This window comes from Mesorhizobium sp. 113-3-9, from assembly GCF_016756515.1.
GTDB lineage: Bacteria > Pseudomonadota > Alphaproteobacteria > Rhizobiales > Rhizobiaceae > Mesorhizobium.
Map to the genome: position 1 here is coordinate 6,174,193 of NZ_AP023246.1, position 230,686 is coordinate 6,404,878.

176 protein-coding genes (2 of these 176 running past the window's edge) are annotated in these 230,686 nt (G+C 62.9%); 101 read left to right on the top strand and 75 right to left on the bottom strand.

What is annotated here, in order from left to right; all coding sequences use genetic code 11:
* Positions 1 to 960, top strand: the 3' portion of a protein-coding gene (locus MesoLj_RS30115; RefSeq protein ID WP_202323586.1) for an ABC transporter ATP-binding protein. Its footprint begins 936 nt before the window's first position; only the last 960 of its 1,896 coding nucleotides appear in the window; its start codon lies off the left edge, out of view; its stop codon occupies positions 958 to 960.
* Positions 961 to 998: 38 nt separating this feature from the next.
* On the opposite strand, the gene MesoLj_RS30120 is transcribed toward MesoLj_RS30115, so the two are convergent.
* Entirely contained in the window at positions 999 to 2,444 is a 1,446-nt protein-coding gene (locus MesoLj_RS30120) for a DHA2 family efflux MFS transporter permease subunit (RefSeq protein ID WP_202323587.1), read from the bottom strand.
* A 321-nt stretch (positions 2,445 to 2,765) separates the two neighbouring features.
* Between MesoLj_RS30120 and MesoLj_RS30125 the strand changes: the two genes are divergently transcribed.
* Both MesoLj_RS30125 and MesoLj_RS30130 read left to right on the top strand, forming a co-directional pair.
* Positions 2,766 to 3,086 carry a hypothetical protein gene (locus MesoLj_RS30125; protein WP_140769485.1) on the top strand — a complete coding sequence of 107 codons (321 nt, stop codon included), beginning with the start codon at positions 2,766 to 2,768 and terminating at the stop codon, positions 3,084 to 3,086.
* A gap of 175 nt (positions 3,087 to 3,261) precedes the next feature.
* A complete protein-coding gene (locus MesoLj_RS30130) occupies positions 3,262 to 3,600 on the top strand; it encodes a hypothetical protein (RefSeq protein WP_202323588.1) in 339 nt (112 codons plus the stop codon).
* A gap of 71 nt (positions 3,601 to 3,671) precedes the next feature.
* Here MesoLj_RS30130 and MesoLj_RS30135 read toward each other — a convergent pair whose 3' ends face one another.
* The 8 genes from MesoLj_RS30135 to MesoLj_RS30170 all read right to left on the bottom strand — a co-directional run bounded on the left by MesoLj_RS30135 (position 3,672) and on the right by MesoLj_RS30170 (position 11,967).
* Entirely contained in the window at positions 3,672 to 4,454 is a 783-nt protein-coding gene (locus MesoLj_RS30135; RefSeq protein WP_202323589.1) for an ABC transporter ATP-binding protein, read from the bottom strand.
* Between the two features lie 10 nt (positions 4,455 to 4,464).
* Entirely contained in the window at positions 4,465 to 5,328 is an 864-nt protein-coding gene (locus MesoLj_RS30140; RefSeq protein ID WP_244735201.1) for an ABC transporter permease, read from the bottom strand.
* A 28-nt stretch (positions 5,329 to 5,356) separates the two neighbouring features.
* Positions 5,357 to 6,364: an ABC transporter substrate-binding protein gene (locus MesoLj_RS30145; protein ID WP_202327526.1), complete on the bottom strand. Its 1,008-nt coding sequence runs from the start codon at positions 6,362 to 6,364 to the stop codon at positions 5,357 to 5,359.
* 214 nt (positions 6,365 to 6,578) lie between these two features.
* A complete protein-coding gene (locus MesoLj_RS30150; protein ID WP_202323590.1) occupies positions 6,579 to 7,877 on the bottom strand; it encodes a hypothetical protein in 1,299 nt (432 codons plus the stop codon).
* 107 nt (positions 7,878 to 7,984) lie between these two features.
* Entirely contained in the window at positions 7,985 to 8,716 is a 732-nt protein-coding gene (hutC, locus tag MesoLj_RS30155) for a histidine utilization repressor (protein ID WP_202323591.1), read from the bottom strand.
* A gap of 31 nt (positions 8,717 to 8,747) precedes the next feature.
* A complete protein-coding gene (locus tag MesoLj_RS30160) occupies positions 8,748 to 9,773 on the bottom strand; it encodes a zinc-dependent alcohol dehydrogenase (RefSeq protein WP_202323592.1) in 1,026 nt (341 codons plus the stop codon).
* Positions 9,774 to 9,788: 15 nt separating this feature from the next.
* The gene (hisD, locus tag MesoLj_RS30165; RefSeq protein ID WP_202323593.1) at positions 9,789 to 11,111 is read right to left on the bottom strand and encodes a histidinol dehydrogenase; all 1,323 of its coding nucleotides are present in this window, start codon (positions 11,109 to 11,111) and stop codon (positions 9,789 to 9,791) included.
* Positions 11,112 to 11,193: 82 nt separating this feature from the next.
* Positions 11,194 to 11,967 (bottom strand): SDR family NAD(P)-dependent oxidoreductase, encoded by a 774-nt coding sequence (locus MesoLj_RS30170; protein WP_202323594.1) that lies wholly within the window; start codon positions 11,965 to 11,967, stop codon positions 11,194 to 11,196.
* A gap of 229 nt (positions 11,968 to 12,196) precedes the next feature.
* Between MesoLj_RS30170 and MesoLj_RS30175 the strand changes: the two genes are divergently transcribed.
* A complete protein-coding gene (locus MesoLj_RS30175) occupies positions 12,197 to 13,300 on the top strand; it encodes a histidinol-phosphate transaminase (protein ID WP_274609140.1) in 1,104 nt (367 codons plus the stop codon).
* A 165-nt stretch (positions 13,301 to 13,465) separates the two neighbouring features.
* Positions 13,466 to 14,749: an NAD(P)/FAD-dependent oxidoreductase gene (locus MesoLj_RS30180; protein WP_202323595.1), complete on the top strand. Its 1,284-nt coding sequence runs from the start codon at positions 13,466 to 13,468 to the stop codon at positions 14,747 to 14,749.
* Positions 14,750 to 14,796: 47 nt separating this feature from the next.
* Here the strand turns inward: MesoLj_RS30180 and fghA are convergent, their stop codons facing one another.
* From fghA to MesoLj_RS30195, 3 genes are all read right to left on the bottom strand, one after another.
* Positions 14,797 to 15,654, bottom strand: a complete 858-nt coding sequence (gene fghA / locus MesoLj_RS30185; protein WP_140769505.1) for an S-formylglutathione hydrolase — start codon at positions 15,652 to 15,654, stop codon at positions 14,797 to 14,799.
* A 317-nt stretch (positions 15,655 to 15,971) separates the two neighbouring features.
* Positions 15,972 to 17,189, bottom strand: a complete 1,218-nt coding sequence (locus MesoLj_RS30190) for an NAD(P)/FAD-dependent oxidoreductase (protein ID WP_202323596.1) — start codon at positions 17,187 to 17,189, stop codon at positions 15,972 to 15,974.
* 14 nt (positions 17,190 to 17,203) lie between these two features.
* Positions 17,204 to 17,968, bottom strand: coding sequence for an HpcH/HpaI aldolase family protein (locus tag MesoLj_RS30195; protein WP_202323597.1), 765 nt, complete (start codon positions 17,966 to 17,968; stop codon positions 17,204 to 17,206).
* A 119-nt stretch (positions 17,969 to 18,087) separates the two neighbouring features.
* Here MesoLj_RS30195 and MesoLj_RS30200 point away from each other — a divergent pair, with 119 nt between their 5' ends.
* The 18 genes from MesoLj_RS30200 to MesoLj_RS30285 all read left to right on the top strand — a co-directional run bounded on the left by MesoLj_RS30200 (position 18,088) and on the right by MesoLj_RS30285 (position 37,859).
* On the top strand, positions 18,088 to 18,978 hold the full coding sequence (locus tag MesoLj_RS30200) for a 2-hydroxy-3-oxopropionate reductase (protein WP_202323598.1): 891 nt from the start codon (positions 18,088 to 18,090) through the stop codon (positions 18,976 to 18,978).
* Between the two features lie 4 nt (positions 18,979 to 18,982).
* Complete coding sequence (locus tag MesoLj_RS30205; protein WP_202323599.1) at positions 18,983 to 19,795, top strand: shikimate dehydrogenase family protein; 813 nt, start codon at positions 18,983 to 18,985, stop codon at positions 19,793 to 19,795.
* Positions 19,788 to 20,594 carry an SDR family NAD(P)-dependent oxidoreductase gene (locus tag MesoLj_RS30210; protein WP_202323600.1) on the top strand — a complete coding sequence of 269 codons (807 nt, stop codon included), beginning with the start codon at positions 19,788 to 19,790 and terminating at the stop codon, positions 20,592 to 20,594. The genes MesoLj_RS30205 and MesoLj_RS30210 overlap by 8 nt, the downstream gene beginning before the upstream one ends.
* Before the next feature lie 12 nt (positions 20,595 to 20,606).
* A complete protein-coding gene (locus MesoLj_RS30215) occupies positions 20,607 to 20,981 on the top strand; it encodes a RidA family protein (RefSeq protein ID WP_202323601.1) in 375 nt (124 codons plus the stop codon).
* Positions 20,982 to 21,087: 106 nt separating this feature from the next.
* Entirely contained in the window at positions 21,088 to 21,876 is a 789-nt protein-coding gene (locus MesoLj_RS30220) for a FadR/GntR family transcriptional regulator (RefSeq protein WP_140769517.1), read from the top strand.
* A gap of 291 nt (positions 21,877 to 22,167) precedes the next feature.
* Positions 22,168 to 22,878: an SDR family oxidoreductase gene (locus MesoLj_RS30225; protein ID WP_202323602.1), complete on the top strand. Its 711-nt coding sequence runs from the start codon at positions 22,168 to 22,170 to the stop codon at positions 22,876 to 22,878.
* An 11-nt stretch (positions 22,879 to 22,889) separates the two neighbouring features.
* Complete coding sequence (locus tag MesoLj_RS30230; protein WP_202323603.1) at positions 22,890 to 23,639, top strand: SDR family NAD(P)-dependent oxidoreductase; 750 nt, start codon at positions 22,890 to 22,892, stop codon at positions 23,637 to 23,639.
* Positions 23,640 to 23,718: 79 nt separating this feature from the next.
* Positions 23,719 to 24,666, top strand: a complete 948-nt coding sequence (locus MesoLj_RS30235) for a LysR substrate-binding domain-containing protein (protein WP_172351683.1) — start codon at positions 23,719 to 23,721, stop codon at positions 24,664 to 24,666.
* Positions 24,667 to 24,754: 88 nt separating this feature from the next.
* Positions 24,755 to 25,789: an amino acid ABC transporter substrate-binding protein gene (locus MesoLj_RS30240; protein ID WP_202323604.1), complete on the top strand. Its 1,035-nt coding sequence runs from the start codon at positions 24,755 to 24,757 to the stop codon at positions 25,787 to 25,789.
* An 82-nt stretch (positions 25,790 to 25,871) separates the two neighbouring features.
* On the top strand, positions 25,872 to 27,035 hold the full coding sequence (locus MesoLj_RS30245) for an ABC transporter permease subunit (protein ID WP_202323605.1): 1,164 nt from the start codon (positions 25,872 to 25,874) through the stop codon (positions 27,033 to 27,035).
* A 3-nt stretch (positions 27,036 to 27,038) separates the two neighbouring features.
* The gene (locus MesoLj_RS30250; RefSeq protein ID WP_202323606.1) at positions 27,039 to 28,112 is read left to right on the top strand and encodes an amino acid ABC transporter permease; all 1,074 of its coding nucleotides are present in this window, start codon (positions 27,039 to 27,041) and stop codon (positions 28,110 to 28,112) included.
* 10 nt (positions 28,113 to 28,122) lie between these two features.
* Complete coding sequence (locus MesoLj_RS30255; protein WP_274609141.1) at positions 28,123 to 28,887, top strand: amino acid ABC transporter ATP-binding protein; 765 nt, start codon at positions 28,123 to 28,125, stop codon at positions 28,885 to 28,887.
* A 54-nt stretch (positions 28,888 to 28,941) separates the two neighbouring features.
* The gene (locus MesoLj_RS30260; RefSeq protein WP_202323607.1) at positions 28,942 to 30,348 is read left to right on the top strand and encodes an FAD-binding oxidoreductase; all 1,407 of its coding nucleotides are present in this window, start codon (positions 28,942 to 28,944) and stop codon (positions 30,346 to 30,348) included.
* Positions 30,349 to 30,464: 116 nt separating this feature from the next.
* Complete coding sequence (locus MesoLj_RS30265) at positions 30,465 to 32,135, top strand: thiamine pyrophosphate-dependent enzyme (protein ID WP_202323608.1); 1,671 nt, start codon at positions 30,465 to 30,467, stop codon at positions 32,133 to 32,135.
* Positions 32,132 to 34,228, top strand: a complete 2,097-nt coding sequence (locus tag MesoLj_RS30270; protein WP_202323609.1) for a hydantoinase/oxoprolinase family protein — start codon at positions 32,132 to 32,134, stop codon at positions 34,226 to 34,228. Before MesoLj_RS30265 ends, MesoLj_RS30270 begins: the two co-directional genes overlap by 4 nt.
* Entirely contained in the window at positions 34,225 to 35,844 is a 1,620-nt protein-coding gene (locus tag MesoLj_RS30275; RefSeq protein ID WP_202323610.1) for a hydantoinase B/oxoprolinase family protein, read from the top strand. Before MesoLj_RS30270 ends, MesoLj_RS30275 begins: the two co-directional genes overlap by 4 nt.
* The gene (locus tag MesoLj_RS30280; protein ID WP_202323611.1) at positions 35,841 to 37,043 is read left to right on the top strand and encodes a pyridoxal phosphate-dependent aminotransferase; all 1,203 of its coding nucleotides are present in this window, start codon (positions 35,841 to 35,843) and stop codon (positions 37,041 to 37,043) included. Before MesoLj_RS30275 ends, MesoLj_RS30280 begins: the two co-directional genes overlap by 4 nt.
* A 3-nt stretch (positions 37,044 to 37,046) precedes the next feature.
* Positions 37,047 to 37,859: an NAD-dependent epimerase/dehydratase family protein gene (locus MesoLj_RS30285; protein WP_202323612.1), complete on the top strand. Its 813-nt coding sequence runs from the start codon at positions 37,047 to 37,049 to the stop codon at positions 37,857 to 37,859.
* Between the two features lie 43 nt (positions 37,860 to 37,902).
* Here the strand turns inward: MesoLj_RS30285 and MesoLj_RS30290 are convergent, their stop codons facing one another.
* From MesoLj_RS30290 to MesoLj_RS30315, 6 genes are all read right to left on the bottom strand, one after another.
* Positions 37,903 to 38,631, bottom strand: coding sequence for an ABC transporter ATP-binding protein (locus tag MesoLj_RS30290; RefSeq protein ID WP_140769545.1), 729 nt, complete (start codon positions 38,629 to 38,631; stop codon positions 37,903 to 37,905).
* Complete coding sequence (locus MesoLj_RS30295; protein WP_202323613.1) at positions 38,631 to 39,395, bottom strand: ABC transporter ATP-binding protein; 765 nt, start codon at positions 39,393 to 39,395, stop codon at positions 38,631 to 38,633. Before MesoLj_RS30295 ends, MesoLj_RS30290 begins: the two co-directional genes overlap by 1 nt.
* Positions 39,396 to 39,397: 2 nt before the next feature.
* Positions 39,398 to 40,357 carry a branched-chain amino acid ABC transporter permease gene (locus MesoLj_RS30300; RefSeq protein ID WP_244735203.1) on the bottom strand — a complete coding sequence of 320 codons (960 nt, stop codon included), beginning with the start codon at positions 40,355 to 40,357 and terminating at the stop codon, positions 39,398 to 39,400.
* Positions 40,357 to 41,268 carry a branched-chain amino acid ABC transporter permease gene (locus MesoLj_RS30305; protein WP_202323614.1) on the bottom strand — a complete coding sequence of 304 codons (912 nt, stop codon included), beginning with the start codon at positions 41,266 to 41,268 and terminating at the stop codon, positions 40,357 to 40,359. Before MesoLj_RS30305 ends, MesoLj_RS30300 begins: the two co-directional genes overlap by 1 nt.
* 121 nt (positions 41,269 to 41,389) lie before the next feature.
* The gene (locus MesoLj_RS30310; RefSeq protein WP_244735204.1) at positions 41,390 to 42,499 is read right to left on the bottom strand and encodes a branched-chain amino acid ABC transporter substrate-binding protein; all 1,110 of its coding nucleotides are present in this window, start codon (positions 42,497 to 42,499) and stop codon (positions 41,390 to 41,392) included.
* A gap of 157 nt (positions 42,500 to 42,656) precedes the next feature.
* On the bottom strand, positions 42,657 to 43,289 hold the full coding sequence (locus tag MesoLj_RS30315; RefSeq protein WP_140769555.1) for an RraA family protein: 633 nt from the start codon (positions 43,287 to 43,289) through the stop codon (positions 42,657 to 42,659).
* Between the two features lie 231 nt (positions 43,290 to 43,520).
* Here MesoLj_RS30315 and MesoLj_RS30320 point away from each other — a divergent pair, with 231 nt between their 5' ends.
* The 6 genes from MesoLj_RS30320 to MesoLj_RS30345 all read left to right on the top strand — a co-directional run bounded on the left by MesoLj_RS30320 (position 43,521) and on the right by MesoLj_RS30345 (position 49,368).
* A complete protein-coding gene (locus MesoLj_RS30320; protein ID WP_202323615.1) occupies positions 43,521 to 44,297 on the top strand; it encodes an SDR family NAD(P)-dependent oxidoreductase in 777 nt (258 codons plus the stop codon).
* Between the two features lie 6 nt (positions 44,298 to 44,303).
* A complete protein-coding gene (gene pxpB, locus MesoLj_RS30325; protein ID WP_202323616.1) occupies positions 44,304 to 44,960 on the top strand; it encodes a 5-oxoprolinase subunit PxpB in 657 nt (218 codons plus the stop codon).
* On the top strand, positions 44,957 to 45,937 hold the full coding sequence (locus MesoLj_RS30330; RefSeq protein WP_202323617.1) for a 5-oxoprolinase subunit C family protein: 981 nt from the start codon (positions 44,957 to 44,959) through the stop codon (positions 45,935 to 45,937). Before pxpB ends, MesoLj_RS30330 begins: the two co-directional genes overlap by 4 nt.
* A gap of 122 nt (positions 45,938 to 46,059) precedes the next feature.
* Positions 46,060 to 47,226 (top strand): epoxide hydrolase family protein, encoded by a 1,167-nt coding sequence (locus MesoLj_RS30335; protein WP_202323618.1) that lies wholly within the window; start codon positions 46,060 to 46,062, stop codon positions 47,224 to 47,226.
* A gap of 40 nt (positions 47,227 to 47,266) precedes the next feature.
* Positions 47,267 to 48,298, top strand: coding sequence for an Ldh family oxidoreductase (locus tag MesoLj_RS30340; RefSeq protein ID WP_202323619.1), 1,032 nt, complete (start codon positions 47,267 to 47,269; stop codon positions 48,296 to 48,298).
* Positions 48,299 to 48,342: 44 nt separating this feature from the next.
* The gene (locus MesoLj_RS30345; RefSeq protein ID WP_202323620.1) at positions 48,343 to 49,368 is read left to right on the top strand and encodes a proline racemase family protein; all 1,026 of its coding nucleotides are present in this window, start codon (positions 48,343 to 48,345) and stop codon (positions 49,366 to 49,368) included.
* Between the two features lie 50 nt (positions 49,369 to 49,418).
* Here the strand turns inward: MesoLj_RS30345 and MesoLj_RS30350 are convergent, their stop codons facing one another.
* Genes MesoLj_RS30350 through MesoLj_RS30370 form a run of 5 tightly spaced genes read right to left on the bottom strand, consistent with a single transcriptional unit; the run spans position 49,419 to position 53,659 of the window.
* Entirely contained in the window at positions 49,419 to 50,192 is a 774-nt protein-coding gene (locus tag MesoLj_RS30350) for a LamB/YcsF family protein (protein ID WP_202323621.1), read from the bottom strand.
* 10 nt (positions 50,193 to 50,202) lie between these two features.
* On the bottom strand, positions 50,203 to 50,625 hold the full coding sequence (locus MesoLj_RS30355) for an acetyl-CoA carboxylase biotin carboxyl carrier protein (RefSeq protein ID WP_202323622.1): 423 nt from the start codon (positions 50,623 to 50,625) through the stop codon (positions 50,203 to 50,205).
* Entirely contained in the window at positions 50,615 to 51,988 is a 1,374-nt protein-coding gene (accC, locus tag MesoLj_RS30360) for an acetyl-CoA carboxylase biotin carboxylase subunit (protein ID WP_202323623.1), read from the bottom strand. The genes MesoLj_RS30355 and accC overlap by 11 nt, the downstream gene beginning before the upstream one ends.
* Positions 51,989 to 51,992: 4 nt before the next feature.
* Positions 51,993 to 52,457 carry an acetyl-CoA carboxylase biotin carboxyl carrier protein gene (locus MesoLj_RS30365; RefSeq protein WP_244735205.1) on the bottom strand — a complete coding sequence of 155 codons (465 nt, stop codon included), beginning with the start codon at positions 52,455 to 52,457 and terminating at the stop codon, positions 51,993 to 51,995.
* On the bottom strand, positions 52,457 to 53,659 hold the full coding sequence (locus tag MesoLj_RS30370; protein WP_202323624.1) for a pyridoxal phosphate-dependent aminotransferase: 1,203 nt from the start codon (positions 53,657 to 53,659) through the stop codon (positions 52,457 to 52,459). The genes MesoLj_RS30365 and MesoLj_RS30370 overlap by 1 nt, the downstream gene beginning before the upstream one ends.
* A 211-nt stretch (positions 53,660 to 53,870) precedes the next feature.
* Between MesoLj_RS30370 and MesoLj_RS30375 the strand changes: the two genes are divergently transcribed.
* Together MesoLj_RS30375 and MesoLj_RS30380 are read left to right on the top strand one after the other, a co-directional pair.
* Positions 53,871 to 55,043: an NAD(P)/FAD-dependent oxidoreductase gene (locus MesoLj_RS30375; RefSeq protein WP_244735206.1), complete on the top strand. Its 1,173-nt coding sequence runs from the start codon at positions 53,871 to 53,873 to the stop codon at positions 55,041 to 55,043.
* Between the two features lie 121 nt (positions 55,044 to 55,164).
* Positions 55,165 to 55,818 carry a GntR family transcriptional regulator gene (locus tag MesoLj_RS30380; protein WP_140769577.1) on the top strand — a complete coding sequence of 218 codons (654 nt, stop codon included), beginning with the start codon at positions 55,165 to 55,167 and terminating at the stop codon, positions 55,816 to 55,818.
* 40 nt (positions 55,819 to 55,858) lie between these two features.
* On the opposite strand, the gene MesoLj_RS30385 is transcribed toward MesoLj_RS30380, so the two are convergent.
* From MesoLj_RS30385 to MesoLj_RS30405, 5 genes are all read right to left on the bottom strand, one after another.
* On the bottom strand, positions 55,859 to 56,323 hold the full coding sequence (locus MesoLj_RS30385) for a VOC family protein (protein WP_244735207.1): 465 nt from the start codon (positions 56,321 to 56,323) through the stop codon (positions 55,859 to 55,861).
* Positions 56,313 to 57,107, bottom strand: a complete 795-nt coding sequence (locus tag MesoLj_RS30390) for an SDR family NAD(P)-dependent oxidoreductase (protein WP_140769579.1) — start codon at positions 57,105 to 57,107, stop codon at positions 56,313 to 56,315. The genes MesoLj_RS30385 and MesoLj_RS30390 overlap by 11 nt, the downstream gene beginning before the upstream one ends.
* Before the next feature lie 198 nt (positions 57,108 to 57,305).
* Entirely contained in the window at positions 57,306 to 58,784 is a 1,479-nt protein-coding gene (locus tag MesoLj_RS30395; protein ID WP_202323626.1) for an aldehyde dehydrogenase, read from the bottom strand.
* Positions 58,785 to 58,792: 8 nt separating this feature from the next.
* Entirely contained in the window at positions 58,793 to 59,380 is a 588-nt protein-coding gene (locus MesoLj_RS30400) for a thiamine pyrophosphate-dependent enzyme (RefSeq protein WP_140769781.1), read from the bottom strand.
* A 5-nt stretch (positions 59,381 to 59,385) separates the two neighbouring features.
* Complete coding sequence (locus tag MesoLj_RS30405) at positions 59,386 to 59,898, bottom strand: thiamine pyrophosphate-binding protein (protein ID WP_202327534.1); 513 nt, start codon at positions 59,896 to 59,898, stop codon at positions 59,386 to 59,388.
* A 148-nt stretch (positions 59,899 to 60,046) separates the two neighbouring features.
* Here MesoLj_RS30405 and MesoLj_RS30410 point away from each other — a divergent pair, with 148 nt between their 5' ends.
* The 5 genes from MesoLj_RS30410 to MesoLj_RS30430 all read left to right on the top strand — a co-directional run bounded on the left by MesoLj_RS30410 (position 60,047) and on the right by MesoLj_RS30430 (position 64,294).
* Positions 60,047 to 60,979 (top strand): LysR substrate-binding domain-containing protein, encoded by a 933-nt coding sequence (locus MesoLj_RS30410; protein WP_202323627.1) that lies wholly within the window; start codon positions 60,047 to 60,049, stop codon positions 60,977 to 60,979.
* A 103-nt stretch (positions 60,980 to 61,082) separates the two neighbouring features.
* Positions 61,083 to 61,286 (top strand): hypothetical protein, encoded by a 204-nt coding sequence (locus MesoLj_RS30415; RefSeq protein ID WP_244735594.1) that lies wholly within the window; start codon positions 61,083 to 61,085, stop codon positions 61,284 to 61,286.
* Complete coding sequence (locus MesoLj_RS30420) at positions 61,283 to 62,023, top strand: NAD(P)H-dependent oxidoreductase (RefSeq protein ID WP_202323628.1); 741 nt, start codon at positions 61,283 to 61,285, stop codon at positions 62,021 to 62,023. Before MesoLj_RS30415 ends, MesoLj_RS30420 begins: the two co-directional genes overlap by 4 nt.
* 247 nt (positions 62,024 to 62,270) lie before the next feature.
* The gene (locus MesoLj_RS30425; protein ID WP_244735208.1) at positions 62,271 to 63,338 is read left to right on the top strand and encodes a pyridoxal phosphate-dependent aminotransferase; all 1,068 of its coding nucleotides are present in this window, start codon (positions 62,271 to 62,273) and stop codon (positions 63,336 to 63,338) included.
* Positions 63,339 to 63,388: 50 nt separating this feature from the next.
* Positions 63,389 to 64,294: an allantoinase PuuE gene (locus tag MesoLj_RS30430; RefSeq protein ID WP_202323629.1), complete on the top strand. Its 906-nt coding sequence runs from the start codon at positions 63,389 to 63,391 to the stop codon at positions 64,292 to 64,294.
* A 90-nt stretch (positions 64,295 to 64,384) separates the two neighbouring features.
* Here MesoLj_RS30430 and MesoLj_RS30435 read toward each other — a convergent pair whose 3' ends face one another.
* The 4 genes from MesoLj_RS30435 to MesoLj_RS30450 all read right to left on the bottom strand — a co-directional run bounded on the left by MesoLj_RS30435 (position 64,385) and on the right by MesoLj_RS30450 (position 70,682).
* Positions 64,385 to 65,287, bottom strand: coding sequence for an SMP-30/gluconolactonase/LRE family protein (locus MesoLj_RS30435; RefSeq protein WP_202323630.1), 903 nt, complete (start codon positions 65,285 to 65,287; stop codon positions 64,385 to 64,387).
* A gap of 111 nt (positions 65,288 to 65,398) precedes the next feature.
* Positions 65,399 to 67,819 carry a GcvT family protein gene (locus tag MesoLj_RS30440; protein ID WP_202323631.1) on the bottom strand — a complete coding sequence of 807 codons (2,421 nt, stop codon included), beginning with the start codon at positions 67,817 to 67,819 and terminating at the stop codon, positions 65,399 to 65,401.
* Positions 67,820 to 67,944: 125 nt separating this feature from the next.
* Positions 67,945 to 69,600: an ABC transporter substrate-binding protein gene (locus MesoLj_RS30445; protein ID WP_202323632.1), complete on the bottom strand. Its 1,656-nt coding sequence runs from the start codon at positions 69,598 to 69,600 to the stop codon at positions 67,945 to 67,947.
* 194 nt (positions 69,601 to 69,794) lie between these two features.
* Positions 69,795 to 70,682, bottom strand: a complete 888-nt coding sequence (locus MesoLj_RS30450) for a LysR substrate-binding domain-containing protein (protein ID WP_140769596.1) — start codon at positions 70,680 to 70,682, stop codon at positions 69,795 to 69,797.
* Positions 70,683 to 70,849: 167 nt separating this feature from the next.
* Here MesoLj_RS30450 and MesoLj_RS30455 point away from each other — a divergent pair, with 167 nt between their 5' ends.
* The 5 genes from MesoLj_RS30455 (at position 70,850) to MesoLj_RS30475 (ending at position 77,336) form a co-directional block, all read left to right on the top strand.
* A complete protein-coding gene (locus tag MesoLj_RS30455) occupies positions 70,850 to 72,268 on the top strand; it encodes an MmgE/PrpD family protein (RefSeq protein WP_244735209.1) in 1,419 nt (472 codons plus the stop codon).
* A 64-nt stretch (positions 72,269 to 72,332) separates the two neighbouring features.
* On the top strand, positions 72,333 to 73,241 hold the full coding sequence (locus MesoLj_RS30460) for a dihydrodipicolinate synthase family protein (protein WP_202323633.1): 909 nt from the start codon (positions 72,333 to 72,335) through the stop codon (positions 73,239 to 73,241).
* Positions 73,242 to 73,249: 8 nt separating this feature from the next.
* Entirely contained in the window at positions 73,250 to 74,218 is a 969-nt protein-coding gene (locus MesoLj_RS30465; RefSeq protein ID WP_202323634.1) for a D-2-hydroxyacid dehydrogenase, read from the top strand.
* 76 nt (positions 74,219 to 74,294) lie between these two features.
* On the top strand, positions 74,295 to 75,836 hold the full coding sequence (locus tag MesoLj_RS30470; protein WP_202323635.1) for a trimethylamine methyltransferase family protein: 1,542 nt from the start codon (positions 74,295 to 74,297) through the stop codon (positions 75,834 to 75,836).
* 12 nt (positions 75,837 to 75,848) lie between these two features.
* Positions 75,849 to 77,336: an N-acyl-D-amino-acid deacylase family protein gene (locus tag MesoLj_RS30475; RefSeq protein ID WP_202323636.1), complete on the top strand. Its 1,488-nt coding sequence runs from the start codon at positions 75,849 to 75,851 to the stop codon at positions 77,334 to 77,336.
* On the opposite strand, the gene MesoLj_RS30480 is transcribed toward MesoLj_RS30475, so the two are convergent.
* From MesoLj_RS30480 to MesoLj_RS30510, 7 genes are read right to left on the bottom strand one after another with little or no spacing between them, the layout of a single operon-like run.
* Complete coding sequence (locus MesoLj_RS30480) at positions 77,321 to 77,986, bottom strand: cysteine hydrolase family protein (protein WP_202323637.1); 666 nt, start codon at positions 77,984 to 77,986, stop codon at positions 77,321 to 77,323. The genes MesoLj_RS30475 and MesoLj_RS30480 overlap by 16 nt on opposite strands.
* Positions 77,983 to 79,266, bottom strand: coding sequence for a Zn-dependent hydrolase (locus MesoLj_RS30485; protein ID WP_202323638.1), 1,284 nt, complete (start codon positions 79,264 to 79,266; stop codon positions 77,983 to 77,985). Before MesoLj_RS30485 ends, MesoLj_RS30480 begins: the two co-directional genes overlap by 4 nt.
* Positions 79,263 to 80,429, bottom strand: coding sequence for an NAD(P)/FAD-dependent oxidoreductase (locus MesoLj_RS30490; RefSeq protein ID WP_202323639.1), 1,167 nt, complete (start codon positions 80,427 to 80,429; stop codon positions 79,263 to 79,265). Before MesoLj_RS30490 ends, MesoLj_RS30485 begins: the two co-directional genes overlap by 4 nt.
* A gap of 13 nt (positions 80,430 to 80,442) precedes the next feature.
* On the bottom strand, positions 80,443 to 81,759 hold the full coding sequence (locus MesoLj_RS30495) for a Coenzyme F420 hydrogenase/dehydrogenase, beta subunit C-terminal domain (RefSeq protein ID WP_202323640.1): 1,317 nt from the start codon (positions 81,757 to 81,759) through the stop codon (positions 80,443 to 80,445).
* Positions 81,760 to 81,771: 12 nt separating this feature from the next.
* Positions 81,772 to 82,686: a nitrilase-related carbon-nitrogen hydrolase gene (locus MesoLj_RS30500; RefSeq protein WP_202323641.1), complete on the bottom strand. Its 915-nt coding sequence runs from the start codon at positions 82,684 to 82,686 to the stop codon at positions 81,772 to 81,774.
* On the bottom strand, positions 82,671 to 84,101 hold the full coding sequence (gene hydA, locus MesoLj_RS30505; RefSeq protein ID WP_202323642.1) for a dihydropyrimidinase: 1,431 nt from the start codon (positions 84,099 to 84,101) through the stop codon (positions 82,671 to 82,673). The genes MesoLj_RS30500 and hydA overlap by 16 nt, the downstream gene beginning before the upstream one ends.
* 24 nt (positions 84,102 to 84,125) lie before the next feature.
* Positions 84,126 to 84,476 (bottom strand): RidA family protein, encoded by a 351-nt coding sequence (locus MesoLj_RS30510; protein WP_056564911.1) that lies wholly within the window; start codon positions 84,474 to 84,476, stop codon positions 84,126 to 84,128.
* A gap of 250 nt (positions 84,477 to 84,726) precedes the next feature.
* On the opposite strand from MesoLj_RS30510, the gene MesoLj_RS30515 reads away from it, so the two are divergent.
* From MesoLj_RS30515 to MesoLj_RS30540, 6 genes are read left to right on the top strand one after another with little or no spacing between them, the layout of a single operon-like run.
* Complete coding sequence (locus MesoLj_RS30515) at positions 84,727 to 86,034, top strand: MFS transporter (protein WP_342215811.1); 1,308 nt, start codon at positions 84,727 to 84,729, stop codon at positions 86,032 to 86,034.
* 10 nt (positions 86,035 to 86,044) lie between these two features.
* Complete coding sequence (locus MesoLj_RS30520; protein WP_202323643.1) at positions 86,045 to 86,794, top strand: SDR family NAD(P)-dependent oxidoreductase; 750 nt, start codon at positions 86,045 to 86,047, stop codon at positions 86,792 to 86,794.
* A gap of 30 nt (positions 86,795 to 86,824) precedes the next feature.
* Entirely contained in the window at positions 86,825 to 87,850 is a 1,026-nt protein-coding gene (locus tag MesoLj_RS30525; protein ID WP_202323644.1) for an NAD-dependent epimerase/dehydratase family protein, read from the top strand.
* A gap of 12 nt (positions 87,851 to 87,862) precedes the next feature.
* On the top strand, positions 87,863 to 88,798 hold the full coding sequence (locus MesoLj_RS30530) for a polysaccharide deacetylase family protein (RefSeq protein ID WP_202323645.1): 936 nt from the start codon (positions 87,863 to 87,865) through the stop codon (positions 88,796 to 88,798).
* A gap of 22 nt (positions 88,799 to 88,820) precedes the next feature.
* A complete protein-coding gene (locus MesoLj_RS30535) occupies positions 88,821 to 90,155 on the top strand; it encodes a dihydroorotase (RefSeq protein WP_202323646.1) in 1,335 nt (444 codons plus the stop codon).
* Positions 90,156 to 90,160: 5 nt separating this feature from the next.
* The gene (locus MesoLj_RS30540; protein WP_202323647.1) at positions 90,161 to 90,934 is read left to right on the top strand and encodes an SDR family NAD(P)-dependent oxidoreductase; all 774 of its coding nucleotides are present in this window, start codon (positions 90,161 to 90,163) and stop codon (positions 90,932 to 90,934) included.
* A 39-nt stretch (positions 90,935 to 90,973) separates the two neighbouring features.
* On the opposite strand, the gene MesoLj_RS36450 is transcribed toward MesoLj_RS30540, so the two are convergent.
* Positions 90,974 to 91,483, bottom strand: coding sequence for a hypothetical protein (locus MesoLj_RS36450; RefSeq protein WP_244735210.1), 510 nt, complete (start codon positions 91,481 to 91,483; stop codon positions 90,974 to 90,976).
* Between the two features lie 343 nt (positions 91,484 to 91,826).
* Here MesoLj_RS36450 and MesoLj_RS30550 point away from each other — a divergent pair, with 343 nt between their 5' ends.
* Both MesoLj_RS30550 and MesoLj_RS30555 read left to right on the top strand, forming a co-directional pair.
* Positions 91,827 to 92,375 carry a glutathione peroxidase gene (locus MesoLj_RS30550; protein ID WP_202323648.1) on the top strand — a complete coding sequence of 183 codons (549 nt, stop codon included), beginning with the start codon at positions 91,827 to 91,829 and terminating at the stop codon, positions 92,373 to 92,375.
* Positions 92,376 to 92,464: 89 nt separating this feature from the next.
* Positions 92,465 to 93,265: an SDR family NAD(P)-dependent oxidoreductase gene (locus tag MesoLj_RS30555; protein WP_202323649.1), complete on the top strand. Its 801-nt coding sequence runs from the start codon at positions 92,465 to 92,467 to the stop codon at positions 93,263 to 93,265.
* A 37-nt stretch (positions 93,266 to 93,302) separates the two neighbouring features.
* Here MesoLj_RS30555 and MesoLj_RS30560 read toward each other — a convergent pair whose 3' ends face one another.
* Positions 93,303 to 94,289, bottom strand: coding sequence for a DNA/RNA non-specific endonuclease (locus tag MesoLj_RS30560; RefSeq protein WP_202323650.1), 987 nt, complete (start codon positions 94,287 to 94,289; stop codon positions 93,303 to 93,305).
* Between MesoLj_RS30560 and MesoLj_RS30565 the strand changes: the two genes are divergently transcribed.
* Positions 94,288 to 94,545: a hypothetical protein gene (locus MesoLj_RS30565; RefSeq protein WP_202323651.1), complete on the top strand. Its 258-nt coding sequence runs from the start codon at positions 94,288 to 94,290 to the stop codon at positions 94,543 to 94,545. The two genes, MesoLj_RS30560 and MesoLj_RS30565, sit on opposite strands and share 2 nt — an antisense overlap.
* A gap of 26 nt (positions 94,546 to 94,571) precedes the next feature.
* On the opposite strand, the gene MesoLj_RS30570 is transcribed toward MesoLj_RS30565, so the two are convergent.
* Positions 94,572 to 95,969: a YcaO-like family protein gene (locus MesoLj_RS30570; RefSeq protein ID WP_202323652.1), complete on the bottom strand. Its 1,398-nt coding sequence runs from the start codon at positions 95,967 to 95,969 to the stop codon at positions 94,572 to 94,574.
* Between the two features lie 67 nt (positions 95,970 to 96,036).
* Between MesoLj_RS30570 and MesoLj_RS30575 the strand changes: the two genes are divergently transcribed.
* Positions 96,037 to 98,070: a hypothetical protein gene (locus MesoLj_RS30575; RefSeq protein ID WP_202323653.1), complete on the top strand. Its 2,034-nt coding sequence runs from the start codon at positions 96,037 to 96,039 to the stop codon at positions 98,068 to 98,070.
* A gap of 22 nt (positions 98,071 to 98,092) precedes the next feature.
* On the opposite strand, the gene MesoLj_RS30580 is transcribed toward MesoLj_RS30575, so the two are convergent.
* The 4 genes from MesoLj_RS30580 to tssH form a co-directional block, all read right to left on the bottom strand.
* The gene (locus MesoLj_RS30580; RefSeq protein ID WP_140775198.1) at positions 98,093 to 98,497 is read right to left on the bottom strand and encodes a hypothetical protein; all 405 of its coding nucleotides are present in this window, start codon (positions 98,495 to 98,497) and stop codon (positions 98,093 to 98,095) included.
* A 17-nt stretch (positions 98,498 to 98,514) separates the two neighbouring features.
* Entirely contained in the window at positions 98,515 to 100,245 is a 1,731-nt protein-coding gene (locus tag MesoLj_RS30585; protein WP_202323654.1) for a peroxidase family protein, read from the bottom strand.
* A 183-nt stretch (positions 100,246 to 100,428) separates the two neighbouring features.
* Positions 100,429 to 101,103, bottom strand: coding sequence for an N-acetylmuramoyl-L-alanine amidase (locus MesoLj_RS30590; protein WP_202323655.1), 675 nt, complete (start codon positions 101,101 to 101,103; stop codon positions 100,429 to 100,431).
* 249 nt (positions 101,104 to 101,352) lie between these two features.
* The gene (gene tssH / locus MesoLj_RS30595; protein ID WP_202323656.1) at positions 101,353 to 104,163 is read right to left on the bottom strand and encodes a type VI secretion system ATPase TssH; all 2,811 of its coding nucleotides are present in this window, start codon (positions 104,161 to 104,163) and stop codon (positions 101,353 to 101,355) included.
* Positions 104,164 to 104,500: 337 nt separating this feature from the next.
* Between tssH and tssA the strand changes: the two genes are divergently transcribed.
* The 17 genes from tssA (at position 104,501) to MesoLj_RS30680 (ending at position 124,763) form a co-directional block, all read left to right on the top strand.
* Positions 104,501 to 105,667: a type VI secretion system protein TssA gene (tssA, locus tag MesoLj_RS30600; RefSeq protein WP_202323657.1), complete on the top strand. Its 1,167-nt coding sequence runs from the start codon at positions 104,501 to 104,503 to the stop codon at positions 105,665 to 105,667.
* Positions 105,668 to 105,673: 6 nt separating this feature from the next.
* Complete coding sequence (gene tssB / locus MesoLj_RS30605; RefSeq protein ID WP_140775193.1) at positions 105,674 to 106,213, top strand: type VI secretion system contractile sheath small subunit; 540 nt, start codon at positions 105,674 to 105,676, stop codon at positions 106,211 to 106,213.
* 3 nt (positions 106,214 to 106,216) lie between these two features.
* Positions 106,217 to 107,719, top strand: coding sequence for a type VI secretion system contractile sheath large subunit (gene tssC / locus MesoLj_RS30610; RefSeq protein WP_140775192.1), 1,503 nt, complete (start codon positions 106,217 to 106,219; stop codon positions 107,717 to 107,719).
* Positions 107,720 to 107,767: 48 nt separating this feature from the next.
* On the top strand, positions 107,768 to 108,223 hold the full coding sequence (locus MesoLj_RS30615; RefSeq protein ID WP_027042794.1) for an Hcp family type VI secretion system effector: 456 nt from the start codon (positions 107,768 to 107,770) through the stop codon (positions 108,221 to 108,223).
* Entirely contained in the window at positions 108,210 to 108,965 is a 756-nt protein-coding gene (gene tssE, locus MesoLj_RS30620) for a type VI secretion system baseplate subunit TssE (protein WP_140775250.1), read from the top strand. Before MesoLj_RS30615 ends, tssE begins: the two co-directional genes overlap by 14 nt.
* Position 108,966: 1 nt before the next feature.
* Positions 108,967 to 110,841, top strand: coding sequence for a type VI secretion system baseplate subunit TssF (tssF, locus tag MesoLj_RS30625; protein WP_202323658.1), 1,875 nt, complete (start codon positions 108,967 to 108,969; stop codon positions 110,839 to 110,841).
* Entirely contained in the window at positions 110,805 to 111,926 is a 1,122-nt protein-coding gene (tssG, locus tag MesoLj_RS30630) for a type VI secretion system baseplate subunit TssG (RefSeq protein ID WP_202323659.1), read from the top strand. The genes tssF and tssG overlap by 37 nt, the downstream gene beginning before the upstream one ends.
* Positions 111,923 to 113,389, top strand: a complete 1,467-nt coding sequence (gene tagH / locus MesoLj_RS30635) for a type VI secretion system-associated FHA domain protein TagH (RefSeq protein WP_202323660.1) — start codon at positions 111,923 to 111,925, stop codon at positions 113,387 to 113,389. Before tssG ends, tagH (MesoLj_RS30635) begins: the two co-directional genes overlap by 4 nt.
* 3 nt (positions 113,390 to 113,392) lie before the next feature.
* Positions 113,393 to 113,845 (top strand): type VI secretion system lipoprotein TssJ, encoded by a 453-nt coding sequence (gene tssJ, locus MesoLj_RS30640; RefSeq protein ID WP_140775188.1) that lies wholly within the window; start codon positions 113,393 to 113,395, stop codon positions 113,843 to 113,845.
* Positions 113,846 to 113,884: 39 nt separating this feature from the next.
* Positions 113,885 to 115,219 carry a type VI secretion system baseplate subunit TssK gene (gene tssK / locus MesoLj_RS30645; RefSeq protein ID WP_140775187.1) on the top strand — a complete coding sequence of 445 codons (1,335 nt, stop codon included), beginning with the start codon at positions 113,885 to 113,887 and terminating at the stop codon, positions 115,217 to 115,219.
* A gap of 4 nt (positions 115,220 to 115,223) precedes the next feature.
* Entirely contained in the window at positions 115,224 to 116,546 is a 1,323-nt protein-coding gene (gene icmH / locus MesoLj_RS30650) for a type IVB secretion system protein IcmH/DotU (RefSeq protein WP_140775186.1), read from the top strand.
* A 1-nt stretch (position 116,547) separates the two neighbouring features.
* The gene (gene tssM / locus MesoLj_RS30655) at positions 116,548 to 120,084 is read left to right on the top strand and encodes a type VI secretion system membrane subunit TssM (RefSeq protein ID WP_202323661.1); all 3,537 of its coding nucleotides are present in this window, start codon (positions 116,548 to 116,550) and stop codon (positions 120,082 to 120,084) included.
* The gene (gene tagF / locus MesoLj_RS30660) at positions 120,066 to 120,608 is read left to right on the top strand and encodes a type VI secretion system-associated protein TagF (RefSeq protein WP_244735211.1); all 543 of its coding nucleotides are present in this window, start codon (positions 120,066 to 120,068) and stop codon (positions 120,606 to 120,608) included. The genes tssM (MesoLj_RS30655) and tagF overlap by 19 nt, the downstream gene beginning before the upstream one ends.
* Positions 120,608 to 121,711, top strand: a complete 1,104-nt coding sequence (locus tag MesoLj_RS30665; protein WP_140775184.1) for a DUF2169 family type VI secretion system accessory protein — start codon at positions 120,608 to 120,610, stop codon at positions 121,709 to 121,711. Before tagF ends, MesoLj_RS30665 begins: the two co-directional genes overlap by 1 nt.
* The gene (locus tag MesoLj_RS30670; protein WP_140775183.1) at positions 121,708 to 122,721 is read left to right on the top strand and encodes a beta-ketoacyl synthase N-terminal-like domain-containing protein; all 1,014 of its coding nucleotides are present in this window, start codon (positions 121,708 to 121,710) and stop codon (positions 122,719 to 122,721) included. Before MesoLj_RS30665 ends, MesoLj_RS30670 begins: the two co-directional genes overlap by 4 nt.
* A complete protein-coding gene (locus MesoLj_RS30675; RefSeq protein ID WP_140775182.1) occupies positions 122,718 to 123,719 on the top strand; it encodes a DUF4150 domain-containing protein in 1,002 nt (333 codons plus the stop codon). The genes MesoLj_RS30670 and MesoLj_RS30675 overlap by 4 nt, the downstream gene beginning before the upstream one ends.
* Before the next feature lie 63 nt (positions 123,720 to 123,782).
* On the top strand, positions 123,783 to 124,763 hold the full coding sequence (locus MesoLj_RS30680; RefSeq protein WP_202323662.1) for a hypothetical protein: 981 nt from the start codon (positions 123,783 to 123,785) through the stop codon (positions 124,761 to 124,763).
* A gap of 30 nt (positions 124,764 to 124,793) precedes the next feature.
* Here the strand turns inward: MesoLj_RS30680 and MesoLj_RS30685 are convergent, their stop codons facing one another.
* From MesoLj_RS30685 to tssI, 3 genes are read right to left on the bottom strand one after another with little or no spacing between them, the layout of a single operon-like run.
* Positions 124,794 to 125,144 carry a hypothetical protein gene (locus MesoLj_RS30685; protein WP_140775180.1) on the bottom strand — a complete coding sequence of 117 codons (351 nt, stop codon included), beginning with the start codon at positions 125,142 to 125,144 and terminating at the stop codon, positions 124,794 to 124,796.
* Positions 125,144 to 125,581: a DUF6484 domain-containing protein gene (locus MesoLj_RS30690; RefSeq protein ID WP_140775179.1), complete on the bottom strand. Its 438-nt coding sequence runs from the start codon at positions 125,579 to 125,581 to the stop codon at positions 125,144 to 125,146. The genes MesoLj_RS30685 and MesoLj_RS30690 overlap by 1 nt, the downstream gene beginning before the upstream one ends.
* A gap of 10 nt (positions 125,582 to 125,591) precedes the next feature.
* Positions 125,592 to 127,916 carry a type VI secretion system Vgr family protein gene (gene tssI / locus MesoLj_RS30695; protein WP_202323663.1) on the bottom strand — a complete coding sequence of 775 codons (2,325 nt, stop codon included), beginning with the start codon at positions 127,914 to 127,916 and terminating at the stop codon, positions 125,592 to 125,594.
* A gap of 246 nt (positions 127,917 to 128,162) precedes the next feature.
* On the opposite strand from tssI, the gene tagH (MesoLj_RS30700) reads away from it, so the two are divergent.
* The 7 genes from tagH (MesoLj_RS30700) (at position 128,163) to MesoLj_RS30730 (ending at position 140,980) form a co-directional block, all read left to right on the top strand.
* Positions 128,163 to 129,218 carry a type VI secretion system-associated FHA domain protein TagH gene (gene tagH / locus MesoLj_RS30700; RefSeq protein WP_202323664.1) on the top strand — a complete coding sequence of 352 codons (1,056 nt, stop codon included), beginning with the start codon at positions 128,163 to 128,165 and terminating at the stop codon, positions 129,216 to 129,218.
* Between the two features lie 300 nt (positions 129,219 to 129,518).
* The gene (gene tssL / locus MesoLj_RS30705) at positions 129,519 to 131,000 is read left to right on the top strand and encodes a type VI secretion system protein TssL, long form (protein ID WP_202323665.1); all 1,482 of its coding nucleotides are present in this window, start codon (positions 129,519 to 129,521) and stop codon (positions 130,998 to 131,000) included.
* Between the two features lie 22 nt (positions 131,001 to 131,022).
* Entirely contained in the window at positions 131,023 to 134,580 is a 3,558-nt protein-coding gene (gene tssM, locus MesoLj_RS30710) for a type VI secretion system membrane subunit TssM (RefSeq protein WP_202323666.1), read from the top strand.
* A gap of 159 nt (positions 134,581 to 134,739) precedes the next feature.
* Positions 134,740 to 135,513, top strand: a complete 774-nt coding sequence (locus MesoLj_RS30715) for a PP2C family protein-serine/threonine phosphatase (RefSeq protein ID WP_140775174.1) — start codon at positions 134,740 to 134,742, stop codon at positions 135,511 to 135,513.
* Between the two features lie 5 nt (positions 135,514 to 135,518).
* Positions 135,519 to 138,062 (top strand): serine/threonine-protein kinase, encoded by a 2,544-nt coding sequence (locus MesoLj_RS30720; RefSeq protein ID WP_202323667.1) that lies wholly within the window; start codon positions 135,519 to 135,521, stop codon positions 138,060 to 138,062.
* Positions 138,063 to 138,074: 12 nt separating this feature from the next.
* Positions 138,075 to 138,575 (top strand): DUF1036 domain-containing protein, encoded by a 501-nt coding sequence (locus MesoLj_RS30725; protein ID WP_244735212.1) that lies wholly within the window; start codon positions 138,075 to 138,077, stop codon positions 138,573 to 138,575.
* Entirely contained in the window at positions 138,572 to 140,980 is a 2,409-nt protein-coding gene (locus MesoLj_RS30730; protein WP_202323668.1) for a M23 family metallopeptidase, read from the top strand. Before MesoLj_RS30725 ends, MesoLj_RS30730 begins: the two co-directional genes overlap by 4 nt.
* 189 nt (positions 140,981 to 141,169) lie before the next feature.
* Here MesoLj_RS30730 and MesoLj_RS30735 read toward each other — a convergent pair whose 3' ends face one another.
* Positions 141,170 to 141,706, bottom strand: coding sequence for an OmpA family protein (locus MesoLj_RS30735; protein WP_140775171.1), 537 nt, complete (start codon positions 141,704 to 141,706; stop codon positions 141,170 to 141,172).
* 186 nt (positions 141,707 to 141,892) lie between these two features.
* On the opposite strand from MesoLj_RS30735, the gene MesoLj_RS30740 reads away from it, so the two are divergent.
* On the top strand, positions 141,893 to 142,471 hold the full coding sequence (locus MesoLj_RS30740) for a DUF6931 family protein (RefSeq protein WP_181180083.1): 579 nt from the start codon (positions 141,893 to 141,895) through the stop codon (positions 142,469 to 142,471).
* 44 nt (positions 142,472 to 142,515) lie between these two features.
* Here the strand turns inward: MesoLj_RS30740 and MesoLj_RS30745 are convergent, their stop codons facing one another.
* The 4 genes from MesoLj_RS30745 to MesoLj_RS30760 form a co-directional block, all read right to left on the bottom strand.
* On the bottom strand, positions 142,516 to 143,754 hold the full coding sequence (locus MesoLj_RS30745) for a caspase family protein (RefSeq protein WP_244735213.1): 1,239 nt from the start codon (positions 143,752 to 143,754) through the stop codon (positions 142,516 to 142,518).
* Between the two features lie 7 nt (positions 143,755 to 143,761).
* Positions 143,762 to 144,859 carry an OmpA family protein gene (locus MesoLj_RS30750; protein WP_202323669.1) on the bottom strand — a complete coding sequence of 366 codons (1,098 nt, stop codon included), beginning with the start codon at positions 144,857 to 144,859 and terminating at the stop codon, positions 143,762 to 143,764.
* 140 nt (positions 144,860 to 144,999) lie between these two features.
* Positions 145,000 to 145,296 (bottom strand): hypothetical protein, encoded by a 297-nt coding sequence (locus tag MesoLj_RS30755; protein ID WP_244735214.1) that lies wholly within the window; start codon positions 145,294 to 145,296, stop codon positions 145,000 to 145,002.
* A 17-nt stretch (positions 145,297 to 145,313) separates the two neighbouring features.
* Entirely contained in the window at positions 145,314 to 147,863 is a 2,550-nt protein-coding gene (locus MesoLj_RS30760; RefSeq protein ID WP_202323670.1) for a caspase family protein, read from the bottom strand.
* 405 nt (positions 147,864 to 148,268) lie between these two features.
* On the opposite strand from MesoLj_RS30760, the gene MesoLj_RS30765 reads away from it, so the two are divergent.
* Both MesoLj_RS30765 and MesoLj_RS30770 read left to right on the top strand, forming a co-directional pair.
* Positions 148,269 to 148,742, top strand: coding sequence for a hypothetical protein (locus MesoLj_RS30765; RefSeq protein WP_202323671.1), 474 nt, complete (start codon positions 148,269 to 148,271; stop codon positions 148,740 to 148,742).
* Positions 148,743 to 148,828: 86 nt separating this feature from the next.
* Positions 148,829 to 150,907 carry a sigma-54-dependent Fis family transcriptional regulator gene (locus MesoLj_RS30770; protein WP_202323672.1) on the top strand — a complete coding sequence of 693 codons (2,079 nt, stop codon included), beginning with the start codon at positions 148,829 to 148,831 and terminating at the stop codon, positions 150,905 to 150,907.
* Positions 150,908 to 151,011: 104 nt separating this feature from the next.
* Here the strand turns inward: MesoLj_RS30770 and MesoLj_RS30775 are convergent, their stop codons facing one another.
* The 9 genes from MesoLj_RS30775 to MesoLj_RS30815 all read right to left on the bottom strand — a co-directional run bounded on the left by MesoLj_RS30775 (position 151,012) and on the right by MesoLj_RS30815 (position 161,117).
* Entirely contained in the window at positions 151,012 to 152,055 is a 1,044-nt protein-coding gene (locus tag MesoLj_RS30775) for an NAD(P)-dependent alcohol dehydrogenase (RefSeq protein WP_202323673.1), read from the bottom strand.
* 37 nt (positions 152,056 to 152,092) lie between these two features.
* A complete protein-coding gene (gene groEL / locus MesoLj_RS30780; protein ID WP_202323674.1) occupies positions 152,093 to 153,724 on the bottom strand; it encodes a molecular chaperone GroEL in 1,632 nt (543 codons plus the stop codon).
* 77 nt (positions 153,725 to 153,801) lie between these two features.
* Positions 153,802 to 154,599 carry an iron-sulfur cluster assembly protein gene (locus tag MesoLj_RS30785; protein ID WP_202323675.1) on the bottom strand — a complete coding sequence of 266 codons (798 nt, stop codon included), beginning with the start codon at positions 154,597 to 154,599 and terminating at the stop codon, positions 153,802 to 153,804.
* Positions 154,600 to 154,604: 5 nt separating this feature from the next.
* The gene (locus MesoLj_RS30790; protein ID WP_202323676.1) at positions 154,605 to 155,627 is read right to left on the bottom strand and encodes an amidohydrolase family protein; all 1,023 of its coding nucleotides are present in this window, start codon (positions 155,625 to 155,627) and stop codon (positions 154,605 to 154,607) included.
* Positions 155,628 to 155,667: 40 nt separating this feature from the next.
* Complete coding sequence (locus MesoLj_RS30795) at positions 155,668 to 156,744, bottom strand: NAD(P)-dependent alcohol dehydrogenase (RefSeq protein WP_140775161.1); 1,077 nt, start codon at positions 156,742 to 156,744, stop codon at positions 155,668 to 155,670.
* Positions 156,745 to 156,835: 91 nt separating this feature from the next.
* Positions 156,836 to 157,207: an MmoB/DmpM family protein gene (locus MesoLj_RS30800; protein ID WP_056565037.1), complete on the bottom strand. Its 372-nt coding sequence runs from the start codon at positions 157,205 to 157,207 to the stop codon at positions 156,836 to 156,838.
* Between the two features lie 17 nt (positions 157,208 to 157,224).
* Entirely contained in the window at positions 157,225 to 158,283 is a 1,059-nt protein-coding gene (locus MesoLj_RS30805) for an aromatic/alkene monooxygenase hydroxylase subunit beta (RefSeq protein ID WP_140775160.1), read from the bottom strand.
* Positions 158,284 to 158,330: 47 nt separating this feature from the next.
* The gene (locus MesoLj_RS30810) at positions 158,331 to 159,392 is read right to left on the bottom strand and encodes an NADH:ubiquinone reductase (Na(+)-transporting) subunit F (protein ID WP_140775159.1); all 1,062 of its coding nucleotides are present in this window, start codon (positions 159,390 to 159,392) and stop codon (positions 158,331 to 158,333) included.
* Between the two features lie 51 nt (positions 159,393 to 159,443).
* Complete coding sequence (locus MesoLj_RS30815) at positions 159,444 to 161,117, bottom strand: aromatic/alkene/methane monooxygenase hydroxylase/oxygenase subunit alpha (protein WP_196772366.1); 1,674 nt, start codon at positions 161,115 to 161,117, stop codon at positions 159,444 to 159,446.
* Positions 161,118 to 161,680: 563 nt separating this feature from the next.
* On the opposite strand from MesoLj_RS30815, the gene MesoLj_RS30820 reads away from it, so the two are divergent.
* From MesoLj_RS30820 to MesoLj_RS30835, 4 genes are read left to right on the top strand one after another with little or no spacing between them, the layout of a single operon-like run.
* Positions 161,681 to 162,154 carry a hypothetical protein gene (locus tag MesoLj_RS30820; RefSeq protein ID WP_202323677.1) on the top strand — a complete coding sequence of 158 codons (474 nt, stop codon included), beginning with the start codon at positions 161,681 to 161,683 and terminating at the stop codon, positions 162,152 to 162,154.
* Positions 162,151 to 162,474 (top strand): hypothetical protein, encoded by a 324-nt coding sequence (locus MesoLj_RS30825; RefSeq protein WP_202323678.1) that lies wholly within the window; start codon positions 162,151 to 162,153, stop codon positions 162,472 to 162,474. Before MesoLj_RS30820 ends, MesoLj_RS30825 begins: the two co-directional genes overlap by 4 nt.
* Positions 162,475 to 162,487: 13 nt before the next feature.
* Positions 162,488 to 163,615 (top strand): WD40 repeat domain-containing protein, encoded by a 1,128-nt coding sequence (locus MesoLj_RS30830; protein WP_202323679.1) that lies wholly within the window; start codon positions 162,488 to 162,490, stop codon positions 163,613 to 163,615.
* Between the two features lie 32 nt (positions 163,616 to 163,647).
* The gene (locus tag MesoLj_RS30835) at positions 163,648 to 163,821 is read left to right on the top strand and encodes a hypothetical protein (RefSeq protein ID WP_172351756.1); all 174 of its coding nucleotides are present in this window, start codon (positions 163,648 to 163,650) and stop codon (positions 163,819 to 163,821) included.
* A gap of 302 nt (positions 163,822 to 164,123) precedes the next feature.
* On the opposite strand, the gene MesoLj_RS30840 is transcribed toward MesoLj_RS30835, so the two are convergent.
* The 4 genes from MesoLj_RS30840 to MesoLj_RS30855 all read right to left on the bottom strand — a co-directional run bounded on the left by MesoLj_RS30840 (position 164,124) and on the right by MesoLj_RS30855 (position 168,705).
* Positions 164,124 to 165,164 (bottom strand): AI-2E family transporter, encoded by a 1,041-nt coding sequence (locus tag MesoLj_RS30840; protein WP_202323680.1) that lies wholly within the window; start codon positions 165,162 to 165,164, stop codon positions 164,124 to 164,126.
* Positions 165,165 to 165,420: 256 nt separating this feature from the next.
* A complete protein-coding gene (locus MesoLj_RS30845; RefSeq protein ID WP_140775155.1) occupies positions 165,421 to 165,702 on the bottom strand; it encodes a YMGG-like glycine zipper-containing protein in 282 nt (93 codons plus the stop codon).
* 306 nt (positions 165,703 to 166,008) lie between these two features.
* Entirely contained in the window at positions 166,009 to 167,253 is a 1,245-nt protein-coding gene (locus tag MesoLj_RS30850; RefSeq protein ID WP_140775154.1) for an arginine deiminase, read from the bottom strand.
* Between the two features lie 18 nt (positions 167,254 to 167,271).
* Positions 167,272 to 168,705 (bottom strand): basic amino acid/polyamine antiporter, encoded by a 1,434-nt coding sequence (locus MesoLj_RS30855; protein WP_140775153.1) that lies wholly within the window; start codon positions 168,703 to 168,705, stop codon positions 167,272 to 167,274.
* Between the two features lie 266 nt (positions 168,706 to 168,971).
* On the opposite strand from MesoLj_RS30855, the gene MesoLj_RS30860 reads away from it, so the two are divergent.
* The gene (locus MesoLj_RS30860; protein ID WP_140775152.1) at positions 168,972 to 170,402 is read left to right on the top strand and encodes a basic amino acid/polyamine antiporter; all 1,431 of its coding nucleotides are present in this window, start codon (positions 168,972 to 168,974) and stop codon (positions 170,400 to 170,402) included.
* A 121-nt stretch (positions 170,403 to 170,523) separates the two neighbouring features.
* Here the strand turns inward: MesoLj_RS30860 and MesoLj_RS30865 are convergent, their stop codons facing one another.
* Complete coding sequence (locus MesoLj_RS30865) at positions 170,524 to 171,582, bottom strand: helix-turn-helix domain-containing protein (RefSeq protein ID WP_202323681.1); 1,059 nt, start codon at positions 171,580 to 171,582, stop codon at positions 170,524 to 170,526.
* Between the two features lie 459 nt (positions 171,583 to 172,041).
* Between MesoLj_RS30865 and MesoLj_RS30870 the strand changes: the two genes are divergently transcribed.
* The 10 genes from MesoLj_RS30870 (at position 172,042) to MesoLj_RS30915 (ending at position 184,732) form a co-directional block, all read left to right on the top strand.
* Positions 172,042 to 173,235: a M14 family metallopeptidase gene (locus MesoLj_RS30870; RefSeq protein ID WP_202323682.1), complete on the top strand. Its 1,194-nt coding sequence runs from the start codon at positions 172,042 to 172,044 to the stop codon at positions 173,233 to 173,235.
* Positions 173,236 to 173,314: 79 nt separating this feature from the next.
* On the top strand, positions 173,315 to 174,757 hold the full coding sequence (locus MesoLj_RS30875) for a metal-dependent hydrolase family protein (protein ID WP_202323683.1): 1,443 nt from the start codon (positions 173,315 to 173,317) through the stop codon (positions 174,755 to 174,757).
* 137 nt (positions 174,758 to 174,894) lie between these two features.
* Positions 174,895 to 175,593: an MgtC/SapB family protein gene (locus tag MesoLj_RS30880; RefSeq protein ID WP_244735215.1), complete on the top strand. Its 699-nt coding sequence runs from the start codon at positions 174,895 to 174,897 to the stop codon at positions 175,591 to 175,593.
* A 20-nt stretch (positions 175,594 to 175,613) separates the two neighbouring features.
* Positions 175,614 to 176,195, top strand: coding sequence for an HdeD family acid-resistance protein (locus MesoLj_RS30885; protein WP_202323684.1), 582 nt, complete (start codon positions 175,614 to 175,616; stop codon positions 176,193 to 176,195).
* A 22-nt stretch (positions 176,196 to 176,217) separates the two neighbouring features.
* Positions 176,218 to 177,354, top strand: a complete 1,137-nt coding sequence (locus MesoLj_RS30890) for an efflux RND transporter periplasmic adaptor subunit (protein ID WP_202323685.1) — start codon at positions 176,218 to 176,220, stop codon at positions 177,352 to 177,354.
* Complete coding sequence (locus tag MesoLj_RS30895) at positions 177,351 to 180,509, top strand: efflux RND transporter permease subunit (protein ID WP_202323686.1); 3,159 nt, start codon at positions 177,351 to 177,353, stop codon at positions 180,507 to 180,509. The genes MesoLj_RS30890 and MesoLj_RS30895 overlap by 4 nt, the downstream gene beginning before the upstream one ends.
* A 670-nt stretch (positions 180,510 to 181,179) precedes the next feature.
* Positions 181,180 to 181,722, top strand: coding sequence for an HdeD family acid-resistance protein (locus MesoLj_RS30900; protein WP_202323687.1), 543 nt, complete (start codon positions 181,180 to 181,182; stop codon positions 181,720 to 181,722).
* Positions 181,723 to 181,919: 197 nt separating this feature from the next.
* Positions 181,920 to 183,599, top strand: coding sequence for an alpha/beta hydrolase (locus MesoLj_RS30905; protein WP_202323688.1), 1,680 nt, complete (start codon positions 181,920 to 181,922; stop codon positions 183,597 to 183,599).
* Positions 183,600 to 183,792: 193 nt separating this feature from the next.
* Positions 183,793 to 184,314 (top strand): DUF1269 domain-containing protein, encoded by a 522-nt coding sequence (locus MesoLj_RS30910; protein ID WP_172351771.1) that lies wholly within the window; start codon positions 183,793 to 183,795, stop codon positions 184,312 to 184,314.
* A gap of 73 nt (positions 184,315 to 184,387) precedes the next feature.
* Complete coding sequence (locus MesoLj_RS30915; RefSeq protein ID WP_202323689.1) at positions 184,388 to 184,732, top strand: hypothetical protein; 345 nt, start codon at positions 184,388 to 184,390, stop codon at positions 184,730 to 184,732.
* Positions 184,733 to 184,964: 232 nt separating this feature from the next.
* On the opposite strand, the gene MesoLj_RS30920 is transcribed toward MesoLj_RS30915, so the two are convergent.
* From MesoLj_RS30920 to MesoLj_RS30930, 3 genes are all read right to left on the bottom strand, one after another.
* Positions 184,965 to 185,159 (bottom strand): hypothetical protein, encoded by a 195-nt coding sequence (locus tag MesoLj_RS30920; RefSeq protein ID WP_140775140.1) that lies wholly within the window; start codon positions 185,157 to 185,159, stop codon positions 184,965 to 184,967.
* Positions 185,160 to 185,230: 71 nt separating this feature from the next.
* Positions 185,231 to 186,433 carry an alpha/beta hydrolase gene (locus tag MesoLj_RS30925; protein ID WP_244735216.1) on the bottom strand — a complete coding sequence of 401 codons (1,203 nt, stop codon included), beginning with the start codon at positions 186,431 to 186,433 and terminating at the stop codon, positions 185,231 to 185,233.
* A gap of 176 nt (positions 186,434 to 186,609) precedes the next feature.
* Positions 186,610 to 187,386: an META domain-containing protein gene (locus MesoLj_RS30930; RefSeq protein ID WP_202323690.1), complete on the bottom strand. Its 777-nt coding sequence runs from the start codon at positions 187,384 to 187,386 to the stop codon at positions 186,610 to 186,612.
* A 522-nt stretch (positions 187,387 to 187,908) separates the two neighbouring features.
* On the opposite strand from MesoLj_RS30930, the gene MesoLj_RS30935 reads away from it, so the two are divergent.
* The 3 genes from MesoLj_RS30935 to MesoLj_RS30945 are packed head-to-tail and all read left to right on the top strand — an operon-like array spanning position 187,909 to position 189,876.
* Positions 187,909 to 188,151, top strand: coding sequence for a hypothetical protein (locus MesoLj_RS30935; RefSeq protein WP_202323691.1), 243 nt, complete (start codon positions 187,909 to 187,911; stop codon positions 188,149 to 188,151).
* 8 nt (positions 188,152 to 188,159) lie between these two features.
* Positions 188,160 to 189,212: a helix-turn-helix domain-containing protein gene (locus tag MesoLj_RS30940; RefSeq protein WP_202323692.1), complete on the top strand. Its 1,053-nt coding sequence runs from the start codon at positions 188,160 to 188,162 to the stop codon at positions 189,210 to 189,212.
* A gap of 55 nt (positions 189,213 to 189,267) precedes the next feature.
* On the top strand, positions 189,268 to 189,876 hold the full coding sequence (locus MesoLj_RS30945; protein WP_202323693.1) for a L,D-transpeptidase: 609 nt from the start codon (positions 189,268 to 189,270) through the stop codon (positions 189,874 to 189,876).
* A 292-nt stretch (positions 189,877 to 190,168) separates the two neighbouring features.
* Here the strand turns inward: MesoLj_RS30945 and MesoLj_RS30950 are convergent, their stop codons facing one another.
* The gene (locus MesoLj_RS30950; protein WP_244735217.1) at positions 190,169 to 190,489 is read right to left on the bottom strand and encodes a hypothetical protein; all 321 of its coding nucleotides are present in this window, start codon (positions 190,487 to 190,489) and stop codon (positions 190,169 to 190,171) included.
* 282 nt (positions 190,490 to 190,771) lie between these two features.
* The gene (locus tag MesoLj_RS30955) at positions 190,772 to 191,188 is read right to left on the bottom strand and encodes a BA14K family protein (RefSeq protein WP_140775135.1); all 417 of its coding nucleotides are present in this window, start codon (positions 191,186 to 191,188) and stop codon (positions 190,772 to 190,774) included.
* A gap of 723 nt (positions 191,189 to 191,911) precedes the next feature.
* Between MesoLj_RS30955 and MesoLj_RS30960 the strand changes: the two genes are divergently transcribed.
* The 5 genes from MesoLj_RS30960 (at position 191,912) to MesoLj_RS30980 (ending at position 199,069) form a co-directional block, all read left to right on the top strand.
* Complete coding sequence (locus MesoLj_RS30960; protein WP_202323694.1) at positions 191,912 to 193,387, top strand: Do family serine endopeptidase; 1,476 nt, start codon at positions 191,912 to 191,914, stop codon at positions 193,385 to 193,387.
* Between the two features lie 391 nt (positions 193,388 to 193,778).
* Positions 193,779 to 194,762 carry a helix-turn-helix domain-containing protein gene (locus MesoLj_RS30965; RefSeq protein ID WP_202323695.1) on the top strand — a complete coding sequence of 328 codons (984 nt, stop codon included), beginning with the start codon at positions 193,779 to 193,781 and terminating at the stop codon, positions 194,760 to 194,762.
* Positions 194,763 to 195,144: 382 nt separating this feature from the next.
* Positions 195,145 to 196,215 (top strand): helix-turn-helix domain-containing protein, encoded by a 1,071-nt coding sequence (locus MesoLj_RS30970; protein ID WP_140775132.1) that lies wholly within the window; start codon positions 195,145 to 195,147, stop codon positions 196,213 to 196,215.
* A gap of 8 nt (positions 196,216 to 196,223) precedes the next feature.
* Positions 196,224 to 197,276 (top strand): helix-turn-helix domain-containing protein, encoded by a 1,053-nt coding sequence (locus tag MesoLj_RS30975; protein WP_202323696.1) that lies wholly within the window; start codon positions 196,224 to 196,226, stop codon positions 197,274 to 197,276.
* A gap of 245 nt (positions 197,277 to 197,521) precedes the next feature.
* Positions 197,522 to 199,069 carry a hypothetical protein gene (locus MesoLj_RS30980; RefSeq protein ID WP_202323697.1) on the top strand — a complete coding sequence of 516 codons (1,548 nt, stop codon included), beginning with the start codon at positions 197,522 to 197,524 and terminating at the stop codon, positions 199,067 to 199,069.
* 715 nt (positions 199,070 to 199,784) lie between these two features.
* On the opposite strand, the gene MesoLj_RS30985 is transcribed toward MesoLj_RS30980, so the two are convergent.
* Together MesoLj_RS30985 and MesoLj_RS30990 are read right to left on the bottom strand one after the other, a co-directional pair.
* Entirely contained in the window at positions 199,785 to 230,078 is a 30,294-nt protein-coding gene (locus MesoLj_RS30985) for an LEPR-XLL domain-containing protein (protein ID WP_202323698.1), read from the bottom strand.
* 120 nt (positions 230,079 to 230,198) lie between these two features.
* Positions 230,199 to 230,686, bottom strand: partial view of a SapC family protein gene (locus MesoLj_RS30990; RefSeq protein ID WP_140775128.1) — the 3' portion only. 295 nt of this gene lie beyond the right edge of the window; only the last 488 of its 783 coding nucleotides appear in the window; the start codon falls outside the window, past its right edge — the gene reads right to left on this strand; its stop codon occupies positions 230,199 to 230,201.

Sequence of the window (230,686 nt, forward strand, 5' to 3'; positions counted from 1 at the left end):
ATGGTGGCGTTCCTGTTCTATATCCAACGCTTCTTCGACCCGATCCGCTCGCTGACCATGCAATACAGCGTCATGCAGCGCGCCATGGCTTCGGGCCAGCGCATCTCCGAAGTGCTTGATGTGCCGGTGGATGTCAGCGACAAGGAAAACGCGGTGGCGCTGTCGCGCGACATGGACGGCTCGGTCGAATTCAGGAACGTCACCTTCGGCTACCGGCAGAACCAGCCGGTGCTGAAGAACATCTCCTTCCGCGTCAATCCAGGTGAGACCGTGGCCCTTGTCGGCCCGACCGGTTCGGGCAAATCGAGCTCGATGGCGCTTGTGCACCGCTTCTACGATGTCTGGTCGGGCGAGGTTCTGGTCGGCGGCCATGATGTGCGTGACCTGACACAGGATTCGCTCGGCGACCAAGTGGCCATGGTGCTGCAAGAGCCGTTCCTGTTCTCCGGCACGGTGCTGGAAAACATCCGCTACCACAAGACATCAGCCAGCCGCGAAGAGGTGGTGCGCGCCGCACAGGCGGTCGGTGCGCACGACTTCATCGAGCACTTGCCCGATGGCTACGACACCGAACTCGAACAGCGCGGCGGCAATCTCTCGCTCGGCCAGCGCCAGCTGATCAGTTTTGCGCGCGCGCTGGTGGCCGATGCCAAGATCCTGGTGCTCGACGAGGCCACCGCCAGCATCGATTCCTACACCGAGATGCTGATCCAGAAGGCGCTGATAAAGCTTCTGGAGGGCCGCACCGGACTGGTGATCGCCCATCGGCTGGCCACCATACGCGGCGCCGACCGCATCATCGTGTTGCAAAATGGCGAGATCGTCGAAAGCGGCAACCATGAGCAGTTGATGCAGAGGAAGGGCCTTTACGCCCGCCTCTACAACATGAACTACGCTTCGTTCGACGACGTTTCCGAGGAAGAGATGGGAATGGACGCGGCGGTCGGCAAAGCGACCTGAGCGGTTCGAACTGATCGCCCTGCTCTTCCCCGAGAGATTTATTTGCGGGGTCGCCTGACGTGGCCGCTGACCTGCACACCGTCCTCGGCGCGCAGGTAGAGGAAGCCCGGGATCGAGAGCAGCGGGATGATCGCGGTCAGCAGGAACACCTGGTGGAAACGTTCCGGCGTGAGCACGTGGGCCTCCCCCGCGATCAGGCCCAGCAGCATGGCTGCGATCGAGACGCCAAGCGAAACGCTGAGCTGCTGCAGCACGCCGCCGAGGCTGGTGGCCCGGCTGAGCTTGTCCGCGGGCAGGTCGGCATAGGACAGCGTGTTGGAGGTCATGAACTGCGCCGAGCGGACGATGCCGAACAGGAAGACGTAAACGCCGATCATCCAATGCGGCGTATCGGCATTCATCAGGGCGAAACCAGCCACGGTGGCGGACCCGACGACGGCGCTGCCGATCAGCACGACGCCGAAGCCGAAGCGCCGCAGCAGCGGCGACAGCAGCGGCCGCATCAGCAAGGCACCGAAGCTACCGACGAATGTCAGCGAGCCCGAGGTGACCGGGCTCATGCCGAAGCCGACCTGCAACATCAGCGGCATGAGGAACGGCACGCCGTTGAGACCTACGCGGCACAAGCCGCCGGCAAGCGTGCCGACCCAGAAGGAGCGAAATCGAAACAGCGTCAGGTCGACGGCCGGAGCCACGACGCGGCGCGCATACCGCCCGAAAGCCAGCAGCAGCAGGACGGAAGCGGCCAGGACCAGCACTGTGGCTGAAACGGGAACGATCGGCCGGCCGATGCTTTCCAGTCCGAACTGCAGCAGCGCCACGCCGCATCCCACCATCAGGAACCCGGCGAAGTCGAAGCGCTGCACCGCTTCCTCGTGGAAATCGTCAACGAAGCGCAGCGCCGCCAGGATGCCAACGCAGCCGAACGGCACGTTGACGTAGAATATCCAGCGCCACGAGGCGTAGGTGGTCAGCAGGCCGCCGAGCAGCGGCCCGATGACCGGCCCCATGATGGCCGGCAAGGTCATGTAGGTCATGGCGGTGATCAGCCCGCTGCGCGGAAAGCTGCGCAGCAGGATGAGCCGCCCGACCGGCGTCATCATGGCGCCGCCCAACCCCTGCAGCGCGCGCATGGCCAGCAGCATGCCGAAACTGTTGGCCATGCCGCACAGAGCCGAGCCAAGGGTGAAGGTGAACAGCGCCAGCGCGAACACTTTTCGCGCGCCGAATCTGTCGGCGAACCAGCCACTGACGGGAATGAACACGGCGAGCGTCAGAATGTAGGTGGTGATCGCAAGGTTCAGCCGGACCGGCGTCGTGTCGAGGCTTTGCGCGATGGCCGGTATCGCGGTGGTGATGATTGTGGAATCGAGCTGCTCCATCAGAAAGGCGACGGCGACGATGATCGGGATGATCAGCCTCAGCCGAGGATCGCGCTCGGTGGCAAATTGAGGCTGTTCCAATGCTCCGGCCAATTCCGTCATGCAGGCTGCTTGTAGGTTGTAGCCAAAGTGGCGCATCCCGGTTCAAAGGCAAGATTGCCTCACTTGTGCCAGCCAGCCGGGGCCTGATCGCACGGCCATCTTATGGTCCGACAAATAGGTTGGGGGTAGTCCTTTCCACCTTGCCGGAAGTCAACAAATCTTGACCGGCGCCGTGAGCGGGCTGGGCACCGGCTGGACCGGCGACGTCACCCAAAGACGCTGCGCAATTCGGCGAGCCCCCGTCCCGGTTTCGTGAAGGAACGTGTCCGGCGGGGGACGCCTTTCCTTCCCATATCTCTGGAACGGAAAGGAGACATTCCCATGAAAAGACAACTCGTATTCATCAGCTCCATCCTGCTGACCCTGGCCACCAGCGCGATCCCGTTTGCAACCGTCGCCGATGCCGCCGTCGTCAAGCATCATTATGTCCACCTCACCGCTGCCCATGGCGGCCATTCGAATGGCGGGCATGGAGGTCACGGCGGCTGGGTCGGCGGCGGTTGGACCGGCGATAATTCGGCCACCGGCAATGGCTGGATGGACAACTACTACAACGGTTACGGCAGCTACCATGGCTACGCTGGCGACTTCTGCGGAACGATCGCGTGGACGCTCGACCTGTGCGGTCCCCACGGCCCCTGATCGCTGACCGCACCACACCGGGCCCGGGCAAGACAGACGACCCGGATGTCCCGGGACGCCTGCGTTGCGCACCGCGCCGGGTCACGTTCCGTCCCGCTTTCGTGAAGGAACGTGTGCAGCGAGGAGGCCGTTTTCCTCCCATGCGCAGTGTCGCAAACAAATAGGAGTGACGCTCATGAAAAGACAACTCGTTTTCGCAAGCTCGGTCGTGCTGGCATTGGCAGCAGGCACGACCTCATTTGCCACCACGGCCGACGCCGCGTTCGTCAGGCACAATGGCGGTGGCCATGCCATGGGCCATTTCCGCGGCGGTCATTTTGGTGACGGCCATTTCGGTGGCGGGCATAGATACGCCTTTCGCCGCGGGCACGGTCGCCATTGGGCCGGCGGCGGCTGGCGAGGCGGCTATTACGGCGGGTACTATGATGACTACTATTGCGGACCCGTCCAGCTGGCGCTCGGGCTGTGTGCCCCATACCGCCCCTATTATTATGGCCCGTTCGGAATCCTCTGATCTATGAGCCATGGCACCCGCGCGCGGGTGCCATGGGACCATCGGGATCAGCGACGTTGGCGGTCCGGATACTAGGCGATTTCGGGGCGTCTTGATGCCTCGCGGATCGCCTTGTGGACGCCGCGCTGCAAATCCATGAAGGCCGGGGTTTCCATCACCTCTTCCCGGCGCGGCCGCTCGATGTCGACGTTGAAGGTCTGCATGATGCGTCCCGGGCCGATCCCCATGACGACAATGCGGTCCGATAGATAGACCGCCTCTTCCACGTCATGCGTGACGAAGAGCACGGTCAGCCTGTGTTCTTCCCAGATCTGGGTCAGCAGTTCCTGCATCTGGTGCCGGGTCAAGGCATCGAGCGCGCCGAACGGCTCGTCCATCAGCAGCATCTTGGGGCGATAGGACAGCGCGCGCGCTATGGCGACGCGCTGTTTCATGCCGCCTGAGAGCTCGGACGGATAGCGGTCGGCGCTCTGCGGCAGCTTGACGAGGTCGAGATGCTCAAGCGCGATCTCACGGCAGGCCGTGCGATCGTAACCGGCGGCCTTGAGGGCGAACTCGATGTTCTGCCGCGCCGTCAGCCAGGGAAGCAGCGTGTAGGACTGAAAGACGACACCACGGTCGAGACCAGGCTGCAGGATGGGCGCGCCATCGATGCTGAGATCGCCGGCGTCGAAGTCCTGCAGTCCAGCGACGATCGACAGCAGCGTGCTCTTGCCGCAGCCCGACGTGCCGACAAGGGAGACGAACTCATTGTCGGCAAGATCGAGGTTGATGTCGCGCAGCACTTCCGTACGCCGCTCTCCCGTGCCGAAGCTCTTGTCGAGACCGGCGATGCGCAATTTGGGAACAGTCATCGGCGGTTCCTCATTGCGAATGGCCGTCCTGCCGGAACAGCACCTTTTCCAGGGCCTTCATGACCTGGTCGGTGATGAGACCGAGTACGCCGAGAAGCAGGATGTAGCCGATGATGGTGTTGGTCTGGAAATAGCGCTGCGACACGGTGATGCGATAGCCGAGGCCAGACGTCGCCGCGACGAGTTCGGCCAGCACCAGCCAGGTCCATGCCCAGCCCAGGCTGATGCGCAGCGTATCCCAGATGCCCGGCAAGGCGCTTGGCACCACGATGCGCGTCAGGATCTTGCGGTCCGGCAGGCCGAGCGTGCGGCCAAGGCCGATGAAATCGGCGGGAACCCGTTTCACATTGTCCATGATCATCAGCACCTGCTGGAAGAAGGTGCCGATGAAGATGATCAGGAATTTCTGCGTATCGCCGGTACCGGCCCACAGGATGGAGAGCGGCACGAAAGCGACGACCGGCATGTAGCGGATGAAATCCACCAGCGGCTCGATACCAGCCTCCCAGGAGCGGAAGCTGCCGATCAGCACGCCGATCGGGATCGACAGCGCAGAGGCAATGAGGAAGCCGATGGAGATGCGATACGCCGAAGCCGTGAGATCTATCCACAGCGTGCCGTCCGTGGCGAGCTTGGCGATCTGGGTCGCGACGCTGCCGGGCGACGGCAGAAAGATGGGTTTTACCCACTCCAGCCCGGTCGCCGCCCACCAGGCAAGGCCGAGCCCGACAAAGACGGCCACCGCGATCATCAGGAAACGCGACCGGGCAATGGGCACGCCGATCCCGGAGGATCGGCGGCGCCTGGCCTGTTTCGCGACCGGTCTCGCTGCGGGACCGGTCAGGCCGGTTTTCGCGGGGGGGTCTCCGGACATTTGCGTTACCACCGCGATCCGGCCTTTGTCATTCCGCCGCCTTGACGAAGGACGGGTCGATCATCTGCTCAGGCGTCACATCCGCCTGCAGCAGCTTGGCGTTCTTGGCGGCCGCTTCGACATCGGCGAATGTCTTGGTGGTGAAATCGCCGGTCAGCGCGGTCTTGTTTTCGGCGAGCGAGTAATAGCGCACGCCGTCGAAGGCGGTGTTCAGGTCCTTGACGTCGGAACCGACTGCCTTGGCGATGATGGCGCGGCCGCCGGGTGTGTCTGAATTATAGTCCTTGAGCGCGGCGTCCCAGCTCTTGATCATGGCCAGCACCTGACCGGGCCGCGACTTGATCACCTCATCGCGCACCACCAGCACGTCGCTGATCAGGCCGGGATCCTCGCCGGCGGTGAACAACAGCTTGACGTCCTTGTTCTGCGCCATGGCGACAGTGAGGTACGGCTCGTAAGTAACGGAGACCGGCACGCGGCCGGCGATCAAGGCGCCGCCGGCATCGGCGGCCGGCATTGGAACCGGCTGGATATCGGCGACCGACATGCCGTTTTTCGCGAGTGCGTATTTGAGCAGGATATCACTCGTCGTGCCTTCCTCGAAAGCAACCTGCTTGCCCTTGAGGTCGGCGATGGAGGTGACGTCCTTGCCTGCGATGATGGCGTCGGCCGTCATGGAGACATCGAGCAGCAGCACGATCTTCACCGGCAGGCCGGCGGCGACCATGCCCATCGCCGTGTGGGTGGCGATGTTGGCCGCGTCAAGCTGGCCGCTGGCCAAGGCGGCATTGATGTCCTTGTCCTCGGCGAAATTGACGATCTGGACGTCCGACAGGCCGTTTGCCTTGAACAGGCCCTTGGCGTCAGCGACGTGCCACTGGCCATAGCCAAGCCAGGGCTCGATGCCGATCTTGAACGACCCGGCCTCGGGCGTGGTGGGAATGGCCGCATCGGCCGCGTGGGCCACTGGGGCGGCGACGAGCCCGATGGCGGCGGCCATCATGAGCGCGCGAAATTGTCCTGCTAGGTTACGCATCATCTAGTTCCCCTTGATGATCAGACCGCTCTTATACCCAGGCATCCGGTCTGGTGAGACTGTGGGTTTCTGCTCTCGCGGCACTGTGCCCCGGCGTCTTGCCCACCACTTCGTGGTGAAGTGCAAGGATATTTCAGCGTCAGCGGCAGCGGATGTCAAGGCTAAAATACATACATGCATATACAAGTTGGCGTGACTCCATTTTGCCCTGTAATCAGGCGCGTTCGCCAGCCCTTTCAGGATCGATCCGGTCGAGGAAATCGGTGACCCGGTCGGCCCCGGCACCAGGCTCGCTGCCAACCATGACCGCGACCGAAAAGGCAATCAGGGAAGAGACCGGCGTGTGGCTGCGCGCGCCGGCCCGCAGGTTCATGACCAGGGTCGGCGACAGGAAAAGCCCTGCGCGCAGAACCGCGCGCCAATCGGCCGGCAGCATGCCGCGCCGCTTGAGCTCGAGCAGCAAGGGCCGCCACAGGGCGGTTGCCTTGACGTCCAGCAGGTCGCGGCGGACCGGGCTCAGATCCCAGTCCGTGTCGACGTGGAAGAGGTTTCCTTCCAGCCGCGCCCGCGCGCGAAAAACCTCGGTCGCGATGGCCGGATCGTAGAGCCAGAACGGGTGAGCGAAGATGTTGTGGAACGTCGCTTTCACCTCCGCCAGCAGCGTGGGGATGTGCGAACCGGCAAAGGCAGGATCGAAGAAAGACAGTTCCGCCCTCCCCGCTTTCCCGGTGTACCAGACATTGGCGTTGTGGGCATCGCCATGCGCGACCACGCCGCCGGCGTCGGCAAGCCGATCTGGCCGCAGTCGCGCGGCCGCGGCGTCGAAAAGCTCACCGATGCTGCTGGCGTAAGGCCGGCCGTTGATGACGAATTTCAGCCGGGAGAAATGATCCCAGTCCAGTTCCTGGTCTGGAAAGACAAACGGCTTGCAGACATAAAAATCAGCCAGCCGGCCGCCCGGCGACGAGCGTGTACCGGCGTCGATCAGCCGCTCATGAAACAGCCGGTGGATAGGCTCCGCCGCGACCTGCGCGACCGTCACCGGATGCAGCGTCTCGAGATAGACAGCAAGCAGCCTGGCGGACAGGTCGCGCTCGGCAAGAACCGCCTCGCGCCGCTTGCCAGCATCATCCTCGGTATCCAGCGCGAACAGCACATCCGAAAATCTCGGATCCGTGCGGCGGCGATAGACAAGGATCTGCTCGCCGGGCTGGGCGGACATATGGACGGGCTGATCGACCGGCAGGCCGGCACGCGACAGGATTTCGGCCCGGTAGTATTCGCCGGTCATGCCCTCTTCACGTTCTTCCTGATGGAACTTGAAGAAGTAGGCCTGCCCCTCGCTGTCGAAAAAGCCGTTCAACGAATTGAGACTGTATTTGTCGAAATTGATGCGGACATTGCTGGGGCTCATCCCGAACAGATCGGCCAGCAAAGCCATCAGCGCGCGCTGCGCCTCGGCGACATCGTGCTGAGCGAGAGCGCGGATCCGCGCCGTGCGACTCTGCGTCATCGGTCGTCCCTTCCAGCCATTCCGCCCGCAAGGCAGGAAACGGCTCTTATCAATACATGTAAATACATCTGCGCCGAAGGCTTCGTGATCTGCATCCGCTTTCGACGTCAGTTGGTCCTGGAGGGGGAATACCGGCTACCGAGCGAATAGCGGCTGCCGGCATAAGTCAGCTTGCTGATCGTGGCCACGACGGCGCCCGTCCATGTCCTGCGATGCAGGAACAGACAGCAGCTGCCGACATCGATGTTCAGATGCCGCGCCGTCTCGGCGTCGGCGGGGATGGCGGAGATGATATGCTCGACCTCGGTCACCGGAGTTTTCTGCATGAGGTAGTCGTAGGTCGCGGTCTTCGAAAAATCCTGCTTGTCGTAGTCGGGGATCAGGCTCGGATTGACGAAGCGCTCTTCCAGTTGCACCGGCAAATCGTTCTCGAAATTGACGACGACCGAGTGATAGATCGAAACCCGCTTTGGAAACTCGAAGGACAGAGCGAGCTCCTTGGTCGTCATGATGGTTTCCAGCACGAGGACTTCGGAGCGATGCCGATTGCCGCGCTCGACGATTTCGGCCGCGATGTTGTTGATCTCGATCAGCGTCGATTGCGGCCGCGGCGGCGCGATGAAGGTACCCACACCTTGCAGCCGGATCAGGAACCCCGCCGCGGTCAGTTCCCGCAACGCGCGGTGAACCGTCATGCGCGAGACACCAAGCGAAACCACCAGCTCGTTCTCTGACGGCAGCTTGCGATCCTTGCCCCACCGGCCCGTTCCGATATTGGCCAGGATGTAGTCCTTCACCTTCTCGTAAAGGGGGCTCGCCGTATCGGGCAAATCGATCATTTCAAAATCCTTTCCGGCAATTTATCGGAAATCACGCCGGCTCAACAGGTTGCCGCATGCGGATGATTGTTTTCAAGCCGTCGCTCTGCCCCGCCAACAGGCGCTCATAGGCGGCCGGAATGTCGTCGAGACCGATCTCGCGATCGATCAGGGCGAGCAGCGGGTCGCTCAATTCGCCCAGCATCCGCACGGCGTTGGGCAGTTCGTCGGCAAAGGCATGACATCCCAGCAATGCGATCTCGCGTTCGACCAGGAGATTGGGGTCGATGTCGAGACGGCCATGGAAAATGCCGACCATCGCCACAGCGCTGCCGGAATCGAGAACGCCGAGCAACTGGGTGAAAGCGGCGACGCTGCCGGTCGCCTCGACAGCTGCCAGCAGCGGCGCATTGCCGGTAGCTGCCGCAATGGCATCGCGGTCGAGGTCGACGATCCTGGCGCCGGTCACCTTCGCCACGCGGGCGCAGCGCGCCTGGTTGCGGTCGGCGACAAGCACGGCGCCAGGGAAAGTCCGGGACAGCAGCAGCGCGGCGAGACCACCGATCGGCCCGCAGCCGACGACAAGCACGGAGCCTGCCGTCTTGGGCAGGCGCCGCACCGCGTGCAGCGCCACGGCGAGCGGCTCGGCCATGGCGGCGACCCGCTCGTCAAGTGTGGCATCGACAACATGCAGCAGGCGTGCGGGCAGCACCGTCTGTTCGGCGAAGCCACCGTCGCAGACTTCGCCGACGAAACCCAGCGAAGCACAGAGATGGCGCCTGCCGGCACGGCACTGCGCGCAGTCTCCGCACCAGAACCGGGAATCGGCGACCACCCTGTCGCCGACGGCGACGGTGTCGACGCCCTCGCCCAAGGCGATCACCGTGCCGGTCAGTTCATGGCCAGCCGTCGAAGGCGAGCGACTTATCCATTGGCCGGTGCGGAAATTGTGCAGGTCCGACCCGCAAATGCCGGCGGCATCGATGCTGAGTTTCACCCAGCCCGCATCCGGAGTGCCCGGTGCGGTGATACTCTCCACGCGCAGATCGCCGGGTCCATAAAGCCGTGCCGCCTTCATCGCGATCGTCTCCGTTCAGCCGGCGAGGTAGCGGTCGCGGATCTCCGAGACCGCGTTTTCGTGCGAACTGAACCCTTCGTAGCGGGCGAGCCTGCGGGCATGCTTCGCCAGTTCCGGATAGGCGGCCGACGTGACATAGCCGACCGACGAGCGCTTGACGAAATCCGTCACCGAAAGCGGTCCATAGGTACGCGCCCAGCGGCTGGTCGGCAGCACCGCGTTCGGCCCAAGGACGAAGTTGGCAAGGGTCACCGGCGTGTGCGGACCCATGAGGATTTCGGCGGCCTCGGTGATGTGTCCGAGATGCGCGAACGGCTCCTTCGACAGTATTTCCAGATGCTCGGGCGCATAGTCGTTGATGAAGCGATAGCTGTCTTCCAGCGACGCGGTCAGCACGATGCCGCCGCGCTTTCCCGTCAACACCGCGCGTGAGAACTCCACGCGCTGTTCGGTCATCCGCGACCAGTGCTCCGGAAGTGCGGCGAGTGCCGCCTCGGCGACCTTGCGACTGTGCGTCACCAGATAGGCCGAGGAATCCGGCCCGTGCTCGGCTTCGATCAACAGATCGAGCGCGGCAAGGCCACCGTCGACGCTGTCATCAGCGAAGATGATGGCTTCCGACGGGCCGGCCGGAAGACCTGTATTGATGATCGACGACAGCACGCTCTTGGCCGCCACCACCCACGGGCTGCCGGGGCCGACGATCTTGAGCGCCGGCTTGACCGTCTCGGTGCCGTAGGCGACGGCGGCGACGGCTTGGGCACCGCCGCATTTGTAGACAGTGTTCACGCCGGCGAGGCGAGCCGCGACCAGGGTCGCCGCATCCACCGAACCGTCCGCTGTCGGCGGGGTCACGATGGCGATCTGCGGCACGCCGGCAATGACCGCCGGGACCGACGTCATCATCGTCACCGACGGAAAGGCGCCCTTGCCGCGTGGCACGTAGAGCGCGACGGAGGCGATCGGCGTGTAGCGATCGCCGGCATAGGCACCCGGCCGGACTTCCTTGAGCCACATCGTCTCCGGCTTCTGCTCCTCATGAAAATGCCTGATGTTCTCGATGCCGAAGCCGATGCTTTCCACGACATCCTTTTCGACCTTGTCGAAGGCCGCGTCGAACTCGGCTTCCGAGACCTTCAGCCCGCCTTCGGGGACGTTGGCCTTGTCGAGTTCCCTGGCGAAGCGGATCAGCGCGGCGTCACCCTCGTCCTTGACGGCCTGGATGATCGGGCGGACCTTTTCGACGAAGGCCGACAGATCGCTTTCGGCGCGTTTCAGCAGGCCGGCGCGCTGGTCGGCGCCGATGGATGACAAATCGTGGAAGCTGATATCGGACATGGGTATTCCTCTTTGTTGGAACGCAACGTGCCAGCTGGTTACGTCGCGGAAGACATTGATTTCGAACCTGTGGGGAGCAACCTCAGATCGATGCCAGGAACCCGCCATCCACGGGAATGGACTGGCCGGTTATATAGGCCGCCGCATCCGAGGCGAGGAACACGGCAACGCCGTGCAGATCGCCGAGATCACCGAAGCGATGCTGCGGGATCTTGGCGAGCATCGACTTCTGCCATGCCTCGTTGCTGTAGAACACATCGGTCATCGCCGTCCGGAAATAGCCCGGGGCGATGGCGTTGACCCTGATGCCGAGATCGGCCCACTCCGCCGCGAGCGCCCGGGTCATGCCGAGCAAGCCTGACTTCGACGAGCCATAGGGCACGGCGGTCGGAATGCCGACTTCCGACGTCAGCGAGCAGAGATTGATTATGGCGCCGCCACGCCCGGCGTCGCGCATCTGTCGCGCCGCGGCCTGGGCGCAGAAGAACGCCCCCTTGAGATTGGTGTCGACGATCCGATCCCAGAGTGCCTCGTCGACATCGAGCGAGGGCCGGACCTCTTCCATCCCGGCATTGTTGACGAGGATGTCGAGACCGCCAAGCAGGCCGGCGGCCTCGGCGGTGGCTGTCCGGCAGCGGCCGACATCGGTGACATCGAGGGGGACCGCATGCGCCACCCCACCGGCCGCGCGGATCGTCGCCGTCGTCTCCTCGAGGGAAGCCAGGCTGCGCGCGGTGACCGCGACGTCGGCGCCGGCAGCGCTCAATGCCTCGGCGATGCTACGGCCGATGCCGCGGCTGGCGCCGGTGACAAGCGCTTTCCTGCCGGCAAGATCGAACAGAGAAGCATTGCGCATGTGATCCTCCTGGCCGGTGTCGGCTTCCGCTTGCAGGGCGAGACTATCAGATCAAGTTACATATACAAGCATATACAAACCGTTTCGGCTACGCTACTCCTACCAAAAAATTCACCGCACCAGGGCGGCCGCCAGCGACCTGGCGCGCGCCGGGGCATGCTGCGAAACCAATGTTTGAGAACCCGGTCGATGACAGGAGTTTGTCGGCCGACCACAGAGGAGCCCGCTCGTGTCGAAAGCTTCAGACATGGTCCGAACCGAAGTCACGCGCCTGTCGCCTTACAATTCCGGACTGACCATCGCCGAAGTCATGCAGCGATATGCTCCGGCCAGGATCGCCAAGCTGGGCTCGAACGAAAACCCGCTTGGCCCGAGCCCGACGCTCGCCACAATGATGCAGGCCGGCCCCGAGATGCTCCGGCTCTATCCGGATCCGGCCGGGCGCGAGCTGCGCCAGGCCATCGCCGCCAAATATGAATTCGGCGAGGATCAGGTCATCCTCGGCAATGGCTCGGAGGACCTTCTCTCCGTCATCAGCCGTGCTGTGCTGCGCCCCGGCGACGCAGTCGTCACGCTCTATCCGTCGTTCCCGCTGCATGAAGACTATGCGACGCTGATGGGCGCGACCATCCACCGTGTGGCCGTCAACGACGATCTCACGATCAATGTCGACGCCCTGATCGAGGCAGTGCGCGAACGGCCGCGCTTGCTGATGTTCTCGAACCCTATGAACCCCGTCGGAAGTTGGCTGTCCGCTGGCGATCTGTCGAAGGTGCTGGATGCGGTCAGCAGCGAGACGCTGATCGTCATCGACGAAGCCTATGCCGAATATGCGGAAGGCGGTGACTATGCCTCGTCCCTGCCTTACCTCTGCAAACGCGATCGGCCCTGGATCGTGCTGCGGACATTTTCCAAGGCGTTCGGCCTGGCCGGATTACGGATAGGCTTCGGCATCGTCGGCGATCCGGAATTGCGTGCGCTGCTCGACAGGGTGCGCACACCGTTCAACGCCAATGGCGTTGCGCAGGCCGCCGCGCTGGCGGCACTCGCGGATGAGGAACACCTCACCAAGGTCGTGGCGCTGGCCAGGACGGAGAGAACACGCGTCGAGAGTTTCCTCAGGAATAAGGGCCTCGAAGTCGCTCCTTCGCGAGGCAATTTCCTGTTTTTCAACTGCCGGCAAGATGCCTCCGCCTTCGCCGAGGGCCTGCTGCGCGAAGGCGTCATCGTCAAACCGTGGAAGCAGGAAGGTTTTGACAGCTACGTGCGTGTCAGCATCGGCTCGCCAGCGGAGAACGACCACTTCATGGCGGCGCTGTCGCAGCTGTTGTGATTTTCCGAAACCCATGCTGAATTGCCTGGCGCGCACTGGACGCGATGTCCGACGGCCCGCCGTTCATATGGAGTCTTTCGCAGGTGGCGCATCCCCTTTCGCCCGACGGCTTCCGTCCAGCCTCTCGGGCCTGCGTTCTTCCCTGTCACCTTGACGATGCCCGGCATGCTTGAGAGCAACCCACCGAAGAGCCTCTACCGCGAAACGGCAGGCGGCACCGGCGACTACCCTGCCCTTGCCGGCGCGCAGCGGGCAAGGGTCGCGATTGTCGGCGGTGGCTTCACGGGCCTTTCGACCGCCTTGCATCTGGCGGAAGCCGGTGACGATGTGGCTGTGCTCGAGGCCCGAGAGCCGGGCTGGGGCGCGTCTGGCAGGAATGGCGGCCAGGTCAATCCCGGCCTCAAATACGATCCCGACACGATCGAGGCGATGTTCGGCCCTGAGCTTGGGCCACGGATGATCGATTTCTCCTATGGCGCGCCGGATTTCACCTTTGGTCTCATCAGGCGCCTGTCGATCGCCTGCGAGGCGCGGCAGAACGGCACCATACGCGCGGCCATCCGGCCGAAGCCGGAAGCCGCCGTACAGACCACGGCCGCGCAATGCGTGCGGCGGGGAATGCCGGTCGAAACGCTGGACGCACAGGCGATGGCGAGGCGCACCGGGACCGACCGCTACATATCCGGCATGTTCGACGCCCGCGGCGGCGACCTCCATCCCCTGAAATACGCACTTGGCCTGGCAGAAGCCGCGCGGGACGCCGGCGCGCGGATATTCGGCGAGAGCGAAGTCATCTCGCTGCGCAAGGAGGGCGGACGATGGCTCCTCAAAACCGCCAACGGCTCCGTCAGCGCCGAGAAGGTTCTTGTCGCGACCAATGGCTATACCGGGACCCTGTGGCCGGGCCTTGAGCAATCGCTGGTTCCGGTGTTCAGCGCGATCGCGGCGACCGAACCGCTTTCACCGGCGGTGGCGACCCAAATTCTCCCCAACAGGCCTGTCGTCTACGAGGCCGGCAACATCACCGTGTACTACCGCATCGATGCCCAGAACTGTCTTCTCATGGGCGGCCGGGGACCGATGAGGCCCATCGGAGATGCTTCCGCCATCCGCTACCTCACCGATTATGCGATGCGACTTTGGCCAGCGCTTGCCGGGGTTCGCTGGACACATGGCTGGAACGGCCGGGTTGCGATCACCAAGGACCATCTTCTGCACATTCACGAGCCGGAAGACGGCGTCCTGATCTGCCTTGGCTACAATGGCCGCGGCGTCGCCATGGCATCGGCAATGGGTGCTGCCCTGGCGCAGCGCCTACGAGGCAGCGAGATGTCGCCGTTTCCCATGCCGATATCGCCGCTCCAGCCAATCCGGTTTCACCGTTTCTGGCCGCTCGGGGTGAAGGCCGCGATCCTTTCCGGGCGACTGAAGGATCGGTTCGGGATCTGACGCGGTGAGCCCGCACGGACTTATGGCTCACGGGATCGCGAGAAAAACTATGCTTTCAGGTCAGACAATCTTTGGGCATGCCATCTCAGATGGTCGTCCATGAATGTCGAAATGAAGAAATACGAGTGGTCGTAGCCATCCTGCATGCGCAGAGTCAGCGCAATGCCGGCCTTGGCGCAGGCAGCCTCCAGAAGCCAGGGCTTCAGCCCGTCATCGAGAAATCCGTCCGACGTTCCCTGATCGACGAAAAACTCGGGGAAGCGGTGGCCATCCTCGATGAGCAAGGTGGTGTCGTAAGGCCGCCATGATGTCTCGTCCGCGCCGAGATATTTTTCGAAAGCCGGCCGCGACCAGCCGGCGGTGCTCGGCTGCACGATCGGCGCGAAGGCCGAGCAGCTTTTGAAGCGTTCGGGATTTTTGAGCGCGATCGTCAGCGCGCCATGCCCGCCCATCGAGTGGCCAAAGATCGCCTGGCGCGTCATGTCAGCCGGAAATTCCCGCGCGATCAAGGCCGGCAATTCCTCGGTGACATAGGAATACATGCGGTAGTTCCTGGCGTAGGGCTCCTGCGTCGCATCGAGGTAGAAGCCGGCGCCGCCGCCGAACTGCCAATTGTCCTTCTCGTCGGGAATGTCGGCGCCGCGAGGGCTGGTGTCGGGACAGACGACGATCAGGCCAAGCTCGGCGGCCATCCGCCTGTACTCACCCTTGTCCATGACGTTGGCGTGGGTGCAGGTAAGGCCGGAGAGGTACCACACGACAGGACAAGGTTTTTCGCGAGCCTGCGGCGGCACGAAGACGGCGAAAATCATGTCGCAGGAGCAGACATCCGAAGCGTGGGAATAGACGCCCTGCACGCCGCCATGCGACTTGGCCGAGGAGATGGTCTTCATCCGGTCCGACATCTTGTTTCTTCTCCGCCAAACGTCCTTCACGGCCGCCTGTCTACGGCATGGGCCGGGACCGCGGCAACCCTGATGGATTGGACCATGGTTCCCAGGCCAGGCGGCGGCCGAAAATCATCCCCACAAGGGCCAAGCCATTGACCGTCACCCAGTGCAGGTTCGGGCCGTCCGAGCCGTCCGACGTGGTGCGCGTAACGACGCTGACGATGGATGGCTCGAGATCGGCCGAATACTCGAAAGCGATCCTTGCCCAGTTTTCATCGGATGCATTGGATTCGCCGCCACCAGGCCGGGCAAAGCCCAGACGACCCCTCGCCTCAAATAACCGCTTCTTCCAGGAACGGCTCGTTGCGCGCAATGCGCTCGTAGCAGAACGGCGACAGGTCGAGCGTCTGGAAAGACCCGTGAACGATGAGTTCCGAGACCGCACGCCCCACGGCCGGCGACTGTTGCAGCCCATGCCCGGAGAAGCCATTGGCGAACATGAAGTTTTTCACCTCGGGGTGGAAGCCGACGATGCCGTTGTGGTCGAGCATGTTGTATTCGTAATGGCCGGTCCAGCTGGTCTGGACCTTCAGCGCATCGAAGGCGGGAATGCGGTGCCAGAGCGACGGCCAGATATAGTCGTCGAACTCCTCGAAATGCATTTCGAAGTCGTCATAGTCGGCCGGGCCGTCGCCTTGCGGCGTGTTGCCGGTGAGGAAAAGCTCGCCTTCCGGCCGCACGAAGGTGCCGGAGAGGTCGATGACGTTGGGCATGCGGCCGGGGATCGGATTGGCGCTGGCGAAGACGAAGCTGTAGCGCTTGTAGGGCGCGACCGGGATGGACAGGCCGGCCATGGCGGCGACCTGCTGCGCACGCGGGCCGGCGGCGTTGACCAGGGTTCCGCAGGAAATTGTCTCGCCGGTCGCCAGGCGCACCGAGACGACCCGCCCATCGGCGAGGTCCAGTCCGGTCACGGCGTTGTCGATATATTCGACGCCGCTGGCGCGGGCGGCGCGGCGGAATCCGTTGAGCAAGCCCATGGAATCGAACCAGCCCTCTTCGCGCGAGCCCCAGGAGCCGCCGCCGAGATCATCGACGTTCAGCCAGGGGAAACGTTCCTTCAGCGGGCCGGGTTCGAGGAAGACAGTGTGGGCGCCGAGGCTACGCTGCAAATCCACCCTTTCGCGCGCCGCTTCCACGCCTTCAGGGGAGCAACAGTAGAGATAGCCATATTCCTTGAAGCCGAGATCGGGCGCCGGTTCATCCTTGTAGAAGGGCGCCATCCGCTCCGGAAAGCCACGGATGATGTCGATCCCGAACTGGCTGATCTTCACATTGATCGGATTGGAATATTGCTGGCGGATGGCGCTGGTGGAGAGCGCCGTCGACGAAAAGGTGTAGCTCGAGTCGCGCTCGACCACGAGGATCGATGCGCCATTGCCCAGTGCCTGGCTGAGCCAATAGGCCGTCGACGAACCGACAACGGCACCGCCGACGATGACGATGTCGTAGGCGGTGCGCGACGGCACCTTGTAGGGAGGAATTGCCACGATCTGTCTCCGGTCTACTGGTTGAATGAAGCGATCAGCGCATCCGAGCCGCGAGCCAAAAGACCGAGGTCCGAGCCCACGGCAACCATGGTGAAGCCGTCGGCGAGATAGCGGTCGGCATCGGCCTTTGCCGGCGCCAATATGCCACTGGCCTTGCCCGGGGCCTTTGCGGCCTTGCGCACCGAAGCGATCGCCTTCTGTACATGCGCCGCACCCGGATTGCCCATCGAGCCCATATTGGTGGAGAGGTCGCCGGGGCCGACGAAGAGGACGTCCACGCCATCGACGGCCGCGATCTCGGCGGCATTGGCAACACCCAGTTCATCCTCGATCTGCACGGCGAGAAGCTGCTGCTCACGCGCCTTGGCGTGGTAGCCTGCGATGCGGCCGAAGGCGTTGGCGCGGTGACCGACCGAGAAGCCGCGAAACCCACCGGGCGCATAGGTCATGGCGGCAACGATGGCGCGGGCTTGCTCGGCGGTCCGCACATTGGGGATCATCAGGCTGCGCGCGCCGATGTCCAGGGCCTGCTTGATCAGATTGGGATCGTCCGATGGCAACCTGACAACGGCCTCGCTGTCGAAGCCGCCCATGACCTGGAGCTGCGCCATGATGCTGCGCAGATCGTTGGGGCTATGCTCGCCGTCGATCAGGACCCAACCGGCTCCGGAGCCGGCGACGATCTCCGTGGTGAGGGCCGAAGCCAGTGAGCACCAGATACCGATATGAGCCCGGCCAGCCGTCACGGCGGCCTTCAATGTGTTGCGGCGCTCCTGCATTCGCGATCGGTCTCCAGCCAAATAAGATGCATTGAAATTTGTATGATGTCCTATATCATATGGCTGACTTTGACCGCAAGGCCGGTTTGATTGACGGTGTCTGCTTGGGAGTTTTGGACATGAAGATCGGCTTCATCGGGCTTGGCGTCATGGGTGCACCGATGGCGCGCCATCTCGCCGCTGCCGGGCACGAGATCGTGACGGTCCTGAACCGCTCTCCCCTGCCGAGCGACCTGAAGGCATCGGTCGTCGCCTCCCCAGCCGAGGTGGCGCGGCTGTCCGAGATCACAGTCACCATGCTGCCCGATACCCCTGACGTGGAGCGCGTCCTGTTGGGAAAGGACGGCGTCGTCGAGGGACTATCGGCCGGCAAGCTGGTGATCGACATGAGCTCGATCAGCCCGATCGCCACGGCCGGGTTCGCGGCGAAGGTTCGTCAGACCGGAGCCGGCTATCTCGACGCGCCGGTCTCGGGCGGCGAGGTCGGCGCCAAGGCGGCGAGCCTCACCATCATGGTTGGCGGACCGGCCGCTGAATTCGAACGGGCGCTGCCCATCTTCGAGACGCTCGGCAAGAACATCACCTTGATCGGCGAACAGAATGGCGCCGGACAGACCTGCAAGATCGCCAACCAGATCATCGTCGCGCTCAACATCGAGGCCGTGGCCGAAGCGCTTGTCTTCGCCAGCAAGGCCGGCTGTGACCCGGCCAAGGTGCGCAGCGCGCTGATGGGCGGCTTTGCCGCTTCGCGTGTGCTGGACGTGCATGGCGAGCGCATGATCGCCCGCACGTTCGCACCGGGCTTTCGCATCCGGCTGCACCAGAAGGATCTCAATCTCGCGCTCGAAAGCGCCCGCGCGCTTGGCGTGGCCCTGCCGAACACCGCCATGGCGCAGCAGCTGATGAATGCCTGCGCGGCCCGGACAGGCGGCGCGGAAGCCGACCACTCGTCCCTCGTCAAGGGGCTCGAGATGCTGAGCGACCATGAACTGTCAAACGGAAAGGAATAAATCGATGCGCGGAACCGGCAAGGCCGATGTCTTCGTCATGCTGGCCCATCCCGTGGGCCACGCCAAGAGCCCCGGCATGTTCAACGAGATCTTCGAGCAGAAGGGCCTCGACAGCCTGATGGTGCCGCTGAGCTGCCGCCCGGAGGACTTCGAGACCTTCTGGGCTGGCATTACGGCGGCCGAGAACATCCGCGGTGTCATCATCTCGGTGCCGTACAAGGTCGCGGTCTACCACAAATGCTCGGCCGCGCATGACCGCGCGGCGCGGGTGGAGAGCGCCAACTCCGTGCGGCGGCTGCCCGATGGAAGCTGGTATGCCGACAATTTCGACGGCGTCGGCTTCATCGACGGCCTGAAGGCCGGCGGACACCAGATTGCCGGCCGCCGCATCCTCCAGGTCGGCGCCGGCGGCGCCGGCGCCTCGCTGACCTACTGCCTGGCCGAGGAAGGCGCGGCGGAGATCCGGCTGACCGACATCGACAGGGGACGCGCGGAGAAGCTGGCCGCGCTGGTCGGCAAGTCCTTTCCAAAATGCCGTATCGAGGTTGGCCAACCCGATCCGTCCGGCATGGACATGGCGATCAACGCCACGCCTTCCGGGCTGAAGGCCAGCGATCCGCTGCCCATGGATGTGACGAAGCTGACGCCTGACATGACGGTTGTCGACATCATCATGGAACCGGCCGAGACGGCGCTGCTCAAGGCAGCAAAGAAGATCGGCTGCCGCATCCAGCCCGGACGCCCGATGATGGACTTCCAGGTTGAAGCCATGGCCGAATTCTTCGACATCGAGCGCAAGGACCGCGGCCATGGCTGAGACATTGACGGCCGTCGTCATCGGCGGCACTTCCGGCATCGGCCGCGCGATCGCCTTGCGCTTCGCGCAGGACGGTTACCAGGTGGCCGTCGCCGGCCGGGACGCGATCCGGGGCAAGGAGGCGGCCAGCGCCTGCGAGACGGCGGGCGCGCCCCGCGCCTTGTTCGTCCAGACCGATGTCGCCGAAGCCGCCTCGGTGGAGGCGTTGGCGCAGGCCGTCAGCGCTGCGTTCGGCACGCCTGAAGTCGTCGTCAACTGCGCCGGCATCCTGCAGAGCGGCAAGCATGTGCTTGATCAGGATCTGGACGAGGACGAGAAGATGTGGCGGGTGAATTATCGCGGCACGCTGCTGGGATGCCAGGTGTTCGGCCGGCTGATGTCGGCCGTCGAGCGCGGCGCCATCCTCAATGTCGGCTCGCTCGCCTCCTTCGCGCCGCTGTCGCTGCCGGCCTACACGCCTGGAAAGCATGCGGTTCTGGCACTCACCCAGATCCTGGCGGCAGAACTCGGCCCGCACGGCGTCCGCGTGAACGCGGTCGCCCCCGGCTACACGCTTTCCGATGGGCTGAAAGCCAGGATCGCCAAGGGCGAGCGAAACCCCGAAGCGATCCAGGCGACCACGGCGTTGCGCCGCTTCGTCGAGCCGCGCGACGTTGCCGAGGCGGCATTGTTCCTTTGCTCGGATCGCGCGGCATCGATAACCGGCGTCACTCTGCCCGTCGACGCCGGCTGGCTCGTGCAGGCGCCCTACGCGCAATACCTGCAAGGCAATCCCATCCGGCGAACGCCGGCAAACTGACCCAGCCGGCGGATGCCGGCAAACCGACAAGGACAAACCGTGAGCGACATCAAGCGTTTCGACTTCGACACCCGCATCCACCACGGTGTCATCCACAATGGCACGCTCTATCTCACCGGCCAGGTCGCGAGACCGGGCCAGTCCGCCGCCGACCAGATGCGCGAGGTGCTGGGCAAGATCGATGCACTGCTAGCCAAGGCGGGTACGGACAAGACCCGCATCCTGCACGTCCAGATGTGGCTGGATGACGTCAGGGACTTCGACGAGGTCAACACCGTCTGGGATGCCTGGATGCCGAAAGAACATGCGCCGGCGCGCTCTTCCGGCGAAGGACGGATGGCCAAGCCAGGAATGCTGGTCGAGCTGATCGTCACCGCCGCAGTTTGAATGGTCCTGCCGGTTCGGGCATCATCGCGAATCTGGTTAGAGCAGTTCGCAATTCCGGACGGAAAGCCGTTCACACTTTTCCTGGAATTGCTCCAAGGGGAAACTGATGACGAAGCGCAAGCCGCTTTCCACCGTCGTGGCGGAGAGCCTGTCCGAAAAGATCCGTTCCGGACAGCTGCTTCCCGGCGCCCAGTTGCCGACCGAGGCGGAGCTTTGCGCCGAATACGACGTCAGCCGCACGGTGGTGCGGGAAGCAGTAGCGCGGCTGCGCTCCGACGGCATGGTGGTGCCGCAGCAGGGGCGCGGCATGTTCGTCAGCGAGACGCCGGCGCCACGCAATTTCTCGATCCCGGACGAAGCGCTCAGGACCTTGCCGGAAACCATCGCTTTGCTCGAACTGAGGCTGAGTGTCGAAGTGGAGTCCGCCGGGCTCTGCGCGGAACGGCGGACCGACGCGGAGGCGAACGGCATCCGCGCCCTGATGGAGCAGGTCGACGCCCAGCAGGCGGATCCGGCCGTGGTCCAGATCCACTACGACTATGATTTCCACCTGGCGATCGCCAAGGCGGCCCGCAATGAATTCATCCACGGCTTCCTGGCCTATCTCAGGCCCATGATCGTGCCGCGCTTCCAGCTCGGCTACGTGGTCACGCCGGAGCGCAAGGACAGCTACTACACGCGCATCCACAACGAGCACAAAGCCATCGTCGACGCCATCGAAAGGCAAGACGGTCGCGCCGCGCGCCAAGCCATGCGCAAGCACCTGCACAACAGCCTCGGGCGCGTGCGCGCGCTGGCCCGGGCTTCCGGCGTCGAGGCAATCGAGGCGGAGCAAAAGGCGGCAGCGGCCTCTCTGTTCACCGATATGAAAAGGCCCTCTCCGGCCGGCGGATAGTGCCCAGTGATGTTGATCGCCCAGGCATTCGCCGGGATTCAGATTGGCCACGCATTGCGAAAGCCATGTTTTTGCTCGGCTGGCTGACCGAAACCGTTTTCAATAGGCAGTGAATGTTGCTTTCCCGCCGTTTTCCCGGATTTTCAGCCTCCTCGCCGGGCTGACCGTCTGTCCAGTTTTCGGGCAAGAAAAAAGGATTCGAAAGTTTATCTTTCCTTTTTGCTGGTTTTCTTGGTTTCGCGGCGCCGGCCAGCGCCGCACACTGAAATCCAGGCAAACGGGGAAGCCCACGTGACGACAGCCTTCATCACCGGAGCGACGAGCGGCATAGGACGGGCCATGGCGATCGCGTTGAGCGATGCCGGTTATGACGTCTATGCGGTCGGGCGCAGCCAGGCCGCGCTCAAGGAAATGCAGGCCGAGCGGCCGGGCATCGTGCCGATCGCCGTCGACGTCACCGATCGCGAGGCGCTGGAGGCGGTCCTGGCGGATCTCACGATTGATGTGCTGATCAACAATGCCGGAATCATGCCGCCACTCGGCAATTTCGCCGACATGAAGATATCGGACATCGACACCACGCTGGAGGTGAACCTCAGCGCCGCGATCCTGCTCACCCGCCTCGTCGTCCCGCAGATGCGCGAGCGGCAGTCTGGCCACATCCTGTTCACCGGCTCCACGGCGGGCCACGCGGCCTATTCCAACATTGCCGTCTATTCAGCCACCAAGGCGGCGATATCAGGCTTTGCCGCCGCGTTGCGCGCCGACCTCTCCCCATCAGGCATACGCGTCACCGAGATCGTCGCCGGCCGTGTCGAGACACAGCTCTACCAGGACATCCTCGACGCCAAGGCGCGCGCCGCCATGTACGCCAGCAAAGTCGTGCAGCCGGAAGACGTGGCCAGGATGGTCGTCGGTGTGCTTGCGCTCCCCGCATGGGCCGACGTTACCCGTTTCGACATCATGCCGACCTGGCCAACCTCGCCAAGCGGCACGAAGTAAGGAAGACTGGAATGAAGGATCTTTCCGTTCTGATCGTTGGCGGCGGCGCCGGCCTCGGCGCACTCCTGGCCGAGATGGCCGTGGGGGCCGGGGCGGCAAAGATCGGCATCATCGACATCAATCACGAAGCTGCCCAATCCGCGCTCGCGCCGGCGAGGGCCAAGGGCTTGCCGACCGCGACCGCTGCCTGCGACATCCAGGTCGGCCCTCAGTGCCATGCGGCCTTCGACGCCATCGTCTCAAAGCTCGGGCGCGTCGACACGCTGATCAATTGCGCCGCCATCTACCCGCGCCGCCCGCTCTTGGAAATCAGTGACGCCGATTGGGATGCCTCCAACGGCATCAACATCAAGGGCACCTATCACATGATGGTGGCGGCGGTTCGCCATATGCAATCGCAGGAGCCGAAGGCGCATGTCCGCGGCCGCATCGTCAACCTGACCTCCGTCGACGCCTTCAAGGCGCATCCTCAGAACGCCCACTACGCGGCAACCAAGGCCGCCGTCGTCAGCCTGACGCGATCCTTTGCCCATCACGTGGCGAAGGACGGGATCCTGGTGAATTCGGTGGCACCGGCCGGCATGGCAACGGAGCGGGCGAAAGCGCTCGGCTTCCTGGAGGAACTGGCCAAGGCAAGCCCGCTCGGCCGTGGCGCCGAGCCGACAGAAATCGCCGAATGGGTGCTCATGACGGGCGGCCCGAAGAACACCTACATGACCGGTGAAAACGTAATTGTTTCAGGTGGTTATATCTACGCCTGAGGCGGTTTTCCGCGACCGGCGACTGGAATATGGCAGTGCATGATCAACGGAGCCTCGAGCGGAAGGAACGGAATTTTCGATGACCGGCAAGCTGCGCCTTCCCTCGCTGAATGCTCTTCGCGTCTTCCACGCCGTTGCGCAGCACAGGAGTTTTCGGCAGGCCGCGGATGAATTGCTGGTCACGCCGCAAGCGGTCGGCCAACAGATCAAGCTGCTGGAAGACACACTTCAAGTGACGCTGTTCGAGCGCAAGGGCCGGTCGATCGAACTGACCGAGTCCGCCATCCTTCTCTCGCATTACGTCAAGGCCGGCTTCGACGAGTTCTCGGAAGGTGTGCGCCGCGTCACCAAATCGAACTACCGCGACCGCATCAACCTCAATGCGAGCCCGTATTTCGCCACGCACTATCTGCTGCCCCGGCTTTCGCTGTTCCGGGAAATCCTGCCGGGCGCGGATCTGCGGCTGACGACGATGGTCGACCTGCCCGATTTCGGCCGCGACGACATCGATATGACCGTGCAGTGGGGTTACGGCAACTGGCCGGACTATGAAACCACGCTGCTGGTGCCGGACCCGAAGATCATCTGCTGCACGCCGGCGATCGGCGAAAAGATCAAGTCGGCGCATGACCTGACGAAGTTCACGCTGCTCGACACCGTCAAGTCGAAGCGCCTGTGGCCGGACATATTGCGCCACCTTGGCGTCGAGCTGACGGATGGCGACCGCAGCATCAGCTTCGACGATGCGGCGACCATGCGCCGGGCAACCCTGCAAGGCATTGGCGTGGGCCTGGTTTCCGTCATCGACGCCGAGGAAGATTTCCGGGCGGGCACGCTGGTCGCGCCGATCGGCCGCGACGCCATCGCCGATATGAGGCCGGAGGAAGTCCCCGGCTTCTTCCTTGTCGTCCCGCGCGGGCACCTGCGCGTGAAGGCCGTGGCTGCCCTGCATCGATGGCTGGCCCAGCAGGATTGGCGAAGCGACCTCACGATCCCCTTGCCGAAACCGACCCCGCTTTCCGACTAGGAAGCGGCTTCGAGACCGAGCCTCGTAAAGTTTCTTTCGGGGCTCCAACAACAAGAAACGGAACAACCTCAACAGTGGAGACAACATCATGAAGACGATGAAATGGGGGGCTGCGGCCCTGGCCCTTGGCCTCGTGCATTTTTCGGCGCCGGCGCAAGCCGCCGGCGGCAAGACGCTCGAGACGGTCAAGGCACGCGGCGGGCTGAACTGCACCGGCCATGACGGTTCCTATCTCGGCTTCGCCGAGGTGGACGACAAGGGCAACTGGAAGGGCATGGACATCGATCTCTGCAAGGCAGTGGCCACGGCGGTGTTCGGCGATCCGGCAAAGCTGAAGGTCGTTCCGATCAGCTGGGCGCAGCGCTGGCCGGCTTTGCAGTCGGGTGATGTCGACATCATCATCAAGGCGTCGGGCGGCACGCTCAGCCGCGACACGGAACTCGGTCTGCAGTTTTCCATGTCCTACTACCTTGGCACGACCAAGGTGATGGCGCACAAGGAACTCAATCTGAAGTCGCTCAAGGATGCCGCGGGCGGCACGATCTGCATTCCCGCCGGCACCTCGCAGGAGCAGCAGGTCGCGGCCTATACGGCCAAGCTGGGCATCAAGCTCGAGCCCGTGCTCATCGAAAAGACCGAGGAGCTCGAACAGGCCTACTTCTCGGGACGCTGCGATCTCTATGCGCAGTGGGGTCCGACGCTTGCCATTGCACGCATCGCCAAGGGCAAGGTCGAAGACCATGTCATCCTGCCCGACGTGCTGGCGGTCGAGCCTGAAGTGATGATCATGCGGCAAGGCGACGACAATTGGGTCGATATCGCCAACTGGACGCTGAGCACCCTGATCTTCGCCGAACAGGAAGGCATCACCTCCAAGAATGTCGATGAGATCAAGGCCAAGCCGACCTCGCCGCAGGTGGCCAAGTTCCTCGGCGTGACGCCGGGCATGGGCAAGGGCCTCGGACTCTCCGATGACTGGGCCTACAAGGTGATCAAGAATGTCGGCAATTACGGCGAAATCTTCGAACGCGATCTCGGCAAGGATTCGCCCTACAAGATGGATCGCGAACTGACCAATTTGTGGAGCAATGGCGGTGTCCTGTTCCCGCTGGTCATCGACTGATCCGGTCTGAACGCATCCTGCTTCAGGCTCCGCCCGGCCTCTGCCGGGCGGAGCCTGCGGCAATTTCGAGAAAGATTGGTCAATGAGCAGCCTGCTGAGGAATCAGAAGGTCCGCAACACGCTGTTGCAGGTTCTCTATGTCGGCTCGATCGCAGCGCTGGTGCTTGCCGGCGTGGTGATCGCGCGACGGAATCTGGCCGAGCAAGGGATCACCTCCGGCTTCGACTTCCTGTTCAAGTCGACAGGCTGGGACGTGAACTTTACACTGCTGCCCGCCACGGCCAATGACCCCTATTGGTGGTTCTTCCTCATCGGCATCACCAACACGCTGTTCCTGGGGACCGTCGGCCTGGTGCTGGCGACGATAGTCGGCACGATCGTCGGCCTGGCGCGAACCTCCTCCAACGAATTGGCGCAACTGCTCGGCCGCACCTATGTCGACATCTTCCGCAACATCCCGCTCATCCTCCAGGTCTTCTTCTGGTACGCGCTGATCACGCATTTGCCGACGCCGCGTGCCGCGCACGAGGCCTGGGGCTTTCTGCTCACCAGCCGGGGACTCTATATCCCGTTCCCGAATGTCGGCGGCGTGGCAATGGCACTGGCCCTGTTTGCCTTGATCGCGGCAATAACGCTGCCGATCTGGCTGGGCAGGACGTCACGGCTCAGCCAACCCGTTGGCGGGCGGCACGCCATCCAGTTCGCCGGCACGGCGGCGGCACTTGCCTGTGCCGCGATCATTCTGGCGATCGGCCGCCTGCCCGACGCGCCGTTCATCGACTTTCCGGCACTGCAGGGCCTGAACCTCAGGGGCGGCCTGCGCATTCCGCCGGAGTTTTCCGCGCTCGCCATCGCCATCGCGATCTATGGCGGCTCCTACATCGCCGAGATTGTGCGCGGTGGTTTCAAATCTGTCGGCAAGGGTCAGATGGAGGCGGCGCTCTCGCTGGGCCTGAGCCCGTGGCGGGTGTTCACGCTGGTGCGGCTGCCGCTGGCGTTGCGCGCCATGCTGCCGATCCTTGCCAACCAGTATGTCTGGCTGATGAAGGCCACCACCATGGGCATCGCGGTCGGCTTCACGGATTTCTTCATGATCGTGGCGCTGACGATCAATCACTCCGGCCAGACCCTCGAGGTGATCGGCATCCTGATGGCGGGCTTCCTTGCCATCAATCTCTCGCTGGCCGCCCTGTTCAACCGCCTCAACAAGGCCATTGCCCTCAAGGGCAATCAGTTGAGGGGCTGAGCCATGGACATTGTCGCTCCACCCGCCCCCGGAAAGATCGAGGATCTGAGGCGACGCTTCTTCGCAACGCCGCTTCAGGCCGTGATGTCGCTGATCTCACTGGCGATCATGGCCTTCATCGTCTGGAAGCTGCTGACCTGGGCGGTCTTCTCCGCCGTCTTCACCACGAGCGGCGGGCCCGAGGCCTGCCAGGCCGCGGCCGGGGCCTGCTGGTCGGTCATCGCGGCCAGATGGCGCATCATCCTCTTCGGCCTCTACCCCTATGAGGAGCAATGGCGCTCGGCGCTGGCCTGCGTGGCCGTGGTGGTAATGACGGTGCTGAGCTGCATTCCAGCCTTCTGGACCGGCCGCCGCATCGCGCTGGTGTGGGGTATCGGAACCATCGTCTTCTACGTGCTGATGAAAGGTGGCGTGCTCGGCCTGCCCTTCGTCGGCGAGGAAGCGTGGGGCGGGCTGGCGCTGACCCTGTTCATCTTTGTCACCACCTGCCTGATCGGCTTCCCGCTGGCGATCTGCCTGGCTTTGCTGCGCCGGTCGGAACTGCCCTGGATTTCCCGCACCACCGGCCTGATCATCGACGGGGTGCGCTCGCTGCCGCTGATCTCGATCCTGTTCACATTCGCCATCGTGCTGCCTTTCGCACTGCCGCAATGGCTGCAGGGCGACAAACTGTACCGGGTGATCCTGGGATCAGCCCTGTTTTTCTCCGCCTACCAGGCGGAGATCGTGCGCGGCGGCATGCAGGGTGTTGCCAAGGGACAGGAGGAGGCAGCCATGGCGCTCGGCATGCGCTATTGGCAACGCATCGGCCGCATCCTGCTGCCGCAGGCAATGCGGAACGCCTTGCCGGCGACGATCAACCAGTTCGTCATCTCGTTTAAGGAGACCTCGCTGGTTGTCATCGTCGGCTTCTTCGAGATCCTGGCTTCCGGCAATGCCGCCTACGGAACCGGCGAATGGCGTTTCGCCTATGTCGAGGTCTATGCCTTCATCGCCTTCATCTACTTCGTCTTCGTTTTCAGCCTGTCCCGCTACGGCGCCTTCCTCGAGCGCCGCATGTCGGTCAGCGAACGCTAGGGAGGCGGTCGTGATTTCAGCCAAGTCGACCCAATCGGCCGGACCCGCGGTCCGCATCGAGAAGCTCGACAAATATTATGGATCGTTCCGCGCGCTGCGAAACGTCAACCTGTCCGTGGAGCGCGGCGAGAAGATCGTCGTCTGCGGTCCGTCCGGCTCGGGCAAATCGACCATGATCCGCTGCATCAATCGCCTCGAACAACATAACGCAGGTCGTATCACCGTACTCGGAACCGAGCTCAACGACGATGTCGGCAACATCGACGAGATCAGGCGGGAGGTCGGCATGGTGTTCCAGCATTTCAACCTGTTCCCGCACATGACGGTGCTCGAGAACTGCATGCTGTCGCCGATGATCGTGCGCAGAAAGCCGCGTGCTGAAGCAGAGGCAACCGCCCGGCGCTATCTGGAGAAGGTCCGCATTCCCGAACAGGCGATGAAGTTTCCCGGCCAGCTCTCCGGCGGCCAGCAGCAGCGGGTCGCAATCGCACGCGCGCTGTGCATGCAGCCGCAGATCATGCTGTTCGACGAGCCGACCTCGGCGCTCGATCCCGAGATGATTTCGGAAGTGCTCGATGTCATGGTCACGCTTGCCTCCGAAGGCATGACGATGATCTGCGTCACGCATGAGATGGGCTTTGCCCGCCGGGTCGCCGACCGGGTGGTCTTCATGGATGGCGGCGAGATCGTCGAGGAGGCGCCGCCGGAAGAGTTTTTCACTGCGTCCCGCAACGAGCGTACCCGACAATTCCTGTCGCAGGTGCTGGGCCATTGAACGGCATTTTTTAAGATGCAACGTTCAAGCAGCACACCACCTTCAGGGATTTCCATGACTGACCCGACAGCCGCGTTGCGCGATATCCTCGGACCGAAAGGCTGGCTTTCGGGCGCCGATGCCGAGCCCTATCAGCGCGATTGGCTCAACCGCTATGGCGTTGCGCCGCTGGGCGTTGCCAGGCCAGCGAACACCGCCGAAGTGGCCGCGATTGTCGTGGCATGCCGGGAGGCCGGATTGGCGGTGGTGCCGCAGGGCGGCAACACAGGGCTTTGCGGCGGTGCCGTAGCGGAGCGGCCGAACGCGGTGATCGTCTCGCTGTCGCGCATGGCAGCGATCGGCGAACCGGATCTCGACAGCGGCTCGATCGTCGTCGAAGCTGGCGTCGTGCTCGCCGCGCTGCACGAGGCGCTGGAACCGCATGGCCTGATGTTTCCCTTGCATCTCGGCGCCGAAGGCAGCGCCAGGATTGGCGGGCTGATCGGCACCAATGCCGGCGGCAGCCAGGCTTTCCGATACGGCATGATGCAGGATCTCGTGCTCGGCCTCGAAGTCGTGATGCCGGACGGCGCGGTATGGGATGGACTGCGCGCGGTGCAGAAGGACAATGCCGGCTACCAGCTGCGCAAGTTGTTCTGCGGCGCGGAAGGCACGCTCGGCATCGTGACGCGCGCGGTGCTTCGGCTCCATCCCACGCCGAGGCAGCAGGCGAGCGCGCTTCTGGTCATGCCCGACTTTGCCGCCGCCGTGGCGTTCGGCGCTTTCCTGCGCGGCGAGGCAGGCGAATTCCTCACCGGCCTCGAATTCTTCAGCGATGTCGGCCTGACACTGGCTCTCAAGCACCTGCCTGACCTCGCCTATCAATTGGAGACGCGCGGTGACGTTTATCTACTTGTCGAACTGGCTTCCGGTTCGCCCCGCGTTCCCTTGGACGAAATCCTGAATTCGGCATTGGAATGGGGCATGGAGCAAGCTCTGGTCCTGGATGGTGCGCTGGCGACATCGGGCGCGCATCGGGCGCAGTTCTGGCGGTTGCGCGAGGAACAGCCGGAAGGGCAACGGCTGGAGGGCGAGCAGCTCAAGCATGACATCTCGGTGCCGCCGGGCGCGATCGCCCGCTTTGTCGAGGCCGGCGCCAAGCTCTGCCACGAGATTCTGCCTGGCGTGCGGATCAACCCGTTCGGCCATCTCGGCGACGGCAACATCCACTACAATCTGTCGCCACCGGAGGGCCGTGCCGACTTCAACGGCAAGGCCGGGCAGTTCGCCGAGGCGCTGTCGGCGCTTGCCACGGAAATGGGCGGCAGTTTCGCGGCCGAGCATGGGCTTGGCCGGGCAAAGATCGCCCTGGCCGAGCGCAATCGCGGTTTGGTGGAGCGGGACCTCATGGCGCGGCTGAAGGGCGCATTCGATCCTTTGGGCGCAATGAACCCCGGCGTTCTGGTGCGGACTTCCAAGTAAAGAAAAACTTTCGAATAGACCGCATTTCTTGATTTCGTCCCGATCCGCCAGCGTGCACGTATGAATCCGAAAGGCAGGCCGGATCCGCTTGCCGCCAGACCGAGGATGCCGAAAACATGATCCGCAATGGCGGCCGCCTTCTTGTCGAATGCCTGATCGCTCTTGGCGCGACCAAGAGCTTCGGTGTGCCCGGCGAAAGCTACCTGGCCGTTCTCGACGCGCTGCACGACACGCATGGGAAGCTGGACTATGTGCTCTGCCGCAATGAGGGCGGCGCGGCGTTCATGGCTTCGGCCTATGGCAAGCTGACCGGCTCGCCCGGCATTTGCTTCGTGACGCGCGGCCCGGGCGTCACGAATGCCAGCATCGGCGTGCATACGGCCATGCAGGACAGTTCGCCGATGATCCTGTTCGTCGGCCAGGTCGGCACCGACATGAAGGGCCGCGAGGCCTTTCAGGAGATCGACTACCGAGCCGTCTACGGCACCGTCGCCAAATGGGCGGTCGAGATCGACGACGTCTCCCGCGTGCCCGAAATCGTGGCACGGGCCTGGACCACCGCCTTGACCGGACGGCCTGGCCCCGTCGTGGTGGCACTGCCGGAAGACATGCTGACGACCCTGACCGAAGCCGCCCCGCTCAGCGGGCCGGCCGCAATCTTCGAAGCCGCTCCGGCGCAGGACGCGATGGCCGCGGCTCTCAAACTTCTGGAAGCAGCCTCGAGGCCGGTCCTACTGATGGGCGGAGCCAACTGGACGGCGGATGGACGCACGGCGCTGCAGACTTTCGCCGAGGCTTCCGACATCCCGGTCGTGGCGGCGTTCCGCTACCAGGATCAGTTCGACAATCATTCGCAAGTGTTCGTCGGCGAGGCCGGTGTCGGCATGGTGGCGCACGTCAAGAAGTTGATCGGCGACGCCGATGTGATCCTGGCCGTCAATGTGCGCTTCGGCGAGATGACCACGGATGGCTATACGCTGCTGTCGGTGCCGCAGCCGCGCCAGAAGCTGATCCATGTCCACGGCTCCGACCGCGAGATCGGCAAGATCTACGTGCCGGCAATCGGCATACACGCCGGCCCGAACGCCTTCGCCAAGGCGTTGACGCCGGTGAAGGGCGGCTGGACGGAGTGGCGCGCGTCGGCGCGCAGAGCCTATGAAGGGACATTCGCGGCTCCCGTCCAGCCCGGCCCGGTGGATATGGTGGCGGTCAGCGCCTGGCTGCGCGAGACCTTGCCCGCCGACGTCATCCTCACCAACGGCGCCGGCAATTTCACGGTGTGGCCGAACAAGTTCTTCAAGTTCGGGCCGCAAGCGCGACTGCTTGCGCCGCAATCCGGCGCCATGGGCTACGGCCTGCCGGCGGCCGTCGCGGCAAAGGTCGCATTCCCGCAGCGCACGGTGGTCTGCTTTGCCGGCGACGGCGATTTCCAGATGAACTGCCAGGAGCTCGGCACGGCGATGCAAGCCGGCGCGCAGCCGATCGTGCTGATCATCAACAACGGTATCTACGGCACGATCCGCGCGCACCAGGAACGCAACTACCCGGCCCGCGTCTCGGGAACCTCGCTTGAGAACCCGGACTTCGTCACGCTGGCGAAGGCCTATGGCTTTCATGCCGAGCGGGTCGAGACGACGGCGGATTTCGCCGCTGCCTTCGGTCGCGCGCTCAATTCGGCGACGGGCGCTGTTCTCGACATCGCCATCTCGCCCGAAGCGCTGACGCCCCGGCAGACCCTCTCCCAGATGCGCGAAGCCGCTCTCGCTTCGCAGAAGGCCAAGGCATGACCTCCGGAACCGACGACATCCGTCTTGGCGCTGACATAGGCGGCACGTTCACCGACATTGCCCTCGAGCTGCGGGGCACGCTGTTCTCCACCAAGGTGCTGACCAATTATGCGGCGCCCGAGCAGGCGATCCTCGACGGCATTGCCGTCGTCACCCGCGATGCCGGCATTTCGGCCTCCGAGATCGGCATTATCATCCACGGCACCACGCTCGCCACCAACGCCCTGATCGAGCGCCGCGGCGCCAAGACCGCGCTGGTCACGACCGAAGGGTTTCGCGACGTGATCGAGATGCGGACTGAAAACCGTTTCGAACAATACGATCTGAACCTGCAACTGCCGACGCCGCTCATCCCGCGCGAGCACCGCTTCACGGTCAAGGGCCGCATCGGCGCCGAGGGACAGGAGTTGCAGCCGCTCGATGAAGCCGCGCTGGAGGAGATCGCGGAGCGGATCGCGGCCGGCGGCTTCGGCTCGGTGGCGATCGGCTTCATCCATGCCTACACCAACCCGGCCCACGAGCGCCGTGCGCGCGAGATCCTTTCCCGCCACCTCAACATCCCGATTTCGATCAGTGCCGAAGTGTCGCCGCAGATGCGCGAATTCGAGCGCTTCAACACGGTCTGCGCCAACGCCTATGTGCGGCCGCAGATGGCCGATTATCTCGCCCGCTTCCAGATCCGTCTCAAGGAGATGGGCGCCGAGTGTCCGGTCTTCATGATCCATTCGGGCGGCGGCCTGATCTCGGTGGAGACGGCTTCCGAATTTCCCGTGCGCCTGGTCGAGTCCGGCCCGGCCGGCGGTGCGATCTTCGCCGCCGACATCGCCCGGCGCTTCGGCCTGGAAAAGGTTGTCTCCTACGATATGGGTGGCACGACCGCGAAGATCTGCCTGATCGAGGACTTTGCGCCACGCACAGCCAGAACCTTCGAGGTGGCGCGCACCTACCGCTTCTGCAAGGGCTCTGGCATGCCGATCTCGATCCCGGTCATCGAGATGATCGAGATCGGCGCCGGCGGCGGCTCCATCGCATGGGTCGACGCCATGGGCCGGATCCAGACCGGACCTGAAAGTGCCGGATCGGAGCCGGGGCCGGCCTGCTACGGCCGCGGCGGCAAGCGCCCGGCAATCACCGACGCCGACCTGGTGCTCGGCAAGCTCGACCCCGACAATTTCGCCGGCGGCGCGATCCGGCTCGACACTGCGGCGTCGGAACAGGCCATCCTGCGCGACGTCGGCGAGCGCCTGTCGCTCGACGCCATGTCGACGGCCTTTGGCATCTGCGAGGTGGTGGACGAGAACATGGCCAATGCCGCCCGCGTCCACGCCGTCGAGAACGGCAAGAACATCTCCGACAATTTGATGATCGCCTTTGGTGGCGCAGCCCCGCTTCACGCGGCGAGGCTCTGCGAAAAACTCGGCATCGAACGCTGCATCGTCCCCAAGGGGGCCGGCGTCGGCTCGGCAATCGGCTTCCTCAAGGCGCCATTCGGCTACGAGGCGCTGGCGTCGAAGCTGACCCGTCTGTCGCGGTTCAAGCCGGCCGAGGTCAATGCGCTGCTCGGCGACCTCAAGGCATCAGCCGAAAGCTTTGTGCGCAGCGGCGCCAGCGGCAGCATCACCTGCGAAATCACCGCCTTCATGCGCTATGCCGGCCAGGGCTGGGAAATTCCCGTGCCGGTGCCGGATGAGCCGTTCGGCGAGGATGCCGTCACAAGTCTCAAGGAGCTGTTCGAGGCGAACTACCAGCGCTTCTTCGGCCGCGCCATCGAAGGGCTCGACGGGCTGGAGATCGAGATCGTCACCTGGTCGGTCAAGGCGACGGATGTCAGGCCTGATGTCGCCAGGCACGAGCTTGCGAGCGGCAAGCGAACCAACGCGCCGACCATCACCCGCGCAGTGTTCGATCCGGCGAGCGGTGAGCCGCAGACCTATGGCATCGTCGAGCGCGATACGCTCAGCGCCGGCGACCGCGTCGCCGGTCCCGTGGTTATTGTCGAACGCGAGACGTCCACCGTCGTCACCACCAGCTTCGACGCCGTCATCCAGAGCGACGGCGCAATCCTTCTGGTCCGCAAAGGCAGCCGGTCATGAGCGACATCAGCGAAATCCGCATGCAGGTGATGTGGAACCGGTTGATCTCGGTGGTCGAGGAGCAGGCGCTCACCTTGCTGCGCACGGCCTTCTCGACTTCGGTGCGCGAGTCCGGCGACCTATCGGCGGGCGTGTTCGACCCGCGCGGCCAGATGCTGGCGCAGGCGGTGACCGGCACGCCTGGCCACGTCAACACCATGGCCGAGGCGGTGCTGCATTTCATGAATGAAATCCCGCGCGAGGCCATGTTCGAGGGCGACACCTATGTCACCAACGATCCCTGGCTGGGCACTGGTCATCTGCACGACATCACCATGGTGTCGCCGTCGTTCCTGAATGGCGAGTTGGTGGCGTTCTTCGCCTGCACGGCGCATGTCGTCGATGTCGGCGGGCGCGGCTTCGGCGCCGACGGCAAGTCGGTCTACGAGGAAGGCATCCAGATCCCGATCATGAAGTTCGCGGAGAAGGGCAAGGTCAATCTCGACCTCGTCCGCCTGCTGCGCGCCAATGTCCGCGAACCGAACCAAGTGGTCGGCGATTTCTATTCGCTCGCCGCCTGCAACGAGGTCGGCCATCGCCGCCTCGTCGACATGATGAAGGAGATTGGCCTGGCATCACTTGATGGCCTTGGCGACTTCATCTTCTCGCGCACCCGCGACGCTATGCTCGAACGCATCAAGGCGCTGCCGAAGGGCACTTGGTCGAATGAACTCGTGACCGACGGCTATGACGCGCCGGTGAAGCTGGCGGCAAAGGTGTCGGTCCGCGACGATCATGTCGAGGTCGATTTCACCGGCACTGATGCGATGAGCCGGTGGGGCATCAACTGTCCGATCATCTACAGCAAGGCCTATGCCTGCTACGCGCTGAAATGCGTGGTTGCGCCCGACATTCCCAACAACGCCGCCTCGCTCGCCTTCTTCACCGTGACGTCGCCGGTCAACATCCTGAACGCGGTGCGGCCGGCGCCGGTGGCGCTGCGGCACATCTTCGGCCACATGGTCCCCGATCTCGTGCTGGGCGCGCTCTCCCAGGCCTTGCCGGGCAAGATCCTTGCGGAGGGCGCCGGCGCGTTGTGGAACATTCACATCTCGGTGCGCCCGGTCGCAGGCGGTTCGGGCCGCCGCGCCGAGGTGCTGATGTTCAATTCCGGTGGCATGGGCGCGCGGCCCGGGATCGACGGCCTGTCGGCGACCGCCTTCCCGTCCGGCGTGCACACGATGCCGATCGAAGCGACCGAGCACACCGGTCCCATCGTCATCTGGCGCAAGGAGCTGCGGCCGGGTTCCGGCGGTGACGGAGAGTTCCGTGGCGGCCTCGGACAAGTCATCGAAATCGCCGCGTTGGAAGGCCACGAATTCGACTTCTCGGCGATGTTCGACCGCGTCAATCACCCCGCCCATGGACGCAATGGCGGCGAGCCTGGCGTCGCTGGCGTGGTCAGGCTGGACGATGGCACGCAGATGCGGCCCAAGGGCTGGCAGCACGTCCCGGCAGGCCGCCGGCTGATCCTCGAACTGCCTGGCGGCGGCGGCTATGGCGATCCGGCCAAACGCAGCACCGAGGCGCGGGCGAACGACCGCTCCAAGCAATACATTTCGGAGAACGGCAAATGAGCTACATTGCCTCGCGCCTGTCGGCGGTGAAGCTCTCGGCTTCGATGGCTGCGTCGCAAGCCGCCAAGGCGCTGCGCGCCAAGGGCGTCGACGTGATCGATCTCGGCCTGGGCGAACCGGATTTCCCGACGCCCAGCCACATCATCGACGCCGCCCATTTCGCGGCGAAGGCGGGACAGACGCTCTACACCGGTGCGGCCGGCACGATAGAAGTGCGCGAAGCCATTGCCGGCAAATTCAGACGCGAGAACGGGCTGGACTACACGACCGACGACATCGTCGTGGCCAACGGCGCCAAGCAGATCATCTTCAACGCGCTGATGGCGACGCTGGAGAGCGGTGACGAGGCGATCCTGCCGGCGCCCTATTTCGTCTCCTATCCCGAAATGGTGAAGCTTCTCGGCGGCACGCCCGTCACCGTCGAATGCCCGGAGACATCAGGCTTCCGGCTGACGCCGGATGTGCTGGAGAAAGCCATCACGCCAAGGACGAAATGGCTCTTCCTCAACATGCCGGGCAACCCGTCCGGCGCCGTCTACTCACAATCGGATCTGCAAGCGCTGGGCGCGGTTCTGGCAAGGCACCCGCAAGTGCTCGTGCTCTCCGACGAGATCTATGAGCACATCCTGTTCGACGGCCGCGAATTCGTTTCCTTCGGCAAGGCCTGCCCGGAACTCAGGGACCGCACGCTGATCGTCAACGGCGTCTCGAAATCCTATGCGATGACCGGCTGGCGTGTGGGCTATGCGGCCGGACCAGCACTGCTGGCGAAGGCGATGTCGACCATCCAGAGCCAGTCCTGCACCTCCGTCTGCTCGATCGCACAGGCGGCGACGGTGGCCGCGCTCAACGGTCCGCAGGACGAGGTGGCGCGCTTCCGGCAAGCCTTCGAAGCGCGCCGTGACCTCGTCGTCGATGGGATCAGGAAGATCAACGGGCTGACGCTGTCGCCGCCGGACGGCGCCTTCTATGCCTATATCGGCTGCGCCAGCCTGATCGGCCGCAAGACGCCGAAAGGCGTCGTGCTGGAGGACGATGCGGCGGTGGCGAACTATCTCCTCACCGAAGGCCGCGTGGCGTCCGTGCCGGGTGCGGCCTATGGACTTTCACCCTATTTTCGGATCTCGACCGCGACCAGCGAAGAGGTGCTGACCGAGGCGATCGCGCGGATCAACGCCGCCGTCGCGCAAGTGGAGTAGATGATGCCGCATTACGACCGTATCCTGATCACCGGCGCCGCCGGCCGCCTCGGCTCGGAACTGCGCAAGGGGCTGATGCCGCTGGCGAAAACCATCCGCCTGGCGGGACGCCTACCGTTCGGCGACCTCGCGCCTCACGAAGAAGAAGCGGTCTTCGATCTCGCCGACATGGAGGCGACGATCGCGGCTACCAAGGACTGTGACGCGATCGTTCACTTCGGCGGCGCGCCGCTCGAATGCGAATGGCAGACGATCCTGGATTCCAGCATACGCGGCTCCTACCACATCTACGAAGGCGCCCGGAAACACGGCGTCAAGCGCGTCATCTACGCCTCCTCGGTGCATGCGATCGGCTATCACGAGGTCGAGGCGCATATCGGCGTCGACGCGCCGGTGCGCCCCGACAGCCTCTACGGTGTCTCGAAGAATTTCGTCGAGAGCCTCAGCCGGCTCTACTGGGACAAATTCGGCATCGAGACGGTGTGCTTGCGCATCTTCTCATCCTTCCCCGAACCGGCGGACCGGCGCATGCTGTGGTCGTATCTTTCCTTTGCCGACTGCGTGCGCCTGGTCGAGGCGGCGCTTACCGCGCCGCGCGTCGGCCACACGATCTCCTTCGGCATTTCGGACAACAAGGTGAAGACGGTCGACAACAGCGGCGCCAACCATCTGGGGTTCATCCCGCAGGACAGCGCCGAGCCGTTCCGCGCCGCCGTGGAAGCAAAGACCCCCATTCCCGATCCGAAAAGACCGTCGGTAAAATATCTCGGCGGCTGGTTCTGCGAGCTCGGCCACCCCGACGACAAACCCGCATGACTATAGAGCGGACCGCCGTTTCGGTGAAACGGCGGCCCCGCTTTCAGGCAGCAGCACCGCCCAGATAAGCGCCGATGACCGCGTCGTTGCTCGCGAGATCGCTGCCGGTTCCCTCGAGGACGATGCGCCCGCCTTTCAGGACATAGCCGTAGTCGGCGAATTTCAAGGCAACCTTGCTGTTCTGCTCCACCAGCAGGATGGTCACGCCTTCGCGGTTGAGGCGCTGCACGATGTTCATGACCTCCTTGATCAATTGCGGTGCCAACCCCATTGACGGCTCATCAAGCAACAGCACCTTCGGCGCGGCCATCAAAGCCCTGCCGATCGCAAGCATCTGCTGCTCTCCGCCGGACAGGTTCCTTGCATCGCCATTGCGCCGGCGCGCCAGGATCGGAAAAAGTTCGAAAACGTGATCCATCCGCCGGCGCCGCTCGGCATCGTCGGTCAGCGTGAACGAGCCCAGGTCAAGGTTCTCCTTGATCGTCATGTCGCCGAATATGCGCCTGCCCTCCGGCACATGGACGAGCCCGCGATGCGGCAGGCGATGGGCGGCAACCCTGGTTATGTCCTCGCCCAGAAATCGGACACTTCCGGAGGATGCCGCGATGAGGCCGGACAGTGTGCGCAACGTCGTGCTCTTGCCCGCGCCATTGGCGCCAAGCAGCGTGACGATCTGGCCGCGCTTGACCGAAAGGCTGACGCCGTGAAGGGCTTCGATGCCGCCATAACGCGTGACGATCCGGTCGGCGGAAAGAACAATATCGGCGTCCATCAATCCTCCGTCCCGAGATAGGCTTCGATGACCTTGGGATCCGCACGCACGGCCTCCGGCGTCCCATCGGCGATCTTCTGGCCGTGATCGAACACGACGATCCTTTCCGATACCTGCATGACCAAGCCCATATCGTGCTCGATCAGCAGGACAGTCACACCGGTTTCGTCGCGGACGCGGCGGATCAGGTTCACTAGGTCCAGCTTCTCGTGCTCGTTGAGGCCGGCGGCCGGCTCGTCCAGCAGGATAAGCTCGGGCGTCGATGCCAGGGCTCTTGCGAGTTCGAGCCGCCGTTGATCGCCATAGGAAAGACCGCCGGCCTGGCGATGAGCATGTTCTTTTATGCCGACGAAATCGAGCCAGCGCATGCCGGCCGCGTGAATAGCTTCCTCTTCGCGCCGCTGCGATGGCAAGTGCAGGATCGCCGAGACAATGCCGTGGCGGCTGCGGCAATGCTGGCCCGACATGGCGTTTTCCAGAACGGTCATTTCCTTGAACAGCCTGATGTTCTGGAACGTGCGGGCAAGCCCAAGCGCGGTGATACGATGCGGCGGCAGACCGGTGATCGACCGGCCGGCCAGGCTGATCGACCCACCCTTCGGCTTGTAGAAGCCGGTCAGGCAGTTGAAGAGCGACGTCTTGCCGGCGCCATTGGGGCCGATCAGGCTGTTGATGGCGCCCTTCTCCACAGAGAAGGAGATGTCATGAAGGACCTTCAGCCCTCCGAAGCTGAGACGCAGATCGCGGACTTCCAGCAAGGCCATGGTCAACCCCGCTTGTCCGGCCACAGGCCGTTCGGCCTGAAAAGCATGATTGCCAGCAGTGCCAGAGCAGTCACGAGCGGACGATAGGTGCCCGCCCCACGCAGCACCTCCGGAAGCAGGGCAACCAGGACGGCGCCGAGCACGACACCGGGAATGCGGCCCATACCGCCAAGGACGACGCCGAGAAGGATGAGAAGCGACTGGTTGAAGGTAAAACTCTCAGGCGAGATGGCGGTCATCTTGGCGGCGTAGAGGCAGCCGGCCACGGAGGCGATCACCGCCCCCATCATGTATGCCTGCAGCTTGGCCGCGACCCGGTTGATGCCGATGCCGGCGGCGGCATCCTCATCATAACGAACATAGAACCAGGCCCGCCCCATTCGCGACCGCTCCACGCTCAGGCAGACGAAGACGGTGACGAGGGCCAGCACCAGGAACGCATAGTAGAAGTGTTGCACATGCATCAGTTTGAAACCGAAGATCTCGGGCCGCTCGATGCCGACGAGGCCACTGGCGCCACCCGTGATATCGAGATTGCGGGCGATGATGCGCACGATCTCGCCGAAGCCCAGCGTCACGATAGCCAGATAGTCGCTGCGCAGCCTCAGCGTCGGCGCGCCGATGATGATGCCGGCCACGCAGGCTGCCGCCATGGCGATCGGGATGGTGAGCCAGAAATTGAAGCCGAACTCCGCGGTCAGGATGCCTGATGTGTAGGCGCCCACCGCAAAGAAGGCGGCATAGCCGAGATCGAGCAAGCCGGCATAGCCGACGACGATGTTGAGGCCGAGGCACAGGACGACATAGAGCAGCGTCGTCGTCGCCACCTCCGTCACATAGGCGTTGGCGAATTGCGGCAGCGCCAGCGCGCAGGCAAGAGCCGCCAGTGAGGGCAGTACAATCGACCAGCGCACCGATCGCGCTTGCGCGGCGGCCGGCAAGATCCTTGCTTCGTCGCTCATCACACCCGCTCCACGACGGCGCGGCCAAGAATGCCGGTCGGCTTGAAGACCAGGAACAGGATCAGGGCGCCGAAGACGAAGACGTCGCGCCATTCCGATCCGACGAAGGGCAAGGACGACCCGAAGGCCTCGAGCAGGCCGAGCAGCAGGCCGCCGAGCATGGCTCCCGGCACGCTGCCGATCCCGCCGATGACCGCGGCGGTGAACGCCTTCAGCCCCATGATGAAACCCATGAAGAAATGGACGCTGCCATAGTAGGCGCCGGCCATGACGCCGCCGCCGGCGGCGAGCGCCGAGCCCATGAAGAAGGTCAGCGCGATGACCCGGTCGACATCGATGCCCATCAGGCGGCTGGCGCCCATGTCGATGGAAACGGCGCGCATCGCCTTGCCGTACATGGTGCGCGAGATGAATATCTGCATGCCGGTCATCAGGGTGATGGAAGCGCCGACAAGCACCATCTGCGTGTAGGTGATGTGGACCGAGGAAACATCGATGCCGGCAAAACCGAGATCCGTGCTGAAGGCATAATGCCGCCCGCCGGTCAGGGCGAGTGCACTGCCGTTCAGCACCATCGAGGCACCGAGCGCAGTGATGAGTATGGAGAGGCGCGGCGCATTGCGCATCGGCCGATAGGCGAAGCGCTCGATGACGACACCCAGCAGGCCGACGACCAGCATCGACGCGAGCAGCGCGCAGACGACACCCAGCCAACCATTGCCGACCCAGATGCCGACGAAGGAAAACACGATAAGGCCGATGAAGGCGCCGCTCATGTAGATATCGCCATGAGCAAAATTCAGGAGCTTGATGACGCCGAAGACCATGCTGTAGCCAAGCGCGATCAGGGCATAGAACGAACCGACGATGAGGCCGTTCACCAGTTGCTGAATAACCAGGTCGAACGTCATTGATGCTCCAGATCTGGAAATTGAGACGATCTTGTCCAGGTGGCACGGCTGCGTCCCAGACAAGCGACAACGATACCGGGGCGGGTTCGGGCCCCGCCCCGGCATCGATCTGTTTCGCCTTTTATTCGGCGGCCACCCACTTGCCGCCCTTGGCGATCACAGGGCGGAAGTTCGACGTCTGCAGCGTGTTCTTGTCGGTGAACTTGATCTCGCCGGCGAGGCCCTTGAAGTCGCTTGCCTTGAGCGCCTCGATGATTGCCTTCTGATCCGCCGACTTCGCCCGCGTGATCGCGTCGACGATCAAGTCGCCGACATCATGGGAGAGAGCGGCATAGGCACCGGCATCACGGCCATAGGCCTCCTTGTACTTGGCCTTGAAATCGCCCGCGCCGGACAGGAGATCGACGGTCGGCGGAGACAGGAGGTACACACCCTCGCCGGCCGAGCCGGCGATCTCTAGATATTCCGGCGAATTGTTGCCGTCGCCGAGCACGATGCCACCCTGGAAACCAGCCTGGCGAAGCTGCTTGGTGAGCAGGGCGCCACCGGCATGATAGGCGGTCCAGAAGACGGCGTCGGCGCCGCTTGACTTGACCTTGGTGACGACAGCCGAATAGTCCTGCTCGCCGGCAGTGGTGGTTTCCCTCGCGGCAATCTCGCCGCCGGCGTTCTTGAAGGCTTCGGCGGTCAGCTTGGCCAGGTCGGACGAATAGGCGTCGCCCTCGTCGATGACCGCGATCTTCTTGTAACCGTTCTTCTTGAACAGCTCGACGGCCGTTACGGCCTGCATGTCGCCGGTTGAATTGGCGAGGAAGGCATTGCCCTGATTGGCGGCGACCAGCTTGGTCGAGTTCGCGCCGATGATGACGAACGGAATGCCGGCATCACCATAGATCTTCAATGTCGGCAAGACCGCGCCCGAGCAGTAGCCGCCGACGATGGCGGTCACGCCTTCCGAGACAAGCTTGCTGCCCGCGGTCACAGCTTGCTGCGGATCGCAGGCGTCGTCGGCGGTCGTGGTGACGATCTTGTCGCCGTTGGCGCCGCCCTTGGCATTGGCGGCGTCGATCGCCATCTTGACGGCGTTCTCCATGTCCTGGCCTTCGCTGGCGAGTTGACCCGTCATCGGGGCGATGATGCCGACCTTGATGTCGGCGGCCGCGGCCGCCGCTGTCATGACCAACCCGGCAAGGGCGGTGGCGCAAGCGAGCTTCTTGAAACAAACAACCATTATTCTCTCCATTTCCCCTGTTGGCGCATCCAGGCGGCGTGCCCGGAATGCATTCTTGTGTTTTTGTCGAACCGCCCTCGGGCGATTGGATGTGGTTGGCTCCCCTGGCCGGGCGCGGAGCATGTCATGCTCGACGGCAAGGACCTCGCCCGGCAGGTCAATGCCCGCCGGCGGCCTGGGCATAGGCACCCTGGTAGCGGTTCTCCCTGATGCTCTGCATGATCTCGGCTTCGCGCGCTTCCTGTGCCCGGACGGCGGCCAGCAAGGCCGTGGCACCGTCAACCGGAAAGGCCACGACGCCATCCTCATCGCCCACGACGATGTCACCTGGGCTGACAACCATGCCGCCCACACAGACCGGAACATTGATCGCGCCTGGACCGTCCTTGTAAGGCCCGAGATGGATGGCCGAACGCGCGAAGCATGGAAATGCGCTGCGGCCGATGGCGCCGGCATCGCGAATAGCGCCGTCGAGGACAATGCCAGCCGCGCCGCGCGAAGCCGCCACGCTCGTCATGATCTCACCGACCAGCGCGCGCCCTTCATAGCCGCCACCATCGACGACAATGACGTCGCCGGGCTGCAGCAGGTCGAGCGCGCGATGGATGAACTGGTTGTCGCCCGGGCGGGTCCTGACCGTCAGCGCCCTCCCCGCCATGACACCACCCAGGCGGTGAAAGGGCCGCAATCCGACAGCCCCGGGGACACGCAAAAGGTTGTCGCTGATCAACGGGGTGGCGAATGCGCGGAACGCGTCGATGAGTTCGCTGTCCTGACGCCTATCTGCCATCTTCCGCTCTCCCATAGTCGATACCTTTTATGAATATATTATCCAATCACGATTGAAGCGAGAAAGTCAACCGGGTTCCGACAGCTCACCAAAGAAAGCCGTAACGCGAGGAAAACCCCGCATTTCCTACTCACCTTGGCGGTTCAATCCCTCCAGCCATGGGCTTGCAATTACGCAAAAGCCTGAGATAGATTGGATAACATATCCATATTCGTCAAAAAAGGAATCGCCGTGAAGCACGCAGGAAAAGTCGCGATCATTACCGGGGCAGCTCAAGGATTGGGCCTTGCCTGCGCCGAGCGCTTTCATGCCGATGGCGCCAATGTCGTGCTTGTCGACGTCCAGGCCGATCGCGGACGCGAGCATGCCGAACGCCTTGGCGAGCGCGCCGCCTGGCTATCGGCGGATCTGTCCGAATGCACCCAGAAAATGGCAGCCGATATCGTTGCCAAGGCCACGGAGAGATTCGGCGGCATCGATATCCTCATCAACAATGCAGGCGTCATCCATCTGGATAATTTCGTCGATTTTCCCGAAGAGGCTTTCGACTGGGTCCAGCGCATCAATCTCAAAGCGCCCTTCCTGCTCGGCCAGGCGGCGGCACGCGCCATGATCGCGCAGGGACGTGGCGGCTCGATCATCAACATGTCGTCGATCAACGCCATTCTGGCCATTCCCAATTCGGTCGCCTATGCCGTGTCCAAGGGTGGCATCAAGCAGCTGACGGCGGTGATGGCGGTCGGACTGATCCCGCACAACATCCGGGTCAATGCCATCGGCCCGGGCACCATCCTGACCGACATGGTCAAGAGCTCGGTCATGGCGAGCGAGGAGCAGCGCCAGACCATCCTGTCGCGCACGCCGAGCGGCCGCTGCGGCGAGCCGTCGGAAATCGCCAGCGTCGCCTCCTTTCTGGCCAGCGACGACGCCTCCTACATTGTCGGCCAAACCATCTATCCCGACGGTGGCCGGCTGATCCTGAACTATACGGTGCCGGTCAAGGACTGAGCGCCCATGACCATGCCCCGCATCAGCCTCGCCGGGTCCGGTGCCCTGCTTCTCGATGGCGCGCAGGGCGCCTTTGACGATGCTGTCCAGGAACTGGTCTGGGCGGTGACGGAGGCCGCGCTGATGCTGGAGGGGGTGCGCGAGGCCGTGCCCGGCATGAACAACCTGCTCGTGCTGTTCGACCCGCTGACCACTGACGTAATGAGCATCGGCGCGCAGCTAAGGTCGCTCTGGACCGGCACCGATGCCCGCGCGGTGGCCGGCACCGATCACACCGTTCCCGTCGACTATGGCGGCGCGCGTGGCGAGGACCTGGCCGGATGGGCCGCGCATTGCGGCATGACCATAGACGAGACCGTCAAGCGCCATGCCGCGGCCACCTATACCGTTGCCGCCATCGGCGCCATGCCGGGCTTTCCCTATCTCTCGGGCCTTGACCCTCGACTTGCCTGGGCAAGGCGGGGTACGCCGCGCCTGAAAGTGGCCGAGGGTGCCGTCATCATCGGTGGCGCGCAGGCGGGCATCATGCCGATGACCGCGCCGTCCGGATGGCACATTGTCGGCCATACCGACATGAAGCTCTTCACGCCCGAAGCGCAATCGCCGGTGCTGCTGAAGCCCGGAGACAAGATCCGGTTCACAATCGCCGGTATCGAAGCATGATCGAGATCCTCACCACCGGCCTGCTGAACACGGTCCAGGATCTTGGCCGGCCCGGCCATCTCGCGCTCGGGGTCAGCCATGGCGGCGCCATGGACAAGCAGGCCCTGGCAGTCGCCAACCTCATGCTGGGCAATGACGTTGCCGCGGCCGGGATAGAAGTCGCGCTGCATCCGTTCCGGTTCCGCGCCCATATGGACACAGCCGTCGCCGTCACAGGCGCGGATTGCACCGTCAGCATCGCCGACCGGCCCTGCCCGGCCTGGTGGGCGATGACGATCCGCGCTGGCGAGACGCTCGTCATCGACGCGCCGCGCACCGGTGCTCGCTCCTACATCGCCTTCGCCGGCGGGCTCGATCTGCCGCCGGTGATGGGATCGCGCGCGACAGATCTGAAAGGCAATTTCGGCGGGTTGGCAGGGCGCGGCCTGGCACGCGGCGACAGGCTCGCGCTCAACCCCGCGCAATGCCCGCTGCCGGCGGGCGGCCTTGGCGCAGCGCTGGAAGAGCGACGCGGCGCGGCCGATGGCCTTGCCGCCGCCATCAAACTGCGGGTTCTGCCGGCGGCCGAGTTCGACGCCTTCACGCCGGAGGCCCAGGCAACCTTCACCACCGGCGAATGGAGCATCACCAACGATGCCAATCGCATGGGGTATCGGCTGTCCGGAGAACCGCTTTCGCTCATCTCGCCGCTGGAACTCTTGTCACACGGCATCGTACCGGGCACCATTCAGGTGCCGCCATCCGGCCAGCCGATCATCCAGCTTGCCGATGCCAACACCTGCGGCGGCTATCCGAAGATCGCCACTGTGATCGAGGCCGACCTGTGGCGGCTGGCGCAAGCGCCGGTCGGCGCAAATCTGCGCTTCTTGCCGGTCTCCGTCGAAGCGTCGACAGACGCGCTCCGCGCTGGCCAGACGTGGCTTCACGACTTCGCCGCCGCACGCAACCTTGTGGCCGCACGGCCACGGCCGGGTTGAACGAAAGACGTGCGCGCTCTCCCACCGTGCCGATCGGGCCGAGATTCGACGGCGATGACAGGGGGGCGGTACGATATCCGCATTCGCTTCGTTCGGCAGGTATCAGCGAGCAGGACAGGTCAATGGAAATGCGCCCTTTCACGATCCAGATTGCCCAGGCTGAAATCGATGAATTGAAGAAGCGCATTTCAGCCTGGCGCACGCCGGACCAGTTGCAGGCAATAGGATGGGCGCAGGGAACCGAGTATGAGGCGCTGCGGCGGCTTATGCAGTATTGGGGCACCGGCTTCGACTGGCGCAAGCAGGAAGCCGCCTGGAATATCCATCCGCACTACCAGACGGATATTGGCGATCAAACCATCCATTTCATCCATGCGCCCGCCGCCGTCGCGACCCGCAGGACGGTGATCCTCACCCATGGCTGGCCGGGCAGCGTCTTCGAATTCCACAGGCTGATCCCACTTCTGACCGACCCGCTTTCCCATGGCGGAAGACAGGAGGATGCCTTCAATGTCGTGGTCCCGTCGATCCCTGGATATGGCTTTTCAAGCCGGCCAGGCAGGCCCGGTCTCAACCTGTTCACCGTTGCCGGGCTCTGGGCGGAATTGATGCGCCGTCTCGGCTATGAGCGATATCTCGCGCAAGGCGGAGATCTGGGCGCCAGCGTCTCGACATGTCTGGCATATGCGCATCCCGACAGTCTGGCCGGGGCCCATTTGAATTTCATTCCCGGCTCATACCTGCCTCCCCACGACGCGGGCCTGGACGGCGACCTGACTTCGGAAGAACGCGCGTTCCTGCAACGGAAAGCCGAATGGGCGGATCTCCACGGCGCCTACGGCCATATCCAAGGCACGCGCCCGCAAACGCTTGCCTACGGGCTGACGGATTCGCCAGTCGGACTGGCGGCGTGGATGATCGAGAAGTTCCGAGACTGGAGCGATTGCGACGGCGATCTGGGCAAGGCCACCTTTTCGCAGGACGACATGCTTGCCGACATTTCGCTCTACTGGTTCACCCGGACAGTCGCCTCGTCGATGCGCCTCTATTGGGAAACGCGCGCGCGCCCGCTTGCATTCCCGCGCGGCACGGCAATCGACGTGCCGCTCGCGGTGGCATTGTTTCCGAAAGAACTGCCAATGCCGCCAAGGAGTTGGGTCGAGCGTGTCTTCCGCGACGTGCGGCGGTGGACCGCGATGCCGCGCGGCGGCCATTTTGCGGCTCTCGAGCAGCCTGTGCTGCTTGCGCAGGATCTCATAGACTTTGCCCGCGACCTGAAATTTTCCTGACGGCAGATACGTCGCGTGCCGCCAACCCAGAGGCCAGAAAATGAGCACCAGCGTTCTCAGCACCGATGCCTTGTCCGCGCGCGTGGACACAATTTTTCACAAGGCCGGTCTCAACGCCCTCCAGGCCAGCGCCATCACGCGGGTCATCGTCGCCGCGGAGCGCGACGCCTGCAAGTCGCATGGCATCTATCGCATCAAAGGGGCGCTACGCACGATCAAGGCCGGGAAGGTCACGCCAGACGCGGTGCCCGAGTTGCTGCCGCAACAGGCACCGGCCATCGTGAAAGTGGACGCCAAGGGCGGCTTCGCCAACCCGGCCTTCGAAGTCGGCCTGCCGGCGCTGATCGAGCGGGCACATGCCTGTGGCGTCGCGGCGCTGGCGATCAATGACGCCGTGCATTTTTCCGCTCTCTGGGTCGAGGTCGAGGCCTTGGCGCAAGCCGGCCTTGCCGGCCTCGCCATGTGTCCGAGCTATGCCACCGTCGCCCCGACCGGCGGCAACAGGCCGTTGCTGGGCACCAATCCCTTTGCTTTCGGCTGGCCGCGCGAGGGACAGCCACCCTATGTCTTCGATTTCGCGACCTCGGTTGCCGCGCGCGGCGAGATCGAACTCCATCGCCGGGCTGGCAAGCCGCTGCCTGAAGGTTGGGCCATCGATTCGGACGGCAAGCCGACGACGGATCCCGAGGTCGCGCTCGCCGGCGCCATGCTGTCCTTCGGCGGGCACAAGGGTTCCGCCATCGGCACGATGATCGAACTGCTCGCCGGCATCATGATTGGCGACCTGACCAGCCCCGAGGCGCTGGACCTGATCGGCACCACGACGCTTTATCCGTCGCATGGCGAGTTGATCATCGCCTTTTCGCCGCAAGCCTTCGCCGCCGGTCGGGCCGGCAATCCCCTGGCTCGCGCGGAAGCCCTGTTCGAAGCGATCCTCGGCCAAGGCGCGCGCCTGCCCTCGCAGCGGCGGTTCCTGGCCCGCGAAAAGTCGGAGCGCGACGGCATTGTCCTCACGCACCAGGAAATGGAGCAACTTGACCGTCTTCTCGAGCAAGGGCTCGACGCGGTCTGAACCGATAATGGCCAAGGCCAAGACCAACCACAGGAGGGACAGAAATGCGCTGGGCGAAAACATTCACGGTCGTCGGCTGCCACGCCGAAGGTGAAGTGGGCAACGTGATCACCGGGGGCGTCAGGGACGTTCCCGGCAAAACGATGTTCGAAAAGAAGGAATATCTCGAAGAGCATATGGACGACATTCGTGGATTGCTCTTGTTCGAGCCGCGTGGCGCGCCATACGTCAACGGCAACATCATCCTGCCGCCTTGCGACCCCTCGGCCGATCTTGGCTATGTCATCATCGAAAGCACCGAGTATCCGCCCATGTCGGGCTCGAACACGATCTGCGTCGCCACGGTGGCACTGGAAACCGGGATCATCCCGATGCAGGAGCCCGAGACACTGCTGCGCATGGAAGCCCCGGCAGGAATGATCGAAGTGCGCTGCCTGTGCGAGAACGGCAAGGTGAAGCAAGTGGAATTCACCAACGTGCCGGCTTTCGCGCTCCATCTCGACACGCCGGTCGAGGTCGAAGGGCTGGGCACCATCACCGTCGACACCTCCTATGGCGGCATGACTTTCGCCCATGTCAACGCAAGCGCGCTCGGCTTTGCCGTCACCCCCGACGAGGCTCATCAAATGTCCCTGACAGGCCAAAGGATCAAGAAGGCGGTCAACGAGCAGCTCAAGGTGGTGCATCCGGAGAACCCGAAGATCCGCGATGTCTCCAATGTCATCTTCGAAGGCCCGATCGCGCGCGTCGACGGGCGCGTGGAAAGCATCAACGGCACGGTCTGCCTGCATGGCAGGCTCGACCGCTCTCCAACCGGAACCGGCACCACCGGGCGTCTGGCGGTAATGTCGGCAAAGGGTCAAATCGCCAAGGGCGAGCTGTTTCGCAACAAGTCGATCATCGGGACCCATTTCGATTCGCGCGTGATCGCCAACGCACGCGTGGGCGACCTTGATGCCGTCGTGGTCACCATCGCCGGACAGGCCTGGATCACCAGCATCGGCCAGTACGGCCTCGACCCGACAGATCCCTATCCGCGCGGCCACAGGCTGGCAGACGTCTGGTTCTGAACAAACGAGGCCGTGCCGGCAGGCACGGCCTCGTTCCTGTTCCGCCATGCTCAGGCTGTTGTCACGAAGGCTCTTACCTCGACACCGCTCTCTTCCAGCCGGGCCCGCACACGCGCGGCGATGGTGACGGCCGCCGGCGTGTCGCTGTGGACGCAGATCGAATCGATCGGCGTTTTCAGCAACTGCCCCGAAATCGTCTCGATGGCACCTTGCCTGACCATGCGGACGACCCGTTCCGCGGCCTTCTCGGCATCGTGGATGACCGCGCCCTCCAGCTTGCGCGAGACAAGAAAGCCTTCCTCCGTATAGGCGCGATCAGCGAAGATTTCGGACCGGACCGTCAGGCCTGCGTCGCGCGCGATCCTGTCCTGGAAGCCCAGCGCGATGGCGAGACATATCAGGTCGGGATCGACGGCCTTGACCGCGCGCGTCACGGCTTCGGCGACGCCACGGTCGGTCTGGGTAAGATTGCCCAGCGCGCCATGCGCCTTGACGTAGCGGATCGGGTGGCCGGCATAGGCGGACAGCGCCTGCGCCGCACCAACCTGGTAGGCCACCAGCCTTTCGATCTCATCCATGGAATGCGGAATGACACGGCGTCCGAACCCCCACAGATCGGCGAAGCTCGGATGCGCGCCAACCGCGACGCCCTTCTCGCGCGCCATCGAGAAGGTGGCGGCCATGATCTCCGGGTCGCCGGCATGAAAGCCACAGGCGACATTGGCGGAGCTGACGATGCCGAGGATCGCGGCGTCGTCGCCGAGCCTATAGGCGCCGAAACCCTCGCCCATGTCCGAATTGATATCGACCTGCAGTCCGCTCATGGCGCCTTCCTCATTGTCTTGCACGATCGGCTGTTGCCAGCGCGTAGAGCGGCGTGCCGTAACCGACCACCGCTCCGTCCTCGACCAGTGCGGCGCCCAGCACGCCATCGTCGGGCGCAAGCACGGCTTTCAGGTGTGACCCGACTTGCAGGACACCGACTGTCTCGCCTTTGCGAACCGTCTGGCCTGATGCGGCAACCGGGCGACCGGTCGTCGGATGATCGAGACGGAAGACGCCGACGCCTGGTGCGCGCACGCCGTTGAAGGCCGCTTCGGCCTTGGGGGTCGTGGCCACAGCCAAGGACGTTTCGGCGACGGACGATTGCAGGTTCAGACGCAGGCGCAGCGAGAAGCCGGTCTGCGCCAGCTCGATCTCACCGATGCCGGCGCGTGTGCACCAGCCGGCCAGCCTTTCGATTTCTTCAAGCGTCATCGCCGCCCCGTCCCTTGAGCAAGCCGCCTTCGATGAGACGTTCAAGATGATGAATATCGAAGCCTCCGGCGGCGAAGCCTGGCTCCTCCATCAGCAGGCCATGCAGCGGCGCGTTGGTGGCGATGCCGACAGCCTCCATCTCGGCCAGCGCGCCGCTCATGCGCCGGACCGCATCGGCTCGCGTCGCGCCATGCGCCAACAGCTTGGCCACCAGCGAATCGTAGTGCGGCGGCACCGTGTAGCCGGAGTAGAGGTGCGATTCGACGCGGATGCCCGGACCGCCCGGAGGCGTCCACCGCTCGACCCGGCCAGGATGCGGCCGAAAGCTGTAGGGATGCTCCGCGTTGATGCGGCATTCCAGAGCGTGGCCCTGAATGCGGATGTCTTCCTGCCTGAACGACAGATGCTCGCCCTGGGCGATGCGGATCTGTTCGCGCACGATATCGATGCCGGTGACGAGCTCGGTAACGGGATGCTCGACCTGCACCCGGGTGTTCATCTCGATGAAATAGAAGCGCCCGCCCTCGTAGAGGAATTCGAAGGTGCCGGCACCGGTATAGCCGATGGTCAGGCATGCACGCGCGCACAGCTCGCCGATCTCGGCGATCGCCTCGCGCGCGATGCCGGGCGCCGGCGCTTCCTCGATGATCTTCTGGTGGCGCCGCTGCATGGAGCAGTCCCGCTCACCAAGCCAGACCGCCGTCCCTTGCCGGTCGGCCAGCACCTGGATCTCGATATGGCGCGGGTGCTCGAGGAATTTCTCTAGATAGACCTGCGGATTGCCGAAAGCGCGGTCCGCTTCCTCGCGCGCCAGCGACACGGCTTCCATCAGCCCGCTCTCAGACCGCACGATGCGCATGCCGCGCCCGCCGCCGCCGCCGGCTGCCTTGACAATGACCGGATAGCCAACGGCCGAAGCGATGCCGCGCACCGCCTGCTCGTCTTGCGGCAGCGCGCCTTCCGAGCCTGGAACGCAGGGAACGCCGGCGGCAATCATCATCCGCTTGGCGGACACCTTGTCGCCCATCGCGCGGATCGCCGCCGACGACGGGCCGATGAAGGCAAGGCCGGCATTCTCGACGGCTTCGGCGAAGGCGGCGTTCTCCGAAAGGAAACCATAGCCCGGATGGATCGCGCCCGCGCCGGTAAGCTGCGCGGCGGCGATGATCTCGCCGATGTTGAGATAGCTTCCAGCAGCGGTCGCCGGGCCGATGCAAATCGCCCTGTCCGCCAACGCCACGTGGCGAAGGCTGGTATCGGCTTGCGAATGGGCCGCGACCACCTTCAATCCAAGGGCCCGGCAGGCGCGCAGGATGCGCAGCGCGATTTCACCACGGTTGGCGATAAGGACGGTATCGAACATCGCCTCAGCCCGCCTCTTCCAAGACGAACAGCACGTCGCCGGACTGCACACCGGCATGGTCCTCGAAAGCGATCTCGGCGATCTTTCCAGCGCGGTCGGATTCCACGACGTTGAACGTCTTCATGGCTTCCAGCACACCGATTTTCTGCCCCTCCTCGACAATGTCGCCGACGGAAACGAGCGGTGGCTCGCCTTCGGCGGCGGCGCGGTAGAAGACACCGGTCAGCGGGGCACGGATCGAATGCCGCGCTATCGTCGAGACCATTGGGGCGGAAGCAGCGGGAACGACCACGGCGGCAGTTGGCAAAGGCTGTGCCGACGAACCGGCCTGCGTCGCGGATGGCGTCGCTGACATCTGCCTTGCGAGGCGCACGCGCACGCCGTCGCACTCGACTTCCAGTTCATCGATGGGCGAACGCGCGACAAGCTCGATCAGCCCATGGACGAAGTCCAGATCCATCGCCGACATTACCGCAGCGCCTGGACAGCCTCGGCGATGCGCCCGATCGCTTTCTCGATCTGGTCCATCGACGTGGCTATGGAAATGCGGAAATGCGGCGACAGGCCGTAGGCCGAGCCCTGAACCACCGCGACCCGCGCCTGGTCGAGCAGATAGAGCGAGAGGTCGTCGTCGCCGCCGATGACAACGCCGTCGGGACGGCGTCGGCCGATAAGGGCCGAACAATCGGGGTAGAGATAGAAAGCCCCCTCCGGGGTCTGGCAGGTGAGGCCGGGGATTGCCCGCAGCAGTTCCAGCGCCCGATCGCGCCGGTCCTGGAATTCGAGCGCCCGCGGGCGAAGAAAATCCTGCGGACCCTCGAGCGCGGCTATGGTCGCGGCCTGCGAAATGGAGGACGGGTTCGACGTGCTCTGGCTCTGCACCGTCGCCATGGCGCGGATCAGCGGCTCCGGTCCGCCGGCGTAGCCGATCCGCCAGCCGGTCATGGCATAGGCCTTGGACACGCCGTTGACCGTCAGCGTGCGGTCCTTCAGCCGCGGCTCGACACCGGCGATGGTGTCGAAGGTGCGGCCGTCAAACAGGATATGCTCGTAGATGTCGTCGGTCAGCACATGGACCTGGCGGTGGTCGAGCAGCACTTCGGCCAATCCGGCGAGTTCGTCACGGCCATAGACGGCGCCCGTGGGATTGGAAGGCGTGTTGAGGAGCAGCCATTTCGTGCGTTCGGTGATTGCGCCGCGCAGAGCCTGCGGTGTCAGCTTGAACCCATCGGCCTGCGTGCAGGGAACGACCACCGGCCTGCCTTCGCCCAACAGCACGATGTCGGTGTAGGAGACCCAATAGGGTGCGGGAACGACAACCTCATCACCGGGAGCGAGCGTCGCCAGCATGGCGTTGTAGATGACCTGCTTCGCGCCACCGGCGACAGAGATTTGCGTCGGCTTGTAGTCAAGACCGTTTTCACGCCTGAACTTGTCCGCCACCGCCTTCTTCAGCGCGGCCGTACCGTCGACCGCCGTGTAACGCGTCTCGCCCCTGCGCATCGCCGCGTAGGCCGCCTCGACGATATGCGGCGGCGTCGGAAAGTCCGGCTCGCCGGCGCTGAGGCTGATGACGTCGATGCCGGCAGAGCGCATTTCGATGGCCCGGGCGGTGACCGCCATGCTCGGGCTTGGCTTGATGACGTCGAGACGGGGAGCAATGAGGCCCACGGAACGTTCCTCGGCATGGCCACCTCGATTGCCGAGGCAGATCCTGTTCTGTTTAAAATTGGATAATGTATTCCTTTTTTCACGTCAAACCCCTTTTTCTCTATCGGAGACCGGGCTATGACTGGGTGAAGGAGGCGAGATTGGCCACGAAAGTATCCAATCCATCGCCAGACCATATATCGGCCGGATAGGGAACGCGACTGGAATGGGCATGAAATATGATGTGGTGATCATCGGTGGAGGCGTTGTCGGAAGCTCGATCGCCTATTTCCTGTCCGCCAATCCGGATTTCAGCGGCAGCATCGCTGTGATCGAGCGCGATCCCTACTACACTGCCTCTTCGTCCTCGCTGTCGACCAGCGCCATACGCCAGCAGTTCGGCACGCCGCCGAACATCGCCATGTCGAAATTCAGCATGGAGTTCCTGCGCAATGTGGGGACGCGGCTTGCCATTGGCGACGAGCCGGCGGACATCGGGCTCCATCAGCCCGGCTATCTCGTGCTGGCAACGCCCGAGCGGGCAGACGCACAACGCGCAAAGAACCGGGTTCAGCGCAGCATGGGCGTCGACATCGAGCTGATCGAACAGTCCGATCTGGCGCGGCGCTTGCCCTGGCTCAACACGGAAGACCTCGCCCTTGGCTCATTCGGTGTCGGCAGCGAGGGCTGGTTCGACGGCCCTGGCTTGATGCAGGCATTTCGCCGAAAGGCGCGCGCTCAGAAGGTCGACTACATCGCCGCGACCGTGACCGGACTGGCCATGGCTTCATCGCACAGGGTTGGCGAGGTGGTGCTGGACAATGGCGAACGGCTGGTAGCCGGCACGGTGATCAACGCGGCCGGGCCATGGAGCGCGGGCATCGCCCGGATGGCCAGTGTCGAGGTGCCGGTCGTGCCGAGCAAACGCTGCGTTTTCGTCTTCGAGACCCCGGCAAGGATCGAGAACTGCCCCTTCGTCTTCGATACGAGCGGCTTCTGGCTGCGGCCGGAGGGCCAGCTTTTCCTGTGCGGGATTCCGCCGCTGCGCGAGAATGATCCGGACGATTTTGGCCTGGATGTGGACTACGAGCTGTTCGACGACCTGATCTGGCCCGCACTTGCCCATCGTGTGCCCGGGTTCGAGCAGCTCAGGATGCTGCGCGCCTGGGCAGGGCTCTATGAGTACAATACTTTCGACCACAGCGGCATTATCGGGCGTCATCCGGAGGTCTCGAACTTCGTACTGGCCACCGGCTTCAGCGGACACGGCATGATGCACGCGGCGGCAACAGGCTCAGGGGTCAGCGACCTGATCGCCTACGGAGAATACCGCTCCATCGACCTCTCGGCCTTCCGCTATGAGCGCATCGCCAGCGGCCAGCCCATCGAGGAACATGTCTACTGAGGCGAAACCGGCGGCGGGCCTTCGGAGTGACAACAACCTATGCGCAGTGCTATGCGTCCGTTTCTTCAATCAAAATTGCGCCGCATGCCAAATCACAAGGCGGTCGCCCCCAGGCTGATCAATGCTCGTACAGAAGAAAACCATCTCGGCCCAGGTCGCGGACGCCATCAGGCAGAAAATCCTGATCGGCGAATACGAGGCCAACTTCCAGTTGCGGCAGGAACATCTGGCCACCGAGTTCGGCGTCAGCCGGATACCGGTACGGGAAGCGCTGCATCAGCTTCACTCCGAAGGCTTTGTCACGCTCGTCTCCCACAAGGGCGCGGTCGTCACCTCGATCTCCCTGGACGAGATCCTCGAGCTCTACGAATTGCGGGCCCGGATTGAAACCTGGCTGCTTGCCCTTGCCATTCCGAGGATGACGGAGGCCGATCTCGCGCTTGCCCGTGAACGGGCAAAGCAGCACCAGGAACAAGGCCGGACCGGTGAATATTCCAACCAGTTGAACTGGAACTTCCACGCAGCGCTCTACGCGCCGTCCGGCCGCAAGGCGACGATCGAACTGGTCGGGCGCATCTACCAGCAGCTGGAACGATACACGCGCATGATGGTCACGCTCACCGAGATCCAGGCACAGTCTGACCGTGACCACTGGCAACTCATCGAGCTCTGCGAAGCCAAGGATACGCTGCGCGCCGTCAGCCTCCTGGAAATGCATATCATCACCAGCGGCAAGTTCCTGGTCGACCGGCTCCAGGAATTGCGGGGCAGCTGACGAAGCGACCCCGATCCCCGGCCGGCCACCCCGGTACGGATCATTTGCCGGGCAGATTGGTTGCCCGGGTCAAAAGGATGACACCAGCCTTGTCGGCCGTATCGTAGTAGGTGAAGCCGGTGCGGTTTTTCCTGCGCCCGCGCATCAGCACGGACAGCCCATCGATTTGCGCCTTGGTTTCGGCCGCGTCGGCATCACGAACCTCGAAGCCGATGTGGAAGACACCCTCGCCCTTGGTGTCCAGATGGATCCGCTGCGGTGAAGGATCACGGCTCGGCTGGCAAAGCTGCAGCTGAACATTCGGCAGGTTGCAAATACGGTATTGCATCACCTTGAATCCCTCGGGGCTGGGCACCTGGAGTTCCTCATATTCGGCCAGCGGCGGATAGGCTTCCCACGGTCCTATACCGATGGAATCGTAATAGGTCTGCGCCTTGTCGATATCATGCACGACGATGCAGATGTGATGCAGCTTGTCGAAATTGCCCATTTCCTCACTTCCCATTTTTCTCACTCTTGACCGGAACCGTATAGTTCAGCACGCGGCGTCCCCCGTCGGGATAGATCGTCTCGCCGGTGATGTAGGAGGCATCGTCGCTGGCCAGGAACGCCACGACAGAAGCGATCTCGGCCGCCGTCCCGAGGCGCCCCAGCGGTGTGCGCGAAAGGATCGCCTGCCGCATTTCTTCAGAATCGATGAAGGTCCCGTCCATCACCATCTCTGTTGCGATGGTGCCCGGGCCGACGCCGACGACACGGATGCCATGGGGGGCGAAGGCGACGGCCGCGGTGCTGGTGACCTGGTTCATACCGCCTTTGGAGATCGCATAGGTGGCGACGCGCGGATTGGCGAGGCCGGAATTGATGGAGGACATGTTCACGATAACGCCACCGTTGCCTTGCGCGATCATCTGGCGGGCCGCGGCCTGGGTGCCCATGAACGCGCCCTTCAGGTTGACGGCGAGAACCCTGTCGTAGTCCGCCTCTGTGATGTCGAGAAAGTCCTGGACCGGAGCGATGCCGGCATTGTTGACCATGATGTCGAGGCGACCGAACTTCGCCACCGCCGCCGCGACCAGCGCATCGACCTGATCCTTCCTGCTGACATCCGTGATCACTGCCAGGACGGTCTCGTCCGTGCCGATTTCAGCGGCGCATTTCTTCAGTTCCGCGGCATCGATGTCGCCGATCACGACATAAGCGCCTTCGGCCAGAAAGCGTTCCGCGCAAGCGCGCCCGATGCCGCGCGCCGCCCCGGTGACAACAGCCACCTTGCCCGCCTGTCTCATGTGCAATTCCTTCGTCATTGTGAGCAGGTCACCGTTCGTGGGATCGGCACACCAAGCTCGGCCACGGATAGGGATAATTCTCCCACCGAAGCCTATCCTAGAGCAGGGTGACGTTTGGTTTAATCGTCATCCTGCTCTATCTGTTTGTTGGAGCATGATCTTTTCCCAAAACCGGTTCCCACTTTTCGGGATCATGCTCTAGCGGATCACGAACGGGTTGGCGGTCTTGCCAACCGTGTCTATCCACACCGTCTTGGTCTGCAGATAGGCATTGATCGCCTCCTGCCCGCTCTCACGACCGATACCGCTTCTCTTGTAGCCGCCGAAGGGCGCCATATAGGAGACGGCGCGGTATGAATTGATCCAGACCATGCCGGCTTCCATCGCGGCCGCGCCGCGCAGCGCCCGCCCCATGTCGCCGGTCCAAATACCTGCCGCCAGCCCGTAGGGGCTGTCATTGGCGATGGCGAAGGCCTCTTCCTCGTCGTCGAACGGGATGACGGACAGGATCGGCCCGAACACCTCTTCGCGGGCGATCCGCATGGTGTTGTTGACGCCAGTGAAGATGGTGGGCTGGACGAACCAGCCGTCGGCCAGTTCGGCCGCATCCGGCTTGCCGCCGCCAAGCACGCACAGCGCACCCTCGCGCCGTGCGATGCCGAGATAGGAAAGCACCTTGTCGCGCTGGGCATGCGTGGTGATCGGCCCCACCTGCGTTTCGGCCAGCGACGGATTGCCTATCCGGGCACTTGCCGCGAGCGTGATGACATCTTCCACGAACCGATCGTGTATCTTGCGGTGGACCAGCAGGCGCGAGCCGGCAATGCAGGTCTGACCGCTGGCCGCGAAGATGCCGGATATCGCGCCGTTTACCGCGCTCTCGATATTGGCGTCGTCGAAGACGATGTTGGCCGATTTGCCGCCCAGTTCCAGCGTCACGGTCTTCAGTCCCTCGGCCGCCGCGCGATAGACGGCGAGACCGCCCGGCTCGCCACCGGTGAAGGCGATCTTGGCGATGTCGGGATGGGAGACGAGCGGCACGCCGACGTCCTGCGGCATGCCGGTGACGGTGTTGACGACGCCCGGAGGGAAACCCGCCTGCGCGAACAGTTTCACGAATTCCAGCGTCGAGGCCGAGGCGTGTTCCGACGGCTTGATGACGACCGTGTTGCCTGCCGCCAGCAGCGGTGCGAGCTTCCATGTCAGAAGCAGCAGGGGCGAATTCCAGGGCACGATGGCCGCGATGACGCCCAAGGGCTCATGCCTGGTGAAAGCGAACATATCAGCCTTGTCGATCGGCAGCACCGAGCCTTCGATCTTGTCGGCAAGCCCTCCGAAATAGCGGAACCATTCGGGGATATAGCGCAGCTGCGCCGTCATCTCGGTGAGCAGCTTGCCATTGTCGCGCGTCTCGATGGCGGCAATGCGCTCGGCGTTCTCCGCAATCAGATCCGCCAACCTCACCAGCAGCTTGCCGCGCGCGGTTGGCGTGAGGCCGCCCCATTCCTTCGACCGGAAAGCCGCCTTGGCAGCCGCCACGGCGGCGTCGACCTCGGCCTTGCCGCAGCGCGGGATCAGTGCCCAAGCCCTGCCGGTAAACGGATCGTGGCTCTCGAATGCATGGGCAATCGATTGCAGCCGACCGCCGACCGTGTTCTGGAAGCTAACCAGCGGCATATCGGCCCTCAACAGGTGGCGAGGCCCAGATGGGCGCGAAAGCGGTTCTTGACCTCGACCGCGTCGCGCGGCGGCAGCGAGCGGGGCAGATTTTCGGCTGCGATTTTCAGCACGAACAGGCGCGGGCCTTCGGCCGGGCGGCGAAGCTGGTCGCACAGCGCCTCGACCTCCTCCAGCGAACGCAACTCGCGGGTTTCGGCGAAGCCGCAGGCAGCCGCGACCTTGTCGAAAGCGATGCCCTTTCCGGTGTGGCTCGACTGCATGCCGGTCTCGCCGAAATGCTGGTTGTCGAGCACGATCAGATCGAGGTTTTTGGGCCGCGCCACCGAGATCGTCGCCAGCGACCCGAACGCCATGAGCTGTTCGCCGTCACCGGTAATGACCATGACCCGCTTCAGCGGCTGGGCCTGAGCAAGTCCGAGGCCGATCAGCGCCGCACCGCCCATGGCGCCCCAGAGGTAATAATTGTCGTCGCGATCACCGGCAGCGTGCACATCGTAGCTCGGCGAGCCTAGACCGGTCACCACCAATGCGCCGTCGCGGGCATCGAGGAGCTTCTTCACCGCGACCCTACGGTCCATCGTCGGCAAGTTCATGTCGCTCACCACTTCTTCTTGCCAAGCAGCCGCTGCCCGATCAGCACGGCGATCTGCTGGTCGGCGTCGAACGCCATCGAGGCCGCCTGCGCCACCGTCTCGACTAGATCTGGACCGGTCTCGGCGCGCAGTACCCTGAGGCCGATCGCCTTCAGCGAGGCTTCCGTCGCCTGCCCCATCGGCACCTGCCACGGGTTGAACTCGGCCCATTCGCCGCGCATCGTCACCAGGACGAGCAGGGGAAGGCGTGCCTGCACGGGAAGCGACAGCATGTTGATGCAGTTACCGACGCCGGAGGACTGCATGAGCACGACGCTGCGCTTGCCGCCGAGCCACGAGCCGGCGGCGATGGCGATGCCCTCTTCCTCGGTCGTCAGCACGTTGGTCACGACCTCCGGATCTTCACTGAAGCGGCGGATCAAGGTGGTGTGGCCGGCATCGGGCACATAGGACATCTGGCTGATGCCGGCAGCCTTGAGCACATCATAGACCTGATCCGGCCACTGCTTTTCAGGCACCGTGGAAGCGGCTGTATCCGCTTGTCTTGCTTTCAGGCTCGCTGTCACCTTGGACCCCCGAGGATTGGATTGGCGTCAGACTACCTCTGTTCTGCGATCCAATCTTCGTCTCTTTCTCGTGATCAGATATAATGATATTCGATAGCTCATGGAGCTATCGCAACTGCGCACCCTGATCCACGTCGCCGATCTGGGCAGCCTCAGCAAGGCAGCCGACCGGCTGCACATCGCACAGCCGGCTCTCAGCCGGCAGGTGCGCATGCTGGAGGAAGAACTGGGATTTGCCCTGTTCCTGCGCCACGGACGCGGCATGGTGCTGTCCGAGCAGGGCAAGGAAGTGCTGGCGCACGCCATGCGCGTGATGGCCGAGATCGACGAGATCCGCGCCACGGCCACGCCCGCCGACGCGCCGCTGACCGGCGAGGTCGCCATTGGCCTACCACCCACGGTGGCAGACATCATTTCGCTGCCGCTCGCCGCCGCCTTCGGCAAGGCCCACCCCAAGGCCAAGCTCAGGCTGGTGAGCGCCTATACGGGTTATCTGCTGGACTGGCTGCACCGCGGCGAGGTCGACGTCGCAGTGCTCTACGACCCGCGCATGGCAAGATCGCTGCGCTCCCGCCCGCTGCTGCTGGAAAACCTCTTCCTGATCGGTCCACCCGAGGCCGGCTTCTCCACGGTGCGCGCGGTGCCGTTCGCATCGCTCGCCGGCAAACGCCTGCTGATGCCCAGCATCAAGCATGGGCTGCGCACCATCGTCGAACGCTGCGCCGCAGAATCAGGCATCACGCTCGATGTCGGCATCGAAGCAGATTCGTATGCCGCGCTGAAGGACCTGGTACGCAACGGCCATGGCTGGACGATCCTGCCGCTCGCCCCCATCCACGCCGATGTCGCCGCCGGCCTGCTGACCGCCGCGCCGCTGATCGATCCCGTGCCCGTGCGCCGCCTCATCCTTGCCTACCCGGCCGACCGGCCCGCCTCGCGGCTGGCACGGTTTGCCGGCCAAGCCATAGAAGACATCGTCAAGGACCTGGTCGAAAGGACCGTATGGGTCGGCCAGCTTCTTGGCTCACCCTGAGCGTTTGAATTCCGGCATATCTGATAACGCCAGCCTTGCATTGCGGATGGGGAGTGCCGCAACGATAATACGGCCTGCGCGAGACAGAAGGCCGGGGCCCCTCATGGACCAGTACCAGGACATCCGCGACGCCGCCGCCAGGCTCCGCACACGGGTTCCCGGCTTCGCGGAGGGATACGATGTCGAGCGCAAGTTCCGCGAGACGCGTCGCTATCAGGTCGCGCCGATCTCGACCAACCTCATCCTGTCAAACCTTTCCGAGCATGTGCTCGGCCTGCCGCGTTCCTACCAGGAGCTATCGCCGTGAACATCCTCATCGTCTATGCCCATCCGGAACCGAAGTCCTTCAACGGCGCCATGAAGGATCTCGCGCTGGAAACCTTGACCCGCGCCGGCCACGAAGTCGTCGTCAGCGACCTCTACGCAATGGGCTTCAACCCTGTCGCCGGGCCCGGCGACATATCAGGTGAACGCAACGATCCGGAGTTCTTCAGCCTGCCGCGCGAACAAACTGCCGCCTACGAGGCCGGCGTGCTCTCGTCCGACATCGCGGCCGAGATCGAAAAAGTAAGGCGGGCCGACTTCGTGCTCTTCCAGTTCCCCATTTGGTGGTTCGGCATGCCCGCAATCCTCAAGGGCTGGGCCGACCGTGTGTTCGCACGCGGTTTCGCCTATCTGCCGGGCCGCAAATATGACACCGGCATGTTCAAGGGCAAGCTCGCCATGGTGGCCGCCACCACGGGCACATCGGCCGACACCTATGCGCCCGATGGCATTGACGGCGATATCCTCACCGTGCTGTGGCCCGTGCATAACGGCCTGCTGCGCTATTCGGGCTTCGACGTGCTGCCGCCCTTCGTCGCCTACATGCCGGGCCGCGTCGGCGACGATGACCGCCAGGCCTATCTCGAGGCCTACGGCAAGCGGCTGGCAGAGATCGACGACACGCCGCGGCTGTTCTTCCACCCCGCCGAGGATTACGGCAAGAACGAGCGGCTGAAGCCGGGCGTGCTCGCCCGCTCTGGAGTGCAGCGCAATAGCTGACGCCGGCGCGTGCCCGCTGGAGGACGAGCAGGTGGCGCCGCGCCGCTTCGCACGGTCCGCCTTCGCCGACGACTGAAGCGGCATTGCCGGATGACAAGCGCATCGCAGAACAAGGGCCAGAATTTCGGAGCCATTGCGCGGTAAGTTTTTGCTTGTGAACAGGCTGGCGGATTGTAGCCTGCGCACGAGCCGGTCCAACAAAGGTGGTGCGCGAGATGGTCGACATCCAAATTCCGATGGATGCAGCGTGCCGCTGAAAGCAGGAGCTCATATCGAGGCCATGTCCGCCTTCGCGCTTGCGAATTTCGGTGGCTATGACGGGCCAACCCTTGCTCAGAATGAAAGCGCTTTTCCGCCCAGCCCCAAGGCCATCGCCGCTGGCCAGGACGCGATTGCCCGCAGCCATCTCTATCCCGACCCGGACTGGACGGCACTGCGCGGGGCGATCGCGCAAGCCTATGGGGTCGAGCGCGACATGATCCTGTGCGGCGCCGGTTCGATGGACCTGATCAGTTGCACCGTCGCGGCGTTTGCGGGCCCGGGCGAGGAGGTGCTTGGCACCTCCTATGCCTATAATTTCGCCGCATCCGCCGCCGCGCGTGTCGGTGCGGCCTACGTCAAGGCAGCAGAGCACGATTTCACCGTTTCGATCGACAGCATCCTGGCTGCGGTCACGCCCGCAACGCGTATCGTTTTCGTCTGCAATCCGGGCAATCCGACCGGCACCCGTATCCGCAACAGCGAACTGCTGCGACTGCGCGCGGCGTTGCGGCCAGACGTGCTCCTGGTGATCGATCAGGCCTATGGCGAATTCGACGACCAAGACCCCGGGCCGATCCTTGCGCTCGTCGCGCGCGGCGATACCGTCGTGCTGCGTACCCTCTCCAAGGCTTATGGCCTCGCCGGGGCGCGCGTCGGCTGGGGCCTGTTTGCGCCTTCGGTCGCGGCGCAAGTGCGCAAGATGCAGAATTCGAACCAGGTCACGACGCCTAGCCTCGCCATGGCCGTCGCGGCTGTGGAGGACCAGGCCTACATGCGCGAAACGGTGGCCCGCACGGCCGGAATTCGCGACCGGTTTGCGCATGACCTGAGGTCTGCCGGGTACCATGTTCCCGAAAGTCGGGCGAATTTCGTGCTGATCCGCTTCGCCAGCGCAGCCGCCGCGGAGGCTACCGAGAGGACCTTGCGCGGCGCCGGTATCATCGTGCGGAGCCTGGGGGGCTACGGCCTCACCGACTGTTTGCGCGCGACGGTCGGCCCGCAAGAGATGATGGATCGGGCGCTGCGCATACTGATCGACATGCGCGGCGACTAGATCCGGCGACCGCATGTTTTTGCGACTTGCACCCTGGGGAGATTTGAGAGATGCCGTACCTGCCCGTCCGAGACTTCATCGGCTATGGCGAAAAGCCGCCCGCCGCGCAGTGGCCTGGCGGCGCCAAGCTGGCCCTCAACATCGTCGTCAACTATGAGGAAGGCGCCGAATACAGCATCGGCGAAGGCGACGGCGTCTCCGAGGCGATCCTGTCGGACCTTGCCGTGTCCCCGGCGGCGCCGGGTCTGCGTAACCGCAACATGGAATCGCTCTACGAATACGGCTCACGCGTCGGCGTATGGCGGCTGGCCTCGCTGTTCCAGGAAAAGAACATCATCCCGACCTTCTATGTCGTCGGGCGAGCGCTCGAACTCAATCCGGCGGCCGGCCAGGCGATCGCGGCACTTGGCAGCGACATCGTCTGCCATGGCTGGCGCTGGATCGACTACGCGCCGCTGAGCGAGGACGAGGAGCGCCAGCACATTGCCATGACCGTCGACACCGTCCAGCGCCTGACCGGCATTCGCCCGCTTGGCTGGTACACGGGCCGGCCCAGTCTCAACACCCGGCGGCTGGTGGCGGAGCATGGCGGCTTCCTGTTCGACTGCGACGACTACAATGACGACCTGCCTTATTTTGTCGACGTCGATGCCAAGCGGCATCTGGTCGTGCCGCACAGCTTCGACAACAATGACAGCCGGTTCTCGCGCGGCTCCGGCCTGGAGACAGGCAGCCAGTTCTTCGAATATGTCAGCGATGGCGTGGACTGGCTGCTGGCCGAAGGCGAAAAGACGCCGCGCATGATGACAGTCTCGCTGCACTGCCGGCTGGCGGCCAGGCCGGGCCGCATGATCGGGCTCGCCCGCTTCCTCGACAAGATCAAGGCCAATCCGGATATATGGATCTGCCGCCGCTCCGACCTTGCCCAACATTGGCTGGATCGGTTCGGCGGCTGAGAAAGCATTCGGCGGCATTGTTTTGACGCAATTCCGGACGGAAAACCGCTTCACACTTTTCCTGGAATTGCTCTGGCCGCCGGCTAAACCCTACTTGTTCGGAACCTCGTAGACCTTGCCGTGCCATGGCGCCGCGTCGATCTGGTCCAGCGCCATCACGTAGAGTTCTTTCTCGTCCGGTCCGAAGGCGAAATTCGGCATGGACGGCGACGGAACCGAAAGCGTGCGCAGCAGCTTCGCATCCTTGTCGACGACGATGATCTTGCCTGGCGCATCGAGCGAGCGCGGGCTCTGGCCGATATACATCTCGCCGGCCTTGTCCATCTTGATGCCGTCAGGCCAGATATGCGGCTGGTTGGGGAACAGGTCGTCGAGGCGCAGGAAGACGCGGCGGTTGCCCAGGCCGTGGTCGGGCTGGACGTCGAACTCGATGATCCTGTTATCCTCGGTCTCGACCAGGTAGAGGATTTTTCCATCGTTCGACATGACCAGGCCATTGGCATTGTGCAGGTCGCCGGCAACCTTCTTCACGCTGCCATCCTTGCCGATGTAGTAGGCCGAGGCGTCGATCAGCGGTCCGCCCTTGCCGGACCCAGTGAAGTAGATGCCGCCATCCTTGTCGGGCGCGAAGTCATTCGGTCCGCTGAACGGCTTGCCGTCCGTATCCTTGTCATAGGCCGGCAGCGTCTTGCCGTCGGCGGAGATGCGGCCGATCGAGTTGCTGTCGTAGCAGGTGACAAGAAACTCGCCGGATGTCGTCGGTAACACCGCTGAAGGGCCACAACCGTCCATCTTCCAGAAGATCTCGTTCTTCTTGCCGTCCCATACGGTCACCGTGCCGCGGCCGTATTCGACGTAGAAGAGCTTGTCCTGATACCAGATCGGACCTTCGGCGAACCACGCGTCTTCATTGATGACCTTGACGTCTCCCGCATGCGCGGAGGATGTGAGGGCCAGGGCAAACATGGTGCCCAGCAGATGCCATTTGATCATGCGATTCCCCTTTGTTTTCAGATGGTCGAAATCTTCCTCGTCCAGCTTCGCCGGCGTTTCCGGCCGGTCACGGTTTTCGTCGGTTCGTCGAATGGATGGATGGCCGGGCTTCTATGAGCGCAAACGCTTGCCTTCGGGGTCGAAGGGCGGATGCGGCAGCAGGATCGCCTCATGCGGCCTTCCCAGTATGGCGACCGAGACCTTGTCCCCGGCCTTGGCCGAGCCGGCCTTGACATAGCCGAGCGCCAGCGACTTCTCGACGAAATAGCCATAGGCGCCCGAAGACACCTGTCCGATAGGCGTGCCATCGGTGAGGAAGATCGGTTCGCCGCCGGTCGCGTCGGCATCCCTGGCGTCGATCGACAGCATGATGAGTTCATCGCGCGCCGGCTTGCCGGCGATGGCGGCATAGGCATCGCGGTTCAGGAACGCTCCCTTGTCCATTTTGACAAGGCCATCGAACTTGACCTCCTGCGGCCAATATTCGGGCGAATATTCGCGACTCCAGCTACCATAGCCCTTTTCGACGCGCAGTGACATCAGCGCACGCGATCCGACCGGTCCGGCGCCGACTTCGTTGCCGGCCTTGAGCAGCGCGTCGTAGAGCTCGACCTGGTCGGTGGATTTGCAATGCAGTTCCCAGCCAAGGTCGCCGGTGAAGGACACCCTGAGCGCCACCACATCGATGCCGGCGACGGTGATCCGTCGCGACTGCATGAAGGGAAATGCCTCGTTCGACAGATCCTCATTGGTCAGGCGCCGCAGGAGGTCGCGCGAACTCGGTCCCGCCACGTTGAAGCCGCAGAGCTCCTCGGTGCGCGAGCGGAAGGTCGTGCCCTCGGGCAAGGGGACGGCCTTGAAGAACCTTTGGTGGAAGCGTTCGGCCATGCCGGAGCCGATGACCATGAATTCGTCGTCGGCGAGCCTGGTCACGGTGAAGTCGCCGGCGATGCCGCCGCGCTTGCCGATCAGCGGCGTGAGGCAGGAGCGGCCAACCTTTACCGGCATGCGGTTGGCGAACAGCGCATTGAGCCAGGCCTCGGCACCAGTGCCCTTGACCTCGTATTTGGCGAAATTGGAGATGTCGATGATGCCGGCGCGTTCGCGCAGCATGCGCGCCTCGCGGCCCACTGGTTCCCACCAGTTCTGGCGCGTGAAGCCGATCGTCTCCTCGCGCGGCTCGCCCTCGGCGGCGAACCACAGCGGGTGCTCCCAGCCGAAATTGAGGCCGAAGACGGCGTTCATTCCCTTTTGCGTGTCGTAGACGGGCCTGGTGCGCACCGGTCGCCCGGCGGCGCGTTCCTCGTTGGGGAAATGGATCTTGAAGCGATGGCTGTACTGATCCTGGACGCGGGCCTTGGTGAAGGCCTTGCCGGCCCAGTGGCCGAAGCGCGCCATGTCCCAGGCGAACATGTCGAGCGAGGGCTCACCCTCGATCATCCACTCAGCCGCGAGCTTGCCCATGCCGCCCGACTGCGAGAAACCGGGAATGATGCCGTTGCAGCAGAAATAGTTGCTGAGTTCGGGCACCGGCCCGAACAGCACCGCGCTGTCCGGCGACCAGATCATCGGCCCGTTGATCACCTTCTTGACGCCGGCTGTGCCGACGGCCGGCACGCGCGAGATCGCGCGCAGCATGTTCTCCTCGATACGGTCGAGATCGTCGGGAAAGAGTTCGTGGCCGAAGTCCAGCGGCGTGCCGTCCTCGGCCCAGAATTTCATCTTGCGCTCGTAGGCGCCGATGAGCAGCCCGAGGCCCTCCTGGCGCAGATAGTACTCGCCGTCACGATCGGCGACCGAAGGCAAGCGGCGGCCCATGGCGGCGATTTCCGGAATGGTCTCGGTAACGAAATACTGGTGCTCGGTCGGGATCAGCGGCAGCTGCAGGCCAGCCATGGCGGCGACCTCCCTGCCCCACAGGCCGGCGGCGTTGACCACCCATTGCGTACGGATGTCGCCCTTCGGCGTGCGCACGATCCAGCTGCCGTCTGCTTGCGCCTCGGTCGCGGTCACCGGCGTGAAGCGATGGATCTCGGCGCCGCGCTGGCGCGCGCCGGCGGCGTAGGCCGCGGTGACGCCGGACGGATCGACATTGCCGCCTTCCGGCTCGTACATGATGCAGCGTATGCCGTCGAAGTCGACCAGCGGATGCAGCCGCTCCGCCTCGTCGCGCGCGACTTCGTAGAAATTCATCTTGTAGCGCCGCGCCTTGGCCTCCTGGAGCCTCAGCTGATGCTCGCGCGCCTCGGTCTGGGCGAGATAGAGCGAGCCCGGCTGGAAGATGCCGCAACCCTGGCCGGTCTCGGCCTCCAACTCCTTGTAGAGCGCCATCGTGTAGTGCTGGAGGCGGCTGATGTTGGTGGAATCATGCAGGCCGTGAATGTTTGCCGCCGCATGCCAGGTGGAACCGGAGGTCAGTTCGCTGCGCTCGAGGAGGACGACATCCGTCCAGCCGAACTTGGCAAGGTGATAGAGGATCGAGCAGCCGATCAGACCGCCGCCGATGACGACGGCTTGTGCATGAGTACGCATGTTTCTTCCCTTTGTACGGCGACTTTATCCTGGCGTTTGAATTAGCTGACTGGTCAATCGCAGTCGCCCGGCGAGTTCGGGGGCGCAACATGCGCCCCCGAGATATTTGCTGTGGTTGAACCGACCTATGCCTTGTCGAGCCAGACCTTATCCAGTTGCAGTTCGAATGTCTGATGCATGCCAAGGTTCTTCACATAGGTTGCGTGGTGCCGGTACAGCGAACGCCAGAAGGCCTGGATGAGGATGCCGGAGTCCTGCAGAATGGATTCGACGTCCTTCATCAGCTCCTTGCGCTTGTCGACGTCCGCCACGGCGAGCGCCGCGCTGAGCTTCTTGTCGAATTCCGGATTGGCGTAGCCCGACTCGTTCCAGGCCTCACCGCTGCGATAGGCGATCGCCAGCACCTGGACGCCGAGCGGCCGCATGCCCCAATCGGTGGTCGACCACGGATATTTCGTCCAGTCGTTCCAGAACGACGAGCCCGGAATGATGGTGCGCTTGACCTTGAAGCCGGCCTCACGCATCTGCGCGGCGACGACGTCGGCCGGGTCCTTCACATAGTCCGCATCGTAGGAGATCAGCTCGAATTCGTGATCCGTCTGGCCGGCCTCGGCCATAAGCGCCTTGGCTTTGGCGATATCGCGCGGAACTTTAGGCAGCGCGTAATATTCCGGATGGATCGGACAGACATGGTGGTTCTCAGCGACCTGCCCAAGGCCGCTGTAGCCGAGCTTCAGCACCGTCTCGTTGTCGACAGCGAGCTGTATGGCGTTGCGCACGCGTTTGTCGTCATACGGCTTGTTGGTCACATTGGTGCGCAGCACGATGGTGCCGGCGGTGACCACTTGCTCCTTGACCAGCCCCATGCTGTCATAGAGGTCGACCGTGCCGCCCACCGTCTGGTAGTTGCAGTCGATCTCACCGGCCTCGAAGGCGCTGCCGATGGCAGGGTTGGACGCGTCCGATCCGTAGTCGGTCCAGTCGACGCCATCGAGATAGGGCTCGCCGCCGAACCAGGTGAAGTCCTTGCGCCGCCGCACCGAGGCCGACTCGCCGACCTTGTACGAAATCAGCTCATAGGGACCGGTGCCGGGCGTCTTGAGCATGTCGGCGCCGTTCTTGTCGAAGTCGCGATGGACGATGACCGCCGGATAATCGGAAAAGCCCGGAATGATGGTGACGTCGGACTGATTGCATTTCAGCTTCACCGTGTGGTCGTCGACCTTGGTGATGGCGCCGGCCGCGGCTTTCTTGGTGGCGGGATCGATCAGGGAGCTCATGCGCCCGGCCATAGAATTGCCTTCGGCCGCCTTGTCGCACCAGCGTTCGATGTTGTGCACGATGTCGTCGGCGTTGAAGTCGTCGCCGTTCGACCACTTCACGCCCTTGCGCAGATGCAGCGTGTATTGCGTGGCGTCGTCACTCACTTCCCAGCTCTCGACCAGGTGTCCCTCGAAGGTGAAGTCGGTGGTGTAGCGGATCATGTAATCGTTGCACTGGCGCATGACGTTGGCGATCTCGGACCAGTCCCAGGAGCGCGGATCCTTCATGTCCTTGATGATCATCTGCATCTTCAGGATGCCGCCCTTCTTGCCGGGCACGATCGTCGCGGCCTTGGCCGGGGCGATGCCGGCCATCGAATAGGCGAACGCCGTGGAGGCCCCCATCGCGCTTGCCATGGCCAGGAATTCGCGGCGATCCATCTTGCCGCTTTTGACTTCGGCTGCGTAGCTTTCGATAACCGCCGGGACGCGGTCACCGTTGCTCTTGAACATTGTCATCGTTGTTCTCCGGTTCAGGGCTTTCCGCCCGTTACATTCCCCTTGCGATATTCATGTTAGGGGCGATGCAAAAATCCCGGAAGGGCTCAAGCCATGAAGAACCGCCAAAACGCGGCCCTAAAGACCTAAAAAAACGATGCCATTGGCGTGTCAATTTTTTGAGCGCGGGCCTGTCGCCCGCTCGCGGACGGCTATCAGGCGCTGTCTTCGCGTGCTCGCGAGAGGATCCATTCGCGCACAATGCGAGCGATGTTTCCTTTCGAGAGCTGGCTCTCGGTGAGGTAGTAATTCCAGGGGCTTGGCGGCCGAACCGGAAAGGGTTCGACGAGCAGTCCGCGACGCAGATAGGCATGGGCAAGCGACCGCTGGGTGGCGACCAGTCCGGCCCCCATGGCAGCGAGTTCGAGCGCGATGTTGGAGGCGTTCGTCGACAGCCCCTTGTCGTGCTCGTCCATGTCGACGCCGAGCGCGGTGGCAACAACCTGCCAGTATTCCTGGCGGCCGTGCACGAAGATCCAGTCCACCTTGAGGATATCCGCCGGCGCCTTCACGGCATGCTCGCCTTCGAGCAGCGAAGGCGCGCAGAGCAACAGCAGTTCGTCGTTCCAAAGCGGGATGCCGGCGGGAGGGCGATCGTCGAAGCGGCGCGTCGAAATCGTGATGTCGGCGATCTGTTCACTGATATCCTCCCAGATCGTACCGTGCAGCACGATCTCGATCTCGGGATGTTTCTTGCGAAACGCGGCCATGCAGCCCGCCAGCCAGTTCTCCGCCAGGCTCATCGGGCAGGAGACGACCACGGTGCGGTTGCGCGAAGAGGTCACGATCGCCTCCGTTGCCTGGTCGATCTGATCGAGGGCCTGGCGCAAGGTCGGCAGGAAGGCCTCGCCCATCTCGGTGAGCTTGAGGCTGCGCGGGTAGCGGATGAACAATTGCCGTCCGATGTAATGTTCGAGCGCGCGGACATGGGTGCTGACCGCGGCCTGCGTGTATCCGAGTTCGTTGGCGGCGGCGGTGAAGGAGAGATGCCGGGCCGAACTCTCAAAGGATCTGATATAGTTCAACGGGGGTGGCGGCTTCATCGCTAACTCCTGCAAGACGCAGTGATAGCTATCCCACAGACAGGGCGGCGTTCAATCGTGACCGACCACAAGACGTGTATTTTTTTGGCCAATGCCGCCGAACTAATTGCGTGAAAGCACGATGAACCCAAATTAATGATGTCGTGACGCAGAGGGGAGTAATGCAAGTGGCTGTGCCGTCGCATCGGCGTGAAGGGCCTGACGCGAGTACCAGCGTTACCGTCCGCCTGGCTGATTTCGTGTTACGGCGGCCGGCGGCGGCATTCCCAGCCTCCGTCCTCGAGCAGGCGCGCTATCTCCTGCTGGACACAATCGGCATTGCCATTGCCGCCGGTCCGATGGAAGCGGGCCGGATTGCCCGCGACACCGCAGCACTTCTCTACGGTTCGACCGACCCGCGGCATTCGGCACGCATGCTTTTCGATGGACGTCGTGCCAGCATCGCTGGAGCCGCCTATGCGGCCGCGACTCAGATCGACAATCTCGACGGCCATGACGGATACAGCCCGACCAAGGGCCATATCGGCGTCGCTGTCGTGCCGGCGCTGGCAGCCCTTGCCGAGGCACGCCCCGACCTTGGCGGGCCGGAGGCACTGGCGGCCCTGGTCGTCGGCTACGAAATTGCCGGGCGGGCGGGCATCGCGCTGCACGCGACTGTGTCGGACTACCATACATCAGGCGCCTGGAATGCGCTGGGCGTCGTCGCGGTGGCGGCGAGGTTGCGGCGGCTCGACGACAATCAACTGCGCCAGGCGCTTGGCATTGCGGAATATCACGGCCCACGCAGCCAGATGATGCGCGAGATCGCGAACCCGACGATGCTGCATGACGGCTCGGGCATCGGCACGCTGGTCGGCCTGTCCGCGGCAGTGCTCGCCGAACGCGGCTTTACCGGCGCGCCGGCGATCACGATCGAGGAGCCCGAGGTCGCGCCGCATTGGCAGGATCTCGGCGCCTTCTGGCAGGTGCTGCATCAGTATGTGAAGCCGTACCCGATCTGCCGCTGGGCGCACGCCGCGATCGACGCGACGCGCGGGCTCTGCCATGCGCATCATCTCGCGCCCTCCGACATCAGCCACGTCGAGGTGAACAGCTTTCATTACGCCGCCACGCTGTTCGACGGCATGCCGGACACGACCTCGATGGCGCAGTACAGCCTGCGCTTCGCCGTCGCGACCTTTATCGTCCATGGCCGTATCGGACTCGAGCACATTTCCGGCAGCGGGCTGGAGGATGCTGCCGTGGCGGATATGCTGAGCCGCATCACGGTCCTGGAGTCGGAGCGCCACAGTGCCCGTTTTCCGGCGGGCCGATGGGCCGACGTGGCGATCACGACATCAGATGGGCGGATCCTCGCTTCCGGAGACGTCCATGCGCGCGGCGGACCGGAGGCGCCGCTGACCCAAGCTGAAATCGAGGACAAGTACATGGAATTCGCCGCGCCGGTGCTCGGACAAGGCCGCGCCGAGGCGATCCGCGACGCGGTGCTGTCGCTCAGCGACCGCGACAGCCTCTTCAGCGATCTGTCGGCATTGCTCTACGATCCTCCTGTCATCACCAGGATGCTGCAACGGCCAGCGTGGTAGCGGCCGGACAGCGGCAGCGGCGGTCACACACGGCATCGAATACCATCACGCACAGAGGACACAGATGACCCGCCCGCAAGGAACCATCGCACCGATCCTGACGCCATTCGCTGACGACGGCGGCATCGCACGCGACCTCTTTGTGTCCCATGCCAGATGGGTGCTGGACCAGGGCGCGCATTTCCTGTCCCCCTTCGGCACCACCGGCGAGGCGCTGTCGCTCTCGCTGGGTGAGCGCATGCGGGCGCTGGAGTGGCTGATCGAAGCCGGCATTTCGCCAGATCGTCTGATGCCCGGCACCGGCGTCACCGCGCTGCCCGAAACCGTCGAACTGTCGAAGCACGCGGTCGGGCTCGGCTGTGCCGGAGTGATGGTGCTGCCGTCCTTCTTCTACACCGCCGCCGGCGATAACGGCCAGGCGCGCTACTACAGCGAACTGATCGAGCGGGTGGCGAACCCGGCAATGAAGATGATCCTCTACCATATCCCGCAGAACTCGGGCGTGCCGGTGAGCCCGGCCTTGACCGCCCGGCTGAGCGCGGCGTTTCCCAACACCGTTGTCGCCTACAAGGACAGCGCTGGTGACTGGAACAATACGGCAGCGGTGATTGCCGCCGCCCCCGAAGTTGCGGTGTTCCCGAGTTCCGAAGCGCAACTGACCAAGGGCCTGGCCAGCGGCGCGGCAGGCTGCATCTCGGCCACCGTCAACCTCAATGCGGCGGCCATCCGCTCCCTTTACGATCGCACGCTGGCCGGAGAGGATGTTGCCGAAGCGGATGCCGCGATCAAGGCATTCCGCAAGATCATCCAGGATGCCGGTCTGATCCCGGCGATGAAGGCCGTTCTAGCAGTGCGCTCGGGTGACAAGCGCTGGCTGAACCTGCGCGCTCCACACGAGAATGCAACGCTTGAAAGCGGTCAGAAGCTGCTCGCGGCGCTCGGCTCTTCGGCAGATCACATTGGCCGGAACTGAGCGGCACCATGTCGGCTGAGCCATCCGTCATCCTGCACACAGACCGGCCGGGCGCGGCGCTGGCCGTGCTGATGGAGACGCATCCGGACCTCGCGATCCATGCTTGCGACAGTTACGCCGCCCTGCCCGAACTGATCGGGCGCGTGGCGGCGGAAGTGGTTTATTCCGTCCGCTTCGACGGCACGCCGCGCTTTCCGCGCCAGGCCCTGGTCGAAAGCCCGACCGTGCAATGGGTCTCGGTCGGCGGCTCCGGCACCGATCATCTCGGATATTGGGACCCGGAGCGGCTGACGGTGACGAACGCCGCGGGCGTTGCCGCCGGCATGCTTGCCGAATATGCGCTCGGCGCCATGCTGTCCTTCTCGCTCGACCTGCGCGGCTTTGCGGGCCGCCAGCAGGCACGACAGTGGGGCGGCGGCCGCGTCGAGCCGATCGAAGGCAAGACGGTGTTGATCATCGGCCTTGGCAAGACCGGCGAGGCCGTCGCCATACGGGCGCAGGCGATGGGCATGCGCACACTGGGCATCCGCGCACGCCCCAAGCCGACACCAAGCCTGGATGAGGTTCATGGCGTTGACGCGCTGCTGCCGCTCGTCGGCCGCGCCGATTTCATTATCTGCTGCGTGCCTTTGCTGCCGACCACGCGCGGCCTGCTCGGCAAAGCGGCCTTCGCAGCGATGAAGCCCTCCGCCGTGCTCATCGATATTTCGCGCGGTGGCGTGGTCGATGAGACCGCGCTGCTCGAAGCCCTTGACGACAAGCGGATCAAGGGGGCGGCGATCGACGTCTTTGCGACCGAGCCGCTGCCCGCCGAGCATCCTCTCTGGGGTTACGACAACGTCGCCATCACGCCGCATTGCGCGGCGGTCTATGACGGCTGGGACATCAAGTCGGTGCGCATGTTCACCGACAATCTGGCGCGCTATCGCCGCGGCGAGCCGCTGGAGAATGTGGTCAGTCCGGAGCGCGGCTATTGAAAGCAATTCCAGGAAAAGTGTGCAGCGGTTTTCCGTCCGGAATTGCGAAAAAGAGAGTCGGGAAGGAATAAATCCGATGTCACAGGACAGGCGCGGCGGCGGCCGCAGATCGAAGCTCGGGCGCAGCGGTGGCGGCATCGCGCAACTGCCGTGGCAGAGCGTCAAGAATCCCTATCCGCCCATGCAGCTTCTCGACGAAGAGCGGATGCAGCAACTGCACGACACCTCGATGCGTATCCTGTCCGAACTCGGCATCCGCGTCATGAGCGAGCAGGTGATGGACCTGTTCGCTTCCGCCGGCGCCATCGTCGATCGCGAAGAGAAGACCATCCGCATCGATGAGAGCCTGGTGCGCGAGGCGCTGCGGGCGGTGCCGTCCTCCTTCACGCTGACCAGCCGCAATCCGGAAAAGCAGGTCCATCTCGGCGGCAACTCGCTGGTCTTCGGCCTGGTGGCCGGCCCGCCCAACGTGCATGACCGCATCAACGGCCGCCGTCAGGGCAATCTTGCCGACTACCAGAACTTCATCCGGCTCGCGCACCATTTCAACGCCATCCACATCATCGGCAACCAGGTGGTGGCGCCGATGGAGCTGCCGGCGAATGCGCGCCATCTCGACACCTACCATGCCAATCTGACGCTGAGCGACCTCTCCTTCCATTGCACCGCGATCGGCCGCGCCCGGGCCATGGACGGCATCAACATGATGGCGATCGCGCGCGGTATCTCCGTCGAGGAGATGCGCGCCTCGCCTGGCGTGACCACGATCATCTCGATCAACTCGCCGCGCCTGTTCGACGACGCCATGGCGGAGGGCCTGATCGCCATGGCGGAGCACGGCCAGCCGGTGACCGTCACGCCTTTCACGCTGATGGGCGCGATGACGCCGGTGACGCTGGCTGCCGCACTCTGCCAGCAGAACGCGGAGGCGCTGTTCGGCGTGGTGCTGACGCAGCTCGTCAATCCCGGCACGCCGGTGATGTATGGCGCCTTCACCTCCAATGTCGACATGAAGTCCGGGGCGCCGGCCTTCGGCACGCCTGAGAATGCCAAGGCCAATATCATCGCCGGGCAATTGGCGCGGCGCTACAAACTACCCTATCGCACCTCAAATGCGAATGCCTCGAACGTGGTCGACCTGCAGGCCGCCTACGAGACGGAAATGGCGACGTGGGGGGCGGTGCTCGGCGGCGCCAACCTGATCTACCACGCGGCAGGCTGGCTGGAGGGCGGGCTGACGGCGTCCTATGAAAAGCTCGTGCTGGACGTCGAGATCCTGCAGAACATGATGGAGTTCCTGCGGCCGCTGCCGTTCCAGGAGGACGATTTGGGGTTCGAAGCGATCAAGTCGGTGCCGGCCGGCGGCCATTTCTTCGGCGCCGAGCACACCATGTCGCGCTACACCACCGCCTTCTACCAGCCGATGCTCTCCAACTGGCAGAACCATGGCGCCTGGGAGGAGGCCGGCGGCAAGGACGCGCTGGAGCGGGCGACGGAGCTCTGGCAGCAGGCGCTGCACGATTACGAAGAACCGGTGATGGACCCCGCGATCCGCGAGGAGCTCGACGCCTATGTCGCGCGCCGCCGCGAGGAAATCGCCGCCAATCCGGAAGGTTAGGACCTCTGCTCCATGCACCATGATCTCGTCATCCGTCACGCGACGCTGATCGCCGGCGACGGCTCCAAACCTTTCGAGGCCGACATCGCCGTCACCGGCGACAGGATCGCCGCCATCGGCCGGCTGGACGGCGCGACTGGCATCGAGGAGATCGATGCCAGGGGCAAGGTGGTCGCGCCCGGCTTCATCGACGTGCACACACATGACGATGGCGCACTGCTGGCGCCCCGCGGCATGGATCCGAAGATCAGCCAGGGCGTGACGACGGTGATCGCCGGCAATTGCGGCGTCAGCCTGGCGCCGCTGCTTCTCGACAGGACGCCACCGCCGCCCTTCACGCTGGTCGGCGGTCGCGAGAATTTCCGCTTCGATCGCTTTGCCGACTATGTCGCCGAGCTCAGGCGGCGCGGCATCGCCACGAACGCGGCTCTGTTGGTCGGCCACACCACTTTGCGCCAGCGCTGCATGCCGGTGACCGACCGTCCGGCCAACGAAGCGGAGACGGCGGCGATGCAGGAGGCGGTCGCCGAGGCCATGGCCGACGGCGCCTTCGGCCTCAGCACCGGGCTCGACTATCCGCCCGCCGTGAAGTCCTCGACCGAGGAGGTCAAGGCGCTCGCAGCCATGGCGGCCGGCCTCGGCGGCCCGTATGTCACTCACACACGCAACTATTTCGAAACGATGGACGAGGCGATCGAGGAGGCGATCGACACTGCCGATCATGCCGGCGGCAAGCTGTTCATCTCGCACCACCAGTGCACCGGCCGCGCCAATTTCGGCAAGAGCCGTCCGTCACTGGAAAGGATCGACCGGGCGCGCGAGACGATGGACATCGGCATGGATGTCTATCCCTATGCCGCAAGCTCTACCGTGCTTCGCCTGGAACGTTGCGACACGGGCCTAAAGATCCTCGTCACCTGGTCGGATCCGCATCCGGAGATGGCTAGGCGCGAGATCGCCGACATCGCGCGGGAATGGAATTGCAGCGAGCGCGAGGCGGGTGAGCGCCTGCTGCCGGCGGGTGCTGTCTATTTCCAGCTCGACGAGACGGATGTGCGCAACATCATCGCCCATCCGCGCACCATGATCGGCTCGGACGGCCTGCCGCACGATATCCACCCGCATCCGCGCCTGTGGGGCACCTTCCCGCGCGTGCTCGGCCACTATGCCAGGGATGTCGGCCTGTTCAGCCTGGAGGAGGCCGTGTTCCGGATGACCGGGCTGCCCGCGAAGGAATTCGGCATCGCGCAACGCGGGCTGCTGGTCGAAGGCAATTTCGCCGATCTCGTCGTCTTCGATCCCGACACGATCATCGACACCGCCACGTTCGAGGAGCCGCGTCGGCCCGCCGCCGGCATCGAGCATGTCTTCGTCAACGGCGTATCCGTATGGCGCGGCGGCAGGGCAACCGGCGCACTGCCTGGCACTGTGCTCAAGCCCTCGGTCTCAAAGGTCGTCACGGGCGCATGCGGCTGCGGCGCCGATCACAGAGCCTCGTAAATCCGGTCGACCGTTTCGAGCGTATAGACGAATTCCACCGGCCGCGTGCAGCGCCAGCCGTCGAAAGGCTGGCCGGCGAGCGCCTTTAACGCCTCGGACAGGCGCAGGATGCCGCCGCCATAGAGCCGGTTGGCCATGTCGAGCATGCCGGTGCGGTGCATGGCCTCGCTCATGCTGCCGCAGGCGTCCTTGACCAGCCAGACCCTGAAACCCTGGTAGACCGCGTCGAACACGCTCTCGGTCACGCAACTGTCGGTCAGCACGCCGGTCACGATCAGGTTCTCGACCTTGAGGTCGGCCAGCCGTTTTGAAAGATCGGTGCGGCGAAAGGCGCTCGGCCAGTGCTTGTGGATGATGATGTCGCCGGGCAGCGCCGCCACTTCGGCGCAGATCGCCGCGCCATCGCTGCCGGCCACGGCGGAGCGGAATTCCTCGGTCAGGATCTCCTCCTGCCTTGCGTAGCCGTCGCGTTCCTCCGGCTTCACCCAGGCCTGCGCATGGATGACCGGCACGCCCGCCGCACGGGCGGCTGCGATCAGCGTGGCGGCATTGGCGAGCACGGCGTCATAGCCGATCACCGGCCAGGCAGCACCGGGGCGGTATTCGTTCTGCAAATCGATGACGAGCAAGGCGGTCGCGGCAAGGTTCATGGCTGTCCCAGGGGATTGTCGAAGTCAGTGATGAAACGAAGAAGCAAGCGGATCGCCTGATCAAGGTCGGCGACTTCCATCGCTTCATGCGGGTTGTGGCTGCCGTTCTCGTTGCGAACGAAGATCATGGCAGTCGCGATGTCGGCGCCGGCAAAGGTGGCTGCGTCATGCCCCGCTCCGCTCGGCACATGCGGCGCCCGCATCTGCAGTTCGGTGGCGGCACGGTCCAGCCTCGCGATCAGAGCCGGCGACATGGTTGCCGGCTCCCAGGTGAAGCGTGGCCCGGCCTCGAAGCTGACGCCGCGTTTCCTGCCGACTTCGGCGAAGAGCGCGTGCAACCTTGCGTCGACCCGCTCCAGAACAGCGGCCTCGGCACTGCGCACATCGAGCGTGAAGCGGAGTTCGCCCAGGACGCGGCTGCCGCCGTGCTGGCTCGGATCGGATTCCACCCGGCCGAAGGTGATGGTGGCCTCATGCCCTTCACGCTCGAGCGCGTCCCACTCCTCTTCAAGGCCGGCGACCAGATCGGCAAAGCCGAGCACACTGTCATGGCGGGCAAAGCGCGGCTCGGCACCTGAATGCGCGTAGGCGCCAAGGCATTTCGCATCGACATAACGGAAGCCGCCGGCAATACCGGTGACGATGCCGACCGGCGCGCCGGATGCGACGAGGCGCGGTCCCTGCTCGATATGCACTTCGACAAAAGCCGCGATGCGGCCGGCATCGATGCCCGGCACGCCGCGCCGCACGGCTTCGGGGTCGAAGCCTTCCTCACGCATGTGATCCGCAAGCGTGCGTCCGCTGTCCGACCGCCTCGCGTCCAGCGCCGCCGGCTCCAGCAACCCAAGTGCGGCCTGGCTGCCGGGATAGGATAGCGGAAACCACACCGCTTCCTCGGCGCGGGTCGCCAGCACGATCAGAGCGCGTGACAATTGGATGCCTTGCCCGACCAGTTCGGCCATCACCGCCAGCCCCGCCACAACACCGGCAGCGCCGTCGAAGTTACCGCCGTGCGGCACGCTGTCGAGATGCGAACCGACAACGATCGCCGGCAGGTCGGGGTCGCGGCCCTTCAGCGTCAAATAGAGATTGCCGGCGGCATCGACATGCGCCGTGGCGCCGAGCTTTTCCGCTTCGTCGCGCACGAGATCGTGGGCGAAGCGTTCACCGGGTCCATAGGCGATGCGCGTGATCCCCGGCGCATCGGTGGTGGCGTGCGCAAGCCTGTCCAGCAGATGCCCGGCCAGCCTGCCGCCGGCCGTGAGTGCGGCATCGCTCATGACGCAACCTGCCTGGCTTGGGACTCGACGCCGCGCAGCCGGTGTGGCGCGAGATCATCCATCGACACGCCCTGCCTTGCGACATCATCTGGGAAGCCCTTGCCCGCGATCAGGCTGGCGCAGACGCGCGACAGCCCCGGCGAGGTCTTGATACCGTAGCCGCCCTGCCCGACCAGCCAGACGAAATCCGGCACTTCGTCATCCGGCCCAACGACCGGCGAGCCATCTGCGACGAAGGTCCGCAAGCCCGCCCATGAGCGTGACACGCGCTGCACCTCGATCGTCGTCGCCCGTTCAAGACGTTCGGCGCCGATCGCCACATCGATATCCTCGGCATAGGCATCCATCGGCGCTGAGGGCGTCGCATCGGCAGGCGAAACGAACAACTGCCCGGCATCCGGCTTGAAATAGAATTCGGCGCCGACATCGTTGACCAGCGGCCACTCTGATATGTCGACACCGGCGGGCGCCGGGATGTTGAAGGCGGTGCGGCGCTTCGGCTGCAGGCCGATCGGGCGCACGCCAGCCATGACGGCGATCTCGTCACCCCAGGCGCCGGCGGCATTGACGATCTGTGGCGCAAGGAATGTTCCCGCCGAGGTTTCGACCCGCCATTGGCCGCCTTGCCGATCGATGGCGTTGACGCCGGCATTGGTGACGATCCTGGCGCCGTGCGCACGGGCGCCACGCAAGAAGCCCTGGTGCAGGCCGTTCACATCGATGTCCATCGAATGCGGTTCGATATAGGCGCCGGCGAGATAATCCGCGCGCAGCACCGGCACGCGCGCAATCGCCTCGGCCGGTGTCATGGCGACGATCGACGGCACCAGCGCCCGCGCGGCCTCGAGATCCTGAGCCAGGAGATCGAGCTGATCGGCGCGCGCCACGGTGATCATGCCGCGTTTACCGAGAAGCGGATAATCAGTGAAGCCAGCCGGCGGTTCGGTCAGGAAAGACCGGCTCGCCAGCACGATCCGGCGGATGATGCCGTTGCCGTAGTTTTCGGTAAAGCTTGCCGCCGAGCGGCCGGTGGTGTGGTAGCCGCAATGGCTTTCCCGCTCGAGCACGACCACCTTGGCCGAGCGGGAGATCTCGAAGGCAGCGCCGGCCCCGGCCATGCCGCCGCCAATGATGATGATTTCGGTTTGCTCGGCGGTACTCATATCAGCTCATCCTTCAACAAGATCGCACAGCCTTGCTTTCACGCGGCACGGCAGGCGGCTCACCCAGGCGTCCGCGCCGGGCGCGGTCGCGGGCGCCACGCCCCTCGGCCAGATTTTCGGCCAACGAATTCTGCGCGGCGCAATCTTCAAGTGCGAGGTCGGTGACAAAAGGCATCGGCTTGCCGGCGATCGCCATGCCTTTCAGCCGCGCCCAGACGGCGCGCCGCTTGCGCACCTGGTGCGACTGCAATTCGCTGATTTCGGCTATACTGGTTTCCCGCTTGATCTCCAGCGCGCCGGCTTCGACCGCCGCGTCGAACAGCTCAAGGCCGCGCCTGGTGCGCACGATGATGCCGTTGAGCGCCTCGTCCTCGACCGCCGGCCCGCCGTTCAGCCAGGCGTCATGAACCGCGATGTCCGCCACCTGGCCGATCGCGTCCGGGCAGATCTTGCAGCGCGGCTGGATCATCCATTTGTCCTCGTCTTCCCACAGCTGCCGATAGGTGAGTTCGAAGGCGCGCCCGTCGCTGGTTTCGATTCGGTTGAGGCCGGGATTGCCGTACCCTCGATAGCGGAACAATCTGAGTTCGTCCTCGCCGAGGCCGAAGCGCTGCAACGCCTGTTCAGATTTCGACAGATCCGAGGCACCGCCGCAGACGAAGGCCAAGGCATATCGCATCAAATCATCGACGCGGGGATCGAGCCGCGCCAGGTTGCGCACGGCGGTGACGTCGCAAGGCTTGGCGATCAGCGCAAAGGGCTCGCCGCGATCGAGGATGTCGCCGAAATCCACCAGGGTCGCAGCCGGGCCATAGCGCGAGCCGGCGCCCTCAAGCACCGAAGCGGCATCAAAGCTCAGCCGGCGCTCGCTGCGCATCGGCTGGGAATGCGATGCGGCGACATGCAGCACGAACTTGACGCGTCCGGAACTCAGCAGGAATTGGCCAAGCGCCGTCAGCACCCCACCTCCCGAGCCGACAAACCGCACCGCGGGATCTCCCGCGCAGCCGAGGACAAGCCGTTCGGCAGGACCCCAGACGGTGTCCGTCAACGCGGCATTGCTTGCGTGCGCCGGCGGCGGACCAGCGATGCGCGTTCCCGGACAGACGGCGTTGATCAGCATCAGCGTCGACCTGTCCAATGCCTGGTTCGCCACCGGCCGCTCGCGCCCCTCCGGCGTCATTACCATCTCGACCGCGCCGGGGCCGGCGATCGATCGACAGAGGCCGCAGCCGATGCAAAGACCGTTCTCGACGATCTCGCTCAGCGAAAGTGGATCGGTCGGCAGCATCATCGTGGCTTGGCTATGGCTGGCTTCGATCAGGCCCATCTCGTTTCGATCTCAGACCGGTTCCGAAATACGCCGATACTGATCGGGGCGGCGATAGAGCGCGAAGTTGAAATTCACCTTCCGGCAGGTCTCGATCAGGTCGAGGTCAGCGCGATGGACGATGATCTCGTCGCCGAGTGACATCGCCTGCGCGGCGATCTCGCCGGTCGGCGCGATGATGCAGGAGCCGCCTATCAGTGCCTGGCCGTCTTCCAGCCCGGCCTTGGCGGCGGCCGCCACCCACAGCGTGTTCTGGTAGGCGCCGGCCTGCATCGGCAGATGGTTGTGGAACATCCTGAGATGCGCCAGCGCCGGCGCCTCATCGAGCAGCAGCGGCGTGTTGTAGCCGAGCAGCACGACCTCGGCGCCGTTGAGGCAAAGCATGCGGTAGGTCTCGGGCCAGCGGCGGTCGTTGCAGATCGCCATGCCGACGCGAACGCCGCGATAGTCGAAGACCGGGAAGCCGAGATTGCCGGGCTCGAAGTACCGGCGCTCGAGATGCGTGGTGATGCCTTCCTCCGGCTCGCTCGACCCCGGCACATGCATCTTGCGATAGCGGCCGATGAAGCGCCCGTCGGGGCCGACAAGGTCCATGGTGTTGAAGTGGCGCGTCCGGCCGTCTTCCCGAGCGATCTCGCAATAGCCGAGCGCGAAGCCGACCTTTAGGCGCGCGGCGGCGGCATAGAGGCGCTGCGTTTCGGGGCCAGGCATCGACTGTTCGAAGAAGGCGTCGATCTCCGCCTGATCGTCGATGCGCCAGCGTGGGAAGAAGGTGGTCAGCGCCATCTCAGGGAATACGGCAATCTCCGCACCCTCGGCCGCGGCCTGTTCCAGCAAGTGGACGAGGCGATCGACAGTTTCGGCACGCGAGGCGCTGCGCTGGATCGGTCCGGTCTGGGCGACCGCTATTGTCAGGCATCGAGCCATGGCGTCGTCTCCTCGACTGGTTTTCCCGAAAGGGCCGGATCGGCCGCGGTGCGCTCTACGAATTGTCCGAACCCAGGCTGCACCTGCAGCACGCCGTCGGCGACCACCGGCACGCCGCGCACCAGCACGGTGGTCGGCTTGCCGGTCACGCTCCTGCCCTCGTAGGGCGTGAAGTCGACGCGCGAATGCAGGGCCGAATGGCCGAGGGTCCAGGTCGCTGTGGGATCCCACAGCGCCAGATCGGCATCGAGGCCGACCGCTATCCGGCCCTTGGCGTGGGCCAGACCATAGATCGCGGCGGCATTGCGCGAGGTGAGATCGAGATAGCGCTCCAGCGTCAGCCGGCCGGAGAGCAGTCCTTCCGAGAAGAGCAGCGGCAGACGAGTCTCGATGCCCGGGATGCCGCTCAGCGTGGTGGTAAAGCCGGGCGTCCGCGATCGTGCGATCTTGTCGGCGAAGAAATAGGGCGAATGGTCGGAGGACCAGAGATCGATGCCGCCATCGATCAGCGCCTGCCACAGATGCTCATGGCTGCGCGGCGAACGCGGCGGCGGCGAAAAGACGAAGCGCGCGGCATCCAGGGCCGGCCGATCGAGGTCGGCAGCGCCGATGAACAGATATTGCGGACAGGTCTCGGCGATCGCATCCACACCACGAGCCCGCGCCCGCGCCACCTCCTCGGCCGATTGCCAGGAGGAGACGTGGACGATGGTCATGCGTGCGCCGGTCATTTCGGCGAAGGCCAGCGCACGATGCGTGGCCTCGCGCTCCATCGTCTCGCTGTGGGCAACGACATGGTAGCGGATGTCGGTTCGGCCGAGATCGATCAGCCTCTGGCGCGTGCGGCGGATGGCGGCGTCATTCTCGGCATGGACCATGACGATCCAGCCAAGCCTGTGCGCGGTATCGAGTACCCTGAAGAAGAGATCGTCGTCGACCGCAAAGCCCTGATAGGTCATGAACAGCTTGACCGAGGCGATGCCGCGTCCGGCGAGCTGCGAAAGCTGTTGCTCGACATCGGGGCCGGTGCCCATGGTCACCACCGCGTGCAGCCCGTAGTCGATCACCGCGCGCCCCGTGGCGCGATCGAGCGCGCGGTCGACGGCGCCAATCGTTGTCATGTCCGGGCCCGGCATGCCGAACGGGACGATGCATGTGGTGCCCCCGAAGGCCGCCGAGATGGTGCCGGACTCGAAATCGTCGGCATTGCCGGCCCCGCCCCAGACCGGCTGGTCGAGATGGCAGTGGGCGTCGATGCCGCCGGGCATGACCCAACGACCGCCAGCGCCAATCACGGATTTGCCGGACAGGCCGGTCCCGATGGCGGCGATGCGCCCCTCATCGATGGCGATGTCGCATTCGGCCCAACCGTTGTCGAGCGCAACCCTTCCGCCTTTGATCACCAGCTCATGCATACGGTTTGCCCACCCCAATCGGCATCAGCCGACGGCCGCCGTGACCATGATCTCGACGCGATACTGATCACCCGCAAGCCGCGCCTCCACCGTCGCGCGCACCGGCATGGCGCTGCGATCGATCCAGGCGTCCCATGCCGCATTCATCATCTCGAAGTCGGCGATGTCGCGCAGCCAGATCTGGGCGCTGAGAAGCTTCGACTTGTCGCTGCCGGCCTTGGCCAGAAGGGTATCGATCTTGGCGAAAATCTGCTTCGTCTGCGCGGTGGTGTCGCCGGAAAGGTCGTCCGCCGTCAGGCCGGAGACATAGACGGTGCCGTTGTAGCGCAGCACCCGGCAGAAGCGTTGCCCGTTCTCAAGACGTTCGATCGTCATACCCTGGTCTCCTCTCGATCTTCGGCAGGTGACCTATCGTAGGGAGCGTGCAAAAGGACTGTAAAGCCTGTCGCACGGCGCAACGCCGTTTTCCGCCACCGGGATGGCCAAAAAAAATCACGCCATAGCCGTGTCAATCTTCGCTTGTGGCGTGCATGACGAAGTGTAGCTTCTGTCTGGGAGAGCAGCCGCTGGCCGGCGTGACTGCCAAGGGGAGCCGTCGCAATGCATCAAGGTTCAGCGTCGGTCATTGACCCTGCTTGCGATCGCCGGCGCCTGTCCTAGCCGGCTGACGGCGGCATTCATGGGGTCGATCTCTCAATCCGCGATGCGCTTCTGGCGGAACGCCGAGCGCTCCCGCGCCACGCTGCCGATCATGGCAAGCGTCTGTCTCGCCTGCATCGGCAGCGCCATGCTGACGACCGCGGTCTCGTTCCATCTGGGCAAACCTGGCGTCGACCCCGACGTCGTGCAGATCGTGCTGACCGCCTATCCGGTCGGCTTCCTGATCGGATGCCTGATGACGCGGCCATTGGTCGCCCGCTATGGCCATGAACGGACCTTCCTGCTGATCCTGACAACCGCGCTGCTGTCGGCCCTGGGCTTCATCTTCACCGACTTCATGCCGAGCTGGTTCTGCTTCCGGCTGCTTGGCGGCATGTCGATGGCCTCGATGTTCGTCGTCTGCGAGAGCTGGATCAATCTCTATGCCGAACAGCACAATCGCGGCGCGATGTTCTCGATCTACATGCTGACGACAGCGATCGCCGTGCTGCTCGGCCAGATACTGGTCGCGCTGGTCGGTCCGAAATCTCCGCATCTGTTCTTGGTGGCGACGGCGACGGTGCTTCTGGCCTTCGCGCCAAAATTCGCGGGGCTACGCTGGCCGACGCTGCCTTCGGTGCCGGCCGATCCGGCGCCCACGCCCGGAGCGAAGGCAGACAGGCGGCTCGGACCGCTCGCGCTTTTCAGGCTGGCGCCGGTGACGGTCGTCGCCATTTTCCAGGCCGGCATCACCAACATGAACATCTTCGTGCTGACACCTCTTTACGGGACGCAGATCGGACTGTCGGCGGTGGCCACGGTCTGGCTGGTGACCATAATTAGCATAGCCGGCATGCTCGCGCAGACCCCGGTCGGCTGGCTGTCGGACCGGTTCGACCGTCGCCTGATGCTGCTCATCCAAGGGCTGGTGTCAGTGACGACCTGCGCCGCGATCGCATGGGTCGGCACCCTGTCGGTGCCGTTGCTGTTCGTGCTGTTCTTCCTCTATGGGGCCACGGCGCTGACGATCTATCCGGTGGCGATGGCCTTCGGCGCATCGCAGCTTCACAGCCGGCACATGGTCGCCGCGTCCGGCACGCTGCTCCTGCTCTACTCGATCGGCAATGTGGCGACGCCGGGCGTCGCCGCGGGATTGATGGCGCATCTTGGCCCTCCCGCCATGTTCCTGCTGCTCGGCGGCGGCGCTGCCCTGGTCACGATCGCGGCCTGCTACAATCTTCTGCGCCGGCCGGTCACGGCGCCGATCATGCAAAGTGTCGAGGAACGAGTTTGAGGTCGCCGCGATGAACCGATTGCAAGGCAGCGTTGTCCTGATCGCGGGCGCCGCAAGCGGCATTGGCGCCGCCATTGCCCGGCGGTGCGTCGCGGAAGGCGCCAGCGTGGTCTGCGCCGACTATGATCTCGCGGCCGCGACACAGCTTGCCGATACACTTAGCCCTTCGGCTGCCGCCTGCCAATGTGACGTGACCGACATCGATTCCGCCCGGGACGCCGTCGAATTCGCGAGACAAGAATTCGGCCGGCTGGACGGACTGGTGCACAACGCCGCCGCGCCGTCGACGAACGCCACCGTCGTCGATCTTGACGAACAGTCCTGGCGCCGCGAGCTCGACGTCAGCCTGACCGGTGCGTTCCTGATGAGCAAGTACGCGGTGCCGTTGATCGCGGCCGGCGGCGGTGGTTCGGTGGTGTTCATCGGCTCGCAGTTCGGACGGGTCGCCACCACCAAGGCCGTCGCCTACTGTGCCGCCAAGGCGGGACTGATCCATCTCGCCAAGGCGATGGCGGTCGACCATGCGCCGGACAAGGTGCGCGTCAACAGCCTGTCGCCGGGCGCCGTGGCGACGGCGCGCCTGTTGCGCAGATTTCCGGACTTCGAGGCCGCCAATACGGGTCTTGGACCCGCCCATCTGCTCGGCCGCATCGCGGAGCCGGGTGAAATCGCCGCCGCGGCGGCCTTCCTTCTGTCATCGGACGCGTCCTTCGTCACCGGATCCGACATGCTCGTGGATGGCGGCTATGCGACGCGCTGACCTTCTTCATTCAACTTCAAAGGAGTTCGCATGACGCTGCTCGTCACCGGAGGCACCGGCTTTGTCATGAGTGTGGTCGCACGCGCATGGCTGGACCGTGACCCGCAAGCCCGTGCCGTGATCCTCGACCGGTCCGGCCTCGACGCGGCGGCCGAGAAGCATTTCGCTCCGGTGCGCGATCGGCTCACGGTAATCGCCGCCGATGTGCTCGACCCGAAGAGCTGGTCCGCGACGCTTGACGAGCAATGCATCACGGCAATCGTGCATGGCGCGACGATCACGCCGATCTCGCGTGGCAGCGCCTCCGAGGTAAAACGCCAGCCGGAGGCCGAAGACCCCGCCCGCATCGTCGACGTCAATCTCATGGGCACCGTGCGGATGCTGGACTGGGCGCGCGAGAGACAGGGTCTCAAGCGCTTCGTCTATGTCAGCTCCGGATCCGTCTACCGCCACAACGGGCCCGACTGGAGCAGCGAGCCACTGCCTGAAGACGGCTATGTCGCGCCGCTGACGCTCTACGGCATCTCGAAATTCGCCTCCGAAATGGTGACCAACCGCTATGCCGACCTGTTCGGCCTGTCGGCAGTCTCGGTGCGGCTTGCTTCCGTCTATGGCCCGATGGACCGCGCCACCGAGAGTCGCAACTTTCGCCATGTTCCCAACCGGGTCGCGCATATGGCGCTCGCCGGTGAGACAATCAGGCCGAACAGCCTGGAGCCGGTCGGTGACTACGCCGCCTCGACCGACGTTGCCGCCGCGATCCTCGCACTGATCGATGCGCCACGCCTCAATTACCGCCACTACAATATCGGCTCCGGCTCCAGCCAGACCATCGGCGAGATCATCGGCTGGGCAAGGGAACGCGTGCCCGGACTGAAAGTCGAGGTGACATCGGGAGAAGACGCCAACATCGTCCAGGATGTTAGCCTGAAAGGCGGCATGTGGGGGGCGTATGACATCGCCCGCATCCTGCGCGACACCACATGGCGGCCGCGTCCCGGCAAGGAAGCCTTCCACGCTTACATGGACTGGATAGAAGCCAACGAAACGAGCTGAGAGGAAATTGTCATGACGCACAGCGTTGCCTCGCAAGCGCCACAGCCGCGCGACTTCGTCGGCTACGGTCCGCGCCCGCCCTTCATGACCTGGCCCGGTGGTGTCAAGCTCGCCATCAACCTCGTGCTCAACTACGAGGAAGGCTCGGAGTATTCCTGGCTCGAAGACGGCCGCAACGACAATTGGGGCGAATACAATCTCACTTCCAGTCCGCCGGTGCGCGACCTCGGCACCGAGACGCATTTCGAGTACGGCAGCCGGGCAGGCGTATGGCGTCTGGCGCGTCTGTTTGACCGTTATGATATCCCGATCACCATCTCCGCCTGTGCGGTGGCGCTGGAGCAAAACCCGCCCTTCGTCGAATGGATGAAGACGCGACGGCACGACCTGCTCGGCCACGGCCTGCGCTGGATCGACTACACGACGATGGAGCGCAGCGAGGAAAAGCGCCATCTGCATGAAGCCGTGGCCCTCTACGAGAAGCTGCTGGGAAGGCGCCCGTTGGGCTGGAACTGCCGCTCGCTGCCCAGCGTCAACACGCGCGGTCTGCTCGTCGAGGAAGGCGGATTCCTCTACCACTCCGACCCCTGCAATGACGATCTGCCCTACTTCGTCGATCACCAAGGCACGGAGATACTGGTCGTTCCCTATTCCAAGACACTCAACGACAGCCGCTATCTGGTGGCGCCCGGCTACAGCAACCCGCGCGACTTCGCCGAGGATTGCCGCTCGGCGATCGACTACATGCTCGACGAGGCGGACGAGACCGGCGGGCGCATGCTGACGATCGGCATCCATGCGCGCTGGATGGGCCAGCCCAACCGGGCGTCCGGTCTGCGCGAGGTGATCGAGCACGTGAAGCACAACCCGGCCGCCGCCTTCATGCGGCGCGAAGACATCGCCCGGTTCTGGCTCGCCAACCATGCCGGCTTCGAGCGGCTCGGCTGACAAGAGCAAAGAGAATGGCGGCATGTTCGAAACGCTGATCCGAGGAGCCACCATCGTCAACGCCGAAGGGTTCGAGCGGCGCGATGTAGGCGTCACCAACGGAAGGATCGTAGCGCTCGTCGCACCCGGTGAGGCGGTTTCGGCCGGAACCGTTTTCGATGCCGCCGGCGCCTATCTATTGCCCGGGCTGGTCGACGCGCACGCGCATCTGCGCGAGCCCGGCCTGACCCACAAGGAGGATTTTTCCTCCGGCACGCATGCGGCGGCCCTTGGCGGTGTGACGACGGTGCTCGACATGCCGACCGATGAGCCATGGACGGCCACGGCCGAACAGCTTGCCGACAAGATGGCGATGGCCAAAGGCCGCATCCATGTCGATGTCGGCCTGCAGACCGTCGTCAGCCGCAACCTGTCGCACATACCAGGCTTGCTCGATCTCGCGCCGGTCTCGTTTGAGCTGTTCACCGCCGATGTGCCCGATGAATTCCTCTTTGCGACACTCGACGCCGTGGCAGAGGCGTTGAAGGCTTTCGCAGGCACCGACACTTTGATCGGCATCTCGCCCGGCGATCAATCGATCCTGGCCGGCAGCACTCTGCGCGACCGCTCCAGCACCATCGCCGCCTTTCAGGCCAGCCGGCCGCCGCTCGCCGAGGCCAACGGCATCGCCCGAGCGCTTGTCGCCGCCGCCTCGGCCGAGGCCAGAATTCATGTCCGCCAGATCAATTCCGAACTCGGCGTCGAGACGTGGAGCCGGCTGCGCGGCATGGCCGACGCCAGCGTCGAAACCACGCCGCAGAACCTCTTCTTCAACGCCGGCGACTATGAGATGCAAGGCGCCAATCTCAAGGCCTCGCCGCCCTTGCGCTCGCCGCATGATGTGGATGCGCTGCGCGCCGCACTCGGCGCGGGACTGATCGACATCGTCGCCACCGATCACGCGCCGCACGCACCTGCCGAAAAGGCGGCGCCCTGCGCGGCTTTCGCCGACATTCCGGGTGGCATGCCGGGCCTGCAGACGCTGCTGCAGGCGATGCTGAAACTGGTCGACGAGAGCCTGATAACGCTGCCCGATCTGGTGCGCCTGTGCGCCCGCAATCCGGCCGAGCGCTTCGGGCTTGGCCGGCGCAAGGGGAAGATCGCCAGCGGCTACGATGCCGATATCCTCATCCTCGATCCGCGCCGGTCCAGCACGATCGCCAATGCCGATCAGGTGTCGCGCGCGGGCTATACGCCATTCGACGGCTGGACCGTCAAGGCGCGGCTGACAAGTGTCTTCCTGCGCGGTCGCGAGATCGTACGCGAGGGAAAACTGATCGGCCCGAAAGTCGGAAACATCGTCACCCGGGAAAGCTGAGGACCATGCCCCTGCTCACAGACAAGACCGCCATCGTCACCGGAGGCAGTTCCGGCATCGGCCGCGCGATCGCGCTGAAATTCGCGGCCGAGGGCGCGAGCGTCGTCATCGCCGACACGGTCGAGCAACCGATCGAGGGGGGTGAGAGCACCGTGGACTTGATCCGCTCGGCCGGCGGAGCTGCCGTTTACATCAGGACCGACATCTCCGACTGGAGCGCCGTCGACGCGCTGGTTGGTGCGACGGTCGAGCAATTCGGACGGCTCGATGTGATGGTCAACAACGCCGCGATCTACACCAGCACCAATCTGATCGACACCACGCCGGAGCAATGGAACCGCGTCATCGGCGTCAACCTGACCGGCTTCTTCTACTGCTCGAAGCGGGCGGTGACGCAGATGCTCGCCCAGGCGCCCGTTGACGAAGTGCGCGGCCGCATCATCAACATCTCCTCGCAGCATGGCATGGTGGCCTGCCCCGGCGACCTTCCCTATTCGGTGAGCAAGGGCGGCATCGTGCAGATGACGCGGCAGATCGCGGTCGACCACGCCGACGATCTGATCGTCTGTAACGCCATCGCACCCGGCAAGATCATCACCGGCAAGCCGGGCGTGGCCAACGATCCAGAAGCGCTCGACTATTCGCTCCGTCGTACGCCTTGGCCGCGGCTTGGAACCCCGAACGATGTGGCGGGAGCGGCGCTGTTCCTTGCCAGCGACATGGCAAGCTACGTCACCGGCATCAACCTGATGGTTGACGGCGGCTGGATGGCGGGTTGACGGGTACGGACTGGCCGCAAGGCGACCAGTCGGGTTTGATCATTGCCTGATGAACGGGCCCCTATAGGTCTGGCCGGCGAGCGCATAGGTTCCGGCCAGGGTCCCGTCAGGCATCATCGTCAGACTGATGTCCGCGCCATTCGGCAGGCGCCCGAGCTTCAATGTGCTCCCGACAATTCTTCCTTCACCGGCGGCCTCGCCCGGATTGTTGTCGCCCAGATTGCCCCAGGCAAAAGTGACAGTCACTTTGCCGTTTGCGGAAATCGTCTGCACGGCGACTTTGGCTTCATACGCCCCCTCCAATTGCCCAGCCCACATGCCCGAAAAAGCGGCGTACTTTGTTGGAACGCCCTTCGCAGGGGGAGTGATCGTCACGGATGGATCCATGATTGCCGAACCCGCGGAGGCCGCGGCGGAGCTCGAGACCGGCTGAGCAGGAGTGCCAACAGGATCCGGCGCAGGTTCGAGAGCGGCGGGTTGCGGCCCTGCGGGAGCCGATTGGCACGCGACGAGCGCAAGCGCCATGAAGCCCAGCATCGTGTTCCGCATCGAATTCTCCACATCGTTTCGCGGACTGTCGGCGGGCCGCGACCCGCCGAATTGCACGTCACTCTACGCTACCGCCCTATCCAAAGCGTATAGCGCTTTACATCAAAGACGCCGTCAACAACCGTGCTTCTGATTTTGGCTGATCCCCTTCCAATTTTGAGGTGTGAAGCCCAGCATGACCTTTGCCTAAGACCGCTATAGCTGAGCATCAGCCACCGCGTGAGGGTGGCGAAAACGTGATCTTGCAAATCCGGCAATCTCAGCTCCGGAGAATAGCTTTCCTTGACGGGAGCCAGGAAGCCACCAATGTACCGGGCGATCTCACCTGCAGGGTATTTTGCTTATGACAGCCTCGATCCACGATATTCCGTTCAGCCGCGCCGACGGCTCAACCACAAGCCTGGGCGAATATGCCGGCAAGGTCTTGCTGATTGTCAACGTCGCCTCCAAATGCGGCTTCACCAAGCAGTATGACGGACTGGAGGCTCTCTATCGCTCGTATCGCGACCAAGGCCTTGTGGTGCTCGGTTTTCCGGCCAATGACTTCGCCGGGCAGGAACCGGGCACGGATGCGGAAATCCAGGAATTCTGCCGGTTGACCTATGGTGTCGAGTTCCCGGTGTTGGCCAAGATCGCGGTGACGGGACCGCGAAAGCATCCGCTCTATCAAGCGTTGATCGAGGCGCGGCCACAGGCTGTCTTCAAGCCGGACAGCACGCTGCTGACCCGGCTGGCCGGGAAAGGCGCCGCGCCCGCGGCCGGCGAAGTGAGCTGGAATTTTGAGAAGTTTCTGGTCGACCGCAAGGGGGTCGTCGTCGCCCGCTTCGGCTCCGACACGGAGCCGCAGGACGAGGCGATCGTCGGCGCCGTCCGCAAGCTTCTGGCGGCTTGAGGCAAGAAGCGAAGCTCCCAACACAGATTAGATTTGCGGGAACATCCGGCTTCCGCGAAGAAGCCGCCCGCATAACCGAGGACCAAGCCATGGATCTGCAACTGAACGGCAAACGCGCCCTGATCACAGGCGGCAGCAAGGGAATTGGCCGCGCCATCGCCCGGCAATTGGCCCTGGAAGGCGTGGACCTTGTCATCGCCGCCCGCAACGCTGCCGATCTGGATATTGCCGAGCGCGAACTGGCCGCCGAAACCGGGCGCAAGATCGTCGGACTATGCGTCGACACACAGGACGACAGCTCGGTCAAAGCGCTGGTGTCAGGGACGATCGCGGCGCTCGGCGGCCTCGACATCCTGGTCAACGCCGCAGCCAAGCCGGGCGGCCAGACACCACCGCCCAAGCTGGCCGAGATCACCGACGACCTGTTCTGGGATGACGTTGACGTCAAGGTGATGGGTTATCTGCGTATGGCGCGTGAGGCCGCGCCTCATATGGCCGCCGCCGGCTGGGGCCGGATCATCAACGTAAGCGGGCTCGCTGCCCGGCAGACAGGCTCGATCATCGGCTCGATCCGCAATGTTGCCGTCTCTGCCCTGACGAAGAATCTCGCCGACGAATTGGGCCCGAAGGGGATCAACGTGACGGTGGTCCATCCTGGCCTGACCCGCACGGAAAAGACCGCTCCCCTGGTCGCCGCCCGCGCGGCTTCGGCGGGCGTTTCGCCCGAGGAAATCGAACGGCGACTTGCCGCCAACGTCACGATCGGCCGCCTCGTCGACATGGCCGAAGTCGCTGATGTCGTCACATTCCTCGCCTCGCCGCGAAGCGTCGCCATCAACGGCGATGCGATCGCCTGCGGCGGCGGGGCCATCGGGCCGATACATTACTAGAGCAAAATCCAGGAAATGCGTGAAACGGTTTTCCACCCTAGACGCGCACATCGCCCAGCACCCTGATCTCCGACGAAATGGACAGGCCGCCTTCGATCTCTTCCTCGTTGGAAAACCCGTCGAAATTGGCGAGCGAGCCAAAAGAGAGGCCGGAAAGCCCTTCGACGTATTTGACGCTGCGCTGGTAGGTTTTGTAGGCGCCGAACGCCGCCTCCAGTTCACTGAGCTCCCTTTCCTGCTCAACCACGTAGGCCGTCGATGACGGGCGGCCGTCATCGGAGATGAACGACACCACTTTCCAGAAAGCTTTCGGAATGAGCGCATCTCGGTAGCGAAGATCAGTGCCGCCGAAGACGGGGCCGGTGAATACAGAACACCGCTCGGCCCAGGCCCGCGCATTCTGCAGGATGTAGTTCTCTATTCCGAGCCAGGTCTTCTGATTGACGATGTCCATCTGCGGCGCACAGTTCGTGAAGTGAAACGTGTCCGCATTGGCGACGAGGGCGTTGGCGCCCCAATTGGGATCCTCGCGCCTGACAAGGTGTCCTCGGTCGAGGCGATTGCCGGCATAGAGGTCCTCACCGAGCTGCGCTTCGGCCGGCAGGCGCCCGTCCAGCGCCCATTTGTTGTCCTCGCGCCCAATCGAAATGGAGCGGGCGCCCTCGATATTGACGGCGGTGAACATGGCCATGCGCCGCGACGCGCACATGACGACGGAAAAGTTGCAATAGTCGAGCCGGCCGCTGGCATCGCCGCCAACCGGCGTTATGTCGCGGGATCGCTGGCCGGTCGGCTTGGGCAAGTCGATCGGGAATCTGGTCAGGAAAGTCCGATCGAAGCCGGTACGGCCAGCAAAGGATTGAGGCGGCGACGTGCGCGGTCGTGCCGCGCGCTCGGCCATGGCACCCTCACTGCGAATGTGCGTTTCGAGAGCTGCCCCGGCCCCCGGCCCGCGCAGCCGCCGCATATCGCGAAGCTGCGGTCGCCTGTCCATCCTTACGGTCGCAAGTTCAGTCACGGACATGAGTTTCTCCAATCGAAAAAAGCCGAGGACATCACCCGGCGTTGAAAAAATTTCCAAAGGCCTTCAGGTCGGGCAGTTGCGCATCGTCGTTGACGGCATGGCGAATGCTGGCCAGATCGTGGGCGAGGTTCTGCCGCAGCGTCTGCCCGCCAAAGTGCAGGCCACCTATGCCATAAGGATGTATCGGTTCTTCATCGCCGCATCCCTCCCCTACCCGTCGCGGCAATTTGGGAGCAGCACCGTGAACTCAGCGTGAAATCAACCCCAGGCGGAGCCCAAACCTCAGACGAAGAGAGGCATCAGCCGCTCAAAATCGCGGCGTCCGTAAGTTGCCTGCCAACCCCGCTGTTGAGGTAACATCCAGAGCCGCTCACACCCTGGCCGCGGCTTGAAGTGTGCGAGACCGACGCTGATCGCCTTGACCACGGGGACCTCGAATGCGGGCCGCTGCAAGTCCGCGAACCATACATTGCCGCCGCTTGCGGTGTTTATCTCTTCCATCAGACGCGACAGCATCCCTGCTTGGCCTGTCTGCGTTGCCGAGCCGGGATCGGAGCCGCTCAAAAAGCCCATTGTGTCGAGATTTGCGTGCTCCAGCCAGGCCGCGACGCGACGGTCCGCGGCAGACATCGGCGCATCGCCGTTTGTTGCGACCCTCATCTCATGGGCATCGAACGCCAGCTCGGTCTGGATCATCTCGAGGAACGCGGCCTTGGCCGCCGCCTGTAAATCGAAGGCCGCCGCAAATCCGACCGCCACGCGCCGGCCGTCCCCGTCGCACGATATAGCGGCAGCCACATGCGCGCTGTGAAAGGTTGAAATGTCGAGGAACCAGACACGCCGCCCGGTTTCGACGGCGTGCTCCTTCAGGGCCGCTGCCAGGGAAGCATCATCCCCGGTGGGAGCAAAGCGCCGACGCCGGCAGCCTCGCCACCACCATATGCCGGTTGCATCGCGCTCAATGATCTCGAGCACGGCGCGCGACATAGCGGCGTCGATCGTGCTTCCGGCGGCGCAGCCGTTGGAATCGGCGTTCAGGCTGTCGTCTCCATGGACGGCTTCGCCAAAGCCACCGAAGCAAAGAAATGCGGGGCACATCGCGGTGCGCGAGCCCGCGAAATCGCGCACGCGGGCCAACCGGTCGGGATTGTACAGCTGCCCGGGCGGGGGGATCGCATCCCAGCCTTCCCACATGCGGTTGAGACGGCGGCGCTGCTGTATCTGGCGCCTGGAAAAACCCAGTACCGCCTCGGCCGGGATGATATCGCTGGCCTGGTCGGCCGCGACAAGCTTGCTCTCATCCAAGGCCTGATACATCCAACTGCTGATTTCCACGGCTTCGCCAAGGCATCCCAACAGGGCCTGTGACCGGCTGTATCCCTTTCCGCTTACAGTCACCTGGCGGATACCGCCGCTCCACGCCAGACCGAGGTTCGCCGCGGCCAGAATGCCGCCCGGTATCTCGAAGAGATCGACAATCAGGCCATGACGGGCGGCGAAGCTATACAGGCGCAGGCGGTCGGAAGCCTCGACATCCATCTCCGGCTGGAGCTCCAATCCCGCGAGCCGAAGATCCCGCCTTATTGTATCGGGCACCTTGTCGAGCACCGCGTTCGAAGAGCCGACAGCGGAATGCGGCTGTGCGCAGAGCACTTCCCAATGACCTTTTTCTAGCCGCATTCTTCGATCTTCGCTTAACGTCCGCCCGGTTCTGGTATTAAATGATCAGAGGGCGTTTGGGCCGATCATGTCAGTAACCATGATCCACAGGCAGAGAGAAAGGGGCTCTCCCAGGAAAAGCCTCGAGATCAAACTCGTCGGCAATTTCGAGATACGCAGCCTCGACAAGGTCTATGCCCTCGACAAACGCAAGGCCGGCGCGATCCTGGCCTATCTCATTTTGTCCGAACAGACGCGCGAAACACGCGGGCGTTTGTCCGCGCTGCTGTGGAGCGACAGCGATGAAGAACACGCACGCGCCTCGCTGAGGCAATCCATCCGCGATCTGAAGCAGATCGAACTCAAGACGGGGGTGCAGTTTCTGGTCCTCGACAAGCTCTCCGTCGGGATCGACCCCAATGTCCTGCGAACGGATCTCGCGGCTCTGCGCCATGCGCTCAGGGACCGGGATTTCCCGACTGTCGACGGCATCCTGGCACGAAGCGACAGATCACTCTGTATCGGGCTTCAGGATTGCGATCCGGTATTCGACAACTGGATCGGGATGATTTCGACCCAGTGGTCGGATGGTCTGACCCATCAACTGTCGAAATCGCTCAACGAGGCAAATTCGAGCCTGGCGGAACGCAAGGCGATCGCCGGCTGCATCTTGCGCCTCGATCCTTTCCATGAATCGGCGGTCGTCAGTATGCTGGGGGCGCTGCATCGGGAAGGCGGCTATGCCAGGGCCCGCGTTTTCTTCGAACGCTATGTCAGCGACCTGAGGTCGGAACTCGATCTCGCTCCGCCACGCGAAATCATCCAGCAACTGGAGCGGTTCAAGACAGCGGCCCAGGACGGGGCGGATGCGCAGCCGCAAGCCGCCTTCGACCCTGCCGCGCCGCGGCAGCTCGTCGAAAGGCCGACGATCGTGCTCGTCACGGAAAAACACAGGAGCGCCGACGCGCACATTCAGTTCGCTCTGGTCAGTGAACTGTCCGCCACCCTCTCGCGGTTCAGGCATTGGACCGCAATCCACACCGAGCTTGATCGCGACACGATCCGATCGGGGTCTGTCGAGACGCTTCGTGCCGCCGTGGGGGAAACCGCCGACCTTGCCGTGATCATAACCGCGACCGATGACGAGGACGAACCGCATTTCGATATTTCATGCCGCACGATCGCAACGGGCGTGTTGCAGTTCTCCACCACCGCGCCTCGAGAACCGGCGGCATGGAGACCCGTCTTCAATGAAATCTGCGCGCGGGTTGCTTCACGCCTCCAGTTGGTGATTTCCACCACGCGCCTCCATCGCATCGACGAACAGTCGCCAAACTATATCTCGGCCTATGACAATTGGCTCGACGGACAGCGGCTTTCGACGCTGTGGCGCAAAGACACCGACGCCGTCGCGATCGCGCGTTACGAAGAAGCCATTCGCCAGGACCCTAGCCTGGCTTGCGCCTATTCGAGCCTGGCTGTGATCCTGAATTCGCGGTGGATCGTGCTGCCCGGCTATCCAGTCGAAAGCGCCGACCTCGACCGTGCATTCGACCTCGCCAAGAAGGCGGTCGCGCTCGATCCTCTCGATCACCGCAACCAGGTCAACCTGGCCTGGAGCCACCTCCTGGCGCGGCGCTGGGAACTGGCGGAATTTCATTTCGGACTGGCGCACGACCTCAACGCCGCCAATCCGGCGACCCTTATCGCCTATTCGCTTTTCAGTGCGTTCATCGGAAACCATCAGCGAGCGGTCGACCTGTCGCGACGGTCGTTCGAGCTCAACCCGCTGCATGAGCCGCACTACCACGGTTACCATGCGACCGTTGCATTCCTGGCGGGCGACCTGCAGAGCTGCGTCGAGGCTGTCGAGAAAAGCGACGGCCTGTTTCCCGATATCCGAGGCTGGTCGGCTGCCGCCCATGCCTTCATGGGCGATGACGCGAAAGCCGCCACCGACTTCAGAATATTTCTGAAGGGTGTCACGACCGCATGGCACAATGGCGAGCGCCCGACCCGGCGAAGTGCGATCGACTGGTTCAAGAACGTCTTCCCGATCCGCCTGGATGCCGATCGCGCGAGACTGAGCGAAGGTATCGACCGCGCCTCACGGCTGGCATGACGCGGCCGAGGCCGGACGCATCTTATCTGCAGCGCGACATAACATAGTCGCCAAGCCGGCAACGGTAGCCCCGGAGCCGGTTTGCCTTCTTCTCCTCGACCGTCGAGCCTGCATTAGGGTCGAATTTGTAGTGCGCCGGGAAAGGATAGTCCTCTCCGGGGCCGACCTCGGGCGCGATCGTCCGCACGGTCTCCTCGACGTCCCCGGTGAAAGGAAAGGCAATGTTGACGACGTTCTCTTCATCGAAATGCGCGATGATCTCGATCTCGTCCCAGGTTTTGCCGCGCGGGTTCATGAACCCTCTGAGCAGGTCTTTCTTCTCGTTCTGTGTGCCGTGTCTGAATATCTCCATGGTGGCGGGATCCTTTATGGCTTCTCGAATAAAGGCTCCCAACGCTTCGAACTGCACATTCTCGAATTTGGCCATGACCCCTCTCCATTTCTTCAGGTTGCGACGTTGCCGGTTCTTCGATAGGCCCGCCCCGGCATGTCCAGGTTAGCGTACCGCTTGAAGTATTCGTAGAGCTCGTCGTCTGAAACCAGCCTGTCGTCGGCCAGCCCCAATAGCCCCGCCAGATTGCCGGGTTCGGCCGATGATAGGGACAGCGGCACCTGGATTTCGCTGTCCCCGGCATTGAACAGTGCAGCGGCGACGGTGGCCGCGACGATGAACGAGCCGGTCGGTCCCAGCCGGTTGCCGTCATCTCCGAGCACTGCGGCTTCCTGCATGATGTAATAGGACAGAGGTGTTTCGGTCAGGAACTGCGGATGGGCCAGCAGCGTCTTCTCAAGCACGCCAGCCTGGAAGCTGTAGCGTTTCCTGCAGCTTTGCGTGGGCAGCATGGCAGCGCCGGAAAGTACAGGCACATCCGCGGAAAGCGCCGCAGCGACGGCGCCGGCAATCGTCTGGCCTGATGCGATGCCGAGATCGTAACAGCGCCAACAATCCATGAAGGCGATGGACCGAGGTGTCCCGTCGAAGTCGGCGGCGTGCTGAACCACCGCCATCTCGTAGTTGAGAAACGGACTGATACGGCGTGCCTTCAGTGCCCTTGCCGCGTCGCCCGGCTCGATGAAACGGCTCCAGTCAACGGCCCAATTCACACGGACCGGAACGTCACCGTTCGGGCGCTGGCTCGAAAATGCCAGGATTTCGCGCAAGGTGCCGGCTTCTTCTTCGAATGCCTTGTTGAGGGCGTAGCGGTCGCGGACCATCGAATGCGCAAACCGCGAGGCGCCAAATGTGAACTCCATCGGCAAGTCCGCCAGCGGCTTCAGCGATGCGACGCCGGGGCCGCGAAACTCCTCGCCATCGAAGAAGTGCGCCCAGACTGCCGGGGCCAGAATTCGCCTGAGATAGTCGTCAACGACCACGCGGCGATAGACACCGGTCAGGTAAAGCCGCGCCTGATCGAAGGCGGTCTGCGGCGGTACAGCGCGGCGCGCCATCAGCAAATCGACGAGACGGTTGTGCACCTGCATCAACGAGCATTGCAGCTGGGAGAGAATGAGATTGTCGTCGTTCCTGGGGTCGCCGATCAGAGGACGGTAAGGCGCCTTTCGTCCGCACACGCTCAAAAAACCGCTGGAGGCGTCGACGCGCGGGACGTCTCGCGCCCTTTCGACCGCACCATCGACGGGAAGTTTGACCTGCTTGTCGCTGACCCCGGGCAGGCCGATCGGAAATCGACAAAGAGTGGTGTCGCTTTCCGATGCCGAGTCATAGAGGTGCGAGTCCACAATCAGGCCTCGTCCATAAAGGCCCGACAGATCGAGACTGCCCGAGACGGCATTTCTCAAGGTGAACCCGGCACGATCGCCCGGCATGCCAAATATGCGGCTAAAGACGATGTCGTGAAACGTGAACTGGCCGAAATAGGTATAAGCAGCGGGATTGTCGCTGAGGTCGGGGGAATCGATGGGACCGAGCATGCAGTTCGAGATGTCGGTGAGCGCCGTCTGGGTTCTCTCCGTCATGGAGCCATCTTCTCCAGCCGGCATGAGGCCTATCGGCTTTTCGGCGAGATCGGGAAACAGGAGCCGGCGCCGAAGAGCGTCGCCCGCGTCCGCACCCGCCGCTTCGACGGTGGGACCTCCGGCAGTCCTCGCCATCGCGTTGAGCGCGCGGCGGTGATTTACCAGGGTTTCATATGTCGCATATTCGCCGTGTCTCATCGCCAGCCCTTTTCGTCAAAGACTATTCCATTCGCACGCGGTCGGCGATACCAGCCGGCCATATCTTGCGCCCCCGGCCAAACGGCCTGGCCCAAGGGCGGGACGGATTATGTTGGGAGGCCCAAAATCCGTCCCGCCGCCAGCCCCCCGGCCGACTTGAGATGCATAGTTGAAGCCTACCGATCACCCGGTGCAACAAGTCCGGACATCAGTTGGTGCAAGTTTGCCCATCGGGGTCACGCCGGCAATCATCGACGATACGGATTCCGTGCCGGGAGGCGATATGACGAGCTGGCGAAAACGTTTCCAGTCGAAGTTCATGCCTGGATCGGGCCGGCGGGCCGGATCGAGCGCGGCATGCGAAACGATGGTCTTGAGGTTCGGGTATTTTGCCCAGCAATAGCGGACAATCCTCGCCGTCACTTCGACCTGCCAGCTTGAGAATGGGTCCGCGACCTGGCTGTTGACGACTTCAATGCCAAGGCTCCAGTGGTTGACGCGCTTGGCGCCGCCATTGACCCGCGGATGGCTCTTGTCGTTTCCCACATGCCAGGCCGCCCGCGATTCCGGCGCACACGCCCAGACAATGTTTCCGTGCTGGCTTTCGTTCTCATCGGGAACCAGCCAGTGGAAACTGCCGCTGCCGGCCTGCATCACCGACATTGCCCTTGCCGAGCTGCCGCCGGCAGTCGCATGAATGACCACCGCGTTGATGCCGAGGATCGGATCGAAACGCCGCAACGACGTCGAGCGCGCCCAGTAATCCTGAACGCCTGGATAGAGCACCTCTGGGATCGCAAATGGCGCCGGCCTACCCGCGGCCGGCAAATCGAACAGGTATGTCTTCGGATCTGGCATCGCTTGCTCCTGCAAAGCTCGCGTTTGACGATCCGTGTATCGCAACGTTGGCGTGAAACGAGCGTGAATCATGTCCCGCCGCCCGGGAGGCATCGCCGGCCATCAAGAGAGTTCCGTCGACCAGGAGCGCCCGATCGGTCCGATTCTCAAGAGAATCCAGCACGTTCTGGGGGATGATTGCCGGGATATCCCATGCCCCAAGCGGCTGCGCCCAGCGGCAAGCCTCGCTTGATCGATGTTCGCCCGAAGCTACTCGAAGGAATAGGTGAAACCTTCCTTGGAGGCGCCAACGGTGACTTTTGTCATTTTTTCGCCCGCGAGCGACCGGTTGAGCACGCCGCGGCTCAGTTCCGGCAGCAGCGTGTTGGTCAGGATGGCATCGATCATCCGTCCGCCGGATTCAATCTCGGTGCAGCGGGCCTTGACCAGATCCATGACACCGTCGCCGATCACCAGTTCCGCATCGTTGGTCGTGCGCAGCCGGCGAGCGATCTTGGCAAACTGGTGACGGGTGATGGCTTCGATCATCCCGTCCGAGAGCGGGTAATAGGGAATGGTCACCACCCGGCCGAGGAAGGCGGCCGGGAAGACCTTCAGCAGCGGGCTACGCAAGGCGATGTCCAGATCGTCAAGCCCGGCCCGTATCGTGCCGTTCCGGGTCCGCTCCATGATGACCTCCGAGCCGACATTGGAGGTGAGCAGGATCAGCGTGTTCTTGAAATCGATCCGGCGCCCCTCGCTGTCGTCCATCATGCCCTTGTCGAAAACCTGGAAGAAGATCTCGTGCACGTCGGGATGCGCCTTCTCGACCTCGTCGAGCAGGATCACCGAATAGGGTTTTCTACGCACGGCCTCGGTCAGGATGCCGCCCTTGCCGTAACCGACATAGCCGGGTGGCGCGCCCTTGAGTGTCGAGACGGTGTGCGCCTCCTGGAACTCGGACATGTTGATCGAGATCAGGTTCTGTTCGCCGCCATAGAGGGTTTCGGCCAGCGCCAGCGCGGTTTCGGTCTTGCCGACGCCCGAAGGACCGCAGAGCAGGAACACGCCGACCGGCTTTTCCGGTGCGCCGAGCCCGGCGCGGCTGGTCTGCACGCGTTTGGCGATCATCTCCATGGCGTGGTCCTGGCCGACGACCCGCTCCGAAAGCGTGGTGGCGAGCTTGAGCGCCTTTTCGGTCTGGCTGGACAGCATCCGTCCGGTCGGGATTCCCGTCCAGTCCTGGACCACGGCGGCCACGGCGTTGCGGTCGACCGAGGGCAGGATCAGCGGCGTCTCGCCCTGCGCCGTAGCCAGTTCGGCCATCAGTTCGCGCAACCGGGCAAGGTCGGCCGCAGGATCCGGCGGCGCAGGATCGGCAACCGCCGGCACCTCCGCCTTGGCCTTGGCTGCCTTGGTCTTCGCCGTTTCCGTCATCGTCGTTTCGGCCTTGGGCGGCTCAGTCTTGGGCACCTTGGTCTTTTCTGCGTCCGTCACTGCCGTTTCAGTGTCGACCTCAGCGGTCGCCTCCGCATCGAGCGGCACGCCCTCACCGCGCAGCCGCGCGCGCAATTCGAGTATCTCCGCAACCAGCGCCTTTTCACGCTCCCAGCGCCCCTCGGCGGCAGCCAGCGTGGTCTCGGTTTCGGCTAACCCGGCTTCAACCCGCGCCTGGCGCTCGGCCACCTCGATGCCGATGGCGGCCTCGCGACCGATGATGCCGCGCTCGACCTCCAGCGCCTGGCGGCGGCGCATGATGTCCTCGACCTCGGCCGGCGTGGCGTGCTGCGATATGGCGACACGGGCACAAGCGGTGTCGAGAAGGCTCACCGCCTTGTCCGGTAGTTGCCGTGCCGGGATGTAGCGATGCGACAGGCCGACCGCCGCCTCGATCGCCTCATCGAGTATCTGCACCTCATGATGCTTCTCCAGAACGCCGGCCACGCCGCGCAACATGAGTACGGCCACCGCCTCCGACGGCTCGTCGATCTTGACCACCTGGAAACGGCGGGTCAGCGCAGGGTCTTTCTCGATGTGCTGTTTGTATTCGGCCCAGGTCGTCGCCGCGATCGTGCGAAGTTCACCGCGCGCCAGCGCCGGTTTCAAGAGATTGGCCGCGTCGCCTGTTCCAGCCGCGCCGCCGGCGCCGATCAGCGTGTGGGCCTCGTCGATGAACAGGATGACCGGCGTCTCGGACGACTGAACCTCGTCGATGACAGCCTTCAGCCGTTTTTCGAATTCGCCCTTCACGCTGGCGCCCGCCTGCATCAATCCGACGTCGAGCATGCGCACGCTGACGCCTTGCAGTGTGGGCGGCACGTCGTCCGCGGCGACACGCAAGGCAAAGCCCTCGACCACCGCGGTCTTGCCGACACCGGCCTCGCCGGTCAGGATCGGGTTGTTCTGCCGGCGCCGCATCAGGATATCGACGATCTGCCGGATTTCCGGATCGCGGCCGACGACCGGATCGATCTTGCCGTCGCGGGCGCGCTGGGTCAGGTCCGTGGCGTATTTCGCCAGCGCTGAATCCCCACCCGGCCCCCGCCGCGGCGCTTCTGGAGCGGAGACCATGGTCGAGGCACCGGCTTCGAGCGACCCCTCCACGACATCGGCGAACCGCGCGATGACCGCGTCGGCATCGATCTTGTCGAACTCGCCGCTGATCTTCGACAGCAGGCCTTCCAGCACCGGCGTCTTCAGGCAGGCAAGCAGAATATGTGCGCTGCGGACTTCCTCGACGCCGAACTCGAGCGTTGCCAGGTTCCAGGCCTCCTGGATGGCATGAAAGATGTGGTCGGAGAATTCCTCGATCGATGTGGCGCCATAAGGCAGCTTGTCGACGGCGCGGGTCATGTCGGCCGTGAGCCGGCTCGCATCCACGCCCGCATCGGCGATGATCATCTGCACATCGGAGCGGTCGGAAAGCACCAGTTGCTCGATGAAATGGACCAGTTCGACATAGGGATTGCCGCGCAGTTTGGCGGCATCGGCGGCAGCCTTGAAGGCGCGGACGCCGACAGGATTGAGCTTGCCGACCAGTTCCTTGCGCTTGAAAGTCTGCGATGACCGGCGCTGTTCCATCGAACGTGCTCCTGCAGTCTGCCAGCCGATAAACTGCCACATAAGACGTCACTTGACAAAGCGCGTCATGGACCGATGTCCCGGTGCCCGGTTTAGCCGGCTCCTTTCCATTTGTTGAAAGTCCCGCACCATTGACTGCAAACAGCCACGTCGCCGCATGCCTCTGCGCGATACGGTTCGCATGCGGCCAAGGCAACCACGCCGTGGATTTCTGCGCTTGTGAGGCGATCGCGTTTAGCTTCTGTTAATTTTTGAGCGCTCGTTGAATTGTGGTAAAGTGCAACCGTGTGATAACGTTGCGTCACGTATGGCTTGAGGCTGGTCGCTGGGGGTTTGTGTGATTGATGTCGCACTCTGGCTTAGTCCGCTTGACGGTGGAAATCCGTCAGGGGAAGACTTGCGCAACGACCCGGCTTTTCACGAGCTGGAGCGCCTGACCGAACCCGAGATCAAGGTCGTCCACGACGGCAACAACAAGCCCACGTCGCAAAGCACCATTCCGGTCGACTGGTCCGCCGTGCTGGCGAAGGCGGGGGAACTGCGTGCGCATGGCCGCGACCTGCGGCTGCTGGTCATCGTCACCCGCGCACTGGCCAATGAAGAAGGGCTGGCCGGGCTCGCGCAGGGGCTGACCCTGATTGCGCAGACCTTCGACCAGCATTGGGAAACCATGCATCCGGCACTGCGGCCCAACGCTTCGCCTCGCGATGCCGCCTTGCGCCGCATCAACGCGCTGCTCGACCTCCAGAACAGTCAGGGCGGGTTGTTGGCGAACCTTAGGCAGTTGATTTTCTTTGCGCCGCGCTCGATCGGGCCGATCAGCGGACGCGACCTGGAACAAAGCGCGCTCGACGACCGTGTCATGCTCCAGGAAGCCGCCTCCGGCTTGAATACGGCGGAAAAGGCGGCACTGGTCAGCGCGCACGGACAATTGTTGAACCGGGTGCGTGCCGGATGTGCGGCACAAATGGATCAGGCCGGTGCGGAGATGATCTCGCTGGTCGCCGATGCCCGGGCTGCGATCGCAGCCCTTGACGCGGTCGAGACCGCGCTCGGCGCCCGCCTCGAGGGCGGCGGCGCCCCTGTTCCGGAATTAAAACGATTTCTGCAGCGTTTGCTGACGACCCTCGAACGGAACTCGGGTGCGGTGGCGAATGGCGTGGCCAAGCCGCCCATCCCGGCAGAACCGGCAACACCTGCTCGAAACGGTCATGGAGCCGAGACTATGGCAAGTGCGGCAAGCTACGCGGACTCGAGCACGGGGCTTCCCGACCGGATCTCCTCGCGCGACGACGTGGTGAAGTGCCTCGACCTCGTTGTCGCCTTCTATGACCGCACCGAACCGTCGAGCCCCATACCGCATCTGGCCCGGCGTGTGCGCCGGATGGTGCACATGGATTTCGTTGAACTGATGGAAGATCTCGCCCCGTCGGGGCTGAAGGAATTCCGGCTCCTCGCCGGCGTTCCCGATGCCAAGAAGACGGCTCAGAAGGATGAAAGGTAACAGCACATGCCAGCCGAAAGCAAAGCGAAGGTCATCGAACGAAATCGTGCGCCGCGGGTGCAGATCGCCTACGATGTGGAAACCTACGGTAGCCCGACGACGATCGAATTGCCGTTTGTCATGGCCGTGATGGCCGACCTTTCCGGCGCTTCGCAGACCAGGGAAGCGTCGAAATCGGTGCTGGACCGAGCCTTCGTGGAGACCGACGCGAACCGCTTCCCCAAATTCATGGAGGCGCTCGGGCCCCGCGTCAAAGCCCGGGTGAAGAACACGCTGCCGCAGGCCGAAGGCCAGGAACGCGACGAGGAACTGGCGCTCGATCTCACCTTCACCAAGATGGGCGATTTCGCTCCCGACAAGATTGCCGAGCAGGTGCCGCAACTAGCCGAGATCCTCAAGATGCGTCGCCAGCTCGAGGAGTTGCTCGGCTTCATGGATGGCCGCGTCGACGCCGAAAAGCGCATCGCGCAGCTGCTGAACAACGAGCCGCTGCTTGGCAAGATCGCCAGCCAGGCACTGGCCGACGACGACAAGGCAGGGGAATAAGTCATGGCCGAACAGCAAAAGACCGCCGTCGCCGCCGAGGCCGAAGCCATCGACCTGGGAGAATTCAGCGGGCTCCTCGAAAAGGACTTCAAGGTCAAGAAGGACGACAGCGAGAAGCTGCAGCAGCTCGTCCGCAATCTCGCGCTCGCGGCGCAATCGCGTTCCGACACCACGACCATCTCGTCCAATGCGATCAAGTCGATCAAGTCGCTGATCGCGGGCATCGACAAGATGCTGACGACACAGGTCAACGAGATCCTGCACGCGCCGGAAGTTCGCGAGATGGAGGGCACATGGCGCGGCCTCTGGTATCTCGTCAACAACACCGAGACGGACCAGAAGCTGAAGATCCGGGTGATGAACATCTCCAAGGAACAGCTGGCCGACACGCTCGAAGACTATGAAGGCCAGATGTGGGACCAGAGCCCGATCTTCAAGAAAGTCTACACGGACGAGTATTCGATGCTGGGCGGCGAGCCGATCGGCTGTGTGATCGGCGCCTACGAATTCTCCAACCACCCGCGCGATGTCGGCCTGCTGCGCAATATTTCCGGCATCTGCGCCTCGGCGCACACGCCGTTTATCGCCGCCGCCTCGCCGCGCCTGTTCCGCATGGACAGCTGGCAGGAACTGCCGAACCCGCAAGACCTGCAGCAGATCGTCTCCAACCCGGCCTATGCCTCGTGGCAGTCGCTGCGTGAGAGCGAGGACGCCCGCTATATAGGCCTGACCATGCCGCGCGTCCTGGCCAGGTTGCCCTATGGCACCGATACCGTTCCGGTGAAGGGCTTCACCTTCGAGGAAGAGGTGCAGGGCGATCACAACAAATATGTCTGGATGAACGCCGCCTTCCCGATGGGCGTCAACATCAACCGCAGCCACAAGCTTTTCGGCTGGGGCACGCAGATCCGCGGCGTCGAGAATGGCGGCACCGTGCTCAACCTGCCGGTGCACAGCTTCCCGACCGACGATGGCTCGATCGCGATGAAATGTCCGACCGAAGTCGCCATCGACGACCGGCGCGAGGCCGAACTGGCCAAGCTCGGCCTGATGCCGATCCTGCACCGGAAGAACACCGATCTCGCGGCCTTCATCGGCGCCCATTCGCTGCAGGACGACGAAACGCGCGCCGGCCGACTGGTCGACCCCGATGCCCAGTCGAACGAGCGGCTGAGCGCCAACCTGCCCTATCTCTTCCCGGTCTCGCGCTTCGCGCACTACCTCAAGGCGATCGCGCGCGACAAGGTCGGCTCGTTCAAGGAACGCTCCGACATGCAGATCTGGCTGACCGAGTGGATCAACCGCTACGTGCTGGCCAACCCTGCCTTCGCCGACGACAAGGCGCGCGCCAAGCGCCCGCTGGCGGCGGCCGAAGTCCAGGTGGACAGCGTGGAGGGGCGGCCGGGCTACTACAACGCCCGCTTCTACCTGCGCCCGCATTACCAGCTGGAAGGCATCAACGCCTCGCTGCGGCTGGTATCGGAACTGCCGTCCGTAAAGACCTGATTTGCAGCAACCAGACCTTGTTTTGTTTGAAAGCGGTGGAGAAAGACAATGCCAGTCAAGATTGATGGTTTTCTGAAGGTTCCCGATATCAAGGGCCCAAGCACCCGCGACGGCCACTCGGACGAGATCGAAATCCATGGCGTCGACTACAAGATGGTCGCGCCCTATGACCCGAATTCGCTCTCACGCCGTGGGCGCGTGTCGATGGGCATGATCAAGTTCATCAAACATTACGACAAGTCCTCGCCCTATCTGAAAAAGGCTCTTTTCGAGAACAAGGCCCTGGATGAAGTGGTGTTCTCCGCACGGCGGACCATCGATGGCGAGACCAAGGACTACCTGGTCGTTACGCTCACCGACGCCTCGATCATGGAATACGACATGTCGCAGGCCGAGGATGAGGAAGACCTGATCCAGGAGGAGGTCAGCTTCGCCTACAAGAAGATCAAGTTCGTCTATGACGGCAATGATGAAGCCGAAATGGATGTCTATGTCGGCAAGTGAGGTTCGGCGGCCCGGCGCGGGCAAGCAGCAGATAGCCGGCAGCTTGCGGGCAAAAAGCGAGGCCGTCCAGCCATCGCTATGGGATCGTCTTGTCAACGACCTGCCGGGCCTGACCTCGGAGATAGACGGGCTGCGCCATGTCCTGCTGGACGAGCTTGGCGCGGACCGTCTCGACACCTTCGCTGCCGGCAGTGCACGGACCATCGATGCCGATGCGGAGCTGACGCCCGACCAGAAACGGCGTCTGCATCGCCTGGCCTTCCAGACCCAGCACCGCGCGGAGATCGAAAGCCGCGGCGTGGTGGTATCGGCCCGCGTGCTAAGGGAAGCGGTGCGGCGCGACATCGAGGCTCTGTTCAACACCGAGCGTTTCGAGGCCACGCCGCTGCTTTCCGACCTGGAAAATGAGCAAATGGCGGACAATCCGCCGTCGCTCGCCGATTTTCCGGAGGTCCGTCGAAGCGTGGTCAATTACGGCGTGCCCTCCTTCTCGGGCCGGTCGTCCCGCGACTTCGACCGCGACGTGCTGGCCCGCGAAATCCGCTCGGTGCTCGCCACCTTCGAGCCCCGCCTCAAGGAAGGCGCCACGAAGGTTACCGTCACCCTGGGCGACAAGACCGTGGGCCTGAAGATCGAGATAGACGCCGTGCTGATCATGACGCCCACACCGGAACGCATGCGCCTGCGCACCACGATCAATCTCGACAACGGCTTGGCACGGACCGAAATTAGGGACGCCTGAGATGGATCGGGTCTTCGTCGAATATTACGAGGAGGAACTGACCCATATCCGCGGCCTCGCGGCGGAATTCGCCGACATGCATCCGGCGGTGGCGCGCAACCTTTCCCTCGACACGGTGCCCTGCCCGGATCCTTATGTCGAACGGCTGCTGGACGGCGTCGCCTTCCTCGCCGCGCGCACCCGGCTGAAGGTCGACGCCGAGCGCTCGCGATTTTCGCGCAGCGTGCTCGACGTCCTCTATCCCGATCTGGTCACGCCGGCGCCGGCAACGGCGATGGCCGTGCTGAAACCCGGCCAGCAGGTGCAGACCATGCCCGCCGGCCACGTCGTCAAGCGCAACACGCGGCTGGTCTCCAGCCTGCAACCCGGCCTGTCGACGCGCTGTACTTTCTCCACCGCGCAGGACATGACGCTGTGGCCGATAGCGATCACTTCGGTCAGCTATTTTCAGGATCGCAGCGCGCTGGCCGCGGCCGGCATAGGACCGATCGGCGGTACCGGCGGCGAGGCAGCGCTGCGCCTGGCGCTGACGCGGACCGGAAAGGGCAAACTCGACGAATTGGCGCTCGACCAGCTTGACCTCTATTTTGCCGGACGCACCAAGGCGCCGCTTCTGTTCGACGCGATCTTTGGCGCCTGCGTGGCTGTTGGCGCGCGACCGGAAGGCAAGACCAACCGGCTGTCGCCCTTGCCGGTACCCGAAATGGTCGGCATCAGCGACGACGAGGCCTTGATGCCGCGCACCCGCCCGACATTCGAAGGGTACCGCCTGCTGCGCGAATACTTCGTCATGCCGGAGCGCTTTCACTATGTGCGGGTCCTGGGACTGCAGACCGTGGTGCGCAAATGCGAGGCCGGCCTGGAGATCATCTTCCTGTTCCGTCGCCCGGTGCCCGAACTCGCCGACCTGACGCCGGCGGATTTCGAACTTTTCGCGACGCCGATCATCAATCTGTTCGAGCGTGAGTGCAATGTCGTCGAGCTCGACGCGCGCAAGACGCGGCAGGTGATCCACGCCGACCGCACGCGGGCGCGCGACTTCGAGATCTATCGTGTGATCCGCGTCGAGGATGCCGACAGTGAAGGCAGCGACGCCGAGATACCGGAGTTGTTCAGCCTCGGGCAGAACCGCGGCAGTGGCTGGGTCTATTCGACGGAACGGCGCCCAAGGCGGGCAACGGAGGATGAACGGCGCGAGGGTCTGACCCGCACGTCATACACCGGGGACGACGTTTTCCTGGCCGTATCGCGGCCGCTCGCAAGTCCCGCGAACCGGCCGCTGAAGCGTCTCGACATCATGGCGCTTTGCACCAATCGTGATCTGCCGATCCTCGATGACAATCCGACCTTGACGCTCGAGGCCGGTGACCCGGTCGAATCCGTTCGGCTGCTCGGTGCGTTGCGTCCGCCACAGCCGGCCATCCCGGCGGCGCTTCCCGCCGGGGCCGGCGGTGAATCCCGCGCCGACGATCTCGCCTGGCGGCTGGTCGCGCAGCTGGCGCTCAATTTCTTGAGCCTTGCCAAGGAAGGCCGCGGCGTCGATCCGCTGCACGCGCTGCTTGATCTTTATGCCGACCGGGGCGACCCGGGCCTTGCCCGCAACGTGCATTCGATCGTGCGCATAGACTCGCGGCCGGTGGTCGAACGACTGCAGATCGATGGGCCGATGTGCTTCGGGCGCGGCACTGAAGTGACGCTGCATGTCGATCAGTCAGTGTTGGCGGGGCAAAGCAGCTTGCTGCTGTCGGCCTTGCTGGCGCGGCTATTTGCCCGTCATGCCGGAATAAACGGCTTCGTGCGAACTCGCACGCGGCTGCTGCAGAAGCAGGAGGATGTGCCATGGCCGATGACGCCCGGCAATCGCTACCTGATCTAGACAAGTCACCTGATCCGGAAAAGACACCTGATCCGGGCAAGTCACCTCATCTGGACAAGGCTGGCCCGGACCGGGCCGAAGGTCTCTCCGAAGCGTTCGACTTTTTCGAATTGCTGCGCCGTCTTGAACAGCGCAGCGGTCTGTTCGGCCATTCCGGACGGCCCGACCGCGAGCCCGCGAGGCTCGGCCAGCATGTGCGGCTGGCCTTTTCCGCGCGGGACCTGGTTCAATTCCGCGAAGCCAACGAAAAGGCGCCGGCACGGGTCACGGTCGCAAATCTCGGTCTGTTGGGCCCTGAGGGCCCAATGCCGCTGCATCTGACGCGCTGGGTGCTCGACCGCCTGTCGCAGCGCTGGTTCGCCGGCGCCGACGCACAGCAGACCAGCGACACGACATTCGTGGACTTCGTCAACATCCTTCAGCACCGCATGATTGCTCTCTACTACCGGGCCTGGGCGGATGCGCATCCCGCTGTCCAGGTCGAGCGCGCTGTCGGTGGCCGCGTTCGCGCCATGCTTGAGGCGATGGCGGGGATCGGGCTTCCCGGCACCCAAAATCCTGATCTCGACACCGTCAAGCTTCGCCAGGCCGCGGCGCTCGCCAGCCAGGTCGACGGCCCCGAAAGGCTGACGCTGTTCCTGGCGGAAGCGTTCAAGGTACCGGTTCAAATCAAGGAGTTCATCGCCGCCTGGATAACCATCCCAACGGGGCTCCAGACCCGGCTCGCAAAAGCCTATGCGGGGCTCGGCCGGGGGGCAACCATCGGTCCGCGCGTTTTCAACCGCCAAAGCAGGATCGAACTGCGTGTCGGCCCTCTCGGGCTTGAGGAATTCAAGGCCTTCCTGCCGGGAGGGTCGCGCCTCAAACTGTTCAAGCAGGCCGTTCGCGACATGGTTGGGGAAACGCTCGACGTCGACCTGCGCATCGTGCTGGCGCGTGAAGCCGTGCCGCCGCCTTGTATTGGAACGCTCCAGCTCGGCCGGACCGCCTGGCTTGCGCGGCCCACCGAAAGGGGGGATGCTGACGATCTGCGGCTGCGGACAATTGTCGGATGGCGGCCGGAAATGGCGGAGGGCGCGGCATGAGCCTGCTGCTGACGCTGGAGCAAGGGCCACGCACCCAGACGGTACGGCAGACCCGGCTGGACGAGGGCGAGCTGGTGATCGGCCGCAGCGCGGACGCAGGCTGGCAGATAAACGATCCCGACATGTTCGTTTCCCGCGCTCATTGCAAGATTTCGGGCGGGCGGGACGGATACTTCGTCACCGACACGTCGAGCAGCGGACTGTTCATAAACGACTCCGACAGCCCGCTTGGCCCCGGCAAGTCGACGCGCCTTCAAAACGGCATGCGGCTGAGGCTGGGCGACTACGTCGTCCATGTCGACCTGCAGACGCCAACCGCCCAGGCACCCACAGCCAGCCAGCCCATTCCGGAACGCCTGCCGCCGGCATCGCGAGCGCCGGTGAGCATCGGCCGTGATGATTTCTTTTCCGCCAAGGTCGAGGAAGAGCCGCGACGGCCGCGCCCGGCCGACCTGCCCAATCCGTTCGAGCAGCCGGTTGCGGGCGCGTTCGAGCGTGCCGCGTCCAGCCAGCGCAGTTCGCCTGCTTTCGATGACCCATTCAGCCTCGATCCGGTTTCGACGCCTGTGTCGAAAGACGACGCTCCTTACCTAGAACCCGGCGGCACCGAGAACCAAACGGACCCGTTCAGCCTCGACCCCTTGCCGTCCCTCGGACGCGGAGCCCAGATCGCTCGGGGAAAGCCGTCCGATTTCAATGATGATTTTGGTTTCGGGCCAGCCGCCGCAACCGGGTCGGCAAACGGCGCCGGCTCGGCCGGACAGCGCGAGCGCGTTGCCCAGCGCCCAGCCAATCCCTGGGATTTGCCCGTGCAAGCGGCAGATGGCCCGTCTCCGGCGCGCACGGGTGCCGCTGCCGCGCCTGCTCGCCTGCCGGCGGCGGCCCAGCCGGGAGACATGGCGCTTCGTTCCGCGTTCCTGCGCGGCATGGGCGTCGAGGAAGCCGATTTCCCCGGGCGCGACAGCATCGCGGAAATGGAGAAATTCGGCCATGAATACCGGCTGATGATGGAAGGCCTGATGCAGCTTCTGCGCAAGCGGGCCGAGGAAAAGGGAAACGCCCGCGTTGCCCAGACCATGGTCGGGGCTTCCGAAGTCAATCCGCTCAAGTTTCTGCCGACGGTCGACGACGCCATCGTCACGCTTATCGCCGAGCGCAGTCCCGGATTCCTCGCCGGCGAAGCGGCTATCGCCGACGCGGTTCGCGATCTCGCTCAACATCACGTGCGCGCCTGGCGCGGCGTGCAAGGCGCCTTGCGGCGGATGATCGACCGCTTCGACCCGGCAGCGATCGAGGAAGAGCTGAAATCGAATTCGGCGATCGGTACCCTGCTTTCGGGCGGACGCGGCGCCAAGCTGTGGGAACTCTACCAGAAACGCCATCGTGAAATCGCCGAGAGCGCGGAGAAGAGCTTCCTTGGCGAAATCGGCGCTGATTTTCGGGACGCATATGAGGAGGAGTGAGACATGATCGATCGACGCGAATTTATCGTTGCCCTTGGCGCAACGGGGCTGCTTGCGGCTTGCCAGAGCGGCCCGCCAAAACCTTCGGTGATCACCGTCAACGTGTCCGGCGGGGCCGGCATGAACCCGGGACCGGGCGGCGGCGACCGGCCGGTGACCGTCCTCGTGATGCGGCTGCGCAGCACCGGCAAATTCAATTCCGCCGACTACTTTGCCTTGCAGGGCGATGCCGGTACGGCGCTGGCAGGCGATCTTATCGGATCCGACCAGATTGCCGTCGGGCCGGGAAAATCCGCGTCCAAGACCATCACCGTCGAGCCGGATGCCACGGCGCTGGGCTTCGTTGCGCTCATCCGCGAGCCTACAGGCAGGAGCTGGCGGACGACCAAGTCGGTGTCGCCGGGATCCAAATTCACGATCAATGTCACGCTTGGCAGCGGCGGTATTTCCGCCTAGCGGCCAGGGCAAGGAGAGCTCGATGCAGAGAGCAACGGCATGAGCGATGCAAACAGGGTGCTGTGGTCCGAAGGCCTTTTTCTGCGGACCCAGCATTTCCAGCAGCAGGATCGTTTCTTCGAGGCGACGGTGCGCGGCGCGTTGCAGGCCGGGCAACTGCATACGTTCGGCTTTCAACAGCTGACGCTGGACCAGGCGTTGCTGGAGGCCGGCCAGATCTCGATCCTGTCGGCGCGGGGCATCTTCCCGGACGGGACGCCGTTTTCCATTCCCGACATGATGGACGCGCCGCGACCTTTGCCGGTCACCCCGGACACAGGCGCCGGACCGGTGCTGGTCGCCTTGCCGCTGGAACCTCCCGGTGGTGTCGGCTTCGATCCGGCACACGCGGCCGCGTCGGGAGCACGCTATCATGGGCGCATCGTTTCGGTGCGCGACGCCGTCCAGGGCGGTTCAGACCCCGAAGAAATCGAAATCGCACGGCCGCAGGCGCTGCTGCTTGCGCCCGGCAGGTCGGTTGGCGGCTACACGGCCTTGCCGATAGCCGACCTCAAGGGGATTCGAGCCGATGGCGGCGTCTCGCTGGACGAGACCTTCCTGCCACCGACACTGGTTACCGGGGCGGTGGCCTGGTATCGGCAATTGCTTCTGGAAGTCGTCACGGGCCTCGACCAGATCGCCGAGGCGCATGGCAAGATGGTGATGGGCGGGCCTGGGCGCAGCGTTGAAGACCTGCTGATGCTCAACCTCGCCAATGCGGCGCGGCCGCGGCTGGCCCACATGCTGGCGCAGGATGTCTTCCATCCGGCCGAGCTTTACCTGGAGCTTGCCGGGCTCGCCGGTTCGATGGCCACCTACGGATCGAGCGCGCGGCGGCTGGGCGAGTTGCCGGCTTACGATCACATGGCACCCGGGCCGGCCTACATGGCGCTGGCGGATGCACTGCGCTCGCTCATCCTCAGCCTGCGCTACATCGAGCCGAAATCGCGGGCACTGCCGGTCATGCGGCATTCGACCAATGTCTGGAAAATCCGCATCGACAATCCGAAGCTGCTGGTCGCCAGCCGCATCGTCATCCGGGTCGGCTCGGAGCTGTCGGAAGACGCGCTGCGCAAGATCTTCGTCAATCAGGCGACTGTCGGCTCGGCCGACCAGTTCGAGGGCCTGTGGAAATCACGCCTGCCCGGCATTCCGCTGAAACCGCTTCACTCCCAGCCGCGCGAAATCCCTTACGACGGCGATCGGCTATGCCTCGAACTGGACCAGAAAAGCGAGCATTGGGCGTCGCTGCTCGATGCACCCGGCTTCGTCATTGGCGTTTCGGGCGTGTTGCCAAGTGAGCCGCAAGTGGACTGCTATTCGGTGAACAGGTGAGATGATGAGCCGCGATGATCCTTTCGGACTGTCGGAGGATCGCGAACGAACCCGCATACGGCTGACCGGCGCGCCGATGCCGCGGCCGATGGCGCCGCTCTTGCCGGGCACGGCGGTCAAGCGGTCGCGCACGCATCCGAACGCGCTTGTCAACGCGTTCGCGCCCTTGCTCGAATTCGCGCCCGAGCTTGAAAGCGCTCTGGCGCCGGAGAACCCGGAAGCGTTGCGCACCCGTCTGCTCGAAGAACTGGTTCGGGCACGCGACACGGCGATGGCTACGGGGTCTTCGCTGGAGCGCGCCGATCAGGCAGCCTGGGTGGTGGCGGCGCTGCTCGACGATCTCGCCCTGAACACGCCGTGGGGCGGGGCCAGCGCCTGGCCGCGGCAGCCGCTCGTGGTCATGCTGCGCGGCGATGTCGATGCCGGCACGCAGTTCTTCACGCGTCTCGACGAACTGGAACGCCATCCCAACCGCGACCGCGAATTGCTGGAACTGCAGTATGACTGCATGGCGCTCGGCTTCCGCGGCAAATATCGCGTGCCCGGCCGCTCAGGCGACCGATCGCTCAATGCGGTTCGCGTGGCGGCGGCACGCTTCCTGCGCGATGCCGATGCGGAGGGCGCGCCGCTGTCGCCAAACTGGAAAGGCGTCATCGCATCCGACGAACCGCAGCGCTTCATCGTGCCGATCTGGGTCATGGCGCTCGGTGCGGCGGTTGTCGCCACGGCCGTCCATGTCGGGCTGTCAATGGGATTGAGCAGCCAGGCGGTCGAGCTTTCAGCTCTTGTTCGGGCCTTGCCGCCGCCTGAACGCGGCGACATCAGCCGGACCTCGCCCAAGGTCGACGCCCCGCCACCGGAGAAAGTGGATTTTGCGCTGTTGCCGGAATTCCAGGCCGGCGCGCCGGCTGACCTCAAATCCGCGCTTAGCGGCACCGAGAGCGTCTCGCTGGCCAAGCTGATCATCCAGGCCTCCAACCCGGAACTGTTCCAGTCGTCGCGGCCACAACTGACCGAAGGCTTCGAGCCGCTGATCGGTTCGATCGCCAAGGTGATCCTCGCCAATCAGGAGCTGATCGGGAACATCACGGTGATCGGACATACGGACGGCATTCCCCTGCAGAAGACCAATCCGCTGTCGACCAACCAGCGGCTGTCGGAGGCCCGCGCCCAGACGATCGCCGACATGCTGGTCCAGAACGGGGTGCCGCAGGACCGCGTCCATTCCGAGGGCCGCGCGGCGACCGATCCAGTGGCCAGCGACAGCACGCGCGAGGGGCGAGCCTTGAACCGCCGCGTCGAGGTGCTCGTCGAAAAGAGGCTGTGAGATGTTTATCCTGCGCTTCCTCTGGGCGGTTCTGACATCGCGCTGGCTGTGGACGCTGATCGGCATCACGCTGCTTTCCCTGGTCATCTGGGTGTTCGGTCCGATCGTCAGGGTCGGTCCTTACGAACCATTCACTTCTGAAAATGTGCGCATCGTCATCATCGCGCTGCTGGTTATCTTCTGGCTGATCTGGCTGATCGTCGCCCAGCGCCGGGCGATCCGCGCCAACCGCATGTTCGTCGCCGAGATCGCGGCGCCCGTGGCGGAAAAGCCGCTCAGCCCCGGCGAGGAGAACGTCGCCGCCGTGGGTGCCAAATTTGCCGAGGTGATGGCCGAACTGAAGCGTCGCAAGCTGGGCGGACGCAAGTTCCTGCGCGAGATGCCATGGTACGTGATCGTCGGGCCGCCGGCCACCGGCAAGACCACGGCCCTGCGGCAGTCCGGACTGAATTTTCCGATCGACCTCACGGACGATTTGCAAGGGGTCGGTGGCACGCGCAACTGCGACTGGTTCTTTTCCGAGAACGCGGTTCTGATCGATACCGCCGGCCGCTATGTCCAACAGGAAAGCCAGCCCGATGTCGACGCGGCGGAATGGCTGGGCTTCCTCGACCTTCTGAAGAAACATCGCGGCCGCCGCGCGCTCAACGGCGTTATCGTCGCGCTTTCGATCGACGTGCTTTCAGAGGGCGACGAAGCCATCAAGGCACACGGTCGCAAGATCCGCCGCCGGCTGGCCGAACTCAACGACCGGCTCGAAATCCGCCTTCCGGTCTATCTGATGCTGACCAAGGCCGATCTGATTAGGGGTTTCGAGGCTTTCTTCGGCGGCCTGTCCACCGCCTCGCGCGAACAGGTCTGGGGAACGACCTTCGCGCTGGATGCGCGCGTCGATGCCAAGACCATCGAGCGGGAAATTTCAATACTGGCGACGGAACTCGAGCGGCGGCTGGTGCCGCGCCTGGAGGACGAGGACAAACTCGCCGCCCGCGCCGAGATCTTCAGGTTTCCAGCCCAGTTGTCCAGCCTGTCCGAACCGATCCAGGTTCTGGTCGAGGCGATGTTCGGCGAAAGCCGGTATGAAGAGGCCGCCTGGCTGCGCGGCCTCTACCTGACATCGGCGACGCAGGAAGGGGCGCCCATAGACCGGCTGACCGCGGCGCTGTCGTCGTCCTTCGGCCTGCCGCCACGGCGCGCCCTGCCCGCACCAAGAGTCGAGAAGCGCAGCTTCTTCCTGAAGAACCTGCTCACCGAAGTCATCTTCAAGGAAGCCGGCCTCGGCACGTTCGACCCGTTGGCGCAACGCCGTCGCGCCTGGATCTGGCGAGGCGCGGCGGCCGCGTGCGCGGCCGGCGCCTTGCTGGCCGGCGGGCTGTTCACCTGGTCCTATTTCGACAACCGCAACGCGATCACGGCCCAGGCAAGCCAGTTCGAATCGTTGCAAGCGCCGCTGACCTCGGCTGCCGCAAGCCCGGCATCGGTGCAGCAGCCCGCCATCGACGGCGCGCTCGAGGCGATGGACGCGGTCGCAAATGCCCGGACTGCACCGCCGGGCGCCGCCCAGGACCTGCTGGGTCCATCGGCCTCGGCCGAACTGGTGCGGGCGCAGAGCGACACATACGACCATGCCCTGCGCAATGTTCTCGAGCCACGGATGGTCGCACTGCTCGAGGCGACCATGTGGCGGCAGATCCGCGATCCGGATTTCATGCTCGGAGCCCTGAAGACCTATCGCATGATGACGGGCCTGTCGCAGATGGATGCCGATTTCGCCCAGAACTGGTGGGTGAACAGCTTGCCGGAATTCGCGGCCGCGGCACCATTTCCGACCGCCGACGCCGAAGAGCATCAGCTTGCCGCCATCCGCCGCATGGCGGTCGACGAAAGCTACGTCGCGCCCGACCAGGCCCTGGTTGCCGAAGCGCTGAAAACGGTCTGCACGATCTCGCTGCCGGCGCGTGCCTATAAGCAGCTACTGGCCGACCCGGAGGTGGCCGGGCTCAAGGAGTGGATTCCGGCCAATTTCGCCGGCCCCAATGGCGGCAAGGTGTTTGCGCGGCGTTCCGACAAGACACTTCGCGTCGGCATTGCCGGGGCATTCACCTATGCCGGCTTCCACGACGCCATTCTCGACCGCATCGACGATGTCGCCGCCCAGGCGGCGCTCGATCGCGCGGTTTTCGCCGGCGGCTGCTCGGAAAACTCCGAAACCTCGGTCTCGGCGCTGTCCGAGGATATTCTGAAGCTCTACTATGACGACTACATCGCGCAATGGGACAGCTTCCTGCGAGACATGCGGCTCGCGCCATTGACGGATCTCAATGTCGCCAGTGAAAATCTGAAGGATCTGTCGAGTGCCGATTCAGCCCTGAAACGTCTGCTGACGGCGGTCGTGCAGGAGACCGAACTGACGCGCTCCGACGAAGCGCCCGCCGACGACAAGGCAGCGGCCAAGGGCGCTTCGAAACTGCTCGGCAAGCTTGGCAAACTCGGCAAGCTGGCGACATCAGGTGCGAAACTGCTTCCCCGCGCCGGATCAGCCACAGAGGTGGATTTGACCGGCAATCTGGTGGCGGCACATTTCAAGCCGCTGAAGAGCACCATTGCCGAGGTCGACGGCCAGCCGCCGGCACTGGATGCCGCGGTCGTCGCGCTGACCGCGCTGTCGAACGTCCTGCAGACGGTCACCGCGAATCCCAATCCGCAAGACGCCATCAAGAAGCAGGGCGGCCTTGCCGAACTGACCGGCGCGGTCGCCAGGCAGGCACAGATCCTGCCTGACCCTATCAACGCCTGGCTCAGCGGGATTGCCGGTGACACCAGCAATTTGACGCAAAAGGCTGTGACCTCGGAGCTCAACGCCATCTGGCGGGCCGACATACTGCCTTTCTGCCAGGCGGCGCTGAACGACCGCTATCCGTTCAGCGCCGACAGCGCGGTGGACGTCAATGTGCGTGATTTCGCCCGCCTGTTCGGGCCGGCCGGACTGATCGACGGTTTCATCAACGACCATCTGATCAACTATGTCGACACGACCAGCCAGCCGTGGAAATGGCGCGCCGATTTCGGCCTCGATCCCTCGGCGCTGGCGGCGTTCGAGCAGGCCAGGCATATCCGCGACGATCTTTTTCCTGGCGGCACCGGACCGGTGATGAGCTTCACGCTCGAACCGAAAGACCTGTCTCCGAACGTCACGCGCGTCACGCTCAATCTCGATGGCCAGACGCTGGTCTATTTCAACAATGCGACGCGGCCGCAACCGATGACGTGGCCGGGCAAGGACGGCACCGGGGTTATTTCGCTCGCCTTCCAGCCCATCGACGGCTCGCCCGAAATCATGCTCAACGAGACCGGCAGCTGGGCGTGGCTGAGGATGCTGCGCAACGGCCGTTTCGCCGGCACGGCGCTGTCCGATGTCTACAGCCTGCGCCTGGGCACGAAGGGAATGTGGGCCGATTTCGAACTCAAGGCCGCCAGCGTCGAGAACCCCTACAATCTCCAGATGTTCAAGAAATTCTCATGTCCGCCGCAGATATGATCTTGCCCGGCTTTTACGGCAAAATGCCAGCCACCGGCGATTTCGTGACGCGGCGGCTCTCCGGCGACTTTGTTCGCGGCTGGGACCGCTGGCTGGCGCAGCATCTCGTCCCACTGTTCGGCTCGGAAATTTGGCCAGGCACGACCGCGCTGCGCTTCCTGGCCGGCCCGGCGTCCTTCGGCGCCTCGGCAGGCATCATCGTGCAAAGCGCCGACAGGGTCGGCAGGAAGTTCCCTCTGAGCGTCGTCGCACAGCTTGCCGAAGCGCCCATTCAGCTGGCTGACGCCGAGGCGTGGTTTTCCCAGATTGAAGCGGCGGCCATCGCCGCCCAGAACGGCGAGTTGACGCCGGACGAACTGGATACCGCACTGGCCGGACTGCCGGCGCCATCAGTCGAGCCGGGTGAAGAAGTCATCGGCGACATGGTGATGTGGACAGCCCGTTCGAACATTTTCGACATCGATCCGCAATCGCCACAGGCGGTTCTGGAGCAGATCCTCGCCGCAAGCTGGGAGACCAGTTGATGCAGATCTGGAACCAGATGGGCTATCCGCACCAATTCACCATGGGCATGGACAAGGCCGGCCATGAGTGGATTGTCGTGGTCGTCAAAGGCACGTTCGACTTCCCCGACAAGCCGGGCGGACTGGTGCAAAAATCGGCGGAACAGGTGCCGCTGGTGATGGCCGACACACAAACCGGCGTGCCCGGCTACTCGGCCACGCTGTGGGAGACCGACTTCGCCTTCCGCAAACCGCGCTGCGACGTGATCGCCAATGGCTGCGCCTACGCGCCGGGCGGGCGCCCGGCAGCGCGCGTGCCGGTCGGCATCAAGGTTGGCAATTGGTCGAAATTGTTCGAGGTCGTCGGCCACCGCGAATGGCGCGCCATCGGCCCGATCTTTACTGCCACATCGCCGCAGCCCTTCCTGAAACTGCCCATCTCCTATGACGTCGCCTGGGGCGGCGTCGACAGGCTGGATCCGGAAGACAAACTCCCGGGCAGCTACAAATACAACCCGGTCGGCACCGGCTGGTCGCGCACCAGGAACCAGCGCCTTATTCCAGGCCTGCGGCTGCCGAACACCCAGGCGGTCGACGAAGAGATCCGCTCGCCATTTGGCGACTACAAGCCGATGAGTTTCGGGCCCATGGGCCGGGGCTGGCCGGGCCGCATCGAATATGGCGGCACCTACGACCAGAACTGGATCGACAATATTTTTCCGTTCTTGCCGCCGGATTTCGATGAACGCTATTTCCAGATGGCACCACCGGACCAGCAGATCGACCACCCAAGGGGCGGCGAGGACGTACAGTTGATAAATTTGACGCCGGCAGGCAAGGAAAGCTTCCGCATGCCAACGACAGCGTTGCCGCTGACGCTGTTCAAAGGTCGCGAAAAAGCGTTCGTGGGCGAGCTTCTGCCTGATACGGTGCTGTTCGATCCGGAGAGGCGGCGGTTTTCGCTGGTCTGGCGGATGCAGCAGCACCTCCAGCGCACGATCCTCGATTTTTCGGAATGCTGGGTCGGGCCGCCAACACCCGGCATGCAACGCGCCTATGCCAAGCGCAAACGTTACATCCGCAAGTTCAACACTCCGCTTCGCGATGAAGACGAGGCCGCATGAACGCTGACCTCGATATCGTCTCGGCGGGCATGGTGACGGCAGTCGGCCTCGACGCGCCATCGAGTTGCGCCGCGATGCGCGCCCGTCTCGACGGTTTCCAGGAAACGCATTTCCTTGGCGCCGCCGGCGAGTGGCTGATCGGTGCGCCCGTCCCGCTGCCGCGCAACTGGATGGGCGCAAAGCGCCTTGCCCATATGGCCGCCGCAGCAATTGTCGAAGCGTTCGAAGCGATGCCCGAGGCCCGGGGCAGGACGGCCCTTGTTCTTTGCCTGGCTGAGGAGGATCGTCCCGGGCGTCCGGCGCCTGACAGCCGGAACCTGCTTGCCCAGATCGAGCAAATCACGGAAATCGTCGGTCCCATTGCCTCGCGCGTCGTCGCGCATGGCCGCCCGTCCGGCCACGTCGCGTTGGAGGCGGCCCGTCGCCTGCTCGCCTCCAATACTGCTCCTTTTGTGATAATTGTCGGGGTGGACAGCTATCTGACCTCCCAGACCATCAACCATTATCTCGCCCGAGAGCGGTTGCTCACGCCACGAAACTCGAACGGCTTCATTCCGGGGGAAGCCGCGGCTGCGATCCTCTGCGCGCGCGCGGGCGGCACCATGCACCTCACAGGGCTCGGCCTGGCACGGGAGGAAGCTCATATTTACAACGAGATGGATATTCCCTTCCGAGGGCAAGCGATGACAACGGCTTACAAGGAAGCGTTTGCCGGGTCACGGCGCCTCCATTCAGATATCACTCTCAAGATGGGAGATTTCGTCGGCGAAACATACTGGTTCCGGCAATGTGCCCTCGCCATGCTGCGCACACAACGCGAGCACTCGCAGGTGCGGCCAATATGGGCGCTGGGCGCGAGCTTGGGGAATGTCGGGGCGGCCGCTGTCCCGGTGATGCTGGGGTGGGCGCTGTCGGCGATACAACGTGGCTACGCGCCATCGGGGCCGATCCTGATCGAGGCCTCGGGCGATGACGGTGCATGCGGCGCTGCGGTGGTGGAGGCAAGATGACTGTCTTCGCGAACGGGCGAGAGATTTCGGCAGAGGCGCAAGGGTGCAAGGTCATTGCGGATTTCCCCGACACATGTTTCACCCCGCCCGAGAATCCGGCAACCCCGCCGGGCGTGCCCGTCCCATACCCTGATTTCGGGGTCGACTCCGATCTGACGTCGGGTAGCGGAACCGTGAAGATTGGCAACAAGCCTATCAGCCAGGAAAATAGCAGCTACTACAGCAAATGCAGCGGCGATGAGGCTGGGGCGGCGGCAAAAAAAGGAATAATCACCTCAAAAAATACCGGCAAGGTCTACGCACACGGCTGGTCGTCAGACGTCAAGGTCGAGAGCAAGGGTGTCGTTCGACTCGGCGACATGGCCACCAGCAATCACGGGACCGATCCCGGCGATGCGCCCCCAATGGTGATCGTCGGAAAGCCGGCATTCGGAATTCCTGGCGATGAAGACTGCATGGTCGGCAGCTTCGAGGATATTCACGAAAAGTGTAACGCCAAAAAGGACCCTACTGATCCGTTGGCCAAGCCGGGCACGCAAGGTGTGGCTCACCAAGCTCACCATATCGTTCCGGACCGCTGTTTTCGCGTCAATAGCGAAGATCGAATGGCGAACCCGCCATTTCCCAGCAGGGACCAGGGCATTTGTATCTGCATCCCTCGCGTGAACCACTCGGCGGCTCGGCCGCCGACAGGCGAAGACGTCACCGTGCACCATCACCTGGACAATGCTCTGACCGAACTCGGCGAGCAGGTCGCAACAAGAGCCAACCCGCGCGGCGTCGAGAAGGTGGATAAAATAAGAAATCAATGTTTGGATGCTCTTGCCGAACTGGTCGATGATCCTGTGTCCGCGGACTGCTTCGAAGTGGCATGTGAAAAGGTGACCGAGCAAACAGAGCCAATCAAGGACAAGTATGCTCGTGCGGAGAAAAGCTCCAGCAATATGAGTCCTGCCGCCAAGGGCGTGCTGAACAGGCAGCATCTGCCAACAGCATGAGATCGCTGCCAAGGGAGTATTGAGCAACCGATGAGGCGAAAACCAGAGATAACAGGAGGTGTCGTGAGCGTGGACAGGACCCTCTACATCCTGTTCAAAGCGACGCCGGGAGAAGACGATGACCGGCTCGTCGCCTCCGGTCGCGTTGCCGATGGTTCGGTTGTGCTTCGGCCTCGAGAGGAGGTCGCGGACCTAATCTCTTTCACGGCCCTGCAGCAGCCCTTCGAAGCCCAAGCCGCTGGACTGACTGGAGAGGGCGAGGTGGTGTATTTTTTCGACGCCGTCAGTCAACGTGAGCAGATATCGGGAGCCGGATTCGCCTCCGAGAATGCGATGAAGTTCGGCCGCATGACAAAGATACTGCAGATCGGCAATCGACTGTTGGCGCTCGGCTATGGGGGGCAAGTCTACATGCGGACGCCTTCGGAGGGCTGGAGGTTTCTCGGGGGCCCGAAAGGCAGCGATGACGGGTCAACAAACCTGGTCTACTTCTGCGCCGTTGCGCACAAAGGCCGGCTGTATTTTGGCGGAACGGAGACGAAGCGATTCAGGAGCACGGCAGAGATTGACGCAGCGAGCCAAGCCGGCGATGGCCGGCGTCTCGCGCGTGCCATCCTGGCGGCGAAGGTACCGGACAAAGCGGTGGTCGGGGTATACGACGGTTCGTGGAGCCAAGCGGATTTTGATCATCCCGGAACTGTCGTCGAGATGCTGGAGGCAGGCAGATCCATCGAGATTTTCACAACCAATGGACGCATTGTCTCGACACCCGATTTCCAGGAATTCAGCGACGTATTCGCATTCGGCAAGAAGAAATCTTTCTGGGATATAAAAAGAACGGAACAAGGGATCCTTGTGTACTTCGACGGCACACTTTTCCGGTGGACCGGCGAGATGGAGCCGTTCGAACCGTCGCTGCCTGGCGTTGACGAAAGTTTCATAAACGTTTCGAGCTATGCCGGATTCCTGGCAGCGTTCGCCCCGCATCAAATCTACAAGCTGGATGAAGACGATTGGGGCGAAGTTACTTACACTTTGTCGTAAGGGGCAGCGGGAAGGTCGTATAAAAATTCTTCAGATATCAGCCGCTGGCAACTTGGCAGCTAGATATTTGCGCACTTGATCGAGGTTCAACTGCTTGAGAGGGAGAGGACTACTGGCTTCCAGCATCCGGACCACAAAAAGCTCCCCAGCTTCCGAAAATTCGTCGAAACGCTCCTTTGCGATACGCTTGCCTTCGACACCCGCAACACGCAGCCCAAGCAGATGTGCTTCCAGCCGCTCTAAGAGCCGCTCCACGCGCTCCTCGTCCATCTCGGGGTTCTCGCCGGGATGCAGCAGATGGTGGTCGTAGACCGTCCAGAGGAAGGCCGCCATTTCCGCGTGCTGACGTACTATGTGTTCGAGTATCGGCGGCTTTGGCATCAATTCAGATTCACGGAGCCGCCACGGATACGGTTGGAGGCGCTGGCGTGGCTAACCAGGTTGGTGCCTCGTATGGTGAGATGGCCATCCTTTTCCATAATGATGACCGACTTGCCGCACCTCAGCTCAAGCCGCTCGCTCGAACTGATTTTCACCGTTTCACCGTCGCGCACGACATGACTGTTGTCCCGGCTGTTTGTCTGTCGTTTTGCGGGATCGACAATACGCCCTACGATCAGCGGTTTCAGCGGATTGGCATTTTCGAACAGCAGTGCGACTTCTGACCCGATCATGTCAGACGACAGTTCGGTCAGACTTCGCGCCTGCAGGGCTACCTCCTCCCGATTTCCGGGAAACACCACGAGTGGCGCACCTTGGTCGAACCCAAGCAGCAAACCAATCACCACTCCATCAATCCGTTCGTCAATATCGCTCATGGGTGCGTCCTCAGTTCTGCTTTATCTCCGAGCCTTTCATGATGATGTCGCTCGAAGCATTGACGTCTATCTTTCCTGAACCCTTGATGGTGATGTCTTTGCCCTTAATCGTGATCGTCCCATCCTTTTTCATGACAATTTCGGCACTTCCTGTTTTGATCGTGACGGACTCCTTGGCCTCGATGGTCAGGTTCTTGCCGACCACCATGCCCGCGTCCTCGCCGACCTGGATAAGGCTCTTTTTCCCGACCTTGAGCTCGTGCGCCCCATTGACTTGAGTTGAGGCATCCTCGCCGACCTTGATGATATGCGTTTTGCTGATTTGTGTGTTCTGGGCCCCGCCGATCTTGACGCCCTGATCAGACCCGATCTGTATGCCTTGGCTTGTTCCGACGTTCCAACTGTCCGACGCGCCAACATCGTGGCTCTGGCTGATGCCGACCGTGACCGAGCGGGCGGCGCCAATCGTGTTGGTCTGAACGCCGCCTACAGTTCGGGTTTCGGCAGCGCCCACCGTGTCGATGCGTGCTGCGCCCACGGTGACCGTCTGAACCAGTCCCACGGTCTGCGAATGGTTGGCGTCGATGTTTTCGGTCGAATTGGCGACGACGTGGATCGTCTCGTTCGCCCCCACCGTAAGCGAGCGGTTCGCGCCCACCGTCTCGGTGTCGTTCGAGCCGATATTCGTGGTCTGGTCGACGCCGACCTTGACCGTCTTGTTGTTGCCGACGTCCTCGTCGAGGTTGTGGCCGACGGAGTGCTTGGCGTCGTGGTCGATGCGGTCGGACTGGTCGTGCTGGACCAGCTTGGTGCGGTCGTGCTTGATCAGCAGGTTGTGGTCCTTCTGGGCCTGGAAGTTGACCAGCTCGGAGCCGGCCTTGTCCTCGAACATCAGCTCGTTGTAGCCGCCGCCGCCTTTCGAAGAGTTGGATTTCCAGCCCGATTGCGTTGCGTTGCCCGGCAAGCCGTAGGGCGGCATCTGCGAGGCGTTGTAGACCCTGCCGGTGATGATGGGCAGGTCAGGGTCGCCTTCGAGGAAGTCGACGATCACCTCCTGGCCGATGCGCGGTATCTGAATGAAGCCCCAGCCGCTGCCGGCCCAGGTCTGCGAGACACGCACGAAGCAGGAACTGTTTTCGTTCTTCTTGCCCAGGCGGTCCCAGTGGAACTGCACTTTCACCCGGGCATATTTGTCGGTGAATATCTCCTCGCCGGAAGGGCCGACAACCGTCGCCGTCTGCGGCCCGCGCATGATCGGCCGCGCCGTGATCCGGGGCGGGCGATAGGGCAAGGCAGTCGGCGCAACGCCCAGCACGACCTTGAAGTTTTCGCTGTGGGCCTCGTTCTGGGTTCTGTAGCCCGGATCGAACAACCTGTATTCGGCGCTGATCACCAGATATTCCTGGTTCTGGTCATCGCGCGGAAAGCTCTCCAGCTTGAAGGTACAGCCGGAATGGAGGCCGCGCACGGTTCCAACGGCTGTGATGCGCTGGTGCACGGCCTGGAGTTCCTCGCGCCGGATGCCGGCCAGGGTGTCGCCGCGCCCCACATCGAGATGCGCCCCGGGCTGGCGATAATTCTCGCCGGAGGCTTCCTTGTGGCTGAACGGCTGGGCGGACTTCGCCATCAGATCGGCGCCAGGTTTCTGGAAATCATAGTCGGTATGGGCATAGGCCCCCGGCCGCACCGAACTGCCCGGAATCCATTCGGTGATGTATTCGACGTCGCGCCGCGAGCCCTGTCCCTCGAAATTGTAAAGGATCTTCTCGTAGCCCGGCGCCGGCTTCAGCTTGTTCATGGCGTCGCACAGCACGAGCGTGTGCTTGCCCTCGTCATGCTCGAAGAAATAGAAGATGCCTTCGTGCTCGAGCAGGCGCTGCACGAAATCCAGGTCGCTTTCGTCATACTGCACGCAGTATTCGCGCGAGGGGTACGACCCTTGCAGCCGCTTCTCGAATTTCGCCGTACCGTATTTCGAGAAGATCTTTTCGACGATCTCGACAGCGGTCATGTTCTGAAAGATCCGGCAATCGGTGGTGTTGCCGAGAAACCAGAGCCACGGCCTGACGACTGCTTCGTAGTAGGCCAGCCGGTCCTCGATGCGGGTCAGGCGAAACTCGGACACCAGGCCGCTGAACCACCGTTTCGGATCGGATTCCCCTTCGACCGAAACCGCGCCCCCAAGCATCTTCGCCGGATCGATGTCCGAGTTGGGCCCGACGAACCCGACCGTATAGGCAAAGCAGCGACTGATCTCGTCGCGCCCGACAAGATGCGTGAAGGTCAGCTCGGCGCCGACCGGCGTCTGCACAACCGTGGCACGTTCGTTCGGCATGGGTCGAGCCCCTCCTGGACGCGGCCGCCGACGCGGTGGATTTGAAGTTCCATCTGCTGAGGAACCTTTTAGGACCCGCCGCACCAGGCCATGTTGAGCCTACCACATATTGTCCTGCCAACCAAAGAGGACACACGGCGGCTAAACCTTGCCCTGTCGATGCAACGGCTCGAAACACTGCTGTCCTGTTGTATGTGCAAACTGCTAGAATGTGGATTATCGGTCAGCGTTCGACGGCGATCCTGGATGTATATCAGTCTGCAAATCAACAATGTCGACGCCTTGCCCGCCGGCATCTCGACCGGCTACGCGGCGCGCGATCGCAGCTTCGAAATCGGACGCGATGCTTGCGACTGGACCTTGTCGGACCCCGACAAGTTCATCTCGGGCCGGCATTGCGAGGTTCGATACGAGGCAGGCGCGTTCTGGCTGCACGATGTCTCGCGCAATGGAACCTACGTCAACGGATCAAGCCAGCGCATGACCGCCCCCCATCGGCTGGGCAACGGCGACCGGATGCTGATCGGCCGTTATGTCATCTTCGTGTCGATCGACGAGGAGCGCGCCGCGACAGGTCATCCCAGCCGCAGCCCGACGCAGCGAGAAATGCCGGCCGCGACAAATCGGTCGCTGGAATTCGGAGATGGACCCTTCTTTGATCCTGCGGAGCAACGGTCCGGGCAACGGGTTACGGCTCCGGCATTCTCGTCGCAACCCTCGTCGCTTCCCTCGACACGAGACGAGGTGCTGCGGGAAATCGCGATCGCCGCCGGTATCTCGCCGGAATTGCTGCAATCGCGCGACCCGCATGAGGTTGCCGCCGAAATCGGCGCGGTGCTGCGGACGATGGTCGAGGAACTGACCTTGCTGCTGAAAGCCCGCGCGGCCGCGAAAATGCTGGCCAAGAGCACACAACGAACGATGATCAGCGCCGCCGACAACAATCCCCTGAAGTTCGTTCCGGGAACCGACGACATCCTCGAAATCATGTTCGCACGGCGCCGTGCCGGCTATCTCGATGCCAGGCGCAGCATCGAGGATGCGTTCCGCGATCTCAAGACGCACGAATTCGCCACCTATGCCGCCATGCAAGCGGCACTGTCGCGGCTGCTCGACGACCTGTCTCCTGAAGCGATCGGAAGAAAGCTTCCGCCGACGTCGTTCTCGTCGAAAAAGAGCCAGGCCTGGGACGCTTTTGTCGCGACCTGGCGAACCATGGAGGAAGCACACGAGAACGGCATGCTGGACATATTCCTGGCCTATTTCAGCGAAGCCTATGCCAAGGCCGACAAGCAGAAATAGGCGCTTCAGGGGAGCCGTGGCGCCACAGCCAACGAAGATACCTCTTCGGTGCGCGGCATCCGGTTCCAATCGGGAGTTTCTGAGACTACGATCGCATACGACAATTCGCCAAGCGGGTAAGGCTGATCGACCTGGGGGTCTGCGGCAAATGTCAACTTACGGCGGGATAGCGAGATATAGCCGACCGTCCTCAAGACACTGCCCTGCCCCGCAGGGCCCGGCGTTGCTTTACCTGACCGCGAAAGGCTCTGCGCCTGTCCGGCAAGAGCGCGGGTGCCTGGCGCGAACGGACGATCGGCGATGAGCTCGAAGGACGATCCTTTCGGCCCGGCGGGCAAGACCGTCATTCGCTCCACGCCACGGCGTGAGCGAAAACCGGCACCGAGCCCTCCCGTCGCGGATGGCGGACAGCCCTCGCAGGTCAAGGACTCGACCGTGTTCGATCCCGGCGTCGGCCGGCATACACCGCCCGGTTGGACATCCGGAACCGTGATTTATCAAGGAACACCTTCCGCGGACGCGCCGGCTCCGGCCCTGCCGCAGGAGACCCTGCTCAATGTCACGGACAGTGTCCGATATGCCGCGGCAAATCAGATCCTTGCCGCGGCCGCACCGTTGCTGATGCTGTTCGGCCAGCTCAGGCTTATCCCGGTCGAGAGACAAGCGGAGCCGTTGGCGGAACACGTCACCGAGGCGATCGACAAGTTCGACAGCGCACTGGAGAAAGCAGGCGTTGCCGAAGAGGATGCGCGGATTGCGAAATTTGTCCTGTGCGAGACCGCCGACGATCTCATCGGCAACCTGCCGTGGCCATCGAAAGACGCCTGGGCGCGGCACAGCATGCTGTCGCGGTTCTTCCACGTCGAGCCCAACGGCACGGGCTTTTTCGAAGCACTGAATAAAGTCCTGGCCAGCCCAGAGGCGCACTACGATCTGCTCGAACTGATGCATGTGTGCCTGTCGCTGGGGTACGAGGGCCAATATCGCGGCCTGACACGCGAGGACACCAATCTCGAACGCGTCCGGCGCGACGTCTACGAAACACTTCGCTATTTCAGGCCCCGCGCCGACGAAGACATCTCGCCTCGCTGGCAGGGCCTGGCGGCGACGATGACGCAGTCTTCGACGCGCCTGCCGCTCTGGGCCGTTGCGGCAGCGGCAGCGGCGCTGCTGACGGCGGCATTCTTCGCGTTGCGGGTCGTCATCACCAATGAAGGCGACGCCACCGCTGGTGAATTGCTGGCCCTCAACCCGTCGACACCGATCGCCATCGAGCGCGCCAGCGTGGCGCCTTTGGCCGAGCCGGAGAAAGCCATCCCTCCGGCAGCCACGACCACGCAGATCGATCGCATCCGCTCGGCACTGGTCAAGGATGTCGGAGCCGGTGGGTTGACCGTCGGGACGAAGGGCGACTTCATCGTCGTGGAAATCAACAATCTCTTGGTGTTCCAGTCCGGCAGAGCCGACGCGAAGCCGGAGTTCCAGCCGATAGCCGCCGACATCGCAGCCGCCTTGGAACCCGAGCGCGGACCAATCAGGATCGTCGGCCATACCGACAATGTGAAGCCGCGAAAATCGAGCCCGTTCAAGTCCAACTTCGATCTTTCCGTCGCCCGGGCGAAGGCCGTCGAAACCATGATGGCGCAGAAGTTGAGCGATCCTTCGCGACTGACGGTCGACGGCAAGGGCGAGGACGAGCCGATCGCCGACAATGCAACACCGGAAGGCCGCGCCAGGAACCGCCGTGTCGATGTGATGATCGCCAAGGAGGAGACATTGTGAGCAGGGCCGGTTGGATGCGCCGATGACGCGTTGGCTGCTGCGGATATTCAGCGTGATCGCGCTGGCCGGTTTTTCGGCCGCAGTGTGGTTTGCCGGACCTTTGATCCGCTTCGCCGATAGCCGTCCTCTTGGGCCGGCCTGGCTGCGCGCGGCAATCATCGGTGTGATCGTGGCGGCCGTGGCGCTCTTCTATGGATTGCGTTTCTGGCGGATGCGCAAGGCACAAAAGGCGCTGGAGACCGCCGTTGCCCGCAATGACGACAGGGATGACGACTCACAGGTGCTCGAGGCGCGCATGAACGAAGCGATCGCCGCGCTTAAACGGTCGAGCGGCAAGCGCAATTTCCTCTATGAGATCCCCTGGTACATCATCATCGGCCCGCCCGGTGCGGGCAAGACAACGGCACTGGTCAATTCGGGTCTGAATTTTCCGCTGGCAGGTTCGGGTGATGCCCAGCCGGTCGCCGGTGTCGGCGGAACACGTGCCTGCGACTGGTGGTTTACCGACGAGGCCGTGCTGATCGACACCGCCGGACGCTACACGACGCAGGATTCCAATGCCGAGAGCGACAAGAAGAGCTGGCTCGCCTTCCTGTCGCTGCTCAAGCAGTACCGCACGCGGCAGCCGATAAACGGCGTCATCCTGGCGATCAGCCTCGCTGATCTCATCGGCCTCGACGATCAGCAGCTTGATGCTCACGTCGTGGAGATACGCAGCCGGCTGCGGGAAATCCACGAGACGCTGAAGATCCAGTTTCCAGTGTATCTGCTGTTCACCAAGGCCGATCTTGTTTCCGGGTTCATGGATTACTTCGGCGCTTTCGACGAGCCCCGCCGGCGCAAGGTCTGGGGCGCGACATTCCAAACCACGGATCGCAACAAGAACATGGCGGCCGAGGCCCCGGCTGAATTCGATGCGCTGGCAAGACGCCTGGTCGAGGAGATGCCCGACCGCCTTCAAGAAGAGGTCGATCCGGTCGCGCGCATATCCGCCTTTGGTTTTCCGGCGCAGTTTGGTGCGCTGAAGAGCCGAATTACGAGTTTTGTCGCCGGCTTGTTCGATCCGGCCCGCAGCCAGGTGAATGTCAGCCTGCGTGGCCTCTATTTTTCGTCGGGTACGCAAGAGGGAACGCCAATCGATCAGGTGTTGGGCGCGATCGGCCGCAGCTTCGGCGGCAATTCCCGCGCCCATCTTTCGGGAACCGGCAAAAGCTTCTTCTTGCATGATCTGCTGACGGGCGTCATTTTCGCTGAATCCGGATGGGTCTCCTACGACAAATCGGCTGTAAGGCGTGCGGCGATCGCCAGATTTGCAGGACTTTGCGCCATCGCGTTGATCGCCGCGGCGGCCCTCGGCACCTTGGCCCTGAGCTTCACGGCCAACAGATCACTGATCGCCTCCACAACGCAGGCCATGGGCCAGTATCGCGCGACGGCGGACACGCTGCTCAAAAGTACCGAGGTCGCCGACGTCGACCTCGAAAACGTCATTGGCCCGCTCGACCAGTTGCGCGATCTGCCGGCTGGATTCGAAACCGGCGACATATCCACACCGATCGAGGAGACCTTCGGCCTCAGCCAACGGGAGAGACTTCTTTCGGCATCCAGGACGGCTTACCGGCAAGCGCTGGAACGCATGTTGCGGTCGCGTTTGCTGATCCAGGCCGAGCGGACGATCCAGGCCAAGATGGCCGACCCCGCCGCGCTTTATGAGCCGTTGAAGATCTATCTGATGCTCGGCGGCAAGGCGCCAAAGGTCGACGACGCGCTGATCGTTTCCTGGATGAAGCAGGATTGGGAGCAAAACCGGTATCCAGGCGAAAACAACCGCGCGGGACGCGAGCAACTCGAGAAGCACCTGCGCGCCATGCTTGCCCTGGACGACGCCTATGATCCGGTTTTCGAACTCAACCAGCCCCTCATCGAAGCCGCCCAGCGTTCGCTCGGGCGCATGAGCCTTGCCGACCGCGCCTCCGCGTTGATCAAGTCGGCGGTGTATTCGGCGGCGCTGGACGATTTTTCCGTTTCCGTAAAAGGCGGACCGGAAGCGCAGCTATTGTTCGAACGTGTCGATGGCAGCGACCTGTCAGGCCTTCGCGTGCCCGGCCTCTACACCTGGGCCGGCTTCAATCACTTCTATCTCGGTCAGCTCTCGCACATTGCGCAGATGCTCGTCGACGACCAGTGGGTGCTCGGCGGCGGCGGCGAGCAAGGCGGCATCGACCAGGAGTTGCTCAAGCTCGGCCCCGAACTTCTCGATCGTTACGGGAAGGAGTTCGCAGCCGCGTGGAACGGCGTTCTCGACGGGTTGAAATTCAAGGCGATGCTGAAGGACAAGCCGCATTATATCGCGCTTTCCGCCGTCGCCTCGCCATCCTCGCCGATCGAACAGCTGTTTACCGCGATCGCCGACGAAACGGCACTGACGCGGGGCGCTGTTTCCGGCAAGGACTCAGGTGCCGAAGCCGGCACGGTTCAAGGCCAGTCACAAGAGGCCGTAAACATGGCCAGAGGCCTGGCTCGCATCGGCATACAAATTGCCACCGGAAAATCGCAAAGCCGTGCCGGCACAGGATCCGCAAACGCGCAAAACCAAAATCCCGGGGCCAACGTCGAAGCGCAGTTCAGGTCGTTCCAGACCCTGGTGGGCGGTCCTGCCGGACACCGCCCGATCGATGCCTTGACCCAGAATTTCCGCGATATCTACCAGAGCCTGCAACTGGCGACCGACGTTCCCTCCCAGACGGAACGCGTCAACGCAAACCTGCAGCTCCAGATAGCCACTCTTCGCGCCAATGTCTCACGCCTGCCCAAGCAACTCGCCAGAATGGTCAATGCGACGGCGGACGAGTTTGAAGGTAACGTCACCGAGACCTCGGTGGCGAATTTGAACCAGATGCTCGATCAGTCGGTCACGGCGCCCTGCGAGGCGGCCGTCAACGGCCGTTACCCTTTCTCCGGCAATGGCTCCGAGGACATGGCAATGGCGGATTTCGCGAAACTGTTCGCCCCCGGCGGGCTGATGGACCGGTTCTTCGCCCAGAATCTCGCATCGCTGATCGACATGACGGGCCAGGAGTGGAGCTGGAAGCAGGATGCGCGCTTCGGGCGCGACCTGTCGAAGTCGACGCTGAAGAACTTCCAGCTGGCGGCCGAAATCCGCAGCGCCTTTTTTCCCCAGGGCGGTTCGGTGCCCTCGGTCAGCATCACCTTCACGCCGTTCTCACTGCATGGCGACGCCGACGCGGCGGTGCTCGATGTCGATGGCCAGACAGTCCAGAGCAACCAGGCGGGCAATACGCCGAGCACCGTCACCTGGCCGAGCGGCACGGCTTCCGGATCCGCCAGTCTGAGCCTGACGCCAGAGATGCCAGGCCGCGAATCCGCCATCAAGTTCGAAGGTCCGTGGGCGCTGAAACGCCTGCTGGACAAGGCGACCATCACCGGCAACGACCCCAATGTCGAAGCCCGCTTCGTGATCGGCGGGCGTGACGTCACCTATACGATCCAGACTGGCTCCGGGCCCACCCCCTTCTTCCTTCCCGCACTTTCGGGATTCAGCTGTCCGAAGGCGTTCTGAGATGGGCTTCGAGCTTTTCAATGCATTGACAGCCTGTATGAGCCCCACGCGCCCGGAGCTTAATTTCTATACTTTAATGGTTGAGCCTGTGGCAAAGTGGCGAGAGCGAGCGCCCGCGAGTGCGCCGCAGAGGACGCGCAAGACGCGTTTGGTGGCAAGTTGAGCAATGTCGCCCTTCCCTTTGACAGCTTCGGCGTGAGCCATAAGGGCTGTGTCCGCGAGGTCAACGAAGACAACTATCTGCTCGAGCCACGAACCGGGCTTTGGGTAGTGGCCGACGGGATGGGTGGGCATGATGCCGGAGAGGTCGCCTCGGCCAGCATTGTCGACCATCTGGCCACGATCGGCATCGCAAGCTCCGCTCCGGACCTGCGGGCGCGCTTCGAGGACAGGCTGAGCCGAGCCAATGCCGAGATCCGCAGGATATCGGAATCGCGCGGCATCACCATCGGCTCCACGGTCGCCGCCCTGTTGGCGATGGACGGACGGTTTGCCTGTCTGTGGGCGGGCGACAGCCGGATCTACCTGATCCGCAACGCCTCGATCTCGCAGATTTCGAAGGACCACACCGAAGTGCAGGAACTGCTCGACCGGGGCATGATCAGTGCAGCCGAGGCGCTCACCTGGCCACGCCGCAATGTCATCACGCATGCGGTCGGCGTCAGCGATGACTTCATCATCGACTTCCAGCAAGGCGAACTGATGCCGGGAGACATTTTCGTGCTGAGCACCGATGGGCTGACAGCGCATGTCACCGACGCGGAGATCGAGGCAGCGGTGGTGTCGGCAACGCCGCAGGCGGCCTGCGAAAATCTTTTGGAAACGGTACTGGCGCGGGGCGGAACGGACAATGTCACCATTGTGCTGGTGAAGATCGGAAACGGGCGCAATGGACAATCGCTGCGCGCTGATCTGTCGAGAGCGGAGGGCTGAGGCTGATGAGCGCCGACGACAAGACGCGAATATCGCCGCAGGTGGCCAACACCGCCGTAGGCACGCAGCTCAGCGGCATCTACGAACTTGACGAGCGGATCGCATTCGGCGGCATGGGCGAGGTCTACCGTGGCCACAACATCCAGACCGGAGACCACGTCGCGATCAAGATCGTCCTGCCCGAGTTTGCCCGTGACCAGACGATCCTGTCCTTGTTCCGCAAGGAGGCCTCGATCCTCAACCATTTATCGCATGACGCGGTCGTGCGATACCACGTCTTCACCATCGATCCCGGGATCGGCCGTCCCTACCTTGCCATGGAATTCGTCGACGGCGAGTCGCTGTTCGACATCATGCGACGCGGGCCGATGCCGACGGAAGAGGTGCGCAAGCTCTGCCATCGCCTCGCATCCGGCCTGAGCGCCGTGCATCAGGCGGGCGCGATCCATCGCGACCTTTCACCCGACAACATCATCCTGCCGGGAGGCCGCGTCGACCGCGCAAAGATCATCGATTTCGGCATTGCGCGGTCGGCGACCGTGGGCGGTGAGACGCTGATCGGCGGAAAGTTCGCAGGAAAGTACAACTACGTTTCACCCGAACAACTCGGCCTTTACAGCGGCGACGTCCGTGAACAGTCCGACATCTACAGCCTTGGGCTGGTGCTGGCCGCCGCCCTGCGCGGCAAGCCGATCGACATGAGCGGATCACAGTTCGAGATCATCGAAAAGCGCCGGACGGTGCCCGACCTCTCCGACATCGACGAGGATTTTCGCGGCATTGTCGAAGCCATGCTGCAACCGGATCCGCAGGACCGGCCGGTCAGCATGGCGGATATCGCCAGGATGACGCGCGACGAAGACGAAGGAACAACGCCGCCGACGTCGATCACCCCCCGCGACCGGCCCGGCTTGCCCAGAGCCGGGCAGACCCTTGCTCCCGATCCCAAGGCGCAGTCCCAGCCATCCAACGTCCCGGGACACAGTGCGTCGGCGGCAATGGGCGCGGGCGCGCAACCCTTCGTCCCGCATGTCCGGCCCGCGCTTTTGTCCGAACCGCAGCCTCGGGCGAACCCCAGCCCGCCACGTGCGGCCGCCCGCAACGCCCCCGGAAAACCCGCAAGGACCCGCACCGTCGCGATCGCCGCCCTGGCCACGCTGGCTGTCGCCTCAGGTGCCGGCCTTTACCTGGGCGGCTTCATGACGCCCGCGCCACCGACTGCGAGCAAGACGTCGCTTTCCGCGCCCGAACCGTCGAAGCCTGCCGCGGAAACGGCAAAGCCGCTCCCGGCCGACAAGATCGCGAACGCCCCGGAACCGGCAAAGCCGGTTCCGCCGGCGCAGCCGCAAGCCAGCGTAGCGCCGACTGAAAGTCAGCCGGAGACGGAGGGGGCTCAAAAGCCGCAGCCGGCCGAGGCCCCGCCGAAGCCGCCGGCAATGGCGGCGCAACCGCAAACAGAAGCGAGCACGCCGTCGGCCGAAAACCAGGCAGATGCCAAGCCGGTGCAAGCGCCGGAGCCGGCGAAGCCCACAGCCCCGCAAGCAGCGAAGCCCCTGGAGCCTTCGGCAACGAACGCGCAGCCAGAGACATCGCCGGCAATCCAGCCGGATAGGATGGCCAGCAACAGTCAGATGTCGGCTCCAGCATCCGAGACGACAGCTCCAACGCCGCCAGCCGAAAAGGTCGCAGCGCCGCCGCCGGCTCAGCCAGAGGCCGTGCAGATCCAAAAGCCCGAGTCACAGATCAGCCAGCCGGAAGCACCCAAGGCGGCCGTGCCGGCACCCAAACCCAGCGTGAGCCAGACAGACGCCGCGAACGCCGAGGGCCAAAACACCTCGTTGCCGCCAACCAAACAGCCGGACCAAGCTGTCGTCGCGTTGAACGTCCCCAAACCAGCGATCCCCCCGGCCGTCGACGACAGCGCGCAACGAGTCTCCTGGGTTCGCGACTTCAGCGGCGGCGACTGTTTCTATGCGACCATGACATCGTCAGCCGACAAGGCCCCCGCGATCGAAGGATTTGGCACGGCTGTCCAGCCATTCGAACAGATGCTGGGCGCTTTCCAGGCAAAATTCCATGTCGAGCCGGACATCAGCGTCCGCCTCATTGAGCCGAGCCAATGCGAAGTCACCAACTTTCTGCGCTTTCTGGGGCAGACCGCGGCCGACAGACCGCAGCTTGTTCTCGACCGGACATCGGTGCCGAACGGTACGCCGATCCGCGGCACGCTGGTGACCCATGGCGGGCTCATTTCCAGTGTGCTGCTGATCGACCACAAGGGCATGGTGTTCAACCTCGACGACCGCATCGTCGTGCAATCGGGCAAGGCTACCTTCAGCATCCCGATTGGGCTGGGCGCCGCCGACAAAGCCGCAGGAAAGGCCGTGCCTCAGATCATAATGGTGATCACGGGCCCGCAGGATATTCAGGCGGCTGCCTTCTCCGCGCCAACGCCAGCATCGGTGCTGCTGCCCAAAATTCTCGAGGAGATCGAAACCGACGGATCTCAGTTTTCAGCCACTGCCAAGTATTTCCGGCTCGGCGGATAGCATGGGCGCCCGATGGAACTCAGCCGCGCGTGTCTGCCCCCTGCCGGCCTGCCCATAGAGCAGCGTGATCCGGCTCCAACCCTGCCCGCCCTGACGGGCCGCATCAAGCTTGCGATCATGGCTGGAGCGGCACTGCTGGCCGTGCTGGCATCCAGCGAAGCGCGCGCCGAATTCACGGTCTGCAACCAGACGCTCGACGTCGTCAATCTGGCGGTCGGCCAGAAGGTCGACAATGCGGACCAGACCGACGGCTGGTGGACCATCGGCGCAAATCAATGCGTGAATGTCATCCGCGAGGAACTGACGAACCGCTACATCTACATCTACGCAACGGACGTGTTTGGCCATGCGATCCTGACAGGGTCGACGGAAATGTGCATCGAGCGCCGGCGTTTCTCAATCCGCGGCATCGACGACTGTTGGCAGCGTGGCCATATCGCGGCGCAATTTCTCGAGGTCGATACGCTGGAACAGGTGCGATGGACCTTCTTCCTGACCGGAAGCAGTCCGTGACGCACAGTATCGACACCAGCTTCAAGCAGAAGAAGCAGGCGCGCGCCGCGCTGCGCAGGCGCACGCTTTGGCGCAGGCTCATTGCCGGTTTCGCCGTCATGGTCCTGCTGTCCATCGCCGCCGGTTTCTACTTCACCGCGGACTATTGGTCGTTCGGCGACGAAGACGAGGAATTGCACGCGGTCGAAGGTGCGGACGATGTGCCGGCCGATGCCTCCGTCTACGTGCCTGCCATCATCGACCTGGCGGGAGATCCGATGTGGATCACCCTTGCGCCCGATGCCGACACGGCAAGCAAGGGCCATACGGTGGCGCGCCCGGCCGAACTCGACAGTTCCGGCGCCTCGCCGCAAATCGAGATCCTCTCCGACGTGATGCTTAGCGCCAGCGAAAAGTTCATGACGACGATCCCGTCGACGCAGGAGGACTTCGCGTTCTTCCAGGCGCAGCGGCGGACTGCTCCGGCATCTCCGGCTGCCGCACCCACTGAGCAGGCCGCTCCACCTGCCCCCGCGGCGGCCCCGGACGACCAGCAGGGCGACCTGAATAATGACCTTCAGGCGGCACCCGACGCGAGCGGGCCCCCAGCCAGTTCGGTGCCCAAGCAGGATGCCGACGACCCGGAGGCCGGCTGGGGAGAGACCGTCAATCAGGGCGAGGCAGCGCTGCCCGCCTTCACGAAGACCCAGATCGAGAACAATACGACCGTCGCAACCGTGACCAGCGAGTACCAGCGCTTCGAGGCGACCGAAGACACGTTCGTGAAGATCCTCAACGACCGCAGCCTGGACAGCGTTGCGCTCGATGCACATTTCTCCGCCGACGATGCCAAGCTGGCGGGCGAAGCGCTGAAGGCGCTCTTCAACCGGGACGGGCTGGAACCGGGTTATGTCGTCGCCATGCGCGGTTTCCGGCCGAACCGCGGGACGACCACGATGTCGCTCATGCAGGTTTCGATCTACGCCAAGAATGTCTTTGTCGGCACGCTGACACGCAACGCCGCGGGCGCCTTCGTGTCGGGTGTCGACCCCTGGGTGCGCGAGGACCTGTTCAACTATTCCGGTACCGATCAAGGCGGGCCCAAGCGGCAATACCGCCTGCTCGACGCGATCTATTCGACGGCCGCGCGCAACAAGGTTCCGACCGGCGTCATCGGCGAAGCGATCATGTACCTGTCACGAGGACAGGACCTCGACGCCTTCGCCAGCGAGGACCAGCGGCTGGTGCTGATCTATTCGCAGACGCCGCGCGGCAAGGACGAGACGTCCGGGCGGGTGCTGTATGTCGGCGTCCAGGGCGGTGAGAAGACCATCGACTGCTTCGTCTTCCAGCAGAGCGACGGCCAGTTCGCCTGCGTCACGGGCAATGACGAGGTGCGCTCGCTGACTGTTGCCAACGGCATGGTCACGCCGGTGAACGGGGTCATGACCTCGACCTTCGGCCCGCGCAAACACCCGATCCTCGGCGTCGTTCGCATCCACAAGGGTGTCGATTGGGCAGCCCCTGTCGGCACGCCGGTCGAGGCGGCCTTCGACGGCGAGATCAGTTTCCAGGGCGATGGCGGCAGCTATGGCAATCTGGTGAAGATCTCGCATGCGAACGGGCGCGAGACGCGCTACGCGCATATGCAAAAATTCGCCATTGCGAGCGGCGTCGGCACCAAGGTGAAGGCCGGCGACGTCATTGGCTATATCGGCACCACCGGGCTTTCGACCGGCCCGCACCTGCATTTCGAGCTCTACCAGAATGGCGAGGCGATCGATCCGCTGGGGACCGCCACCACGGTCGCCACCTATGATGCCGGCAATTCCGGTGACGTCGCCGTTGAAACGTTGACCGAGCGGATCGTTCATGTCGAAAGCGGCGGCAGTGCCCGTGCCAAGAACCCGAACTCCTCGGCGACCGGCGCCGGCCAGTTCATAACCAAGACCTGGATCCGGATGATGAATACCTATCGTCCGGAACTCGCGCGCACGCTGTCGACCGCCGACCTGCTCGCTCTGCGCTACGACGCCACGATCTCGCGTGAGATGGTGCGCAATCTGGCGCGCGAAGGCGAGGCTTATCTTAGGGCACGCGGTCACCAGATCACCGCCGGCCGACTCTATCTCTGTCATTTCCTGGGAATGGAAGGCGCGCATCAGGTGCTGTCGGCGCCAGCTTCGGCGCAACTGAGCGCCGTGCTGGGATCGGCCGTCATCCAGGCCAACCCGTTTCTCACCGGCAAGACAGCCAGCTATGTGGTGGACTGGGCCGAAAGGAAAATGGGCCAAAAGCTGAGCCGTGTCGCCACCGACGCCAACCCGCAGACAACGACAACGGAAATCCGACAGACATCGCCGGAGTTCGAAAAATACAAGCAGGCTGTCACCGCCCTCATAAGTTCGATTGAGAATACGCTTTGAGGCCGCCCGTCATGGCATTGCGGTCCAGATCACAAACGCCCAGCAGGTCGTTGAGAAGTGGCGCAACCGCGGCTGTGCGGCGAGATGATCCTCCGCCACCCCGGCGCAACAACGACTTACTGCCAAAGGCACTGACCTTCGGCGCCGGTGTGACCGTGGGTGGCGCGCTCAACCGATGACCGGTGCGCGCTACTGCGTCTTTATCCGCATTTCCACGCGGCGGTTGACCGGATCGTACGGGTTGGGGCTGCGTGGATTCTTTTCGCCCATGCCGATCGCGTCGATGCGGGCCGCCTCAATCCCCTTGGCCGTCAGGAAGGCTGCCACCGATTGCGCTCGTCGTTGCGACAAGCCTTCGTTGTAATGCACCGTGCCGGTGGCGTCGGTGTAGCCTTCGACGACGAAGCTGAAAGTGCTAAGCCTGCTGTCCTTGAGTGCTTTGGCGAACTCGTCGAGTTCAGCGCGCGCGGTGGTGTCGAGCGCGGCCGAATCCAATCCGAAATTGATCAGCATATCGAGGCTGGATTTTTCGGCCGGTCCTTCCTTTGCCTTGCTCTTGCTTTTGCACTCCTCCTCAGTGCCGACACAAATTCCGCGCGACTTGCCAAGATCGGCCGCGCCGGCAAAAAACTTCACGATGTCTTCTGATTTCTGAACGGGGTCGGCGGAAGCGTGGGTCGAGAAAAACACGACCGCCAACACAAAGGCTGTACTGCCCCACTGCATAGCGGTTACTCCTGTTTGAGCATCCGATTTCGACGACCATGATATCAAATTGCAAGGCGATTGTCTGTCGATAAACGCTGGGGCACGATTGTGCCGACGGGTCCCGCGGCGTCACAGGTTCAGACTTGACCCGCGCCGCGCCTGAGGCTTGAGTGGCCAAGGCTTCTCGATGAAAGCGTGGCGGTCATGGCCAATGGGCTCCGATTCAAGACGGCACGGGATCTTTTCATGGCTTGTCCCGCCATTGCCAGGGACATGGGAACCCTTCCAACCGAACAGAACTCGATCGCGTTTTGCCGCGACCTCCTTGCCGGGCGCGTTCCCGAGGAAGCGATTACCTTTTGTGCCTACCTGCTTCCCGAGCGGGCCGCGGTCTGGTGGGCGCATGAATGCCTGAGCCACCTGACCGAGCTGTTCGATGGGACCGATCAAGAACTGCTTGCGCATGTTCGCGACTGGGTGGGTGAACCGGACAATCCCCGTTACCGGGCAGCTGTCGGCACAGCCGCGGCGGCACCACCGACAACGCCGGTCGGCTGGATTGCTCTGGCCGCCGGATGGCGTGACAACGGCTCGGCCATGGCCACGACCGAGGTAGCGGCCTTGCAACCGTTTCCTGCCGCCCATGCAGTCAATGCCGGAATACTGGCCGGACTGGCCCGTGTCGCCCTCACGGACCGGTTTGCCGTTCTTTCGGCATTTGTCGACATGGGCATCCAGATGGCCGAGATCGAGGCGTTGCGCCAATCGGCGGATGCCTATTAGGGCCGCCATCCCGACGGAATCGGCTGGAGCCGCCACCTGCCTGCCTATTTGCAGCCGCCCTGCGCCCATTTGGCAAGCGCCACCTTGAAGCGTGTGCCCAGCGGATGTTGCAGGCGCAGCACCGAGACATCGTTGGCGGCAAAATTCTTCGCCTGATCACACAGCCGGGCCTCGTTCCATTCGTGGCAGCCGTCGCAGTGCTTGCCCTCCCAGACCGACTTGTCCAACCCCTCCACGGGGCTGAACAACGGCTTGCCCTTGATCAGTTCGGCGATGCTCTTGCCGTCGATCGCCGCATCGCCGAAGTCGATCGGATGGTCGAAAAGGATCGGGGCATCCGACGCCAGTTTGGGGATTTTCTGACGCAGCACATCGAGCGCAAGCTGGTCATCGCCCTGGTTCGCCGCCGCGCCGGTGTTGCGCGCTTCGGAGCCGCTTTCCGCCTGAGGCGTACTCGCCTCGCCAACGATCAATGGCGCATTGAGATCGACCTTGTGGAGGACAACCTCGGTGGTCAGCGAAACGTTGATCCAGGGGCGCTGCTTGCCGGCGGTTGCCTTGAAGACGTCGCTGGTGACCCTGTTCATGGCCTCGGTGATGGAGACGTTGGATTCGCCGATGTGCTGAAGCAACGCCGCGGTGAAGGGCGAGTGCTCGCCCGACCCGTCATAGGCGAGCTGATTGGGGCTGGCGGCGAAAGCGACGAGCGTGCCGGCGCCTCCATTCTCGATCGGAATCTCGGCCAGGCCGCTGCTCGCGCTGTTGACGCCCGCGGTCTTGGCCAGCGCCTCGGCGAGAGGATTGTCGCGGCAGGCGTCCAGAAACACCAGCCTGATGCTGGTCTCCCGCGACATCTGTCGCAAAACGAAATCGACCGACACAGCCTCGAAGTCGAGAGAGGTCTCGTCCTCCAGCGCGGCGTCGACCGGAAGCAGGTAGTTCTTGCCGGAAACCTGCAAGCCGTGGCCGGCGTAGAAGAAGAGCGCGATGTCGGCACCACGCACCTGTTTTGCGAACTGGGCAATCGTCGCCTGCGTCTGCAATTTGGTCTCGTCGAAGCCGGAAACCACCTCGAAGTCGAGCTTCTTCAAGCGTTCGGCCATGGCCTGGGCGTCGCGCACCGGATTGGCGAGCGCCGCCGCGTGCTGGTACTGGGCATTGCCGAGGACAAGCGCCACGCGGCGCTCGGCGCTGGCGCCAGTCAAAGTCAACAGCAAGGCGAGCGCCGCAAGACAGGCGGCGCGAAAGAAGCCACCGCGAAGGGCGATCGGATCGGACTTCACCGCAACCTCAAAGCTTGGTAGCGGAAAACTCGATCCGCCGATTGAGCGCCTTGTTCTTGGGGGTATCGTTGGCGGCAACCGGCCGCTCCTCGCCATAGCCCGCGGAACTGACCTGGTTGCGTGGGATGCCGGCGGCAACCAACGCGTCCGCAACCGCTTGGGCCCGGCGCTCCGATAACAGCTTGTTCGCCTCCGGCGATCCGTCTGAATCGGTATAACCGGAGACCTCGACCTTCAGGCTCGGGCATTTTCCGACGACGCCTTCAACCTCGGTCAGCAAGGGGCGGCTTTTAGCATCGAGCCGCGCACTGGCGGGCCGGAAATAGATGGCGCCGGTGCGCGAGAGCACGGCGAACCTGTTCAGGCATTCCTCGTCGCTGAAGTTCGCCTTGGCGGCATCCGTGGCAACCGGGCCCACATCGGCCGAACTCGCCGCCGCGACCTGGGTGGCGGCCGGCTTGCTGCCATCCGCGGTAAAGACGAAATCGAACGATACCGACGCAGTGGGCACGATGTTGGTGACGTTGGCGGCCTGCTGCAGCTTGTCGATGTTCGGCAACAGGCCGAAATCCTCGACATGGACCGCGACCGGAGCTTCCGACGCAACCGACACCATGGTGTCGCTGATCATGGTGACGACGACGCTGGCCTCGAGGTCCTTGTCGACGCCGTGCATATTGAGGCGGAATGGCAGCGTTGCCTTCACCCTGCGCTTCGTCGCGAGGTCGGCGAATGCGGCAGGATCCACCTTCGCCGTAAGCTCGGCGGTCGGGTACTTGAATGTCTCGAAGAACAGGAAGCGCATGCGAACGTTGCGCAGATCGACACCGGTATCGACCGAATTGAGGTCGAACGTGACCTTGGCATCACCCGCCGAGCTAAGCGTGCCGGTGATGTTCCTGATCTTGTTGGTCTCGACGATCGTGTTCTTCTTGACCGACTGGTAGGTGATCACCGAAGCGGTGGGATCGAGCGTCCAGTTCGGCGCGGCTCCCGCTTGCGATCCGAACAGCAGCAGCCCGGAGAAAGCGACGATCAGGCCAAGAGCCCTTATGGCGGGGTTCCCAAACCCCGTTTTCCACCGGAATGCGACGACTTCGAACATGGAACGCCCCTGCCCAGGACCACCGTATCGACACGACACCAAGCGCCAGCATAGAGCACTTGCGCCTGGTTGGCGAGCACTCCCGGCGGAGGGAGCATGCGCCAAGCATCCGCGAAGGACTGCGGTGCCACAGATTCTCGTCACCAGCCACTATTTCCACCGCCAGTGCTACCGCCGCCCGCATTACCGCCGGTACTGCCGCCGCCCAAGGGCGCAATCACAGGTACGGATTCGTTTTTCACGGGCTTGATCAATTTCTTGGCAGTTACTTTTTTCTGCCTGATAATTTTGGGTGCAGTCGTCGTGCGAACGGTCTTCGTCCTGTGCTTGGACGCCGGTGCCGGTTCGACCTTCGGCATCAAGGTCGTGCAACCGGCGAGCGCCAGGGCGCTGGATAGAAAAGTCATTATGAATGCGTGCTTCAATGCCCTGCCCACTGTTGCCTCCTCGTTGCTCAGAACAAGTCCCGACGCGGATTAGCCTGCTCCCACACCGCCCTGGCCGTCTTGACCAATTGGTCCTCGACCGGGCCAGTCGCCGGGATTTTCGATTTGAGTCCCGAGCGCAGCTGTTTCAATGCCGCTGTCTTGGCCTTCGCCGGAAACTGCGCCAGCGTTGTCCGAGCGCTCGGCAACTCGTCGCGTAGATCAAGACCTACCGCGAACGCCAGATAACGCACCGCTATCGCCTGGTCGGCCTTGTCGCCCTTTTGCATCTCAAGAGCCGCGCGATCATATGCACCGGAGTAATCGCCTCGGGCGGTCGCCAACTCGAAGAGCCTTTGTGCCTCATCAAGGTTTTGCGCCACGCCAACGCCGTCTCGATACATGCGCGCAAGACTGCCGGGAGCGTAGGGCTGGCCGAGGTCCATTGCCTCCTGGAACAGCGTCTGCGCCTGCTTCGGATCCTTCTCGACGCCGCGCCCGGTGAGATAGTTGCGGCCAAGAATGTTCATCGAATACATGTCCTGCCGCTCCACGCCAGCCCTGAGGAAGGCGACCGCTCGCGCCGGATCGGCGGGCACGCCGTTGCGGCCTTCCGTGAAGATCGCAGCCAGATCGTTCATGGCATAGGTATGCCCCATCGCCGCCGCCTTGAGCAGCAGGTCCAGTCCCTGGGCGGTATCTCGCTGGACGCCTAGACCATTGAACAAGGCGCGCCCCCATGCGGTCATCCCGTAAGGGTCGCCTTTGTCGGACGCCACGGAATAAAAGTCGTTTGCCTTTTTGGGATCGACAGCCATTCCTATCCCGGACGACGCGATATAGCCGAGCTCGAACACGGCGCGAACGTGGCCTTTGTCGGCTGCCACCTGGATCGCTTTCTTGGCGTCCTCGACCTTGCCGGCCGCAAGCAGTGCCCGGCCCAGTTCGTAACGGAAGCGGGCGACATCGGGATAGGCCTTCACCGCCGCCTCGCAGGCCTTGACCGCCTCGGCGCCGATTTCGTTCGGCAGCAGGCCGGGAACCACGCCTTGCAGATCGAGAGGCTCGCCGGCGGCCTGGTCGCATGGATCGACGCTTGGCGACAGTTTCATCGTGGCAGGCTTTGAGGAGCTGCTGTCGGCCCGGATCTCGAAGCCGACCTCGACAGGACCGGCGGCACCGATCTGGGGCTCGTAGCGCAGCTGATCGACCTCATCCGCCATCAGGCTCGACTCTGGCGACAGGGCACGATCCGGCAGGGACAGGGTTCCCGTTACCGGATAGCTCGCGAGTTTCAGGCTGACCGCGGGATCCCGAGTCGGGAAGTCCAGCTTCAGCGGAACCGGGCCGACACCGACCGGAACGCTGATCTCACGGTCTTCGATCGCCTCGGCGGCGCCGGTGATGTGGATGCCCCGCTCCAGCACCTCCTGCTTCTGCTCGGTCTCGAGCGAGGCCACAATCTGTTCGCCTTCAGCGCCCTGACCGTCCTTGACGCGGAACACCATGATGCCCTGGGCCTGGCCGCCCCAATTGTCATGCGTGGCGTAGGCCAGCATGTCGACCTCTTCGGGCGCACCGACGCCCTTGGGTACATCCATCTTCAGGCGCGGCAGGTCCTTGCCCTCGATCTGTTCGCCGACCGCGACCGCCTTGCCATCCAGCAGCAGGCGTCCAAGCGCGGGCGGCCTTTCGATGCTGACGGTGATCGATCCGCCATCGACATCGACCGGTTCCGGCAGGTCCAGGGCAACAGGTCCGACACCCGAGGGCACGACTTTTTCGAGAACCGGCGGCAGCGAAGGCCGGCTGGCGCGGCGCATCAGGACAACCTCGTCGATGAGCGACGAATTTTCCCAGGGAACCTGCTTGCCGTCGGTGGCCTCTACCACATCGCGGCGCACCGCGGCCATGACCGTGCGTATCTCCTGGTTCGGCGCCAGCGCGCGACGCGAGAATGCGGATGAAAACGGGCTGAGGTCTCCCGCTCCATCATAAGCGACCGCTCCCGGCTCGGTGGCAAAGGCAATCAACGTGTTGAGCGAGCTTTTGACCTGAGCAAGACCGGTGTTCTCTGCGGTGATCAGCTGGTCCCTCAACCAATAATCCTTGCGCGGAAACGGGTTGTTGCGACAGGCATCGAGGATGATCACCTGGATCTTCGATTTCGCGCGCAATTGCTGCAGGACATCGTTCAGCTTGACGGCCTGAACCTCGATGTCGGCCGCATTCTTCAGCGAAGCATCGACGGGGATCAGGAAATTCTCACCACCGATCTGAAAGCCATGGCCTGAATAGTAGACGACGGACAGATCGGCGCCATCCGCCGCCGCGAGGTAGTTGCGGAACTGCTTCTCGAACTGCAACTTTGTGAGATCCTTGGCGACGAACACTTCGAAGCCGGCCAGCCGAAACGTCTTGGATACGTCCTCGGCATCCTTGTCGGGGTTCTTGAGAGTAGGGATTTCCCTGTACTGGGAATTGCCGATCACCAGGGCGACCCTTCGATCGGCCGACGCATCGAAACTCGTAAGGGCCGCGACAAGGAAGATCGCGATCAATCCGCAAAGCCGGAGCATGGCAACTGCCTCAACCGCCGCGACCTGACGACCACAAGCTCCCAAGATTGTGGCATCAAGATCTGTTGAAGAACTCACAATCGGCCGCGACAGGAACGGAAACAAGACCGAAAACCTATCGCGGAAGCTGGCACCTTCCTCATTCGAATGTGTAAACTACCTCACAGCCGAACCGTCCGCAATGAGTGTCGAACCGTCCGGCCAGCTGTCCGGCTCCGGGGCACACCTTTTTTTGAAACAGAAGGATACGGCTGGTAATCGTGTAGCAGCCACCTGCTACCAACGAAGTGAATTTCGGCGCTACCTATTGTGAATGGCGCATCTGGCGATGGCAGTGTAGGGTTCGCCGCACATAAGAATGACCGTACCTGCGGCACCGCCAAGCTGACGAATCTGGGAGGATTCATGGTCGAGATCATCTCCAAGCGGGACGGCCCGCGTCGTGAGGATGTTCAGGTCAAGCGGCTGATCGAGCAGAACCGCTCGACGATCGTTCGACTTGCCGACCAGATCAGCGGGGGCGGCTATTCGGCTTCCAGGAAGCCACGCCAGCAACCCAAGGCCGAGGGCCTGATCATCCACGTTGGCGGCAGCGTGGCCACCGTGACTGAGGCCAAGCCGTCCATCCGCGTCACCATGAATGGCCGTGTGATCTCCAAGGATCAGAATACCGGCCGCCAGCTTCATCATATCGGCGATATCCGCAATCGTGATGGAGAGCAGATCTTCGTTCTGGGAACAAAGCAGAACGGCTTTTTCTCGCCGGTCGACGAAGCCATCGGTGAGGCGCTCACCGAGTTGGACGGGTCCCGGCTGACCGCGACTTACACCGAGGAGCAGCTTGCAGCCGACATCGGCGCGAAACTCGGCATCGACTGACGGCAGGCTGTTGGGCGTCGCTGAGCATGCCCAGTCCGCGACAGCATACAGAAATGGCATACCTCAAAAGGTACTGTGATGACTGAATGAGACACGCGAGCGGCCCCGATCAGATGAAGACAAAGGCTATTCCGTCGCGTGCGTCGATGGCCTCCGGACAGTTGGTTCTGGACAACATCGACTATGACGAGCGCGCCACCATGCGCGCTTGGGAAAGTTTTCTGGCTGACGCGCCGAAGTGCGCCCGCGATCCGGTCCATGTCCGCTCGCTGATCCACGATTCCTGGTACCGCAGCGCCACCGGCGGCATCAACGCTCAAGGCATCGAGGCGCCGCTCAACAGCGACCGTGACGAGATCGAATATCTGACCCGCGCCAACGCCGAGCTGCTTTCGGCGGCGCGGCGATCGTTTGCGTCCCTTGGTCCGTTGCTGGAGGGGACGGGAGCCATGCTGGTGCTCGCCGACAGCGACGGCGTGCTCATCGACGCGATCGGTGACAAGAAGACCCTGCATAACGGCCAGGACATTCATCTGGGCATCGGTGGCAAATGGAACGAGGATGCCGTTGGAACCAACGGCATCGGCACCGCGCTGTGGACTGGAGAGCCGATTTTCGTCCATGCCGCCGAACATTTCTGCGCCGGCATCAAATCCTGGACCTGCGCCGGCGCGCCGATCCGCGATCCCCTGGACGGCAAGATCATCGGCGTTGTCGACCTGTCGGGCTATTCGCCGATCTTCCGGCCGCACAACACCGCGCTGGTCGCGGCCACCGCCAGACAGATCGAAAAGGCCCTGGCCGAACAACAGCAGGAACAGCGCACGCGCCTGCTCGAAGCCTTCATTTCCTCGGCACCCAGCTACCGCCGCAAAGATGGGTTGGTGATCGTCGATCATCGCGGCCGCGCGATCTTCTGCAACAACGTGCCCAATGGCGACACAACAGAGATGATGGACGGCCCGATGGAACCGGGGCGTGGCCGATGGCTGATGAACCTGCCGGCCTCCGGCTCCGACACCGATCTCGCCAACGCGCTGCCGGCGCATCTGCGATCCTGCCATGTCACGCCGCTGAAGCTTGACGGCGATCTTCGCGGCGCGGCTCTGGTGTTTCCATCGGTGCCGGCCGTCTCGACCATGACGGTGATCCGCCGAGAGGAAAACAAGCACCTGCGGACAGCCGCGGCGATGATCGTCGGCGAAAGCGAAAAATTGCTGGCTGCCGTCGATGTCGCCTCCCGGGTGGCCGGCTCGAACGGTGTCACCTCGTTGCTGATAGAAGGCGAAACGGGCGTCGGAAAAGAACTGTTTGCCCGGCTTGTCCATGCCGGCAGCCGACGCACCGAAAACGATCCTTTCATTGCCATGAACTGTGGCGCGATCACCAAGGAACTGTTCGGCAGCGAATTGTTCGGTCACGTCGGCGGCGCCTTCACCGGAGCTTCGCGCGAAGGCAAGCCGGGCATCTTCGAACTCGCCAATGGCGGCGTGCTCAGCCTTGACGAAATCGGTGAGTTGCCGCTCGAAATCCAGCCCTTCCTGTTGCGTGTCCTGGAGGAGCGTGTCGTCCACCGCATCGGCGATTCAAGAGGCCGGCCGGTGGATGTGCGGCTGGTCGCCTCGACCAACCGCGACCTCAAGCAGGAAGTGGCGGCCGGGCGCTTCCGCAGCGATCTCTATTACCGCATCGGGGCGGTCTCGATCCATGTCCCGGCGCTGCGTGAACGCGGCGACGACGTGCTGCTGCTGGTCGAGCATTTCAACCGGAAGATCGCGAAGCTGGCCGGCAACGACCCGCTGGAGTTTTCAAACGACGCCCTCGACGCGCTGCTGGCCTATCGCTGGCCGGGAAATGTGCGCGAATTGAAGAACCTGGTCGAGCGCCTGCATATACTGGCGCGCGGCGGCACGATCGACCTCCAGGACCTTCCCGGGGAAATCAGCGCGGGCAATCGCGACACCATGGCCATGCACGGCGACCATCCCGCGACCATGCTCGAAGCGCCCGTATGCACTTTCGAGGATGCCGAACGCCAGGCGATCAAGAATGCGCTTGTCGCGGAGAGCGGCAATCTCAGCAAAGTCGCGCTGAGGCTCGGCATTTCGCGGCCGACGCTCTATCGCAAGCTCGGCCAGTACGGCATCCGGCGCGGGTTCCTCTGACACGCAGCAAAAAAGAACCCCACGGCATTCGCGCCATGGGTTGGGGGAATTGCGGCCGATGGATCGGACTGGCGATCGGCCTACGCCTGCATTCCGGCCGGGCGTCAGGGAACGATGACGCCACGCCCGGTGAACCGCCGGTTCTTGAAATCGTCGAGTGCGGTGTTGATGCTGGCGAGATTGTATTCGGTGTAGTGCATCTTGACCTTGCCGTCGGCGTTGAGTTCCATCAGTTCGACAAGCTCGGTGAAATTGCCGACCAGGCTGCCGCCGATGTTGATCTCTTCGATGACGAGATGCGCGGTCGGCACATTGATGTTGCCGCCATAGCCGACGACGAACAATTGCCCGCCCTTGCGCACCATCTTCCAGCAGATGTTCTCGACGCCGAGTTCGCCGACGAAGTCGATGACCACATGCGCGCCGCCGCCGGTGATCTGGCTGACCTCCTCGACGACGTTCGGCCCGCCATCAAGGATGAAGTCGGCACCCAGATCCTTGGCCAGCACCCGCGCCGCCGGTTCGCGATCGACGGCGATGATGCGGCAACCAGAGATCGCGTGCAGCGATTGCAACGCGATGTGGCCGAGCCCGCCTATGCCGAGCAGTACGCAATAACTCCCCGGCCGCAGCAGCTTGGCGGCGCGTTTGGCGGCGCGGTAGGCGGTGATGCCGGCATCGGCCAGCGGCGCCACCTCGATCGGCGTGATGTTGGCGTTGAGCTTGATCAGCGAGCGTTCGCTGGTGATGAAGTATTCGGCGAAGCCGCCATTCATGCCAAGGCCGGGGAACTGCCCGTTGTCGCAATACATGTCCTCGCCATGGCGGCAGTTGAGGCAGATGCCGCATGAGCGGAAGGGATGGCAGATCACCGCGTCGCCGCGCTTGACCGATTTGACGCCGCTGCCGACCTCTTCGACCCAGCCGGCATTTTCGTGACCCATGATGTAGGGCAAAAGCGTGCCCTCGGGATCCATGGTCGGCTTCCAAACGCCCTCGATGATGTGCAGGTCAGTGCGACAGAGGCCGGCAGCGCCGACCCGTACGATCACCTCGTCGGGTGCGGTGATTGTCGGCGCCTTGACCTCCTCGATCTTGAGCTGGACGTTCATTCTCGGGTCGTATTCGTAGAGTCTGGCAGCTTTCATGGTCGTATCCTTCAACGTCGGGATTGTCTGGATTGCTTCAGGCGCGGCCGAGTTTTTCCGAGCCGCCGCCGCGCGCCGGACCGGCCGTCGGATCCTCATCCTCGGCGAGGTCGCCAATCAGCGTTTCGGTGGTCAGGATCAGCGTCGCCACCGACGCCGCGTTGGCGAGCGCGGTGTAGGTGACACGAACCGGATCGATGATCCCTGCCTCGAACATGTTCTGGTAGGCGCCGGTCGATGCGTTGTAGCCATAGCCGCCGTTGATGCGGGTGACCTCGACCACCACGGCTTCGGGGTCGGCGCCGGCATTTGCGGCGATGCGCCAGAGCGGTCGCGTCATGACCGAGCGCACCAGGCGCACGCCCTCGGCGACGTCGCCGTCGACCCCGGCCGCCACCTTGTCGAGCAACGGCGCGATCTGTGCGAGTGCCGAGCCGCCGCCGGCGACCACGCCTTCTTCGGATGCGGCGCGCACCGCGTTCAAGGAATCCTCGATCAGCTGGATGGTCCGCTTCTGCTCGACCGGCGTGACGCCGCCAGCATAGAGGATCGCGGTGCCGCCCGAGAGCTTGGCCAGGCGTTCGCGCAGCTTGTCCTGGTCGATGTTCGGCTGCGAGGCCTCATACTGCCGCTGAACCTGGGCGCGGCGCGAGGCGATCGCCGCATGGTCGCCGCCGCCGCGAATGATCGAGGTGTAGGACGAACTGGTCTTCACCCGGTCGGCGGTGCCGAGATCCTCGACCGTGACATCCTCGAGCCGGCCGCCGAGATCGCGCGCGATCACCTTGCCGCCGGTGATGATGGCCAGATCCTCCATCATCGCCTTGCGCCAATGGCCGTATTCCGGCGGATGAACGACGAGGTATCGTCCCGGCCCCTGCTTGCCGAGCAGCGTCACCACCACTTCCGGCGACATCTCCTCGGATACGATCAGCAACGGCCGGCCATTCTCGTCGGCAATGCGGCGAACCGCATCGAGCTGTCCCGGCTCCTTGATCTTGAGGTCGGTCATCAGGATGTAGGGGCGTTCGAGAACCGCCTCCATCTTCTCCTGGTCGGTCACCATGTGATGCGAGAGATAGCCGCGTTCGAAGGACATGCCCTCGACGACGTCGAGCGTGGTCTCGGTGGTGACGCTGAAATCGGTGGTGATGACCCCTTCGGCACCCACGCGCTGATGCGCCTCCGCCACCAGGGCGCCAAGCTTTGCGTTGGTCGCCGCGATGTTGGCGACCGACGCCAGGATGCCATTGCCCTTGGCGGGTTTGGCGGACGTCTTGAGCGCGGCCACCACCGCCGCCACGGCAAGGTCGATGCCCTTGCACAGATCGACGGATTTCACCCCGCGCTCGTTCGCTTCGACACCGCCCTGGATCAGCGCGTTGGCGAGCACGATGGCCGTCGTCGTGCCATCGCCGGCGACCTCGTTGGTCTGCATCGATACTTCGCGGACGACTTGCGCGCCCATGTTTTCGAAACGGTCGTGCAGCTCGATCTCGGAGGCGATGCTGACACCATCGCGGGTCACCATCGGCGTGCCGATCGGCCGGTCGATCATAGCGTTCATGCCTTTAGGGCCGAGCGTCGGCTCGACGGCGGCGGCGAGCCGGAAGACGCCACGGGCGAGAGCGCGGCGAGCTTCGGAATTATGAAGCATTATCTTGGGCATGGTTCCTCCTTCCGCCTTACGGGCGGGTTGTTGGTTAGGGGCCTCGTGCAAGGGAGGCCGTTGCTGTCGGCTCTGCTTCAGGCGGTTGGTGCGACTCGCACCGGCACGCGATCCATGATGAAATCGACCAACGTCGGTTCGCCGTCGACCACATCCAGTTCCTTGTATCTGCTCTGCTTGAGTCCCCGGCACAGCGCGCCGTTGAACTCCATGTTGATGCGCACGCCGCGCAATTCGGCGAGGTAGGCGCTGAGTGCGGCAGGCGGTACGGGTTGCCCTTCCCAGGTCACGAAGACGGGTTCGTCCACCCTGCGGCCTGGAAAACGCTCGAGCAGGGCCGCCCGGTATCTCGGCTTCTGTTTGGCTGCCTCGCCCGGCTCGAAACGCGCGACGTCATATGCCGGCAGGTCCATGCCGAGGATTTCGCGATCGGTGAGACCGTGCGCCTTGAGGCCGCGCAAAAGTGCCTCCTGTCGCCGCTTGAAGGCCTTCATTGCGAAGGTTTCGCGCAAGGCGCCGAGATCCTGATCCTCGGCAAGCACGGCGAAGATGTCGCCGAACGCCTTGCCGGCCTCCATGCCGCGATTAACCTCTTCGGCGAACATGTGATCGTGCAGCTTGACGCGATAGGCCGGTGACCAGGAAAGCTGGTCGAGCGCCTTGCGCACGCCGTCCAGCATCAGGAACGCGAAGTTGGGCGAGCACCAGTAGGTTGGCAGGCGGAAGTCGATCTCCACGCTGCCATCGCCTTTCACCTCGCCCCGCTCGACGAAACCCATCTCGGTGATGGGTTCGTCAAGTTCAGGGTCATTGACCTCACCAAGGCGCCGCCAGAGTTCCTTCTGGCGATCGCCGGAAACGGTGGCGGTTGCCATGGCCCCTACTCCGCCGCGATGCTGAAGGGCGCGCTGGCGAGCGCCTTCTTCTTGGCTTCGATATCGATGTTGTAGAGGCGCGCCGCGTTGAGGCCGAGGATCTTCTCCTTGATCTCGTCGGTCAGTTGCACACCCCGCTCGGCGGCGATGTCCTGCGGGATCTGGTAGGCCCAGAATTTCTCGACCAGCCAGCGCGGCGTCCAGATCGCGTAGTCTGAACCGAACAGGATCTTCTCCGGCCCAAGCCAAAACAGAAGCTCGGCGATGACCTCGCCGAAATAGCGCGGGCGAGCGTGGATAAAGGGGAGTGCCACCGCCAAGCCGCCATAGACGTTGGTTTCCTGCGTCGCGATCCAGCAGAAATCGTCGAGGCGCGGCAGGCCGCAATGCTCGATGATCCAGTTGAGGCCCTGGAAATCCGTCGCCGCGTGGTCGACGTCATGCACGTCGAACGCATCCTTCGAGAGCGGCAGGATCGTCGGGCCCTTGTGGACGTGGATGTTCCTGATGCCGAGCTTGTCGCAGAGCTCGAAGCATTTGTAGGCATCGGGATCGGTGAGCTTCCAGCCCTTGGAAGCGCCGTTCCACTCGGCCGTGTACATCTTCACGCCCTTGACGTTGTAGGTCTCCTTGAGGAAGTGGATGTATTCCAGCGCCTTCTCGCCATCGCGCGGATCGAAGGCGCCGTTGACGATGAAACGCTCGGGATAGCGCTTGGCCACCTCGGCATTGCGCTCGATCGTGTTGAAGCCGTTCTTGTAGAAGTCCTTGAGATAGGTCGACTGGACGATCGCCACATCGTCGGGACCGTCGATGAACAGGTCACGATAGAGGTCGTCGGCGCTGTATTTCTCGAACTTGCTCTTCTCCCACAGCTGTTCCTTGGGGCTCAAGCCCGTGTGGTAGGCATAGAAGCACTCGATGAACTGCTTGCCGTGGATGTTCTTCTGGTTTTCCGGGCTGCCGTCCCAGAAATGGGTGTGGCCGTCGACTATGAAGATGTCCTTGCCTTCCGGTGTTCTGTACATGTTTTCCTCCACGCGATGGGTTGCTTTGAATGGCTGCGGATCAGATTGTGATTGCGACCTTGAGGACGCCGTCGCGCTGGTTTGCGAACAGCTCATAAGCGTCCTCGATCTGGTCGAGTTTGAAGCGGTGCGTGACCAGGCCGCCGAGATCGACCCGGCCTGCCGAGATCACTCCCAGCATTCTGCGCATCCGCTCCTTGCCTCCGGGGCAAAGGGACGTCCGGATGGATTTGTCGCCCAGGCCCGCGGCAAATGCATCGAGCGGAATCTTGAGATCGGAGGAGTAGACGCCGAGGCTGGACAGCACGCCGCCCGGACGCAAGACACGCAGGGCGGACTCGAACGTTGCCTGTGTGCCCAATGCCTCGATCGCGACATCGACGCCGCGCCCGTCCGTCAACCTCATGATGGCGTCGACGGGGTTCTCCTTCTTGAAGTCGACGACGATATCAGCGCCCATCCGGCGGGCCATTTCCAGGCGAGCCGGCACAGTGTCGACGGCTATGATCGTGGTTGCGCCCATGAGCTTTGCGCCAGCGGTCGCGCAGAGACCGATCGGTCCCTGGGCAAATACCGCGACGGTGTCGCCAATCCGGATGCCCCCGGTTTCGGCGCCGGCGAAGCCGGTCGACATGATATCCGGGCACATCAGCACCTGCTCGTCGGTGACACCGTCGTCAACCGGCGCCAGATTGGCCATTGCGTCCGGCACGCGGACATATTCGGCCTGGCAGCCGTCAATGGTATTGCCGAACTTCCAGCCGCCGATCGCCTGCCAGCCGTGCTTGGTGCCGGCACCATCCTGAGAACCACAACCGCACAGGCAGGCATGGCTCCAGCCGGAAGGGGTGATCGCGCCGGCGATGACACGCTGACCCTCCTTGAAGCCGCTGACGCCTGATCCGAGCTTCTCGATGATGCCAACGGGCTCGTGGCCAATTGTCAGACCTTTGGCGACCGGATATTCGCCTTTGAGGATATGGACATCGGTTCCGCAAATGGTCGTGGTGGTTACGCGAATAAGCGCGTCCTGAGGGCCGATATCGGGAATTGGCTTGTCCTCAAGGACAATGCGCCCTTTCTCGACAAACACCGCGGCTTTCATTTTCGAAGACATTCGTATTTCCTCTGTGGTCCGGCAATTCTCAATCACCTTGCGTAGGTCAGTGCCGGAAAAGCATCCGCTTTTCCGGCACTGACCTTGGCGGCTATTCGATGTATTCGAACATCTCGTCCATGTTGCCGAACAGGATCACGGTGTTGTCGTCGACACGAACCATGCGGCCGTAATGGGTGGAGGTGTTGACCTCGAAGGTCTCGGCCGACATCTCGCGGCCGAGATATTCGCCGATCGCGTCCATCTTGAAGATCAGCTTGCCGTCGCCGTCGATGCGGATCAGTGCCGGCTGATAGGTGATGGTCACCCCAGGCTTCTGACCCATGAATTCGGCGATGGCGCGTGCCTCGACCGAGTCGTTCATGGTGACGCCGCACTGATGCGAAATCGTCTGCTCGAAGGTGATGTCCTTCATCGCCTTGAAGATGTTGGAATGCGTTGCGTCGCGTGCAGATAGTGACATGACGATTTTCTCCTGTTTCAGCGCTTGAGGCCGAGTTCGCCGAGGATCTGGCCAATCCGTTCCTCGGATTTGGCACGGACATCGACGAATGCGACGGGCTTGGAATGCGGCATCGACCAGATCGGCTGCAGGCCGGTGGCTGCCTTGTCGGCGAGTGCGCCGTGCTTCTTGACCCAGCCCTGGAAGAGCTTCTTGTTCGCCGCGCCGTATTTCTCGTCGTTGGCGAGCATGTGGATCAGGTCGATCGTGTTGGCGAGGTTGCGCTCGTAGTCCGCCTCGGCCGCCGAGATCACCGCTGGCGTGATGAAGTCGTGGTTGGCGGCGGCGATCTGCATCAGGAAACCGGAGCGGAACGCCTCGCCGACCAGCGGCTCGAAGACGATATTGATGGCGAAATACTGCTCGAGATAATCGGTCGCGCCCATGATGGTCTCGACCGCTTCGCGCGTGCCCTGCCAGTTCTTGTCCTCGAGCCAGGCTTTCTTGCCGAGTTCGTCGTCCCAGCCCGGCAGGTCCATGCCGATCTCGGCAAGGTAGAGCGTGATGTCCTGGGCGAGCCGCAGCTTGTAGGACGAGTTGGTCAGCGTCGCGTTGTTGATCATCTGGGTGTAGCCGTAACGCTGCGCCTGCATCAGCGAGGTGCCGAGCCCGAATTCGGCATGTTTCCAGGCGCCGAGCTGCGTCTGCAGGATCTTGACCCAAGCCTTGTCGAAGGTCTTCGGCGCACCCGACTTGCGGGCATTGTTGATGACGCTCTGCACCATCGTCTCGATCTTCGACTGGCGCTGATAGTGGGTACGCTCCCACTCCTGGTCGGGGGCGCGGAAGGCATGCCAGTTGGAGCTCTGGGCGGCGGTGTTCTGCTTGACATAGGCGCCCTTGCCGTCGGCGAAGGAGATGATCCAGTCCTGGATCAGGTAGCGTTCCGGATCGGGCTGAACGTCGACCGTCATGTCCTCGTAGTGTGTGGCACGCTGGCCTTTCGGCTCGAAGTACCGGTATTTCCGGCTGTCGGAGTCGGCGAAGATCGCGGCACCAGCGGCTCCGGAACCGACTGAACTCGAGGTTGCAGGCATAGTCTCTCTCCCTTGTTGCAGTTGTGGTTGGCTTGGCACGTCCGCCCTCAATGGGCCGGCGTTGCGCCTGCCGATGTGGTGAACTTGTCGAAGAAGATCCGCTCGGTCTCGAAGCCGTTCATGAACAGCACCGGCTGCAGCGCATCGATCATCGGCGGCGGGCCACAGGCATGGACATCGCCCTGCCCGTCGACCGCCAGTTGCTTGAGCTTGGCATCGACACTCTGGTGCACGAAGCCACGCTCGCCTTGCCATTCGGCGTCGTCATTGGCGTGCGACAGCACGGGAATGAAGGTGACGTCGGAATGATTGCCGACCAGCTCGGCGATCCTGTCGAGATAGAACAGGTCGTTGCGGGTGCGGGCGCCGTAGAAGAAATAGACCGGACGTTTCTCGCCGCTCTTCAGGTGGTCGTTGAGGATCGACCAGATCGGCGACATGCCCGATCCGGCCCCGACCAAGATCAGCGGTCCTTGCCGTTCGTCGCGGCGGAAGCAGGTTCCGTAGGGTCCGACGACGGTGACTTCGGCTCCGGCCCTGATGCCTCCGGAATCGAGTTCTCCCGAGAACTTTCCTTCGGGGTATTTTTTGATGATGAAGGAGAGTTTTTGGGTTTGGTCCGGCGTATTTGCCATGGAGAACGAGCGCGTAATCGTCTCCCCTTTTTGCGTGGTAACCGTGATGTCGACATATTGTCCCGCCCAAAACTTCATCGGCGAGCCGAGTTCGATCTCGATGCCGCGAATGTCGTGGGTCAGCTGCTCGATGCGAGCAATCCGGCCCTTGTACGTTTTCACGGCGATCGCCTTCGCCAGAATCTCCTCGTCGTAGTTGAGAAGCTCGACTTCCAGGTCGGAGTAGGCGATGCAACGGCACAACAGGACGTGCCCGCTTTCCTTCTCCATGTCGTTCAGGGCGAAGGTCGAGTATTTCAGCATGTCGACTTCGCCTTCGAGCAGCACGCTCTTGCAGGCCGAGCACTGCCCTTCCTTGCAGCCGTGCGGCAGCGCGATGCCCTGACGAAACGCGGCGTTGAGCACCGTTTCGCCATTCTCGACATCGAACTCGACACCGACTGGGCTGAGCCTGACCGTGTGGGTTTCCGACATACGGACCTCCAGTGAAAGCAAGGGGCGGGACGAACCCGCCCCCTGGCCTGATCAGTTGCAGGGATTGATGGTGAAGCCGGCCCGGTATTCGGCCAGATGCTTCTCACGATCCGCGGGCGACATGGCACGCAGGGCGTTGAGCGGCGATCCGAGCGTGTTGCCGCGCACATCGTCAAGCGTCCACATCTCCTTGTCGTCGAAGCGCAGATGCGGTTGCGGAACCAGCGTCTTGCCGTCGGAGCGGACGAAGTTCAGGTCCTTGATGGCATCGGCAAGGTCCCAGCCGTCATAGAGCGTCTCCCACTCGCGCTTGCCGCTGAAACGGCCCATCGCGGGCGTCGGACGGCCCTCATACTCGTCGTTGAAGGCGACCATAGTGGTCCAACGGTCGAGCTCGTGAGCAAATGTGTAGAGTTCGCCGTTGATCTCGCCGACCACCATGTCCTCGCGGATCAGGCAGGGGACGAGGCAGGACCAGCAGCGGTGCGGATAGACGTAGCCGACGTCGCTGTTGAACAGCAGCACCTTCTCGCCCTTGTGGCTGAGCTTGGCGTACCATTTCCAGAAGTCGCCGAACTCGGCGTACCAGCCCGGATACTTGTGCTCGAACCACTCGAAGTCCTTGTCGGTCTGGGCCTCGATGCGCCAGAAATTGACCGGCCAGCCGACCGCGAAGAACTGCCCGACCTTGTGGACGTAGTTCTTCTTGGTGATGCGCTCCCAAGCCGCCTGGACGTCGTCGTGATGGACCTTGATGCCGTATTTCTCGAGCGGCAGCATGTAGGTGCGATAATAGTCTTCATAGATCCAGCGGTGCCACATTTCCGCGTAGGACTCCTTGTTCTTATCGCGGTTGGTGGTGCCGTATTCGATGAAGGTGCCGATGGCGGCATCGACGATCGCGTGGTTCTGCCAGAAGGCGTAGCGCAGGTCGCGTTCAAGCAGCAGATGGTTCTCCGGCTCCTTGAGCGCAGCCATCAGCAGCGAATGGCCATTGCCGATATGCCGGCTCTCGTCCGACTGCACCGACAGGAAGACGGTCGGCAGCGCATAGTCACCGTTGCGGGCGGCCTCCGAAGGCATGGCGACGAACAGTGTGTTGGTGAAGGCGGTCTCGGCCACCACGGTCAAGTACATGCAGGCGGCGGTCATCGTGTCGCCGGTGATGAAGCCTTCAGCGAACTGCCGGCCGATGGTGGTGGCGTAGCACTTTCCGAAGGCTTCCTCGGTGATGTCGAAGCCGGCCGGATCGATGTAGTTCTCCATGTACCATTTCTTCAGATTCATCTGGATCGTCGAGTGACGGAACTCGTCGATCATCTGCATGGTGAAGCCGGTTCTGAGTTCCTCGCCGGGCGCGATGCGGGCAACCATCGCCATCGAGCGGGCGGCGGAGATTTCCGGGAAGGGAATGATGGCCAGGAAGAGTTTCATCCACTCGACCCAGCGCGGTTCGACGTTGCGGAACATGTCGCCGCGCAATGCCGCGTCGAGCGCGCCATAGACGCGATTGTCCTTCTCTTCCTGCATCGGGAAATAGGACCGCAAAACCTGTTTCATCGGGTCGCGCGGCGTCTTGTTGATCTTGTAGTCGGTCGGAAACGTCATCGCTTCCTGCACATAGGAAGGATTCCAGCCGAGGTCGGCAATCTTCTTGGTCGCCTCGCCGACGGAGATTCCGCGCTGCGAGGTAATCTTGTTGAGCGTCAGAGACGTCATGGTCATAAGCCTCCACCAGGTTTGAGCCGCGGGTCCCTTGACCCCGGCATGAAGCGGCACAAAACGCCGCCAGTGAGAGTGCGAACGGCATGACAAAGGGTTGCGCATCAAGGCGCGACTCATGGTCCGGCCATTCAAGTGGATCGCGGCAAAGGTTCTTGAGGCGCTTGGCAGAAACCCGCGGCGCCAACCGCATATGCGATGGGCGTATCGAAGCGGAATGTGTCTCTGCTTCCTCCGTTCCTTCGTTCTTTTGGCACCGCGCCAAGCGCGATGGGCTTCTTATGACAATGAGCAAAGCAAGCAGCGTGCCAGTTCCAGAATAGCACTCATGCCCAGGGCTAAAAACAAGATCGCCACCCCTCCGGCGCAAAACCCCGCATCCGAATGTAACGTTTCTTTACATCCGTAACTTACGCCTGTAATATTTGATATATATTCGCACTTGCAACATATTTAGTTAGCAATTGCAGCAAATATCAAAATCCATATCGCCTGTTTAATTCTTCGTCTTTCTCTACTATTTGAAAGCCACGGCCCATCAACGGGCTTCGCGCTGGAGAAAGACCATGCCGAACGATGAAGACAGAAGCGGGCCGCCCGGACCAATGTCCCGCCATGCCGACGGCGTCGCCGGCGAACTTGTCAAGCTGATGCCTCGCGACCTGGTCTTCGTCATGCGTTTCATGGGCGAGAGCCAGCACCGCCTGCAGGCCCATTTCCAGGACTTCATCCGGGCCGAGCTCACCGCCGGCGGCGTCACCACGGAGACGCATCCGATGGTCCATCTGTTCATAGAAAGCCATGCGATCCTGTTGCGGGACTTCGTGTTTTCAGGTGTTTCGCTGACGCGTCAGTTCCGTGTCGAGGAGATCGAGCGCCTGACCGGCGACACGACGTCGATGATCCGCGTCGACATCTGGGACCAGCTCAAAAGCCACATCGAAACGGCCGAAAAGCAGTTCCAGTCGCAGGCCGGCACGCTGCCCAAATTGCTCTCGGCTTTCGAAAAACCACCCGGGCCTTTGGGGAGCGAAAAATGACCAAGGGATCCCAAACGGCCAGGCGCGACGCGCTGCTTGCGCGCCGGCTTGATCTTGTCGCCAGCGTCTCCGCTCTCACAGCGGAAGCGTTGCGGCTCAACCAGAAGCGCGCCGGCATCGAAATGGACGTGCTGCGCCTGGAGCTGGAAATCGGCAGAAGCGGGGCCAGCGCGCAACTGGTGCGGGACTTGCATGATGCAGAGCAGAGCGCGGCGGCAATCATGCAGGCATGCGCGGCGTGCGAGCAACGCATTGTCGCGGCCGAAGGTGATGTCGATGACGTTGATCGCCGGCTTGCCGCAACGACGAACAAGGACTGATGGGAGAGAAAGCATGAACCAGCAGACGATGCAGAACCTGACCTTGTTCGACCTCTTGGCGCGCACCTGGCAACGACCGTCGGCGATCGCGGATCTGCGCTTCAGCGCCGACGGCTCTGCTGTCGCTTTCACTTCGGTGGACGGAACCGTCGCCATTGCCGCGGTCGCGGACAACGAGCCGCCGGAAGCGCGGATCCGGGTGAGCAACGATCTCGGCCAGACGACGATCCGCCCCCGGGAAAAGCCCGCAGTGCCATTGATCGCCACGGCGGCATTCGCCGAGGGCGATGTCCCGCTCACCACCCATCCGCATTCCGGCTTTCTGGTTGGCGCGGCCAGCGGCGAGGTGCTGCATCTGAGCGCCGGCGGTGAAGTCGCGAACCCTCTGGTCAGGATAGACGGGCCGATCGTCGCGATCGACCACAGCGCGAGGGCTGGCACGACAGCCGTCAGCAACGGACATGATGTCTTCCTCTCGCAGAGCGGAAGCGGCGCCACGCGACTGGAACGCGATGAGACATCGTCGACGGATTCCCTTGCCTTCTCGCCAGGCGGCCGGCGCCTCGCCTTGGGCCTTGGCGAGGGGCTGTCGATCTGGGCGGTTGAAGGCGACGCGGCCTTGATACGCGATGTTTCGCTCCCGGCACGCCCGGTGTCGATCCGATGGAGCCGTGACGGCACGTGGCTGGCCTGCGGGCTGGAGACAGGAGGCCTTGGCCTGGTCAGCATCGCCGATGGCCAAGCTGATATCGTCGAGGGGTTCCCCTCGCCTGTTCGGACCGTGTGCTGGAGCTCGCCGGCAAATGCGCTGTTTGCCTCGGGCGCGTTCAGGATCGCTGGCTGGTCGATGACCGCTCCGCCGGTTGGCGGCGAAACCTCGGGTGCGTTGGAAACGGGTCGCGCCGGGCTGGTTCTGGTCGAGGTGGTGGCGGCGCACCCGGAAAAGAAGCTGATCGCGGCAGGCTACGCCAATGGCCGCGTCACCGTCGCCCAGGTCGGCATGCGTGACGAACTCCTCGTCAGGCCGCTGGGCAGCGCGGTAACCGCGCTTGCCTGGTCGGGCGATGGACGGCATCTGGCGATGGGCGCCGTCGACGGCACCGCCGCGATCGTCACCTTCCCCGCGCAGATGTTCAAATAGCGGACGCTGTCCGCATGACACAGGAGGATGAAATGCAGACCGAACTCACCGCAGAGGACAAAAGCAAGGACGAATTTTTCGAACGGCTTGCCGATCTGTCGGAAGAAATGGTGGCCAAGCACGGCAAGGATTTCAGCATGGGCGCGCTGGTGCTGGCCGCCCGCTGGATCGCCGAGAACCGCGTCGGCAAGCTAAAGACCAACTAGAGCAATTCCAGGAAAAGTGTGTAACGGTTTTCCGTCCGGAATTGCGTTAAAACAAAGAGTTAGAGCGATTCTGCGATTCTGTGAAACGCTGAACCGCTCTAGAGCAATTGCAGGAAAGTGTGAAACGGCTTTCCCGGAGGAATTGCGTAAAAACAAATAGTTGGAGCAGTTCGCCGTTTCCATGAAATGGCGAACTGCTTCAGCTTGGGAAAGTGAAGGTCAGGGCGGTGATGTCGACCAGTCCCGCACGATCGGACGGCTTGCCGAAGGCGCATGGCTATCGAGCGCGGTTTTTGCAGGCTTCAAGTTTCATCCCTGTTTGGGATGCGGCCCGGCGGGCCAAGCAATTGAGCGACCCAGCGCGTCGATGGCGATTGCATGCAATAGGTGAGCACTGCGATGGTGATGGGAACGCCTATGAACGCACCGAATACACCCCACAGAAAAGACCAGAAGAATACCGAGAACAAGACCACAAAAGGCGATACCGCCAATGCGTAGCCAGCCACCCGCGGCTCGATATAGCTGCCGATCGCGAACTGGATGACATTGAGACCGGCAAAGATCGTTATGGCGGCCTGCGGTGAGCCGAATTGCGCCAGGGCATAAAGCGTGGGCAAGGACGTCGCAACGAGCGGGCCTATGAACGGAATATAGTTCAGCGTGAAGGCGATGACGCCCCATTCGGCTGCAAATCTCAGGCCGAAGACGGCTGACAGCGCCCAAACCATCGAGCCCGTTGCAACGCTCATCAGCGTCCTGACCAGCATATAGCGGCGCAACTTAGCTGCCGTCTGGACACTTCCATCGATCAGCACGCTCGCGGTGCCGGGGTCTAACGCCGCACGGGCATTGTCAGCGATCGTCTTGGTGTCAAGCAGGCCCAGCAAGACATAGACGACAACCACGATCCAGAACGAGATCATCGTGTTCAGCCGCGCCGTCACGCCTTGCGCTATCCGCACGAGCCAACCCACGTTGAAATGCTCGGCCCATACCCCGGCCACAACGATACCGTGGCCCTCAAGCCAATCGGCAAGCTGGCCGTAAAGCAACTGGAAGCGGGCGCTGTCGGCAATGACCGATCGACCTATGCGGCTAAATCCCCAGGTCGCGGCCGATGCAAACACGAAAAAGCCAAGGACGACGACGCAGACGACAACCGCCAGAGCGAGCAGCTTTGGAAGAAATCGCTGCAAATTCTGTTGCAAAGGCCATACGAGCGCTATCAGGAACAGAGCGCAGGCGACCGGCGCCAGAACCGAGGCCGCGGTGTAGAGCGCTGTCACCACGGCGATTATCGCCAGGATGCAGATAGGTGCGACAAGCGCTCGTTCTGTCATGATATGATTTCGGACCTCGCGTGCAGCGATTGCATCGCAGACACTTCTAGAACATCGCTGGAAACAGGCAGACTTTCGGAGCAACGACACAAGACAGCACTATCATACCATGACATTTGCTGCCGAAAGCCTGCAAATATAGCGTTATCCGGATCAATTCCGACGGGTCGAAATCGCGGCAGTATCAATTGCTGCCATGGCGAAGGAGAAGAGGGGCAGGATGCGATGATGCTCCGGCCCCAGTTCCACTGTGCGTTCAGCAACGCTTCGTGACGGGCCGTCCGTTGCGGTCACGTATCTTGTGGCCCCACCGGTCGCGAGCCCAGCATTCGCGAGGCGCCGTGGCGGCGCCGACGACGGCACCCGTGCCTCCGCCGATTGCCGCGCCCACGAGCGCCCCACGACTACCGTTGGCAAGGCCGCCTATGACCGCACCAGTGCCTGCGCCGGCCAAGGCCGTGCCTGCGGTCCGCTGTTCAGTAGCCGTGCATCCTGACGCCAGTACGGCCAACACAGCAGCAAAAGCAATCTTGCGCATTCTCTATTCTCCGAGCGATTTCACATAGCTCTGAGTAGAGCTATCATATTGAGTTATTTACCAATTAAACAGGAGGCACATGAGCGGGAAATCCAAAAAATGTGTCCCCCGTCTCTGATTCATCTGGCTCCAGCTCAAGCCCGAAACGAGGGGATCGTGGGCACGCCAGAGGCCGCCCGATGACGACCCGCGCACTTATGGGTTGACAGGATGCCGCTGCGGCCTCTTGGGCACAGGGAGTGTCGAGGTGGGGCCATGTTCCCACCTCGACCGGCTCAACAACGTCCGCGCCTTGGTCCTTGACGGTCAATAATCGACGGCGTCGCGGATGATCGGACAGGTCATGCAGTGACCGCCGCCACGTCCACGCCCGAGTTCGGCGCCGGTGATGGTGATGACCTCGATGCCTTCCTTGCGAAGCAGCGTGTTGGTGTAGGTATTGCGGTCATAGGCGAACACCACGCCTGGCGAGGCACAGACAAGGTTGGCGCCACTGTCCCACTGGGTGCGCTCACGCATGTAATCGTTGCCGCCGGTTTGAACGACGCGCATCTTCTTGAGACCAAGCGCATCGCGCACCGTCTCGACGAAACTGCCCTTGTCCTTGTGGAGTTCGACGCCGCCCTTCCCATCGGGGCGATAGGAGAACGCATCGATGCCATCGACGATGTCCGGATACAGCAGAACGCAGTCACGATCGGCAAAGGTGAACACCGTGTCGAGGTGCATCGCCGCGCGCAGCTTGGGCATTGCCGCCACGATCACACGCTCGGCAGCTCCTTTCTCGAACAGGGCCGCCGCCACCTGGCTGATGGCTTGGCGCGAGGTGCGCTCGCTCATGCCGATAAGCACGTTGCCCTTGCCGATCGGCATGACGTCTCCGCCCTCGAATGTGGCAAGTCCCCAGTCCTGGGTCGGATCACCCCACCAGACATTGACCTTGCCGGCGAAGTCGGGGTGGAACTTGTATATCGAAGTGGTGAGGATGGTCTCCTCGTGGCGCGCGGGCCAGTACAGGGCGTTCAGCGTCACACCGCCATAGATCCAGCAGGTGGTATCGCGGGTATAGAGCGTGTTCGGCAGCGGGGGCAGCAGATATTCGTTGACGCCGGCCGCGTCACGGATCAGCGCCAGTTGTTCGCCGCCGATGTTTTCCGGGAATTCGAAGGTCGACAACCCGCCGATCAGCGTCTCGGCAAGGTCGCGATTGGAGAGGCCCTCGAGATAGGAACGGACCTCATCGATCAGGCCGAGGCCGACCTGGTTCGGGACGACCTGCTGATCGAGGATCCACTTCTTGGCTTCCGGAATGGCGACCGTCTCGGCCAGCAGATTATGCATCTCGACCACCTCGACGCCCCTGTCGCGCATCTTGGTCATGAAGTCGAAATGATCGCGCTTGGCATTGTCCACCCAGAGCACGTCGTCGAAGAGGAGAGCGTCACAATTGCTGGGTGTCAGTCGCTGGTGGGCCCGGCCGGGGGCGCACACCATGACCTTGCGCAACTGACCAACCTCGGAATGAACGCCGAATGGAGTATTGTTTGTCATGACCTTCCTGCCTTCTGTTCAAGGTGCGATGGCGCCTGTCAGCAGCCCGTAGGCTCCGATCAGGCCAGCGATGAGCGTCACGGCGAACACGAAAAGTTCGGCGAGCGTGAACAGCTGCAATTTCTGCTCGCGGCGCGCCCAGACATAGAGGATGGTTCCGGGCACGAAGAGGACGGCAACAAGCAGCACGTATTTGAGCCCGGCGGCGACGAACATGAAGATCGTGTATATCGCCGCGATCCAGGCGAAGATCTGGTCGCGGCCGCGCTGATCCGGCGTCTTTTCATAGCCAACGCCGCTGCGGGCGAGCAGGATGCCGTAGCCGGCCACCAGCAGGTAGGGCAGCAGCGCGGTGACGCTCGTCATGTCGAGCATGAAGTTGAACGCATCCCGGGACCAGTAGGTGGAGATCACGAAGAGCGACACGACGATGTTGGTCAGCCAGAGCGCGTTGGCGGGAACCCTGTTGCCATTCTGCGCCGCGAAGAGCTTTGGCATGTCCTGCGACTTTGCCGCCGCGAACAGCACCTCGGCGCAGATGAGGGACCAGGCCAGATAGGCGCCGAGCACCGAGACCAGAACGCCGATCGAGATGAAGACCGCACCCCAGTGACCGACGACCGCCTCGAGAACGCCGGCCATCGACGGCTGCTGGACACCGGCGATGGCTGATTGCGGCAATGCCGCGTAGGGCAGCAGCGTGACCGCCACCATCAGGCCGGTGACGCCGACGAAGCCGAGGATCGTCGCCGTGCCGACGTCGGAACGCACCTTGGCAAAGCGGGAATAGACGCTGGCGCCCTCGATGCCAAGGAAGACGAAGACCGTGATCAGCATCGTGTCGCGCACCTGGGCGATCAGGGACTTCGGCGGCATGTCCAGCCCGCCGAAGAAATTCTCGCGGAACTGCCCGAAATGGAAGAAGAAGATCAGGAGCAGGATGAAGACCAGGATCGGCACGATCTTGGCGATCGTCACGATGGTGTTGATGAAGGTCGCCTGCTCGACGCCGCGAAGGATCATGAAGTGGAAAGCCCAGATGCCGATCAGCGACACGATGATCGCGATGGCGCTGCTGCCGTCTCCAAATATCCCGGGAAAGAACCGCCCCAGCGTCGAGCCGATGAGCACCCAATAGAAGACGTTGCCCAGGCAACTGCCAAGCCAATAGCCGAAAGCCGACAGGAAGCCCATGTAGTTGCCGAAGCCGGCCTTGGCATAGGCGAAGACGCCTGAGTCGATGTCTGGCCTCTTCTCGGCCAACGCCTGGAACACCCGCGCCAGCATGTACATGCCGGTTCCCGCAATGGCCCAGGCGATGATCGCGCCGAACGGACCTGTCGCGGTCGCGAACCGGCCAGGCAGATTGAAAATGCCCGCGCCGACCATCGATCCCACAACCATGCTGGTCAGCGCAAACAGCGAAAGCTTCTGATTATCGTTTGAAGCCATAGACCTCTCTCCTGGCTGCGCGAACCAGAGTTCGCGATCGGACGCCTCGCCGACACGTCTCGATCCAGCAAGGTTATGTATGATCAGAAGCAGTAAATCCGGACGTCGGCAACCGGTTACACGAGCCACGGGAAAGGTTTGGGACGTCAGGTATACTGGCGGGATTTTATGCCAATCACATGGGCGTCAGACTCGGGCTAGGTTGCGGGCGTGACAAAGAGGCCTCCTGAACGGTCCATCGGCCAAAGGAATTGTTGATCCATTCGATGAACTCAGCCGTTCAGCAGAAATTCTCGATATGGACCCTGACGGCCATGGTCGTCGGTTCGATGGTCGGCGCGGGCATCTTCTCGTTGCCGCAGGCCTTCGGCCGCGAAACCGGCCCGTTCGGGGCGATGATCGCTTGGGCCATTGCCGGCGTCGGCATGCTGATGCTGGCGTTCGTCTTCCAGACCTTGTCGCTTCGCAAGCCAGATCTCGACGCGGGCGTATACGCCTATGCCAAGGCCGGCTTTGGCAACTATCTCGGCTTCCTCTCGGCCCTCGGCTACTGGTCTGCCGCCGTTCTCGGCAACGTCTCTTATTTCGTGCTGATAAAGTCGACGCTAGGGCTTTTCTTTCCGGTGTTCGGCGACGGCAATACCGTCACGGCGATCGTCATTTCCTCGATGCTCCTGTGGATCGTGCATTCGCTGGTGCTGCGCGGCGTCAAGGAAGCGGCGGCGATCAATACCGTCGTTACCTACGCCAAGATCATTCCGATCTTTCTCTTTATCGTTTTCGTCATCTATGGCTTCAGGGCCGATATCTTCACAGCCAATTTCTGGGGCGGGGAAGAAGTCAGCGTTGGCGCCATCGCGAGCCAGGTTCGCGGGACGATGCTGGTGACCGTATTCGTCTTTGTCGGAATCGAAGGCGCGAGCGTCTATTCGCGTTACGCACGCAACCGCGGGGATGTTGGGGTCGCGACGCTTCTTGGTTTCCTCGGCGTGCTGTGTCTGCTCGTGCTGGTGACTATCCTGTCCTACGGGATCATGCTTCGTCCCGAGCTGACAGCGCTGCGCAATCCATCCATGGCCGGCGTATTGGAGGCGGTGGTCGGACCATGGGGCGCCAAGTTCGTCAGCTTCGGCTTGCTGATCTCCGTTGCCGGCGCCTATCTGTCCTGGGTGCTGCTGGCCGCCGAAATCCTGTTCACCGCATCACATCACCAGACCATGCCGCGTTTTCTTGCACACAAGAACAAGCATGGCGTGCCGTCGAGCGCACTCTGGCTGACCAATACGGTCGTGCAGGTCTTCCTGATCCTCACGCTCTTTGCTCAACAGGCCTTCAGGCTCGCGCTCGAACTGACGAGTTCCATGATCCTCATCCCTTACCTTCTCGTCGCCGCCTACGGGTTCAAGCTCGCATGGAGTGGTGAGAGCTATGAGAACGACCCCGCGGCGCGGCGCGTCGATTTCGCAAGGGCAGCAATAGCATTGGTGTATACCGCCGGTCTCATATACGCCGCCAGCGCCAAGCACCTGCTGCTATCGGCCGCCATCTACGGACCGGGTACGATCCTCTTTATCATGGCTCGCAAGGAACGCGGGCAGAGGATATTCACTCCCGTCGAGATGGGGATGTTCGCCGTCGCCGCGCTTGGCGCGGTCGCGGCAATCTACGGCATCCTTGCCGGCCTCATCGCGGTCTAGGGCGTTTCACCGTTTCACCGAAACGGTAAAACGCTCCATCTCTTTGTTTCAACGCAATTCCCCAGGGAAAGCGCTACGCACTTTTCCCGGGAAAACCGATCACACTTTTGCTGGAATTTCTCTAGGGTCCAAAGCTGTTTCGCAGCAGAAGACCGCTCAACGTGTGTGCCCTGCTCTCGGCATGACCGATGTGCTGCAAGGTCGCGGCCTGAGCACCTCGCCAGCCTTCCGCGCGTGCCTCCTTTGGCGTGATGCCGAATTCCTTCCTGAACATCCGGCTGTATGCCGATGGATCCGTGAAGCCCCATTCCCCGGCAACGGTGGAGATCGGTCGTCCATCCAGGCTGTCAGCAAGTATATCGCGTGTCTTGATGAGACGTTTGTGGCGAATATAATTCGAAACACCTCCAGCGGATTCAAATATCCGGTAGAGGCGAGAGCGGGACACGCCGAGGTCGCGGCAAAGCCTGTCGGGTGTCAAGTTCCGATCGCTCAGGTTTTTTGCAATGATCTTGGCGGCGCGCTCGACGATCACGGCGTCTATCACACGCTGTGCCTCGGTGACGCGCTCATGCGATGGCAACAGGCACGCGGCCAGCAGATTGGTGGTCGCAGTGGCAATGTGCGGTATGTCCACCGCTTTCAGATCGGGAAGCGAGCGGTACAAGAGCAGCACATAGTCCGCCAAGAAGCGTTTCGACTCCTCGCGAATTTCGATCCTGGATGATTGGATGAATGGCAGATCGCGGGGCAAGAAAAGCGCAAGGAGGGCATCATCCTCCATCATGCATTCGTAGGGCTCTGCGAAAGATTGCAGGGTCGTTTTCACGACCTGCCAATTTCCAGGATGCCTGCCCTTGGATAGGGGCAGGCTCAAATACCAATTGTCTACCGAGGGGTTTTTCAAATGCCGCCAGCGCCAGCGACAGCGGTAGGCATTACCGGGCAATTCGAGGAACATGACACCCAACGTTCCCAAATCCCACACTGTTTCATGTGCTGGAAACGAATGGCTCTGGTCTTGCAGAAGTTCAGCGTCGGCAACACCTTGATGCCAGCTTCGAAACAGGTCGAATTGCTCGGCGGGTGGTGCCGAGGAAGTGTCCATGTCGACGACGCATTGCAGGGGCTCGTCATCTGCTTTTCCGGATCGCCCGGCGGCATCATCCTTGGCATCCATGACAACTCTCCGTCTTATTGCTGCAACACGGATCACGTCTTCTTCATGATAGCCTAGCCGCCTCAAGCAGACCAGTTGCCGGGGGCTAATGTAGCGCCTGCCAGTTTCGCAGCATCGAAATCACACTAACCAATCGTTAAGCTGTTATCCGGCCTTTCTGATTGATCTGCTGGCTAATCCGCGGACCGATCCTGATCGCGTGCATCGAAGCCCGAGGCGGTTGTATCGCACCCGGCGCTTTCACATGAGTTTGCGGGGGCTGTCCTTTCAGTATGCAAAGCATCCCAATCATAGACCACCAGTCCATTTTTCTTGTCTGAGGCTGTACTCCCTGAAACGTCCGGTGGACTAATGCCCGAACACCATGCGCTCACGGGGATCGGCAGAGATGATCTGGCCGCCCTTGTAGGCGTCACCGCGAGATCCGCAGCATGATCCTGATCGGCAAGGGACACAGCCATGGCGAATGAACCCAGCGAGGGCCTCGGCCGTCGGGACTTCATGATCGCATCGGTCGCCACGATCGGCGCTGCCGCTGCGCTCATGGCCGGACCGGCGCAGGCACAAACGGGCTCGGCACCTGCAACTGCGTCCCCCGCCAGCACGTCGGGAACCGTCTACACCGGCGATATCATCGACGGAAAGAAGGTCATCAGTTCGCTTGACATCTCTGATCTGGAACCAGGCAAGCACAGCTTTTATTTCCAGGGCGTCCAAATGCCGACGGGCCAGCACTGGTACGTCTCGGTGATGGTCGCCAAGGGGGCCGCGCCGGGCAAACGCCTAGGACTGATGTGCGGCGTGCATGGCGATGAAATGAGCCCTATTCACACCGTGCAATCCGTCATGCGTGAGCTCGATCCGGCCGCGATGTCGGGATCCGTGGTGGCGGCATTCGACATTTCGCGCCCCGCAATGGAGGGCATGGAACGGAGATGGCCGAGTTCGGGGCGCGGGATCGACCTGATCGACATCAACCGGCTGTTCCCTGGCAATGAAGGCGCGCCCGACGCGCCGTCGCGCCACGCCGGCCTCGTATTCAACCGGCTTCTGCGGCCAAACCTCGACTACGGGATCGATTTCCATACAGCAGCCACGGGCATGGACGCGACGGCCTTCCATCTTGCTCGCATGGAATTCCCCGAAGTGCGGGCGATGGCGGAGCTCTATCCGGTCGACCAGATTTTCGACAATTTGGGTGAGCATGGCCTTCTTGCCAATGCCCTCATCGATGCCGGGATTCCGGCCTTCACGCCCGAAATCGGCAAGCCGCGGGTCTTCGATCACGATAAGATCGCCCTGTTCGTCGAAGGGACGATGAACGTCATCAAGCATCACGGAATAATTTCAGGCCCTATCGGCAAAACCAGCAAGGATACGAACGTTTTCGTCGCGGACGGCATGTTTCCCGTGATCGCGACGCATGGCGGTTTCGTCGAATTGTTGGTCGAACTCAATGAAACCGTTCGGCCCGGACAGAAAGTTGCCGTCCAGAGGAACACCTTCGGTGAAATCGTCGCGGAATATTCCGTGTCTCTCGGCGGCGAAGTCGGCGCCAGGCGCACCGATGCAACAGCCGAGCCGGGAAATCCGATCGTGTTCCTCATCTTCGACAGCGCCAATCCTGTCGGCGGAGACGTGCTGGTCGAGTGACGGGATCTGAAACAACAAGAACAGCGACACGAAGCGCCGCCCGGCAGGTGCAAGTGTCGCTCAACCGAAAGCAAAAGACATGCTGCGGCTAGGCTCCAAGTACGGTCACCTCGTTCACAGTTCCGGTTGCGGCTGCTTCAACCCCGACCTTCAAAAGGCTTCCCGTCGCCTGGAAGCCTTTTCGCGGCGCAGTTTTCTTTCCGGTCTTGGGGCCACGACCATTGCCGGCGTGCTGGCCAAGCCTGTGTTCGCGCAGACGGCCGCGCCTCCCTCCAAGATCCTGTTTCGCGAGGTTCGACTTTTCGACGGCAAATCGGGCACGGTGAAGGATGGCGCTCAAATCCTGGTGGAGAACAACAGGATTTCCGGCATCGATATGACGAACGCGCCTGCGCCGAGCGACGCAAGGGTGGTCGGCTGCCGCAATGGCGTGCTTATGCCGGGTCTGATTGATGCCCACTGGCATACGATTTTCGCGGCGGTTCCCCTGAACATTCTGCTGAATGGCGATCCTGGTATCATCTTCGCCGCATCCACGGCCGAGGCGGATCGCACCTTGATGCGCGGGTTCACCACCGTTCGCGATTTGGGAGGCCCGTCCTTCTCGTTCAAGCAGGCCATAGATGCCGGAATGATTCCCGGTCCGCGCATTTTCCCGGCTGGCGCGATGATCACGACTTCCGGAGGGCATGGCGATCTTCGACTGCCAAGCGAGATTCCGCGTGACGGCGGCAAGCTCAGCAAAGGCGAATTGCTGGGCGGATCGGCCATCGTCGACAGTATCGATGACCTGAAGATGCGCATACGCGAACAGCTTCTCCAGGGCGCATCGCAGATCAAGCTGGTGGGCGGTGGCGGCGTGTCGTCGCCGCGCAGTCCTCTGGACATGGTCACCTTCAGTGAAGATGAGCTTCGGGCCGGCGTCGAGGTCGCGCAGGATTGGAATACCTATGTCACCGTACACGCCTATACCCCCCGCGCCGTGCAGCGTGCGCTGGCCGCTGGCGTGACCTGCGTCGAACACGGCCATTTGATGGACGAGGAAACGGCAAGGATGATCGCGGAGAAGGGCGTGTGGCTCAGCATGCAGCCCTTCCTGACGATGGAAGATGCCGCATCGGCAAGCGGACCAGGCGTCGAGCGCGCCAAGCAGCTCTTCGCCGGAACGCCAAGGGTATACGATTTTGTCCGCAAGTACGGCATCAAGACAGGGTGGGGTTCCGACGTGCTGTTCTCGCCCGAACTGGGGCCACGCCAGAATGTCATGCTCACGCATCTGGCCAATTGGTACAAGAATGCCGAGGTCCTGCAGATAGCGACATCGGTCAATGCCGAGTTGCTTGGCCTCTCCAATCTCCGCAATCCATATCCTGGCAAGATCGGTGTCATCGAGGAGGGTGCGTTTGCGGACCTGCTCGTGGTCGATGGCAACCCGGTCGACGACATCAGGCTGCTTGAAGACCCGCAGAAGAACTTCACGGTGATCGTGAAGGACGGTCGACTGCACAAGAATATCCTGTGAGCAGCGGCGGAACCGCATATGCTGCACTCATCGCGCGGCGCCCAGTCAATCCATCCTGACTTCATGGCCTTGACGAACAAGCGATCGCCGAGGGCCTCGTCTTCGGCTGGCCGTGATGTCAGGCATCGGCGCCGCCAATGATGGCCGATCTGATAGCAGCGCATTCGATCATGCTGAAGCTGGCGCTATCGCTGCTGCTTGGACTTATGATCGGCGTGGAGCGCCAATACAAGCAGCGCCATACCGGGCTCGTGACCCATGCCCTGGTTGCGCTGGGCGCCGCGTCTTATGCATCCTTGCCCGGCGCGCTTGGCCTGGAACTGGATCTGCGCATGGGATCTCAGGTGGTGACGGGCATCGGCTTTCTGGGTGCCGGCCTGATCATGAGGGATGGCACCAGCATAAAGGGGCTGAGCACGGCCGCCACCGTCTGGAGCACTGGAGCCGTGGGGGTGTTTGTCGGCTACGGCTTCTTGCTGCTCGCGGCAGAAACAACCTTGTTCGTGATCTTGTCGAATATTTTTCTTCCCCGACTTGCTCTTCACGTGGCCGGATACTCTGCCCTGCCCGCGGATAGCGAGAGAATTTATCTTATAAAGATACAGTGCGATCTGCAAAAATCGGATGTCGTGAAGTCTTCAGTCATTCAGGCGGTAGCAATGAAAAACCTTAGACTTATGTCCATGGACAGCGACGCCAATGAGGACAAAGGTCTTTCGGAAATACACGTCTCCGTTGCTCCTGAAAAAGGAGAAGAAAAATCTATTGACGCCCTGATCGGCTTCTTGGCCATGAAGGAAATTGTTCATTTCGTCGGGCGCGAGACCGATATCTAGAAGGTACTCGGAGCGGGAAGATGACAGGAAATCCAGACCAATCCCCTGCGACGGCATCCGAAAGAGCCGAAACCGAGCAAGGCAAATGGCGCCGGTTTCTGCTGTTTGGATTCCTCTTGCTGGCTGGCGGAGTATTTTCCGTCGCGGTCCCGGCCGTTTCCAATTTCGCGTCCAGTGTCGTGTTCGCCGTCGCTCTGATCGGGGTTGGCGTCACCAAGGTTATACAGTCCCTTTGGATCAAAAGCTGGACCGGCTTCGTATGGCAGGAGCTGACCGGTTTCTTCGAGCTCATTGGCGGCATCATGATTTACTTCAATCCTGTAAAGGCTTCAGCCGCGATATCGCTGTTCATTGCTTTCGTATTATTCGTCCACGGAATCCTTCAAATAATAATAGCAATCGAGGTCAGGAAGGCGAGCCGATGGTATTGGTTCGTCATTTCCGGTGCCGTTGCCGTACTGGCAAGTCTATCCATAATTCTGAAGTGGCCAATGGTCCGAGAGATGCCAACTGGCCTTGTGGCCGGCTTCTCCCTGATGATTGCTGGACTGGCGTATCTCGTCATTGCGCTGAGCGTGCGCAAGACGAAGATTTTGTCTTGAGAACAGGATGCGAGGATCCGCTATGGGAAGCAGTTTCGATTTTCGACCCGCGGTCGCGGCGGCCGCATTCCTGGTCGGAGTGGCAGGCTTCACGGGTACGGCGCATGCACAGACCGTGCAACCGGCGGCGGCAGTGCCGGTGGTGGTGGAAAAAGTTCTGTCCGGCCCGGCAAGCCCGCCGCTGACGTATAATGCGCAGGTCGAGGCAATCGAGGCGGTCGACATACAAGCACGCGTCTCCGGCCTGCTGAAGGCGGTCAAGTTCTCGGAAGGCCAGGGCGTGAAGGAAGGCGACCTGCTTTTCGAAATCGAGCCAGATCAGCTGTCGGCGGCACTGATGTCCGCGCAGGCGCAGGTGGCCAGGACGGAAGCCACGCGCAACGCCGCGCAACAAAGCCTGTCACGCGCCAGGGACCTGTTCAACCGCAGGACCATTCCGCAGGCCACGTTGGATGACGCGCAGGCTGCATTCGACGTCGCCGCAGCGGACGTCCAAAGCGCCAATGCAGCCCTCAACACGGCCGAACTCAATCTTTCCTACGCCCAGATCAAGTCGCCCATTGACGGGACCATCGGCCGCTCCCTGGCGACGCCCGGAAATCTCGTGGGGCCTGGCTCCGGACCGTTGGCGCGCATTGTGCAACTCGACCCCGTCCGCGTCGCATTCTCGATCGCCGACAGCACCTTGGTCGACATCAGGCAGAAACTCGCTGGCGGGCAGAGCATCGATCGGAACCAGTTCCACCTGAGCCTGTCGCTTGCCAACGGCACGCAATACGCTTCGCCGGGGCGGGTGCAGTTCATCGACAACGAGGTCGACCTGCAGACCGGAACCGTGGCCGTCCGCGCGCTGTTTCCCAACCCCGACCACATATTGACGCCTGGCCAGTTCGTCCGGCTCACCGTCGTCGACGAGGCGGCCAAGGATTTGCCGCTGGTGCCGATGGCGTCCGTTCTTCAGGACCGCCAGGGCAAGTTCGTCTTCGTGCTCAACAACAATACCGTGACCAGGCAGGCGATCACGACCGGCGCGCGCATCGACAATCGGTGGGCGGTGACGAGCGGATTGAAGGGCGGCGAAACAATCGTCATCGAAGGGTTGCAACGCATCTCCGATGGTCAGCAGGTCACACCACGCGAAGCGGAGCGCGCGCCATGATCTCCGATCTCTTCATCCACCGCACAAGGCTTGCGATCGTCATCTCGATCCTCATTTCGATCGCTGGTGCGATCGCGGTGTTTTCCCTGCCGATACAGCAATATCCGCAGATTACGCCTCCGACGGTCACCGTATCGGCTTCCTACCCGGGAGCAAGCGCGGAAGTGATCGCCGACGTGGTCGGCGGCCCTCTCGAGACGGCCATCAACGGCGTGGATCACATGATGTACATGTCGTCCACCAGCTCCAACGCCGGCCAGTACACACTGTCGGTGACCTTCGAAGTTGGAACCGATCCAGAGTCGGCGCAGATCAACGTGCAGAACCGCGCCCAGCTGGCGATTTCGCGTCTGCCTGCGGCAGTCGCCCAGCAAGGTGTATCCGTGCGTGCCCGCTCGCCGGATTTCGTTCTGGGCATCGCTTTCTATTCTCCGGACGACAGTCTCGATGCTCTGGCGATCACGAATTTCATCACCACGACGGTCGCTGACGCGATATCGCGCGTGCCGGGCGTGGGCGAAGCTTCCGTTGCCGGCGCCTCGGAATACTCAATGCGGGTGTGGCTCAATCCGCAGCGCATGGACGCGCTCGGGTTGACGCCCGATGACGTTTCCGCCGCCATCCAACGACAGAACATCCAGGCCACGCTCGGACAGGCCGGCGCGCCGCCGCAGGCACAAGGCTCGGAACTGCAATACACGCTGGTCGCGCAGGGGCGGCTGAGGAGTGCCGAGGACTTCGGCGACATCGTCGTGCGCACGGGCCCCTCGGGGGCCAAGGTCTACCTGCGCGACATAGCCCGGCTCGAACTTGGGGCGCTAAGCTACGCTTCGAGTGCCAGCTTCGCCGGACACGCGTCGGCGATGATGCAGGTCAACCAGTCTCCCGGCGCCAACGCTATCCAGACCGCAACGGCGGTCCGCGCCGAACTGGAGCGCCTTTCGTCACGCTTCCCGAAGGGCATGCAATATCACATCGTCTACGATGCGACCCGCTTCGTGAATGCCAGCATCTCGCTGACGACCAGAACCCTGCTTGAAGCATTCCTGATCGTGCTCGCCGTCACCTATGTGTTCCTGCAGGATTGGCGCGCCACATTCATCTCGGCACTTGCCATCCCCGTTTCCATGCTGGGCGCCGTGGCGGTGCTGTTTGCCGCCGGCTATTCGCTGAACATGATTTCCCTTCTGGCACTGGTGCTGGCGATCGGCCTGGTGGTGGACGATGCCATCCTCGTTGTCGAAAACGTCAAGCATGTGCTGGAAGATACGCCTGACATCGGGGTCGCCGACGCCACGCGCAAGGCGATGCATCAGATCACCGGGCCGATCATTTCCACGACCCTGGTGCTGCTTGCCGTGGTGACGCCGACGGCGTTTCTCGGCGGCATAGGCGGCCAGCTCTACCGCCAGTTCGCTGTGACCTTGTCTTCGGCGCTGGTGATCTCCTCTTTCGTCGGCTTGACCTTGAGTCCCGCGCTGGCCGCACTGCTTCTGCGGCGCGATGTGGGCTATTTCAAACGTGGCCCGCTGGCCTGGTTCACGGGATTCATGAACAAGACGCGCGACGGCTATGGACGGCTCGTCGGGTTTCTGGTGGGGCATTGGTATGTACCGCTAGCGGGACTGCTTGCCTGTTTTGTCGCCGCCTATCTGATCTTCATCGCGCTACCGTCGACTTTCCTGCCCGACGAGGACCAGGGGGCCCTGTTCGTCGACATCCAGTTGCCGAACGCCGCTTCGCTCGATCGAACGAAAGCCATCGTGGAGGATGTGCGCAAGATTCTCGCCGACACCGGCGGCGTGCAAGACGTCATAACGGTTGCGGGGTTCAGCATCCTTCAGTCGACGAGTTCGCCGAGCGGCGCAATGGCGGTAGCGGCGCTGAAGCCGTGGGATGAGCGCACGTCCAAGGAGCTGCAGCTTGCCGGCATCCTGCAGGCGCTGCGGATGAAGTTTTCCCAAATCCCGGGCGCGAACGTCGCCGTCTTCGCTCCGCCGGCGATTGCCGGCATCGGCTCGGTCGGTGGCCTGGATTTCCGCCTGCAGGCGCTTGAAGGACAGCCGCCGCAAGAGATCGCCCAGGTCGTCGGCGCCCTGCTCGGCGCCTTCAATCACCTGCCGGAGCTCGGCGGCGCCGCCACCACCTTCAGCGCGAATGTCCCGCAGGTCTATGTCGATGTCGACAGGACGCGCGCCGAGGCGCTTGGGGTAAGCGTGTCGGATGTCTATTCCACCATCGGCGCCGCCTTCGGATCGCGTTATGTAAATGATTTCACGCTCAATGGCCGCGTGTTCCAGGTCAATCTGCAGGCGGACGCAGATTTCCGCGCCCATGCGGAGGACATTTTCAAGCTGCACGTGCGCAGCCGGAACGGCACCATGGTGCCATTGAATAATCTGGCGTCGTTGACGACCATCCTGTCGCCGTTCGCCATTCAGCGTTACAATCTGTCGGTTGCCGCGCCTATAAACGCCATTACGGCGCCTGGAAGCAGCAGCGGCGCCGCCATGGATGCCATGGAGAAGACGACCGCCCAGGTGTTGCCGAACGGCTATGGCTTCGAGTGGTCGGGACTGTCGTTCCAGGAGCGCCGCGGCAGTGGCCAGGAGGGGCTGGTCTTCGCGCTGGCGTTCCTGTTCGCCTATCTCTTCCTTGTCGCTCAGTATGAGAGCTGGTCGCTTCCGTTGGTCGTCATTCTTTCGCTCGGAGCCGCTCTCTTTGGCGCCGTGGCGGCGTTGAGGGCCTTCGGGTTGCAGAACAGCCTCTACGTGCAGATCGCCATTGTGCTGCTGATCGGGCTGGCCGCGAAAAATGCCATCCTGATCGTCGAATTCGCCAAGGAGCGGCGTGCTGAAGGCCTAAGCATAATGCAGGCCGCGCGGACCGGGGCCGAGCAGCGCTTCAGGGCCGTCATGATGACAGCGGTCTCCTTCATTCTCGGAATCATTCCCCTTGTCGTGTCGACAGGCGCCGGCGCAGGTGCGCGGCGGGCTGTTGGCGTTACAATCTTTGGAGGCATGATCGCAGCCACCACGATCGGCTTGTTGATCGTTCCTGGAATCTACTTTCTTGTCCAGACAGCAACCGAACGCCTGTCACTGAGGGCGTCACGAGATCATGCTCAACAAAATTCGATCAATCCACGCCAGTGAATGTGTCGGTAGACGATCTGCTGGAAGGACTGGCGCCAAAGGTTTGACCTGATCTAAAACGGGTTAGGCCGTGGTCGCACAAGCCTGCCTAAATTCGCCACGCGCTAGGCTTCTTCGGTCTCCGCTCCCGGCACAACAGGCGGAGGTCCCCACCAGCAATTCGTAACAGCCCGCCTACCACAGTTTTCCTGGCCGCCAAACATGGACAAATAGTCCAGATCCTTGGCCTGGCGTCCCTAAAGCACCAAGGCACCTTGCCAGCTTGTTGACATCGCAGCGGCCTGTGAACTGATGGTTCTCACAATACTTTCGTGGCGAGAACGAACATGTTCAGAAATTCCCTGGCGGCTCTGGCAGTCGCGATCAGCCTTACGGTGCCGACCGCGGTTCCCTCATTCGCGGAGGTGGCGGCGTTCAACATGCCGGTCGGCTCCAGCCTCAACAACGGCAGAGCGATCACGTGCGGCCAAGGTCAGAGGCTGCTCCAGAATCGTGGCTTCCGAGATGTCCGCCGCGTGAGCTGCCGCGGGCCATTTTTCAAGTATCATACACGCCGTGCCGGCGGCCGATTTGAAGTGACGCTTAATTCCCGAACGGCTCGCGTCGTGGATATACGCCGTGTCCGTTGGTGAGTGGCGTCGCATTCAAGGAAGTCGGGAAGCCATAGACAATGACGAACCCGTCGACCGCTGAACAGCCGGCGCGATCCGCTTCCGCCAATTCGGCCATAGGAGTGGTGTTTATCCTTGCGGGTTTCTTCGTCCTGGCCGACGTGACCCTTGCCACCACCATAAGTACCCTTCTTCTTGGCGTCATCGTCATATGCGCGGGGTTTGTTGAGATCGCCATGGCGGTATGGGCCGGAGGATGGCGTGGCTTTCTGTGGCAGACGTTTCTCGGCATCCTGTACGTCATTTTCGGTTGTGTGCTGATCGGCATACCCGCTCTTGGATCCGCGATCCTCACCTGGATTTTGGGGTTCGCGCTTTTGATTTCAGGGATTGGAAGAATATTGTTGGGAAACCGCTACTTGCGTAGCGGCAGGCGGCTGATGTTTGTTTCCGGCTTGTTCGGCCTGGCCGCGGGCTTCCTGATACTGCTTGGATGGCCCTCAACCGGAATTTGGGTGATAGGGGCACTTTTGGGTATTGACCTCGTAGCCCACGGACTCGGGTGGCTGGCGGCTGGGGGCCGACCGGCGGTCTCGGCATAAGCGCGGTTGATTTGGCACTGTCGCAGCCAAGCGATGCATGGGCGCCACGGCACGGCTGCTTGCACGGTCTCTCCTGACGCGATAATGGGGCGTTGACTGTGAATTGATTTCGACGTTCCGAACTGTATCTTGAGATACTCGAGTGTTCTCCGCCGAACACCTCCTCTATTCGACAAAGTAAAACTGGCAACACAGGCATGGTAGCATTCGTTACAACGCGGCTATCTGCCGACCTCCTGGTGAGGTTCTTGCGCTCGCTTTCCGCCGGAGGCGTTGTCCTAGGCACCTTGTTCTTCGTGGCCTCGCTAACCCCTACGCTCGTTCCCCGAACTTATGTGACACAAGGTATTCTCTCCGGCGCCTGTTTTGCAGCCGGATATGGGATTGGGGTCGCCTGGCGGTGGCTCTGGCAATACATGCAACTGCCGGAACCCAATGGCCGCGTCCAGAGATGGCTCAAGATCGCCTCGGCGCTGGTGTGCACCGTCATCGCCTTGTCATTCCTATGGCGAACGACCGAGTGGCAGAACTCGATCCGCGGGCTGATGGGGCTCGAACCCGTGACCAGCGCCCACCCGTTCGAAGTCTGCGTGATCGCGGTCATCACCTTTGTGGCACTCATTGTGCTGGCCCGCCTCTTCAAGGCTGTCTTGCGCATCACGTCGAACGCCGTCGGCCGCTTTGTGCCGCCGCGGATTTCGCAGGTGATCGGCTTCACCGTGAGTGCCCTATTGTTCTGGACGATCGCGAACGGCCTTCTCATCCGCACGGCGCTGCATCTTCTCGACTCGTCCTTTGCGGCGTTCGACGCGCTCATCGAACCCGACCGGGTGCGCCCAACCTCCCCGCTCAAGACAGGCAGCGCGGCCTCATTGGTCGCTTGGGAGAAACTTGGACGAGCGGGCCGCGAATTCGTCGCGACCGGCCCCAGCGCGGCAGAAATCCAGGCCTTTACCCAGGGGCCTGCGCTCGAGCCGATCAGGGTCTATGTCGGGCTTGGGGCAAGCGATACTGTCGAACAGCGCGCGAAGCTGGCCCTCGACGAGCTGATACGCGTTGGCGGTTTTGACCGCTCGGTGCTGATTGTCATCACGCCGACGGGGACCGGCTGGGTCGATCCCTCGGCGATGGATGCGGTTGAATACCTGCACAATGGCGACGTGGCGAGCGTCGCCTTGCAATATTCCTATCTATCGAGCCCGCTGTCGCTGCTCGTACAGCCGGGCTATGGCGCGGAGGCGTCGAGGGCGCTGTTCGCCGCCGTCTACGGTTATTGGACGACCCTGCCAAAGGACCACCGGCCGAAACTATACCTGCACGGACTAAGTCTTGGGGCGATGAATTCAGAACGTTCGGCCGAGCTCTTCGAGATACTCGGCGATCCGATCCAAGGTGCCTTGTGGAGCGGGCCGCCTTTCGAAAGCAGGATTTGGCGGCGAGCCACCGATGCGCGAACCCCCGGGTCGCCTGCCTGGCTGCCGCAGTTCGGAGACGGCTCGGTTGTCCGCTTCATGAACCAGCATGGCGGGACGGTCGCGCCAGGTACACGATGGGGGCCCATGCGCATCGTCTACCTGCAGTATGCAAGCGATGCGATCACCTTCTTCGACTATCGGGATCTTTACCGGCGCCCCGACTGGATGAGCGCACCGCGCGGCCCCGATGTGTCACCACAATTGCGGTGGTATCCGGTGGTGACGATGCTGCAACTGGCACTCGATATGGGCATGGCAACCTCGACGCCGATGGGTTACGGGCATGTCTACGCGCCCGAGCACTATGTCGACGCCTGGTTTGCCGTGACTGATCCCAAGGGTTGGACCGCCGACCGGATAGAACAGTTGAAACGACACCTCGCGCAGCGCAGTGGAAGATAGCCGCACCAGTGCGGCAGAGCGCCCCGCAACCTCATCAGACATGCCGTGCGAAAAGCCGCCCATCAGGAAAATCGCCGAGCTCGATGTAAAAATGGGACTGACGGCACAGTGCCTGGATTTACGGCTCAATCCTTCGGCGTCTCGGCTGTGTAAGAAACCTCGACTGCGTAGAGTCTCACCCTAGGGGGTTCATATGTCCGACCTGATTGTCATCGTATATCCGACCGAGACCAAGGCTGAAGAAGTGCGCCAGCTCCTTCTGACATTGCAGAAGGAATACATCATCAAGCTGGGTGACGCGGTTATCGCGACCAAAACCGAAGCAGGCACGATCAAGCTCAACCAGCTGATGAATACGACCGCCACGGGCGCGATCTCCGGCAGCTTCTGGGGAATGCTCGTCGGTCTCCTCTTCCTGAATCCGCTGGTCGGCCTTGCCGTCGGCGCCGCATCCGGGGCCCTTGGCGGCGCCCTGACCGATGTTGGCATCAACGATGCGTTCATGCGCGATCTGTCGACCAGCATCCAGCCCGGCAACGCCGCGCTTTTCGTCCTCGTCCAGGAAATGACGGCAGACAAGGTGCTCAAGGAAATCCAGGGTTTCGGTGGGGTGGTGCTCAAAACATCCCTGGACGAAACCAAGGAGCAAGTCCTGCGCGACGCACTTCAGCGTGCGTCGGCGGCGGCCGGCCAGGAATCCGGCTCAAACACCTGATGGCCCGCTGCGTCGGAATTTTTCCAGGGTGCGGCCTCCGGCTTCCCTGCGTGTCGGGCCGCATTGATTTGACATGTCCGGTCCTGAAATAGCGATCCTGCTTCTATTCGAGGCGGTTTGCGGAGCCGCCGGCGCCATGGCCGTGGCCCGGCTGTGGCGCGGGATCGGTTTTGGGTGGAAATCCATCGCTGCCATCGGCGCGCTTGGGGGCTTGATTCTGACACTTCTTGCCACGCTGTTTCCAGGCCTGGCGCGCTTCGTCGGCTATATGGGAGGTGCTTTTGACGCCCTGTCACGTGGCTCCGGCGGGTTCACACTTGAAATATTGATCGGTGTGGGTGTTGCCGGACTTCTGGGCGGCATCATTGCAATCTGCATTGCCCGGCTTGCCAGGGGCACGAATAGTTCTCCTCGATAGAGCCGCGATACAGAAGCTCGACGCGTATCGACGGCATTGGCCTCGCCGTATCGGCCCAACGGCATCGTCGGGCAATGGCCGAACCAGCCTGCGATTGCCAAATGGGGACGCTTCTCCAACTGGCCGCGTGCCGAGTTGAGGTACGATCGCTCCGGAGCGGTCCAGCGATTGGCAGGATCGCTGAACCACCCTAACCATCTGTTCTTGGGCAACCCCGAACGAAAATCGCCGCTCAAGGCGTCCCGTTGTTTCGACGGGCGATCTTCAGAATCAAGAGAATGACGCCGATAATCAGAATAAGGCATCCGCCCAACAGGGTTGAGGTCGAGCCATAGCGGTAACCAGATGCAAGAATGAGAAATCCCACAACCAGGAAACCGATAGCGGTCAATTTGTTGACCAGCAGAGACCCTGAATTTACAGCCATAGTCACCTCCATAGAAACAATGAAAGAAATTGGACACTCGTCATCTGCGTTCTTGACCAGATCCTTCGAGCTTATCTCGACACATTGCCACCATCCAAAACCGGCCGAGATTGTCCAGTGCTCAACCCCTCAAGAATTCTGACCGGCAGGTGGATCGCCAGGGCGGCATTTTCGAATACGGCCTGTCCCGCCTCCGCAACCTTGCCGTTGGCAGTTGCGTCTTCGTCGGTCATCAGGCGGCGCAGGAGACGGTCAGAGCCCAGCAGTTTGATAAGCGTGCCCGAACTCGCGAACCCGCTGTGGCCGCCACCATCGACGTCGGAGATGTCGATCACCTGAACATTTTTCTTCTGGAGAAGCGGAATGTTGAAGCCGCTGCCGATCCTGTGGCCGCCGCCAGTCAGGCGCCTTGAAATATTCAATGCCCGGTCGCGACGCGAAACGATGACGGTAAACGGCTGCGGAAGCACGGGGATATCATCGACCTGACTGCTGAAGACATCCGGATCGATGTCTGGGGCGGCCAGCATGACGCCACGTATCCTTGGGAAAATACGGCTCTCGCCTCTCAATGCCAGGGTTCGCAGCGCCTCCATCACGACATATGAGCCCATTGAATGGCCGACGATGACGATCCCGCTCGCATTGGACCGCGCTGCGATTTCGATCGTTTCGGCAAGGCCGTTCCTGGCCAGCAGAGCGCTGTCCCGATCAAAGAGGTAACCGCTGAAGGATGCGGCGGACGCCCACGAAAAATGCAGCGGCACGGAGGAGATATTGTAGTCGTGAACGATCTGGGCGTTGCGAAACAAGCCCTCCGCAAAGTTGTTGTTATAGCCGTGAACAAAGATGAATATTTCCCGCTGTGATGGCGGGCGCTCTGCCAGTCGCGCGTTCAACAGGGACAGGAATGACTTGCTATCGGCAATGGGGGTGAGATTGCGTGCCGAGAAATGGCGCGCCGGATCAGGGATATCAGATGAAGTCTCGACCGAACCGGGTCTATGGGCCGCCGGCACGAGAACGTTCACCTGCGAAAAATTCAACGCCAAGGAGCGATCACGAGAGTAAGGCGGTTCGGGTGTAGCGGACGCTGCACGCGTAGTCGCTACAAGGAAGGGGATCGTCGACAGGTACCGCGCATCGGACTGAGTGGGAGAGGCAAGGCCAGTGACGGCCCTTGGACCGGCGCAACCCTGCAGAAGCGCCGCCAACAAGATGAGCGGAACAAGCCGTATCGCGGTTTTCTTCATGCGGCTGACGGCACCGACCATGTGGCTGTCCCGAGACCCGTTTCAAGTTGCGCGCGCGGCGATGACAGACAAACACATGATAGTCGTGCCACTAGTGAAGGATGGAGCACTGAATTCTTGATGAAGTCGTCATTGCCTATACCTTTTCCTGCGCGACCAGCCCAGGCCAGCATTAGGGCTCTCCGCGCGAAGAGAGTCTATTTCCCCAGGCTTACGAGCGTCTGGCCGTCCTTGCCGAGAAGCCGCAATTGTCCTGTCGATGCGCCCTCGAAGCGACGAACCGCTTCGAGGGCGGTCAGAAGATTGCGCTCCTGGTCCATGAGCGGTTGATCGCACATCATCATGGATGCGCCCGTCTCTGAAATCGTCAAACCTTCCCCATTCAAGGTGAATTTGCCAAGAAATCGGTTGCATGAGCCATTCCCGTGGATGCTTCCGTCCTGATCGAAGGCAAGGGTGGGCTGTGATCCCGCGACAAGGGCCGATCCAGCTATCATTTCGACAGGCCAATCCCCGTGAAGCAGGTCTGCCGGTTCGCCGGCGCATCCTGCCAACTTGCGGTCATCCATCATCACGGTCGCGGTTTTCGGATATGGCATTCCCGTCATCGTGTCGGCGCATACCGCTTCCGCAAGCGTCAGCGTGAAGTGACGGCCATCAACAGTCGCGGTGTATACATAGGTACCGTCCTTTGTTGTGGGCTGCGGCACTGGTTCAATCGTGAAGGTCTCTCCCTCCAGGGCACGAAAGGAAATCGCCTTGTCGGACACCACGACTTGCCAACCGGGTTCGTTGCCGCGCGCTGTCAAGGTGGCAGCCTCGGCACTTCCTGCGGCTGCAAGACAGAAGGCCAAAAATGGAGCGGCGATCCTGAACAGGGAGCACGATTTTCTGGACAGAATTACTACCTCCCATGATCGCCAGCCGACCATATTTCTCTGAATGCGGATCGGCACCAGCCGAATGACGGTCAAATCACCAGATTGTTCAAACCGAATGTCCCATGTCCGATTGAGAGTCCACGCCACCGACCGGAGAACAAAGCCCGGAACAGAAAAAATGGACGGGATGCCTAGAGTTGGGATGGCCAGCGCACTCGCCGAATTTCCAGAGGAGAGCTACCTCCGACGTCTGCTCGCTCCCGGCGTCACCGAAGGCAGAAAACGGCGACTGTCTGTGCGATGGTTTTCCCGGAGCCAACAGTCTCAACAATCCGAGACATGACTTTGCGTCCTCTCTGTGAGCCACGAGAAATCCACATGTTGCTCGATCAGCCTCATTGCGGAGCGCAAGAAATAAACGCCGGATCCACGTTTGGGATTCACAGCATATTCCAAAAAAACGCAGTGCTGGCTTAGAGTTACTTCGATCCGACCTCATCCGCGACGGCAGGTTGACGATCCAATTTATTGTTGGTTTTCCTTTGTGGGAAGTCGGCCTGTCGCGCAATGAACTGCCCAGATCATGGCAGCTCTCATGCGTGACAGGAGTTTGTCATGGACGCAAGAGTAAGCGCAGCCGGCATTCCCAGCGATCCCCACGCTGCCGAACCCTTGAGATGCGCCATCGACCAGAGCACCGCGTCGGTGCCTCCAGCCGAACAGTTCGATTTCTTCCGGACCTGGTACGCCGGGGTTGCCGAGATGCAGCTTCTTCGTGCCGAACAGCCCCTGTTCCCGGCCCATCATCAGGTGTGGCAGTTGGCAGATCTGGGGCTGTCACTTTCTTCCAAGCGATGAGTTGTCTCATGCAGGCACGCACTATCAGCGGAAGCGCCAGGATCGGCACCACGGAGCCTCTGAGGTGCGTCGTCGACATCGACACCTCTTCGGCGCCGCCCGCTGAACAGTTCGACCTCTATCGAAGCTGGCACGCCAACATCGCCGACATCGAATTGCTTCGGGACAAGTTCGGTTCGTTCGCCGCGCGCGAGCGGGTGTGGCAGCTGGGCGGCCTCGTCCTGGCCTGCATCGAATATCCCGGAACCGGCTATCATCGCCGCTGGAGCAGCAAGAAGAATCCGGTCTTCGATCACTGGCTTCTCTGCGTGCCGCAAACAATCCCTTCAGGCGGCGGGCAGCCGCGGAGTGGACCGCTGCGCTGGCAGTGCCTGGCGACACCGCATCAGGGCCAGGGCGAGGATGATGGCGTGATTTGCCTGTTCCTTCCGCGAGACTTCGCGTTCTCGCAGCCCTTCACGCTCGACATCCGCCAGGAGATGGCGGCGTTCGTCGCCGATTACATCCTGCTGCTTTATCATTCCCTTCCAAACCGCACGGAGAACGATGTTCCCTATATCGCGGCGGCGACCACCAGCCTGCTCGCCGCCTGCATCTCCCCGTCCCGGGATCACTTCTTCGAGGCCCAGGAACCGATCGATGCCGTCATCATGGCCCGCGCCAACAAGCTCATTGCCGCCAGGCTTGCCGATCGGGACCTGACGCCGGAAAGGCTCTGCCAGGAGCTCAGCATCTCACGCTCGCGCCTCTATCGGATTTTCGAACCGGCTGGCGGCGTCTCACACTACATCCGGCGCCAGAGGCTGCTGAGGACAAGGGATGTCCTGGGCGACAGCACGGACGGACGGCCGATCTCCAACATCGCGGAGGAATGGGGCTTTGTAGACCCTTCCACGTACAGCCGAACATTCAGGAGAGAGTTTGGAATCTCACCCAAGGAGGCACGCGAGGCTGGCTGGCTGGGCATCAAGCATCCGCCCCTGGCCGAGCGACCCGGCGACGACAGACCTTCCCTAAACAGCCTTCTGGCAAGCAACTATCTGCTTGGCCGCCAACTGTAGAACACGTAGTTAGTGAGTTCGGCTGACGTGACCGGATCGAGGATAGGAGATTCATTTGGCAAATTCTTTAGACAGACGGTCCGTCATTGTTGGAGGCATATCATTTCTGGCGCTGTTGGGTCGCGCGGAGGCCTCCCAGAAGAATTGGTATATCGGGAGAATTCCAGACAAGCCGTTTGACGTGCCTCTCGTCGACAAGGGAAATATTCCCCAGCAGTTCCGTCGGCAAACGGTGCCTTACTTGGGCAAGGAACCTGCCGGAACAATCCTTATCAACAAGCAAGAGCGCTTCCTGTATTATGTCGAAGATGCCGGCAGGGCGATCCGCTTTGGGATTGCGGTCGGTCGCGACGGACAGAGATGGAACGGAGAGGCGATAGTCGGACGAAGAGCCAAATGGCCAACCTGGACTCCCACCGCCAACATGCGACGCCGCAATCCGAGCTTGCCGCAGCGCGTCCCCGGAGGCCCAAACAATCCTCTCGGGGCACGGGCGCTGTATCTGTATCGCAATGGCCAGGACACGCTTTACCGCATCCATGGGACCAATGAGCCGTGGAGTATCGGCAAAGCCGCATCATCCGGTTGCATCCGGATGTTGAACGAGCACATTTTTGAACTCTACGGGACAGTACGCAACGGCGCCCGTGTTATCGTTCTCTAGCAGGCAGTTGAAAGACTGTTTTGCTGACGGAACGTATCAGAACCGGGCCGAGCGCAGATCGGATTCAAACGGGTATCCCCGATCCTTTTCCACGGCCTGTTAGCGCTTATCCGAATGGCGACTTGGAATTCCGAAGACCACGCCCACGTTGCCGCCATGCCTCGGCCGGTGTTCGTGGTTCGATTGCATTTGGCCGCAGCAAAAAAGATCCCTTCGCAAAGCCGGCGATGCGACTCGCGACCGAACGGGGCGGTCTTTGCATTTCAATTTTCCTTACAGGGAGATGAGATGCTCAACCGCCGGCGCATTCGGACGGCACAGCTCGGCCAACGCCCCACGACAGGCGTCCCTGTATGATGGTGATCGTCCATCGGCCGTTCGAATAGGTTGTTCCTTCCGGCCCCATCGAGGGCAGATCAACCTCGGCCGCGTCGTTGACGGACACGGAAGCGCGATCACCGAGGAGACGCACTGCCAGACGCGTGCCGTCCTGGCATGTGTAGTTGCTGACCGGATAGGGATTGCCCGCGCCAATCGACGCGCCTGACGCGGAATGCCCGAAGCTTGCAATCATCAGGGTGCTCATTGCCGCGATCGACAGGTTTCTCAGCACGATAGTCTTTCCCAAACTGGCGCATCAGCGCAATCGGCCAATATGGCGGAGACATTCCGTAGGATGTCACCCGTGCGGACATGTGTAAACTGATCGGCAAGGCCCGTTCAATCATGCATCTTCTCGGAAATGCTCTTTGAGCAGGCGGGCGCTTCCGGCCGACTCACGCCAACGGCGTTGTTGGCCTTTGCCTGGGTCGGTACTTGCTCCGGTACCAGCTTGCACTCAGCCTTTGCAACAAATCCAATCGGGCTCGCCAGAACCAGCGAGCCCGCAGGACGCTCAGAACGGCGAGATGCACTGCCGGCGCGGGCCATTGTTAGGCTGCCAGCTATTGTCCGAGACTCGATAGGAGCGATAACGCTGCGAGCACCAGTTCACATGGTTGTTCCACGCGTTGTGATTGTGCTGGCGAGCAGCCGAGACCGCCATCCCGCCGAGCAGCATTCCGCCAATCACGCCCGCCGCGACGGCCCCACTATTGTTCCTCGAATGACGGTGGTGGTGACGGGAGGGCCGATGATGAGGAGGCCTATGGTGCGGTGGCCGTACTCCGTGTCCCGGTCTATGGCGGGGGGGCCTCCTGAGATCGACGTTCGTGACCGTATCGGAGACTGACGGCCTCAACGCTCCGACGGGCATTGCCCATGTGGGTGCCGCCATGCTTGCGACGAGCGCGGCGATGATGATGCGCTTCATATGCCTCTCCGTTAGCTGCGTCCGCCGCCGTACAACCTGCCGCCGCGGATGGAGTCAAATCGAAGCAACCTTACGCCAGCACGTCGTCTTGTTGGAATATGCCGTGAATCCCAAACGTGGATAGGGCGTTTATTTTTTGCACTGCCTCCGTTAACCGCGTCCGCTGACCGCACTTCCTCGATGCCCGCGACAGGCCGCCCGCCCTCTCTCGTCGAGACGAAAATCACCCGTTGGACAGCGCCCCACCCCACGAAAAGTCACAGTCTAGAGCCGCTTCCTGGCGGCCTCGGGAAATGACGACAAAGGCGAGCCTGATGGTATGCGCGCCGCTTTCAAATGCGCCGCCATACAATCAACGTATAGGGCACTTTTGACGAAATTTGATCGGAAATCGCCGGCGCACGACCCTCGAATCAATGTAGCGTAAACACCGAATAAGTCGGACGGTATATTGTATTTTTTTGATTTCGATATTGGTTTCTTTGACATCGAACAATCATCTCTTTCGATGCACCTGAATTACAGATCATACAAAAATCCAAGTTACAATTTTGCAATCTTTCCAAAAATAAGCCGACAGCATCTTTATATACATATGCTCTCAGTCTTTGGAAAAATGACAAAACTTTCATGCAACGGAAATGGCGCTGTAATGTGTGCCCCTCTAGTCCTCCTCCCCAGGACGCTCATCTGGAGCGCATCCTTACAAGAGGATCCCAACTCATGACTATCGCCCACAATTCATATTCCAGCACGCGTCGGCGCCTGACAGCGGCCGTGGCGTCACTGGCAGTCGTCGGCGCTGTCGGCGCCACCGCGGTTTTCTCCGAAACGGTTCCCGTTCTGGCGGGTGCCGTGCATGTCGATGCGCCACAGTCGACGGGCTTTGCCGATATCGTCGAACGCGTCTCGCCCGCGGTCGTCAGCGTCAAAGTCAAGTCGACGATCCAGCCTGCGGCCGATGAAGGCTCCGACGGCCAGGATGGCTTCGACAACCTCCCCGACAACCCGCAACAACACGACTTCAAGCATGGCAATGGCAAGCCGCGCCCGGTCGCGCAAGGCTCGGGCTTCTTCATCTCCGAGGACGGTTACCTCGTCACCAACAATCACGTCGTCTCGGAAGGCTCGTCCTTCACGGTTGTCACCAGCGACGGCAAGGAGCTCGACGCCAAGCTGGTCGGCACCGATCCGCGCACCGACCTTGCGGTGCTGAAGGTCGACGGCGGCGACAAGTTCACCTATGTCGACTTCGCCGACGATTCCAAGGTTCGCATCGGTGACTGGGTGGTGGCCGTCGGCAATCCGTTTGGCCTTGGCGGCACCGTCACTTCCGGTATTGTCTCTGCCCGCGGCCGGGACATCGGCGCTGGCCCCTATGACGATTTCATCCAGATCGACGCTCCGGTCAATCACGGCAATTCGGGCGGCCCGACCTTCAACCTCAACGGTGAGGTGATCGGCGTCAATACAGCCATTTTCTCGCCATCGGGCGGCAGCGTCGGCATTGGCTTCGACATTCCGGCGTCAACCGCCAAGCAAGTCGTCGATGACCTTATGAAGGACGGTTCCATCAAGCGCGGCTGGCTCGGCGTTGAAATCCAGCCGGTCACCGCCGAGATCGCCGACTCGCTCGGCCTGAAATCGGACAAGGGCACGCTGGTGTCGAACGCCCAGGACGCTGGTCCCGGCGGCAAGGCTGGCATCGTCGCCGGTGACGTTATCACGCAGGTCAACGGCAAGAAGGTGGACTCGCCGAAAGAACTCGCCCGCACGATCGGCGCCTATGCGCCGGGCAAATCGGTCGACGTCACAGTCTGGCGCGACGGCAAGAGCCAGACGATCAAGGTCGATCTGGGTACGCTGCCCTCCGGCGACAAGCAGGGCTCAAGCGATGACGGCAAACAGGCCGCGCCCGCCAAGACCGACGCATTGGCCGATCTCGGGCTGACCGTCACCAAGTCGGACAACGGCAAGGGCCTTGTGGTCACCGATGTCGATCCCAACAGCGATGCCGCCGACCACGGCATTCAGCCCGGCGACGTCATCACCACGATCAACTCGGCCAAGGTGAGCACCGCCGGCGACGTCACCAAGGTCATGTCGGATGCCGCCAAGGCAGGACGCAAGGCCGTGCTTATGCAGATCACACGTGACGACGCCAACCGCTTCGTCGCTGTACCGGTCAGCAAGGGCTGAGAACGTCCCCCGAGACCACACGTGGCTTTCGGGGGGCCGCTTCAGAACGCTGAGGGCATCGCTGGGGGTGTGCGGCGCTTTCAGCTAACGAGCTTCCTCGCAGCGATGTCTGCCGCCAAGCCGCTGCGAGGAACAAGGAGCCGAACACATCCGTCAGTCGTGGTGTTCGCTCCTGGCGGCAGCGGGCTCCCCTACGCCCGCTGCCGTTTCGGCGCCGATGCCGGCCCGTCCGCCCGCAACATTGCGCCTGCCATCAGTCACGTGATTGGCGTTATATATCGTAACCTTGATTTGACCTGACCTGCGACGGACAGCTGATGATCTTGTTTGCCATCGTGGGGAACCGCGTCCGGTATCTCCCAGATCGGACGACACTTTGTGGAGGCCATGGATGTTGGAGGCACCGAACTGGTACGCGCGTAAATACAACTCCGTCGTGGCCCGCACCGGCGGATCCGATCCCGACGCGGAATTCCATATCCGGCAGATCGGATCACAGCGCCATGCATCGCGCCTGGCAACCATCGACTATGGCGACGCATTCATCCTCGACCTGCAGGACAAAGGTGGCATCGCGATGTCGGGGGCGATCAATGACGATGCGCTGACGGCGGTGTTCCTTTGGGGCGAAGGCACCACCTTCAACGGGCAACGGAGTGAAGTACCGCGGTTGCGGGTCATCGGCCCGGGAACGGAATTCGACCTGGAGATGCCCGGTAGCTATCGCCTCATGCGGATCGGCCTGCGTAGGTCCGCGCTCGATTCTCTGCGTACGGCATCTGCTTCCCGCCTGGACGGGCGGAACTGGCTGATGCCTGGGGTGCACGGGCAGCGCTTCGCCCCGGCAACCGAACTGGAGCTTCAACAGAAGCTGCTGCTGACCGTTGGATACGCGCAGGCCGCCGCCGCGCGGCCTGGCTACGACCTGAGTGCCGGCCTGGCGGTTGCGGCGAGCGAGGCGGGAGCCGCGCTCGCGCAGGTGCTCTTCCACACGGAGGGCCCGCCCGCCCGCGGCCTCGGTTCCGGCGATCGACGCGATATCGTTGATGCCACCCTCGCCATCCTCGAGACGAAACCGCACGGCCCGGTTTCGGTCAGCGCCGTCTGCGGGATACTGGGCGTCGGCGAGCGAACGTTGGAGCGCGCGTTTCACGAACACCTGGGGGTCAATCCCCGCGCCTATGAGCGGGAGCGGCGGTTGCGAGCGGCGCACGGCCTCATCCTGACGCAGGGCGATCGCCTCTCGATCACCGACATCGCCATGAGCTTCAGCTTCTGGCACCTGGGCCGCTTCGCGGGGGCCTATTCGGCGCTCTTCGGATGCTCGCCCAGCGAGACGCGGCGGCGCATTTGGGGGCACGCGCCGCAAGATTGATGGATGTCGTCGATCACGGCTTCAACGCTTTCCGGCAGCCACTCCGCCCTGTCGGAAAGTGGATAGAGATTGGCTCTCCCTCAGGAGATTCTGGTGATGCGGCGTCGTTGCCGCCGGAGCGCCGCTGATCCGCGGATGCCGGGAGCCAGGGTTGGCCGAAATGCAGGAGAGCGGAATGGTGCCCGATCAGCCTTTATAGGCGCAGCCGTCATGCCGCCCCGCTCACGTGACCCGGGCGCGCCGGCATCATCCTGACCATACAACGCGCGGCTCCCAAGGCTGGAAGTCGGCGGAGGCCGAAACAACCCCGACAGATGGCTGGGAAGAGGCGGTGGCGGCTCGCCACGGCCCCCCCAGGCGATGGCGTGACAGGAGTTTTGTCATGGACGCAAGAGTAAGCGCAGCCGGCATTCCCAGCGATCCGTACGCTGCCGAGCCACTGAGATGCGCCATCGACCAGAGCACCGCGTCGGTGCCTCCAGCCGAACAGTTCGACTTCTTCCGGACTTGGTACGCCGGGGTTGCCGAGATGCAGCTTCTTCGTGCCGAACAGCCCCTGTTCCCGGCCCATCATCAGGTGTGGCAATTGGGGGATCTGGCACTGGGCACCATCGAAGTTCCCGGTTCCGGCTACGACATCCGATGGGAACATCGCAAACGGCCGCTGCTGGACCATTGGGTCCTGTCCGCGCCGGTTGCACGATCCCGCGGCGGGAAGATGCCCCCTGGAAAGCCCCGCCTGCGGTGCCTGGCCCTGCCCGATGTCGCGGTGACCCATGATGACCTGACCGTCACGCTCTTCCTGCCACGCACATGGCCGGCGACCCGCTCGTCAAAAATCGAAGCGAGCGACGCGACATTGGCCTTCCTGGCCCACTACGCGATCCTGCTCTACCGCTCTCTCCCCAATCTGAGGGAAGGAGACCTGCCGCACGTCGTCACGGCGACCGCCAATCTCTTCGCGGCGGCACTGACGCCCTCAAAGGATCATCTCGCGGCCGCGCAAGGACCAGTAGACGCCGTCACCATCGCGCGTATCGCCAAAACCATCGTGGAAAGGCTGACCGACCCCGATCTGACGCCCGCCAAGCTCTGCCGTGCGGCCGGCATCTCACGCTCGCGCCTCTATCGAATTTTCGAGCCGGCGGGCGGCGTGGCCAATTATGTGCGCCGCAAGCGGCTGCTCAAGACACGCGATGCCCTGGCCAACAGTTCGGACAGGCGCACGATCTCAAGCATCGCCGAGGCATGGGGCTTCACCGATCCTTCCACCTACAGCCGGATGTTCAAATTGGAGTTCGGCGTGTCTCCCAAGGAGGCGCGCGAGCTCGGATGGCAAGGCATCAAGCACTCCACCTGGCTGAGCATCGACCAGCCGCTCGATGGTGTCGGCACCCTGGGCACCCTTCTCATCAACAATTCCCTGGGGCTGTCACTTTCTTCCAAGCGATGAGTTGTCTCATGCAGGCACGCACTATCAGCGGAAGCGCCAGGATCGGCACCACGGAGCCTCTGAGGTGCGTCGTCGACATCGACACCTCTTCGGCGCCGCCCGCTGAACAGTTCGACCTCTATCGAAGCTGGCACGCCAACATCGCCGACATCGAATTGCTTCGGGACAAGTTCGGTTCGTTCGCCGCGCGCGAGCGGGTGTGGCAGCTGGGCGGCCTCGTCCTGGCCTGCATCGAATATCCCGGAACCGGCTATCATCGCCGCTGGAGCAGCAAGAAGAATCCGGTCTTCGATCACTGGCTTCTCTGCGTGCCGCAAACAATCCCTTCAGGCGGCGGGCAGCCGCGGAGTGGACCGCTGCGCTGGCAGTGCCTGGCGACACCGCATCAGGGCCAGGGCGAGGATGATGGCGTGATTTGCCTGTTCCTTCCGCGAGACTTCGCGTTCTCGCAGCCCTTCACGCTCGACATCCGCCAGGAGATGGCGGCGTTCGTCGCCGATTACATCCTGCTGCTTTATCATTCCCTTCCAAACCGCACGGAGAACGATGTTCCCTATATCGCGGCGGCGACCACCAGCCTGCTCGCCGCCTGCATCTCCCCGTCCCGGGATCACTTCTTCGAGGCCCAGGAACCGATCGATGCCGTCATCATGGCCCGCGCCAACAAGCTCATTGCCGCCAGGCTTGCCGATCGGGACCTGACGCCCGAAAGGCTCTGCCAGGAACTCTCGATCTCACGCTCGCGCCTCTATCGGATTTTCGAACCGGCTGGCGGCGTCTCACACTACATCCGGCGCCAAAGGTTGCTGAGGACAAGGGACGTCCTGGGCGACAGCACCGACGGACGCCCGATCTCCAGCATCGCGGAGGAATGGGGCTTTGTAGACCCTTCCACGTACAGCCGAACATTCAGGAGAGAGTTTGGAATCTCACCCAAGGAGGCACGCGAGGCCGGCTGGCTGGGCATCAAGCATCCGCCCCTGGCCGAGCGAACCGGCGACGACAGACCTTCCCTAAACAGCCTTCTGGCAAGCAACCTTCCACTCGACGGCCACCTGTAGGCACGCGCGAGCGAACTCGTTGCGGCGACCAATGGGTAATTGGCGTATCCTAAAAATGCGCTATTCCGGGCCAATTTTAAGTGTAACCAGTAGTTCTGCAGTCTGTCCAATTTGTCCCACCCCTATGCGTGGGGTCCATTTTTATCGGATTGATGGCTAATCGCCGCAAATCTCGAATTCCGTGGCTTTCGACTTTCCGCGATGGGAAATATGCTTCTTCGGAACCTTGCCTAAGGAGCTGCCGAATGAAAAGACGCACATTTCTGACTGGGAGCGCGGCTGCCGTTGCCGGACTATCCGTAGATCCTGTCTTTTCACATGCGGCCACCGCCGAACGCCAGCCGCTCACCGTCACGGACCTCGAAAACTCCGCCGCCCAGCTTCGAAGCCGTTTTTCCCGGGACTTCGATCCCGCTTATATCGAAAACGCAATCCTTCCCTTCTTCCTGGTCAGCGTCTATCAGGGGGAGCGTGCGATGCTGCCCATGATCGATGAGGCGCTGAGCAAGGAAAATGCCCTTCCCACATATCTGTGGGGCCTGATCAGCGAGAGTTGGCGGCCGGCTCCGGAGAAAGGCGTAACCGTCTTCCTTCAGGGCTTGGACAAGCGCGGCCCAGACAATCGCCGCAAGCGCATCTACATGAGCGCCGTCACGCCGGATCTCTATCAGGAGATGTACAGCGCCAAGGTGACAGCGTTCTTTGAAGGCCTGCTGTCGAAGGGCAATGCCGGCAAGCCGTTGATGCGCCTGTACCTCGATACGTTCTGGGACATGTACTGGGACCTGCATCTCGGAGTCAGCGGCGATGCCATACCCCCGAAGGTGCGCCAGATCGGCATGAGCTTCAACACGGTTCTCGCCTATCTCGATCCGACCCAACGCATCGTCTACGAAAACTACATGGTCGTCCGGGACAATCTCGATTTCCTGAAGTCATGGATTGGGGAGCGGCTTGCCGATCTTGAGACGGGAAAGACGCCCCACCCACACAAGACATTTGCCTGGTACTGGCTCAAGAACGGCGAAGGTGACGACAATTTCGCTCACAAGGACGTGGTCTTTGAGTGCTTTCACAACTTTGTGGCGTTCAGCCAGTGGGGCAACTCGCTCTACAACATGATGCTGAAGCTCGGCACGGCGACCGGCGACCCGGACACACGGGCGTCGTTTGCAAAGACGATGAAGGGCAGCTTCGATAGCGCCGGCGAATCCTCTTTCAGCCCACTCGAGCGTTTCGTCATGGAGCTTTTCCGCATCATCTCGCCGAACAGCGGCAGCATCTCCTCGTTGCAGGAAACTTCCCCGCCTGCGTTCGAGCGGTCCGGCTACATCATCAGCCCTCACACTTCGACCAGTCTCGACCCGGTTCACTGGAAGAATCCGGAAGAGTTCGATCCATCACGATACGAGCGTGTCCCGACGAGCGCACAGGTCGACGAAAAGCATGTCGAGCGAATCGGGATGGCCCGGTGTCCCTTCGAGAAAACCAGCTTCGACGTGAAGGACGGCCGGAAGGCATCACTACACAACAGCGCGTTCGGAACCGTTTTCGGTGTTGCCGATGGCAAACCGCTGCCGGTGTGCGACCATGCGGGTTTCGCGCCTTTTGGTTTCGGCTACCGGCGCTGCCCCGGCGAGCAACTAACCATCAATGCGTTCGAGGACTTCCTTCGTACGGTCTGGAAAAACAAGATCGACTTTGTGAAACTCAACCTGGCCCAGGCAGAGGTGTTGCCCATCGGTCCGATGACGGTAATCCGTGATGATCTGGGCTTCACCGGATCTGCCTGACGACGCGAGCGCGACTGTCGCCAGCTGGGTGTGGAGCAAATTGCGCGTGCCTTGGAAAAGCATTCCGGAGGGCACGACCGGGCTCTTCTGAACCCTTTGGGTTTGGGGTGTCCCGCATTCCCAGCAGAGATGCTTGTTCGATGATTTGTCCTTCAATGAGCGCCAGACATTCCTGAACAGCGTGTTGGGAGGCGGAGCATCGAGGAACGAGGGCTCCCATGAAGAACCTGGCCCATGGCGCATCCCTTGATTCTGAGGACAAGGGTGCTTCATGAGCCTGAGATCAAGCGGCTAGGGAGAGTTCAATCAAATCCACGCGGTTGTCGGAACGGCCGGCGTGGTGATGTGAACCCTGTTTGCAGACCCATGAGGCGGCCCCAAACCAGGAGCCGGGATGGGTCGGCATATCTCCCCAAGCGTGGCCAGGACGGACGGTAAGGGCGACATATCGCGACGTTCGTCCGGACCTGGGCAATCGCAGACTTCCGTTGATTCCGAATAATCCCGCGACCGCCGCTGCCAGATTTGGCACTAGCCAGGGCACGGCCCCAATTCCCGTGGTGTCGTACCCATTGGAAGTGTCAGGTGCGCTAGGTCTATCTGGTGATCCATGACTTAGAGCACTTCACCGTTTCATAGAAACGGCGAACCACTCTAACTCCTTGTTTTGACGCAACTCCGGACGGAAAACCGCTCACACTTTCCTGGAATTGCTCTAGTGAAAAGCTATATCGTCGTCATGATCGGCGGGCAGCTCGAACGAACCGGTCTCGGCATCGAAGAACAGGACGTCGCGATCGATGTAGGGGGCGGCCCCCAACTCTTCCCTGATCCGGAATGCTACATTGCCAACACTGCGAATGACATCTTTCGAAGGCGTCGGAACGACTGTGGTGCCCTTGATGGTGATGTCGCCGCTGCGAATGCCCGATATCAGCTGGGACGGCGCCGCAGTATTTTCCTTCTTCACGGGGGTAGCCAAAGTCTTCACCGCAGGCGCAACCGAAGCCTTCGCCACCGGAGCCGCCGCTGTCTTGACCACGGGCGCAACCGAAGCTTTCGCCGCCGGAGTTGCCACTGTCTTGACCACGGGCGCAGCCGAAGCCTTCGCCGCCGGAGCCGCCGCTGTCTTGACCACGGGCGCAACCGAAGCTTTCGCCGCCGGAGCCGCCACTGTCTTGACCACAGGCGCAACCGAGGCCTTCGCCGCCGGAGCCGCCACTGTCTTGACCACGGGCGCAACCGAGGCCTTCGCTGCCGGAGTTGCCACTGTCACCACAGGCGCAACCGGAGCCTTTGCTGCCGGAGCTGCCACTGTCACCACAGGCGCAGCCGGAGGCGCCACTGTCACAACAGGCGCAACCGAAGCCTTCGCTGCCGGAGCTGCCACTGCCAAAGCAGCCGCCGGCTTCACCGCCGCCGCGGAGACCTGCACATCCGTTTGCGGCTTGGCAGCCGCAAACGCCATCAGGAGTTCGGCCGCGTTGGGCAGCGTCGTTTCATCGAAACCCTTTATAAACGTCAAGTCAGCGGTCGGGCGATAGACCGGCGGCTGAGCGACCGTGTTGATGATTTTGGGCGTCGTGCTGATGCCATTCGCCGGGGCTGATGCGGCGCCAACCCTGACCGAATTCAATCCGATCGGGTCCAGCGATGCTGCCGCGGTCCTGGCATTGGCGCCAAGTTGCGTCATCAGCGGGCTGATCCAGGAGTTGCCCAGCACCAGGCTGCTGGAGCCTGCATCCAGCGACTGACGGACCACATCCGTGCCGCCGCTGGCCTCGACTTTGTCGCGTGTCCGATCGAAGGCATAGATGTTGGTGCCGATGCCGCCATTGACGGTATCGAAGCCGTTGCCGCCGGACAGTTGATCGTTGCCGGCACCGCCCGAAATATAGTCGTCGCCGAGCAGACCATAGAGAACGTCGTCACCGTCGTTGCCGATAAGCCGATCAGCATCGATCTTGAACAGCGATGGCGTGTTCACATCGGTCGTCAAGGCGCCATGCAAGGCACCGAACGCGCCATAGTTGTAGACGTAACGGAGCGTCGCCGTCAGCGTAGCGGCGGTTTCCCCGACAGGCAGGACCCGCATGCTCTGGATCATGCCGGCGCCTGTGGTGCCGGTGACGATCGGAATGACGGCCGCCATATCGCCGAACATCAGGTCATTGCCGATGCCGCCGTCCATGACATCGCTGTCGAGGACAATGTAATCGGCGGCTGGACGCTGCGACTGGCGCTTGTCCTGGGTATTGAGCAGCCAGGAACTCCTTGACCCGTTCTGCGACCAGTCGACGGTCTTGGAAGCGTTAAGGGTCGACTGTACGCCCCAAGCCTCGGCACGCGCCCGCGTCGCGCTGATATTGCCCAGATAGAGCCGATCGATCGTCTTGAAGAAGGCGTCTTGCAGACCGTCGGCAATCGGCTTGGCGGTCGTCGACGTACTCGCGATCGTCAGCATCGGCTGCTCGATCAGCCCCACGTCGCCGATCAGGACATCGTTGCCGGCATCGCCGAATATCTGGTCGTTGCCGACATTGAGCGCATAGCCCAGGCCGTTACCGAACAGCCAGTTGCCGACCTTGTTGGCGTTGGCGTTGATGGCGTGGTCGCGCGCTATATGGGCCGCCAGCGCGGTGGTCCGGGTTTTGTCCTGCGCCGCCAGCGCGGCGTTGACAGCGGAGAGTTCGGCCGTCGAGACGCCGGCCAGCGTGGCTGAATTCGCCGCGCTCACGGCCGGCAGCACGACGATGCCGTTGTCGCCGACGATGAAATCGTTGCCCAGGCCGCCATGGATGACGTCGTTCCCGATGTTCAGCCGATAGGTTGCGCCCCGCAGCGTCGACTGACCGGCAACGAAGGTGGCATTCGTCGTATTGGTCTTGACGCCGAAATCGGCGATCACCTGTTCGCCGGCCGCATGGGCCGTGTACGACATGTCGGTGACGACGGTCTGGAAATCCATCAGCCAGTTGTGCAGGCTGAGCGCCCCAGCGGTGAGGTTGGTGCCGACCATGGTCAGCGCGGTCGCCGGCACGATTATGGTCCCGGTATCGCCGAATATGGTGTCGTCGCCATCGCCGCCGGTGATCTGGTCCGCCCCAACCGTCACATTGATGATGGCCGCTTTTGGAGCCGCATCGAGCGCGTTTTTGGCAAATCCAAGCGATGACAGGTCGAGCAGCAGGTCGTTCATCGAGACCGACAGGCCGGCAACCTCGTTGTCGATAGCCGTCAGGCCGGTCTCGGTGATGGTGGTGATACGTCCGTCGTCGCCGAAAATGCTATCGTTGCCGGCACCGCCGTCGATTATGTCATTGCCGTAAGCCAGGTCCTTCACCCGCGTCACATCCGACAGCACCGAGGCAAACACCTCGATATGCTTTCCATCGACGCGCATGATGTCGTTCTTGGCCGAGAACTCGCCAAGGAAGCCGCTGGCCCCCGGCAGAATCTCGAGCTGCGGCAAGGAATTCGTCAATTCCGATGGCAGCAGGTTTGCACCCGGCACCACCAGCTGGCCGCCGATCGGCAGCGAGATGTTGAGACCCGCTGCCGCGCCGATGATGCGATAGGCATTTACGATCTTGGGCAGGTCCGTCTGGAAACCGCTCCCGTTGGAGGCGCGGTCGCCGAAGATCGTGTCGTCGCCGAGCCCGCCAAGAAGCGTGTCGTTGCCGCGCTGGCCGAAGATCACATCGTTGCCGTCGCCACCGTCGATGTGGTCATCATAGGCGGCTTCAAGGTCTATGCCGATCGCCTGCGTGTCCCATGTCCCGCCAGCCAACGTCACCTGGACGCCATTGGCATCGACGATCCCGCCGACCAGCAGCATGTCGGGACTGAGCAGGTTCGAAGCCAGATTGGCGCGCGATGCCGTCTTGCTGGAACTGATCGAGACGATGCTGACCATCGTGGCGACCTCTTCCAGCACCACATCGCGGTGCCAACTGCCGTCGCTGTTCAGCAACGCGGTTCCGTTGGGGTTGAAAGCCCGCAGAATCTGGCCCTCGTCGCCGAGCAGATAGTCCACCCCGGCGCCGCCTTCGATCGTGTCGGACCCGAGGCCGCCGACGATCTCGTCGATCCCGTTATCGCCATACAGACGGTCGTCGCCACGCTGGCCGAAAATCCGATCATCGCCATCGCCGCCGTGGATCTCATCCTTGCCGCCGACACCATCGATCAGATCGAAGCGGATGACGTCGCGAAGCAACGACGGCGCTTTGCCGGGAATTGCCGGATCGAGTTGCCATACGGTGTTCTTCCACGACGTTCCGCCGACCACCTTGCGGGCGATCAGGCCATTGTCGCCGAGCACGACGTCTTCGCCGGCCCCACCCTCGACATAGTCGTCGCCGTCAGCGCCGCCGATTACGTTGTGGCCGCCGGTGATGTCGTCATCGCCATCGCCGCCGAACAGCCGGTCGTTGCCTTGCTGGCCGACGATAATATCGTTGCCGGCATCGCCGTAGATCGTGTCGTTTCCAGCGCCGTCCTGATTGGTGGTGTAGATCGAGATGATCCGCTGGTTTTCCGGCAACGTCAGGTCGAACAGCGCATGATCGCCGAACAGGCGGTCGTCGTTCGCGCCACCGTGGATCTCGTCCGCGCCGGTGCCGCCGACCGCAATGTCATTGCCGCCGCCCGCATTGATCAAGTCATTGCCGCCATCAAGCGGATTGATGGTGAAGCCTCTCTGCAGGTTGGCAACGCGCTGTCCGAAGACAGTTGCGATCGCGAATTCGAACCGGGCGTTGTCGCCGAAGATGACATCGGCACCATTTCCGGTGGTTATCGCGTCGCCAAAGGCGCCGCCAGCCACGATGTTGTCGCCATCGCCGGTCGTGATCGTGTCGGCACCACCCTTGGCGGTGTCGATCGAATAGGCGAGCGTCGGCAAGGTGTTGTCGAACTCGGCATATCCGCTGTCGCCGAAGACGACGCTGTTGCCGGTACCGATCTTGATCTTGTCACCTGCACCGCCGCCGAACACGACATGGCTGCCGTTGCCGGCCTGGATATCGTCGATGCCGTCGTCCTTGGTCCATGCACTGCGCACTGACCTCATCTTGCCATCGACGTAGAGGGCAATGCCGTTGTCGCCCAGGATGACATCGTTGCCGCCGCCGGCAACGATCTTGTCGGCGAACGAACCGCCCATCAGCACATGATTGCCGCTGGCGATGGCGATGGTGTCGTTGCCGCCATAGGTGACATCTGTCGTCTCGACCGAGACACGCCGGCCTGTCGCATCGAAAATCGCCAGGCCGTTGTCGCCGAGGATGACGCTGTCGCCGTCGCCGGCGGTGATATCGTCGTCGCCATTGCCGCCGAAGACCACATTGCGGCCCGATCCGGCCTTGATCGTATCCTTGTAGCCGATCAGCACAGGTGCGCCGTTCAGAAGCGGTGCGAAATCGGCGAAGGTGCTTTCGATGCGAAGCAGGATGTTGTTTGCGAACGTCGCCTTGCCATTGTCGCCGAGGATAACATCGTCGCCGCCCTGCGAGGTCACCTTGTCGTTGCCTGAGCCGGCAATCACGATGTTGTCGCCCGCACCCGTCTCGATCACATCGTCGCCGTAGTAGATCGGGTCCGTGCTTTCGATGCTGGTGACATTGCCGATGGCGTCGAACAGGATCACGCCATTGTCGCCGAGCACGACGTCGCCGATGTCCATGGCGCTGCCGCCGAGGACCTTGATGGTGTCGCCGGCCGAGCCGCCGACCAGGATGTTGCGGCCGCCGGCACTGGTGATCTGGTCGGCGCCGCCAAACTGCGGATAGGTGGTCTTGACGATCTTCGGCAGACCGTTGGCGAATTCGGCGCTGCCATTGTCGCCGACGATCAGGTCCTGGCCGCCGGTGCTCTTGATGATGTCGGCGCCGAAGCCGCCGAAGACAATATTGGGTCCCTTGCCGGCGTCGATCTGGTCGTCGCCGCCCACCGACGGGTTCGATGTCTCGACCTTGATCACCGCGCGGTCGACCATCATGTCGAGCGTGCCGGGCACCAGAACGAGGCTGGAACCGACGATGGTCGCAACCTGCGTGATGATGCCGTGATCGCCAATGATGACGTCACCGGTGTCACCACCGGTGATGATATCGGCGCCGGCCGTTTCAGTGACGCCCTGGGCGTTGATGCCGTCATCATCGATGATGACGGTGCGGTTGAGGTAGTCGACGTCGAAGGACGAGTCGCCGATGATCCAGTTCTTGCCGGTGATGCCACCGAAGATATGGTCGGCGTCGGCGCCGCCGGCGATGAAGTTCGTGCTGTGGCCACCGGTCAGCGTGTCCTTGCCGGCGCCTCCGTCGATGACGACGATACCATGGGCGCCCGATGCGTCGATGATGTCGTCACCGGTGTTGAGGAACGAATAGGCGGTGCCGTTCGGCGTGCCGGGCGTCGAGCTGTAGCGCAAGCCATTGGCCGAGGTGTCGCCGAACAAGACGACCGGTCCGGTGCTGTCGTGGACAGTCAGCGTATCGCTGCCGCCGCCGCCATGCACGACGGTCAAGGTCTGGTCCTTGGTGCTGTTGATGGTGAAGTTGTCGTTGGCCACGCCAAGCAGAACCTCGACCACCTGCAGGTTGGTGTAGGTGATGCCGCGCGGCACGTTGACCGGCGGATTGCCGTCATTGTAGTCGACCGACAACGGGTTCGCCGGCATGCCCAGGCCGGAAATGTGCGTGTCGGTCAACACGCCGGTCAGCGGCGCCTGGGCGGTGTCGCTGAATACGACGAGCTGGTCCACATCGGTGCCGTCATCGACTTCTATCTGCCGGATCACTTCCGGGTTGAACTCGTCCGGCAGCGCCACCGAAGGCGTCAGCGAACGGTCTTCCGGTCCGACACCGCCTTCGACGAACAGGGGGCCGCCGATGCGGGTCAGGTCATGCGGCTGCTGGGAGAATACACGGATGCCTTCCGGCGGCGCCTGGCCGGCGGCGTCGAAGACCAGGTTGACGGTAACCGGCTGATCCCAGTTGGTGTCGTTGAACGTCACGAAATAGCCGCCGGCGTCCTGTTGCACGCCTGGAGAAGCGGCGAGATCGACGCGCGCCTGGCCGTCAATGGCAATATGGACCGTGACCGGCGCGGTCGGCTTGGTCGTCAGCACGATCTGGTAGCTGTCGGTTTCGCCTGCTTGCGACACGACGGTGCTGCCATTGGTTTCGATGATCCGAACCGCTGCCGTATCGGAATCGACCACCTCGACACTGACCTTCTGGGTATCGACGACGGCATAGACGCCATCCGCCTTGTCCGAAGTGACGACATTGCTGATGGTGGCGACAATACGGTTCTCGGGCGTGGAATCGGTCGGCGAGGACACAAGCACGGTCTGCGCGTCGTTCCAGGCGAAGACATTGTTCGCGGCATCCGCGACCAGCCCGAACTTGATGGCGGTGCGCGACAGATCAACCTGGTTGCTGCTGGAGGACAATGTCACGGTGACGGTTTCGCCGACTGCCGGTGGCTTGTTCAGCACGACAGTATAGCCATCGGCGGCGCCGCCTTCGATCACACTCGTCGAGCCGCCGCTTTCGGTGATGATGGCGTCCGGTTTGTCGTCGTCGATGACGGTGACCAGCACGTTCGGGATCTCGAGATTGTTGAGCGGCTGGGCGACGCCATTGCTGTCGACATTGATGACCGAATGGCTGATGGCAACGACGGTCTTGCCCTCCTCGGCGTTGTCGGAGATCGCCTTGACGAAGATCTGCCGCCCTGCCTGCCAGTTCGAGCCGTCGAAGGCGACGGTCACGGCTTCGTGCCAGTCGTCGGCGTTTCCGGTCAGCGAGACCAGGATGGTCTGGCCCTGCTTGGCACGCTGCTGGGCCGACGCCTGCGCGGCCGAGACCGTGACATAGGCGATGGTGCCGGCAACCGGCGCCATCGGCAGCGTCAGCGTGTAGCTGTCCACCGAGGTCGCGTCGTCTTCCTTGACCGTGAGCCCGTCGCCGACATTGACCGCAACGGCCGTGCTGCCCTTGGTGGTAAGATCGATACCGGGCGTGAACAGGCCGCTGTAGCGCGGGTCGGCGCTGGTCACCGTATGCGTGATCGTGCCGCTGTCGCCATTGGTATCGTCCGACACAACGGTCTGCGTTACGTCGCCCGCGACGTTGAAGGTGTCGCTGCCGAGGCCGCCAATCAGGGTGGTGACGATGTCGTCGGCGGTCGACAGCACGTAGAACGTGTCGTCGCCCTCGAGGCCGTCGACATCCATCGCCTCGGCGTTGCTGACCTTGACCGTCAGGCCGGCGCCGTAGACGCCGTCCTTGGTGATGACAAACGTGTCGGCAAGCTCGGTGCCCAACACCACGACCCTGTCGAATCCGGCGCCGCCATCGATGTTGACCGGCGCGTTGACATTGTACTGGATGACGTCGTCGCCATTGCCGCCATTGACCTTGACATTGACGCCGTCGGCCAGCGCGAAGGCGCGGATGATGAACTCGTCATTGCCGTCCTCGCCCTCGAGCCTGAGGTCGGCATGGTTGGAGTAGACGACGAACATGTCCTCGCCACTGCCGCCATAGAGCACGGCCGGCACGCTGATGCCTTGCGACAGATAGCCAAGGGTCGTCTCGATCGTGGCGAAGCGGTCTTCTTCCGAGATGATGGCATAGGCGCCGTTCGGGTCGAGTTTGCCATTCGCATCGACTTTCTGGTCGCGTGAACTCCCGAAGATCTGGCCGACCTGGAAGAAGTCGTTGCCGATGCCGCCGTCAACGGTAAGGATCGCCGAATTGTCGTCGAAATAGAAGCGGTCGTCACCGTCATTGCCTTCGACGATGACGCGGCCGTTGCTGCTGGCATCATAGTTGATGCGCTCGACGGCGGACTTGTAGCCGCCGCTGCCGTCCGGCACCATATGGGCGATGAAGTTCTTGCGGAACAGGAACGTGTCCGCGACGCTCGTGCCCTCGATCGTCAGCGTGTCGACGCCGTCACCGCCGGCGCCGCTGTCATGGATGTTCACGACGTAGTCGGCATTGCCCTTGATGTTGACGACCACGGAATCCGTGCCGCCCTCGCCGTCGATCGTCAGTTCGTCGCGAATGATGCGACCGGTCGCGTCGCGGCCGAAGGCCGGCAGGCCGTTGGCGCCCGGCGCCACGTCCTTGCCCAGGTAGGTGGTCATCGACGGCAGCTTGTTGACGGTGATGAGATCCTCGTCTCCTCCGCCATGGACAAGCGTGTTGCCGCGCAGCGCGGCCACGTCGATCAGGATGTTGTCCTTGTCGCCGCCGCCCGCGATCTCGATCTGCGGCGCCTGCAGCGTGCCGTGCAGTTCGATGCTGGAGCCCACGCCTGGATCGGGGTCTGTCACCGCCGGAGCCTGATAGTCGCCGGCAATCAATATCTTGGTGGGCGAGATGATGACCGAGGTCGCATCGGTGTAGACGTTGTCGCCCGCCAGGATACGAACATCGCCAACCGAGGCTTCCAGTGTCACGCCCGCCGCGACGGTGATGTCGTCCGGCAGGTCGTCATCGCCGATGTGTGTGCCCTCTAGGTCGTCCTCGGCCCAGAATTCGAGCGTGGCGTGCTGGGCGATACTGCTTTCGGTGATCAGGATCGGGCTCGACGCCATGATATAGGCGCCGCCCCCGGCATTGACGCCGGAGGTCTCGGCGCGCACGCCGCCAACTTCGAGCGCACCAAGATTCTGAATCCACGTGTCGTTCTCGTAGGACCAGGATTCGAGATTGGCGACCGAGGTTGTGACGCGCTTCGAGGACGTGCCGATGCTCTTGGAAGCGAACAGATAGGTTTTCTTCGAAATGACATTGGCAAGGCCGTCGGTGCGACCGTTCAGGATGCTGCCGTTGACCGCGGTGATGAAGGCCACCGCGTCGGCGAACGCCGCTGCATTGGCCATCCCGGCGCCGACCTCGTTGAGGACGAGATCGCCCGAGGTCTCGATGAGATAGATGCTCTCGAGATCGGTGTGCGCACTGACAGTGCCCGGCCCGGACGCGGAGCTGTCGATATCAAGCTCGTTGGCGACGGTGCCGATGCCGAGATGCGCGGTGAGGTTGATGTTGCGGCCGATGACATCGGCCTTTGGCAGCACGACTGCCCGTGTCGGATGCGACGGGTCGATATTCGAGTCCGGAATGGTGAGATTGTAGTTTGGATCGGGAAGCTCGGCATCGATGATCGATCCCTCTTCGGCGACCAAAGTGACATCCCCGTTGATCGAATGGATGCCGCGGACATTCATGTCGCCGTGCGTTTCCGTCAGGAATATCGAGCCGCCCGCGATCGCGATGATCGTGCCGCGGTTCGTCGCATTGATCGCAGGGTCGCTCGACAGGTTGCCGGTGACGTCGATCTCGAGCGCGTTGGTGCTCGTTCCGATGCTTCCGCCGGCACTGAGCGATATATGCTGTGCCTGCACCTTGGTCGCGGTCGAGCCCGGCAGCGCGTCGAGGATCGACTGCACCGTCGCGGTCAGGAAAGCGTCGCCGCCCTTCGAATAGACGGATTCCACCCTGAGATCGCTGGTCGGAGCGGTGATGCGGACATCGTCCTGTGCCCTGGCAATGAGCCCGCCCTCGCCGCGCATCGTTACGGTGACGGGAGTGCCGTCCTCGCCAATGTGGCCCTTGCTGGCTTCCAGCAGGATGTTGGCGCCGTCCAGATTGACGCCGCTCGTCGCGCCGTTGATCAGACTGCCGCTGGTCTTGATGCGGATGTCGTCGCCGTTCGCGTGGCCCTCGCCGGCAACCACATTGTCGAGCTTGATGGTGGTTTCGGAACCGAGATAGATGGCGCCCCCGGCCTTGGCCGTAAGCAGGTTGCCCACTGTCAAGTCGACGTCTTCGCGGCGATTGACGATGATGCGGGTAATGCGCTCGGTCGTGCTCAGCGGATCGTCGACGACGGCGGCGAGCGTGACCGTGCGGCCGAGTTCGGTGACGAACGACTGATCGGGAGCAAGGTTTACCGTGATCACGTTGCCGACCACCGAGGCAATGGTGAAATAGGCGTCGTCTTCGGTCGTGTTCTGTGTGTTTCCGGCGATGTAAAGCAGGTCACCCGGCTTGAACATGCCGGCCGGCCAGGCGCTGGCGCCGGTGATCGTACCTTTCGTGCCGCCGGCCAGGGCGGCAAAGTTGACGACTGTCGAGGCGATATAGGAACTGGCAACGACGCCAGGCGAGGTCTCATAGCCGCCGACATAGACGATGTCCTGCCGCTCGGCGGCAGCGAGCGCGACGCGCTGGTCGTCGGTCAGGATGATATGCTTGTTGCCGTCGCTGAGATCGATGTTGAGTTCGCCCAGCACGATGCCGATGTTCTGGCTGGTGTGGATCTCGATGTTCTTGCCGACGATGTTGGCGCTTTCGATCACCACTTCGGTGTCGGTCACCGACTTGGTCAGTCCGGATCCGAACGCGTTGAGCAGTTCCGCCTCGGACCAGACCTTGATCGTGCTGGTGAGTTCGGCCGCCTTTTCGCCCTCGGCAAACAGGAGCTTGTATCCGAAGGTCCGGCTGGCGTCCTCCTGCGTCTCGTTCAGCGTCCCGAACTGCTCGTTGAGCTTGTGGTATTCCGTGGTGCGGATATCGCGCTCGGTCTGTATCCCATCGGCCACATAGGCGTCGAGGGCACTCCCGGAAAGGCCGCTGAGCTGACCCTTCGTCGTCAGATCGCTTGTCAGGCTGGTCAATTCGGCGCCGGTGATGGCAACGACATATTCGGGATCGAACTTCGTCGGATCGGTCTGGCCGTTCCGATAGTTCCAATACTGGTCATAGTCGGCCTTGATATCGGCGCTCATGAACAGCGTCGTGTCCTGCTGCGTCTCGCCGAGGCGGCCGAACATCATTTGCAGGTCGGCATAATCGGTGAGTTGGCCCGCCGTCAGGCCGACGGCGGTGCCGGGATTGTAGCTGGTCGCATCCGCCTGGGTGTGGCGATAGGCCCAATACTGCTTGTAGGCGGTTTCGATGTCCGGACGATAGGTCGAACCATAGCTGGCGTAAATTGCGTCGAGACTGGTGAACTGCGCCGTCCGAGAGGCTTCAAGCGTGGCAATTGCTGCCGCGGCGTCATCCGGGGAAAGCGTGTCTTCGTAGTACTGCCGCTCGGCATCGCTGAGCTTCACCGTCCCCGAGACCTGGTCGTAGTTCGCCTTGAGGCGCCAATAGGTGTCGTAGTCGCCACGCTTCAGCATCTCGTAGCCGAGCAGCGTCGAGTTGATCTTGTCCTGCACGCCGGTGGTCCCGGTCAGCTGCAGATCGGTCCAGACGCCGGCCTTCAGTTCATCATAGGTGCGCTTGTCCTTGACCGAGACGTCGTCGGAATCGAGCAGCGAGCCGTTCTGGACCTGGATCCAGACGTCGCCCTGGGTGATGGCACGCTCAAGGTGGAGGTCACCGGCAACTTCTGAGACGAAGACGTCGCCCTGCGCTCTGATGTTGACCTTGTCGTCCTTGGTATCACCCGAGTCGAGCAGCAGCGGACGCAGCGCCGAATTGCCGACACCGCCCTGCGCGCCGACCGGCAAGGCGCCCTGCCCGTCGACATAGGTGTCGGCGACCAGCGTGATCTTGGCACCCTTCACCAGACCCTGCAGGTAGGTGCCCGGTCCGGAATCGGCGACGACGATGCCGGCCTGAGCCGTCAGCGTCACATTGCCCTTGTCGGCAACGACCGAATTGATCGACATGTCGCCGGTGCGTTCCTTGATGTAGATGTCGCCATTCGCGGAATGGCCGGTCAGGTAGGCGTAGGCGGTCGGCTTCACGCCGGACTGGCCCTTGTAGCCTTGGGGGTAGAGGTCGACGAGATCGATCTGCAGCGCCCGTTCGGCGGTCCCGACGCCCAGATTGCCGTCGAGCGTGACGCGCACGCCCTGCACGACGGAATCGTCGTTGCTGGCCTCGATCGTGGTGTTGGAGACGATCTGGGTAAGGCCGGTATCGTTGTAGATGCCGTTGTCGATGATGACCTTGCCGGCCCCGGTCGAATTGACCTTAACCGTCGCTTCCTCGTAGCCGATGAAGCTGATCTGCACCGGCAGATCGGCCTTGATCGAATTGGTCGCCGTCGTCTGCGTGCGACGCTCGACAGTGTATTTCTGGTAGTAGGTCTTCTTGCCGTACCAGGTGCTGGTCGTCCACTTGTCGCCAGGCACTGGAGGGGTTTCGCTCAGCGTCACGGTCGATGAGCTGTGGGTATAGGGGTCGGAGACGTTGCTCTGGTAGAAATAATCGCTGCCGGGGACCAGGGTCGGCTTCTCGAGCAGCGTATATTCCGTATTGACGACGTTGTCCGGATCCCTGGCGAGGAAATCGATCCCCAGCCAGGCCGACGTGCCATAGGTGGTCGTCACGCTTTCCAGCGTCTTGGTCGCAACCGACCAACCGTAGCGCCATCCCGCCTGCGGTTTGTACTGCGTGACGTAGTCCCAGGTGCCGTTGTGCTGGCCGGCGTAAGTGTTGAGCGTCACGGCGCCGGTCTCGACCATCTGTTTGGTTGGCACGGGCTGGCCGTTTGCGCCGAGCGCGTTCAACACCGGCGCGAAGTCGACAACGCGTACGTCGACCGTGCCGTCGATCTGGGTCTGGTACCAGGTCTGCGTGTAGCCGCCGTCGGTACGCTTCGACTTGTCGTTCAGGATGATCGTGCCGAGGCCGCGCTCCGTCACGTCGATCCGCTTGATCAGCACGTCGTAGTTGGACGCATTGTTGACGGTGACGTTGACATAGGCACCAAGCGCCTTGATCTGCCCGTTGCCGGTGTTCATCAGCTTGCCGGTGATCGTGATCGATCCGGCCGGCGTCCTGAACTCCTGGACGACGATCTTGCCGAGGTCGGAATCCCAGTACGCCTTGAATTCGTTGTACTGGACGGTCTTCAGCATGACCTTGCCGCCCTGGATCTTGCCGCTGGCAATGTCCTTCTTGATCTGGTCGATCTCGGCGATCGTGTCGGCGCCGATGTTCAGGACATAGTCGCTCGAACCGCTCTGGATCAGGCCGTTGAGGTTCACATATTCGGCGTTGATCGAGATCAGGCTGGCATAGATGCCGCTGGTCGGCTGCTTGGCGAGTTCGGCGTCGCGGTTGGCGTCGGTCGCCGCGCCCATGCCATCCGGACTGGTGATCTGCTTCCAGGCGATATAGGGGTCGCCGCCGGTGTTGAGCACGCTGCCAGGCGGCAGGTCGATCACCACCATGCCGGCGGTGATGACCTTCAACGAGGCGCTGTGGATACTGCCGGTGATGGTAATGTTGCCAGAGCCGACGTGGTTATCGATCGTCACGTCGGCCGAGATCGCGTCGATGTCGCCGGAGATCGTTATTCCCGGCCACGGATTGTGAGCGGTATCGACGATCAGCGTGTTCTGAATGAGCACCTTGTTGACCGGCGCAACACCGAAGGTGCGGGTAATATCAAGGTTGACGAGGCCCGGCACCAACACCGGCTCGCCGCCGCGCTGGCCGTCCGAATTGTCGGAGTTGGCATTGGCCTGGTTCTGGGCGGCGATCACGCCGTTGAGCAGGCCGCGCACCACGGCCGGATCGGTCGCCGGATTGTCGATCTGCGAAATCTCGTTCTGGAAGCCGTTGAAGTAGACGCCGCCATTGTTCTCGGGGATGTAGATGCCGCCGATGTCGAGGAATGCGACCGTGTTGTTGACGATCGTGACATTGACGTTGCCGGGCGCGTCGAGCTTGCCCTGGCCCTGCAGCACATCGCCCCGGATGTCGATGTACCCGGCCGCCGCCAGGATCGGGTCGACATGGATTGTCAGCACCTTTTTCTGGACCGCGAAAAGCGCGGTCTGAACATGCCCGTTCGAGTCCAGGATCGGGTTCCCGTTACCGTCAACCAGCGTTTCCACCTTGGCAAGCCCAAGGAAGAGCAGCTCGTTGGTCATGCGCGCGATCTCGCGATCGTAGAAATCGACGAGGTCTTGGTTGTCGGCGTATTGGGCCTTCTTGCTTTCCGCATCGGCGATCAGGTCGAAATAACCGGAAACCAGCGGCGCCTGATCAACGCTCAGCGAGACGGTCTCGGAGCCGGGACCGCTATAGTCGATCGTCGGGTTGGCCGTTGTGCCGCCGATGCTGTTGATGGTGATATTGATGTTGCGGTTGAGGCCGGTCCTCACCGTGCCGTCGACGGTGACGAAGGCGTGCGAATCGGTGTGCGCGGTGCCGTCGAACTGTGCGTACGCATTGCCGCCCAGCGCCTTGTCGATGGCGCCCGACAGCGACGAGGCCCAGTTGACCGCCTTGCCTTGCGAGGTCATGTCGGCGAAGGCGGATTTATCGGCGAACAGCCTGACGTTGCCGCCGGTCTCGACCAGCGCGGCGGTATAGATGGTGATGACGTTTTCCTGGTACAGGAGCGCGTCTGAAACCACGTGGTCGATCGGGATGACGCTGCCGGCGAAGGTGTCGCTGTAGACCGCCACGCGATAGACGTCGTGGTTGGAGTTGGCATCCATGCCCGACAGCATGTTGACGTCGGACAGCGCCTTGATGTGCGAGCCGTTGCCGACGAGGATGCTGTTGGTCGGGCTGAGATTGATGGTGGCGTCGGCCACGGACACGGTCACGCCGCCATAGTTGTCGACGCTGACATGCAGTTCCGCATTTGCGTTGGTGTCGGCCTTGAGATCCATCTCGCCGACGGTGCTCAGTTCGACATTGCTGTCGACGGCCGTGTTGGTGCCGATCTGGACGGTCGCGAAGACATTGTCGGCGTCAAACGTGCTCTCTGCGCCAATGCCGGACCCGAGACCGCCGCCCTTGTAGGAGACGTTCTCGTAGAAGGTGATGTCGTTTCGCGCCGCGAGCGTGAACTCGCCGGCGTTGATCGACGTCCCTATCACCTTGAGCTGGGCATTGTTCTTGACCAGCGTCTTGGTGTTCAGCGTCAGGTGCGTGTCGCTGCTGACGCCCGCGCCGTTGACCAGGCCGCCGGTGCTGCCGTTGACGTTGTCGCCGATATTCGGCTTGTCGAACCGGTTGAGCGACGTGGCGTTGATCGCATAGGCGGTGACCTTGGCGCCGTCGCCGACGATCACGTTGGAGGTCGAGTTGATGTTGTTGTCGGCCTCGGCGCCCGAACCGGAAAGCAAGCCATAGGCGCTGGTGACGATCACCGTGTTGGCGCGCGCCAGATGGTCGGAGGTCATGGCGAAACGGCCGGCGATACCCTGGTAGGCGGTGAAGGCCGCCGCGCTCTCGCCGGCCAACTGGGTAGCGGCCTTGGACAGCGTTACCTGCGTGTTGTTTCCCAGCACCGCCTGGGTGACGGCGTTGGAGGTCGTGTCAGCCACCGCCGCGGCGATGCCGACGAGGCCGCCGGCGCCCGGCGAGCTCGATGCCTTGTTGTCGTCGCTGCCCAGCGCCGAGATGCTCATCGCACCAGCGCTGATCGTGACATTGTCGGCCACCTGGGCCGTGGTGTTGGCGACCGGCACCCCATTGCTGGAATGCTGCAGCGACTGCGCCTTGGCCTTGGTGGCGCCCGCGGCGACCAGACCGTATGCAGCGCTGTTGGAATCGGCGCGCTGGCGGCTGTCGTTCTGCGCTGCGACGCTGACGCTGCGGGCCGCCGTGATGAGCGTGCCGGTGCCGAGCAGAGCGACCACCGTGCTGGTGTTGATTGCTTCGGTAATCGTCGCATCGACACCGATCAGGCCGCCGGCAAGGCCTTGGGCCTTGGCGTTGGCGGTATCGCCGGTCGAAGGCAGCGTCTGGCTTGCGGCGATGCGCAGGCTGTCCACATTGAACGTGGCGCTGCTGGTCTGGGCGCTCACATGCGTGTCGACATAGGCCTTGGCCACCGACACACCGACCGCTGCGGTGCCGGCGTTGACGCCGGCCGCCTGCGAGCGCGCTTTCGGCGTCATCACCGCCTCGACATCGACCGCCCCGGCCGTGACCGTCGAGCCGGAAATCTCAGCCGAAACGCTGGAATTGACATTGGATTGCGCCGATGCGCCACCGGCGGCAAGGCTGAAGATGCCGATCGCCAGCGAAATCGCCTCGACCTCAGTGACCACAGAGGTGACGTCGCGCGCGCTCATGGTAAACGCGCCGTTGACGTTGATGGTGCTGCCGGTCAGCGAGACCGCCGTGCTCGATGAGGCGGTGTTTTTAGTGACCGCGCCGCCACCGGCGACGGTGACGCCGATATCCGTCGATGCCGCCAGCGAGGCCATGATGGCGGCGGACGAGAGCGAGGCGCTTTCCCTGGCGGTGATCGCCAGCGACCCAGTCTTGGCCTGATAGGCAGGCATGACGCGATCGTACACCGGCGGGATAAAGACGAGCACGTTGTTGACCACGGTCGAGATGCCCGTGCCCGGATGAACAGCGCCGGGCAAGGTGTAGATATAGCCGTTCGACTGCACCGGAATCTGGCCGGTCGCGGTGATGTTCGTGTTCTTGGCGTAGGCCGAGATGTCGTTGGAGATCAGGTTCTCGGCATAGGCGACGCCCAGCGCCAGCGCGCTGCTGCCGCCACCGAAGCCGACGGAGATGGCCACGGCGGCCGCGCCGGCAAAAGCATCGATGGAAGACGAGTCGATCGCTTCGATGGCAACGTCGCCGGCTTTGATGATGCCACCCTCGATGAAGCCGTGCACGTCGGCGCCGACGCGATTCAGCGTCGTGGCGGCCGCGCCCGCGGCGCTGAAGGAATACATGCCGACCGCGAGTGCGACCGATGCGGCGGCGACATTGGCATCGATGGACTGGTTGGAGTTCGCTGACACGCCGAGCGTGCCATATGTGTCGACATTGGTGTTCTTCAGGTAGGCCGAAACCTCGACCGCCGAGCGCGCACCGCCGACCGTGTAGCCGATGGAATTCAGCGCGACGCCGAAACCGAGCGAGGCACCGACCGAAACGCCGCCGATCGCCACGCCAACGGCCGCGGCGATGATGTCGGCCGAGATGGCCGATGTGTTCGCGGCGCTGAAGTCAATGTCGCCGCCCGCGTCGAGGACGCTGTCGAGCGCGTAGGCGCGGGTTCCGCCAAGAATGACGTTGGTCGCGACGGCACCGCCGCCAGCGACGGACACGGCCACCGCGCCTCCAGAAATGGCGACGGCGGCAGCGGCAGAAATGGCGTCGATCGTCGCACCTTCCGTAGCCGAGACCGTGATCTTGCCCGGCGCGGGCGCATTCGCGGCAGGTTCATTCTTGTCGACCACGGCCACGCCTGTCGGATCATTGGTATAGACCGGATCATGCGTGTAGTCGGGATTGTGGATCGGTATGTCGGTGACCGCCACGTCGGCGAAATCGAGATGGGCGTCGACGTCGTTGGCGATCGTGTTCTTGGCGATTGCGACACCGAAGCTGACGCTGGCGCCCACTAAACCAACGGCCGCCGAGATCGCGGCGGCACCGGCTTTGGCCGCGATGTGCGAGGTATCTTCCGCGCTCACCGTCACATTGGCCGCTCTGATCGTCGCCTTGTCGGCGGCGGACTTGCCGGTGATCGAGGCTTCGGTCAGCACGCCGATCATGTTCTCGGTGTAGACGCCCGCGCCGGCGACGCCGACACCGACAGTTCCGGCACCGAGCGCAACGGCGCCAGAGACGACCAACGCGTCGATTGTCTGGTCGGCCTTGGCATGAACCGTCAGCGTGCCGCCCGCCGTCACGCCGCTGTTGATGATCGTGGCACTGACGCCACCGCTGCCGGTCGCGTTGAAGATCGGCGCCAGGGTCGGATCATTGTCGGGATTGTTGAGAACAGTCCAGTTGCCAATCCGGTTGATGGCGACCGAGACACCAATGGCGGCACCGATGCCGGGGCCTGCCGACGCCCCGACCGCGAGCGAGAGCGCGGCGATCTTGGCGGTGATGGAGGATGTCGAAAGCGCCTCGACGGTAACCGCGCCGGCGCTGACCAGCGTGCTGTCGACGACGGTCGCGATCGTGTTGTCGTTGATCGTGTTCTTGGCAGCGGCACCCGCGCCCGAAAACGCGATGCCGCCCGCGCCGCCGATACCGATGCCGATCGATGCCGCCACCGAGATGGCGTCGATCGTGGCGTTCTGGGTAGCCTTGACGGAGATCGCGCCCGACGTTGTAGTCAATGTCTGGCCGTCGAGGACGCCGGCATAGGTGTCGTTGTGGATGTCGTTGAGGGCGACCGAGATGCCGATGGTGACGGCGACACCCACGGCGCCAAAGCCGGCCGCCAGCGACGCCGCCCCGACGATTGCGTTGATGTGGGACGTGTCGGTGGCGCCTATGTCCGCCGAGCCGACAGTGATGACGGACCCGGCCTGATCGATCGGATCGTCGAGGAACGCAGCGGTGCGCACCGCGACCGTGTTGCGGGTACCGGCGCCGGCGCCGCTGATGCCTATGCCGGCCGTGCCGGCGCCGATCGCGGCCGACCCGGCGGCGACGATGGCGTCGATGGTTCCGCTCGAGGTCGCGCTCAGCGCAAGCGCGCCGGTGGCTTCGATGGAGCTGCCGCGCACATAGGCCTGCACCTGGTCGCGATCCGCCTCGCCATGACCGATCTCGTTGACCGCCACGGCTGCGCCGAAGGATACGGCGCCGCCGACATCGCCGCCGATACCGAGCGAAAGCGATACAGCGAGCGTCTCCGCCTTGATGGTCGAGGACCCGTTCGCGGTGACCGAGACGGAATCCGCCTGTGAAATGCCGCTCGCCTCGATGAAGGCATTGGTGTCGGTGGCGATGTTGTTGAGCGCCACCGCGCCGCCGCCGCTGAACGAAATGCCGGTGGAACCGCCGATAGCCACCGAGATGGAGGCGGTGGCAACCGTCGAGTGGACCTTGGCGGCGTTTTCGGCGCTTATCGAAATGCCGCCCGCCGTCGCGTCCACGCTGTCGGCGTTCTTGAGATAGGCGGCAACGTTGTTCTCTATCTTGTTCTGCGCCATGGCGAAGCCGATCGACACGGCGACGCCGGTGGTGCCGGCCATGCCAGCGGCAAGGCTTGCCGCGCCGGCCAGCACGTTGATCGTCGTTTCGTCCTTGGCCGAGATGTCGATCGATCCGACGGAGACGCTGCTGGCGTCGGTGATATAGGCCTGGGTCGCCACCGCGACGAAATTCAGCGTGTACACGCCCGCGACGCTGAAGCCGACGCCGGTCGACCCGCCGGCGATCGCAACCGATCCAGCCGCGACAATGGCTTCGATCGAACCCGTGGAATGCGCATCGACCTTCACCTGGCCGTCGCTGTTCACATCGGTGTTGCTTATGAAGGCACGCACACCGTTGGTGCCGTCGCTTGCAAGCGTTGCATTGCCTGTCGGCAAGGTCTGGCCGCTCGCATCGTCTTCCTCTTCCTCGACCGACCAGTCACCGATGCGATTGATGGCGACGGCGGCACCGATCGAGGCGCCGATGCCGGCATTGGCGCCTACGCCGATGCCGACGGACGCGGCAAGCACGGTGGCGGTAATCGTCGATTCGCTCAGCGCCTCGACATCGACGCTGGCGCTGTCGATGATGTCCGAGTCCACGATCGAAGCCGAAGTATCGACGTTGATGATGTTGGACAGCGCGGCGCCCGCGCCGCTGATGGCGATCGAATTGTTGCCGGAGAAACCGATCGTTATCGACGCCGCGGCGCCCTTGGCATCAATGACGGCGTGGTTGTCGGCCTTTACCTTGACCGCTCCGTCCGAAGTCACATCCGTGTCGGCGACACCGGCGCCAACGCTGCCCTTGATGTCGTTGAGCGCGACGGCAAGGCCGATCGAAATAGCGGTCGCATTTTTGGCGGCAAAGGACGCGGCGACGGTTGCGGCCGCGGCCAGCGCATGGATCTCGCTTGTGTTCACTGCCTCGACATCGACGCCGCCGGCTCCGGCGGTGATGGTCGATTTGCCGTTGGCGACGGTGCCGCCGTCGATCAGAGCCGTTGTGTCGGCGGCGATGCTGTTTTGGGCAAACACGCCACCGGCGCTGAAGGACGTGCCGTTGCCGGAAGCCGAAATGCCGACCGCGACGGAACCCGCAACGGTGAGCGCATCGATGGTCTGGCCGGAAGTCGCCGACACGCCGACCTTGGAACCGCCGACGCTGGAATTGCGGATGCGAGCCTCGGTTTTCAGCGGTGTCGCCACCCCGGGTGCTTCGATACTGCCGGCGTAACCGACATAGTTGAAGGCAAGCACGATCCCGACGGCAATCGCGGTGCCCGATGAATTGAAACCTCCGGCGACCGAGGCGGCCGCGGCCGCTATGGTGGCGTCGATGTCGGCGCTGTTGGTGGCGGACACGGTGACGTCGCCGGTCGCCTGCACATCGCTGTCCTGGATAAGCGCGTCGACCGCGCCCAGTATGGTGTTGAAGGCAATGGTGCCGGCGACGCCGACTGCCAGCCCGCTGCCGGTTCCGGCAGCCACCGACACGGAAGCCGCCGCAGCCGTGGCGTCGATCTTGCCAGCCTGCGAAGCGGTGACGGAGACGCTGCCCGCATTGAGGTCGGACACATTGTCGATGGTGGCGGAAACCGTGGCGTCGATCGCATTGCGCGACACCACCAGCCCGATCGAAACGGATTTGCCGTCAGGATCCTGCCCGTAGCTGTAGTTGATGGCTATGACGGGGAGGACTACATGCGATGTGATCTCGCTGATGTTGCTGGCCGAGACCGTAACCAAGCCGTCGGCGTCGATGCCGGTCGAATCCTCGATCGCCGCCTCGACGGAATTGATGACCCGGTTGAGGGCGAAAACGCCGCCGACGCTGACCGCCGTCGGGGCACCGCCGCGCAGGGTTTTCACGTAGTTGGAGATTTCCGCGTTGATCGTCTGCGAAGCCGTCGCCGAGACGGTCAGGGCGCCGCTCATGTCGGTGGTCGAGTTCGAAATCCGCGCACTGACCTGCGCGGCCGGATCGTGGCCGTAGATGGTGTCGACAAGATTGGTGCCGACCAATGCATCCACGGTGTTGAACAGGAAGTTCTGCCCGGCGAGCCCGATCGTGTTGAACGCCAGCGTGATGCCGGCCGCGGTCGCCTTGGCGATCGTGTCGGCGTCGATCGACGCGTCGATCGACGCGTGGCTTTCCGCCGTGACGGCGAGGTCGGCGCCTTCGACGTGGCTGTCCTCGACCAGCGCGGTGGCATGGCTGACGACGTTGTTGGTGGCGATGACGCCATTGACGGCGATCGACTTGCCCTTGGCGCTGCCCGTAGCCTCTACGCGCGCCGTGGTGGTGGCCACGATCATCCCGGTTTGCAGCGCCGAGACCAGCACGTTGCCGGTGGCGATGATGCTGGCCGCCGTGACGGTGGCGGACGCGCCGCTGTCAATGTCATTGCGGGTGGCAATGCCGCCCGCAGCGATGGCGCTGCCGCCGGCAAGGCTGGGCACGAGGTTGGTGTTGATCCAGTCGATAATGTCGGTGGCGATGAATTTGGACCAGTTGCCGTCCGAGAAATCGATGTTCGACAGATCGATCGACGCGCCGTCGGGGCCGTCATAGACCCATTTTTCGCCGGTTGCCGGACCGTTTAGGCCCGTATCGTCGTCGATATAGACGAGGTCGCCGCTGTTGACCGTCTGGACACCGGACTTGGTGGTGAACTGATAGCTGCCGAGCGCCGAATTGATCAGATTGGTGACCACCGAGGCGCCGTAATCGTTCTTGATCTCGGCGAGCGCCTGAACTTTGCCGTCGGACGTGATCGAGGCATCGTCCGTCGAGGCCACCGTGACGTCCGTGCCTTTGACCTGGGCCGTCGAGGCACCGCTGTTGTCGATGGAAGCCGAGGATTCGCTGGCGATCTTGTTCATCGCCAGGATGAAGCCGAAGGCCTTGCCGTCCGTGCCCGAAATCGAGGTCGAGGACGAGGTAGCCTTGTTGCCGACCGTGGCGTCGATGATCGACTTGTTGTCGGCCGTCACCGAAACAGCACCACCGGCCGCGATGTTGGAATCGACGATGGTCGCCTGCGTCATCGCCGGATTGCGGCCACCGAACGCATCGGCGATCAGGTCGTCGCCAAGCAGGGCGTCGACGCCGTTGAAGAGCACATTGCTCGCCTTCCAGCCGATCGTATTGAAGGCGAGCGTCACGCCGCCCGTGTCGCCGCCGCTCGTGTAGGCCGAACTCTGCGTATCGGCCTTGATTGCAGACACGTTCTGCGCGGCCACGGTCACGGCGCCGGCGCTGGTCACGTCGCTGTTGGAGATCGTTGCCGTCGCGCTGCTCTGCACGATGTTGGTAGCGATGGTGCCGTTGATCGCCAGCACCTTGTCTGCCGGTGTTTCTTCCTTCGGATCGGCCGGCGTCACGGGATTGGCCGGATCGGCCGGCGAGCCCGGCTTGTGGTTGGTGCCGGGATCCGTGTCGGCCGGCTTGCCGTTGCTGCCGTCGGTCTTGGAATCGCCGTCCCAGTCGATCGAACTGCCGCCATTCGCCGTAATCGACGTGTCAACCTTGGCTTTGATGTCGGCGCTTTCCAGCGCCACAACCTGCACGTCGCCGGCAGTGGTGGAGACGGTGGCGCTCTTGATCGAAGCGTCGGAACCGCCGCGCACGTCGTTCATGACCACCAGGCCGCCAACCGCCCGCGAGGGCGCCGCCGACAGGTTCAGATCCTGCAGCAGGACAGTCGCCTCCGGCGCTTCCTTCCAATAGCCAAGATTGGTGAAGTCGGTGCTGGCTAGATCGAGCCCCTGCCCGCTCGCGTTGTCGCCCATGTAGATATAGATGCTGCCGGCGTTGCCGCCGATGCGGGTCCAGTTGGGATCGTTGTCGATGTCTTCCGTGCCAGCGTCGATCGCATTGACCAGCGCCTCGAGATCGATGACGCCGTCCTCGCCATTGTACTGGTAGATCGGGCCGCTGTCCTCGCCTTCGGGGGCCTCGAACTGGACCGCGTCGCCGTTCGAGATCGGGAATTTCGACGGCGGCAGCATCTGGTCGAGGTTGATGACCACATTACCGGTGTAGTCGTCGGCGATGCGCACACGGTCGCCAAATTTGATGTCGCGGATCTTGGTGCCGATGCCCGCGTCAGGCCTCGTGTCGTAATCGGCCGGCAGGATGTCGTTGATGGTCTCCTGGATGATCGATGCGCCGCCGTCGGTGCTGACCGAGGTTTCGGCGACCAGCTTGGAGTTCGAATAGATGCCGGAGGAATCGTTGGCCGTGACGGAGATCGTGTCGCCGGCACTGATCGTCTTGCCGGTCGTGCCACTGTTGTCGATGGTCGCCTTGGCGGCCCCCGACACCTTGTTGCCCGATATCACAGCGCCGTAGGAGGCGCCGGATGCCCCGTATAGCGCCGCCGTGTCGGTCACGGCCGCATTGGATACGGTGGCGTTGATCTGCGCGTTGTTGAGTGCCGAGACGTCGATGCCGCCATCGGCGTCGACGGAGCTCCTCAGAATCGAGGCGGTGGCGTCGGCGCCGACATTGCCGTCGAAGGCATTGTCGGCGAGGTAAGGCGAACCGATCAGCGTGTCGAGCGTGTTGAACAGAATGTTCTGCGCTTCCCAACCGACGGAATTGTAGGCGAGCGTCACGCCGACAGCCGTCGCGCCGGATACGCCCGACGAATAGAGCCTGGCGTCGATGCGCGCCTCGTTGTCGGCCGACACGACCAGCTTGCCGCTGGCGGTGACCGAGCTGTCCTCGATGCTGGCCGAGGTCTTGCCGAGCACGACATTGGTGTCGATCTGGCCGCTGAAGCCGAGCACGTCGCCGGAGCCGTCGATGCCGCTGCCGCCGGCGGCCGAAACCGTGTTCGTGGTGTAGGCCGTGATCGTCGACGCGCCCTTGGCCGCAACCGTCAAGTCGCCGCCATTGGCCGCGACCGTCGTGCCCTTGATGTAGGCTTTGGCATCGCCACGGGTGTCATTGTAGGCGATCGACAGGCCGATCGCCTTGGAATTGGTCGTCACCACATTCCCGATTGCCGGGAAGAAGATGTCCTCGAAGTCGGACGTCTTCAGCTGCTGCCATTTCGTGACGTCGGAATAGTCCACCACTGCGGGATTGTGGCTACCGAGATCGCCCGTAAACGGCGTGTCGCCGATATATTTGTAGACCTCACCCGAATTGACATCGAGAGCCTTCCACTGCGCCGTATTGGTCAGGGTGATGCCGCTTGTCTGGGTGATCGGATCGTCGCCGAGATAGCGGTAGATGGTGCCACCCTTCTCGACCAGATCGCCATGCGTGATCTCGACGGCCCCGCTCACCGTGTCGAGATCGTATTTGGCGTCGAGATAGTCGAGCGCGACACGGACCTTGTCGCCGTTCTCGACCGTGCGTGTTCCGGACTTGGTTGTATATTTGTAATCGCCGGCGCCAAGTTCATCGGCCACCTTGCTGACGACATCTTGCAGCGCGCCGAGCGTGCTGCCGGGCGCGGCTGTCGACACCACCGATATGTCGGCCGATATCGTCGCCGCATTCGAGGTCTCGATGTCGACCGCGCCGCCCGCGGTGACGGTCCTGGCCGGGGTACCGCTGTTGTCGATATAGGCGGACGCGCCCGAACTGACCTTGTTGCTGGCCAGGATCGCTCCGGCCGCGGTGCCGCTGACGCCGTATTTGGCGGAAGGCGTGAACGTGTTCGTCCAGTCCATCGCCGTTTCGTTGCCGGTCGTGGCGGTGATGCCGGCCTCATTGACGGCCGACAGATCGATGTTGCCGGCGATGTCGATGCTGGAGTTCGTGATGAAGGCGGTGGTCAGCACCGGTGTTTCGTTGCCGAGCGCCTTGCCGATCTCGGGTGAACCGATCAGCGTATCGACGGCGTCGAAGAGCAGGTTCTGCGGTTGCCAACCGACGGCGTTGAAGGCGAGCACGAAACCGTAGACGCTGCCCGAGCCATAGGCCTGGCTGAGCGCCGTTGCGTCGATGGTCGCTTTGGTCGTCGCCTTGACGGTCAGGTCGTTACCGGCAACTCCACTTGTTGCCTTGGTGACAGAGCTGTTCTCAACGGAAGCCGACGCGCCACCTTGCACAGTGTTGGAAACCGAGACACCGCTAGTCGAATCCCAGGAATCGATGACGCTGGTGTCGACGGCGGTGATGGTGGCGGACTCATCCGCCGTGACCGAAACCGCGCCGTTCGTGGTCACCGAAGTGTTGACGAGCTTGGCGATCACACTGCTCTTGACCTGATTGCGGTCGAAGATGCCGCCCAGGCCCGTGGCATTGCCGACGACGGATTTTTCCGACATGCCGGCCGCCAAAAGACCCGTCTTGGCGAGATCCGCCGGGATCAGGTTGTCGCTGTTGAGCTTCTTCCACAGGCCGAAATCGTCGAAATTTGCCGTCGCCAGATCGACGGCCGCGCCGTCCGGTCCCATGTACCGGTAGATGCCGCCCTTCTCGCCCGTGCCCGCGTAGTCATCCGCGTCGCTGATACGAACGGTGTCGCCCAGATTGAGATGAGGCGTGCCCGACTTCGTCGTGTATTTGTAATCGTTCAGCATGTCGCCGGCGATTTCGTTGACGATGTTGACGCCATTGGTGTTGTCGAGCTGGGAGCTGACGCCAAGGCCGGTCGTGGCTTCGATGCCAGCCTCGTCGGCGGCACTCACCGCGACTGTCTTGGCGACGATCGTGCCGCCGCTGATGAACGCGGTCGCGGTGCTGCTGACCTTATTGCCGGAAATGACCGCGCCGTAGCCGGTCGTCGCGCCGTCGAACAGGGCTTCGACCGAGGCGGAGGCCTCGTTGGTGATCGTCGCGGTGATCAGAGCGCTTGATACAGCCTCGACAAGCACTTCGCCATCGGAGGTAACGTTGGAATTGGTGATCGAGGCTTCGACATTGAACGGGTTTTCATGGCGCAGCGACGTGTTGGTATCGCCCGTCGCGCCGGCGACATCGGCGACGACGTCACCGAGCAGCGTCTCCACCGTGTTGAAGAGGAAGTTGCCGCGCTCCCAACCGATCGTGTTGTTGGCGATCTGGAACGCCGCGGCCTTTTCGCCTTCTCCCACTTCGGCGACGGTCTTGTTTTCGGACTCGATCAGCGAATGGTTCTCGGCGTGGACGGTCACGTCGCCGACCGTTTTGGCGCTCGTACCGATGGTGGCGTCGGTGATCTTGGCTGAGGTCTGCCCCTGGATCAGGTTGGTTGCCACGATGGCACTCTGCCCGCTGGTAGCGCCTGCCTTGAACAGGAAGCCCTTGACCGAACCGAGCGCCTTCTGGACCAGCGCATCCTGGTTGAACGGCGAACCGCCTTCGGCTTCGCTGAGCACATCCGCCATGGCCTGGATGGCGCCCGTCGAATCCGCTGTCACCGAGACAGTGGCCGCCTGGACTTTGGCCTTGTTGATGAGCGCGGCCGCACCGCCACGCACGTCGTTGAACACGATGGCCGCGCCGATCGCGCTGCCGCCGGTCGCGCGCAGGTTGAAATCGAGTATCGAATAATCGAGATCGGCCTTCCAGAGATCCTTGTCGGTGAAATCGACCTGGCTCGGATCCGTCAAGTCGAGCGTCGGATTGTCGGCGCCCAGATAGGTGAAGGTCTGCCCGCGTTCGCCGGTCAGCAGGACAAAGTCGGGATCGGTCGCGAAATCGACGGTCGTGGAGCTATGCGTGAAATCGATATGCTTGTCGGGGCCGGTATATTTGTAGAGATGGCCGGCGCCGCCCAGCACCGAGACATAGACGATATCGCCGGTCTTGACGTCGATCGACCCGGTGTTGCCGTCGGTCTTGACGTCGTAATCGAGCCCGACCTTGGTGCCATAGGCCAGCGGCACCACCTTGTCGTCGGTCAGCAAGCGGTCTGTGTTGGGCTTCTGCCCGTCATCGAACAGGTCCGCAAGCGCATGCAGTCCGCCGTCGCTGGAGGCGATCGCCGCCGTCTCGATCTTGGTGTTGGAATTGATCGTGGTGTCGTCCCGGGCGCTGACGTCGAGCGCGCCGCCCGCGGTGACCTGCTTGGAGGTTGAACCGCCGTCGATCGTCGCCGAGGCAAGCCGGCTGACCTGGTTGCTCGACAGGATCGCGCCGATCGACTTGGCGCCGCTGGAGAGAATGCCGCCTTCGGAGACATTGCGCGAGGCATTGCTGACCGTGGCGTTGACGACGCCTTTCGAAAGCGCCGTGACCATCAGCGCGCCGGCCGCCGCGACCACGGAATCCGAGATCGTGGCACTGACCTTGACCTGTTGCTCGTTGGTCCAGAACTGGGTGCCGAGCAGGACATCGAGCGTCGCCCTGGCGATACCGGCGGCCGTGCTGCCGACATTGAAGCCGATGACGTTGAGCGCCTCCAGCCCGGTCACAGCCTTCGAAGAACCCATGGCCAGGCTGACCGGACCACGACCGTCGATATCGACATAGATGGTTGCGTCGACGAAGCTGTTGTCGGTGGCCGAAACGACGACATCGGCGGTGCCGGTCGTCTGGACATCGCTGAGATTGATCGTTGCCGTGGTCGAGCCATTGACGACATTGACGGCCAGCACGCCGGCGACCGCTGTCTTGGCGACAACCGGGGCATCCGCACCGACCGGGGCGGAGGACGAGTAGGCCAAAAGGTTGGTCTGGTTTATCGCGGCGACCGTGACCGTGCCGTCGCTGTCGACATTCGATTGCGAAATCGAAGCGGCGGTCGTCTTGGTCACCATGTTGATGACGCTGACGCGCGCGACCTGCGTCGAGGGCGCTGGGTCGTTCGGGTTCACGCGCGGCTGGAACGGTGTCGCGATCGCGATGAAGGTCGAATAGTCGCCGGCCAGCACAGAAACGCCGCCAATACCGGCGTTGATAACGCTCTCGTCTATCCCGGCGCTGGTTTCGCCGGTGACGCGATTCTCGGCGTCGAGACCGGTCGAACGGTAGGTGGTCGCGCTGTCGGCAGTGACCGCCAGTCCACCGGCATTCACGGTGATCCCACGGGCCAGCGCCTTCGTTGTATCGGAGGCGACATTGGTCACCGAGCCGAGCGAGCCCGAGATAATGGCGTTGCGCACCTCGCCCTTGCTGGACGCGGCGACCGCGACATCGCCACCGGCACTGATCGCGATTGGATGCGTGGAGACGGCGGCGGTTGCGGGACCGACGGTGACGCCCGTGGTCCGGTTGACATTGGTGTCCGAACTGACAGCCGAGAAGATGACAATCCCCTCGGTGCCCGGAATCAGCACATCGGTTTCGGTCTGGAGATTGACCGCAACGCGGCTGTCGTCGGCGGCCGAGATTTGCACGTCCGTCACGCCATCGTTGATCGTGCCGCCGGTCTGAATGATCTTTGCGGCGGCATCGACCGACGTTGTCGTCGTGTTGGTGACAGTGACGTTGGATTGAACCTGCGAGTTCGTAAAACCGTTGATGACGGTCTTCGCCATCGTCGCCAGGTCTTCCGCGGCAATCTCGCCGCGCGACAGCGCGTCATTGAAAGCCTGCGAGCCGGTATCGAAAACGCCGCCGGAGCCGGCCTCGATCTGGGCGATCGTGTCTTGCGGGATGCTGGTAAGTGCAAGAACGCCGGGGGGAACGACGACTTCGGTCAACCCGAGAAGATTGGGGATCGGCACCTCGGTGATCATCAGGTCGACATCGACACCGGTATTGGCCGCTATCGTTATCGCCGATCCGGTGAGCGACGCCGTGGCGGCCAGCGTCACCGTCGATGTATCGGTCAGCGTCGCGGCGATGGTGCGCAGGCTGGGCAGGGCCTTGCCGTGGGCCTTGACCGTGTTCGACACCTGAGACGAGACCGTCACCGCACCGCCGGCCGCCGCAAGCGATCCGGCGATGGTGACGGTTGCCGACGTCGCCGTCGTTGCACTGAGCGTCGAAACGATCCCGGCGGCGTCGATCGATGTGCGGGCCCAGTCAACGGCCTCGATGTCGATCGACTGCGCGCTGATCACGGCCGAGGAGCCGATGTTGATGTCCTCGGCGCTCAAGCCAAGGCTGCCCGTGGTTGAAACGACCGAATTGACGGCGATCTCCTCGCCCGCATCCAGCATCAGCGAGAAGCCGGCATCGGTGGGCAACGACGAAAGCGTCGTCACATTGGCGCTGTCGCCGAGATAGAGCCAGACTTTGCTGGTCGCCGCCGAATCGTAATTGGTGCCGTCGATGATCACGCGCAGGGAGTTGGTGCCGTTCGCCTGCACGGTGACGTTCTTGTTGGTTGCCGCCGAAACCGTCGCCGAGCGGTCAACGACGAGCACGCCGCCGCCGACGGCGAAAGGCTCCATGTTCTCGAAGGCAAGCGTCGAGCCGTTCGGATTGGCGAACGTGACCTTTCCGGAGCCGTTCGCCCCCAGCGTCGCGCTGCTGGCGGCCAGGCCTCCAGAATAGACGATCGTATCGTGGCCGCCGAAGCCGCCATCCATCGTGCCGCTGAGCTTGCCAGCGGCTGCGATTGTGAAGGTGTCGTTGTTGCCGTCGGCGCCCTTCAGGTTCTCCGTGCCGGTGAATGCCACATTGACATGCGCGCCATTGACGGTGCCGGCATTGTTGCCGTTCAGCGTCCAGGCGGCGTTGGCGGAGCTATCGAACACCACCTTGTCGTTGCCGCCGCCGCCGTCGAACAGGATCGACTTGGAAAGCGTATTGGCGCCAAACGAATCCGCGTCGATCTTCAGCGTATCCCTGCCGCTGCCGCCGGTGATCGAGATCGACGACGTGTTTGCGCTGGCATTGATGGTGCTCAGGTCGCCGAATGCCAGCACCTTGCCGCCATTGGTCTGGTCGATGATCTGGACCTGCTGGATGGTGGTGGCGACGTTGTTGACCGTCTGCACTTCTTCGATCAGACGGACCAGGATTTCATGGTCGACGTTCGGGCCGTCGGTTGCCAGATTGACGTTGAGGTCGGCATTGAGCAGCAGGCGCGGCTCGAGGGGATCGAAGATCAGCCGAATGCGGTCGGCTAGTTCGCGCTGCACGCGCGAGCCCTTGAGCAGGCGCGCCAGTTTGGCTTTCAGGATTTCAGAAAGCTTCGCCCGCCGGTGCGATATAGGCCTGCCCGAAATGCCTTCCGACTTGAACGGAAATGCCATCTTCGCTTACCCCCCGCTCGCGCGCTCATCTCAATGAACCGCGCGGAACGCCCCAAAATTCCCTGCCCATTTCCATGCCCAGTCACGAAAAAGGGCGCATTGAATGCGCCCTCCTTCAAATCATGCGTCCGCAGGCTCCGGAGCAGTTTCCGGCTCGGGCGCTTCATCTTTCACCCCGACCGCTCCCGCTCCCATGCGCTCGGCCGTCGCCGACAGATGGCGCATTGACTGCAGATGCAAATAAATCAGTTCCAGGTCATCGGCCCTGGCAAGCTCGGCCAGTTGATCGCCAGACAACGCCTTCAGCCGATCGCGGTTGACCGCGAAAAACCCCGACAGCATCAGCGTCTTGCCATCGCGCAACGTGAAGCGCGCCTGCATCGCTTCGAACAGGTTGAGATCGTTGAGGCGCTTGGTCAGCGCCTGGGTGCGCTGGAACTGCACCTGATAGGCCTGCAGGAAACCAAGCACGTTTTGCAGGTACAGTGTGCGTTCGCCGTCGCCGTCAAACAGCCGCTCGCCGCGCCCCTTGCGGTTGCAGCCTTCGAATTCCTCATCGACGCAAAGCGTGAAATTCGCACCGTCATCGGTGCTCGAGAAGACGAAGG

Bases quoted from the DNA above. Each gene is read 5' to 3' on its own strand.
- MesoLj_RS30500 (WP_202323641.1), bottom strand. From the start codon at position 82,686: ATGGCTCGATGCCTGACAATAGCGGTCGCCCAGACCGGACCGATCCAG.
- MesoLj_RS30905 (WP_202323688.1), top strand. From the start codon at position 181,920: ATGGTAGCATTCGTTACAACGCGGCTATCTGCCGACCTCCTGGTGAGG.
- MesoLj_RS30875 (WP_202323683.1), top strand. From the start codon at position 173,315: ATGCTGCGGCTAGGCTCCAAGTACGGTCACCTCGTTCACAGTTCCGGT.
- MesoLj_RS30200 (WP_202323598.1), top strand. From the start codon at position 18,088: ATGAAGATCGGCTTCATCGGGCTTGGCGTCATGGGTGCACCGATGGCG.
- MesoLj_RS30415 (WP_244735594.1), top strand. From the start codon at position 61,083: ATGGACCAGTACCAGGACATCCGCGACGCCGCCGCCAGGCTCCGCACA.
- MesoLj_RS30935 (WP_202323691.1), top strand. From the start codon at position 187,909: ATGGACGCAAGAGTAAGCGCAGCCGGCATTCCCAGCGATCCCCACGCT.
- MesoLj_RS30340 (WP_202323619.1), top strand. From the start codon at position 47,267: ATGAGCACCAGCGTTCTCAGCACCGATGCCTTGTCCGCGCGCGTGGAC.
- MesoLj_RS30290 (WP_140769545.1), bottom strand. From the start codon at position 38,631: ATGGACGCCGATATTGTTCTTTCCGCCGACCGGATCGTCACGCGTTAT.
- MesoLj_RS30475 (WP_202323636.1), top strand. From the start codon at position 75,849: ATGCACCATGATCTCGTCATCCGTCACGCGACGCTGATCGCCGGCGAC.
- icmH (WP_140775186.1), top strand. From the start codon at position 115,224: ATGAGCCGCGATGATCCTTTCGGACTGTCGGAGGATCGCGAACGAACC.
- MesoLj_RS30865 (WP_202323681.1), bottom strand. From the start codon at position 171,582: ATGGATGCCAAGGATGATGCCGCCGGGCGATCCGGAAAAGCAGATGAC.
- MesoLj_RS30890 (WP_202323685.1), top strand. From the start codon at position 176,218: ATGGGAAGCAGTTTCGATTTTCGACCCGCGGTCGCGGCGGCCGCATTC.
- MesoLj_RS30785 (WP_202323675.1), bottom strand. From the start codon at position 154,599: ATGGCAACCGCCACCGTTTCCGGCGATCGCCAGAAGGAACTCTGGCGG.
- MesoLj_RS30470 (WP_202323635.1), top strand. From the start codon at position 74,295: ATGTCACAGGACAGGCGCGGCGGCGGCCGCAGATCGAAGCTCGGGCGC.
- MesoLj_RS30205 (WP_202323599.1), top strand. From the start codon at position 18,983: ATGCGCGGAACCGGCAAGGCCGATGTCTTCGTCATGCTGGCCCATCCC.
- tssE (WP_140775250.1), top strand. From the start codon at position 108,210: ATGTCGGCAAGTGAGGTTCGGCGGCCCGGCGCGGGCAAGCAGCAGATA.
- MesoLj_RS30355 (WP_202323622.1), bottom strand. From the start codon at position 50,625: ATGACGCTTGAAGAAATCGAAAGGCTGGCCGGCTGGTGCACACGCGCC.
- MesoLj_RS30520 (WP_202323643.1), top strand. From the start codon at position 86,045: ATGAACCGATTGCAAGGCAGCGTTGTCCTGATCGCGGGCGCCGCAAGC.
- MesoLj_RS30965 (WP_202323695.1), top strand. From the start codon at position 193,779: ATGTTGGAGGCACCGAACTGGTACGCGCGTAAATACAACTCCGTCGTG.
- MesoLj_RS30740 (WP_181180083.1), top strand. From the start codon at position 141,893: ATGGCCAATGGGCTCCGATTCAAGACGGCACGGGATCTTTTCATGGCT.
- MesoLj_RS30800 (WP_056565037.1), bottom strand. From the start codon at position 157,207: ATGTCACTATCTGCACGCGACGCAACGCATTCCAACATCTTCAAGGCG.
- tagH (WP_202323660.1), top strand. From the start codon at position 111,923: ATGAGCCTGCTGCTGACGCTGGAGCAAGGGCCACGCACCCAGACGGTA.
- MesoLj_RS30310 (WP_244735204.1), bottom strand. From the start codon at position 42,499: ATGGTTGTTTGTTTCAAGAAGCTCGCTTGCGCCACCGCCCTTGCCGGG.
- hisD (WP_202323593.1), bottom strand. From the start codon at position 11,111: ATGTCCGATATCAGCTTCCACGATTTGTCATCCATCGGCGCCGACCAG.
- hutC (WP_202323591.1), bottom strand. From the start codon at position 8,716: ATGATCGATTTGCCCGATACGGCGAGCCCCCTTTACGAGAAGGTGAAG.
- MesoLj_RS30790 (WP_202323676.1), bottom strand. From the start codon at position 155,627: ATGTACAGAACACCGGAAGGCAAGGACATCTTCATAGTCGACGGCCAC.
- MesoLj_RS30275 (WP_202323610.1), top strand. From the start codon at position 34,225: ATGAGCGACATCAGCGAAATCCGCATGCAGGTGATGTGGAACCGGTTG.
- MesoLj_RS30720 (WP_202323667.1), top strand. From the start codon at position 135,519: ATGAGCGCCGACGACAAGACGCGAATATCGCCGCAGGTGGCCAACACC.
- tssL (WP_202323665.1), top strand. From the start codon at position 129,519: ATGAGCTCGAAGGACGATCCTTTCGGCCCGGCGGGCAAGACCGTCATT.
- MesoLj_RS30970 (WP_140775132.1), top strand. From the start codon at position 195,145: ATGGACGCAAGAGTAAGCGCAGCCGGCATTCCCAGCGATCCGTACGCT.
- MesoLj_RS30860 (WP_140775152.1), top strand. From the start codon at position 168,972: ATGAACTCAGCCGTTCAGCAGAAATTCTCGATATGGACCCTGACGGCC.
- MesoLj_RS30180 (WP_202323595.1), top strand. From the start codon at position 13,466: ATGCTTGAGAGCAACCCACCGAAGAGCCTCTACCGCGAAACGGCAGGC.
- MesoLj_RS30920 (WP_140775140.1), bottom strand. From the start codon at position 185,159: ATGGCTGTAAATTCAGGGTCTCTGCTGGTCAACAAATTGACCGCTATC.
- MesoLj_RS30810 (WP_140775159.1), bottom strand. From the start codon at position 159,392: ATGTCGGAAACCCACACGGTCAGGCTCAGCCCAGTCGGTGTCGAGTTC.
- tagH (WP_202323664.1), top strand. From the start codon at position 128,163: ATGTATATCAGTCTGCAAATCAACAATGTCGACGCCTTGCCCGCCGGC.
- MesoLj_RS30215 (WP_202323601.1), top strand. From the start codon at position 20,607: ATGCCGGCAAACCGACAAGGACAAACCGTGAGCGACATCAAGCGTTTC.
- MesoLj_RS30335 (WP_202323618.1), top strand. From the start codon at position 46,060: ATGGAAATGCGCCCTTTCACGATCCAGATTGCCCAGGCTGAAATCGAT.
- MesoLj_RS30665 (WP_140775184.1), top strand. From the start codon at position 120,608: ATGCAGATCTGGAACCAGATGGGCTATCCGCACCAATTCACCATGGGC.
- tssM (WP_202323661.1), top strand. From the start codon at position 116,548: ATGTTTATCCTGCGCTTCCTCTGGGCGGTTCTGACATCGCGCTGGCTG.
- pxpB (WP_202323616.1), top strand. From the start codon at position 44,304: ATGACCATGCCCCGCATCAGCCTCGCCGGGTCCGGTGCCCTGCTTCTC.
- MesoLj_RS30760 (WP_202323670.1), bottom strand. From the start codon at position 147,863: ATGCTCCGGCTTTGCGGATTGATCGCGATCTTCCTTGTCGCGGCCCTT.
- MesoLj_RS30750 (WP_202323669.1), bottom strand. From the start codon at position 144,859: ATGTTCGAAGTCGTCGCATTCCGGTGGAAAACGGGGTTTGGGAACCCC.
- MesoLj_RS30915 (WP_202323689.1), top strand. From the start codon at position 184,388: ATGTCCGGTCCTGAAATAGCGATCCTGCTTCTATTCGAGGCGGTTTGC.
- MesoLj_RS30445 (WP_202323632.1), bottom strand. From the start codon at position 69,600: ATGACAATGTTCAAGAGCAACGGTGACCGCGTCCCGGCGGTTATCGAA.
- MesoLj_RS30540 (WP_202323647.1), top strand. From the start codon at position 90,161: ATGCCCCTGCTCACAGACAAGACCGCCATCGTCACCGGAGGCAGTTCC.
- tagF (WP_244735211.1), top strand. From the start codon at position 120,066: ATGTCCGCCGCAGATATGATCTTGCCCGGCTTTTACGGCAAAATGCCA.
- MesoLj_RS30490 (WP_202323639.1), bottom strand. From the start codon at position 80,429: ATGAGTACCGCCGAGCAAACCGAAATCATCATCATTGGCGGCGGCATG.
- MesoLj_RS30820 (WP_202323677.1), top strand. From the start codon at position 161,681: ATGCCGAACGATGAAGACAGAAGCGGGCCGCCCGGACCAATGTCCCGC.
- MesoLj_RS30885 (WP_202323684.1), top strand. From the start codon at position 175,614: ATGACAGGAAATCCAGACCAATCCCCTGCGACGGCATCCGAAAGAGCC.
- MesoLj_RS30260 (WP_202323607.1), top strand. From the start codon at position 28,942: ATGACTGACCCGACAGCCGCGTTGCGCGATATCCTCGGACCGAAAGGC.
- MesoLj_RS30210 (WP_202323600.1), top strand. From the start codon at position 19,788: ATGGCTGAGACATTGACGGCCGTCGTCATCGGCGGCACTTCCGGCATC.
- MesoLj_RS30615 (WP_027042794.1), top strand. From the start codon at position 107,768: ATGCCAGTCAAGATTGATGGTTTTCTGAAGGTTCCCGATATCAAGGGC.
- MesoLj_RS30570 (WP_202323652.1), bottom strand. From the start codon at position 95,969: ATGCGGCTAGAAAAAGGTCATTGGGAAGTGCTCTGCGCACAGCCGCAT.
- tssC (WP_140775192.1), top strand. From the start codon at position 106,217: ATGGCCGAACAGCAAAAGACCGCCGTCGCCGCCGAGGCCGAAGCCATC.
- MesoLj_RS30690 (WP_140775179.1), bottom strand. From the start codon at position 125,581: ATGAGCGATATTGACGAACGGATTGATGGAGTGGTGATTGGTTTGCTG.
- MesoLj_RS30125 (WP_140769485.1), top strand. From the start codon at position 2,766: ATGAAAAGACAACTCGTATTCATCAGCTCCATCCTGCTGACCCTGGCC.
- MesoLj_RS30685 (WP_140775180.1), bottom strand. From the start codon at position 125,144: ATGCCAAAGCCGCCGATACTCGAACACATAGTACGTCAGCACGCGGAA.
- MesoLj_RS30815 (WP_196772366.1), bottom strand. From the start codon at position 161,117: ATGACCATGACGTCTCTGACGCTCAACAAGATTACCTCGCAGCGCGGA.
- groEL (WP_202323674.1), bottom strand. From the start codon at position 153,724: ATGCCCAAGATAATGCTTCATAATTCCGAAGCTCGCCGCGCTCTCGCC.
- MesoLj_RS30240 (WP_202323604.1), top strand. From the start codon at position 24,755: ATGAAGACGATGAAATGGGGGGCTGCGGCCCTGGCCCTTGGCCTCGTG.
- MesoLj_RS30375 (WP_244735206.1), top strand. From the start codon at position 53,871: ATGAAATATGATGTGGTGATCATCGGTGGAGGCGTTGTCGGAAGCTCG.
- tssF (WP_202323658.1), top strand. From the start codon at position 108,967: ATGGATCGGGTCTTCGTCGAATATTACGAGGAGGAACTGACCCATATC.
- MesoLj_RS30195 (WP_202323597.1), bottom strand. From the start codon at position 17,968: ATGCAGGAGCGCCGCAACACATTGAAGGCCGCCGTGACGGCTGGCCGG.
- MesoLj_RS30580 (WP_140775198.1), bottom strand. From the start codon at position 98,497: ATGGCCAAATTCGAGAATGTGCAGTTCGAAGCGTTGGGAGCCTTTATT.
- MesoLj_RS30955 (WP_140775135.1), bottom strand. From the start codon at position 191,188: ATGAAGCGCATCATCATCGCCGCGCTCGTCGCAAGCATGGCGGCACCC.
- MesoLj_RS30330 (WP_202323617.1), top strand. From the start codon at position 44,957: ATGATCGAGATCCTCACCACCGGCCTGCTGAACACGGTCCAGGATCTT.
- MesoLj_RS30145 (WP_202327526.1), bottom strand. From the start codon at position 6,364: ATGCGTAACCTAGCAGGACAATTTCGCGCGCTCATGATGGCCGCCGCC.
- MesoLj_RS30555 (WP_202323649.1), top strand. From the start codon at position 92,465: ATGGATCTGCAACTGAACGGCAAACGCGCCCTGATCACAGGCGGCAGC.
- MesoLj_RS30130 (WP_202323588.1), top strand. From the start codon at position 3,262: ATGAAAAGACAACTCGTTTTCGCAAGCTCGGTCGTGCTGGCATTGGCA.
- MesoLj_RS30850 (WP_140775154.1), bottom strand. From the start codon at position 167,253: ATGACAAACAATACTCCATTCGGCGTTCATTCCGAGGTTGGTCAGTTG.
- MesoLj_RS30385 (WP_244735207.1), bottom strand. From the start codon at position 56,323: ATGGGAAGTGAGGAAATGGGCAATTTCGACAAGCTGCATCACATCTGC.
- MesoLj_RS30585 (WP_202323654.1), bottom strand. From the start codon at position 100,245: ATGAGACACGGCGAATATGCGACATATGAAACCCTGGTAAATCACCGC.
- MesoLj_RS30845 (WP_140775155.1), bottom strand. From the start codon at position 165,702: ATGCGCAAGATTGCTTTTGCTGCTGTGTTGGCCGTACTGGCGTCAGGA.
- MesoLj_RS30870 (WP_202323682.1), top strand. From the start codon at position 172,042: ATGGCGAATGAACCCAGCGAGGGCCTCGGCCGTCGGGACTTCATGATC.
- MesoLj_RS30900 (WP_202323687.1), top strand. From the start codon at position 181,180: ATGACGAACCCGTCGACCGCTGAACAGCCGGCGCGATCCGCTTCCGCC.
- MesoLj_RS30265 (WP_202323608.1), top strand. From the start codon at position 30,465: ATGATCCGCAATGGCGGCCGCCTTCTTGTCGAATGCCTGATCGCTCTT.
- MesoLj_RS30160 (WP_202323592.1), bottom strand. From the start codon at position 9,773: ATGAAGGCGGCACGGCTTTATGGACCCGGCGATCTGCGCGTGGAGAGT.
- MesoLj_RS30150 (WP_202323590.1), bottom strand. From the start codon at position 7,877: ATGACGCAGAGTCGCACGGCGCGGATCCGCGCTCTCGCTCAGCACGAT.
- MesoLj_RS30220 (WP_140769517.1), top strand. From the start codon at position 21,088: ATGACGAAGCGCAAGCCGCTTTCCACCGTCGTGGCGGAGAGCCTGTCC.
- MesoLj_RS30855 (WP_140775153.1), bottom strand. From the start codon at position 168,705: ATGGCTTCAAACGATAATCAGAAGCTTTCGCTGTTTGCGCTGACCAGC.
- MesoLj_RS30940 (WP_202323692.1), top strand. From the start codon at position 188,160: ATGCAGGCACGCACTATCAGCGGAAGCGCCAGGATCGGCACCACGGAG.
- hydA (WP_202323642.1), bottom strand. From the start codon at position 84,101: ATGCATGAGCTGGTGATCAAAGGCGGAAGGGTTGCGCTCGACAACGGT.
- MesoLj_RS30230 (WP_202323603.1), top strand. From the start codon at position 22,890: ATGAAGGATCTTTCCGTTCTGATCGTTGGCGGCGGCGCCGGCCTCGGC.
- tssG (WP_202323659.1), top strand. From the start codon at position 110,805: ATGGCCGATGACGCCCGGCAATCGCTACCTGATCTAGACAAGTCACCT.
- MesoLj_RS30985 (WP_202323698.1), bottom strand. From the start codon at position 230,078: ATGGCATTTCCGTTCAAGTCGGAAGGCATTTCGGGCAGGCCTATATCG.
- MesoLj_RS30980 (WP_202323697.1), top strand. From the start codon at position 197,522: ATGAAAAGACGCACATTTCTGACTGGGAGCGCGGCTGCCGTTGCCGGA.
- MesoLj_RS30770 (WP_202323672.1), top strand. From the start codon at position 148,829: ATGAGACACGCGAGCGGCCCCGATCAGATGAAGACAAAGGCTATTCCG.
- MesoLj_RS30270 (WP_202323609.1), top strand. From the start codon at position 32,132: ATGACCTCCGGAACCGACGACATCCGTCTTGGCGCTGACATAGGCGGC.
- MesoLj_RS30975 (WP_202323696.1), top strand. From the start codon at position 196,224: ATGCAGGCACGCACTATCAGCGGAAGCGCCAGGATCGGCACCACGGAG.
- MesoLj_RS30400 (WP_140769781.1), bottom strand. From the start codon at position 59,380: ATGAACTTGCCGACGATGGACCGTAGGGTCGCGGTGAAGAAGCTCCTC.
- MesoLj_RS30315 (WP_140769555.1), bottom strand. From the start codon at position 43,289: ATGGCAGATAGGCGTCAGGACAGCGAACTCATCGACGCGTTCCGCGCA.
- MesoLj_RS30795 (WP_140775161.1), bottom strand. From the start codon at position 156,744: ATGTCTTCGAAAATGAAAGCCGCGGTGTTTGTCGAGAAAGGGCGCATT.
- MesoLj_RS30960 (WP_202323694.1), top strand. From the start codon at position 191,912: ATGACTATCGCCCACAATTCATATTCCAGCACGCGTCGGCGCCTGACA.
- MesoLj_RS30305 (WP_202323614.1), bottom strand. From the start codon at position 41,268: ATGACGTTCGACCTGGTTATTCAGCAACTGGTGAACGGCCTCATCGTC.
- tssM (WP_202323666.1), top strand. From the start codon at position 131,023: ATGACGCGTTGGCTGCTGCGGATATTCAGCGTGATCGCGCTGGCCGGT.
- MesoLj_RS30440 (WP_202323631.1), bottom strand. From the start codon at position 67,819: ATGCGTACTCATGCACAAGCCGTCGTCATCGGCGGCGGTCTGATCGGC.
- MesoLj_RS30410 (WP_202323627.1), top strand. From the start codon at position 60,047: ATGGAGCTATCGCAACTGCGCACCCTGATCCACGTCGCCGATCTGGGC.
- MesoLj_RS30825 (WP_202323678.1), top strand. From the start codon at position 162,151: ATGACCAAGGGATCCCAAACGGCCAGGCGCGACGCGCTGCTTGCGCGC.
- MesoLj_RS30535 (WP_202323646.1), top strand. From the start codon at position 88,821: ATGTTCGAAACGCTGATCCGAGGAGCCACCATCGTCAACGCCGAAGGG.
- MesoLj_RS30560 (WP_202323650.1), bottom strand. From the start codon at position 94,289: ATGTCCGTGACTGAACTTGCGACCGTAAGGATGGACAGGCGACCGCAG.
- MesoLj_RS30550 (WP_202323648.1), top strand. From the start codon at position 91,827: ATGACAGCCTCGATCCACGATATTCCGTTCAGCCGCGCCGACGGCTCA.
- MesoLj_RS30575 (WP_202323653.1), top strand. From the start codon at position 96,037: ATGTCAGTAACCATGATCCACAGGCAGAGAGAAAGGGGCTCTCCCAGG.
- MesoLj_RS30675 (WP_140775182.1), top strand. From the start codon at position 122,718: ATGACTGTCTTCGCGAACGGGCGAGAGATTTCGGCAGAGGCGCAAGGG.
- MesoLj_RS36450 (WP_244735210.1), bottom strand. From the start codon at position 91,483: ATGCGGAACACGATGCTGGGCTTCATGGCGCTTGCGCTCGTCGCGTGC.
- MesoLj_RS30395 (WP_202323626.1), bottom strand. From the start codon at position 58,784: ATGCCGCTGGTTAGCTTCCAGAACACGGTCGGCGGTCGGCTGCAATCG.
- MesoLj_RS30840 (WP_202323680.1), bottom strand. From the start codon at position 165,164: ATGACAGAACGAGCGCTTGTCGCACCTATCTGCATCCTGGCGATAATC.
- MesoLj_RS30390 (WP_140769579.1), bottom strand. From the start codon at position 57,107: ATGAGACAGGCGGGCAAGGTGGCTGTTGTCACCGGGGCGGCGCGCGGC.
- MesoLj_RS30565 (WP_202323651.1), top strand. From the start codon at position 94,288: ATGAGTTTCTCCAATCGAAAAAAGCCGAGGACATCACCCGGCGTTGAA.
- MesoLj_RS30430 (WP_202323629.1), top strand. From the start codon at position 63,389: ATGCCGTACCTGCCCGTCCGAGACTTCATCGGCTATGGCGAAAAGCCG.
- MesoLj_RS30235 (WP_172351683.1), top strand. From the start codon at position 23,719: ATGACCGGCAAGCTGCGCCTTCCCTCGCTGAATGCTCTTCGCGTCTTC.
- tssI (WP_202323663.1), bottom strand. From the start codon at position 127,916: ATGCCGAACGAACGTGCCACGGTTGTGCAGACGCCGGTCGGCGCCGAG.
- MesoLj_RS30345 (WP_202323620.1), top strand. From the start codon at position 48,343: ATGCGCTGGGCGAAAACATTCACGGTCGTCGGCTGCCACGCCGAAGGT.
- tssJ (WP_140775188.1), top strand. From the start codon at position 113,393: ATGATCGATCGACGCGAATTTATCGTTGCCCTTGGCGCAACGGGGCTG.
- MesoLj_RS30140 (WP_244735201.1), bottom strand. From the start codon at position 5,328: ATGTCCGGAGACCCCCCCGCGAAAACCGGCCTGACCGGTCCCGCAGCG.
- MesoLj_RS30460 (WP_202323633.1), top strand. From the start codon at position 72,333: ATGACCCGCCCGCAAGGAACCATCGCACCGATCCTGACGCCATTCGCT.
- MesoLj_RS30250 (WP_202323606.1), top strand. From the start codon at position 27,039: ATGGACATTGTCGCTCCACCCGCCCCCGGAAAGATCGAGGATCTGAGG.
- MesoLj_RS30510 (WP_056564911.1), bottom strand. From the start codon at position 84,476: ATGACGATCGAACGTCTTGAGAACGGGCAACGCTTCTGCCGGGTGCTG.
- MesoLj_RS30485 (WP_202323638.1), bottom strand. From the start codon at position 79,266: ATGAGCGATGCCGCACTCACGGCCGGCGGCAGGCTGGCCGGGCATCTG.
- MesoLj_RS30925 (WP_244735216.1), bottom strand. From the start codon at position 186,433: ATGGTCGGTGCCGTCAGCCGCATGAAGAAAACCGCGATACGGCTTGTT.
- MesoLj_RS30480 (WP_202323637.1), bottom strand. From the start codon at position 77,986: ATGAACCTTGCCGCGACCGCCTTGCTCGTCATCGATTTGCAGAACGAA.
- MesoLj_RS30245 (WP_202323605.1), top strand. From the start codon at position 25,872: ATGAGCAGCCTGCTGAGGAATCAGAAGGTCCGCAACACGCTGTTGCAG.
- MesoLj_RS30135 (WP_202323589.1), bottom strand. From the start codon at position 4,454: ATGACTGTTCCCAAATTGCGCATCGCCGGTCTCGACAAGAGCTTCGGC.
- MesoLj_RS30530 (WP_202323645.1), top strand. From the start codon at position 87,863: ATGACGCACAGCGTTGCCTCGCAAGCGCCACAGCCGCGCGACTTCGTC.
- MesoLj_RS30170 (WP_202323594.1), bottom strand. From the start codon at position 11,967: ATGCGCAATGCTTCTCTGTTCGATCTTGCCGGCAGGAAAGCGCTTGTC.
- MesoLj_RS30670 (WP_140775183.1), top strand. From the start codon at position 121,708: ATGAACGCTGACCTCGATATCGTCTCGGCGGGCATGGTGACGGCAGTC.
- MesoLj_RS30465 (WP_202323634.1), top strand. From the start codon at position 73,250: ATGTCGGCTGAGCCATCCGTCATCCTGCACACAGACCGGCCGGGCGCG.
- MesoLj_RS30365 (WP_244735205.1), bottom strand. From the start codon at position 52,457: ATGTCGGCGATGGATCTGGACTTCGTCCATGGGCTGATCGAGCTTGTC.
- MesoLj_RS30895 (WP_202323686.1), top strand. From the start codon at position 177,351: ATGATCTCCGATCTCTTCATCCACCGCACAAGGCTTGCGATCGTCATC.
- MesoLj_RS30775 (WP_202323673.1), bottom strand. From the start codon at position 152,055: ATGAAAGCTGCCAGACTCTACGAATACGACCCGAGAATGAACGTCCAG.
- tssB (WP_140775193.1), top strand. From the start codon at position 105,674: ATGCCAGCCGAAAGCAAAGCGAAGGTCATCGAACGAAATCGTGCGCCG.
- MesoLj_RS30380 (WP_140769577.1), top strand. From the start codon at position 55,165: ATGCTCGTACAGAAGAAAACCATCTCGGCCCAGGTCGCGGACGCCATC.
- accC (WP_202323623.1), bottom strand. From the start codon at position 51,988: ATGTTCGATACCGTCCTTATCGCCAACCGTGGTGAAATCGCGCTGCGC.
- tssH (WP_202323656.1), bottom strand. From the start codon at position 104,163: ATGGAACAGCGCCGGTCATCGCAGACTTTCAAGCGCAAGGAACTGGTC.
- MesoLj_RS30295 (WP_202323613.1), bottom strand. From the start codon at position 39,395: ATGGCCTTGCTGGAAGTCCGCGATCTGCGTCTCAGCTTCGGAGGGCTG.
- MesoLj_RS30805 (WP_140775160.1), bottom strand. From the start codon at position 158,283: ATGCCTGCAACCTCGAGTTCAGTCGGTTCCGGAGCCGCTGGTGCCGCG.
- MesoLj_RS30300 (WP_244735203.1), bottom strand. From the start codon at position 40,357: ATGAGCGACGAAGCAAGGATCTTGCCGGCCGCCGCGCAAGCGCGATCG.
- MesoLj_RS30120 (WP_202323587.1), bottom strand. From the start codon at position 2,444: ATGACGGAATTGGCCGGAGCATTGGAACAGCCTCAATTTGCCACCGAG.
- MesoLj_RS30350 (WP_202323621.1), bottom strand. From the start codon at position 50,192: ATGAGCGGACTGCAGGTCGATATCAATTCGGACATGGGCGAGGGTTTC.
- tssK (WP_140775187.1), top strand. From the start codon at position 113,885: ATGAGCGATGCAAACAGGGTGCTGTGGTCCGAAGGCCTTTTTCTGCGG.
- MesoLj_RS30590 (WP_202323655.1), bottom strand. From the start codon at position 101,103: ATGCCAGATCCGAAGACATACCTGTTCGATTTGCCGGCCGCGGGTAGG.
- MesoLj_RS30830 (WP_202323679.1), top strand. From the start codon at position 162,488: ATGAACCAGCAGACGATGCAGAACCTGACCTTGTTCGACCTCTTGGCG.
- MesoLj_RS30910 (WP_172351771.1), top strand. From the start codon at position 183,793: ATGTCCGACCTGATTGTCATCGTATATCCGACCGAGACCAAGGCTGAA.
- MesoLj_RS30765 (WP_202323671.1), top strand. From the start codon at position 148,269: ATGGTCGAGATCATCTCCAAGCGGGACGGCCCGCGTCGTGAGGATGTT.
- MesoLj_RS30435 (WP_202323630.1), bottom strand. From the start codon at position 65,287: ATGATCAAATGGCATCTGCTGGGCACCATGTTTGCCCTGGCCCTCACA.
- MesoLj_RS30735 (WP_140775171.1), bottom strand. From the start codon at position 141,706: ATGCAGTGGGGCAGTACAGCCTTTGTGTTGGCGGTCGTGTTTTTCTCG.
- MesoLj_RS30835 (WP_172351756.1), top strand. From the start codon at position 163,648: ATGCAGACCGAACTCACCGCAGAGGACAAAAGCAAGGACGAATTTTTC.
- MesoLj_RS30450 (WP_140769596.1), bottom strand. From the start codon at position 70,682: ATGAAGCCGCCACCCCCGTTGAACTATATCAGATCCTTTGAGAGTTCG.
- MesoLj_RS30495 (WP_202323640.1), bottom strand. From the start codon at position 81,759: ATGGGCCTGATCGAAGCCAGCCATAGCCAAGCCACGATGATGCTGCCG.
- fghA (WP_140769505.1), bottom strand. From the start codon at position 15,654: ATGTCGGACCGGATGAAGACCATCTCCTCGGCCAAGTCGCATGGCGGC.
- MesoLj_RS30725 (WP_244735212.1), top strand. From the start codon at position 138,075: ATGGAACTCAGCCGCGCGTGTCTGCCCCCTGCCGGCCTGCCCATAGAG.
- MesoLj_RS30280 (WP_202323611.1), top strand. From the start codon at position 35,841: ATGAGCTACATTGCCTCGCGCCTGTCGGCGGTGAAGCTCTCGGCTTCG.
- MesoLj_RS30285 (WP_202323612.1), top strand. From the start codon at position 37,047: ATGCCGCATTACGACCGTATCCTGATCACCGGCGCCGCCGGCCGCCTC.
- MesoLj_RS30525 (WP_202323644.1), top strand. From the start codon at position 86,825: ATGACGCTGCTCGTCACCGGAGGCACCGGCTTTGTCATGAGTGTGGTC.
- MesoLj_RS30880 (WP_244735215.1), top strand. From the start codon at position 174,895: ATGATGGCCGATCTGATAGCAGCGCATTCGATCATGCTGAAGCTGGCG.